This is a genomic window from Nonomuraea sp. NPDC049378, from assembly GCF_055586745.1.
Genome location: NZ_JBVJHP010000009.1, coordinates 167,298 through 391,181 on the forward strand (window position 1 = coordinate 167,298; position 223,884 = coordinate 391,181).

General features: G+C 69.8%; 222 protein-coding genes, 4 tRNA genes and 2 pseudogenes. 100 read left to right on the top strand and 128 right to left on the bottom strand.

What is annotated here, in order from left to right; genetic code table 11:
- On the bottom strand, positions 1 to 345 hold a 345-nt coding region (locus ACZ6SA_RS20980; RefSeq protein WP_465829689.1), incomplete at its 3' end, for a TetR/AcrR family transcriptional regulator.
- A 229-nt stretch (positions 346 to 574) separates the two neighbouring features.
- On the opposite strand from ACZ6SA_RS20980, the gene glpX reads away from it, so the two are divergent.
- On the top strand, positions 575 to 1,609 hold the full coding sequence (gene glpX, locus ACZ6SA_RS20985; protein ID WP_443152333.1) for a class II fructose-bisphosphatase: 1,035 nt from the start codon (positions 575 to 577) through the stop codon (positions 1,607 to 1,609).
- A gap of 30 nt (positions 1,610 to 1,639) precedes the next feature.
- Here the strand turns inward: glpX and ACZ6SA_RS20990 are convergent, their stop codons facing one another.
- Positions 1,640 to 2,290: a DUF1707 SHOCT-like domain-containing protein gene (locus ACZ6SA_RS20990; protein ID WP_347646308.1), complete on the bottom strand. Its 651-nt coding sequence runs from the start codon at positions 2,288 to 2,290 to the stop codon at positions 1,640 to 1,642.
- 216 nt (positions 2,291 to 2,506) lie between these two features.
- Here ACZ6SA_RS20990 and ACZ6SA_RS20995 point away from each other — a divergent pair, with 216 nt between their 5' ends.
- On the top strand, positions 2,507 to 3,196 hold the full coding sequence (locus ACZ6SA_RS20995; protein WP_465829692.1) for a DUF998 domain-containing protein: 690 nt from the start codon (positions 2,507 to 2,509) through the stop codon (positions 3,194 to 3,196).
- 25 nt (positions 3,197 to 3,221) lie between these two features.
- Entirely contained in the window at positions 3,222 to 4,403 is a 1,182-nt protein-coding gene (locus ACZ6SA_RS21000) for an MFS transporter (RefSeq protein WP_465829694.1), read from the top strand.
- Here the strand turns inward: ACZ6SA_RS21000 and ACZ6SA_RS21005 are convergent.
- From ACZ6SA_RS21005 to pdxR, 3 genes are read right to left on the bottom strand one after another with little or no spacing between them, the layout of a single operon-like run.
- The gene (locus ACZ6SA_RS21005; RefSeq protein WP_465829696.1) at positions 4,373 to 5,179 is read right to left on the bottom strand and encodes a TIM barrel protein; all 807 of its coding nucleotides are present in this window, start codon (positions 5,177 to 5,179) and stop codon (positions 4,373 to 4,375) included. The two genes, ACZ6SA_RS21000 and ACZ6SA_RS21005, sit on opposite strands and share 31 nt — an antisense overlap.
- Complete coding sequence (locus tag ACZ6SA_RS21010) at positions 5,179 to 6,114, bottom strand: Gfo/Idh/MocA family protein (protein ID WP_465829698.1); 936 nt, start codon at positions 6,112 to 6,114, stop codon at positions 5,179 to 5,181. The genes ACZ6SA_RS21005 and ACZ6SA_RS21010 overlap by 1 nt, the downstream gene beginning before the upstream one ends.
- A 50-nt stretch (positions 6,115 to 6,164) precedes the next feature.
- On the bottom strand, positions 6,165 to 7,556 hold the full coding sequence (gene pdxR / locus ACZ6SA_RS21015) for a MocR-like pyridoxine biosynthesis transcription factor PdxR (RefSeq protein ID WP_465829700.1): 1,392 nt from the start codon (positions 7,554 to 7,556) through the stop codon (positions 6,165 to 6,167).
- Between the two features lie 68 nt (positions 7,557 to 7,624).
- Between pdxR and ACZ6SA_RS21020 the strand changes: the two genes are divergently transcribed.
- Together ACZ6SA_RS21020 and ACZ6SA_RS21025 are read left to right on the top strand one after the other, a co-directional pair.
- Positions 7,625 to 8,500: a DMT family transporter gene (locus ACZ6SA_RS21020; RefSeq protein ID WP_347646302.1), complete on the top strand. Its 876-nt coding sequence runs from the start codon at positions 7,625 to 7,627 to the stop codon at positions 8,498 to 8,500.
- 45 nt (positions 8,501 to 8,545) lie between these two features.
- The gene (locus ACZ6SA_RS21025; RefSeq protein ID WP_465829991.1) at positions 8,546 to 10,198 is read left to right on the top strand and encodes a fumarate hydratase; all 1,653 of its coding nucleotides are present in this window, start codon (positions 8,546 to 8,548) and stop codon (positions 10,196 to 10,198) included.
- Positions 10,199 to 10,339: 141 nt separating this feature from the next.
- Here ACZ6SA_RS21025 and ACZ6SA_RS21030 read toward each other — a convergent pair whose 3' ends face one another.
- Positions 10,340 to 10,528 (bottom strand): DUF5999 family protein, encoded by a 189-nt coding sequence (locus tag ACZ6SA_RS21030; protein WP_347623292.1) that lies wholly within the window; start codon positions 10,526 to 10,528, stop codon positions 10,340 to 10,342.
- A gap of 755 nt (positions 10,529 to 11,283) precedes the next feature.
- Here ACZ6SA_RS21030 and ACZ6SA_RS21035 point away from each other — a divergent pair.
- Genes ACZ6SA_RS21035 through ACZ6SA_RS21045 form a run of 3 tightly spaced genes read left to right on the top strand, consistent with a single transcriptional unit; the run spans position 11,284 to position 16,200 of the window.
- Positions 11,284 to 12,393, top strand: a complete 1,110-nt coding sequence (locus ACZ6SA_RS21035; protein ID WP_443152325.1) for a serine/threonine-protein kinase — start codon at positions 11,284 to 11,286, stop codon at positions 12,391 to 12,393.
- Between the two features lie 35 nt (positions 12,394 to 12,428).
- Positions 12,429 to 14,765 carry a serine/threonine-protein kinase gene (locus tag ACZ6SA_RS21040; protein WP_465829703.1) on the top strand — a complete coding sequence of 779 codons (2,337 nt, stop codon included), beginning with the start codon at positions 12,429 to 12,431 and terminating at the stop codon, positions 14,763 to 14,765.
- Between the two features lie 49 nt (positions 14,766 to 14,814).
- Positions 14,815 to 16,200: a class II fumarate hydratase gene (locus ACZ6SA_RS21045; RefSeq protein WP_443152323.1), complete on the top strand. Its 1,386-nt coding sequence runs from the start codon at positions 14,815 to 14,817 to the stop codon at positions 16,198 to 16,200.
- On the opposite strand, the gene trpD is transcribed toward ACZ6SA_RS21045, so the two are convergent.
- Positions 16,197 to 17,360, bottom strand: a complete 1,164-nt coding sequence (gene trpD, locus ACZ6SA_RS21050; protein ID WP_465829705.1) for an anthranilate phosphoribosyltransferase — start codon at positions 17,358 to 17,360, stop codon at positions 16,197 to 16,199. The two genes, ACZ6SA_RS21045 and trpD, sit on opposite strands and share 4 nt — an antisense overlap.
- Before the next feature lie 241 nt (positions 17,361 to 17,601).
- Between trpD and ACZ6SA_RS21055 the strand changes: the two genes are divergently transcribed.
- The 3 genes from ACZ6SA_RS21055 to ACZ6SA_RS21065 are packed head-to-tail and all read left to right on the top strand — an operon-like array spanning position 17,602 to position 21,561.
- The gene (locus tag ACZ6SA_RS21055) at positions 17,602 to 18,354 is read left to right on the top strand and encodes a 3-hydroxybutyrate dehydrogenase (protein ID WP_443152321.1); all 753 of its coding nucleotides are present in this window, start codon (positions 17,602 to 17,604) and stop codon (positions 18,352 to 18,354) included.
- A complete protein-coding gene (locus tag ACZ6SA_RS21060) occupies positions 18,351 to 20,219 on the top strand; it encodes a helix-turn-helix domain-containing protein (RefSeq protein WP_465829707.1) in 1,869 nt (622 codons plus the stop codon). Before ACZ6SA_RS21055 ends, ACZ6SA_RS21060 begins: the two co-directional genes overlap by 4 nt.
- A gap of 55 nt (positions 20,220 to 20,274) precedes the next feature.
- Positions 20,275 to 21,561 (top strand): MFS transporter, encoded by a 1,287-nt coding sequence (locus ACZ6SA_RS21065; RefSeq protein ID WP_465829709.1) that lies wholly within the window; start codon positions 20,275 to 20,277, stop codon positions 21,559 to 21,561.
- Here the strand turns inward: ACZ6SA_RS21065 and ACZ6SA_RS21070 are convergent.
- The gene (locus ACZ6SA_RS21070; RefSeq protein WP_465829711.1) at positions 21,551 to 23,548 is read right to left on the bottom strand and encodes a glycosyltransferase family 2 protein; all 1,998 of its coding nucleotides are present in this window, start codon (positions 23,546 to 23,548) and stop codon (positions 21,551 to 21,553) included. The genes ACZ6SA_RS21065 and ACZ6SA_RS21070 overlap by 11 nt on opposite strands.
- A gap of 70 nt (positions 23,549 to 23,618) precedes the next feature.
- Positions 23,619 to 24,347 (bottom strand): aggregation-promoting factor C-terminal-like domain-containing protein, encoded by a 729-nt coding sequence (locus ACZ6SA_RS21075; protein ID WP_465829713.1) that lies wholly within the window; start codon positions 24,345 to 24,347, stop codon positions 23,619 to 23,621.
- 243 nt (positions 24,348 to 24,590) lie between these two features.
- Here ACZ6SA_RS21075 and ACZ6SA_RS21080 point away from each other — a divergent pair, with 243 nt between their 5' ends.
- Genes ACZ6SA_RS21080 through ACZ6SA_RS21090 form a run of 3 tightly spaced genes read left to right on the top strand, consistent with a single transcriptional unit; the run spans position 24,591 to position 27,174 of the window.
- Positions 24,591 to 25,265: a response regulator transcription factor gene (locus ACZ6SA_RS21080; protein WP_347646292.1), complete on the top strand. Its 675-nt coding sequence runs from the start codon at positions 24,591 to 24,593 to the stop codon at positions 25,263 to 25,265.
- Entirely contained in the window at positions 25,262 to 26,674 is a 1,413-nt protein-coding gene (locus ACZ6SA_RS21085) for a sensor histidine kinase (protein WP_347646291.1), read from the top strand. The genes ACZ6SA_RS21080 and ACZ6SA_RS21085 overlap by 4 nt, the downstream gene beginning before the upstream one ends.
- Positions 26,671 to 27,174 carry a hypothetical protein gene (locus ACZ6SA_RS21090; protein ID WP_443152315.1) on the top strand — a complete coding sequence of 168 codons (504 nt, stop codon included), beginning with the start codon at positions 26,671 to 26,673 and terminating at the stop codon, positions 27,172 to 27,174. Before ACZ6SA_RS21085 ends, ACZ6SA_RS21090 begins: the two co-directional genes overlap by 4 nt.
- On the opposite strand, the gene ACZ6SA_RS21095 is transcribed toward ACZ6SA_RS21090, so the two are convergent.
- The 3 genes from ACZ6SA_RS21095 to ACZ6SA_RS21105 form a co-directional block, all read right to left on the bottom strand.
- Entirely contained in the window at positions 27,175 to 28,494 is a 1,320-nt protein-coding gene (locus ACZ6SA_RS21095) for a PhoH family protein (RefSeq protein ID WP_347646289.1), read from the bottom strand. It abuts the gene before it with no gap.
- A gap of 207 nt (positions 28,495 to 28,701) precedes the next feature.
- On the bottom strand, positions 28,702 to 29,463 hold the full coding sequence (locus ACZ6SA_RS21100) for an isoprenyl transferase (protein ID WP_347646288.1): 762 nt from the start codon (positions 29,461 to 29,463) through the stop codon (positions 28,702 to 28,704).
- A gap of 41 nt (positions 29,464 to 29,504) precedes the next feature.
- Positions 29,505 to 30,050, bottom strand: a complete 546-nt coding sequence (locus ACZ6SA_RS21105; protein ID WP_465829716.1) for a hypothetical protein — start codon at positions 30,048 to 30,050, stop codon at positions 29,505 to 29,507.
- A 178-nt stretch (positions 30,051 to 30,228) separates the two neighbouring features.
- Between ACZ6SA_RS21105 and ACZ6SA_RS21110 the strand changes: the two genes are divergently transcribed.
- Positions 30,229 to 30,381 carry a hypothetical protein gene (locus ACZ6SA_RS21110; RefSeq protein ID WP_465829718.1) on the top strand — a complete coding sequence of 51 codons (153 nt, stop codon included), beginning with the start codon at positions 30,229 to 30,231 and terminating at the stop codon, positions 30,379 to 30,381.
- Between the two features lie 5 nt (positions 30,382 to 30,386).
- Here the strand turns inward: ACZ6SA_RS21110 and ACZ6SA_RS21115 are convergent, their stop codons facing one another.
- From ACZ6SA_RS21115 to ACZ6SA_RS21165, 11 genes are all read right to left on the bottom strand, one after another.
- Positions 30,387 to 33,242: an AfsR/SARP family transcriptional regulator gene (locus ACZ6SA_RS21115; RefSeq protein ID WP_465829720.1), complete on the bottom strand. Its 2,856-nt coding sequence runs from the start codon at positions 33,240 to 33,242 to the stop codon at positions 30,387 to 30,389.
- A 172-nt stretch (positions 33,243 to 33,414) separates the two neighbouring features.
- Positions 33,415 to 35,325 carry a hypothetical protein gene (locus tag ACZ6SA_RS21120; RefSeq protein ID WP_465829722.1) on the bottom strand — a complete coding sequence of 637 codons (1,911 nt, stop codon included), beginning with the start codon at positions 35,323 to 35,325 and terminating at the stop codon, positions 33,415 to 33,417.
- A 373-nt stretch (positions 35,326 to 35,698) separates the two neighbouring features.
- Complete coding sequence (locus ACZ6SA_RS21125; RefSeq protein ID WP_465829724.1) at positions 35,699 to 36,121, bottom strand: SCO6045 C-terminal-like domain-containing protein; 423 nt, start codon at positions 36,119 to 36,121, stop codon at positions 35,699 to 35,701.
- On the bottom strand, positions 36,118 to 36,933 hold the full coding sequence (locus ACZ6SA_RS21130) for an MbnB/TglH/ChrH family RiPP precursor modification enzyme (RefSeq protein ID WP_465829726.1): 816 nt from the start codon (positions 36,931 to 36,933) through the stop codon (positions 36,118 to 36,120). The genes ACZ6SA_RS21125 and ACZ6SA_RS21130 overlap by 4 nt, the downstream gene beginning before the upstream one ends.
- A gap of 1 nt (position 36,934) precedes the next feature.
- Positions 36,935 to 37,822, bottom strand: a complete 888-nt coding sequence (locus ACZ6SA_RS21135; protein WP_347646282.1) for a TIGR04222 domain-containing membrane protein — start codon at positions 37,820 to 37,822, stop codon at positions 36,935 to 36,937.
- Positions 37,823 to 37,915: 93 nt separating this feature from the next.
- A complete protein-coding gene (locus ACZ6SA_RS21140) occupies positions 37,916 to 38,890 on the bottom strand; it encodes a TIGR04222 domain-containing membrane protein (RefSeq protein ID WP_465829728.1) in 975 nt (324 codons plus the stop codon).
- 72 nt (positions 38,891 to 38,962) lie between these two features.
- Positions 38,963 to 40,762 carry a phosphoenolpyruvate carboxykinase (GTP) gene (locus ACZ6SA_RS21145; protein ID WP_465829730.1) on the bottom strand — a complete coding sequence of 600 codons (1,800 nt, stop codon included), beginning with the start codon at positions 40,760 to 40,762 and terminating at the stop codon, positions 38,963 to 38,965.
- Between the two features lie 248 nt (positions 40,763 to 41,010).
- Positions 41,011 to 41,532, bottom strand: coding sequence for a hypothetical protein (locus ACZ6SA_RS21150; protein ID WP_465829732.1), 522 nt, complete (start codon positions 41,530 to 41,532; stop codon positions 41,011 to 41,013).
- Between the two features lie 71 nt (positions 41,533 to 41,603).
- Positions 41,604 to 42,764 carry a C40 family peptidase gene (locus tag ACZ6SA_RS21155; RefSeq protein WP_465829734.1) on the bottom strand — a complete coding sequence of 387 codons (1,161 nt, stop codon included), beginning with the start codon at positions 42,762 to 42,764 and terminating at the stop codon, positions 41,604 to 41,606.
- A 122-nt stretch (positions 42,765 to 42,886) separates the two neighbouring features.
- Entirely contained in the window at positions 42,887 to 43,387 is a 501-nt protein-coding gene (greA, locus tag ACZ6SA_RS21160) for a transcription elongation factor GreA (protein WP_132328896.1), read from the bottom strand.
- Between the two features lie 108 nt (positions 43,388 to 43,495).
- Positions 43,496 to 43,915, bottom strand: a complete 420-nt coding sequence (locus ACZ6SA_RS21165; protein WP_347623315.1) for a DUF4307 domain-containing protein — start codon at positions 43,913 to 43,915, stop codon at positions 43,496 to 43,498.
- 131 nt (positions 43,916 to 44,046) lie between these two features.
- Between ACZ6SA_RS21165 and mca the strand changes: the two genes are divergently transcribed.
- From mca to ACZ6SA_RS21180, 3 genes are read left to right on the top strand one after another with little or no spacing between them, the layout of a single operon-like run.
- On the top strand, positions 44,047 to 44,931 hold the full coding sequence (gene mca / locus ACZ6SA_RS21170; protein WP_347646277.1) for a mycothiol conjugate amidase Mca: 885 nt from the start codon (positions 44,047 to 44,049) through the stop codon (positions 44,929 to 44,931).
- A gap of 34 nt (positions 44,932 to 44,965) precedes the next feature.
- Positions 44,966 to 45,130, top strand: a complete 165-nt coding sequence (locus ACZ6SA_RS21175) for a hypothetical protein (protein WP_347623317.1) — start codon at positions 44,966 to 44,968, stop codon at positions 45,128 to 45,130.
- A complete protein-coding gene (locus tag ACZ6SA_RS21180) occupies positions 45,131 to 45,415 on the top strand; it encodes a GNAT family N-acetyltransferase (protein ID WP_347646275.1) in 285 nt (94 codons plus the stop codon).
- A gap of 3 nt (positions 45,416 to 45,418) precedes the next feature.
- On the opposite strand, the gene ACZ6SA_RS21185 is transcribed toward ACZ6SA_RS21180, so the two are convergent.
- Positions 45,419 to 46,576 (bottom strand): hypothetical protein, encoded by a 1,158-nt coding sequence (locus ACZ6SA_RS21185; protein ID WP_347646460.1) that lies wholly within the window; start codon positions 46,574 to 46,576, stop codon positions 45,419 to 45,421.
- A 115-nt stretch (positions 46,577 to 46,691) separates the two neighbouring features.
- On the opposite strand from ACZ6SA_RS21185, the gene ACZ6SA_RS21190 reads away from it, so the two are divergent.
- Positions 46,692 to 48,680 carry a thioredoxin domain-containing protein gene (locus ACZ6SA_RS21190; protein ID WP_347646274.1) on the top strand — a complete coding sequence of 663 codons (1,989 nt, stop codon included), beginning with the start codon at positions 46,692 to 46,694 and terminating at the stop codon, positions 48,678 to 48,680.
- Positions 48,681 to 48,729: 49 nt separating this feature from the next.
- Here the strand turns inward: ACZ6SA_RS21190 and ACZ6SA_RS21195 are convergent, their stop codons facing one another.
- A complete protein-coding gene (locus ACZ6SA_RS21195) occupies positions 48,730 to 50,796 on the bottom strand; it encodes a transglycosylase domain-containing protein (protein ID WP_465829739.1) in 2,067 nt (688 codons plus the stop codon).
- A 216-nt stretch (positions 50,797 to 51,012) separates the two neighbouring features.
- A complete protein-coding gene (locus tag ACZ6SA_RS21200; protein WP_347646270.1) occupies positions 51,013 to 51,492 on the bottom strand; it encodes an Lrp/AsnC family transcriptional regulator in 480 nt (159 codons plus the stop codon).
- Positions 51,493 to 51,595: 103 nt separating this feature from the next.
- Here ACZ6SA_RS21200 and hppD point away from each other — a divergent pair, with 103 nt between their 5' ends.
- From hppD to ACZ6SA_RS21225, 5 genes are all read left to right on the top strand, one after another.
- Positions 51,596 to 52,705 carry a 4-hydroxyphenylpyruvate dioxygenase gene (gene hppD / locus ACZ6SA_RS21205; protein ID WP_347646269.1) on the top strand — a complete coding sequence of 370 codons (1,110 nt, stop codon included), beginning with the start codon at positions 51,596 to 51,598 and terminating at the stop codon, positions 52,703 to 52,705.
- A gap of 34 nt (positions 52,706 to 52,739) precedes the next feature.
- Positions 52,740 to 53,183: an RDD family protein gene (locus tag ACZ6SA_RS21210; RefSeq protein ID WP_347646268.1), complete on the top strand. Its 444-nt coding sequence runs from the start codon at positions 52,740 to 52,742 to the stop codon at positions 53,181 to 53,183.
- A 46-nt stretch (positions 53,184 to 53,229) separates the two neighbouring features.
- A complete protein-coding gene (locus ACZ6SA_RS21215; protein ID WP_465829742.1) occupies positions 53,230 to 54,621 on the top strand; it encodes a M1 family metallopeptidase in 1,392 nt (463 codons plus the stop codon).
- A 79-nt stretch (positions 54,622 to 54,700) separates the two neighbouring features.
- Complete coding sequence (locus tag ACZ6SA_RS21220) at positions 54,701 to 55,246, top strand: RNA polymerase sigma factor (protein ID WP_347646266.1); 546 nt, start codon at positions 54,701 to 54,703, stop codon at positions 55,244 to 55,246.
- A 68-nt stretch (positions 55,247 to 55,314) separates the two neighbouring features.
- Positions 55,315 to 55,962, top strand: coding sequence for a twin-arginine translocation signal domain-containing protein (locus tag ACZ6SA_RS21225; protein WP_347646265.1), 648 nt, complete (start codon positions 55,315 to 55,317; stop codon positions 55,960 to 55,962).
- Between the two features lie 95 nt (positions 55,963 to 56,057).
- On the opposite strand, the gene ACZ6SA_RS21230 is transcribed toward ACZ6SA_RS21225, so the two are convergent.
- Positions 56,058 to 57,065 carry an ROK family protein gene (locus ACZ6SA_RS21230; RefSeq protein ID WP_347646264.1) on the bottom strand — a complete coding sequence of 336 codons (1,008 nt, stop codon included), beginning with the start codon at positions 57,063 to 57,065 and terminating at the stop codon, positions 56,058 to 56,060.
- Positions 57,066 to 57,084: 19 nt separating this feature from the next.
- Positions 57,085 to 58,260, bottom strand: a complete 1,176-nt coding sequence (locus ACZ6SA_RS21235; protein WP_347646458.1) for an FIST signal transduction protein — start codon at positions 58,258 to 58,260, stop codon at positions 57,085 to 57,087.
- Positions 58,261 to 58,432: 172 nt separating this feature from the next.
- Between ACZ6SA_RS21235 and ACZ6SA_RS21240 the strand changes: the two genes are divergently transcribed.
- From ACZ6SA_RS21240 to ACZ6SA_RS21255, 4 genes are all read left to right on the top strand, one after another.
- Positions 58,433 to 59,824: a sigma 54-interacting transcriptional regulator gene (locus ACZ6SA_RS21240; protein ID WP_465829746.1), complete on the top strand. Its 1,392-nt coding sequence runs from the start codon at positions 58,433 to 58,435 to the stop codon at positions 59,822 to 59,824.
- A 62-nt stretch (positions 59,825 to 59,886) separates the two neighbouring features.
- The gene (locus ACZ6SA_RS21245) at positions 59,887 to 60,633 is read left to right on the top strand and encodes a hypothetical protein (RefSeq protein WP_465829748.1); all 747 of its coding nucleotides are present in this window, start codon (positions 59,887 to 59,889) and stop codon (positions 60,631 to 60,633) included.
- A gap of 30 nt (positions 60,634 to 60,663) precedes the next feature.
- A complete protein-coding gene (locus ACZ6SA_RS21250; protein ID WP_347646261.1) occupies positions 60,664 to 62,658 on the top strand; it encodes a vWA domain-containing protein in 1,995 nt (664 codons plus the stop codon).
- Between the two features lie 32 nt (positions 62,659 to 62,690).
- Positions 62,691 to 63,161, top strand: a complete 471-nt coding sequence (locus ACZ6SA_RS21255) for a GNAT family N-acetyltransferase (RefSeq protein ID WP_347646260.1) — start codon at positions 62,691 to 62,693, stop codon at positions 63,159 to 63,161.
- Between the two features lie 68 nt (positions 63,162 to 63,229).
- Here the strand turns inward: ACZ6SA_RS21255 and ACZ6SA_RS21260 are convergent, their stop codons facing one another.
- Positions 63,230 to 63,652 (bottom strand): DUF6292 family protein, encoded by a 423-nt coding sequence (locus ACZ6SA_RS21260; protein WP_347646259.1) that lies wholly within the window; start codon positions 63,650 to 63,652, stop codon positions 63,230 to 63,232.
- 139 nt (positions 63,653 to 63,791) lie between these two features.
- On the opposite strand from ACZ6SA_RS21260, the gene ACZ6SA_RS21265 reads away from it, so the two are divergent.
- Complete coding sequence (locus tag ACZ6SA_RS21265) at positions 63,792 to 63,914, top strand: hypothetical protein (RefSeq protein WP_347646258.1); 123 nt, start codon at positions 63,792 to 63,794, stop codon at positions 63,912 to 63,914.
- 10 nt (positions 63,915 to 63,924) lie between these two features.
- Entirely contained in the window at positions 63,925 to 64,356 is a 432-nt protein-coding gene (locus tag ACZ6SA_RS21270) for a hypothetical protein (protein WP_347646257.1), read from the top strand.
- Between the two features lie 166 nt (positions 64,357 to 64,522).
- Here the strand turns inward: ACZ6SA_RS21270 and ACZ6SA_RS21275 are convergent, their stop codons facing one another.
- On the bottom strand, positions 64,523 to 65,122 hold the full coding sequence (locus tag ACZ6SA_RS21275) for a TetR/AcrR family transcriptional regulator (protein WP_465829751.1): 600 nt from the start codon (positions 65,120 to 65,122) through the stop codon (positions 64,523 to 64,525).
- Positions 65,123 to 65,232: 110 nt separating this feature from the next.
- On the opposite strand from ACZ6SA_RS21275, the gene ACZ6SA_RS21280 reads away from it, so the two are divergent.
- Positions 65,233 to 66,021, top strand: coding sequence for an oxidoreductase (locus tag ACZ6SA_RS21280; protein ID WP_465829753.1), 789 nt, complete (start codon positions 65,233 to 65,235; stop codon positions 66,019 to 66,021).
- Positions 66,022 to 66,102: 81 nt separating this feature from the next.
- On the opposite strand, the gene ACZ6SA_RS21285 is transcribed toward ACZ6SA_RS21280, so the two are convergent.
- Positions 66,103 to 67,242 carry a cystathionine gamma-synthase gene (locus ACZ6SA_RS21285; protein ID WP_347646254.1) on the bottom strand — a complete coding sequence of 380 codons (1,140 nt, stop codon included), beginning with the start codon at positions 67,240 to 67,242 and terminating at the stop codon, positions 66,103 to 66,105.
- A 127-nt stretch (positions 67,243 to 67,369) separates the two neighbouring features.
- The gene (locus tag ACZ6SA_RS21290; protein WP_347624100.1) at positions 67,370 to 67,564 is read right to left on the bottom strand and encodes a hypothetical protein; all 195 of its coding nucleotides are present in this window, start codon (positions 67,562 to 67,564) and stop codon (positions 67,370 to 67,372) included.
- Between the two features lie 135 nt (positions 67,565 to 67,699).
- On the opposite strand from ACZ6SA_RS21290, the gene ACZ6SA_RS21295 reads away from it, so the two are divergent.
- Positions 67,700 to 68,842 (top strand): sensor histidine kinase, encoded by a 1,143-nt coding sequence (locus ACZ6SA_RS21295; RefSeq protein ID WP_347646253.1) that lies wholly within the window; start codon positions 67,700 to 67,702, stop codon positions 68,840 to 68,842.
- A gap of 155 nt (positions 68,843 to 68,997) precedes the next feature.
- Here ACZ6SA_RS21295 and ACZ6SA_RS21300 read toward each other — a convergent pair whose 3' ends face one another.
- Positions 68,998 to 70,368, bottom strand: a complete 1,371-nt coding sequence (locus ACZ6SA_RS21300) for a cystathionine beta-synthase (RefSeq protein ID WP_347646252.1) — start codon at positions 70,366 to 70,368, stop codon at positions 68,998 to 69,000.
- Positions 70,369 to 70,496: 128 nt separating this feature from the next.
- Between ACZ6SA_RS21300 and ACZ6SA_RS21305 the strand changes: the two genes are divergently transcribed.
- The 3 genes from ACZ6SA_RS21305 to ACZ6SA_RS21315 all read left to right on the top strand — a co-directional run bounded on the left by ACZ6SA_RS21305 (position 70,497) and on the right by ACZ6SA_RS21315 (position 74,172).
- Positions 70,497 to 71,480 carry an SGNH/GDSL hydrolase family protein gene (locus ACZ6SA_RS21305; protein WP_465829757.1) on the top strand — a complete coding sequence of 328 codons (984 nt, stop codon included), beginning with the start codon at positions 70,497 to 70,499 and terminating at the stop codon, positions 71,478 to 71,480.
- A gap of 71 nt (positions 71,481 to 71,551) precedes the next feature.
- A complete protein-coding gene (locus ACZ6SA_RS21310; RefSeq protein ID WP_347646250.1) occupies positions 71,552 to 72,883 on the top strand; it encodes an outer membrane protein assembly factor BamB family protein in 1,332 nt (443 codons plus the stop codon).
- Between the two features lie 71 nt (positions 72,884 to 72,954).
- Positions 72,955 to 74,172: an acetyl-CoA C-acetyltransferase gene (locus tag ACZ6SA_RS21315; RefSeq protein ID WP_347646249.1), complete on the top strand. Its 1,218-nt coding sequence runs from the start codon at positions 72,955 to 72,957 to the stop codon at positions 74,170 to 74,172.
- 156 nt (positions 74,173 to 74,328) lie between these two features.
- Here ACZ6SA_RS21315 and ACZ6SA_RS21320 read toward each other — a convergent pair whose 3' ends face one another.
- The 19 genes from ACZ6SA_RS21320 to ACZ6SA_RS21410 form a co-directional block, all read right to left on the bottom strand.
- A complete protein-coding gene (locus ACZ6SA_RS21320) occupies positions 74,329 to 74,736 on the bottom strand; it encodes a PPOX class F420-dependent oxidoreductase (RefSeq protein ID WP_347646248.1) in 408 nt (135 codons plus the stop codon).
- Between the two features lie 53 nt (positions 74,737 to 74,789).
- Positions 74,790 to 75,023 (bottom strand): DUF4287 domain-containing protein, encoded by a 234-nt coding sequence (locus ACZ6SA_RS21325; protein ID WP_347624108.1) that lies wholly within the window; start codon positions 75,021 to 75,023, stop codon positions 74,790 to 74,792.
- 176 nt (positions 75,024 to 75,199) lie between these two features.
- Entirely contained in the window at positions 75,200 to 75,991 is a 792-nt protein-coding gene (locus tag ACZ6SA_RS21330) for a Bax inhibitor-1/YccA family protein (RefSeq protein WP_465829761.1), read from the bottom strand.
- A 544-nt stretch (positions 75,992 to 76,535) separates the two neighbouring features.
- Positions 76,536 to 76,608 (bottom strand) — tRNA-Leu (locus ACZ6SA_RS21335).
- A gap of 49 nt (positions 76,609 to 76,657) precedes the next feature.
- A complete protein-coding gene (locus tag ACZ6SA_RS21340) occupies positions 76,658 to 77,152 on the bottom strand; it encodes a peptide deformylase (RefSeq protein ID WP_347646246.1) in 495 nt (164 codons plus the stop codon).
- A gap of 29 nt (positions 77,153 to 77,181) precedes the next feature.
- Positions 77,182 to 77,694 carry a glycine cleavage system transcriptional repressor gene (locus tag ACZ6SA_RS21345; protein ID WP_132597469.1) on the bottom strand — a complete coding sequence of 171 codons (513 nt, stop codon included), beginning with the start codon at positions 77,692 to 77,694 and terminating at the stop codon, positions 77,182 to 77,184.
- An 80-nt stretch (positions 77,695 to 77,774) separates the two neighbouring features.
- Positions 77,775 to 79,091, bottom strand: coding sequence for an NAD(P)/FAD-dependent oxidoreductase (locus tag ACZ6SA_RS21350; RefSeq protein WP_465829764.1), 1,317 nt, complete (start codon positions 79,089 to 79,091; stop codon positions 77,775 to 77,777).
- A 94-nt stretch (positions 79,092 to 79,185) separates the two neighbouring features.
- Positions 79,186 to 79,980 carry a uracil-DNA glycosylase gene (locus ACZ6SA_RS21355; protein WP_465829766.1) on the bottom strand — a complete coding sequence of 265 codons (795 nt, stop codon included), beginning with the start codon at positions 79,978 to 79,980 and terminating at the stop codon, positions 79,186 to 79,188.
- Positions 79,981 to 79,998: 18 nt separating this feature from the next.
- On the bottom strand, positions 79,999 to 80,904 hold the full coding sequence (locus ACZ6SA_RS21360; RefSeq protein ID WP_465829768.1) for a hypothetical protein: 906 nt from the start codon (positions 80,902 to 80,904) through the stop codon (positions 79,999 to 80,001).
- A complete protein-coding gene (locus ACZ6SA_RS21365) occupies positions 80,901 to 81,227 on the bottom strand; it encodes a PadR family transcriptional regulator (protein WP_347624114.1) in 327 nt (108 codons plus the stop codon). The genes ACZ6SA_RS21360 and ACZ6SA_RS21365 overlap by 4 nt, the downstream gene beginning before the upstream one ends.
- An 88-nt stretch (positions 81,228 to 81,315) precedes the next feature.
- Complete coding sequence (locus ACZ6SA_RS21370; RefSeq protein WP_465829770.1) at positions 81,316 to 82,512, bottom strand: hypothetical protein; 1,197 nt, start codon at positions 82,510 to 82,512, stop codon at positions 81,316 to 81,318.
- A 174-nt stretch (positions 82,513 to 82,686) separates the two neighbouring features.
- Entirely contained in the window at positions 82,687 to 83,631 is a 945-nt protein-coding gene (locus tag ACZ6SA_RS21375; protein ID WP_347646241.1) for a Ppx/GppA phosphatase family protein, read from the bottom strand.
- Positions 83,622 to 84,110 (bottom strand): DUF501 domain-containing protein, encoded by a 489-nt coding sequence (locus ACZ6SA_RS21380; protein WP_347646240.1) that lies wholly within the window; start codon positions 84,108 to 84,110, stop codon positions 83,622 to 83,624. The genes ACZ6SA_RS21375 and ACZ6SA_RS21380 overlap by 10 nt, the downstream gene beginning before the upstream one ends.
- Positions 84,100 to 84,516 (bottom strand): FtsB family cell division protein, encoded by a 417-nt coding sequence (locus ACZ6SA_RS21385; RefSeq protein ID WP_347624118.1) that lies wholly within the window; start codon positions 84,514 to 84,516, stop codon positions 84,100 to 84,102. The genes ACZ6SA_RS21380 and ACZ6SA_RS21385 overlap by 11 nt, the downstream gene beginning before the upstream one ends.
- Positions 84,517 to 84,609: 93 nt before the next feature.
- Positions 84,610 to 85,887, bottom strand: a complete 1,278-nt coding sequence (gene eno / locus ACZ6SA_RS21390; protein ID WP_443152282.1) for a phosphopyruvate hydratase — start codon at positions 85,885 to 85,887, stop codon at positions 84,610 to 84,612.
- Between the two features lie 58 nt (positions 85,888 to 85,945).
- Entirely contained in the window at positions 85,946 to 86,875 is a 930-nt protein-coding gene (locus tag ACZ6SA_RS21395) for a nucleoside triphosphate pyrophosphohydrolase (RefSeq protein ID WP_443152281.1), read from the bottom strand.
- 3 nt (positions 86,876 to 86,878) lie between these two features.
- Positions 86,879 to 87,502, bottom strand: a complete 624-nt coding sequence (locus ACZ6SA_RS21400) for a SurA N-terminal domain-containing protein (protein ID WP_465829774.1) — start codon at positions 87,500 to 87,502, stop codon at positions 86,879 to 86,881.
- Positions 87,503 to 87,531: 29 nt separating this feature from the next.
- On the bottom strand, positions 87,532 to 91,029 hold the full coding sequence (gene mfd / locus ACZ6SA_RS21405) for a transcription-repair coupling factor (protein WP_465829776.1): 3,498 nt from the start codon (positions 91,027 to 91,029) through the stop codon (positions 87,532 to 87,534).
- A gap of 93 nt (positions 91,030 to 91,122) precedes the next feature.
- Entirely contained in the window at positions 91,123 to 91,500 is a 378-nt protein-coding gene (locus ACZ6SA_RS21410) for a cupin domain-containing protein (protein WP_465829778.1), read from the bottom strand.
- 62 nt (positions 91,501 to 91,562) lie between these two features.
- On the opposite strand from ACZ6SA_RS21410, the gene ACZ6SA_RS21415 reads away from it, so the two are divergent.
- From ACZ6SA_RS21415 to ACZ6SA_RS21425, 3 genes are all read left to right on the top strand, one after another.
- Positions 91,563 to 92,282 carry a class I SAM-dependent methyltransferase gene (locus ACZ6SA_RS21415; protein WP_465829780.1) on the top strand — a complete coding sequence of 240 codons (720 nt, stop codon included), beginning with the start codon at positions 91,563 to 91,565 and terminating at the stop codon, positions 92,280 to 92,282.
- Positions 92,283 to 92,352: 70 nt separating this feature from the next.
- Complete coding sequence (cysC, locus tag ACZ6SA_RS21420; RefSeq protein WP_465829782.1) at positions 92,353 to 93,567, top strand: adenylyl-sulfate kinase; 1,215 nt, start codon at positions 92,353 to 92,355, stop codon at positions 93,565 to 93,567.
- Positions 93,568 to 93,734: 167 nt separating this feature from the next.
- Positions 93,735 to 94,613 (top strand): sulfite exporter TauE/SafE family protein, encoded by an 879-nt coding sequence (locus tag ACZ6SA_RS21425; RefSeq protein WP_465829784.1) that lies wholly within the window; start codon positions 93,735 to 93,737, stop codon positions 94,611 to 94,613.
- On the opposite strand, the gene ACZ6SA_RS21430 is transcribed toward ACZ6SA_RS21425, so the two are convergent.
- On the bottom strand, positions 94,610 to 95,641 hold the full coding sequence (locus ACZ6SA_RS21430) for a glycoside hydrolase family 26 protein (RefSeq protein WP_465829786.1): 1,032 nt from the start codon (positions 95,639 to 95,641) through the stop codon (positions 94,610 to 94,612). The genes ACZ6SA_RS21425 and ACZ6SA_RS21430 overlap by 4 nt on opposite strands.
- A 353-nt stretch (positions 95,642 to 95,994) precedes the next feature.
- Between ACZ6SA_RS21430 and ACZ6SA_RS21435 the strand changes: the two genes are divergently transcribed.
- The 6 genes from ACZ6SA_RS21435 to ACZ6SA_RS21460 are packed head-to-tail and all read left to right on the top strand — an operon-like array spanning position 95,995 to position 102,568.
- Complete coding sequence (locus ACZ6SA_RS21435) at positions 95,995 to 97,314, top strand: Wzz/FepE/Etk N-terminal domain-containing protein (RefSeq protein ID WP_465829788.1); 1,320 nt, start codon at positions 95,995 to 95,997, stop codon at positions 97,312 to 97,314.
- Positions 97,311 to 98,624 (top strand): hypothetical protein, encoded by a 1,314-nt coding sequence (locus tag ACZ6SA_RS21440; RefSeq protein ID WP_465829790.1) that lies wholly within the window; start codon positions 97,311 to 97,313, stop codon positions 98,622 to 98,624. Before ACZ6SA_RS21435 ends, ACZ6SA_RS21440 begins: the two co-directional genes overlap by 4 nt.
- Complete coding sequence (locus ACZ6SA_RS21445; RefSeq protein ID WP_347646228.1) at positions 98,621 to 99,517, top strand: hypothetical protein; 897 nt, start codon at positions 98,621 to 98,623, stop codon at positions 99,515 to 99,517. Before ACZ6SA_RS21440 ends, ACZ6SA_RS21445 begins: the two co-directional genes overlap by 4 nt.
- A complete protein-coding gene (locus ACZ6SA_RS21450) occupies positions 99,514 to 100,368 on the top strand; it encodes a sulfotransferase domain-containing protein (protein WP_465829793.1) in 855 nt (284 codons plus the stop codon). Before ACZ6SA_RS21445 ends, ACZ6SA_RS21450 begins: the two co-directional genes overlap by 4 nt.
- A complete protein-coding gene (locus tag ACZ6SA_RS21455) occupies positions 100,365 to 101,675 on the top strand; it encodes a lipopolysaccharide biosynthesis protein (RefSeq protein WP_465829795.1) in 1,311 nt (436 codons plus the stop codon). Before ACZ6SA_RS21450 ends, ACZ6SA_RS21455 begins: the two co-directional genes overlap by 4 nt.
- Positions 101,672 to 102,568, top strand: coding sequence for a sulfotransferase (locus ACZ6SA_RS21460; protein ID WP_465829797.1), 897 nt, complete (start codon positions 101,672 to 101,674; stop codon positions 102,566 to 102,568). Before ACZ6SA_RS21455 ends, ACZ6SA_RS21460 begins: the two co-directional genes overlap by 4 nt.
- Positions 102,569 to 102,598: 30 nt before the next feature.
- On the opposite strand, the gene ACZ6SA_RS21465 is transcribed toward ACZ6SA_RS21460, so the two are convergent.
- The 12 genes from ACZ6SA_RS21465 to ACZ6SA_RS21520 form a co-directional block, all read right to left on the bottom strand.
- A complete protein-coding gene (locus ACZ6SA_RS21465) occupies positions 102,599 to 103,435 on the bottom strand; it encodes a WecB/TagA/CpsF family glycosyltransferase (protein ID WP_465829799.1) in 837 nt (278 codons plus the stop codon).
- A 134-nt stretch (positions 103,436 to 103,569) separates the two neighbouring features.
- Positions 103,570 to 104,496: a glycosyltransferase family 2 protein gene (locus tag ACZ6SA_RS21470; RefSeq protein WP_465829801.1), complete on the bottom strand. Its 927-nt coding sequence runs from the start codon at positions 104,494 to 104,496 to the stop codon at positions 103,570 to 103,572.
- Positions 104,493 to 105,386, bottom strand: coding sequence for a sulfotransferase family protein (locus ACZ6SA_RS21475; protein WP_465829803.1), 894 nt, complete (start codon positions 105,384 to 105,386; stop codon positions 104,493 to 104,495). Before ACZ6SA_RS21475 ends, ACZ6SA_RS21470 begins: the two co-directional genes overlap by 4 nt.
- 90 nt (positions 105,387 to 105,476) lie before the next feature.
- On the bottom strand, positions 105,477 to 106,739 hold the full coding sequence (cysN, locus tag ACZ6SA_RS21480) for a sulfate adenylyltransferase subunit CysN (RefSeq protein WP_347624137.1): 1,263 nt from the start codon (positions 106,737 to 106,739) through the stop codon (positions 105,477 to 105,479).
- On the bottom strand, positions 106,739 to 107,653 hold the full coding sequence (cysD, locus tag ACZ6SA_RS21485; protein ID WP_347646222.1) for a sulfate adenylyltransferase subunit CysD: 915 nt from the start codon (positions 107,651 to 107,653) through the stop codon (positions 106,739 to 106,741). Before cysD ends, cysN begins: the two co-directional genes overlap by 1 nt.
- Before the next feature lie 18 nt (positions 107,654 to 107,671).
- Positions 107,672 to 108,583, bottom strand: coding sequence for a 3'(2'),5'-bisphosphate nucleotidase CysQ (locus tag ACZ6SA_RS21490; protein ID WP_465829806.1), 912 nt, complete (start codon positions 108,581 to 108,583; stop codon positions 107,672 to 107,674).
- On the bottom strand, positions 108,583 to 110,022 hold the full coding sequence (locus ACZ6SA_RS21495) for a sugar transferase (protein WP_347646456.1): 1,440 nt from the start codon (positions 110,020 to 110,022) through the stop codon (positions 108,583 to 108,585). The genes ACZ6SA_RS21490 and ACZ6SA_RS21495 overlap by 1 nt, the downstream gene beginning before the upstream one ends.
- A 110-nt stretch (positions 110,023 to 110,132) precedes the next feature.
- A complete protein-coding gene (pth, locus tag ACZ6SA_RS21500; RefSeq protein WP_465829808.1) occupies positions 110,133 to 110,717 on the bottom strand; it encodes an aminoacyl-tRNA hydrolase in 585 nt (194 codons plus the stop codon).
- Between the two features lie 62 nt (positions 110,718 to 110,779).
- Positions 110,780 to 111,394: a 50S ribosomal protein L25/general stress protein Ctc gene (locus tag ACZ6SA_RS21505; RefSeq protein ID WP_465829810.1), complete on the bottom strand. Its 615-nt coding sequence runs from the start codon at positions 111,392 to 111,394 to the stop codon at positions 110,780 to 110,782.
- Between the two features lie 138 nt (positions 111,395 to 111,532).
- The gene (locus tag ACZ6SA_RS21510) at positions 111,533 to 112,510 is read right to left on the bottom strand and encodes a ribose-phosphate diphosphokinase (protein ID WP_347646218.1); all 978 of its coding nucleotides are present in this window, start codon (positions 112,508 to 112,510) and stop codon (positions 111,533 to 111,535) included.
- A gap of 64 nt (positions 112,511 to 112,574) precedes the next feature.
- On the bottom strand, positions 112,575 to 114,023 hold the full coding sequence (gene glmU / locus ACZ6SA_RS21515; RefSeq protein ID WP_465829813.1) for a bifunctional UDP-N-acetylglucosamine diphosphorylase/glucosamine-1-phosphate N-acetyltransferase GlmU: 1,449 nt from the start codon (positions 114,021 to 114,023) through the stop codon (positions 112,575 to 112,577).
- A 126-nt stretch (positions 114,024 to 114,149) separates the two neighbouring features.
- A tRNA-Gln gene (locus ACZ6SA_RS21520) sits at positions 114,150 to 114,221 on the bottom strand.
- Positions 114,222 to 114,522: 301 nt separating this feature from the next.
- Here ACZ6SA_RS21520 and ACZ6SA_RS21525 point away from each other — a divergent pair.
- The 4 genes from ACZ6SA_RS21525 to ACZ6SA_RS21540 all read left to right on the top strand — a co-directional run bounded on the left by ACZ6SA_RS21525 (position 114,523) and on the right by ACZ6SA_RS21540 (position 119,428).
- Positions 114,523 to 115,461 carry an acyl-CoA desaturase gene (locus ACZ6SA_RS21525; protein ID WP_443152265.1) on the top strand — a complete coding sequence of 313 codons (939 nt, stop codon included), beginning with the start codon at positions 114,523 to 114,525 and terminating at the stop codon, positions 115,459 to 115,461.
- A gap of 43 nt (positions 115,462 to 115,504) precedes the next feature.
- Positions 115,505 to 116,407 carry a TetR/AcrR family transcriptional regulator gene (locus ACZ6SA_RS21530; RefSeq protein WP_443152264.1) on the top strand — a complete coding sequence of 301 codons (903 nt, stop codon included), beginning with the start codon at positions 115,505 to 115,507 and terminating at the stop codon, positions 116,405 to 116,407.
- Positions 116,408 to 116,526: 119 nt separating this feature from the next.
- Complete coding sequence (locus ACZ6SA_RS21535; protein ID WP_347646215.1) at positions 116,527 to 118,587, top strand: RNA degradosome polyphosphate kinase; 2,061 nt, start codon at positions 116,527 to 116,529, stop codon at positions 118,585 to 118,587.
- The gene (locus ACZ6SA_RS21540) at positions 118,580 to 119,428 is read left to right on the top strand and encodes an NUDIX hydrolase (RefSeq protein WP_465829816.1); all 849 of its coding nucleotides are present in this window, start codon (positions 118,580 to 118,582) and stop codon (positions 119,426 to 119,428) included. Before ACZ6SA_RS21535 ends, ACZ6SA_RS21540 begins: the two co-directional genes overlap by 8 nt.
- 101 nt (positions 119,429 to 119,529) lie before the next feature.
- Here ACZ6SA_RS21540 and ACZ6SA_RS21545 read toward each other — a convergent pair whose 3' ends face one another.
- From ACZ6SA_RS21545 to ACZ6SA_RS21555, 3 genes are read right to left on the bottom strand one after another with little or no spacing between them, the layout of a single operon-like run.
- Complete coding sequence (locus tag ACZ6SA_RS21545; RefSeq protein ID WP_465829818.1) at positions 119,530 to 121,008, bottom strand: CYTH and CHAD domain-containing protein; 1,479 nt, start codon at positions 121,006 to 121,008, stop codon at positions 119,530 to 119,532.
- A gap of 52 nt (positions 121,009 to 121,060) precedes the next feature.
- Complete coding sequence (locus ACZ6SA_RS21550; RefSeq protein WP_347646212.1) at positions 121,061 to 121,411, bottom strand: VOC family protein; 351 nt, start codon at positions 121,409 to 121,411, stop codon at positions 121,061 to 121,063.
- 10 nt (positions 121,412 to 121,421) lie between these two features.
- Positions 121,422 to 122,192 (bottom strand): trans-aconitate 2-methyltransferase, encoded by a 771-nt coding sequence (locus tag ACZ6SA_RS21555; protein ID WP_347646211.1) that lies wholly within the window; start codon positions 122,190 to 122,192, stop codon positions 121,422 to 121,424.
- Positions 122,193 to 122,249: 57 nt separating this feature from the next.
- Here ACZ6SA_RS21555 and ACZ6SA_RS21560 point away from each other — a divergent pair, with 57 nt between their 5' ends.
- Positions 122,250 to 122,756: a MarR family winged helix-turn-helix transcriptional regulator gene (locus ACZ6SA_RS21560; RefSeq protein WP_347624150.1), complete on the top strand. Its 507-nt coding sequence runs from the start codon at positions 122,250 to 122,252 to the stop codon at positions 122,754 to 122,756.
- Positions 122,757 to 123,050: 294 nt separating this feature from the next.
- Here the strand turns inward: ACZ6SA_RS21560 and ACZ6SA_RS21565 are convergent, their stop codons facing one another.
- The 6 genes from ACZ6SA_RS21565 to rsmA all read right to left on the bottom strand — a co-directional run bounded on the left by ACZ6SA_RS21565 (position 123,051) and on the right by rsmA (position 129,989).
- The gene (locus ACZ6SA_RS21565) at positions 123,051 to 124,883 is read right to left on the bottom strand and encodes an ABC-F family ATP-binding cassette domain-containing protein (RefSeq protein WP_465829821.1); all 1,833 of its coding nucleotides are present in this window, start codon (positions 124,881 to 124,883) and stop codon (positions 123,051 to 123,053) included.
- A gap of 198 nt (positions 124,884 to 125,081) precedes the next feature.
- Positions 125,082 to 125,984: a 4-(cytidine 5'-diphospho)-2-C-methyl-D-erythritol kinase gene (locus tag ACZ6SA_RS21570; RefSeq protein WP_347646209.1), complete on the bottom strand. Its 903-nt coding sequence runs from the start codon at positions 125,982 to 125,984 to the stop codon at positions 125,082 to 125,084.
- 123 nt (positions 125,985 to 126,107) lie between these two features.
- The gene (locus ACZ6SA_RS21575) at positions 126,108 to 127,292 is read right to left on the bottom strand and encodes an RNA-guided endonuclease InsQ/TnpB family protein (protein WP_465829824.1); all 1,185 of its coding nucleotides are present in this window, start codon (positions 127,290 to 127,292) and stop codon (positions 126,108 to 126,110) included.
- A 484-nt stretch (positions 127,293 to 127,776) separates the two neighbouring features.
- On the bottom strand, positions 127,777 to 128,292 hold the full coding sequence (locus ACZ6SA_RS21580) for an NlpC/P60 family protein (RefSeq protein ID WP_347646207.1): 516 nt from the start codon (positions 128,290 to 128,292) through the stop codon (positions 127,777 to 127,779).
- A gap of 209 nt (positions 128,293 to 128,501) precedes the next feature.
- Positions 128,502 to 129,059, bottom strand: a complete 558-nt coding sequence (locus ACZ6SA_RS21585) for a P-loop nucleotide/nucleoside kinase family protein (RefSeq protein ID WP_465829826.1) — start codon at positions 129,057 to 129,059, stop codon at positions 128,502 to 128,504.
- A 69-nt stretch (positions 129,060 to 129,128) separates the two neighbouring features.
- Positions 129,129 to 129,989 carry a 16S rRNA (adenine(1518)-N(6)/adenine(1519)-N(6))-dimethyltransferase RsmA gene (rsmA, locus tag ACZ6SA_RS21590; protein ID WP_347646205.1) on the bottom strand — a complete coding sequence of 287 codons (861 nt, stop codon included), beginning with the start codon at positions 129,987 to 129,989 and terminating at the stop codon, positions 129,129 to 129,131.
- A 46-nt stretch (positions 129,990 to 130,035) separates the two neighbouring features.
- Here rsmA and ACZ6SA_RS21595 point away from each other — a divergent pair, with 46 nt between their 5' ends.
- Positions 130,036 to 131,814: a serine/threonine protein kinase gene (locus ACZ6SA_RS21595; protein ID WP_465829829.1), complete on the top strand. Its 1,779-nt coding sequence runs from the start codon at positions 130,036 to 130,038 to the stop codon at positions 131,812 to 131,814.
- A complete protein-coding gene (locus ACZ6SA_RS21600; RefSeq protein WP_465829831.1) occupies positions 131,814 to 133,001 on the top strand; it encodes a hypothetical protein in 1,188 nt (395 codons plus the stop codon). The genes ACZ6SA_RS21595 and ACZ6SA_RS21600 overlap by 1 nt, the downstream gene beginning before the upstream one ends.
- A 58-nt stretch (positions 133,002 to 133,059) precedes the next feature.
- Here the strand turns inward: ACZ6SA_RS21600 and ACZ6SA_RS21605 are convergent, their stop codons facing one another.
- From ACZ6SA_RS21605 to ACZ6SA_RS21620, 4 genes are all read right to left on the bottom strand, one after another.
- Positions 133,060 to 133,965: a ubiquitin-like domain-containing protein gene (locus ACZ6SA_RS21605; protein ID WP_347646202.1), complete on the bottom strand. Its 906-nt coding sequence runs from the start codon at positions 133,963 to 133,965 to the stop codon at positions 133,060 to 133,062.
- 83 nt (positions 133,966 to 134,048) lie between these two features.
- Complete coding sequence (locus tag ACZ6SA_RS21610; protein ID WP_465829833.1) at positions 134,049 to 134,903, bottom strand: TatD family hydrolase; 855 nt, start codon at positions 134,901 to 134,903, stop codon at positions 134,049 to 134,051.
- A 111-nt stretch (positions 134,904 to 135,014) separates the two neighbouring features.
- Positions 135,015 to 136,796: a methionine--tRNA ligase gene (gene metG / locus ACZ6SA_RS21615; protein WP_347646200.1), complete on the bottom strand. Its 1,782-nt coding sequence runs from the start codon at positions 136,794 to 136,796 to the stop codon at positions 135,015 to 135,017.
- Between the two features lie 519 nt (positions 136,797 to 137,315).
- Positions 137,316 to 138,536 carry a glycosyltransferase family 2 protein gene (locus tag ACZ6SA_RS21620; RefSeq protein WP_465829836.1) on the bottom strand — a complete coding sequence of 407 codons (1,221 nt, stop codon included), beginning with the start codon at positions 138,534 to 138,536 and terminating at the stop codon, positions 137,316 to 137,318.
- A 99-nt stretch (positions 138,537 to 138,635) separates the two neighbouring features.
- Between ACZ6SA_RS21620 and ACZ6SA_RS21625 the strand changes: the two genes are divergently transcribed.
- Entirely contained in the window at positions 138,636 to 140,225 is a 1,590-nt protein-coding gene (locus ACZ6SA_RS21625; RefSeq protein ID WP_347646198.1) for a hypothetical protein, read from the top strand.
- Here the strand turns inward: ACZ6SA_RS21625 and ACZ6SA_RS21630 are convergent.
- Together ACZ6SA_RS21630 and rsmI are read right to left on the bottom strand one after the other, a co-directional pair.
- Complete coding sequence (locus ACZ6SA_RS21630) at positions 140,119 to 141,663, bottom strand: dolichyl-phosphate-mannose--protein mannosyltransferase (protein ID WP_465829838.1); 1,545 nt, start codon at positions 141,661 to 141,663, stop codon at positions 140,119 to 140,121. The two genes, ACZ6SA_RS21625 and ACZ6SA_RS21630, sit on opposite strands and share 107 nt — an antisense overlap.
- Before the next feature lie 52 nt (positions 141,664 to 141,715).
- A complete protein-coding gene (gene rsmI / locus ACZ6SA_RS21635) occupies positions 141,716 to 142,567 on the bottom strand; it encodes a 16S rRNA (cytidine(1402)-2'-O)-methyltransferase (protein WP_347646196.1) in 852 nt (283 codons plus the stop codon).
- A 77-nt stretch (positions 142,568 to 142,644) separates the two neighbouring features.
- Here rsmI and ACZ6SA_RS21640 point away from each other — a divergent pair, with 77 nt between their 5' ends.
- The 3 genes from ACZ6SA_RS21640 (at position 142,645) to ACZ6SA_RS21650 (ending at position 146,618) form a co-directional block, all read left to right on the top strand.
- A complete protein-coding gene (locus ACZ6SA_RS21640) occupies positions 142,645 to 144,282 on the top strand; it encodes a dolichyl-phosphate-mannose--protein mannosyltransferase (protein ID WP_443152254.1) in 1,638 nt (545 codons plus the stop codon).
- 113 nt (positions 144,283 to 144,395) lie between these two features.
- Entirely contained in the window at positions 144,396 to 145,598 is a 1,203-nt protein-coding gene (locus ACZ6SA_RS21645; RefSeq protein ID WP_465829841.1) for a hypothetical protein, read from the top strand.
- A gap of 87 nt (positions 145,599 to 145,685) precedes the next feature.
- Entirely contained in the window at positions 145,686 to 146,618 is a 933-nt protein-coding gene (locus ACZ6SA_RS21650; protein WP_465829842.1) for a DUF5996 family protein, read from the top strand.
- Positions 146,619 to 146,836: 218 nt separating this feature from the next.
- Here ACZ6SA_RS21650 and ACZ6SA_RS21655 read toward each other — a convergent pair whose 3' ends face one another.
- Both ACZ6SA_RS21655 and ACZ6SA_RS21660 read right to left on the bottom strand, forming a co-directional pair.
- On the bottom strand, positions 146,837 to 148,096 hold the full coding sequence (locus ACZ6SA_RS21655; RefSeq protein ID WP_465829844.1) for an RNA polymerase sigma factor: 1,260 nt from the start codon (positions 148,094 to 148,096) through the stop codon (positions 146,837 to 146,839).
- Positions 148,097 to 148,516 carry a YciI family protein gene (locus ACZ6SA_RS21660; RefSeq protein ID WP_347646191.1) on the bottom strand — a complete coding sequence of 140 codons (420 nt, stop codon included), beginning with the start codon at positions 148,514 to 148,516 and terminating at the stop codon, positions 148,097 to 148,099.
- Between the two features lie 162 nt (positions 148,517 to 148,678).
- Between ACZ6SA_RS21660 and ACZ6SA_RS21665 the strand changes: the two genes are divergently transcribed.
- Positions 148,679 to 149,467 (top strand): alpha/beta fold hydrolase, encoded by a 789-nt coding sequence (locus ACZ6SA_RS21665; RefSeq protein WP_465829847.1) that lies wholly within the window; start codon positions 148,679 to 148,681, stop codon positions 149,465 to 149,467.
- A gap of 69 nt (positions 149,468 to 149,536) precedes the next feature.
- Here the strand turns inward: ACZ6SA_RS21665 and tgmC are convergent, their stop codons facing one another.
- The 3 genes from tgmC to ACZ6SA_RS21680 are packed head-to-tail and all read right to left on the bottom strand — an operon-like array spanning position 149,537 to position 151,927.
- A complete protein-coding gene (tgmC, locus tag ACZ6SA_RS21670; protein ID WP_465829849.1) occupies positions 149,537 to 150,688 on the bottom strand; it encodes an ATP-grasp peptide maturase system methyltransferase in 1,152 nt (383 codons plus the stop codon).
- Positions 150,685 to 151,665: an ATP-grasp ribosomal peptide maturase gene (tgmB, locus tag ACZ6SA_RS21675; protein WP_465829851.1), complete on the bottom strand. Its 981-nt coding sequence runs from the start codon at positions 151,663 to 151,665 to the stop codon at positions 150,685 to 150,687. The genes tgmC and tgmB overlap by 4 nt, the downstream gene beginning before the upstream one ends.
- Positions 151,631 to 151,927 (bottom strand): putative ATP-grasp-modified RiPP, encoded by a 297-nt coding sequence (locus ACZ6SA_RS21680; RefSeq protein WP_465829853.1) that lies wholly within the window; start codon positions 151,925 to 151,927, stop codon positions 151,631 to 151,633. Before ACZ6SA_RS21680 ends, tgmB begins: the two co-directional genes overlap by 35 nt.
- A gap of 565 nt (positions 151,928 to 152,492) precedes the next feature.
- Between ACZ6SA_RS21680 and ACZ6SA_RS21685 the strand changes: the two genes are divergently transcribed.
- Entirely contained in the window at positions 152,493 to 152,783 is a 291-nt protein-coding gene (locus ACZ6SA_RS21685; RefSeq protein WP_465829855.1) for a GntR family transcriptional regulator, read from the top strand.
- A gap of 19 nt (positions 152,784 to 152,802) precedes the next feature.
- Here the strand turns inward: ACZ6SA_RS21685 and ACZ6SA_RS21690 are convergent, their stop codons facing one another.
- Entirely contained in the window at positions 152,803 to 153,738 is a 936-nt protein-coding gene (locus ACZ6SA_RS21690) for a helix-turn-helix transcriptional regulator (RefSeq protein ID WP_465829857.1), read from the bottom strand.
- 86 nt (positions 153,739 to 153,824) lie between these two features.
- Between ACZ6SA_RS21690 and ACZ6SA_RS21695 the strand changes: the two genes are divergently transcribed.
- The gene (locus ACZ6SA_RS21695) at positions 153,825 to 154,313 is read left to right on the top strand and encodes a VOC family protein (protein WP_465829859.1); all 489 of its coding nucleotides are present in this window, start codon (positions 153,825 to 153,827) and stop codon (positions 154,311 to 154,313) included.
- A 318-nt stretch (positions 154,314 to 154,631) separates the two neighbouring features.
- On the top strand, positions 154,632 to 155,801 hold the full coding sequence (locus tag ACZ6SA_RS21700; RefSeq protein ID WP_465829861.1) for a Cmx/CmrA family chloramphenicol efflux MFS transporter: 1,170 nt from the start codon (positions 154,632 to 154,634) through the stop codon (positions 155,799 to 155,801).
- A gap of 245 nt (positions 155,802 to 156,046) precedes the next feature.
- Here ACZ6SA_RS21700 and pip read toward each other — a convergent pair whose 3' ends face one another.
- The 4 genes from pip to ACZ6SA_RS21720 all read right to left on the bottom strand — a co-directional run bounded on the left by pip (position 156,047) and on the right by ACZ6SA_RS21720 (position 158,758).
- On the bottom strand, positions 156,047 to 157,006 hold the full coding sequence (pip, locus tag ACZ6SA_RS21705; RefSeq protein ID WP_465829863.1) for a prolyl aminopeptidase: 960 nt from the start codon (positions 157,004 to 157,006) through the stop codon (positions 156,047 to 156,049).
- 69 nt (positions 157,007 to 157,075) lie between these two features.
- Positions 157,076 to 158,053 (bottom strand): nucleotidyltransferase domain-containing protein, encoded by a 978-nt coding sequence (locus ACZ6SA_RS21710; RefSeq protein ID WP_465829865.1) that lies wholly within the window; start codon positions 158,051 to 158,053, stop codon positions 157,076 to 157,078.
- Positions 158,050 to 158,442 carry a RidA family protein gene (locus tag ACZ6SA_RS21715; protein WP_465829867.1) on the bottom strand — a complete coding sequence of 131 codons (393 nt, stop codon included), beginning with the start codon at positions 158,440 to 158,442 and terminating at the stop codon, positions 158,050 to 158,052. The genes ACZ6SA_RS21710 and ACZ6SA_RS21715 overlap by 4 nt, the downstream gene beginning before the upstream one ends.
- Positions 158,443 to 158,485: 43 nt before the next feature.
- A complete protein-coding gene (locus ACZ6SA_RS21720; RefSeq protein ID WP_347650815.1) occupies positions 158,486 to 158,758 on the bottom strand; it encodes an antibiotic biosynthesis monooxygenase in 273 nt (90 codons plus the stop codon).
- An 86-nt stretch (positions 158,759 to 158,844) separates the two neighbouring features.
- On the opposite strand from ACZ6SA_RS21720, the gene ACZ6SA_RS21725 reads away from it, so the two are divergent.
- Together ACZ6SA_RS21725 and ACZ6SA_RS21730 are read left to right on the top strand one after the other, a co-directional pair.
- The gene (locus ACZ6SA_RS21725) at positions 158,845 to 159,444 is read left to right on the top strand and encodes a TetR/AcrR family transcriptional regulator (RefSeq protein WP_347650816.1); all 600 of its coding nucleotides are present in this window, start codon (positions 158,845 to 158,847) and stop codon (positions 159,442 to 159,444) included.
- Between the two features lie 152 nt (positions 159,445 to 159,596).
- Complete coding sequence (locus tag ACZ6SA_RS21730; protein WP_465829870.1) at positions 159,597 to 159,971, top strand: peptidase inhibitor family I36 protein; 375 nt, start codon at positions 159,597 to 159,599, stop codon at positions 159,969 to 159,971.
- 96 nt (positions 159,972 to 160,067) lie between these two features.
- Here the strand turns inward: ACZ6SA_RS21730 and ACZ6SA_RS21735 are convergent, their stop codons facing one another.
- On the bottom strand, positions 160,068 to 160,931 hold the full coding sequence (locus ACZ6SA_RS21735) for an LLM class F420-dependent oxidoreductase (RefSeq protein WP_465829872.1): 864 nt from the start codon (positions 160,929 to 160,931) through the stop codon (positions 160,068 to 160,070).
- A gap of 133 nt (positions 160,932 to 161,064) precedes the next feature.
- Complete coding sequence (locus ACZ6SA_RS21740) at positions 161,065 to 161,910, bottom strand: lysostaphin resistance A-like protein (protein ID WP_465829874.1); 846 nt, start codon at positions 161,908 to 161,910, stop codon at positions 161,065 to 161,067.
- Positions 161,911 to 161,955: 45 nt separating this feature from the next.
- Here ACZ6SA_RS21740 and ACZ6SA_RS21745 point away from each other — a divergent pair, with 45 nt between their 5' ends.
- Positions 161,956 to 162,582 carry a TetR/AcrR family transcriptional regulator gene (locus ACZ6SA_RS21745; RefSeq protein ID WP_465829876.1) on the top strand — a complete coding sequence of 209 codons (627 nt, stop codon included), beginning with the start codon at positions 161,956 to 161,958 and terminating at the stop codon, positions 162,580 to 162,582.
- Positions 162,583 to 162,662: 80 nt separating this feature from the next.
- On the opposite strand, the gene ACZ6SA_RS21750 is transcribed toward ACZ6SA_RS21745, so the two are convergent.
- From ACZ6SA_RS21750 to ACZ6SA_RS21760, 3 genes are all read right to left on the bottom strand, one after another.
- Positions 162,663 to 163,517, bottom strand: a complete 855-nt coding sequence (locus ACZ6SA_RS21750) for a GON domain-containing protein (protein ID WP_465829878.1) — start codon at positions 163,515 to 163,517, stop codon at positions 162,663 to 162,665.
- 474 nt (positions 163,518 to 163,991) lie between these two features.
- Positions 163,992 to 164,825, bottom strand: a complete 834-nt coding sequence (locus ACZ6SA_RS21755; RefSeq protein ID WP_465829880.1) for a hypothetical protein — start codon at positions 164,823 to 164,825, stop codon at positions 163,992 to 163,994.
- Positions 164,822 to 165,370, bottom strand: a complete 549-nt coding sequence (locus ACZ6SA_RS21760) for an RNA polymerase sigma factor (protein WP_465829882.1) — start codon at positions 165,368 to 165,370, stop codon at positions 164,822 to 164,824. Before ACZ6SA_RS21760 ends, ACZ6SA_RS21755 begins: the two co-directional genes overlap by 4 nt.
- Before the next feature lie 298 nt (positions 165,371 to 165,668).
- Between ACZ6SA_RS21760 and ACZ6SA_RS21765 the strand changes: the two genes are divergently transcribed.
- Positions 165,669 to 166,859, top strand: coding sequence for a YbfB/YjiJ family MFS transporter (locus ACZ6SA_RS21765; RefSeq protein WP_465829884.1), 1,191 nt, complete (start codon positions 165,669 to 165,671; stop codon positions 166,857 to 166,859).
- Between the two features lie 57 nt (positions 166,860 to 166,916).
- Here ACZ6SA_RS21765 and ACZ6SA_RS21770 read toward each other — a convergent pair whose 3' ends face one another.
- Genes ACZ6SA_RS21770 through ACZ6SA_RS21780 form a run of 3 tightly spaced genes read right to left on the bottom strand, consistent with a single transcriptional unit; the run spans position 166,917 to position 168,462 of the window.
- Positions 166,917 to 167,075, bottom strand: coding sequence for a hypothetical protein (locus ACZ6SA_RS21770; RefSeq protein ID WP_347650823.1), 159 nt, complete (start codon positions 167,073 to 167,075; stop codon positions 166,917 to 166,919).
- A gap of 20 nt (positions 167,076 to 167,095) precedes the next feature.
- Positions 167,096 to 167,716, bottom strand: a complete 621-nt coding sequence (locus tag ACZ6SA_RS21775; RefSeq protein ID WP_465829886.1) for a LysE family translocator — start codon at positions 167,714 to 167,716, stop codon at positions 167,096 to 167,098.
- Positions 167,713 to 168,462: a phosphodiesterase gene (locus ACZ6SA_RS21780; RefSeq protein WP_465829888.1), complete on the bottom strand. Its 750-nt coding sequence runs from the start codon at positions 168,460 to 168,462 to the stop codon at positions 167,713 to 167,715. Before ACZ6SA_RS21780 ends, ACZ6SA_RS21775 begins: the two co-directional genes overlap by 4 nt.
- Before the next feature lie 85 nt (positions 168,463 to 168,547).
- Here ACZ6SA_RS21780 and ACZ6SA_RS21785 point away from each other — a divergent pair, with 85 nt between their 5' ends.
- Entirely contained in the window at positions 168,548 to 169,162 is a 615-nt protein-coding gene (locus ACZ6SA_RS21785; RefSeq protein ID WP_465829890.1) for a CGNR zinc finger domain-containing protein, read from the top strand.
- Between the two features lie 7 nt (positions 169,163 to 169,169).
- Here ACZ6SA_RS21785 and ACZ6SA_RS21790 read toward each other — a convergent pair whose 3' ends face one another.
- Entirely contained in the window at positions 169,170 to 169,847 is a 678-nt protein-coding gene (locus tag ACZ6SA_RS21790) for an NUDIX hydrolase (protein WP_465829892.1), read from the bottom strand.
- On the opposite strand from ACZ6SA_RS21790, the gene ACZ6SA_RS21795 reads away from it, so the two are divergent.
- Positions 169,799 to 170,635 (top strand): hypothetical protein, encoded by an 837-nt coding sequence (locus tag ACZ6SA_RS21795; RefSeq protein ID WP_465829997.1) that lies wholly within the window; start codon positions 169,799 to 169,801, stop codon positions 170,633 to 170,635. The two genes, ACZ6SA_RS21790 and ACZ6SA_RS21795, sit on opposite strands and share 49 nt — an antisense overlap.
- Here ACZ6SA_RS21795 and ACZ6SA_RS21800 read toward each other — a convergent pair.
- Complete coding sequence (locus ACZ6SA_RS21800; protein ID WP_465829894.1) at positions 170,632 to 171,111, bottom strand: MerR family transcriptional regulator; 480 nt, start codon at positions 171,109 to 171,111, stop codon at positions 170,632 to 170,634. The two genes, ACZ6SA_RS21795 and ACZ6SA_RS21800, sit on opposite strands and share 4 nt — an antisense overlap.
- A gap of 10 nt (positions 171,112 to 171,121) precedes the next feature.
- Positions 171,122 to 171,982, bottom strand: coding sequence for an SDR family NAD(P)-dependent oxidoreductase (locus ACZ6SA_RS21805; RefSeq protein ID WP_465829896.1), 861 nt, complete (start codon positions 171,980 to 171,982; stop codon positions 171,122 to 171,124).
- A gap of 233 nt (positions 171,983 to 172,215) precedes the next feature.
- On the opposite strand from ACZ6SA_RS21805, the gene ACZ6SA_RS21810 reads away from it, so the two are divergent.
- Positions 172,216 to 172,953 carry a polysaccharide deacetylase family protein gene (locus ACZ6SA_RS21810; protein WP_465829898.1) on the top strand — a complete coding sequence of 246 codons (738 nt, stop codon included), beginning with the start codon at positions 172,216 to 172,218 and terminating at the stop codon, positions 172,951 to 172,953.
- A 125-nt stretch (positions 172,954 to 173,078) separates the two neighbouring features.
- Here the strand turns inward: ACZ6SA_RS21810 and ACZ6SA_RS21815 are convergent, their stop codons facing one another.
- The gene (locus ACZ6SA_RS21815; protein WP_347650834.1) at positions 173,079 to 173,900 is read right to left on the bottom strand and encodes a nitroreductase/quinone reductase family protein; all 822 of its coding nucleotides are present in this window, start codon (positions 173,898 to 173,900) and stop codon (positions 173,079 to 173,081) included.
- Between the two features lie 286 nt (positions 173,901 to 174,186).
- Between ACZ6SA_RS21815 and ACZ6SA_RS21820 the strand changes: the two genes are divergently transcribed.
- Positions 174,187 to 175,020, top strand: coding sequence for an SDR family oxidoreductase (locus ACZ6SA_RS21820; protein ID WP_465829901.1), 834 nt, complete (start codon positions 174,187 to 174,189; stop codon positions 175,018 to 175,020).
- A gap of 158 nt (positions 175,021 to 175,178) precedes the next feature.
- Entirely contained in the window at positions 175,179 to 175,766 is a 588-nt protein-coding gene (locus ACZ6SA_RS21825) for a hypothetical protein (protein WP_465829903.1), read from the top strand.
- 70 nt (positions 175,767 to 175,836) lie between these two features.
- On the opposite strand, the gene ACZ6SA_RS21830 is transcribed toward ACZ6SA_RS21825, so the two are convergent.
- The 4 genes from ACZ6SA_RS21830 to ACZ6SA_RS21845 form a co-directional block, all read right to left on the bottom strand.
- Complete coding sequence (locus ACZ6SA_RS21830; protein ID WP_347650838.1) at positions 175,837 to 176,439, bottom strand: dihydrofolate reductase family protein; 603 nt, start codon at positions 176,437 to 176,439, stop codon at positions 175,837 to 175,839.
- Positions 176,436 to 177,302, bottom strand: coding sequence for a metalloregulator ArsR/SmtB family transcription factor (locus tag ACZ6SA_RS21835; RefSeq protein WP_465829905.1), 867 nt, complete (start codon positions 177,300 to 177,302; stop codon positions 176,436 to 176,438). The genes ACZ6SA_RS21830 and ACZ6SA_RS21835 overlap by 4 nt, the downstream gene beginning before the upstream one ends.
- 226 nt (positions 177,303 to 177,528) lie before the next feature.
- Positions 177,529 to 177,861: a hypothetical protein gene (locus tag ACZ6SA_RS21840; RefSeq protein WP_465829907.1), complete on the bottom strand. Its 333-nt coding sequence runs from the start codon at positions 177,859 to 177,861 to the stop codon at positions 177,529 to 177,531.
- A 176-nt stretch (positions 177,862 to 178,037) separates the two neighbouring features.
- A complete protein-coding gene (locus ACZ6SA_RS21845) occupies positions 178,038 to 178,376 on the bottom strand; it encodes an NADPH-dependent FMN reductase (protein WP_465829993.1) in 339 nt (112 codons plus the stop codon).
- 80 nt (positions 178,377 to 178,456) lie between these two features.
- Here ACZ6SA_RS21845 and ACZ6SA_RS21850 point away from each other — a divergent pair, with 80 nt between their 5' ends.
- Genes ACZ6SA_RS21850 through ACZ6SA_RS21860 form a run of 3 tightly spaced genes read left to right on the top strand, consistent with a single transcriptional unit; the run spans position 178,457 to position 181,625 of the window.
- Positions 178,457 to 179,545, top strand: a complete 1,089-nt coding sequence (locus ACZ6SA_RS21850; protein ID WP_465829909.1) for an AAA family ATPase — start codon at positions 178,457 to 178,459, stop codon at positions 179,543 to 179,545.
- Positions 179,542 to 180,879, top strand: coding sequence for a vWA domain-containing protein (locus tag ACZ6SA_RS21855; RefSeq protein WP_465829911.1), 1,338 nt, complete (start codon positions 179,542 to 179,544; stop codon positions 180,877 to 180,879). The genes ACZ6SA_RS21850 and ACZ6SA_RS21855 overlap by 4 nt, the downstream gene beginning before the upstream one ends.
- Entirely contained in the window at positions 180,876 to 181,625 is a 750-nt protein-coding gene (locus ACZ6SA_RS21860) for a hypothetical protein (RefSeq protein ID WP_465829913.1), read from the top strand. The genes ACZ6SA_RS21855 and ACZ6SA_RS21860 overlap by 4 nt, the downstream gene beginning before the upstream one ends.
- Before the next feature lie 292 nt (positions 181,626 to 181,917).
- Here ACZ6SA_RS21860 and ACZ6SA_RS21865 read toward each other — a convergent pair whose 3' ends face one another.
- Genes ACZ6SA_RS21865 through ACZ6SA_RS21875 form a run of 3 tightly spaced genes read right to left on the bottom strand, consistent with a single transcriptional unit; the run spans position 181,918 to position 183,081 of the window.
- A complete protein-coding gene (locus ACZ6SA_RS21865; protein ID WP_347650848.1) occupies positions 181,918 to 182,301 on the bottom strand; it encodes a VOC family protein in 384 nt (127 codons plus the stop codon).
- A gap of 2 nt (positions 182,302 to 182,303) precedes the next feature.
- Positions 182,304 to 182,660, bottom strand: coding sequence for an ArsR/SmtB family transcription factor (locus ACZ6SA_RS21870; protein ID WP_347650849.1), 357 nt, complete (start codon positions 182,658 to 182,660; stop codon positions 182,304 to 182,306).
- Entirely contained in the window at positions 182,647 to 183,081 is a 435-nt protein-coding gene (locus ACZ6SA_RS21875) for an SRPBCC domain-containing protein (RefSeq protein ID WP_347650850.1), read from the bottom strand. The genes ACZ6SA_RS21870 and ACZ6SA_RS21875 overlap by 14 nt, the downstream gene beginning before the upstream one ends.
- 276 nt (positions 183,082 to 183,357) lie before the next feature.
- Between ACZ6SA_RS21875 and ACZ6SA_RS21880 the strand changes: the two are divergent.
- The 7 genes and pseudogenes from ACZ6SA_RS21880 to ACZ6SA_RS21910 form a co-directional block, all read left to right on the top strand.
- Positions 183,358 to 183,438, top strand: a pseudogene (locus tag ACZ6SA_RS21880) (hypothetical protein); the annotation flags it as partial.
- A 134-nt stretch (positions 183,439 to 183,572) separates the two neighbouring features.
- Positions 183,573 to 183,716 (top strand): hypothetical protein, encoded by a 144-nt coding sequence (locus ACZ6SA_RS21885; RefSeq protein ID WP_465829999.1) that lies wholly within the window; start codon positions 183,573 to 183,575, stop codon positions 183,714 to 183,716.
- 9 nt (positions 183,717 to 183,725) lie between these two features.
- Positions 183,726 to 184,460: a sensor histidine kinase gene (locus tag ACZ6SA_RS21890; protein ID WP_465829916.1), complete on the top strand. Its 735-nt coding sequence runs from the start codon at positions 183,726 to 183,728 to the stop codon at positions 184,458 to 184,460.
- A 222-nt stretch (positions 184,461 to 184,682) separates the two neighbouring features.
- Positions 184,683 to 185,999, top strand: coding sequence for a tetratricopeptide repeat protein (locus tag ACZ6SA_RS21895; protein ID WP_465829918.1), 1,317 nt, complete (start codon positions 184,683 to 184,685; stop codon positions 185,997 to 185,999).
- 106 nt (positions 186,000 to 186,105) lie between these two features.
- Positions 186,106 to 186,204, top strand: a pseudogene (locus ACZ6SA_RS21900) (short-chain dehydrogenase); the annotation flags it as partial.
- Positions 186,205 to 186,319: 115 nt separating this feature from the next.
- Positions 186,320 to 186,526, top strand: coding sequence for a hypothetical protein (locus tag ACZ6SA_RS21905; protein ID WP_465830001.1), 207 nt, complete (start codon positions 186,320 to 186,322; stop codon positions 186,524 to 186,526).
- Positions 186,527 to 186,586: 60 nt separating this feature from the next.
- The gene (locus ACZ6SA_RS21910; protein ID WP_465830003.1) at positions 186,587 to 187,381 is read left to right on the top strand and encodes a hypothetical protein; all 795 of its coding nucleotides are present in this window, start codon (positions 186,587 to 186,589) and stop codon (positions 187,379 to 187,381) included.
- A 244-nt stretch (positions 187,382 to 187,625) separates the two neighbouring features.
- Here ACZ6SA_RS21910 and ACZ6SA_RS21915 read toward each other — a convergent pair.
- From ACZ6SA_RS21915 to galU, 7 genes are all read right to left on the bottom strand, one after another.
- Positions 187,626 to 187,702: transfer RNA gene (locus ACZ6SA_RS21915), tRNA-Ala, on the bottom strand.
- Positions 187,703 to 187,751: 49 nt separating this feature from the next.
- The gene (gene sepX, locus ACZ6SA_RS21920; protein ID WP_347645855.1) at positions 187,752 to 188,333 is read right to left on the bottom strand and encodes a divisome protein SepX/GlpR; all 582 of its coding nucleotides are present in this window, start codon (positions 188,331 to 188,333) and stop codon (positions 187,752 to 187,754) included.
- 124 nt (positions 188,334 to 188,457) lie between these two features.
- Entirely contained in the window at positions 188,458 to 189,102 is a 645-nt protein-coding gene (locus ACZ6SA_RS21925; RefSeq protein WP_347645854.1) for a GNAT family N-acetyltransferase, read from the bottom strand.
- A 67-nt stretch (positions 189,103 to 189,169) separates the two neighbouring features.
- Complete coding sequence (locus ACZ6SA_RS21930; protein WP_347645853.1) at positions 189,170 to 189,652, bottom strand: MogA/MoaB family molybdenum cofactor biosynthesis protein; 483 nt, start codon at positions 189,650 to 189,652, stop codon at positions 189,170 to 189,172.
- Positions 189,649 to 190,125, bottom strand: a complete 477-nt coding sequence (gene moaC / locus ACZ6SA_RS21935) for a cyclic pyranopterin monophosphate synthase MoaC (RefSeq protein ID WP_132519471.1) — start codon at positions 190,123 to 190,125, stop codon at positions 189,649 to 189,651. The genes ACZ6SA_RS21930 and moaC overlap by 4 nt, the downstream gene beginning before the upstream one ends.
- On the bottom strand, positions 190,122 to 191,309 hold the full coding sequence (gene glp / locus ACZ6SA_RS21940) for a molybdotransferase-like divisome protein Glp (RefSeq protein ID WP_465829922.1): 1,188 nt from the start codon (positions 191,307 to 191,309) through the stop codon (positions 190,122 to 190,124). The genes moaC and glp overlap by 4 nt, the downstream gene beginning before the upstream one ends.
- Positions 191,296 to 192,198: a UTP--glucose-1-phosphate uridylyltransferase GalU gene (gene galU / locus ACZ6SA_RS21945; RefSeq protein ID WP_347645850.1), complete on the bottom strand. Its 903-nt coding sequence runs from the start codon at positions 192,196 to 192,198 to the stop codon at positions 191,296 to 191,298. Before galU ends, glp begins: the two co-directional genes overlap by 14 nt.
- A gap of 24 nt (positions 192,199 to 192,222) precedes the next feature.
- Between galU and ACZ6SA_RS21950 the strand changes: the two genes are divergently transcribed.
- The 6 genes from ACZ6SA_RS21950 (at position 192,223) to mscL (ending at position 196,795) form a co-directional block, all read left to right on the top strand.
- Positions 192,223 to 192,792, top strand: coding sequence for a 5-formyltetrahydrofolate cyclo-ligase (locus ACZ6SA_RS21950; RefSeq protein WP_465829924.1), 570 nt, complete (start codon positions 192,223 to 192,225; stop codon positions 192,790 to 192,792).
- Positions 192,793 to 192,815: 23 nt separating this feature from the next.
- Positions 192,816 to 194,321: a potassium/proton antiporter gene (locus tag ACZ6SA_RS21955; RefSeq protein WP_465829926.1), complete on the top strand. Its 1,506-nt coding sequence runs from the start codon at positions 192,816 to 192,818 to the stop codon at positions 194,319 to 194,321.
- Positions 194,322 to 194,388: 67 nt separating this feature from the next.
- A complete protein-coding gene (locus ACZ6SA_RS21960) occupies positions 194,389 to 194,712 on the top strand; it encodes an FmdB family zinc ribbon protein (RefSeq protein ID WP_347645847.1) in 324 nt (107 codons plus the stop codon).
- A gap of 267 nt (positions 194,713 to 194,979) precedes the next feature.
- The gene (locus ACZ6SA_RS21965; RefSeq protein WP_347645846.1) at positions 194,980 to 195,786 is read left to right on the top strand and encodes an S-methyl-5'-thioadenosine phosphorylase; all 807 of its coding nucleotides are present in this window, start codon (positions 194,980 to 194,982) and stop codon (positions 195,784 to 195,786) included.
- Positions 195,783 to 196,373 (top strand): RcpC/CpaB family pilus assembly protein, encoded by a 591-nt coding sequence (locus ACZ6SA_RS21970; protein ID WP_443152206.1) that lies wholly within the window; start codon positions 195,783 to 195,785, stop codon positions 196,371 to 196,373. Before ACZ6SA_RS21965 ends, ACZ6SA_RS21970 begins: the two co-directional genes overlap by 4 nt.
- Positions 196,374 to 196,396: 23 nt before the next feature.
- On the top strand, positions 196,397 to 196,795 hold the full coding sequence (gene mscL / locus ACZ6SA_RS21975; RefSeq protein WP_443152205.1) for a large conductance mechanosensitive channel protein MscL: 399 nt from the start codon (positions 196,397 to 196,399) through the stop codon (positions 196,793 to 196,795).
- Here the strand turns inward: mscL and ACZ6SA_RS21980 are convergent.
- Together ACZ6SA_RS21980 and ACZ6SA_RS21985 are read right to left on the bottom strand one after the other, a co-directional pair.
- Entirely contained in the window at positions 196,792 to 197,859 is a 1,068-nt protein-coding gene (locus ACZ6SA_RS21980) for a D-alanyl-D-alanine carboxypeptidase family protein (protein WP_347645843.1), read from the bottom strand. The two genes, mscL and ACZ6SA_RS21980, sit on opposite strands and share 4 nt — an antisense overlap.
- 216 nt (positions 197,860 to 198,075) lie before the next feature.
- A complete protein-coding gene (locus ACZ6SA_RS21985; protein WP_347645842.1) occupies positions 198,076 to 198,216 on the bottom strand; it encodes a hypothetical protein in 141 nt (46 codons plus the stop codon).
- A gap of 489 nt (positions 198,217 to 198,705) precedes the next feature.
- Between ACZ6SA_RS21985 and ACZ6SA_RS21990 the strand changes: the two genes are divergently transcribed.
- From ACZ6SA_RS21990 to ACZ6SA_RS22015, 6 genes are all read left to right on the top strand, one after another.
- A tRNA-Arg gene (locus ACZ6SA_RS21990) sits at positions 198,706 to 198,778 on the top strand.
- Positions 198,779 to 199,000: 222 nt separating this feature from the next.
- On the top strand, positions 199,001 to 199,681 hold the full coding sequence (locus tag ACZ6SA_RS21995; protein ID WP_465829930.1) for an HAD family hydrolase: 681 nt from the start codon (positions 199,001 to 199,003) through the stop codon (positions 199,679 to 199,681).
- 191 nt (positions 199,682 to 199,872) lie between these two features.
- Complete coding sequence (locus ACZ6SA_RS22000; protein ID WP_465829932.1) at positions 199,873 to 200,106, top strand: hypothetical protein; 234 nt, start codon at positions 199,873 to 199,875, stop codon at positions 200,104 to 200,106.
- Positions 200,103 to 202,235 (top strand): hypothetical protein, encoded by a 2,133-nt coding sequence (locus ACZ6SA_RS22005; protein ID WP_465829934.1) that lies wholly within the window; start codon positions 200,103 to 200,105, stop codon positions 202,233 to 202,235. Before ACZ6SA_RS22000 ends, ACZ6SA_RS22005 begins: the two co-directional genes overlap by 4 nt.
- Before the next feature lie 190 nt (positions 202,236 to 202,425).
- Positions 202,426 to 202,830 (top strand): hypothetical protein, encoded by a 405-nt coding sequence (locus ACZ6SA_RS22010; protein ID WP_465829936.1) that lies wholly within the window; start codon positions 202,426 to 202,428, stop codon positions 202,828 to 202,830.
- A 342-nt stretch (positions 202,831 to 203,172) separates the two neighbouring features.
- Entirely contained in the window at positions 203,173 to 203,337 is a 165-nt protein-coding gene (locus ACZ6SA_RS22015; protein ID WP_465829938.1) for a hypothetical protein, read from the top strand.
- A 307-nt stretch (positions 203,338 to 203,644) separates the two neighbouring features.
- On the opposite strand, the gene ACZ6SA_RS22020 is transcribed toward ACZ6SA_RS22015, so the two are convergent.
- The 8 genes from ACZ6SA_RS22020 to ACZ6SA_RS22055 form a co-directional block, all read right to left on the bottom strand.
- A complete protein-coding gene (locus tag ACZ6SA_RS22020; RefSeq protein WP_465829940.1) occupies positions 203,645 to 205,009 on the bottom strand; it encodes a tyrosine-type recombinase/integrase in 1,365 nt (454 codons plus the stop codon).
- Positions 205,006 to 205,197 (bottom strand): helix-turn-helix transcriptional regulator, encoded by a 192-nt coding sequence (locus tag ACZ6SA_RS22025; RefSeq protein WP_106253235.1) that lies wholly within the window; start codon positions 205,195 to 205,197, stop codon positions 205,006 to 205,008. Before ACZ6SA_RS22025 ends, ACZ6SA_RS22020 begins: the two co-directional genes overlap by 4 nt.
- Positions 205,194 to 206,522, bottom strand: a complete 1,329-nt coding sequence (locus ACZ6SA_RS22030) for a replication initiator (protein ID WP_465829943.1) — start codon at positions 206,520 to 206,522, stop codon at positions 205,194 to 205,196. Before ACZ6SA_RS22030 ends, ACZ6SA_RS22025 begins: the two co-directional genes overlap by 4 nt.
- Positions 206,523 to 206,775: 253 nt before the next feature.
- The gene (locus tag ACZ6SA_RS22035; RefSeq protein WP_465829945.1) at positions 206,776 to 206,937 is read right to left on the bottom strand and encodes a hypothetical protein; all 162 of its coding nucleotides are present in this window, start codon (positions 206,935 to 206,937) and stop codon (positions 206,776 to 206,778) included.
- A 12-nt stretch (positions 206,938 to 206,949) separates the two neighbouring features.
- The gene (locus ACZ6SA_RS22040; RefSeq protein WP_465829947.1) at positions 206,950 to 207,282 is read right to left on the bottom strand and encodes a hypothetical protein; all 333 of its coding nucleotides are present in this window, start codon (positions 207,280 to 207,282) and stop codon (positions 206,950 to 206,952) included.
- Between the two features lie 13 nt (positions 207,283 to 207,295).
- Entirely contained in the window at positions 207,296 to 207,946 is a 651-nt protein-coding gene (locus ACZ6SA_RS22045; RefSeq protein ID WP_465829949.1) for a DUF2637 domain-containing protein, read from the bottom strand.
- A gap of 21 nt (positions 207,947 to 207,967) precedes the next feature.
- The gene (locus ACZ6SA_RS22050) at positions 207,968 to 209,302 is read right to left on the bottom strand and encodes an FtsK/SpoIIIE domain-containing protein (RefSeq protein WP_465829951.1); all 1,335 of its coding nucleotides are present in this window, start codon (positions 209,300 to 209,302) and stop codon (positions 207,968 to 207,970) included.
- Entirely contained in the window at positions 209,295 to 209,624 is a 330-nt protein-coding gene (locus ACZ6SA_RS22055) for an SCO3933 family regulatory protein (RefSeq protein WP_165959524.1), read from the bottom strand. Before ACZ6SA_RS22055 ends, ACZ6SA_RS22050 begins: the two co-directional genes overlap by 8 nt.
- Positions 209,625 to 209,773: 149 nt before the next feature.
- On the opposite strand from ACZ6SA_RS22055, the gene ACZ6SA_RS22060 reads away from it, so the two are divergent.
- The 3 genes from ACZ6SA_RS22060 to ACZ6SA_RS22070 all read left to right on the top strand — a co-directional run bounded on the left by ACZ6SA_RS22060 (position 209,774) and on the right by ACZ6SA_RS22070 (position 211,980).
- A complete protein-coding gene (locus ACZ6SA_RS22060; protein WP_465829953.1) occupies positions 209,774 to 210,142 on the top strand; it encodes a winged helix-turn-helix domain-containing protein in 369 nt (122 codons plus the stop codon).
- Between the two features lie 279 nt (positions 210,143 to 210,421).
- The gene (locus ACZ6SA_RS22065) at positions 210,422 to 211,417 is read left to right on the top strand and encodes a P-loop nucleotide/nucleoside kinase family protein (protein WP_465829955.1); all 996 of its coding nucleotides are present in this window, start codon (positions 210,422 to 210,424) and stop codon (positions 211,415 to 211,417) included.
- Positions 211,414 to 211,980 (top strand): nucleoside/nucleotide kinase family protein, encoded by a 567-nt coding sequence (locus ACZ6SA_RS22070; protein ID WP_465829957.1) that lies wholly within the window; start codon positions 211,414 to 211,416, stop codon positions 211,978 to 211,980. Before ACZ6SA_RS22065 ends, ACZ6SA_RS22070 begins: the two co-directional genes overlap by 4 nt.
- Positions 211,981 to 212,257: 277 nt before the next feature.
- Here ACZ6SA_RS22070 and ACZ6SA_RS22075 read toward each other — a convergent pair whose 3' ends face one another.
- Positions 212,258 to 212,476: a hypothetical protein gene (locus ACZ6SA_RS22075; protein ID WP_465829959.1), complete on the bottom strand. Its 219-nt coding sequence runs from the start codon at positions 212,474 to 212,476 to the stop codon at positions 212,258 to 212,260.
- A 117-nt stretch (positions 212,477 to 212,593) separates the two neighbouring features.
- Between ACZ6SA_RS22075 and ACZ6SA_RS22080 the strand changes: the two genes are divergently transcribed.
- The 3 genes from ACZ6SA_RS22080 (at position 212,594) to ACZ6SA_RS22090 (ending at position 215,653) form a co-directional block, all read left to right on the top strand.
- Positions 212,594 to 212,845 (top strand): GntR family transcriptional regulator, encoded by a 252-nt coding sequence (locus ACZ6SA_RS22080; protein WP_465829961.1) that lies wholly within the window; start codon positions 212,594 to 212,596, stop codon positions 212,843 to 212,845.
- Positions 212,846 to 213,335: 490 nt separating this feature from the next.
- Positions 213,336 to 214,508 carry a DNA cytosine methyltransferase gene (locus tag ACZ6SA_RS22085; protein ID WP_465829963.1) on the top strand — a complete coding sequence of 391 codons (1,173 nt, stop codon included), beginning with the start codon at positions 213,336 to 213,338 and terminating at the stop codon, positions 214,506 to 214,508.
- 17 nt (positions 214,509 to 214,525) lie between these two features.
- On the top strand, positions 214,526 to 215,653 hold the full coding sequence (locus ACZ6SA_RS22090; RefSeq protein WP_465829965.1) for a restriction endonuclease, SacI family: 1,128 nt from the start codon (positions 214,526 to 214,528) through the stop codon (positions 215,651 to 215,653).
- A gap of 790 nt (positions 215,654 to 216,443) precedes the next feature.
- Here ACZ6SA_RS22090 and ACZ6SA_RS22095 read toward each other — a convergent pair.
- Positions 216,444 to 217,193 carry an NUDIX domain-containing protein gene (locus ACZ6SA_RS22095; RefSeq protein ID WP_465829995.1) on the bottom strand — a complete coding sequence of 250 codons (750 nt, stop codon included), beginning with the start codon at positions 217,191 to 217,193 and terminating at the stop codon, positions 216,444 to 216,446.
- Positions 217,194 to 217,279: 86 nt separating this feature from the next.
- Between ACZ6SA_RS22095 and ACZ6SA_RS22100 the strand changes: the two genes are divergently transcribed.
- The 4 genes from ACZ6SA_RS22100 to ACZ6SA_RS22115 all read left to right on the top strand — a co-directional run bounded on the left by ACZ6SA_RS22100 (position 217,280) and on the right by ACZ6SA_RS22115 (position 223,605).
- Complete coding sequence (locus ACZ6SA_RS22100; protein WP_465829967.1) at positions 217,280 to 218,998, top strand: hypothetical protein; 1,719 nt, start codon at positions 217,280 to 217,282, stop codon at positions 218,996 to 218,998.
- A complete protein-coding gene (locus tag ACZ6SA_RS22105) occupies positions 218,995 to 219,870 on the top strand; it encodes a 5'-methylthioadenosine/S-adenosylhomocysteine nucleosidase family protein (RefSeq protein ID WP_465829969.1) in 876 nt (291 codons plus the stop codon). Before ACZ6SA_RS22100 ends, ACZ6SA_RS22105 begins: the two co-directional genes overlap by 4 nt.
- 12 nt (positions 219,871 to 219,882) lie before the next feature.
- Positions 219,883 to 220,524: a hypothetical protein gene (locus ACZ6SA_RS22110; RefSeq protein ID WP_465829971.1), complete on the top strand. Its 642-nt coding sequence runs from the start codon at positions 219,883 to 219,885 to the stop codon at positions 220,522 to 220,524.
- An 870-nt stretch (positions 220,525 to 221,394) separates the two neighbouring features.
- Entirely contained in the window at positions 221,395 to 223,605 is a 2,211-nt protein-coding gene (locus tag ACZ6SA_RS22115) for a hypothetical protein (protein ID WP_465829973.1), read from the top strand.
- Positions 223,606 to 223,884 lie beyond the last annotated feature (279 nt).

The window sequence follows — 223,884 nt, forward strand, 5'->3', positions numbered from 1 at the left end:
CTCTTCAAGCAACCCCCGAGAGGGGGGGTGCGCGACGCCACCAACCCCGCGCGTCTTCCCCCCCCCCCCCCCCCCCCGGGCCGCGCGGGCGGCCAGCTTGGTGCGCTGCGACAGCCCGGCCTGGAACTCCTCCCACAACGTGAGGTAGAGGTCGGCCTTGCCGGAGAAGTGGTGGTAGAGGCTGCCCACGCTGGCCTCCGCCCTGGCCACCACGTCGGTCACGCCCGCCTCCGCGAAGCCCTTGGAGACGAAGACCTCCCTGGCTGCGGCCAGCAGCGAGCTGCGTGTGGCCGCGCCCCGCTCGGACGTGCGCGACTGGGCCACCACGTTTTCCACATCGCTCATTCGGATCTCCTCCACGGCGAGGCGCCATCCTGCTCCACGGCGGAGGCGGGACCTCCGGCGCGGGACCCGTTCTCCGGCAGGCAGAACGACCAGTCGAAGCTTACCGAGGCCGCCTTCTCCCCGCTTCTGGGCAGAGGAGCAATGTCGACAGGGCAGATTATCCCGCCCTGAGCGGGAATATGGCGGCAACTACGATCGACGTAGAGGTTCCACGAGGAGGCCACGCATCATGTCCGACGAGACGTCCGTACCGGCCCAGCTCGCCACGGGCGAGCACGCCCCCGATCGCAACCTGGCGATGGAGCTCGTCCGGGTCACGGAGGCCGCCGCGATGGCGGCGGCCCGCTGGGTCGGCCGGGGAGACAAGAACGGCGCCGACGGCGCGGCGGTGAATGCCATGCGCCAGCTGATCAACACGGTGTCGATGAACGGCGTGGTGGTCATCGGCGAGGGCGAGAAGGACCACGCCCCGATGTTGTTCAACGGCGAGCAGGTCGGCGCCGGCAGCGGCCCGGCCTGCGACGTGGCCGTCGACCCCATCGACGGCACCAGGCTGACGGCGCTGGGCATGCCCGACGCGGTGTCGGTGATCGCCGTGAGCGAGCGCGGCTCGATGTACGACCCGTCCGCGGTGTTCTACATGGAGAAGCTGGTCACCGGCCCCGAGGCGGCCGGCGTGGTCGACATCGAGGCCCCCGTGTCCGCGAACATCAACGCGGTGGCCAAGGCCAAGCACTGCTCGCCGTCCGACGTGACCGTGGTGGTGCTCGACCGGCCCAGGCATGAGCGGCTGGTCAAGGAGATCAGGGAGACGGGCGCGCGGATCAAGTTCATCACCGACGGTGACGTGGCCGGCGCGATCATGGCGGCCCGTTCCGGTACGAACATCGACCTGATGCTGGGCATCGGGGGCACGCCCGAGGGCATCGTGGCGGCGTGCGCGCTCAAGTGCCTGGGCGGCGTGATCCAGGGCCGGCTCTGGCCCCGCGACGACGCCGAGCGGAGCAGGGCGGTCGACGCCGGGCACGATCTCGGCCAGGTGCTCACCACCAACGACCTGGTCAGGTCGGACGACGTGTTCTTCGCGGCGACCGGCATCACGCACGGCGAGCTCATGCAGGGCGTGCGGTTCAGGGCCGGCTCGGCGGTGACGGAATCGCTGGTCATGCGAGGCCGGTCGGGGACGATCCGCAAGATCGAGAGCGAGCACCAGCTCTGGAAGCTGCGCGCGTACAGCGCGATCAACTTCGACACCGCGGGCTGAGGCGGCGGGCCCGGCGCCGATGGGGCGCGGTCAGCGGCGGCGCTTGCGGCGGGGTGGCTCCTTGACCTTGACCTCGCCGGCGAAGTTGGTCGTGCGCACCTCGACGACGGGCCCGCCCGGCTCCGTCGGCTGCTTGGTCAGCCGGACGGTCTTGTCCCTGGCGACCCTGATCACCTCGAGCCCTTCGGGCACGTGGATCTCCAGCCCGCCGAAGACGAGGGTGGCGTTGATGATGATCCGCCGGTTCTGCAGGATCGCGTCACGGAAGTCGAGTTTGGTCGTGCCGAACATGGCCGTCACGGCGAGCTCGGCGGGCACGACCCAGCGCCCGCCGCGCTGCTCCTTCTTGAAGATGGCCGACACCGGACGGTCGTCGAGGTTGAGCGGCTGGTCCTCGGCGGGCAGCAGGTCGGCGGTGAGCGAGGCCAGCTCGCCGAGCGTGCGCGAGGAGTAGAGCACGCCGAGCCGTTCCTCCAGCTCCTCCAGGGAGAGCCGGCCGTCGGCGTGGGCGTCCTGGAGGACCTGGGCGATGCGCTCCCGGTCGGCGTCGGACGCGCGTAGCTCGTGCGGCTGCGGTGCGTCGCCGGACGCCGGCGGGCGGCGGGCCGACACCCACTCCTCGGCCAGCCGCTCTCCCACTTCCTGCAGCTTGGGCAACCACGATCCAGCGCGTTCGTTCACACTTCTGACGATATCTGGCGCTCGCTGGATGCGCTCGTCCCGAACCGGTCCGCGTCAGCCGATTCGCGCCGGGAAGGCGACGATCTCCCCGGCCAGGTCCTCGTTCGTCTCGGCGTGGCGGAAGGCGGCGCCCCGGGGGCGAGCCGCGAGAAGTTCGCCCCGCGCGGAATCCGTGCGCGCCCCCGGCCGTTGATCAGGCGTAGGAGGTGTGTGCGCGTGCATCAACCGGCGCGGTGGGGTCTCGGCGCGGCAGGCGCGGGCATTGCGGTCATCCTCGGCCTGGAGGTGTCCAGCCTCGACGAGATGAACCCGATCAGGCGGACCATCAGCGAGCACGGCCTGGGCCCCGACGGCTGGATCTTCGGGTTCGCCGTGGGTCTGCTGGCGGCGGGGTCCGTGGGCATCGGGGTGTCCCTGGCGCGCAGGAAGCTGGCCGGTCTTCTCGGCACCGTGGCGCTCATGGGGTGGAGCGTCGGCCTGCTCATGACGGCCTGGTTCGAGAAGCACGACTGGTCGGTGGGGCCGAGCGTGAGCGGGAGCATCCACCGGGTGGGCAGTTTCTTGGCCTTCCTGTGCCTGCCGCTCGCGGTCGTGCTCATCGCCGGGCCGTGGCGGCGCCGCGAGCGGTCGCGGGCCACGCTGGTGGCGTTCGGGCTCGGGGTCTGCTCGGTGTTGTGGGTGGTGGGCATCGGCACGGTGGTGTTCGTCGGCACGCGCAACGGCCTGCCGTGGTATCGGGTCATGCCTCTCGGGCTGGTGGAGCGCGGCCTGGCCGTCACGGAGGTGGCGGCGCTGCTGGCGCTCGGCGTGTGGGCGGCCACTCCGGGGAACCGGTCGCTGAAATCCGGTCTGCGTGCTGGCGGAACGGCTGGTTCTGCGGCTAACCTGACTCCGCCTCACGTTTGATCCACCCCCCGATCAGGAGGCCGCCGTGCCGTCCTCGCGTGATCGCCAGGCCCGGCTCGCCACGTACGTCGTCTACGCCGTGCAGGGCCTGTCGTTCGCCTCGCTCCTCATCCAGGTCGCCGCCCTGCAGGACAAGCACGAGCTCGACGAGGGCACGCTGACGCTCCTCCTGCTGATCGTTCCCGTCTTCGCGGGGGTCGGCAGCGTGGCGGCGGGGGCGTTCGCCGCCCGCCACGGCAGCAGGGTCCTGCTGCGGGCCGCCCAGCCGGTGGTGGCCGCCGCCGTGGTGCTGGCCGGGGTCGCGCCGAGCGTGCCGCTGCTGGTGCCGGTGCTGCTGGTGTTCGGCCTGGCCGTGGGCGCGGTCGACGCGGGCATCAACATGCAGGGCGTGGCGGTCGAGCGCAGGTACGGCGTCCAGGTGCTCAACGGCTTCCACTGCGTGTGGAGCGCGTTCGGCATGGCCGGAGCGTTATGGGCGTCGGTGGCCGCCGATCTCCCGCTGCCGCTCATCATGGCGATCCCGATGGTGTTCGCGCTGGCCGGCTCCCTCTACGCGGGCCCCGGCCTGTGCGCGCCGGACGAGGAGAAGGCCGCGGCCACCCCAGGGACCACCCCCGGCCGTTTCCCCTGGCGGCCGATCGTGCCCCTCTGCCTGGCCATGGGCTTCCTGTACGTCGGCGACGCCGCCGTGTCCAACTTCAACACCGTGTTCATGAAGGACGTGCTGGCGGCGGGCCCGCGCGTGATCCCGCTGGCCTACGTGGCCTACCAGGCGACCACGCTGGCCGTCAGGCTCGGCGGCGACCTCGCCGTCCGCAGGTACGGCCCCGCCGCCATCGTCAGGATCGGCGGCGTGATCGCCACCGCCGGTTTCCTCGGCGTCGTCCTGGCCCCGAACCAGCCGCTCGGCATCGCGGCGTTCGGGCTGACCGGGGTCGGGCTGTCGGTGGTGGCGCCGCAGTCGTTCTCGGCGGCCGGCCGGCTCGACCCGTCGGGCACCGGGGTCGCCATCGCCAGGGTGAACCTCTTCAACTACGTCGGCTTCATCGTGGGCGCGGCCCTGGTGGGCGGCATCGCGGACGCCGCGGACATGCGGGCGGCGTTCGCCGCGCCGCTGGTGCTGGCGGCCGCGATCATCGTGCTCGCGCCCGGCTTCGAACCCAGGAGCCGCACCGGTCAGCCCGCGCCCACCACCCCGTCGAGGTAGACGAGGCTCCGCCGCACGTCCTCGACCGGCCGGTCGTCAGGGCCGGACAGGATGACGTCCTGCTCCATGACGTACCAGCCGTCGTAGCCGCTCCTGGTCAGGCCGGTGATGATGGCCTCGATGTCCACGTCGCCCTGGCCGAGCGGGCGGTAGACGCCCTCGCGCACCGCCTGCGTGTAGGGCAGCGTCCCGGCGGCGACCCGGGCGGCGAGGCGGGCGTCGACGTCCTTGAGATGCACGTGCGCTATCCGCGACGCCGCCGCCTCGACCAGGGCGGCCGGGTCGGTGCCGCCGACCAGCAGGTGACCGGTGTCCAGGCAGAGCGGCACCGAGCTGCCCTCCAGCACCCGCTCGACCTCGGCCCGGCTCTCGACCATGGTGCCCACGTGCGGGTGCAGGACCGCTCGGGGGCCGAGCGCGGCGGCGATCCGGTCGAGGTTGCCCAGCAGCGTGGCCCAGCCGGCGGCGTCGAGCTCGGGGCGCGTGTCGTAGCCGTCGTCGCCCGTGGCGGCGGCCAGCACGAGCAGCCCGTCCTCCGGCAGGCCCGGCAGCGGGTCGTGGCCCGGGTCGTGGAGCACGACGGGCACGAAGGCGCCGGCCAGGCGCAGGCCGTACCGCTCGATGAGACCGGGCGTCAGGAAACCCTGAGGGCCCAGCTCGGTCGCGGTGAGGCCGAGCTCGCACATCTCGGACAACACCCGGTCGGGCGGAAGTTGGTGGCCCCAGCCGGGGACCTCGCACACGCCCCACGAGATGGGCGCTCCCGCGAGCTTCATCACCGCACCTCCGCCACGTCGACGGGACGGCCTTCGCGCAACGACAGGTCGGCGGCCTCGGCGATGTACAGGGCCTCCAAGGCGTCCTCGATCGAGCAGAGGCCCTGGCCGCCGCGGAGGAAGCAGTCGATCTCGTCGCGGTACGCGGTCGCGAAGCGGGTCACGAAGTCGGGCCAGGGATCGTCCGGTTCCCGCTTGCCCTCGGTCGTGTGGAGCGGGGCGCGCGGGCCGAGCCCCACCGCCTGGGTGCGGCGGGTGCCCGCGAGTTCCATGCGCACGTCGTACCCGCCGCCGTTGTAGCGCGAGCCCTGCAGGGTGGCCAGCGTGCCGTCGTCCAGCGTGAGCAGCGCGGCGCTGGTGTCCACGTCGCCCGCCTCGGCGAAGAACGCGGCGCCGCGGTTGGCGCCCCGCGCGTAGACGGACACCACCTCGCGGCCGGTCACCCAGCGCAGGGCGTCGAAGTCGTGGACGTGGCAGTCGCGGAAGATGCCCCCGGACAGCGGGATGTACGCGGCGGGCGGCGGCGCGGGGTCGGCCGTGACCAGGTGGACCCGGTGCAGCTCCCCCAGCTCGCCGTCGCGCACGGCCCCCGCGGCGGCCGCGTACCCGGGGTCGAACCGGCGCTGGAACCCGACGTGCACCCGGTTGCCCGCGCGCGCCTCCAGCACCTTGACGGTCTCGGCCACCGTGCCCGCGACCGGCTTCTCGCAGAACACCGGGATGCCGAGTGCGCAGGCTCGGACGATCAGCTCGGCGTGGGTGCTGGTCGGGGTGGCGATGACCACGGCGTCCGACTCGAAGGGGTCTCCTGGCCTGCCGTACGGGGACGTCCGCACGGGATCGGCCACGATCAGCTCGTCCACCAGCGGATGGGCGGCCATGGTCGCGGCGTGGAAGGCCCCGATCCGGCCCAGCCCGAACAGTCCCACACGCATGAACGTCTCCCGTCCCCGCCGGAGCCTCCGCCCAGGCGGATATGAAACCTTTAATCCATAGCATGTCCTGACATACTTACTTTTAAGCCTCGGACGGCCTCGGCGGCCTTGTGACCGGGCAGCCGCGCGAACCCCACCACCACCGCCGGCTTCCCTGGCGACCGGCGCATGGGGCCCACAGGCTCGGCGGACAACCCCAGCTCCCGCGCCACCCGCGCCGTCCGCGGCTCGTCCCAGCCGTCCGGCAACTCCAGGTAGACGTGCAGGCCCGCGTCGATGCCCCTGACGCTGATCTCGGGAAGCTCGCGGGCCAGCGCCCTGACCAGGGAGTCCCTGCGGCGGCGGTATTCCCTGCGCATGCGGCGCAGGTGCTTGTCGTAGCCGCCGGTGCGCAGGAAGTGCGCCAGCGCGTACTGCTCGATGACCGGCGAGCCCAGGTCGAGCTCGCCCCTGGCCCGGCGCACGTCCTCGGCCAGGTCGGGCGGCGCGGCCACCCAGCCCAGGCGCAGGCCGGGCGCGAGCGCCTTGCTGACGCTGCCCGAAAGGATCACGCGGTCGGGCGCCAGGCCCTGCAGGCAGCCGACGGGGTCGCGGTCGAAGCGGAACTCGGCGTCGTAGTCGTCCTCCAGGATCACCCGGTCGCCCACGTGGACCCACTCCATCAGCGCGGCCCTGCGGGACGGGGAGAGCACCACACCGGTCGGGAACTGGTGGGCCGGCGTCACCAGCACCGCGTCACCGCTCAAGCTGCGCACGTCGAGGCCCTCCTCGTCCACGGGCACCGGGACGAGGTGCGCGCCCGCTCTCCTGAGCAGGGGCGCCTGGCGGTGGCTCGTCGGGTCCTCCACGGCGAGCCGGAGCGCGCGCCGCCGGGACAGCACGTGGAGCACGAGACTCAGCCCCTGCGCCACGCCGCCGACGATGATGAGGTTCTCCGGGCGCGCGTCGGCCGCCCTGACCCTCCTGAGGTAGCCGGCCAGCTCTTCCCGCAACTCAGGCACGCCGCCAGGGTCCCCGTAGTCGAGGGCGTCCGAGGGTACGGTGGCCAGGACGTGCCTGACCGCCGCGAGCCAGCGTTCACGGGGGAAGTGGCCCAGGTCAGGAGAGGTGGGACGATGACCGTAGTACGGCGCGGGGGTGTCCGAGGCGGGCCGGGCCGGCGTCGCCGCACGCTGCCAGGGTGCTGCTCCGGCGGCCGGCGCCGGGGTGACCCGGGTGCCGACGCCCACGTGGGAGACCAGGAACCCTTCGGCGACGAGTTGCTCGTACGCCTCCACCACCACGCCCCTGGAGACCTGGAGGTCGGTGGCGAGCTCGCGGGTCGCGGGCAGGCGGGTGCCGGGGGCGAGCCGGCTGCCCCTGATGGCATCGCGCAGTTCGGAGGCGATCTGACCAGCGATCCCTCCATGGTCTCGATCTATCTGGATGTGGAGATCTGCCATATTGGTCCTCTGCCCCAGCGCGGTATTGGACTGTTTTCCCGAACCATCGTTCTCCTAGCATCCCGCACATGAGACACGGCATCGTGGGCGCGGCCTCCGCCATGTTCCTGGTCGGGACGCTGGCGGGCGTCTCCGGCCTCATCGGCGACTACCCCATCTACGGCGGGCAGGCGGTGCGCTACCTCGTGGCCGCCGTCATCCTGCTCGTCATCACGCGAATACTCGGCCTGCGCCTCCTCCGGCTGACGCTGCGGGAGGGCCTGTGCCTCGCCGGGCTCACCCTGCTCGGTCTGGTGGTCTTCAACGTCTGCGTGATCGAGTCCACCAACGATTCCGGGCCCGCGCTGGTCGGCACCATCCTGGGCACCGTGCCGCTCTGGCTCGCGCTGGCCGGCGGGCGGCCCGCGCCACGGGTGCTCGTCGGAGCGTGCGTGGTGGTGGCAGGGGCGACCCTGGCCACCGGCCTCGGCAGCGGCAACCTGCCCGGCCTGCTCTGGGCCCTCGGCGCGCTCGTGGGCGAGCTGAGCTTCTCCCTGCTGGCCATCCCCCTGCTGCCGAAGCTGGGCGCGATCAGGGTGGCGGCGTACTCGACGGCGCTCGCGGTGCCCATGCTGGCCCTGGTCGGGCTGGCCTACGAAGGGCCCGACATGGTGCGTACGCCGACCGTGGCCGAAGGGCTGGGGCTGGCCTACCTGGCGATCGTGGTGACCGTCGGAGCCTTCTTCCTGTGGTATTCCGCGCTGCCCCGGCTGGGCCCCGGGCTGGCCGGGCTGTTCGCCGGTCTCATCCCGGTCGGCGCGATCGTCACGGGGGCGGTGCTCGGGATCGCCATGCCGACGGCGTACGACCTGCTCGGAGCCGGGCTGGTGATCGCCGGCATCACGCTCGGCCTCACCGCGGGCCGGTCGCGGGCGCGAGCGCAGGCGGCCGTCTCCGAGGCGTGAAGCCCGGGTCACCCGTTAACCTCTTGGGTGACCGAAAGGATGGACATGGGCGAGTTCGACTACACCGACCTGCTGCCGCTGGGAGCCGACGAGACCGAATATCGGCTGATCACCACGGAGGGGGTGCGGAAGGTCGAGGCGGCCGGGCGTACGTTCCTCGAGGTCGAGCCGGAGGCGCTGCGGCTGCTGACCGAGACGGCGATCCACGACATCTCCCATTTCCTGCGAACCTCCCACCTCGCCCAGCTGCGCAAGATCGTCGATGACCCCGAGTCCAGCGGCAACGACCGCTTCGTCGCGCTCGACCTGCTGAAGAACGCCTCCATCTCGGCCGGCGGCGTGCTCCCCATGTGCCAGGACACCGGCACCGCGATCGTCATGGGCAAGCGCGGGCGCCACGTGCTGACCGACGGGCGCGACGCCGAGCACGTCTCGCGGGGCGTCTACGACGCCTACACCCGGCTCAACCTGCGTTACTCCCAGATGGCTCCGCTGAGCATGTGGGAGGAGAAGAACACCGGCGACAACCTGCCCGCCCAGATCGAGCTGTACGCCGAGGACCCCCACGGCCACCCCGACGAGTACAAACTGCTGTTCATGGCCAAGGGCGGCGGCTCGGCCAACAAGTCGTTCCTGTACCAGGAGACCAAGGCCGTGCTCAACGAGAAGCGCATGCTGGCCTTCCTGGAGGAGAAGATCCGCTCGCTGGGAACGGCCGCCTGCCCTCCCTACCATCTGGCGATCGTCGTCGGCGGCACGTCCGCCGAATACGCGCTCAAGACCGCCAAATACGCCAGCGCCCGCTACCTCGACTCGATCCCCACCGAGGGTTCGCCGTCCGGGCACGGTTTCCGGGACCTCGAGATGGAGGCCAAGGTCTTCGAGCTGACCCAGAAGCTGGGCATCGGGGCGCAGTTCGGCGGCAAGTACTTCTGCCACGACGTGCGCGTCATCCGCCTGCCCAGGCACGGCGCCTCCTGCCCCGTGGCCATCGCCGTGTCCTGCTCCGCCGACCGGCAGGCGCTGGCCAAGATCACGCCGGAGGGCGTGTTCCTGGAGCAGTTGGAGACCGACCCGGCGCGGTTCCTGCCGGAGACCACCGACGAGCACCTCTCGGACGACGTGGTCCAGGTCGACCTCAACCGGCCCATGCCCGAGATCCTCGCCCAGCTGACGAAATTTCCGGTCAAGACGCGGCTTTCCCTCACTGGACCGCTCGTGGTCGCCCGCGACATCGCCCACGCCAAGATCGCCGAACTGCTCGACAACGGCGGCGAGATGCCGGAATACCTCAAGAACCACGCCGTCTACTACGCCGGGCCGGCCAAGACCCCCGACGGTTACGCCTCCGGCTCGTTCGGGCCGACGACGGCCGGGCGCATGGACTCGTACGTCGGGCGTTTCCAGGCGGCCGGCGGGTCGATGGTGATGCTGGCCAAGGGCAACCGGTCCAAGCAGGTCACCGAGGCGTGCGAGCAGCACGGCGGCTTCTATCTCGGCTCCATCGGCGGCCCCGCGGCCAGGCTGGCGCAGGACTGCATCAAGAAGGTCGAGCTGCTCGAATATCCCGAGCTCGGGATGGAGGCCGTGTGGAAGATCGAGGTGGTCGACTTCCCCGCGTTCATCGTCGTGGACGACAAGGGCGACGACTTCTTCACCGACAGGACGGGCCCGGTCCTGTCCATCGGCCGCCGCTGACGGCGGCGAGGGGTTCCGCGCGGGGGGTCGCCGGCGGGCGGATGCCGGCGACCGCGGGGCGCCGGCGGCCCGGGGGGTTGAGGAGCCGCGGTCAGGCGCCGGCGGGTGCCTGGCGCGGCGGCTCCGGCCGGAGGTGGGCGGTCACGCGGCCACCGGTGCCCGGTGCGGTGCCACGACGGAGCCGTCGGGCAGCAGCAGGCCGGTGTCGTCGAACAGCACGACGCCGTTGCAGAGCAGGCTCCACCCCTGGTCAGGGTGGGAAGCGATCACGTGCGACGCCTCACGGTCGGGCGAGTCGGCACTGGGGCAAACGGGGTGGTGACTGCACATCGCGCACCTCTCAGATAGCGCTCCTGGTCGTGGTCTCAATAGGGCAGCAGGCGCCCGGACGGCGTGCGAAGGTCCAGGCCGGTTCCGGCCGGCTTCTTCGGCCGGCGGCGAACCTGGGTCTGGCGCATCTCCATCACGTCCTTCAACGATCTGGCATCGGTGGGAGGACTTCGGCCTGTGCCTCCAGTCTGACGCTCGGCTCCGACATTTCCGGTGGCCCAGGACTTGGCCCTCCCTCATGGCTTTACCATGCCCCCGCCCGCTTTCGGGACCCTTACAACCCGCTGACGGCGCCCCCTAGACGCCCGTAAGCGAGCGAGTTGACCGGCTGACATTCCCTCCCAGGCATCATCCGCCGATATCGGCGACAAGAGTGTGCCGATGGGCACACTTACCCCGGCGAGCTGCGCGAACACGCTTCCCGCAGCGGATGATCTCGTCGGTGGGCGCCGCTCGCCGGCCCTTCGAGTGTGAGGAGGCGGGCTGGGCAGAGAGTCACGCCGCCCGACGCGGACCGGACCGTCGACGCCGGCGAGACGAGGACGAGAGCGAGGAACTGCGAGCTCGGCCGTTCACGGCGGAGAAGCCGGCTATCGGAACGTGCACGTCGAGAAACTGTGGGGCCTCATCAACAGGGATGACGTGGACCACGAGGTTTGCCGACGTGACGAGTCAGGCCACTTGACTTAACTTCGCAACATTTTATCGGCCACGCCTCTACTGGTCGGTTTACACAAATAGGTAAGCTGCCAGGCATGCGTGCGCCCTCCGGTTACCTACTCGCCGCGCGCTACCGGCTCATGGAGCCGGTTGGTCGTGGCGGCATGGGCACCGTTTGGCGGGCGCATGACGAGCTGCTCGACCGCGACGTGGCGGTCAAGGAAGTACGCCTGCCGACCGTGCTCGATGAGGAGTTGCGCGCCGAGTTGTGCGCCCGCACGGAGCGCGAGGGCAGGGCGACCGCCATGGTCACCCACCCCTCGGTCATCACCGTGTTCGACGTGGTCACCGAGGACGACCGGCCATGGATCGTGATGGAGCTGCTCCGTGCCAGGTCTCTGGAGCAGCTCATCCAGGAGCGCGGGCCGCTCCCCCCGCGCAGGGCCGCCGAGATCGGCCGGCAGATCCTCGGCGCGCTGCGCGCGGTGCACGCGAAAGGCATCCTCCACCGCGACGTCAAGCCGAGCAACGTGCTCGTGACCGAGGACCGCGCGGTGCTCACCGACTTCGGCCTGGCCGCACTCGAAGGTGACGTTTCCATTACCCAGGCGGGCATCGTGTTGGGGTCCGCCGGTTACATCGCGCCGGAGCGGGTGCTCGGCTCCAAGGCCAGCCCCGCGGGCGATCTGTGGTCGCTCGGGGCGACCCTCTACACCGCCGTCGAGGGCAGGGGCCTGCACGGCCGCCGTACGGCCGCCGCCGCGCTCGCGGCGCTGACCAGCGGCGAGCCGATCCCGATGAGCAAGGCCGGCCCGCTGGCCCCCGTGCTCGACGCGCTCCTGCGGATCGACCCGCAGACCAGGCTCGACTCCGTACGCGCCTCGCTGATGCTGGCCAGGGTGGCCGCGGGAGGCTCGGCGGAGGAGCCGCTGACCCCGCGCAAGCCCAGATCCGCACGCCCGGTGCCGGCCCTCACGCCGCCGTCTTTCACACGCAGGCCCGCGCATCGCGGGCTGCACCGCGCCGAGACCCAGACCGTCACCGTGCCCGCGCCGAGGCAGGAACGCAAACCCGGCGAGGGTGTGCACAGGAAGCGCGTTGAAGCGCGGCCGTCGCCGTCGGCTTATGCCCGTTTGAAAGCGACGGTGATAAAGTTGTGCCTTCCTCGGCGGTTCTGGCCAAGAGAACTTCGCAAGCGAGGGTAAAGCACTTCCCAAGCGAGAATCGATATCTTCTTCTCATGCCGGAACAGCAGACACGCCTGCTCGCGGAGCGCTACGAGCTCATCACCCCGCTCGGCCGGGGCACCATGGGCACCGTGTGGCGCGCACGCGACCGCGCGCTCGGGCGCGAGGTGGCGGTCAAGGAGATCCGCCAGGACCCGGTGCTCACCGAGGAACAACGGACGGAGCTGCGCGAACGCATGGTCCGCGAGGGCCGCATCGCCTCCCGGATCAACCACCCGTCCGTGGCCTCCATCCACGACGTGATCATCCACGACGACAGCCCGTGGATCATCATGGAGCTCATCGAGGCCCGCTCGCTGGAGCAGGTGATCGACGAGGAGGGTCCGCTGCCGCCCCGGCTCGTGGCCGAGATCGGCGTCGACCTGCTCGGCGCGCTGCGCGCCGCGCACGCCCAGGGCATCACCCACCGCGACGTCAAGCCCGCCAACGTGCTCATCACCGAGAGCGGGCGCGTGGTGCTGACCGACTTCGGCATCGCCAAGGCCGAGGGCGACTCCCGGCTCACGAAGACGGGCATGGTGATCGGCTCCCCCGGTTACACCGCCCCGGAACGTGCCAGGGGCGACTACACCGGGCCCGAGTCCGACATCTGGGCGCTCGGGGCCACGCTCTACTTCGCGGTCGAGGGGCGGCCGGCGTACGAACGGTCCACGGTCGCTGAGACGCTGGCGGCACTGCTCACCGAGAGCGCCGACCCGCCCACGCAGGCGGGGCGGCTCCGTCCCGTGCTGAACGGGCTGCTGAACAAGGACTATCGGCAGCGTCTCGGCGCTGCCAAGGCGGAGACCCTGCTGCGCATGGTCGCCGACACCCCCACGAGCGAGATGCCGGTGCTCACGGCCGAGGCTCTTAAGGCGCAGGAGGCCGCTTTGCCCGATCCGTTCACTGCCCAGAAGACCCCCGCCGACCAGGCGCCCGGCCCTGGTGGCCAGGGTGCCGGCCCGGGCGGGCGCGGGCCAGGACACGCGCCTGGCGGACCGGGAGCGCCCCAGGGCCAGGGCGGCCCCGGCCAGGGTCCGGGGGGTCACGGGCAGCGTCCCGGGGGGCCCGGGCAAGCTCCTGGAGGGGTCGGGCAGGGACCTGGGGGATCCGGGCAGGGACCTGGGGGATCCGGGCAGGGACCTGGGGGATCCGGGCAGGGTCCCGGAGGCCCCGCGTACGGGCCGGGCGGTCCGGCGCCGCGGGGGGCGTTCAGCGGGCCGGGTGGGACCGGCGGACCGGGGCAGGGCCACTCCGGCCCGTCCACGCCAGGTCCGAACGCCTTCACCACACCCGGTCCGGGGCAAGGCGCGCCGGGTCCGCAGGGCGCCTTCGGCGGCCCAGGACACGAGCAGGGCCGCTCCGGGCAAGGACCGGGCGGGTCCGGAGCACCTGGGCAGGGCCCCGGTGCCACAAATCCGATGGGCGGCAGGCCCGGCCCGGCACCGGGCGCGGGTGGCGGTCCCGGCGGTCCCGGCGGTCCCGGCGGAAGGCAGGGCGCTGGCGGACCCGGTGGCCAGGGACCCGGCGGCCCAGGGAACGGCCCCGGCGGACAAGGACCCGGCGGGCCCGGCGGCCCAGGAAACGGCCCCGGCGGGCAAGGCCAGGGCGGACCCGGGCCCGGTGGCCAGGGACCCGGCGGGCAGGGACCCCGAGCGCAGGGCCCCGGAGCACAGGGACCCGGTGGGCAAGGACCCGGTGGGCAAGGACCCGGCGGTCACGGGCCCGGGAACCAGGGTCCCGGAGGGCAGGGGAACGGGCCTGGCGGGCAGGGGCCCGGGAACCAGGGGCCTGGCGGGCAGGGGGCCGGGCCGTACGGGGCCGGAGCGCCGGTGCGGAGTTCCAACGCGCCCACCGTTCCGCAGAGCATCGGGCGCCCGCAGGGTGAGCAGCGCCTGGGTGCGCAGGGGAACACCGCGGGCGGCGCCGGGCCGCAGGGCGGTGCGCCCGGGACCGCGTCCCCCGAGGCGGGGTTCGATCCGGAGCGCACGGTCAGCATCTCGCGGCCCAAGGGCCCCTTCCCCTCGGCTCCCGAGCAGGGCACGCCGCCCCCGGGGCAGGGTGACGAGGGCGCGTTCATGACCACGCGCATCCCGAAGGGCGGGTCGCCGGGCCAGCAGGTCTACCCGCCGACCGACCAGGAGCCCGGCTCGCGGCAGCAGCCGCCGGTGCCGCAGGGCAGGGGGTCCGCAGGGGGGCAGGGCGGGCTGGGCACCGACCTGTTCGCCATCGCCGGCCAGCCGGAGCAGCGATCCGAGGGCAACCGCAACGGCATGCTGGTGCTCATGGCGGTCGCCGCCGCCGCGGCCGTGGTGATCGCCATCCTGATCGTGGCCCTCATCTCGAGCTGAACGTGGGGCGCTTCCCGGCGGCCCCGGATCCGTGAGCCAGACTGAAGTCATGAGCGAGTTCAGGATCGAACATGACTCGATGGGCGAGGTTCGTGTGCCCGCGGGAGCACGGTGGCGCGCGCAGACCCAGCGGGCGGTGGAGAATTTCCCGGTTTCCGGGCGGCCGATCGAGCCGTCCCACATCGCCGCGCTGGCCCTGATCAAGGCCGTGGCGGCGGAGGTCAACGGCGAGCTCGGCGTGATCGAGAAGGACATGGCCGAGGCGATCGCGCAGGCCGCCGCCGACGTGGCCGAGAACGAGCACGACGCCCACTTCCCGATCGACGTCTTCCAGACCGGCTCGGGCACCTCGTCCAACATGAACGCCAACGAGGTGATCGCGACGCTCGCCGAGGAGCGGCTGGGCCGGCCCGTGCACCCCAACGACCACGTGAACGCCTCCCAGTCGTCCAACGACGTCTTCCCCACGTCGATCCACGTGGCGGCGGCGACCGAGGTGACCTACCACCTGCTGCCCTCGCTGCGGCATCTGGCGGAGGCGCTGCGGGCGAAGGCGATCGAGTTCGAGGGCGTGGTGAAGTCGGGGCGCACCCATCTGATGGACGCGACCCCGGTGACGCTGGGCCAGGAGTTCGGGGGGTACGCCACGCAGATCGAGCACGGTGTCGTACGCGTCACCGCGGCTCTGGAGCACGTGCTGGAGCTGCCTCTGGGCGGCACCGCCGTGGGCACGGGCATCAACACCCCCGCCGGGTTCGCCCAGGTGGCGATCGAGAAGTTGCGCGAGGCGACCGGCATCCCGTTCCTGGAGGCCAGGGACCATTTCGAGGCCCAGAGCGCGCAGGACTCGATCGTCGAGCTGTCAGGGCAGCTCAAGGTGGTCGCCGTCTCGCTGAACAAGATCGCGAACGATCTCCGCTGGATGGGCTCCGGCCCGCGCGCCGGGCTCGGCGAGATCAACCTGCCCGACCTGCAGCCCGGCTCGTCCATCATGCCGGGCAAGGTCAACCCGGTCATCCCCGAGGCCGCGGGCATGGTCGCGGCGCAGGTCATCGGCAACGACGCGGCGATCACGTTCGCCGGCGCGTCAGGGAACTTCGAGCTGAACGTGCAGCTGCCGGTCATCGCCCGCAACGTGCTGGAGTCGGTCAGGTTGCTGGGCAACGTCTCGCGGCTGCTCGCCGACCGCTGCGTGTCCGGCATCACGGCGAACGTGGAGCGCCTGCGCGAGTACGCCGAGTCGTCCCCGTCGATCGTCACCCCTCTGAACCGGTACGTCGGTTACGAGGAGGCGGCCAAGATCGCCAAGCAGGCGCTGGCGGAGCGGAAGACGATCCGCGAGGTCGTCATCGAGCGCGGCCACGTGGCCGACGGCACCCTGACGGAGGAGCAGCTGGACGCCGCGCTCGACGTTCTGTCGATGACCCGTCCCTAGGACGGCCGCGCCCGCTGCGTGGCCTGCGCCCAGCGGGTGAGCAGGGCCGCGGCGGCGCCGGAGTCGACGGCGTCGGCGGCCCGCTTGCGGGCGGCGGCGAGGGCGGCGGTGAGCTCGGCGGCCGGCGGCACCCCGCCGGCGGCGACCACGGCGGCGGCCGCGTTGATCAGCACGACGTCTCGTACGGGGCCCGGCTCTCCCGCGAGGACGGCGCGGGCCACCGCCGCGTTGTGCCGGGCGTCGCCGCCGCGCAGGTCGTCAGGGCGAGCCCGCGGGATCGACAGGTCGGCGGGGTCGAAGGCGGTCCGCGTCACCGTGCCGCGCCGTACGACCCAGATCGTCGAAGGGCCGCACGTGGTGAGCTCGTCGAGCCCGTCGTCGCCGCGGAAGACGAGGGACGAGCCGCCGCGTTCGGCCAGGACGCCCGCGATGACCGGCGCCATCGCCGGGTGGAAGACGCCGACAGCCTGAGCGGCGGGCAGTGCGGGGTTGGTGAGCGGGGCCAGGAAGTTGAAGACCGTCGGCACGCCCAGCTCGCGGCGCGGTCCGGAGGTGCGTTTCAGCGCCGGGTTGAACGCCGGCGCGAAGCAGAACGTGATGCCCACCTCCTCCGCGATCGCGACCACGGCGCCGGGCGGCAGGTCGACGACCACGCCGAGCTCTTCCAGGACGTCCGCGGCGCCGGCCATGGAGGAGGCGGCCCGACCTCCGTGCTTGACCACCTTCGCGCCCGCGGCGGCGGCCACGACGGCGGCCATGGTGGAGATGTTGACGGTGTTGGCGCGGTCGCCGCCGGTGCCGACGAGGTCGACCGGGTCGCCGGACACCCTGATGGCGGCCGATCGCGACAGCATGCCGTCGGCCAGCCCTGACACCTCCGCCACGCTCTCGCCCTTGGCCCGCAGCGCCACGGCGAGCGCGGCGATCTGCGCGTCCGTGGCCGCGCCCGACATGATCTGGTCCATGGCCCAGGCGGCCTGGCGCGAGGTGAGTGACACGCCGTCGAGCAGCAGGGTGAGCAGCTGCGGCCAGGTGGTGGCCCCAGTCGTCTGCCCAGTCGTCTGCCCGGTTGTCTGCCCGGTTGTCTGCCCGGTTGTCTGCCCGGTTGTCTGCCCGGTTGTCTGCGCGGTCGCGGTGCCGGGCGTGGTGGTGCCGGTCATGGTGAGCGTCCCTTTTCGTCAGTGCTCGACGGGGGCGCGTGCGACATGAGTGCGGCCACCTCGTCGAGGCGGCCGTGTGCGTATGCGCTGGAAGGTCCGCCTAGGAGGCGGGCCACCACAGGAACGAATACGCGATCATGCGATCCAACATAGCAGACCTCGTCGGCCACATAAGACGACACTGTTCTATGTCTCATGCACCCATGCGCCTGGGCGCGGCGAGCGCCTAAGGTAAAGGGATATGGCGAAGGAGCTGACGGGGCGGACCGCGCTGGTCACGGGTGCGGGCGGCGGCATCGGGGCGGCCTGCGCCCGGCGGCTGGCCGCGGCGGGAGCCAGGGTGCTGGTCGTCGATCTGCGGGCCGAGCCCGCCAAGGAGGTCGCCGACGAGATCGGCGGCGTGGCCGTCGTGGCCGATCTGAGCGAGCCCGGCTTCGTGGCCGCGCTGCCCGGCGAGCCCGTCGACATCGTGGTCAACAACGCGGGGTTCCAGCACGTCGCGCCGGTCGAGGAGTTTCCGCCGGAGGTGTTCTCGGCGATGCTCAGGGTCATGGTCGAGGCGCCGTTCCTGATCGCGCGCGAGGTGCTGCCCGGCATGTACGCCAGGGGCTGGGGCCGGTTCGTGAACATCTCGTCCGTCCACGGGTTGCGGGCCTCCCCGTACAAATCGGCCTACACCGTGGCCAAGCACGGGCTGGAGGGCTTCTCCAAGGTGGTCGCGCTCGAAGGGGCGGCCCATGGGGTGACCTCGACGTGCGTCTGCCCCGCCTACGTCCGCACCGGGCTGGTCGAGGCGCAGATCGCCGACCAGGCCAGGGTGCACGGCATCGCGCCCGACGAGGTGGTGACGGACATCATGCTCCAGCCGGCCGCGATCAAGCGGCTGATCGAGCCGGAGGAGGTGGCCGAGCTGGTCGCCTACCTGTGCGGGCCCGGCGGGGCGTTCATCACCGGCGTGTCGCTCCCCGTGGACGGCGGCTGGACGGCCAGGTGACCGGCGCCACCTTCCTCGAACTGCTGGCCAGGGAGGCGTCGGCGGTCGAGTTCGAGGGTCCGATCATCGCGGCGAGGGCCGCGGGCGCGGACCCGGCCACGATCGTGGAGCTCGAACAGGCCAAGGTCGAGGCGCTGAAGGTGCGCGACCTGCTCAAGAGGCGCGCCAGGCGGGAGGCCGAGCTGTCGGCGCTGTACGACACGGCCGGCGACCTGGCCGCGCTGCGCGACCTCGACGCCGTGCTCGAGGCCATCGTGCACCGGGCGAGGCAGTTGCTGGCCACCGACATCGCGTACATGACGCTGCACGATCCAGACCGGGGCGACACGTACATGCGGGTCACCGACGGGTCGATCTCGGCGAAGTTCCGTGCGCTGCGGCTGGCCATGGGGTCGGGTCTGGGCGGCCTGGTGGCGCAGACGGCGGTCCCGTACTCGACGGCCGACTATTTCGCCGACGCGAGGTTCCGGCACAAGGACGACATCGACGAGGCCGTCACGGAGGAGGGCCTGGTCGCGATCCTGGGCGTGCCGCTGCGGCTGGGGCAGCGGGTGATCGGCGTGCTGATGGCGGCCAACCGCAGCGCGCGGCCGTTCCACCAGGAGGAGGTGTCGCTGCTGGCCAGCCTGGCGGCGCACGCCGCGGTGGCCATCGACAACGCCAGGCTGCTGCAGGAGACGAGGAACGCGCTGGAGGAGCTCTCGCAGGCCCACCGGACGGCGAGGGCGCACGGTGAGGCCGTGGAGCGGGCCGCGCTGGCGCACGACAGGATGACCTCGCTGGTGCTGCGCGGCGGCGGGATCGAGGACGTCGCGGCGGTGGTGACCGACGTGCTCGGCGGCTCGCTGGCGGTGCTGGACGACCTGGGCCGGGCGCTCACCGGAGACGTCGGGGAGCTCGACCAGGAGGTGTTCGAGGCCGCGCAGGCGTCGAGGGCGCTGGGCCGTACCGTGCGCAGGGGCGACCTGCTGATCGCGTCGGTGGACGTCGGCGGCGAGCCGCTGTGCACGCTGGTCCTGCGCAGCGACGACGCCGACGAGCGAATCCTGGAGCGGGCGGCCCTCGTGTGCGCGCTGCTGCTGCTGTTCCGCCGGAGCGTGGCGGAGGCCGAGGGGCGGGTCAGGGGCGAGCTGCTCGACGACCTGATCGCGCGGCCCGGCTCCCCCGGGCTGGCCGACCGGGCGCACCGGCTCGGCGTCGATCTCGGCGCGCCGCACGTCGTCGTGGTGGCCAAGCACGCGGGGCAGCGCGAACGGGCCGCGTTCTGGGCGTCGTCGCAGGCCACGATGCGGCACGGGCTGGCCGCCGGGCGCGGCGACGAGGTCGTGCTGCTGCTGCCGGGCGCCGACGCGGGCGGCGCCGCGCAGCGGGTGGCCGCCGAGCTGAGCGCGTCCCTGCAGAGCCCGGCCACGGCGGGCGCGTCCGCCATGCCGGGTGAGGGCAGGGAGCCGCCCGGGGCTCAGCACGTCGCCAGGGCCTACCAGGAGGCGCGGCGGTGCGCGGAGGCGCTCATCGCGCTCGGCCGGGCGGGCGACGGCGCGAGCGCGGCCGAGCTGGGCTTCGTCGGCCTGCTCGTCGGCGACGGCCGTGACGTGCGCGGTTTCGTGGACTCGACGCTCGGCGCGGTGATCGAGTACGACGCTCGCAGGGGCACCGCGCTCGTCGACACGTTGTCCGCCTACTTCGGCTCGGGCGGGTCACCATCGCGTACGGCCGAGGCCATGCACATCCACGTCAACACCGTCACGCAGCGGCTCGACCGGGTCGGCAAGCTGCTCGGCGAGGGCTGGATGGAGCCGGGACGCGCGCTCGAGATCCAGCTCGCGCTCCGCTTGCACCGGCTCGGCCACACATCGACCACGTAGACTGTAGGTTCCGACGCCATATGAGTGACGCCGGTCACTCCCTACCGTGACCGGCATGGCCACTTCCATCAAAAAGGTCGTCGCCGCGAGCCTGGTCGGCACCACCATCGAGTGGTACGACTTCTTCCTCTACGGCTCGGCAGCCGCCCTCGTGTTCAATCAGCTCTTCTTCCCCGGCTCCGATCCACTGACCGGCACCCTGCTGGCGTTCCTCACCTACGCCGTCGGGTTCGTCGCCCGCCCGCTCGGCGGCCTGGTCTTCGGCCATTACGGCGACCGGCTGGGCCGCAAGACGCTGCTGGTCGTCAGCCTGCTGATGATGGGCACGGCGACGTTCCTGATCGGCTGCCTGCCGACGTACGAGACCCTAGGCCCGGCCGCGGCGCTGCTGCTGACGGGGCTGCGCCTGGTGCAGGGCTTCGCACTCGGGGGCGAGTGGGGCGGCGCGGTGCTGATCGTCTCCGAGCACGGCGACAACAAGCGGCGCGGCTTCTGGGCGTCGTGGCCGCAGGCCGGCGCCCCCGGCGGCAACCTGCTGGCCACCGGCGTGCTGGCGGCGCTGGCCGCCTGGCAGTCGGACGAGGCGTTCCTGTCGTGGGGCTGGCGGGTGCCGTTCCTGCTGTCGGGCGCGCTGGTGCTGGTCGGGTTGTGGATCCGGCTGTCGATCAGCGAGTCGCCGGTGTTCCAGCAGGCCGAGCCGGAGGAACGGGCGCCGATCGTGGGCGTGCTCCGCCACCACTGGAAGGACGTGATCATCGCGATCGGCGCCCGCCTGGCGGAGAACATCTCCTTCTACCTCCTGACCGTCTTCGTCATCACGTACGCCAAGCAGATGCAGATCGACAATTCCACGGTGCTGACCGCGGTGCTGATCGCCTCGGCCATCCATTTCGCGACGATCCCGATGTGGGGCGCGTTGTCCGACCGCGTCGGCCGCCGCCCCACCTACCTGGCGGGCGCCGCCGGGATCGGGGTGTGGATCTTCGCGTTCTTCCCGCTCGTGGACACGGGCAACTTCCTGGCGATCACCCTCGCCGTCACCGTCGGCCTGCTCTTCCACGGCATGATGTACGGCCCGCAGGCGGCCTTCTTCTCGGAGCTGTTCGCCACGAGGACGCGCTACACCGGCGTGTCCATCGGGGCGCAGCTCTCGGCGATCGTGGCCGGCGCGCTGGCGCCGATCATCGCGGTCGCGCTGCTGCGAGAGTACGCGAGCAGCGTGCCGATCTCGGTCTACCTCGGCCTGGCGGCGGTGCTCACCCTCGTCTCCGTCTACGCCGCGCGCGAGACCCGGGGCAGCGACCTGGCCGAGCCCAGGCCGCAGGGCAGGGTCACTCCTTGAGGTACCGGTGGCCGCCCGCGCGCGCCAGCCGGACCATGTGGCGCGCGCCGGGCAGCCGCCGGCCGATCCGGTGCAGCAGCGTGTCGCGGCCCATGGGCGAGCGGCGCTCGGGGTCGGCCGCGGCGGCCGGGCGCACCTCGACCCGGCCCCTGCGCATCTCCAGCGCGAACCTGAGCCCGAACTCCCCGTCCGACGAGCGCAGCGACGACAACCAGGTGCCGGGGCCGAAGTGGTCGTCTTCCGGCATGATGCGCTTGACCGGCAGCTTGGCCACGAGCTGCCCGGCGAACCTGCCCGGCACGCCGGCTTCGACCAGCGCGGGAGCGCACACCTCGCGGGCACGCCGCCCGGTGCTGCGCAGCACCAGCTCCAGCGGCGGCCCTCCGCTGGGCGGCACGTACGGCACCGGCAGGACGACGTACAGGTGGCCGTCGAGGTGCCTGACCGACACGCCAGGGGACACGAGGGCGATCGACTCCGAGAACGAACGCGGCTCGATGACCAGGCCCAGCTCACCCTGGTCGGTCCAGCACGGCACCACCAGCCGCATCCTGGGCCGCTGGGCCAGCACGCCCAGGCAGTTGAGCGGCCCCTTGGCGCGGCTGACGCGGCTCCTGGCCTGGTTGGCGCCGCCGAACATGCGTACGTGCACCTCCCACTGCCCCGGCCTGAGCGGTTCGCCGAGCGCGGCGCTGGTGACGTCGAGCCTGGCCTCGCCCTTGATCTGCACGCGGAAGCGGCGGCGGCCGTCCTGGACGCGCTCCACGTGCTGGGTCAGCGGCAGGAAGTGCACGAGCCCCGTCTCGGTGTGCCGGACGTAGACCTCGATGCGCGCCCGCTCGACCGCGTCCGTGACGTCGGTGACGCTCTCCGGCAGGCGTTTCGTGTCGATCGAGCGCGGCGGGATCCAGTGCAGGCGGTCGCCGTCGGCACGGTACCTGTCGGGTGTGCCGTCGCCGCCGTGCACCTCCACGGTCAGCCCGAGCACCAGGACCTGGGCGTCCCAGCGCACCTCGGTCAGGTCGGAGCGCAGGCCCGCCCGCCTGGTGGAGTTGGACAGGAGCACGATCTGGTCCAGGCGTCCCGTGCGCACGTACGCGGCCACCACGCGCATCTGAACGGGCAGGTAGATGTCGAGCCGCTCGGGGAAGCGCTGGAACACCAGCTCCTGGACCACCCGGAAGTGCATGCCGCGGTCGACGGATGAGTCGGCGAACTTGCTGGTCAGCAGCGGGCGCAGGACGACGGAGCGGAACCAGTGGGCGTACATGCGCTCGCGCTGGCGGCCCTCGCCGACGTAGGTGTCGATGTCGTCGAGCAGCGCGTGCAGTTCCTTCACGATCGCCCGCGGCTCGTCCTCGGCGACGGGGCGCCGCCCGAGGTGGCAGCAGACGTGCTCGGCCAGCACGGCGATGGACTTGGCGTGCAGGTACGCCCGCATCACGAACGCCTGCTCCCCCATCAGCCCGCCGGGCACGGGGAAGCCGAGCTCGTGCTGCTCCAGAAAGGTGCGCCGGTAGAGCTGCTGCGGCAGGAGCAGGGTGAGCAGCTTGTCGCGCAGGACGTCGGCGCGGGCGGTGCTGCGCTCGAACGCGGCCATCGGCGACCCGTAGTCGCGGACCAGCCGGCCGATCAGCACGTCGGCGTCGGTCTCCATCGCGCGGTCGTGCATGCGGGCGATCGCGTCACGTTCGAGGCGGTCGCCCTGGTCGAGAAAGTAGACGTAGTCGCCGGTGGCCGCGGCCAGGCCGACGTTTCGGCCGCGCATCGGCGTACCCGTGTGCGGCAGGTGCAGCGCGCGGACGTTGGGGCGGGCCGAGGCGATGGTGTCCAGCCGTTCCCCGATGCCGTCGGACGATCCGTCGTCGACGAAGATCACTTCGTAGTCGTCCGCGGGCATCGTCTGCTCCAGCGCGGAGCGGATGCACGCGTCGGCGGTATCACCCGGATTGCAGACAACGACGATCACACTGACCTTCACACCCATGCGGCCAGCGTGCGCCGATATACCCGATCGGACGCGGCGACTTGCTGATTAGAGGAGGAAAGTTGACCTGTTAGTACCAGCCCACCGACTGTGAATGGGCCCAGGCGCCGCACGGTGTGCCGTAGCGGCCCTTGATGTAGCCGAGGCCCCACTTGATCTGGGTGGCGGCGTTGGTCTGCCAGTCGGCACCCGCGCTGGCCATCTTGGTGCCCGGCAGCGACTGCGGGATGCCGTACGCGCCGGAGTAGCGGTTCATCGCCCGCTCGTTCCAGCCGCTCTCCTTCTGCCAGAGCCGCTCCAGGCAGCCCCACTGGTCGTTGCCCCAGCCGCTGGCGGCGAGCATGGACTTGGCGGTGGCCTTGTTGCTGCCCGGCGAGGGGGTGCTGCCCGGCGGGAAGTTCGCGGCGGGGAACCCGTCACCGCCGGGGGCCCGCTCGGGGACGACCCAGTCGAAGTCCTTGTCCTTGCCCTTGCCCGAGCGGCCCTTCTTCAGCTGGTCGGCGCGGTAGGCCTGCTCGGCGGCGTTCTTCAGCGCGTCGGTCTCGGGGTCGGGTGCCGACAGGTCACCGCCGGCCAGCTTGGCGAAGTCGTCGACGGAGAGCGCGGCCTGCTGCGGCCTGTTGGCGTTCTGGACGGCGCGGTAGGCGACGAAGCCACCGCCGCCGAAGACGATCACCAGCGTGACGGCGATGATGATGACGCGCTTCGGCGTGACACGCGAACGCCGCCGCGCCGAGGGAGGGGCATCCTTCGGGTGGCGCTCGCGAGGGCGCTCGCTCAACTGCGGACCGGGGCTCACGGTCCACGAGCTTGCCCTGTCCTGGGGGGTGGTCCGCAACCGAAACGCGGGAATCGCTTGGCGTAAGTTTGGCTAACTGTCGGGTTAGCGTGGAGTTTCCCGATCAGTGTGACATTCCTCACACCTTTGCAGCCACAGGTGCGAACACGGGCTCCACACTCGGCACGTCATAACATCATCTACGGATTGTCACGATTTGGTGACGTAACTCGGATATTTGGGACATGGAACAATAATGTGCGCGTGGCTGGCATCCTTCTTGTAGAAGACGACCCCTCCGTCCGCACGGCACTCGAACTCGCGCTGACGCGGCAGGGGCACTCCGTCACGTCCTACGGGACGGGCGAGGAGGCGCTCGACCACATCAGGGCCCGCCGCCCCGAGATCGCGATCCTCGACGTCATGCTCCCCGGGATCGACGGCATCGAGGTGTGCCGCCGCATACGCAAGCTCGACCAGCTCCCCGTCATCCTCCTCACCGCCCGCGGCGACGACCTGGACGTGGTCGTCGGGCTGGAGGCGGGCGCCGACGACTACGTGATCAAGCCCGTCGAGCCCAGAGTCCTGGACGCCCGCATCCGCGCCATCCTGCGCCGGGCCGAGTCGGCCGCCTCCGACCGCATCACCTTCGGCGACCTCGTGATCGACCGGGGCGCGCTCAAGGTCACGCTCGCCGGCAAGGAGATCCACCTGACGCCGACCGAGCTGCGGCTGCTCCTGGAGCTCATCCGGCACCCCGGCCAGGTGCTCAACCGTCGCTATCTGCTGCGCGAGGTGTGGGACCACACGCACATCGCCGACTCGCGGCTGGTGGACGCCTGCGTGCAGCGGGTGCGCGCGAAGATCGAGCCAAGGCCGGGCGAACCCGTCTTCATCCACACGGTGCGCGGGTTCGGCTACCGGTTCAGCCCTCCGTGATCCCGCTGCCCACCGGGCTGCGCGCCCGCCTGGTCATCACGTTCACGCTCGTGGCCGTGGCCGCCTCGCTGCTGGTCGCCACGATCGGCTTCGAGCTGGCCAAGACCGCGCTCGTCACCCGGGCCGAGACCACGGCGCTCGACCAGGTCACCAGGGAGCTCGGCAGCATCACCTTCCCCATCGGGCGGCTCAGGCCGGGCGAGGCCGCCCCCACGGCGAGGGAGCTCGGCCGCCTCGCCCACGCGCTCAACGGGCCGGGCCGCAGCGTCCTCATCGAGTACGGCGCCCTGATCGCCTCCGAGGGCCCGATGTCCATGAGCGACGTCCCCAACGAGCTCCACGGCCGCGCCAAGCAGAGCGTCGTCACCCAGCGCAAGATCATCCGGGGCGAGCTCTGGCTCATCGTCGGCGCCGAGGTCTACCGGGAGGCCGGCAGCAGGGTCGAGGCGACGGACCTGCGGGCGTTCGTCTTCTTCCCGCTGAAGGACGACGAGCGGCAGCTGGCCACGCTCAGGATCACCTTCATCCAGGCCGGCGTGGTCATCGTGCTGATCGCGCTGGTCGTCGCGCTGCTGTCGGCCCGGCAGGTGCTGCTGCCGGTCCGGCGGCTGAGCGCGGCCGCGCAGGCGCTCGGCCAGGGCCGGCTGGACACGCGGCTGCCCGTCCACGGCCAGGACGAGCTGGCCGAGCTCACCAGCAGGTTCAACGACGCCGCCGCGGCGCTGGAGCTGAGCGTGGCCGAGCTGCGCTCGCTGGAGGCCATGTCGCGCAGGTTCGTGGCGGACGTCTCCCACGAGCTGCGCACGCCGCTGACCTCGATGACGGCCGTCGCCGACATGCTCTCCGAGGAGGCCGGCCGGCTGCCCGAGGCGCCGGCCGAGGCCGTACGCCTGGTGCTCAGGGAGATCGAGCGCCTGCGCGGGCTGGTCGAGCACCTCATCGAGATCAGCCGCTTCGACGCGGGCACGGCCACGCTCAACCTCGAGCCGGTGAACGTGGCCGAGGCCATCGACGACTGCCTGGCCGTGCGCGGCTGGAGCGACCAGGTGACCGTGAAGGCCCCCCAGGGACTGGCCGTCAACCTGGACCCCGCCAGATTCGACGTGATCGTGGCCAACCTCGTCGGCAACGCGCTCAAGCACGGCCGGCCACCGGTGCTGGTCAGCACAAGAATCACGCAGAGCGGCCTGGAAGTGAAGGTGCGCGACCACGGCCAGGGCATCCCCCGCGAGGCGCTGCCGCACGTCTTCGACCGCTTCTTCAAGGCCGGCGCCGGCCGGTCGCGCAGCCAGGGCAGCGGTCTCGGCCTCGCCATCGCCAAGGCCAACGTGCACCTGCACGGCGGCACGATCTCCGTACGTGCCCAGAACCCCGGCACCCTCTTCACCGTCTGGTTGCCCCACGCATGAAAGCCCAACGCATCCTCACCGTCGTCGCGCTCGTCGGCGCCGCGGCCTGCGGCATCTCGCCCACCGACGTCCAGGACCGCGGCAACGCCCCGACCACCAGGATCCCCCCGCCGTCCAAGACGATCTACCTGCTCAAGGACGGCGAGCTCATCCTGGAACCCGCCGACGTCGACAACGACACCGTCGGCAGCCTGCTCGGGGCGCTCTTCGACGCGTCGACCAAGCCGCTCGGCAACCGGGACACGGCGCTGCGCGGCTTCACGTACATCGGGATCAAGGACTCGCTCAACCCGATCCAGCGCGACGAGGTGCAGCTCCCGCGCACCTCGACGCTGACCGTCTACATCAGGGGCGAGGGCACGCTGACCAAGCTCGGCAAGGCCCAGATCGTCTGCACCGCCCAGCAGGACGCGGCGTTCGAACTGGTCAAGATCGTACGGGAGAACGAGAACCGCCCCTCCAAGACGGAGGGGCGGTACACCTGCGGCGAGCTCAAGTGATCAGAGCGTGATGTCCTCCAGCATCTCCGTCACCAGGGCGGCGATCGGGGAACGCTCGGACCTGGTCAGCGTGACGTGCGCGAAGAGCGGGTGGCCCTTGAGCTTCTCCACCACCGCCACCACGCCGTCGTGCCGGCCCACCCGCAGGTTGTCGCGCTGGGCGATGTCGTGGGTGAGCACGACCCGCGAGTTGGCGCCGATCCGGCTCAGCACCGTGAGCAGCACGCCGCGTTCGAGCGACTGGGCCTCGTCCACGATCACGAACGCGTCGTGCAGCGAGCGGCCGCGGATGTGCGTCAGCGGGAGCACCTCCAGCATGCCCCGGTCGAGCACCTCCTCGATCACCTCGGGCGAGGTGATCGCGCCCATCGTGTCGTAGACCGCCTGCGCCCACGGGCCCATCTTCTCGCCCTCGGTGCCCGGCAGGTAGCCGAGCTCCTGGCCGCCCACGGCGTAGAGAGGGCGGAAGACGACCACCTTGCGGTGCTGGCGACGCTCCAGCACCGCCTCCAGACCTGCGCAGAGGGCCAGCGCCGACTTGCCGGTGCCGGCCCGGCCGCCGAGCGAGACGATGCCGATCTCCGGATCCATCAGCAGCTCGAGCGCGATGCGCTGCTCGGCGGAGCGGCCGTGCAGGCCGAACACCTCGCGGTCGCCGCGTACGAGCTTGACCGACTTGTCCGGCAGCACCCTGCCGAGCGCCGAGCCCTTGGCCGACAGCAGCCGCAGGCCGGTGTGCGTGGGCAGCTCCCTGCCCTCCTCGACGTCGGCGGTGCCCTGGTCGAAGAGCGTCTCGACGTCTTCGGCGGTCACCTGGAGCTCGGCCATCCCCGTCCAGCCGGACTCGTGCACCAGCTCCGCGCGGTATTCCTCGGCCGACAGGCCGATCGAGGCGGCCTTGACCCGCAGCGGCAGGTCTTTGGACACCAGGACGACGTCGCAGCCCTCGGCGGCCAGCGAGCGGGCCACGGTCAGGATGCGGGTGTCGTTGTCTCCCAGGCGGAAGCCCACGGGCAGGATGGACGGATCGCTGTGGTTGAGCTCAACCCTGATCGTTCCATCCCCCGTCGGCATCGGCTCGTCGAGCCTGCCGTACTGGACGCGCAGCTCGTCGAGGTAGCGCAGGGCCTTCCTCGCGAAATAGCCGAGCTCGGGATGGTGCCGCTTTCCTTCCAGCTCCGTGATGACCACGATGGGAAGGACGACGTCGTGCTCGGCGAAGCGGGTCATTGCCGCCGGGTCGGCCAGCAGGACCGAGGTGTCGAGCACGTACGTGCGCTTGGCCGGCTTGGTCGTAGGGTTGCTCGAGGACACTGCCACACGTTCTCCCCCGGGCGCCCATAGGTGCGGGCACCCTGCAGACGAGGCGGGAATCGGACCGGACCCGCATCCCCGACCGCTACGTGCCGTCGGCGCCGGGGTCCGGCCCCCCTCGGCAGTTCACGATGCAAAGGCGGGCCCTCTCCGAAATGTCCGTCCTGTGGCCGGACATTTCCAACGTTACGTCCTGAATACCCAGATGTCGCGTCAGGAACCGTAACGCCGGTGTCTCGCAGCGTAATCGCGCAGCGCTCGGAGGAAGTCGACCCTGCGGAAGTCCGGCCAGTAGGCCTCGTGGAAGTAGAACTCCGAATGGGCGCTCTGCCAGAGCATGAAGCCCGACAAGCGCTGCTCGCCCGAGGTCCGGATGAGGAGGTCCGGGTCGGGTTGGCCGCGAGTGTAAAGATGCTCCGCGATGTGCTCCACATCGAGCACCTCGACGAGGTCCTCGATGCTCGCCCCCTTGCTCGCATGCTCCTGGAGGAGTGAGCGCACCGCATCGGCAATCTCACGCCTTCCTCCATACCCAACTGCAACGTTCACAATCAGGCCTGGACGGTGCGAGGAGACTTCTTTTGCCTCTTTGAGGACATTCGCCGTCCGGTCCGGCAGCAGGTCGAGCGCTCCGACCGGGCTGATCCGCCAGCCCTCGGCCACGAGCTCCCGCGTCACGTCCTCGATGATGCGTAGCAGGGGCTCCAGCTCGTCCCGCGGCCGGTTGAGGTTGTCGTTGGACAACATCCACACGGTGACGACCTCGACCCCGGTCTCGCGGCACCAGCCGAGCAGCTCCGAGATCTTGTCCGCGCCCTTGCGATGACCGCGGGCCACGTCGTGCATGCCCATCGCCCGCGCCCAGCGGCGGTTGCCGTCGATGATGACCCCGACATGCCGGGGGACGCTGTCCTTGGACAGCTTGGCCTCCAGCCGGTGCTCATAGAGCCGGTAGACCAGATTGCGCAGGCCCACGGACGTGCCTCCCAGCGGTGCTGTGACCTAACACGCAATTATCACCGTGATTCGCCCGTGCCTGCCCCCTGGACTGGATTTCTGGCCAAGTCTCTGCCTTCCAGACACCCCTCGGCCTCCTCCACCAGCCCGCGTACGAACCCTGACAGCTCGGCCGAGGTCAGCACCGCCCGCGTGCCCACGCCCGTGGCGCACCACGCCTCCACATAGGCCCGCCGGGTCAGCCGCCACTCCCCGGTCACGGGCTGCCACCTCGGGATGGTGCGCAGCTGGCAGCGGAGCTCACCGCCGCCCGCGCCGGAGCGCGTGCGGTAGCGGAAGGAGAACAGCTCGCTGTCGGACGCCTCGCCGGGGAAACGATCGTCGGGATCGGCCCACCGCCCGGCCGCGCCGCCGTCCCTGCGGGCCTCGTCCACACCACGCGCGAGGCGCGCGAGCAGCCAGCCGCACCGCTCCCCCACGCTGCCGTAAGGCGTGCCGTCCCGGTGCAACTCCAGAGTGATCTCGTACGGCCTGCCGACGCTGTCCCTGCACGCGATGGGCGTGACGCTCAGATAAGAACCATCGACACAGCGCAGTCCCCCCATCCCCTGACAGTTTCCGCTCGAAAGTCGGCTAAACGCGGGCGACCGGCTCAGGACTGGCCGGGCCGGGCGGCAACGCACAAGACGTGAGTGCCCGCGCGAAAGCCGATCTAAAGCGGCCGTGTCTACGGTTCGTCCCGCGTCCGGCCGCGACAGCCGGGAGATCAAGATACGGGGAGACATGCGAAAACTTCTGGTCACCTTCGGGCTCGTCGCCGCCTTCGCGGTGGCATCCGGTACGCCGGCCTTCGCCGTGCATCACACCCCGGGCACATGCGATCCCAACTTCCCCTGGACGTGTGACATGAGCTGGACGGACGATCCGCGGCGGTGAGCGACTCACCCATGGCGGGACAGGGCGGTGGCGGCCTTCGCCCGCCACCGTTCCGCCTCCATGGCGGCGAACAACGCGTGGGCCTCCTTCAGATGCGTCACAGCTTCCGGATCCTCCTGCTGTTCGAGCAGCAGGCCGAGCGAAAGCCTGGACCGTCCCTCGATATGGCGCTCGCGCAGGTCCTGGGCGAGCGCCAGGGCTTGTGACAGGGCCCGCCGGGCGGGTGCCGCCCGGCCCAGGGCCGCCTGCGCCGCGCCGATTCCGTGCAGGACGTATGCCTCGCCGATCCGGTCACGCATGCCGCGCACCATGCTGAGAGCCCTTTCGAACGACTCCAGCGCCCTTCCCGGCTCGCCGCGCCGCAAGGAGAGCTCAGCGTGACGGTTGAGCGCCTGAGCCTCGCCCCGCTGCACGCCCTCCCCCCTGAAGATCTCCAACGCCTGGTCGAGCAGGGGTTCGGCCTCCCCCAGCCGGCCCTCCTCAAGGTGTATGACCGCGATGCTCACCAGGACATGACCTTCCGCTGCCCGATCTCCCACCTCTTCGAGCAGGCGAAGTGCCTGACGGTATCTTTCGAGCGCGGCGTCGAGGTCGCCCCGGACTCGCTGCGAGAGCGCCAGGTTGCGCAGCGCGAGAGCCGTGCCGTGCGGTTCGCCGATCTGCTCGAAGATGTCGATGGCCTGCAGCAGCAGGGGCTGCGCCTCGCTGTAGCGCTGCTGGAAGTTGGCGAGCGTGCTCAGTGAGTACATCATCGCCGCCTCGCCGCGTCTGTTGTGCGCGTGGCGACAGGCCTTGAGCGCGATCTCGGTCAGGCTGCGCCACTCATCGTAGTAGCCGTGGGTCTCGAAGAGAGTGATCGCGGTCATCGCGATGTTCCAGCAGAGCTCGTCGAGGCCGTGTCCGGAGGCCTGCCGTACGGTCGCCAGGAGCGTCAGCCGCTCGTCGTCCAGCCACCTGAGCGGGTCATCGCCGAAGAGCTCGTCGGCCCGGGCCGTGGCCTGGTGGTCGCCGACGGCCTTGCCTCTGAGCAGGGTGAAATGGCCGCCGTAGTAGCGCTGGTGCGCCAGGTCTGCCAGAGACAGGAAGGCCGTGCAGGCGCGATCGACCGCGGCCTGGCGCTGCTCCGGGCTCTCGTCGGTTGTGGCCTGCTCGCAGGCGTAGACGCGTACCAGGTCATGCATGACATACCGATGGCCCCTGCGCGTCAGCAGTGACGCCTCGACCAGCTCGTCGAACGCACCGTCGGCGTCGTCGCCGAGCAGCGCGGCGCCGAGCCAGGGGGCGCTCTGCGGGATGTCCAGCAGGCCGAGCCGCCGGAACAGCGAGCGGGCCCGGGGTGACAGCCCGCGGTAGCTGACGTCGAGGCCGGCCCGCACTTCCAGGTCGCCATGGCTGAGTACGTCGAGCATGTTACGAGTGTCGCCGAGCAGGTCGACCAGTGTCTGAACGGACCACAGCGGCCGCACGGCCAGGCGTGCCCCGGCGATGCGCAGCGCCAGGGGCAACCCGCCGCACTGCTCGGCGAGCGCCCGAACCGGTGAGGGCTCCAGTGCGGCGCGCTGTGCGCCGATGTCGTAGGTGAGCAGCTCGACCGCGCTGTCCTGGTCCAGGACGTCAAGGCGGATGATCTGATCCTCCGGTAGTCCGATGGGCCGGTGGCGGCTGGTGATCAGGACGGCACAGGGCGCGCCGCCCGGCAGCAGCGGCCGGATCTGCTCGAACGTGCCCGCATTGTCGACGAGGAGGAGCATCCGGCCGCCGGCGACGATGGAGCGGAACAGAGCGGCTCTTTCGTCCTCCAGACGCGGCACCGCCGAAACGCCCAAGGCGCGCAGGAACCGGCTCAGCACGTCGGTGGGCTGCACCTCGCCGCCTTGCAGGTCGACGTAGAGCTGACCGTCCGGGTATGCCGGCGCCAGCCGATGGGCTGCCTGGAGAGCCAGCTCGGTCTTGCCCACGCCGGCTCGGCCGACGATGGCGGCGACGGGCAACTCGGCGCCCGCGCTTCTCTCGCCCAGGAGCGAGCCGATGCGGCGCAGTTCCGCGTCGCGCCCCGCCAGGCGGGAGATCACCGCAGGGAGCTGCCTGGGGATCGGCGTCCGCCGCGGCACCACGGGAGCGTTCTCGAGCTCGGCTTCCTGGTTGAGAATGGCCACCTCGAGCCGCCGGAGCTCGTCACCGGGCTCCAGGCCCAGCGTGTCGAGCAGCATCTCCCGATAGGCGCGAAAGGCGTCGAGCGCCTCGGCCTGCCGCCCCGAGCGGTAGAGAGCGAGCATGAGAAGGCCGCGCAGCCGCTCCCGCAGGGGATTGTCCTGGACGAGGGCGCGCAGTTCGGTGACCAGCCGCTGGTGGTGGCCCGCCGCCAGTTCCAACTCGATGCACTGCTCGTGGGCGAGCAACCGGCGTTCCTGCAGGCTGTGCGCGATCGTCTGAACGAGGTCACTGCTGATGTCGGACAGGGCGGGGCCGCGCCAGAGTGCCAGCGCCTCGCGCAGGCTCCTGGCAGCGCGGTCGGGCTCCTCTCGTTGCGCCCGGCCGGTCAGCTCGTCGAAGTCGGCGAGATCGAGCCGGCCCTGCCCCGCCCTGATCAGGTATCCGGGGGGTGTGGTGATGAGGAACTCGTACGGCTGCGCGACGTCGCCGAGCGTACGACGCAGCTGGGAGATCTTGATCTGGATCTGGTTACGCGCGGTCGTCGGCGGGGCCTCGCCCCAGACAGCGTTGATCAATCTGTCGACGGGAACGACCCGGTTGGCATCGAGCAGCAGCATCGCCATGACGACGCGTTGGAAGCTGCCCCCGAGCGGCACTTCGTCCCCGTCGCGTTCGACACTCAGCGGTCCGAGAATCTTGAAGAACATGATTTCCTCCGCCGCCGATCCTGCCCGCGAGAGCTTGTAGATCAGTTGATCTCGGCCTTCTTCCCGGCCGAAGATCGCTGGCGCCGCCCAGGGCCCCGCGGAGATCGTCGTGCGGAGAGGACGCGCGGGACGGCTCCTGCCAGGGCACGCCCACGCCGGGGAAGCTGGGGCCTCAGCCGGTGACCGGCCGGATGATCGTCTGGTGCCAGCCGCCGCCCTCCGGCTCGGACATCCAGGCCAGCAGGGGGCGGCCCGCACCGTCGATCGCCAGGTGGACGGCACGTGCGGTGCCGTCGACCGTGCCGATCGGACGTGCCGCACAGGTGCCGGTGGCGCACGTCGCCAGGTGCACCACGCCGCCGGGGGCGAAGGCTGCCACGAGGGTGCGGCCCGCTCCGTCCACGGCGAGTGTGCCGCGCACACCGCGCGAAGCCGCGGCGGGGACCGGCACCCTGCGCGCGGCGGCGCAGGCTGCATCTGCGCACTCCAGCAACACCGGGGTGGCGCTGCTCACGTCGTGGTAGAGCACCCGCGGATACCCGTCCTGGCCGATCGCGACGGCCGGTCGCGATGTCCCCCAGCCGGCCGCCTCCGCATCGGCGGGCCGGGCGGACGTGGCCGGCACCGTACGGCGAACGCTGCCGCACTCCGGACTGTCACAGCTGAACACGGCGACCTCGCCGATGCCCCAGTTGTGCCGGACCACCACGGGCCGTCCATCTCGCGTCACCGCCACCGCGAGCTGCTGGTCGTCCGCAGGGCGGAACGGCTCCTCCACCTCGGCGATCTGCCTGCGCGTGGCGGAGCCGCAGTCAGGGTCTCCGCAGTACAGCAGCCACAGGGACGAGCGGGACCGAGGCTCGGCTGCGAGGACGGCGACCACCGGGCCAGGCCCGCCCGGCAGGGACGCCGCCGCGACCGCGCTCGGGAACTCCGGAAGGGCCAGCCCGTCACCGGGTCCGCAGCCCCTGTCGCGATACCAGCACAGCTTCAGCGCACGCCCGGCCACCGCCGTCGCCCGCCGGGCCGCTGCGTGTACGTCGGAGCTGCCGGGCCCCGTGCACAGAGCGTCGGCGCACTCCAGCAGCAACGCGTCGTCGCGGACCAGTACGGCCCGGCCGTCCGCCGACACCGAGAAGTGGGAGAAGGACGTGAGCTCGCCGCTGCCGGACCGTTCCCCCCGCTGGTAGGCGGGCCAGTCCATCGGGTTGGCCGCGGTCACGCCGATCAGCAGCAGGCCCGGCAGCGCCAGCCCTGCCAGCGCGATCACCGGCGCGGCACGCTTCCCGGCCGGGGCAGGCGGCTCGGCCGGCAACCCGTCCACCACGGCGCGGAACGCCATCGGGGCGTCACCGCGCCAGCCGTTCGTCAGGGCGAGCAGGAACACCAGCGTCACCGCCGTGGCCATCAAGGCCATGAGCACGGGCAGCATCGCCAGCCGTCCCGGCGGCCACCAGTCGAGCACCGCCACCGCCGGGCAGAGCGCCAGCACGCACGTGATCACCACCGTGCGCCCGCCCGCCAGGGCGAACGCGCGGCTCAGTGCCTGCCGCGCCGTCCGGCCCTCCAGAACCACAGCCGGTACGGCGGGCAACAGCGGCAGCAGCACGACCGCCGCCACCCCCGCCAGCGCCGCCTTCGCCCAGAAGGACACCATGAACGTCATGGCGACCGTCACCCCGGCCACAACCGCCGCGCCGCCGGCGGCGAGCACCAGCAGCGCCCTCCGGTGCCGAAGCGCGACCCGCAACGCGACAGGGAACGGTACGGGGCGCCCCAGGAGCGATCCCGCCGCCATGGTCACCAGGGCGGGCAGCAGGAGCCCGAGCCCGGCCGTCGCCGCAGCGGCCACCATCGCGGCCCAGGCCAGCACCGTTGCCGGGAGCGGCCCCACCACGGCGGGCACGCCGTTGACGAGCGCCACGCCGCCGGGGTCCCGCAGGAGCGGGAGCGTGCCCAGAGCCAGGACCCACCACAGGGCGCATCCCGCCGCCGCCGGAGCCACGAGCCGCGACGCCGCCCGCGCAGCCCTCCATGGCCGCCGTAGCTGCGCTCCCAGTGACAGCAGCCCGTCCTCGATCATGTGGTTCGGCTCCCCCGTGACGCACGCCATCCGGCCGGCTCACCGCACCGTGGTGATGCGCGGCCGCCATTCGTTGCCATCGAGGTGTTCCTCCCAGGCCACGGTGGGGCGCCCGGCCCGGTCGAGGGTCATCGCGAGCGGGCCCGGCGAGCCGCGTCCGGAACGGAGGGCTCGAGGGCATGCGGATTCGAGCGGTGTGACGAGGGAGAACGTACAACGAATGGTCCGGCGTGTCACCGTGTTTCGTTCTGGAGTGAAACACGGAGTTCCGGACACCTCGCATGGTGCCGTACGGCCGGCGCTCCACGCCGGCCCGCCTGCTGGTCCACGGTTTCCGCTCAAGCAGCCGGATGAACGCGGGCGATGTCGCCGGTTACCCGGGCCAGCCGTCCGGCCGGGACCGGCCCACGTGCCCGGGCAGGAGACGAGACCACCAGCGGGCCTTCCCGGGCGGCGCGGGCATGCGGCCACGGGCTCGCAACCAGGCGGCGAAGTCGTCGGCGTCCGCACGGTAGCCGCGCGGCGGCGTGCTGCGGGAACGCGCGTAGGCGGCGTACTCGGCGGCCAGGTCGGGGCCCGCGGCGGCGGCCGCGTCGGGGCGTAGCCTGGCCACGATGCCGCGCCGCTTGGCCAGCAGGCTCGCCGCCTGCACCCGCATCCGTTCCCGGTCGAAGCCCTCAGGCGGCTCCGCCCCCGTGACCAGGGCCGCCACCACCCGCCCCTGCGCCTCCGCCAGCCGCCGCCGCGCCTCGTCCGTCGCCGCGGCTCCGCCGCCGGGGACCTGCACGTCGGTCACCGCGGCTCCCCCGCCAGGGACATGGCCGCCCTGATCCGGGACAGCTCGGCCGCCAGGACGGCGTCGCTCGGGTAGTCGTCGTCCCATTCCAGCAGCACGCCGGGCGGCGTGGCGCGGGCGCACAGCTCGGTCAGCAGGTCGAGCACCGGCTGCGGGGCGACCTTGGTGTGGGTGTCGTGCCAGATGCCGCCGTGCTCGTACCCGCCGGCCACGTGGACGTAGGCGAGGTGCTCCAGCGGGAGCGTGTCGAGCGCGGCCACGGCAGGAAGACCCAGGTTGACCTGGTTGGTGTAGAGGTTGGCCACGTCGATCAGCAGCCCGACGCCGGTGGCCGCGACCAGCTCCGCGAGGAACTCGGCCTCGGTCAGCTCGTCCTCGGGCCAGCCGAAGATGGCGGCGACGTTCTCCAGGGCCAGCGGCACGGGCAGGGCGTCCTGGGCCCGCCGCACGTTCTCGGTGACCACCCGCAGCGACTCGCGGGTGCGCGGCACGGGCAGCAGGTGCCCGGCCTCGACGCCGCCCCCGCGTACGAATGCCAGGTGCTCGCTGACCAGCGGCGCGCCGAGAGCCTGCGCGCAGGCGGCCAGATGAGCGAGCCTGGTGGGCGAGGGCGGCTCCGCGTCACCGACCCCGAGCGACACCCCGTGCGGGATCACCGGCAGGCCCCGCTCACGCAGCACGCGTAACGACTCGGGCAGCCGATCCGGCCTGACGTTCTCGGCGACCACTTCGAGGAAGTCGACGCCGTCCATCCGCTCGATCGTCAGGTCGAGCTCGCTCCGCCAGCCGATGCCCACTCCAAGCTCGGCCATGTCAACTTCCTCCCCCGCAACCGCTGCCGCAACCGGCGCTGCCGCCGCAGCTCGAGCCGCCGTGCGAGGCTCCGCCGCAACCGCCGCCGGCGCAGGAGCCGACGCCTCCCGTGCCACGGTACGTCGCCCGCCGCGAGTTCCGGCGCGGCGACCTCATGACGCCCAGCTCGGTCCGCAGGCGCGGGTCGGGCGACTCGGCCGGGCCGTACAGGGCGATGTGCACGGGACCGTCGCCCGTGCCCCTGGGGTGGCCCGCTCTTGCCTGGTCGAGCCGCTCGGCTCCCTCGGCGGTGAGCGTGCTCCGCCAGGACCTGCGGTGATCACCGGCCATCACCGCCGCGCCGATGCCCGTGCCCGTCAGGAGGAGCAGGGGGAACAGCGCCGGGGTGGATACGAAGCATGCCACCGCCGCCGTCAACGCCAGCCCCGAGACCGCGCGCAGCCGGATCGCCAGCCGGCCCAGCCGCTTGACCCGGCGGGCGGGCAGGACCAACCCCAGCTCTGTGAGGTTCCGCCGGCGCGCGTCCATGGCCAGGCTCCCGCCCACCCTGCGCTTCAGCGCGGACGACTGGAGCCCGGACACCGTCGCGACCTGGGCGAGCGTCTCCCGCTCGATGGGGTCGCGCGACACGGACGGCGCGTGCACGCTGTGCACGTGGCCCCCGCGCGACACGCGCACGTCCCCCGAGCCGGCCAGCAGCGCGATGGCCGTGCCTGCCACCTGGCCGGGCCCGCCCGCCAGATAGGCGAGATCGTAGTGGTCCAGGTCGGGAGCACCACGGGCCACCAGGGCCTCCTGGCCGGCGGCACGCTCGCGTTTCATCGAGAAGACGGTGGCACCGACGACGGCGGGCAGAGCCACCGAGAGGATCAGCAGGAACAGGTCCATGACGCCTCCCTCCAGACAGCCGGAACAGGCTGTTACCAGAAGGACGCCAGGGCGAAGGTCAAGGTTTCGTTCTGCTCGTTTAAGTCACGGCGATCACGAGCCGCCACCGCCACCGCCGCCGCAGCCCGATCCTCCTCCGCCGCAGCTCGACGACCCACCGCCGCAGCCCGACGACCCGCCGCCGCAGCCCGACGACCCGCCGCCGAAGTCCGTGCCGCCGAAGGTGGTGCCGTCGGAGCCGCTGAAGCTGCCGCAGGCGCCGGCGCAGTCGGCCCCGGGTGCTCCGACGGACAGCTCGTCGCAGAGCAGCTGGTCGCCCGACTCGCTCAGCCCGTACAGCGCGACCGGGATCCCCACGGCCTGGAAGAGCGAGCGCGGATCGCGTACGCCCCTCGGATGGTGGGCGTGGGCCGACCTCAGCACCTCGCGTCCCTGGCCGGTGACGACGTTGCGCAGCCTGCGCTTCTGCCGGTAGAGCCCGATGAGACCGGAGGCGACGGCGAACAGGCTGAAGAACACCGCCCCGATGTACACCGTCTCCTTGCCCGCCACGCCGGCGACCGCCAGCACGATCACCAGCACCAGGTAGCCCGCGGCCCCGCCCACCGCGAGCCGCAGCAGGCCACAGTGCCGCCGCGCCGTGTCGAACGCCGACTGCCGCACGATCAGCCCTCGGCGCTCCAGCCCGGCGGCGAGCTCGGTGAGCGCGGGATGCGACTCCAGCTCGCGGCGCAGCTCGCTCGCCTGGTAGCCGCCAGGCCGCGCCGCCAGCGCGTCGAGCACCGCCTGCTCAAGCGGCACCGGCGAGGGCTGCGCGCCGTACACGGCGGTGACCCGCGAGCCACGCGAGACCCGGACGGCGCCGCCCGACGCGAGCACGGCCAGCGCCGTGTTGAGCGCCCGGCGCGGCCCGCCGGACAGATAGGCCAGCTCGTACGGGTCCAGCCGGTGGCCCGCCCCGGCGGACGCCGTCCCCTGGACACGTCTCCGCTCGCGTTCGACACGATTCTCGGCCGCGGTGACCAGGACCATCACGACGAGCGCGGCGACGATCAGGGCGTAGTCCACTGCGGCCCTCCTGTGCGGTACGGCAAGCCGCCAAAGTAGACGGCGCGGCCGTACCGCACAAGGGGACAGCGCTCAGCCGAGGCGGTCGAGCAGCGCGTTGTACTCCTCCCACAGCTCCTTCGGCAGGTGCGCGCCGAACTTCTCGAAGTGGGCCGGGATCAGCGCGGCCTCCTCGCGCCACACCTCGCGGTCGACCGTCAGCAGCGCCTCGAGGTCCTCCTCGGACAGGTCGAGGCCCTCGGTGTCGAGGTCGGCGGGCAGCAGGCCGATGGGGGTGGGCACCGCCTTGGCCTCGCCGTTGAGCCGGTCGACGATCCACTTGAGCACGCGGCTGTTCTCGCCGAAGCCGGGCCAGATGAACTTCCCGTCGGCGTTCTTGCGGAACCAGTTGACGTAGTAGATCCGGGGCAGCACGGCACCCTTGCGCCGGCCGACGTCCAGCCAGTGGCCGAAGTAGTCGCCCATGTTGTAGCCGCAGAACGGCAACATCGCGAACGGGTCGTGACGCAGCTCGCCGACCTTGCCCTCGGCGGCGGCGGTCTTCTCGGAGGCGACGTTGGCTCCGAGAAAGACGCCGTGCTCCCAGCTCAGCGACTCTGTCACCAGAGGAACGGCGGTGGCGCGGCGGCCGCCGAACAGGATCGCCGAGATGGGCACGCCCTTGGGGTCCTGCCACTCGGGTGCGATGATCGGGCACTGGGAGGCGGGGGTGGTGAAGCGGGCGTTCGGGTGGGCGGCCGGCTCGTCGCTGTCAGGCGTCCACGAGCGGCCCTTCCAGTCGGTCAGGTGGGCGGGCGGCTCCTCGGTCAGGCCCTCCCACCACACGTCGCCGTCGTCGGTGAGGGCGACGTTGGTGAAGATGCTGTTGCCCCAGAGCGTCCTGACCGCGTTGGCGTTGGTCACCTCGCCGGTGCCGGGCGCGACGCCGAAGAAGCCCGCCTCGGGGTTGATCGCGTGGAGGCGGCCGTCCTCGCCGAAGCGCATCCAGGCGATGTCGTCGCCGATCGTCTCGACCTTCCAACCGGGGATCGTGGGCTGGAGCATGGCGAGGTTGGTCTTGCCGCAGGCGCTCGGGAAGGCGGCGGCGATGTAGCGGACCTCGCCCGACGGCGGCGTCAGCTTGAGAATGAGCATGTGCTCGGCCAGCCAGCCCTCGTCGCGGGCCATGGCGCTGGCGATGCGCAGCGCGTAGCACTTCTTGCCGAGCAGGGCGTTGCCGCCGTAGCCGGAGCCGTAGGACCAGATCTCGCGGGTCTCGGGGAAGTGGCTGATGTACTTGGTGGAGCTGCACGGCCACGGCACGTCCTGCTGGCCGGGCTCCAGCGGCGCGCCCACGGAGTGCACGGCCTTGACGAACGAGCCCTGCCCGCGCTCCTCGATGAGCCGCAGCGCCCTGTCGCCCATGCGGGTCATGACGCGCATGGACACGGCGACGTACGGGGAGTCGGTGATCTCGACGCCGAGCTGGGAGATCTCCCCGCCCAGCGGGCCCATGCAGAAGGGCACGACGTACATCGTGCGGCCGCGCATGCAGCCCTTGAACAGCTCGCCGAACGTCTCGCGCATCTCGCCGGGCGCGATCCAGTTGTTCGTGGGCCCGGCGTCCTCCTCGCGCTCCGAGCAGATGTACGTGCGGTCCTCGACCCTGGCCACGTCGCTCGGATCGGACTTGGCGTAGAAACTGTTGGGCCTGGCGGCCAGGCGCGTGAACGTCCCCTGCTCGACGAGGAGGTTGGTGAGACGCGTCCACTCCTCCTCTGACCCGTCGCACCACTCGATGCGGTCGGGCTGGGTCAGGGCAGCGATCTCCTTTACCCACGCGGCCAATTCTCTATTGCTGGTCGGTGCGGGCGCTTCCACGGAAACGGACACGGCGGTGACTCCTCCACTCTCTCAGGGCCCAGTCATCATTAACGACGAGACGGTCGGAAAGCCAATTGGCATAGACCTGTCGGCACCGCCGTCGTCGCAGGCAGCGACCCTGACGATTGGGGGAGCCTACCCAACGGGAACGGATTTAAAAGAAGCGATTTCCGGCAGTGGTCCAGTCCAATTCAGCTGGTCTAAACCAATTTTCGAAGTGGTTTAGTCCATTCCGCCGGCCGTTTCCGCTGGGTGCTCTAGGAATTGACGTCGGGCCCCTCGGAGCGAACCCGGTCGACGTGCTGGAGCGCGTCGCGCAGATCGCTCAGCCACGTGTCGGCGTTCTTGCCGACCAGGCGTACGCACCAGGCGAGCGCGTCGCTGCGGCTCCTGGCCACGCCGGCGGCCACCAGCGTGTCGAGCACGCGGCGCTCCGACTGGCGCAGGCGGGTCATCACGGGCACGGAAAGTGTGGTGAACATCACAGTCTGAGCACCGCAGACGACACCCCAGGAGACCTTCTGGCGGAACTTGTGCTCGGCCTCCCTGGCGATCTCGATGCGCCGCTCGCGCGTCTCCTCCCTGAAGCGTCTGGCCAGCCCGTCGATCAGGGCGGACCGCTCGGCCTCGGGAACGTCGCCCGGCGGGTCGGGCAGCCGGCCGAGCACCGCGATCTCCTCGCGGTCCCTGACGATCTCGGGCGCGCCGGTGAACCACTCGCCGGGGAGCCTCCCGGCGAACCAGCCGTGAATCTCTGCCGTCACGTCATCTGTAGCCATGTAATCATCATTACACCGCTGCTCGGTAGATCGCATCCGGGGATACGAAGGTGTGCGCGCGCGGGGAAGGTCTAGCGAACCCTGGAGGCGGCGGCGGGGCTGACCCTGACGACTCCGGCGAGGTTGCGCCGGCTCACAGGGACGATCTTGACCACGTCGCCCGTGCGGGGCGCGTGCAACATCTTCCCGTCGCCCCAGTAGATCGCCACGTGCGAGATGTAGGCGGGGTTGGTCGGGTCGTTGCGCCAGAAGAGCAGGTCACCGGGCTGCGCCTGCGACAGCGACACCTGCGGTCCCGTCACCCACTGCTGGTGGGTCACCCGCGGCATCCGCACCCCCGCCTGGGCGAAGGCCCACTGGACCAGGCCGGAGCAGTCGAAGGTGTCGGGACCCTCGGCGCCCCACACGTAGGGCCTGCCGAGCTTGGACACGGCCGCCTTCAGCGCCGCCGTGAGCTGCTCACCCGTCATGAACGAGCCGGCCGGCCAGTTCTGCTTGACCTTCTGTGGCGGCGGCAGGACCGGGTTGACCATGACCGCCTGCGTGCCCTTGGGCAGCTTGGCGAGGATCCGGTCACGCAGCTTGGCGGAGTTGGTCTTGGGCGCGCTGACGATGAGCGCGTTGTCGTGCGGCAGCCCCAGCGTACGGCCGACGTCCTTGGACACGACCGCGTCGACCGCGCCGAAACCGGTGGTGGCGTAGGCGCCGATGCGCAGCGGCCCCGCCGGGCCCGCCACCTGGCGGTGCAGCGAGAGCCCGCCGTCGTTGCCCAGCACGAACGACACCGCCACGTCTCCGGCCGCGACGTTCTGCCACAGCGCGTCGGAGGCGGCGGTCACCTTGGGAGTGAAGGCCCGGAACGTGGACGGGTCGACCGCGAGCGTCTGCACCCGCTTGCCGTCGAGCGTGACGGACGCCGCGTCGGCCAGCTCGAGCGCCCGCACGCCGCGCACCTTCGCCACCTTCTCTAACTGCTGCCGCGTGAACGGCTTTCGGGACAGCACGAACAGGTTGGGCTTGTGCAGCTTGTCCAGCGGCGCCACCGGCTGGACGGTCCTCGCCGACGGTGGTTGCTGCTGGGGTTGCTGCTGGGGTTGTTGCTGCGGTTGCTGCTGGGCCATGAGCGTCTTCTCGGGCTCGGCCCGCACGACGGCGGGACTTTCCTGGAACTGGGCGAGCAGCAGCACGTCAGCGGTCAGCACCGCGACCAGCGCCACCACGATGAACGGCACCAGTTTGTACGTGTCACGCCGCTTACGCGACTTGACCAGAAAGCTAAGGTCCTGCCGAATCCCGGATGAATGCGAAAAGTCCGCCGGGCCAACGTGGGCCCGGCGGTCGTTGTCCATGGGATTCAGTTGCCGATGTACGGCACAGCCTCGAGGATCTCGACGGTGTTCTGGCGCCCGTTGGGCAGGGCGTAGGTCGCCTTCTCACCGATCTTCTTGCCGTTGATCGCCGCCCCGAGCGGGGACTTGGGCGAGTAGACGTCGATCGGCGCCCCGCTCTCCTCGCGGGAGGCGAGCAGGAAGGTCACCTCGTCGTCGTCACCGACGAACCTGATGGTGACGGTCATGCCGGGGCCCACCACACCCTCGGCCTTGGGAGCCTCTCCGACCTGGGCGTTGTCGAGGATCTGACGGAGATGGAAGATGCGGGCCTCCATCTTGCCCTGCTCGTCCTTGGCGGCGTGGTAGCCGCCGTTCTCGCGCAGGTCACCCTCTTCCCGGGCGGCCTCGATCTTCTTGGCGATGTCGACGCGCCCGGGGCCCGAGAGATACTCGTACTCCGCCTTCAGGCGGTCGTACGCCTCCTGCGTCAGCCATGTGACGTTCTCATCGCGAGAGTCGGCCACGGGTTCTCCTTGCTTGCCTAGGGGGCCCTGAGGTCACTTGAGGTTACGTACGGTTGAATTGCGAAAGGCTAACAAGTCAGTCGCTCCAACGCTTCCCCAAATGTCTCACTATACGAGATTGCAGTACTGGATGTGGACGGAAGTGGCCTGACCGCTGGTGTCGAGGCTCTCCTTGAGCTGCTTACTACCCTCACCAGCCGGGATTCTTACTTCCTTGCTGCCGACTTCCCCATGATTGACATCCAGCGCCCGTAGGCGGCAGACAGCCACTCTATCGTCTGGCTTGTACACCTCAAAGGTGATCTCCGCGCGGGTCGGGCCGTCCACGTTGAACGTCACGACCTGCGACGGCGCGCCCGAGCCGCCCGCCGTCATCGACCACATCACGTAGCCCCATCCACCAGCGATGATGGCCACCAGCACGCCGATCACGAGGTGCACGACGAGCCGCCCCCTTCGCCGCGGACGATCGGGGAAGTCGTCGGGTGTGCCGAGAACGGGCCCGTTCTCGACATCTCTGGTGGCCATGGCGGAATCTCCCTGCACTCCCTCAGCGTTATCCGAGACAATTGTCGCCCGCGGGGGGAGTGCCCTCGCGACCGCCCAGCAGAAACTAACGTCTCTGGGTGACTGACCGGTCCGTTGAGGAGAGCCCGCCCGTGAGTGCACCGTTGAGGTTGATGGCCGTCCACGCCCACCCTGACGACGAGTCGAGCAAGGGCGCCGCCACGATGGCGCGCTATGTGCGTGAAGGTGTCGACGTGCTGGTGTGCACGCTCACCGGAGGCGAACGCGGATCAGTGCTCAACCCCAAGATGGACCGCCCTGAGATCGTTGCCAACATCGGGGAGGTCCGCAGGGCCGAGATGGAGCGGGCGCGCGAGATCCTCGGCGTCGAGCAGCGTTTCATGGGCTTCGTCGACTCCGGCCTGCCCGAGAACGAGGAGGAGGAGCTGCCCGAGGGCTGCTTCGGCGTGCAGAAGCTGGAGGACGCCGCCGCCCCGCTGGTGGCGGCCGTACGCGACTTCAGGCCGCACGTGATCATCACGTACGACGACGACGGCGGCTACCCCCACCCCGACCACATCATGACCAACAAGGTCTCCGTCGAGGCGTTCGAGGCGGCCGGGGATCCCGACCGCTATCCCGGCGCCGGCGACCCGTGGCAGCCGCTGAAGCTCTACTACCACATGGGGTTCACCAAGGAGCGCTTCGAGGCGCTGCACGAGGCGATGACCGAGCGCGGCCTCGGCTCCCCCTACGCCGACTGGATCTCCCGCTGGGAGGACCGCCCCGCCAAGTGGCCGGTCACCACGCGGGTGCCGTGCGGCGACTACTTCCAGATCCGCGACGAGGCCCTGCTGGCGCACGCCACCCAGGTCGACCCCGACGGCTTCTGGTTCGTCTGCCCGCGCGAGCTTCAGCAGGAGATCTGGCCGACCGAGGACTACCACCTGGCGCGCTCGCTGGTCGACACCGGGCTGCCCGAGGACGACCTGTTCGCCGGCATCCACGCCGACGACGTCTCGCCTGCCTGCCACTGACCGGAGCATGGGGTGCCGGTGGCAGACTGGAGGTGTGACCCTACTAGCAGCTGGTGATGTGAGTCCGGGTGTGCTCGGCTTCGCCGTGGTGGCCCTCATCGGGCTGGCGCTCTACTTTCTGATCAAGTCGATGAACAAGCAGATGACGAAGATCCAGGTGCCGCACGAAGGCGACACGACCGAGAAGAAGGCCGAGTAGATGCCGGTGGACGTGGTCGACAACCCGACGGAGAGCCGCTTCGAGATCCACGTGGACGGCAAGGTCGCCGGGTTCGCCGACTACCGCCTGCTGCCCACAAAGATCGTTTTCACGCACACCGAGGTGCTGCCGGAGTTCCAGGGGCAAGGGCTGGCGGGCAAGCTGACCGGCCACGCGCTGCGGATGAGCGCCGACACCGGCCTTCGCATCGTGCCGCTCTGCCCCTACGTCGCCCAATACATCGAGCGCCACCCCGAGTTCCAGGACATCACCGACGCCCGCTGAGCCTCACTCGGCGGGCGACCAGGCCCGTTCGAGCGCCTTGGGCAACCCCCACCAGCCCAGCGGGGTGAGCACGTCGTCCTCGTCGACGATGCCGAGATAGCCCCACAGGCTCACCACCGGCGCGAACAACCCCTCGGTGGCGCCGAGGTCGTCGCCGTCCTGCTCGTCGACGTCGATGTCCTCCGACTCCGCGATGAGCCGGGCGATCCGCTCGGGCGAGGCCAGCACCCCCGGCCCGAGCCTGGCCAGCGCCGCCACCCCGGCCAGCCAGTCGGCGCACTGGATGGCGTGGAGATGGGCCAGCGTCGCGTCCTCCATGCCGATCTCCCCGTCGAGGTCGACGAACTCCTCCAGCAGGTCGCCGTTCTCCAGCAGGTCGGAGACGGGGCCCACGACGCCCGCCGCCACGGTCAGCCACAGGTCCTGGTCGTCGTCGGGCATCGGCTGCTCCTCGAAGCCGGCGCAGGCCCGCAACACGTTGGCGGGGTAGCCGGGCAGGGCGAGCAGCGCGCGCAGGCGTACGGCGGCCTGCTCCAGCTCGTCGGCGGGCAGGTCGGGCTGCCTGGGCAGGCCCGCGATGATGCGCCGCAGCTCGGACAGCGCGAAGGCCTCCTCCTCGTCCCAGGCGGAGAACACCTCCTCGTCCTGCTCGTCGCTGACCGCGAAGCCGGGCACCCGGCCGTCGGGCAGCGGCGTGCTCAGCCAGTGTTCCTGCAGCTCCTCATAGGCCCTGCGGGCCTCGGGGACGCCCTCCGCCAGCGCGTCGGGATCGATCTCCCCCGACACGACCCGCTCCTCCAGGAAGGCCACCAGGCGGGCGAACATCTCGGCCGCGACGGGCCCGCGTTCGTTCTCCTCGGGCCAGACGAAGTAGCTGGGCGTCATGAGGATCGGCTCGGTGCCGGTGGACTCGATCCAGCGCTGGACGTCGCCCACGGTGGCCACGCCTGACTCGATCGACCGGAGCGTGGCCTTGGCGGACTCCCAGAACGGGCGGGAGAGCGGGTTGCCCGCCGACATCATCGCGCGCCGCAGATCGGGCAGCGCCACCAGCGCCACCCCCGAGGGCACGGCGAGCAGCGCCCGTGCCACGTCCCTGCGCGTGAGCGCGGTCACCGGGCGGCCCGCCTGCCGGCAGACGAAATCCATGTCCACGTCCATGTCCACCATCCGTAACCTACGCCGTCATCACCGCGCCAGTCAGCCCGGGCGGCCGAGGGGCCTGGTCACGATCTTCGTTCATGGCGGCGTCTAGGGTGGGGAGCTGGAGGTCGTGATGAACCGCTTGAAAGACGCGACGAGCCCCTACCTGCTCCAGCACGCGGACAACCCCGTCGACTGGCACCCGTGGGGCGAGGAGGCGTTCGCGCAGGCCAGGCGCCGCGACGTGCCGCTGCTCATCAGCGTGGGCTATTCGGCGTGCCACTGGTGTCACGTCATGGCCCACGAGAGCTTCGAGGACGCCGAGACCGCACGGCTCATGAACGAGCACTTCGTCAACATCAAGGTCGACCGCGAGGAGCGGCCCGACGTCGACGCCGTCTACATGGGCGCCACGCAGGCCATGACGCACCAGGGCGGCTGGCCGATGACGGTGTTCGCGACACCGGACGGGCACCCGTTCTACTGCGGCACCTATTTCCCGCGCCCGCACTTCCAGCGCCTGCTCACCGAGGTGCACCGCGTGTGGACGGGCGACAAGGAGAGCCTGCTGCGGCAGGGCGCGAAGGTGGTGGAGGCGCTCAACACGCACACCACGCTGCCCAGCGGCCCGCTGCCGGACGCCGACACGCTCGACCGCGCGATCGCCAACCTGCGCGAGACCTTCGACGCCGCGCGCGGCGGGTTCGGCGGGGCGCCCAAGTTCCCGCCGTCCATGGTGCTGGAGTTCCTGCTGCGCTCGGGGGAGCGCGAGATGAGCGGGCAGACCCTGGAGGCCATGGCCCGCGGCGGCATGTACGACCAGCTCGGCGGCGGGTTCGCCCGCTACAGCGTGGACGCGGAGTGGGTCGTGCCGCACTTCGAGAAGATGCTCTACGACAACGCCCTGCTGCTGCGCGTCTACACCCACTGGTGGAAGGCGGGCGGCGGCGAGCTGGCCAGGCGGGTCGCGCTGGAGACGGCCGGCTGGCTGCTGCGCGAGATGCGCACGCCCGAGGGCGGTTTCGCCTCGGCGCTCGACGCCGACAGCGAGGGCGTGGAGGGCAAGTTCTACGTCTGGACGCCCGAGGAGCTGCGCGCCGTGCTCGGCGACGACGACGGCCGGTGGGCCGCCGGGCTGTTCGACGTGACCGGCACGTTCGAGCACGGCACGTCCGTGCTGCAGCTGCCGGACGACCCCGGCGACCCCGCCCGCTACGCCGGCGTCCGCGAGCGGCTGCTGGCCGCCAGGGAGCGGCGCGTGCGCCCGGGGCGCGACGACAAGGTCGTGGCCTCCTGGAACGGCCTGGCCATCGCAGCGCTGGCGGAGACCGGCCTGGTGTTCGAGCGGCCCGAGCTCGTCGCCGCCGCCACCGATGCGGCCGGCCTGCTCGCCGGCACCCACGTGGTGGACGGCAGGCTGCTGCGCACCTCGCGCGACGGCCGCGCCGGCACGAACGACGGGGTGCTCGACGACTACGCCAACCTGGCGGAAGGGCTGATCACGCTGTACGGCGTCACCGGCGAGGCCAGGTGGCTCCGGCTGGCCGGCACGCTGCTCGACACCGTGCTCGACGGCTTCGCCGACGGCGCGGGAGGCTTCTACGACACGGCCGACGACGCCGAGCGGCTGTTCCAGCGCCCCCAGGACCCGACCGACAACGCCACCCCCTCAGGCCAGTACGCCGCCGCGGGCGCGCTGCTCTCCTACGGGGCGCTGACCGGCTCCACCCGGCACCGGGAGGCCGCCCACGCCGCGCTGGGCACCGTGTCCGTGCTGGCGGACCAGCATGCCCGGTTCGCCGGCTGGGGGCTGGCGGTGGCGCGCGCGGCGCTCGACGGGCCCGTCGAGGTGGCCGTCGTCGGACCGCCCGACGACCCGCGCACGGCCGCATTGCACCGCGCGGCGCTGCTCGCCGACGTGCCGGGCGCGGTGGTCGCGCTCGGACCCGGTGACGGTGACCGCGGCTCCGGCGATCCGCTCGTGCCCCGGCAGGCGTACCCCGCGCTGCTGGAGGGACGGCAGCCGGTCGGCGGGGCGCCCGCGGCCTACGTGTGCCGGGGCTTCACCTGCCGGATGCCCGTCACCACGGTCGAGGACCTCCAGGCCGAGCTGTCCGGCTGACCCCGTGAAACCGGCCGGACATCTGGCGGGCGGCGAGCCTGCTGGACGGCTAGCCGGCGGGTGAGCGGCCGGCGCGGTCGTCGGAGCGGGCGCCCCTGTTGGCGGGGGCGTCGGCGGGGGCGTCGTCCTGCCGTCCCAGCGGCTGCTCGGGCAGCAGCGCGGGCGGGTCGCCGGACGGCTCGTCCGGCCGGCTCTCCTGCCGGTCGGCGTCGGGCTCCCCCGTGGCGGACGGGTCGTCGGTGAGCGGCGGCGCGGTGATCTCCGGCTCGGACGTGTCCCCGTCGTCGGGGTTCACCGGAGGCGTGTCCTCCTGCTCGGGCACGTCACCGTCGTCGGTGGGCGCCGAGTAGTCGTAGCCGTAGCCGAGGTCGGACGGCTCGGGGAACTCCTCGACCGGCTTGCCCTCCATCGCCTCGGTCATGAACGCCCGCCAGATCTGCGCCGGCAGCTGGCCGCCGAACTGCGTGCCGTAGCCGGGGATGGTGACGGTGGCGTTGTCGTCGCGGAACATGGTGACCGCCGCCGCGAGCTGCGGGGTGAAGCCGTTGAACCAGACCGACTTGGACTTGTCCGTGGTGCCCGTCTTGCCGGCCACCGGACGGTCGTAGAGCCTGGCCGCGGCGCCGGTGCCGTACTTCACGACGTGCTGCATCGCGTACGTGGTGTCGGCGGCGGCCTGCTCGCCGACGACCCGGGTCGAGGCCGGCTTCACGACCTCCTCGCGGCCCTCGGCGTCGGTGACGGACCTGACCACGTGGGCCTCCATGTGCACGCCCTCGTTGGCGAACGTGGAGAACCCTGAGGCGTTCTGGACGGCGCTGACCGAGGCCACGCCGAGCGGGAACGACGCGGCGGTCTTGTGCCGGTCGAGCTGGGAGGCGGGGATGCCGGCCGCCTCGGCGACCTCGGCGACCTTGTCCAGGCCCACCTTCTGGCCGAGGTCGACGAACGCGGTGTTGACGGAGTTCTGGGTGGCGCTGATCAGGTTGATCTGGCCGTACGAGCGCCCGCTGTCGTTGGGGATCGGTTTGGACGCCGAGGCGACCTGCAGCGGCGAGTTGCCGTCGACCCGGGTGGACAGGTCGAACCCGTTGTCCAGGGCGGCCGCCAGGGTGTACGGCTTGAACGTCGAGCCGGCCATGACCTTGGCCGAGAACGCGCTGTCGTAGTAGGCCGACTGGGAGGGCCGGCCGCCGTAGAAGGCGACGACCTCGCCCGTCGCGGGGTCGACGGCCGCCAGCCCGGTGCGGACCTTCTCCGGCGTGGCGTCGGGCAGCGCGTTCGTGACCGCCCGCTTGGCCGCCTGCATGAGCTTCTTGTCGAACGTGGAGACGATCTTGAGCCCGCCGGAGTTGATGTCCTCGTCGCTGTGGCCGCGCCGGTTGAGCTCGGCGGTGACCTGCTCCAGCATGTACTGGGCCTGGCCCTTGAGCTCGAACGGCTTCTTCGGCGTGGTGAGGTCGGGGAACCGCTGGGCGGCGACCTGCTGGGGGGTGAGCGCGCCGGTCTGTCCCATCGCGTCGATCACCGACTTCCAGCGGGCCCTGGCGGCGGCGAGGTCGGGGCCCTTGGGCGCGGCGAAGCGGCTGGGCTGCTGGATGACGGAGGCGAGATAGGCGCCCTCGGCCACGCTCAGCTCGCCGACGTCCTTGCCGAAGTAGGCCTGGGCGGCCGACTGGACGCCGTTGGCGCCCCGGCCGAAGTAGATCGTGTTGAGATATTGCTCCAGCACCCAGTCCTTCGGCTTGGACTGGTCGACCTTCATCGCGATGAGGATCTCTTTGAACTTGCGGGTGACGGAACGTTCCTGGCTGAGCCCGCTGTAGTAGTTGCGCACGAGCTGCTGGGTGATCGTCGAGCCGCCCTGGAGTTGCTGCCCGGTGATGGTCGACCAGACGGCCCTGGCGGTGCCCTTGACCGAGACGCCGGCGTCTTCGTAGAACGAGCGGTTCTCGGCGGCGATGACCGCGGCGCGTACGTGCCGGGGCACCTGGGCCAGCTCGACCTTCTTGCGGTCGACGCCCTGCCGGGCGAGCACGGTCTTGCCGTCGCGGTAATAGATCACCGAGCCTTGTGCGGTGGCCTGTTTCTGGGTGCTGTCGGGAATCGGCGTCATCGCCCACGCGATGGCAAAAAGTCCGACAAGTACGAGGATTGCGGCGCCGAAAGAAATGGCCAGAAGTCGGAGAATCCGCCGTTTTCGCATCCTGTTTCCACCACCGCTCCGCACTCTCGACCCCCTTAGTCACGTGCCGCCCGACCCCCTGCAAGCAGGGCGAATGCCAAGGTTAAACGGTCGATGACGGTGCCTCGTCCCCCAGCGATAGTACGGCTAGAGCGCCCCGTGCCGCGGAACATCGGCGACCAATGGCAACACTCGGTAGGGAACCGGGGTGTCAAGGGCGATGATCGAATTAGTCCTGAGCACGCCGTGGACATCGACGATCTGATCGATGACGCGCTGCAGATCCGCGTTGGTCCGCGCCACCACGCGGCACAGCAGGTCGCTGTCGCCGGTGATCGTGTGCACCTCCAGAACTTCGGGGATGCGGGCGAGCCGGTCGGCCACGGGGTCGTGCCCCGCGACCTGCCTGATCTCCATGCTGACGAACGCCGTCACGTCATATCCGAGCGCGGCCGGGGAAACGTCGGGCCCGAACCCGGTGACCACGCCCCGGGCGACCAGCCGGTCCAGCCGGGCCTGGACCGTGCCACGCGCCACGCCGAGCCGTCGCGAGCATTCGAGCACGCCCAGCCGGGGCTCGGCCGTCAGGAGGGCGATCAGTCGGGCGTCCAGGTCATCGATCGTCATGCTGTACAGATTTACCGGACTTCTGCCATGGATGCTAGGCAGATTGTCCACCGTACAAGGTAACTCTTGCGCAACTCGTCTAGGAATATCGAGAGTTGGAGCTATGAATGATGTCTTTCCGGTTAACGGCATGGACGCCGTGGTGTTCGCCGTCGGCAACGCCAAGCAGGCGGCCCACTACTACTCGACCGCGTTCGGCATGAAGCTGGTGGCCTACCGGGGGCCGGAGAACGGCAGCCCCGACGTGGCCGCGTACGTGCTGACCTCGGGGAGCGCCACGTTCGAGTTCCGGGCCTCGATCAGGCCGGGCACCGACATGGCGCGGCACGTCGCCGAGCACGGCGACGGGGTGATCGACCTGGCCATCCAGGTGCCCGACGTGGAGGCGGCCTACGCCCACGCGGTCGCGCACGGGGCCGAAGGGCTGGCGGAGCCGTACACGTTGGAGGACGAGCACGGCAAGGTGCTGCTCGCGGCCGTCGCCACCTACGGCGAGACGCGGCACACGCTGGTCGACAGGGCCAACTACGGCGGCCCCTACCTGCCCGGCTACGCCCCGGCCGAGCCTCTGGTGGCGCCGCCCGCGACCAAGGGCGGGCGGCTGTTCCAGGCGGTGGACCACTGCGTCGGCAACGTCGAGCTGGGCAAGATGGACGAGTGGGTGGAGTTCTACCGCAAGGTCATGGGCTTCACGAACATGGCGGAGTTCATCGGCGACGACATCGCCACCGAATACTCGGCGCTCATGTCCAAGGTCGTGGCCGACGGCACGCGGAAGGTCAAGTTCCCGCTGAACGAGCCGGCCGTCAGCCGCAAGAAGTCGCAGATCGACGAATATCTGGAGTTCTACCGCGGCCCGGGCGTGCAGCACATCGCGCTGGCCACCAACGACATCCTCACGACGGTCGACCACATGCGGGCCGGCGGCGTGCAGTTCCTCGACACGCCCGCCTCCTACTACGACGACCCCGAGCTGCGGGCGCGCATCGGCGAGGTGCGGGCGCCGATCGAGGAGCTGAAGAAGCGCGGGATCCTCGTCGACCGCGACGAGGACGGCTATCTGCTGCAGATCTTCACCAAGCCCGTGCAGGACCGGCCCACGGTCTTCTTCGAGCTCATCGAGCGGCACGGCTCGCTCGGATTCGGCAAGGGCAACTTCAAGGCGCTCTTCGAGGCCATCGAGCGCGAGCAGGAACGCAGGGGCAACCTTTAGTTTGTCCCGACCCGGTGGTGGCCATCAGCACTTCATGGGATCGCCACCACCGGGGCTGGCGGGACGGTGGCGGCGGCTGTTCGCCGGACTTCTCGACTGGCTCATCGTCAACGTCGCCACCGCCCCCTTCACCTGGACGAGCTGGGAATACGCCTGGGACGGCGCCAGGGGCGGCTGGGAGCGCTATCCGGTGGAGCACACCTTCGCGGCCGGACTCGTGGCTTTCCTCTACTTCTGGCTCCTGCATGCCTTCTGGAATGGTCAGACGCTGGGCAAGAAGCTCTTCGGAATCCGCGTCGTGCAGGAGAACGGGGCCAAGATAGGCGTGGGACAGGCCGCGATCAGGCAGGCCGTGATGAGCGCACTCGCCTGGGCCTGCTGCGTCGGCCTCCTGCTCGACCTTGCCTGGATCCTCTTCGACCCCCGGAAGCAGGCCATCCACGACAAGGTCGCGAGGACGGTCGTCGTCCTCGCCTGACTCACCGTAGGATTCTCGTCACGATGCGAAGGGGGCTCGTCCGCCCATGCGACAACACAGGCGCGCGATCGCGCTGCTGGCGACGTTCGCCAGCCTCCTGGCCTGCTCGCCCGCGGACGCGCCGGCCGCGGCCGGGCACCGGCCGGGCGCGTCCGGCATCGGCGACACCGACTTCCCCGACGACGGCAACGGCGGCTACGACGTCAGCCACTACGACCTCGCGATCGACTACACCCCGGCGACCAGGCGGCTGGACGGCGTGGCCACCATCAAGGCCGGCGCCACCCAGGGCCTGTCCAGCTTCAACCTCGACCTGCTCGGGCTCGACGTGCGCCAGGTCACGGTCAACGGCTCCCCCGCCACGTTCACCCACCAGGGCGGCGAGCTGACCGTGCGGCCGGCCAAGCCGATCGACGACCGCGCCACGTTCACCGCGCGGGTCCGCTACTCCGGCCGCCCCCAGCCGGCCACGAGCACCACCAACCTCGGCACGTTCGGGTTCATCCCGACCGCCGACGGCGCGTTCGTGGCCTCCGAGCCCAACGGCTCCAAGACCTGGTTCCCCAGCAACGACCACCCCTCCGACAAGGCCACGTTTGCGTTCACGATCACCGTGCCCGCCGGGGTCACCGCGCTGGCCAACGGCGAGCTGACCGGCGAGCCCACGACGTCCGGCGGCAGGACCACCTACCGGTGGAGCGAGCGCCATCCGATGGCGACCTACCTGGCGACGGCCACGATGGGCACCTTCAAGCTGCGCAAGGGCAGCACGCCCGCGGGCGTGCCCAACCTCGCCGCCGCCGACCCCCGGTTCGCCTCCTCGCTCGACAAGCTCTACAAGGCCTCCGGCGAGATCACCGACTACTGGTCCACGGTCTTCGGCCCCTACCCGTTCGGCTCGACCGGCGGCGTGGTCGACGACTACGCCGCCGGCTACGCGCTGGAGAACCAGACCAAGCCGCTCTACGGCGGCTTCGAACCCGACGAGGGCATCATCGCCCACGAGCTGGCGCACCAGTGGTTCGGCAACAGCCTGACCATCCGCCGCTGGAAGGACCTCTGGCTCAACGAGGGGTTCGCCACCTACGCCGAGTGGCTGTGGTCCGAGCACAAGGGCAAGAAGACCGCCGACGAGATCTTCGAGGGCCATCACAACCGCCCCGCCGGCGACCCGATGTGGAAATACCCGCCGGGGCGGGCCAAGCCCGACGACCTGTTCAACCAGTCCGTCTACACCCGCGGCGGCATGACGCTGCACGCCCTGCGGCGGGCCGTCGGCGACGACACGTTCTTCGGACTGCTCAAGGCGTGGGCCGCCGACAACCGCTACGGTCACGTCACCACGGAGCAGTTCATCGAGCTGGCCGAGCGGATGTCGGGCAAGGACCTCAAGCCCCTCTTCGCCGCCTGGCTCTACCAACCCCGCCGCCCCGCCTGACCGCGGGCCGCGGGGAAACGCTTCTCGTCGCTCCGTCCAAGTACGGATGTAAGGGCGAACGACGAAGGGAGCGAGGCCAGTGCGCCTCAACGAAGACCCTGCGGCCTTTGAGGCCTTCTATCGCCGCCACGTCGATGCCGTCATGAAGTTCGTGGTCCGGCGGGTGAGCGATCCTCATCTCGCCGCCGACCTGACGGCGGACATCTTCCTGGCGGCCCTCGACTCGGCGCACGCCTACGTGCCCGGCAGGGGCAGCGAGATCGCATGGCTGTACGGCGTCGCGCGCAACGTCGTGTCGGCACGACATCGCCAGGCGGCCAGGGAGGCGCGGGCGGCCGGCCGCGTCGCGGGCCGCCGGCTGATGGACGACGACGATCTCGTCCGGATGGAGGAGCGGATCGACGCCGAGCGCCGGATGCGCAGCGCTCTGGAGGCCATGCGGGGTCTGCCGGAGGGCGAACGCGCGGTGCTGGAGCTCGTCGTGATCGATCAGCTCACCGTCACCGAGGCCGCGAAGGCTCTGGGCATCAAGCAGGTGACCGCACGAGTCAGACTGCATCGGGCCAGACGTGCTCTGGAAAACGTCGCTTCGCCATCGACCGTGTACCTGGAAGGACACGCATGAGCACTTTCGAAGAGCGCCTTCTCAGTGCACTCAAGGAAGAGATCACGGCAAGGACGGCGGAGGAAGAGATGACGACTGTGACACCGGTTCGGCGTAGCTCCCGGCGGCGCTTCATCGGGCTGTCCGCCGCGGTGGCGGGGGCTGCGGCGGCCACCACGGCTGTGTTGATGCTGACCGGGATGACCGGCGGCCCGGCCTACGCGGTGACCAGGGCCGCCGACGGCGGAGTGCGGGTGCAGATCAACGAGTTGACCGATCCGGAGGGGCTGCAGTCCGAACTGGCCGGCGCCGGGGTGAAGGCCGTGGTCGACTACCTGCCGTTCGGGCAGACCTGCCAAGGGTCCCGTGGCCGGGCGGGGTCCGTGAAGGGGCCGCTCGCGGTGAGCATCGGCAGGGCGGGCGACGGCATCTCGTTCTCGATAGAGAAGGGGCAGGTGCCCGCGGGCGAGACACTCGTCCTGGCCGTCACCAAGGCCAGGGACGGCGACGACAAGCCGCCGGTCGCGACCCATCTGCAGGTGGTCAGGGGCTCCGTCGCCCCCTGCCAGGCGACCTCGATGTCCATCCCGTCCCCCGGCGCGGACGACACGAGCGAGCAGGGCACGAACGACACGGGCACGAACGACGCGGGCACGGGCGAGGACGGCGGGCCGAGCCTCTCGACCAAGACGGAGGGCCGGGACGCGGGGCCCCACCTCGACCCCAAGACCCGATAACGCACCTGACGCGGCCGGCGGTCCCTCACGCTGGACCATTCGCCGGCCCGTTCCCCGGCCCGGCGGCCCTCCCGAGCAGAAGGGCCGCCGGGCCTTCACGTGCTCCAGTAGCTGTCCGTCGCGAGGATCAACGCGGCGGCTCCCACCAGCCCGGCCTCCTGGCCGAGAGCGGCGGGCACGACCTTGACCCGGCGGGCGAACTCCACCCTGGCGTGCTCGCGCAGCGCCTCCTCCAAAGGACCGAACAGCGGCTCGCCTGCCTGGGACAACCCGCCGCCGACGGTGACGAGGTCCAGGTCGCACAGGTGGGTCGCGGAGGCGATGGCGAGGCCGATCGCGCGCCCGGCCCGGCTCATGGCCCGCAGCGCGACCGGGTCCCCGGCCAGCGCGTCGGCCGCCAGCGCCCTCCCGGTGACGGCCCGATCCTCCCGGTAAGCCACTCCCGCGTCCCGCATCGCGGCAGGTGGCGCATCTGCGCCGGCTGTTCCTCGCGCAGGTTCGTCCGCCGGGGCGGCTCCGGGGGTCCAGCCATGGGCCAGGGCCCAGTCGGTGAGGGCGGGGCCGCGGGCGACGGCCTCCAGGCAACCGTGGCCGCCGCAACCGCAGCGCGGCCCTCCTGCCGGCTCGACCACCACGTGCCCGATGTGCCCGGCGTTGCCCGTCCTGCCGTTCACCAGCCTGCCGTTCAGGATGAGCCCGCCCCCCACCCCGGTCGAGACGACCATGCCCAGCATGTCGGCGACACCCTGCCCGGCCCCCTTCCAGTGTTCCGCCACGGCCAGGCAGATCGCGTCGTTGTGGAGGCGTACCGGTAAACCGGGGAAACGCGCGGCCAGCCGGGCGCGCAGGGGGAAGCCGCGCCAGGCGGGGATGTTCAGCGGCGAGACCTCGCCCTCGGGCCAGCGCATCGGCCCGCCACACCCCACCCCCACTCCTTCGACCCGCTGCGACAGCGGCTCGATGAGATCCACGAGGGCCTTCCACAGGGTGCCGGCGTCCGTGTCCTGCGGGGTGGCGGAGCGCCGGGCCTCGACCACCGTGCCGTCGTGGGCGACCAGGCCCGCGGCCATCTTGGTGCCGCCCACGTCGATCGCGAGGATCACCGACGGCCCGCCGTACGGTTCATGGCCCGCCCGCTGAGTTGGAGAACACCAGGACGGAGGCGGTGAAGCCGTGCACGTGGTTGTGGCCCGCGACGGGACCGACCTCGCCGGCCGCGAAGAAACCCGCCACGCCGATGGGTCCCAGCGTGTCGCGCAGGGCGACCGGGTCGTGGTCGGCGGTGCCGAACATGGCCGAGCCCCGGCCGTTGCAGGAGAACAGCAGCGCCCCGTCCACCTTGCCGATCTCCTCGCGGTGGGCGTCGAGCAGGTCATAGAGGTCCTCGTCGGCGGTGGCCGCGTCGCGCACCTGGAAGCGCACGGTCCTGCCGATCTCCACGATGTCGCCGATGGCCACGGCCTCGCGTTCGGGATCGATGCCGATGACTCCTCTGATGAGGAAGTCGCCGCGTTCGTGGCGTTCGGCGTATTCGTCCATCGCCACGCCGATCTGCAACCCGGAGGCGACCAGCTCGCGGTCGTCCTCGTCCAGCTCGCTGACGATGTCCTCGAGCCGGGCCAGCGCGGGCTGCCCGGCCAGTTCGAGCAGCAGGTTCTCTTCCGCCGCGGTGACCACCATGCTGGGGCCGATAGGGCGGCAGCCCTGGCTCACCACGGTGCTGATCTTCACCTCCCCGCTGATCAGCACGCCGATCGCGCCCTCGGAGTAGATCTCTCCGTCGGCGAACAACCGTACGGAACCCCGGCCCTGCAGCCCGTTGGCGAGCCCGCCGATCAGCGGCAGGTCGCCCAGCACGTCGGCCGAGCGCTCGACGAAGGCGTCGGTCGGGAACGTGTACGGATCGGCCAGCAAGATCGCCACATGGTCGTCGCCGTTGCGCTCCGGCAGCCCGACCACCACGAACCTGTCCTCGGCGGCCAGCGTCTCCAGCGCGAACGTGGTCAGTCTCGCCCCGTCCAGGGTCGCGGCCCAGGCGCTCACGGAGGGCGTCAGCTCCACTCCCTGACCGTCGCCGATCACTCCCGTGGCGCTGCATCCGATCACGTGTGCTTCGGGCGCGAGCTTCATCGCGGCCTCGCCGGCGCGGGCGACGTCGTCAGGGTCGTCGCCGCAGATGAAGAAGCAGACCAGGTCGGCTTGGCCGCTGAGCCTCGACAGTGCCCGGCCGACGGCACTCTCCGCGGCCTCCACCAGGTCGGAACCCACGGCGAGGCCGTCGGCGAAGCGGCTCGTCATCAAGGCCACGCGTCTCGCCTCCCCTCGACATGTCCAAGTTCCCTAGGCCCGATTCTCCCCACTAAAGGGACAAGCACGCGCACGAACCGCCACGCAATAGTCAAGATCCGAAATCTCCGCCAGATGCGAAAGACTCTGCCGCATTCCTCGCGGGGGACGTAGTCTCGATCCCGTGCATCAGCCACGTATTCTCCGCACGTTGCGAGAGAGCGGCCACGTTCATCGCACCGTCAAAGCCGAGGTCCGGGAAAACCTGCTGGCCAAGCTGCGGGCGGGTGAGCCCCGCTTCCCCGGCATCGTGGGCTTCGACGACTCCGTGCTCCCCCACCTCGAACGGGCCCTGCTGGCCGGCCACGACCTGGTCCTGCTGGGCGAGCGCGGCCAGGGCAAGACCCGGCTCATCCGCACCGTCACCGGGCTGCTCGACGAGTGGACGCCGGTCGTCGAGGGCTGCGAGATCAACGACCACCCGTACACACCGGCCTGCACGCGCTGCCAGGCGCTGGCGCGCGAGCTGGGCGACGAGCTGCCGGTCGCGTGGAAACACCGGGACGAGCGCTACGGCGAGAAGCTCGCCACACCCGACACCTCCGTGGGCGACCTGATCGGCGACGTCGACCCGATCAAGATCGCCGAGGGGCGCACGCTCGGCGATCCCGAGACGGTCCACTACGGCCTGGTCCCGCGCACCAACCGCGGCGTGTTCTCCGTCAACGAGCTGCCCGACCTGGCCGAGCGCATCCAGGTGTCGCTGCTCAACGTGCTGGAGGAGCGCGACGTCCAGGTGCGCGGCTACAACCTGCGGCTGCCGCTCGACATCCTGCTCATCGCCAGCGCCAACCCCGAGGACTACACCAACAGGGGCCGGATCATCACGCCGCTGAAAGACCGGTTCGGCGCCGAGATCCGCACCCACTACCCGCTGACGGTCGAGGACGAGCTGACGCTGATCCGCCAGGAGTCCATGCCCGACATCGGGGCCGACATCCCCGAGCACCTGGTCGAGGTGATCGCCCGGTTCACCAGGCTGGTCCGCGAGTCGACCGCGGTCGACGCCCGTTCCGGCGTGTCCGCGCGGTTCTCGATCGCGGCCGCCGAGACCGCGGCGGCCTCGGCGGTGCGCAGGGCGGCCCTCGCGGGCGAGGAGCAGGCCGTCGCGCGCGTGGTCGACCTGGCCTGCGTGGTGCACAGCCTGCGGGGCAAGGTGGAGTTCGAGGTCAGCGAGGAGGGCCGGGAGACCGAGATCCTGGCCCACCTGCTGCGCAGGGCGACCGCGGAGACGTTCAGGAACCGGCTGGGCGGCATGGACCTGTCGCCGGTGACCGACAAGTTCGCCGAGGGCAACCAGGTCGAGTCGGGCGAGCTCGTCCCCGCCGGGGAGTTGCTGCACCGGATCGGGCCGGTCACCGGGCTGGCGAAGGTCATGTCGAGGCTGGGCATGGGCGCGGGCGAGGAGTCGCCGGGGCATGCGGCGGCGGCCCTGGAGTTCGCGCTCGAAGGCCTCTACCTCATGCGCCGCCTGTCCAAGGAAGACGTTGACGGAGTGACCGTCTACCGGACGTGAACATCTGGGCGGTCTCCCGCGTCTTACGTGATACCAGCTCACGACGTCGGGGGAGACCGTCCATGCGCCCGCTTGCCTGCGCCACCGCAGCCACTCTCGTTCTGTGCGGCGTCGCCGCGCCAGCCGAGGCCGCCACCACCAAGACCGTTTACGGGTACGCCTGGTCCGACGGCCAGGACCGCCTGCGCATCGTGCCCCGATCCGCCTCGTTCGTGAAGCAGAAGGATTTCCTGGGCTACCGCCTCAAGGCGACCCCGGGCGCCAAGGAGCTCAGGCTCGACTACTCCAGGGCCGCCTACGGGCGGATCACGGTCGCCTGCGACCTGAAGGAGACCGAGGGCCGGGTGGCCGTCGACCGCAAGGGGCTCGGGCGCACCAGGTGCTCGCCCCGCGACCTGTCCACCGGCCTCGGGCGCGGCCCCGTACCAGTGCGCGTCGAGCACCGTGGGGGCAAGGTCACCAGGGTCAACGAGTTCGTGGTCGCCGACCGGCCCGGCCAGCGCTCCGCGCGCGGCACGATCCAGCGGATCGACGACACCGCCGTCGTGTTCGCGTCCGGCGGTAAGAAGATCAAGCTGGGCTACACGTACGCCACGAGCTTCTACCGCACCACCGCCCGGTGCGGGAGCGGCTGGCTCGCGGGCCGGCCGGTCAACGCGGACGCGAACGGCCTGGGCAAGAAGCCCTGCACCCCGGCCGACCTGACGAAGGCGCTCAAGCCGCTCCGCCACCCCGTGCTGGTGAAGATCGAGTACACCCCCGGAGCCGACTCCCTCGACCAGGTATGGGAGGTTTTCGGGGACGCGTGACCGCGCTTGTGGGGTTAGCGTGGTCCTGTGATGGCCTTTCGCTATGGCGAGTACCACGATGGCCCCGATCCCCTGGCCCCGCCCTACGACGTGCGGGCGGCGCTCGACGAGATGGGCGATGCGATCCTGTCGGGCTCGACGCCCGTCCACGCGCTGCGCGACCTGCTGAAGCGCGGTCTGCCCGGCGCGCAGGACCGCCGGGGCCTCGACGACATGCTCAAGCAGGTCCGCAGGCGCCGCCGTGACCTGCGCGAGCGGGGGCGGCTCGACGGCACGCTGGAGAAGGCACGGGCGCTGCTGGACAAGGCCATCGGCCAGGAGCGGGCCGAGCTGTTCCCCGATCCCTCCGACGAGGCGCGGCTGCGGGAGGCGGGGCTCGACGCGCTGCCCGAGGACACCGCCGCCGCCATCCAGGAGCTGAGCACGTACGAGTGGCGTTCTGCCGCCGCGCGCCAGACGTTCGAGGAACTGCGTGACCTGCTGCGGCGGGAGGTCCTCGACAGCCAGTTCAGGGGCCTGCGCGACGCGCTCGCGAACCCGGACCCCGAGGCGATGGAACGCGTCCGCCAGATGATGTCGGACCTGAACGACATGCTGGACAAGGACGCCCGCGGCGAGCACACCCAGGCCGACTTCGACGCCTTCATGGCCAGGCATGGCGACCTGTTCCCCGAGAAGCCGCGCGACCTGGAAGAGCTCGTCGACATCCTGGCCCGCCGCGCCGCCGCCACGCAGCGCATGCTGGCCTCGATGACGCCCCGCCAGCGCGAAGAGCTCGCCGGCCTCATCAACCAGACCCTCGACCAGGCCGGGCTCTCCGAGCAGATGCGCCGCCTCGGCGAAGCCCTCCACGCGCGCCGCCCCGACCTCGCCTGGAACGCCCCCGAACGCCTCACCGGCGAGGAGCCCCTCGGCATGGGCGACGCCGTCACCGCCCTGGAAGAACTCGCCGACCTCACCCAGCTGGAGACCGCCCTGCGCCAGGACTACCCGGGCGCGCGGCTCGACGACATCGACGAGGCCGCCGTACGCCGTGCGCTGGGCCGCTCCGCGGTCGACGACCTGGAGGCGCTCAAGCGCATCGAACGCGAGCTGGAGGAGCAGGGCTACCTCCTGCGCCGGCGCGGCAAGCTGGAGCTCACCCCGAAGGCGGTGCGCCGGCTCGGCGAGACGGCCCTGCGCCGCGTCTTCTCCTCGCTCGACGCGGGCCGCCGCGGCGACCACGACCAGCACGACGCGGGCTCGGCCGGCGAGCTCACCGGCTCGTCACGGCCGTGGCGCTTCGGCGACGAGCAGCCCATCGACGTGGTCCGCACCCTGGTCAACGGCGTCCGCAGCGGCGGCGTCGCGATCCGTACCGGCCAGGAGAGCGCGCGGGCCGGACGGGACGGTGGGCGGGCGGCCGTGCGGTTGTCGGTGGACGACTTCGAGGTGGCCGAGACCGAGCGGCGCAGCGCCGCGGCCGTGTGCCTGCTCGTCGACCTGTCCTACTCGATGGCCCTGCGCGGCACCTGGGCCGCCGCCAAGCAGACGGCGCTGGCCCTCCAGGCGCTGGTGGCCTCCAAGTTCCCGCAGGACGCCGTACAGATCATCGGCTTCTCCAACTACGCCAGGGTGCTGCAGCCCGACGAGCTGGCGGGCCTCGACTGGGACATGGTCCAGGGCACCAACCTGCACCACGCGCTCCTGATCGCCGGCCGCCACCTCGACCGTCACCCCGACTTCGAGCCCGTGGTGCTGGTGGTCACCGACGGCGAGCCCACCGCGCACCTGATGCGCAACGGCAGGTCCGCCTTCGAGTGGCCGCCGTCGAGCGAGACCCTGGAGCTCACGCTCTCCGAGGTCGACAAGATGACCCGGCGGCGGGCCACCCTCAACGTCTTCATGCTGGCGGCTGACGACCGGCTGAAGGAGTTCGTGGACGAGGTGGCCCGCAGGAACGGCGGCCGCGTCTTCTCCCCCAGCGCCGAGCGGCTGGGCGAATACGTGGTCAGCGACTTCCTCCGGCTGCGCCGGGCCCGCTGAACTGTCGGTGCTCTCTGCCACACTCGCAGACCATGAACGAAGACGTGTGCCTGCGCGACGTGGAGACGGCCGACCTTGAGGTGTTCCTGGCCCACGAGCACGATGCCGAGGCCGCGCGGCGGTCCAGGTTCGCGCCCAGGGAGCGGGAGGCGTTCATGCGCCACTGGACCACGCGGGTCCTCGGCGACCCGAAGGTCTTCGTCCAGGCGGTCACCGTCGACGGCGACCTGGCGGGCAACCTCGTGGCCTGGTGGGAGGATGACAGGCGCTTCATCGGCTACTGGTTCGGCCGGGCGTTCTGGGGCCGGGGCATCGGCAGCCGGGCCATGGAGCTCTTCCTGCGCCAGGAGCGCATCCGCCCGCTCCACGCCGACCCCTTCCACGCCAACACCGGCTCGGTCCGGCTGCTGGAGAAGCACGGTTTCCAGCGCGCGGGCACGGTCAGACACGGCGACGACGAGCACATCCTGCTCGTCCTCCACACCCCGCCGGCGCCGCTCTGACGGCCACCCTGCGCCTCCCCGGCCGACGAGTTCGCCCCGTCGTCCGGGGCGAACGGTGGCCGACGAGGTCAGGCGTCGACGAGACGGCAGTAGAAGTCGAGGGCGACGTCGAACCCGTCGCGGCAGTTGCGGTGGGAGCGGTAGCACGGACGCCAGGCCGAGCTGGCCCCCACGCCTGCCCTGGCGTCGCTGAGCGCCGACGGCACCCGCTCAGGCCTGGGCAGCAGCCCGTGGCCCAGATAGCGCACCCCGGCCAGCTCGCTGCGCAGGCCCGGCCCGCCGGAGACGAAGGTGCCCAGGCGCCAGCCGCTCTCTTCGTCCCAGACCAGCGCGCTTCCATCGGCCAGCTTCAGTGTGACGTCACGCGGGTCGCACGGGCCCTCCCACCAACCGGCCACCTCTGATCCCAGCACGTCGATGACCCGCTGCACGTAGCTGATCGGCTGCTGCAGCCACTCGTCGCTGTACGGCTCGACATGCCTGATGGCCACGGACGGCACCCCCTTGTGCCCTTACGGTAAGAAAAAGCGAACGGTGACCAACCATACCCGCGCTGAACTTATTCCGTTGCAGGCTCGTCTAGTCATTACGGACGATATTTACGGTCCAGACGGGGAAGGAGGAGCTTCCATGATTGCGGGACTCCTCATCGTGCTCATGGTCGTCGCCATCGTGATGACCGAGTTGATCATGCGCTGCGCGGAGGACGGCGAAGAGAGTGTCGAGTCCCCGGCGGAGATCGCCGGCGACTAGTCTCTCCCGCATGTCGTCCCTGTTTCTCTGGCTGCACATCGGTTTCGCGATCTTCACGATCGGCCCGATCACCGCCGCGACGATGGCCGCTCCGCGCGTCATCCGCAACAAGAACGTGCCCGTGTTGCAGAACATCCAGCGCATGACGAGGGTTTACAGCCTCGGCAGCCTGGGCGTCTTCGTGTTCGGGCTGATCCTCGGCATCGTTCTCGGTGGCGGGGTGCTCGGCCGGTGGTACATGACGGCGTCGATGACGTTGTTCATCGTGGGCGCCGTGCTGCTCGTCATCATCGACCGCGACCTGCGCACCGCCGTCCGCGCGCTCTCCAGTGAGGGCACGGAAGACGACGCGAAGGTGCAGAACGGCCGGATCGCCGCCATCAGCGGGCTGCTGTCGGTGATCTGGCTGGTCATCCTCTTCCTGATGGTGGTGCCCGGCTAGCACTCCAGCGACCTTTGCGATCTTGAGGCGTTGGGGTCACCTGGCGACGGCCACCGCGTGATCATTCGGGGTTCGTGAGAACGACAGAAGATCGTGCGGTGGCCGCGGGCCACAGCGCGGCCGGATGGCCCGGATCGCCGGCCTTGCCGGTCTCCGCTACGCCGCGTCACTGGCCGGGCTGTGACCCTGTACTGATCAGGCCCTGGCCGGTGCCGACGCCGCACAGCAGGGTGTCGACCACGCGGGTGGCGGCGACGTCGGGCTCGCACTCGCGGATCCGCGCCGCCACCCCGATCAGCGCGTAGAAGATCCATTTGGCCCAGGCGAGATCGGCGTCGGCACGCAGCACCCCGCTTTCCTGGGCCCTTCGGAGGAGATGGTCGCACCGCTGCTCCACTTCGGCATGGGTGCAGTCCGGCTCGCCGCCCTCCGGTCCGGTCAGGTCGAGCGCGAACGGCCACTGCCGCTTGACCCGCAGCACGTTGACCGTGACCTGGTAGAGCGCGACCAGCGGCGGGGTGGTCTCGGGATGGGCGGCGTCCACGGCCGCGGCGAACTCGCGGGCCGCCACCGCGGCCAGCGCCTCCAGCAGCGCCTCACGGGAGGCGAAGCGCCGGTGCACGGTCGTGCGCGCCACGCCCGCGGCCTCGGCGATCTGCTCCATGCTCGCCGCCGGATCCTCGGCGAACACCCGCTCCGCGGCCTCCAGGATCGTCCGCACCGTGCGTTCGGCGTCGGAGCGCAACGCCCTGGTCCTCTCACTCACGCCCCGAAGGATACGACATCGCCCCGGTTATCCATAAACTTGCAACATTCTGATGCAAGTCATAGGCTTCGTTGCATCGACAGTGATGCGATTCGTAAAGGGGAGATGTCATGGACATGCAACTCACCGGCAAGACAGCCGTCGTGACCGGGGCGAGCAAGGGCCTCGGCCTGGCGATCGTGCGAGCACTGACGGGCGAGGGCATGCGGGTCGTCGCGGCGGCACGCACGATCAGCTCGGAGCTCAAGGAGACCGGCGCGGCCGCCGTGACGGCCGACCTGTCCACCGCTCACGGGCCCGGCGAAGTGATCGCGCAGGCGCTGGCCGAGCTGGGCGAGATCGACCTGCTGGTCAACAACGTCGGCGGCGGCGAGGCGACCCCCGACATCGCCGGCGGGCTCGTGGCCATGAGCGACGACCTCTGGCAGCACTCGTACGACCTGAACCTCTTCAGTGCCGTACGCGCCACCCGCGCCGCTCTGCCCAGCCTGCTGCGGCGGCGCGGCAGCGTGATCAACATCTCCTCCGTGTCCGCCAGGATGCCGGGCGCCGGACCGATGCCGTACTCGACGGCCAAGGCGGCGCTCACCGCGTTCGGCAAGGCACTGGCCGAGGAGGTCGGCCCTCAGGGCGTGCGGATCAACACGATCTCCCCCGGCGCCGTCCGCACCCCCATGTGGGAGGCGCCGGGCGGGTACGGCGAGTTGCTCGCCGGCTTGAACGGCATGGAGCTGGAGCAGTTCCTGGCCGCACTGCCGGCCGCCACCGGCGTGACGACCGGCAGGTTCATCGAACCCGAAGAGATCGCCACGCTCGTCACCTGGCTGGCCTCACCCCACGCCGTCAGCGTCACCGGCACCGACTACATCGTCGACGGCGGCGTCGTCAAGACCGCCTGAACCGCCCAGCCGGCTCAGCCTCGCGCGCCCAGGGACGGTGGCGCAGGAGCCGGCCGGGCACCTGGGTTCAGGTGAGTGGGGCTAGCCGAGCGCCTGGGTGAGGTCGGCCAGCAGGTCGTCGACGGTCTCGATGCCCACCGAGAGCCGCACCAGGTCGGCGGGCACCTCGAGCGGCGACCCGGCGGCCGAGGCGTGGGTCATCCTGCCGGGGTGCTCGATGAGCGACTCCACGCCGCCGAGCGACTCCCCCAGCGTGAACAGCTTGGCCCTGTCGCACACCGCCACGGCCTCCGCCTCGCCTCCGGCGACGCGGAACGACACCATGCCCCCGAACCTCTTCATCTGTTTCACCGCCACCTCGTGCCCGGCGTGCTCGGGCAGGCCCGGGTAGAGCACGCTGGTGACGCGCGGGTGGGCGAGCAGCAGGTGGACGATGCGTTCGGCGTTGTCGCAGTGGCGGTCCATGCGCACGCCGAGGGTCTTGAGCCCGCGCAGCGTCAGCCAGGCGTCGAACGGCCCGGCCACGGCGCCGATCGCGTTCTGGTGGTAGGCGAGCTCCTCACCGAGCCCTCTGTCGGCCGCGATCAGCGCGCCGCCGACCACGTCGGAGTGGCCGCCGACGTATTTCGTGGTCGAGTGCACGACGACGTCGGCGCCGAGCGACAGCGGCTGCTGCAGGTAGGGCGAGGCGAAGGTGTTGTCGACCACCAGCAGCGAGCCGTTGTCATGGGCCAGCTGCGCCAGCGCGGCGATGTCGGCGATGCCGAGCAGCGGGTTGGTGGGCGTCTCGACCCAGACGATCTTCGTCTTCTGTGTCATGGCGGCGGCCACCGCGTCGAGGTCGTGCAGCGGGACCGGGTCGTAGTGGAGGTCCCAGCGCTCGTTGACCTTGGCGAACAGCCGGTAGGTGCCGCCGTAGGCGTCGTTGGGGATGATCACATGGTCCTGCGGCTTGCAGACCGCGCGCAGCAGGGTGTCCTCGGCGGCCAGACCCGAGGCGAACGCGAGCCCGCGCGCCCCGCCTTCCACCGCCGCCAGCGCCTCTTCGAGCGCGGTCCTCGTGGGGTTGGCGGAGCGGCTGTACTCATATCCCGAACGCAGGCCGCCCACGCCGTCCTGCTTGTAGGTGGACGTGGCGTAGATCGGCGGCACGACCGCGCCGGTCAGCGGGTCGGGCTCCTGACCTGCGTGGATGGCCAGGGTCTCAAAACCGTTGCTCATACAGGCCACGTTAACGGAAGTCGGCCCGCGATCCGTTCCCCTCCGGATCACGGGCCGCCGACGGGACGCCGCCCCTCAGGGGCTCCCGTCGAGGCTCGCGCACCATGCCCGCGCGAGCCACGGATGGTCAGGCGGCCCTCGGTTCCTGACGGTCCCCGCCTGACCGGGGCGGGAGCCGTACCACGTCCGCCTTGATGAAGCGGCCGCTGCCGCCCTCCGCGTGCTCCCCGTTGATGCGGGAGAGCAGCACGGGGTCGGCCAGGGCGAGCAGCACCCCGACGACCAGCCCGATACCCAGCAGCGCGAACCCGATGGCCACCATTTCCTGTCCCCTTCCGACCTCTCCAGCATCGGCGAAGGGCCCGGTTTCCGCCTCAGCTCAAGGGCTGGTCTCGTACGCGGCTCCTCGGCCGAACGGCTGATACGACCTGTCCGACTTGCGGCTTAGGCTCGGGGCGTGGGGGATTCCAAGCGCGTCGTGTACTGGGTCCGCCGGCTGAGTGAGCTGGCGATGCTCGGCTGGCTCGGCATGATGTGGCTGATCGACCTGGCGCTCGCCTACTCCATCGGTGGAGTCCAGTGGCTGGTGCCCGTCTGCGGCGCGGTGGGCACGGCGGCCGTGGTGCTGCGGCGCCGCCACCGCCTGCGCGGCTTCTGCGTCATGCTGGCCACGTCGTTCTGCGCCTCGCTGGCGATCGGCGGCACCGGGCTCGCGGGCGTGCCCGGCATGGCGGAGACCGGGTCGCTGCTCATCCTGCTCATCGGCGCGCTGCGACACGTGGAGCCGGTGCGGCGGGCCGCGGCCCTGGCGTGCGCGGGGTTGGTCGTCCTGATGTCGGAGTCCATCGGGCGCGACTACAACAGCTCGGGGCTGGTGTTCTCGTTCCTGCTGTTCGCGGCCTGGTCGATGGCCGCAGGCGTCGGCGGCTACCTCCGCTTCCAGCAGGAGCGCCGCGTGGAGGCGGTCCACTCGGTACGCAGGGCCGAACGCCTGGAGCTGGCCAGGGAGCTGCACGACCTGGTCGCCCACTACATCACGGGCATCGTCGTCCAGGCCCAGGCCGCCAGGACGGTCGCCCGGACCAGCCCCGAGGCGGTGACGCCCGCGCTGGACGCGATCGCCACGGCCGGTTCGGAGGCGCTGACCTCGATGCGGCGCATGGTGACGGTGCTGCGCGCGGAGGACGACCCGTCCCGCAAGCCCGGCGTCACGCTGGCCGACCTGCGCATGCTGACGGAGAAGTTCTCCTCCGACGGGCCGAAGGTGGCGTTCGAGATCGGCCAGGGGATCGACGATCGTACGCTGCCTCCCGAGGTGATGACCACCCTGCACCGGGTGCTGCAGGAGGCACTCACGAACGTGCGCAAGCACGCATCCCGCGCCGCCTGGGTGGAGGCCGACTTACGGCGGCACGCGAAGGTCGTGACGTTGCGGGTGCGCAACTTCGGTGCGGCCTCGGATCCCCGGGTCGCCCGCCTCGGCGGCGGGTTCGGGCTGGTCGGGATGGCCGAGCGGGTCGAGGCTCTGGGCGGCAGGCTCTATGCGGGCCCGTCGCCCGAGGGGGCCTGGGAAGTGATCGCCGAGTTCGCGCTGCCCTGAGCAGTCCGAAGCGCCGTGCCGCAGGGCGCGTTGTTCGACCGGGCCGACGCGGAGGGGCGCGGCGACGAGGGCTTCAGCACCGCGACCGGGTCGATCGGGTAGCCCTGACGGCCCTCCCCCAGGCCGCCGTCCGGCGGCGGCCTGGGGAAAGGGGGTCAGTGGTTGGCGAGGAAGGCGAGCAGGTCGTGCCTGGTGATCAGGCCGGCGGGCTTGCCGTCTTCCAGCACAACGGCCGCATCGGCCTTCTCCAGCGCTTCGACCGCACGCGCCACAGGTTCACCGCTGCCGATCGTGGGTAGCGGCGCTGACATGTGATCGGCGATCGTGTCGTCGGAGGAGATCCTGCCGTGATAGAGGGCTTCGAGGAGATCGCGTTCGACGATGGAGCCCACCACTTCGGCCGCCATGACCGGCGGCTCCTCCTTCATCACGGGAAGCTGCGACACCGAGTATTCGCGCATGATCGCGATGACCGTGCTGACCGACTCGTACGGGTGCGCGTGCACGAACTCCGGCAGCCCTGCCCCCTTACGTGCCAGCACGTCGCCGACCAGCCCTTCGTCGGACGTGGTGGTCAGGAAGCCGTAGTCGGCCATCCAGTCGTCGTTGAAGATCTTGGACAGGTAGCCGCGGCCGCCGTCGGGCAGCAGCACGACGATCACGTCGTCGGGCGCGGCGGTGGCCGCCACCCGCAGCGCCGCCACCACGGCCATCCCGCAGGAGCCGCCGACCAGCAGCCCTTCCTCGCGGGCGAGCCTGCGGGTCATGTTGAACGACTCCTTGTCGGTGACCGCGATGATCTCGTCACAGATCTTGGTGTCGTACGTGGCCGGCCAGATGTCCTCCCCGACCCCCTCGACGAGGTAGGGGCGCCCGGACCCGCCCGAGTAGACCGACCCCTCGGGGTCGGCTCCGATGATCTTCACCCGGCCGCCGGAGACCTCCTTGAGGTAGCGGCCCGTGCCGCTGATCGTGCCCCCGGTGCCGATGCCGGCCACGAAGTGGGTGACCCGGCCGTCGGTCTGCTCCCAGATCTCGGGGCCCGTCGAGTGGTAGTGGGAGTCGGGGTTGTTGATGTTGGTGTACTGGTTCGGCTTCCAGGCGTTGGGCACCTCGCGGGCCAGCCGGTCGGAGACCGAGTAGTAGGAGTCGGGGTGGTCGGGCGAGACGGCGGTCGGGCAGACGACGACCTCGGCCCCGTAGGCGCGCAGCACGGAGATCTTGTCCTGGGCCACCTTGTCGGGCACCACGAACAGGCACCGGTAACCCTTCTGCTGCGCCACGATGGCCAGGCCCACGCCGGTGTTGCCGGACGTCGGCTCGACGATGACGCCTCCGGGACGCAGCTCGCCGGACGCTTCGGCGGCTTCGATCATGCGTGCCGCGATGCGGTCCTTGACCGAACCGCCGGGATTGAAGTATTCGACCTTCGCGACCACCTGGGCGGGCAACCCCGCGGTGACTTTGTGCAGCCGGACGAGCGGAGTGTTCCCCATCAGGTCGACCAGGGAATCGTAAACGCGCACCGAGGTGTTCACCTTCTTTGCCGAAGCTTGATCAGCTTGCCTGGGGCCGAGGTCCCAAGGGGGTGGCGGGGCCTCAGCTAGTTTTCAAGCAAACGCTACCGCCGAGTTCGACCAGGGAGGTCACGTACGTGGTGTGGGCAGCTGGCGTGGCGCGCGCGGCGCGGAAGATCGCGACGGCGGCGGCTCTCGGAGGTGGCGGGCTGACCGCCCTGGGAGCCACGGCATACGGACTGCTGATCGCCGAGGGGTTGCTCGCCCGCAGGGTCATCGGGCAGCCGCACGGCCTGGACGGCCCGGTCTCCGACGGCACGTACGGCGACTTCCCCGGCGTGCCGCTCAACCTGGCCATGCTCGGCGACTCCACCTCCGTGGGGCTCGGGGTGAGCGGGCCCAGCCACACCCCCGGCGTCATGCTGGCGAACGGCCTGGCCGCGGTGGCGGAGCGGCCGGTGCGCCTTCTCGTGGCCGGCAAGTCGGGCACCCCGTCGGCCGAGCTGGGCGAGCAGGTCGACGCCGCCCTGGCCATGGGCCCCGACGTGGCGGTGATCTTCGTGGGGGCGAACGACATCATCACGCAGACGCCGCCCGCGGTGGCCGTACGCCATCTGACCAAGGCCGTGCGGCGGCTGCGGGACGCGGGCGCGGAGGTGGTCGTGGGCACGTGCCCCGACCTCGGCACGGTGCGGCCGATCGCGCAGCCGCTGCGCTGGGTGACGCGACGGTGGAGCAGGCAGCTCGCGGCGGCGCAGACGGTGGCGGTGGTGGACGCGGGCGGCCGTACGGTGGCGTTCGCCGACGTCCTGGGGCCGGAGTTCGCGACAAATCCGACGGAAATGTTCGGACCGGATCGATTCCATCCATCTGACCAAGGTTACGCACAGGCCGCTTACGCGGTGCTACCGTCAGTGTGCGCTGCGTTGGGACTGTGGCCTGAACCCACACCCGCACGTGGCGAAGCACTGCAACCGATTTACCTTGCGGCGGCTACGGCCGCGGAGGAGCCCGGCACCGAGGTCACCGCGACCCGGGTCGACGGGCGGGCGACGGGCCTGCACGGCAAGTGGGTGACGTTGTTCCGCCGGCGGCTCGGCGAGCCGCTCAACGACGCCTGACCGCGGTCACCCTCCGAGCCAGAGCCGTCACTCTCCGTCCATTTTGGAGTGAATTGCCTGTGCTCCGGCCCTTGTGGAAATCGTCTATCGCCCTCGCGGGAATCCTCGCCGCGACCGCATGCTCCGGCAGCGACGCGGCCACGACGAGCTTCCCGACCTGGCACAACACCGACGTCAACGCCGTCAGCCGGATGGCGGCGGGCGGCGGGGTCGTCGCGACCACGTCGCTGAAGTCCGACGGCGCGCTCGAAACCGTCGCCATCGGCCTGCGCGACGGCAAGCGCCTGTGGGCCTACCCCGCCACGATGGCCGGCCGCCTGCCCGGCATGGGCGTCTCCACGCCCGCGGTCGTGGAGACCTCCGAGGGCCAGAGCGTGGTCGTCGCGCTCGACCCCGCCAAGAAGGGCAGCTGGAACGCGACCCTCGTCGCCCGCGACGCCTTCTCCGGGGTGCGCAAGTGGACCAGGCCGGTGCACTCGACGTTCGGGCCTCAGCGCTGCGGCCCCTACATCTGCCTGTCCGAGCACACCGCCCTGGCCAAGGCCCGCATGGTGGTGCTCGACCCGGCCACGGGCAAACAGCTGTGGAAGCTGCCCGGCATCGCCGAGGTGGAGTGGTCGGACGGGCGCCGGGTCCTGCTGCTCAGGCTGTCGGCCAACCCCATGGTCGAGTCGTACGAGCTCAAGACCGGCAAGCTCCAGTGGCAGCAGCCGATCGAGCAGGCGCTCGGCCCCGGCATCGACATGTCGGGCGGGTGGGCGTTCGGCTCGACGGGCGGCAACCTCGTCGGCTACGTCGCCCCCTACACCAACCCGCAGACCAAGAAGATCTCCACGTTCGGCCTGTTCTCGATCGAGATCAGCGACGGGACGATCAACTGGATGCGGCCCTCGGTGGTGCGCGTCTATCCCAGCGGCAACCCCGGCTACGCCCCGGTCGTCCGGCCGGTCGACCGCCAGGGCGCCTACGGCGGCTTCGCCCGGCTCGACTCCGAGACGGGGCGGGTGGTCGGCCAGATCACGGCGGCCGACGTGCCCGGCTCCGGCTGGTGGCTGGCCTTCCCCGACGAGATGGACAAACTCGGCTTCCTCCAGCACAACGCCAAGGGCTCGGCCTTCGACCTCGTCACCGGCAAGCAGGTGCCCGTGGAGGAGCAGCGGGGGTGGTCGTTCTGCGTCACCGACCCCAAGCCGCTGACCTTGCGCGGGCAGGCGCCGGGCTTCTACTCGACGGCCGCCATCTGCCAGTACGACCTCGGCACCGGCAAGCGGGTCTCGCCCGCGCCCGCGCCACCGGCCTGGTTCACGGGCAGCCAGGACGGGTGGCGGTTGTGGCGCGACGAGAAGGGGACGATCCACGCCGTGAACGACCACACCGCCACGGCTCCAGGAATGTACGGATAACGGGGGCCACTCGGGGCTTGCGCGTAGAACTGGAATATAGTTCTACTATTAGCGCCGACAAAGGAGGGGCCATGCCCGAGGCAGTCATCGTCGCAACCGCGCGTTCGCCCATCGGACGAGCCTTCAAGGGCTCGCTCAAGGAGATCCGGCCCGACGATCTGACCGTGCAGATGATCCAGGCGGCGCTGGCCAAGGTGCCCCAGCTCGAGCCCGCGTCCATCGACGACATCATGCTCGGGTGCGGGCTGCCCGGCGGCGAGCAGGGGTTCAACATGGCCCGGGTGGTGGCGGTGATGCTCGGGCTCGACAACGTGCCCGGCACCACCGTGACGCGCTACTGCTCCTCCTCCCTGCAGACCACCAGGATGGCCTTCCACGCGATCAAGGCGGGCGAGGGCGACGTGTTCGTGTCCGCCGGGGTCGAGACCGTCTCGCGCTTCACCAAGGGCAACTCCGACTCGCTGCCCGACACCCAGAGCCCGGTCTTCACCGACGCGCTGGCCCGTACGAAAGCGTTCGCCGAGGGCGGGCGCGAGTGGCACGACCCGCGCGAGGACGGCGAGGTGCCCGACATCTACATCGCGATGGGGCAGACGGCCGAGAACCTCGCCCAGCTCAAGGGGGTCACCCGTCAGGACCAGGACGAGTTCGGCGTGCGCTCGCAGAACCTCGCCGAGAAGGCGCTGGCCGACGGGTTCTGGCAGAAGGACATCACGCCCGTGACCCTGCCGGACGGCACCGTGGTCGGCAAGGACGACGGCCCGCGACCCGGCACCACCTACGAGAAGGTCTCGACCCTGGCGCCGGTGTTCCGTCCTGACGGCACCGTCACGGCGGGCAACTGCTGCCCGCTCAACGACGGGGCCGCCGCCGTCGTCGTGATGAGCGACGTCAAGGCGGCCGAGCTCGGCATCACGCCGCTGGCCAGGATCGTGTCCACCGGGGTCACCGGGCTGTCGCCGGAGATCATGGGCCTCGGGCCGGTGGAGGCCTCGAAGCAGGCGCTGTCCAGGGCGGGGATGGCGATCGACGACATCGACCTGGTGGAGATCAACGAGGCGTTCGCCGCGCAGGTGATCCCGTCGTACCGCGACCTCGGCATCGACCTCGACCGGCTCAACGTCAACGGCGGGGCCATCGCCGTGGGGCATCCGTTCGGGATGACGGGGGCCCGGATCACGTCCACGCTGATCAACAGCCTGCAGCACCACGACAAGAGCATCGGGCTCGAGACCATGTGCGTGGGCGGCGGGCAGGGCATGGCGATGGTCCTGGAGCGCCTGTCCTGATCCAGCCAGTACGGCAGGCAGCGGTTCTCCAACCGCCGCACGTGGCCGGCCCTCTCCAGGGAAACGGCCGCTGACCGGGCGACGGTGGCCCGCCGTGACGCGAGCCCCCGTCGCCCGGTCGCCGTGGCCGGCTCTGGGCCGGCTCTGGGCCGTGGTCTAGCCGTGGCGATCCGGGCCGGCGTGGGTGGGGGCGATGCGGAGGATGACGCGGCGTTCGCGGGTCATGGCGGCGCGGTAGTCGTCCCAGTCGGGGTGCTCGCCCGAGATGTCGCGATAGTAGGCGACCAGGTGGTCCATGGCCTCGGGCAGCGAGATGATCTCGGCCGTGCCGTCCACCTGGATCCACTCGCCGTAGAAACGGTCCGTGAAGGCGCACAGCGAGACGCTGGGATCGCGGCGGGCGTTGTGCACCTTGGCCGCCGTCTCCCTGGTGCTGATGACGACGTGGCCGTCCTGAACGCCGGCCACGACCGGCGACATTTGCGGGCGCCCGTCGCGGTGCCTGGTGAGGAGGATGGCGTGATGATGGGTGCGGAGAAAGGCCAGTGCCTTGTCGACGTCCATCCCCTCATGATGACGCGCCCGTGTGCAGCACACGGGCGCGAGGATGGTAGGGCTTAGACAAAGCCCATGCGGTTACGGCGGTGCCGCTCGTGCTCGTGGACGATCGCGGCGGCGTAGCCGTGGGTCAGCCCGTGCTCGTCGGCGAGCCAGTTGGCCCGCTCGTCGCATCTGAGGAAGCTCGGGCCGTTGTCGATGGCTTGGAACCACTCTGGGAGTTCGCGTCCCGTTATGGTCGGGACCCTTGCGATCAGCTTCGTCTGCGTCTCCGGTGAGTGGTTCAAGGACATGGGCACCTCCGCGGATAAGGTTCCTTTCGTTGACACTGCAACACCAGCGTGCGAATGGCAAGCCCTGAGTCAGGCATCATTTTGTGACGGCGGGTAGATTTTCGGTCGCACACAGGTACGCAGAGAGGGCCCCGCCTGAACGGCGGAGCCCTCCCGGATGACGCGGGGACGAACGATCAGTCGCTGCTGCTGAAGTAGCTGACGAACCGCAGCACCTCAAGGTAGATCCACACCAGGCTGAGCGTCAGCCCGAACACGCACTGCCAGGCGAACTTCTCCGGGGCGCCCTGCTTGACGCCCTGCTCGATCGCGTCGAAGTCGAGGAGCAGGAAGAAGCAGCCGATCAGGATCATGACGATGCTGAAGGCCCAGCCGATCGGGCTGTCGGTGCGCAGGCCGAGGCCGCCGTCGTTGAACAGGCCGACGAGCAGGTTGACGAGCAGCAGGCCGATGGCCGCGATGGCGGCGGCGATGCCGAACTTCACGAGCTTGGGCGTGACGCGGACGATGCGCAACGAATAGACCGTCAGCACCGCGCCGAACGCGAACGCCGTGCCCAGCACGGCTTGGAGCACGATGCCGCTGATGGCGCCCTCGAACACGGCGCTGATCTTGCCGAGGAAGATGCCCTCGAACACCGCGTAGGCCAGGATGAGCGCCGGGTTGGTGCTCATCGTGAACGAGGCGATCAGACCGATGATCAGCGCGATGACGGCCGCGCCGATGGCGACCATGGGCGGGACGTTGAGGACCCAGGCCGCGGCCGCGGCCAGGACGAGCACCCCGAGCGTGAGGAACCCGCGCACCACGACGTCATCGAGGGTCATGGTCCGGTGTGCGGGCCTGGCCGGCGGTGCGTACGACGGGGCGTCGTACATGTTCTGCAACTGGTCGGGGGACGGGGTCGGTCCGCCCCAGCCTGCGGCCCGCTGCCGCGACCTGCTGAATACGGGGTTCTTGCTCTCCATCGCTGCCTCCTGTGACGCCGAGCCTACGGGGCCTGGCGGCACCTTGGTCAACTGACGCGTCAGATCGATGTTGGTTCGGGACTTCGGCAGCGTTGACAACGAACGTCTCCGGCGCCAAGTTCCCGAGGTCGGCCACGAACCGCCGAGATCATCCCGGCCCGGCCGGCGGGGACCTTCCCGCGAGGGTGCGTGACGGAGCCCTTCCGGTGCGTGATGAGTTTTTCCAACGGGAAAAGGGCGAGCGGTTGTATTCCGTAGTCAACCATTCACACTAAGAAACTCCGGCGATCCGGGAAAGCAGAAGGCGGCCCGTTTGTCAATATGGTCGCGGCGGCCCGGATAGTTTTCCGGGGAGGCAAACGCGGACCCCGGTCCGCGGACGGGGCCACCCACCCCAGGACAGGGCCTCCACCAGCGATGGAGCACCCAGAACGCGACAACTCCATAACAAGTCGATATCAGCCGGGAAACGGTCGAAGGGGTCCGTTCGACGATCGCGGCAAACCTCCAGGTCAGAGCCCTAAAGGCGGCGAAAGATGGCAGGTGCCCCCGGCGGGATTCGAACCCGCACGTCAACCCTTTTAAGGGGTTTGCCTCTGCCATTGGGCTACGGGGGCGCCGCAATCATACGAAACGGACCATGCTTCCGAGGAGCACAACTTCGTATCAGGCGTCACAACTGTGATGACTGCGGTGAAGTGATAGTGCTCCCACCACTCTGTCCAAGAAGAGTAGACCGTCCAGATGGTCCAGTTGGTGCTGAATGCAACGGGCTTCCACGGCATCCGCCTCGATGGTGACCGGCTCGCCCGTGCCTGGCAAATGCCCATGTACGGTGATGCGCGTCGCACGACGTACGTCGGCGGTGACCCCGGGGACGGACACGCACCCCTCGCGCAGGTGGTTCCAGCGGGCGGCCGTCGCGAGCCGTGGATTGGCCATGACGACCTCTCCGGCGCACGACCGGCTCCTGGGGTGGCGTCCGGCGTCAAAGGCGATCAGCCGCCAGCTCAGGCCGATCTGGGGGGCTGCCAGGCCGGTCATGGAGGGCTCGTGGCGCAGGGTGGCCCGCAGATCGGCGGCGGCGGCCACGACCTCGGGGGCGGTCGGGTCCACCGGCTCGGCGGGGGTGGACAGCAACGGGTGCGGGGCGTCGATCACCTCGCGGTGCTTTCCGTCCGCCGGCCGGGTCACAACAGATCCGGTTCGACGGGTCGAAACGTTATCTCGGAGTCGAGTCCGGCGCCGACCGCGGCGAGCCTGCGCATGAGCGCCGCCACGTCCACCTCCTTCGGCAGCTCGACGTCGGCGATCAGCACGTAGAGCCGCCCGGTGAGCCGGGTGCTCATGCCGGTGATGTTGCCTCCGTCGGCCGCGAGCACGGCGCTGATGGCGGAGATGATGCCGGGCCTGTCGGGGCCGTGGACGGTCAGCACGTAGCCGAGGCCGCCGCCGTCGTCGCAGAAGTGGCGGCGCGCCTCGATCGCCGAGGCGGTCACCACGAGGTCGGGCGCGCACAGGCGCTTGCTCAGCTCGGCCGCGTCCACCTCTCCCGACACGAGCAACATCATCGCCACGTGGCCGCCGAGCAGCGTCATGGTCGAGTCCTGGATGTTCGCCCCGCAGTCGGCGAGCGAACCGGTGACCGCGGCGATCACGCCGGGCCGGTCCACTCCGAGCACGGTCACCGCTGAGAGCCCCACCCGTGGTTCCCCCTTCCGCTCATGCGACCAGGGGCGCCGCACGCCCCGGCGAGGCTCACCGGGGCGCTGCCGTTCCCGGGCTAGCGGCGAGTCGTCGCCACTGCGGCCCTGAAGCCGTCTCGCGGGTGCTCCATCTCACCCAGCGAGATCGTCTCCCGCTTGAAGAACAGGGCCAGGGTCCAGTCGACGACGACGCGGACCTTGCGGTTCAGCGTCGGCACCCGCGACAGATGGTAAGTGCGGTGCATGAACCATGCAGGGAATCCGCGAAGCTTGACGCCATAGACGTTCGCGACGCCCTGGTGCAGGCCCAGCCCCGCGACCGATCCGACGTACTTGTGGCGATATTCCGCCAGGTGCTGCCCGCGCAGGTACCGCACGATGTTGTCGGCCAGCACCTTGGCCTGGCGCACGGCGTGCTGGGCGTTCGGCGCGCAGTACTGGCCGGGGTTGGTCACGTCGGGCACCCCGGCCGCGTCGCCGGCCGCGAACGCGCCTTCCGTGCCCGCGACGGTCAGCATGGCCGTGGCCTTGATCCGGCCGCGCTCGTCGAGCGGCAGGTCGCTGTCGTTGACCACCGTGCTCGGCTTGACGCCCGCCGTCCACACGAGGGTCTCGGCGTCGAACTCTGAGCCGTCGGAGAGCACCACGTGGCCGCCCTCGCACGACTCCAGGCGGGTCTCGAGCCGGACGTCGATGCCGCGCTCGCGCAGTTGCTCCAGGGTCCACCTGCCCATCTCGGGGCCGACCTCGGGCAGCACCCGGTCGGTGGCCTCGACGAGCACCCAGCGCAGGTCCGACGGCCTGATGTTGCGGTAGTAGCGCGTCGAGTGCTTGGCCATGTCCTCCAGCTCGGCCAGCGCCTCCACGCCCGCGAAGCCCGCGCCGACCACGACGAACGTGAGCGCCCTGCGCCGCACCTCGGGGTCGTCGGCCGACTCGGCCACGTCGAGCAGGTGCAGCACGCGGTTGCGCAGCGCGATGGCCTCGCCCACGGTCTTGAACCCGATGCCGATGTCGGTCAGCCCGGGGATGGGCAGCGTGCGGGAGATCGACCCGGCGGCCATGACGATCACGTCGTAGGCCACCTGGCGCGGCTCGCCCTCGGCGGGCTGGAAGGTGGCGGTGCGCTCGGCGTGGTCGACCTTGGTGACCGTGCCGTTGAGGATGTGCACCTTCGGCAGCACGCGCCGCAGCGGCGCGACCATGTGCCGGGGGGACAGGTTGCCGGCCGCCGCCTCGGGCAGGAACGGCTGGTAGGTCATGTAGGACTGCGGATCGATGATCGTGATGCGCGCCTCGCCGCTGCGCAGCTCACGGTGGAGTTTGCGCTGCAGCCGGAGCGCCGTGTAGAGGCCGACGTATCCTCCGCCGACGATAAGAATGTGCTGGTTCATCCTGAGCCACATCCCTCATGGAGTGCTTGTGAAAGCATTCACAAGCCTACGCCAAGGATGTCCGATGAGGCCATTCCTGGCATGGTGCGACGCGTCACACAGCCAGTGACCTGGCACGGGCGAAGACTTCGTCCAGCATCTGGGCGGTGACGCGGCCGGTGAACGTGTTCTGCTGGCTCGGGTGGTAGCAGCCGAGCAGCGTGACGGGCGCGCCGTCGTACGCGATCTCGACCTCCGCGCCGTGCCCGAACGGCGGCCTGCTGCGCGGCAGCGCGTAGCCCGCGTCCTTGAGCGCCGGCCACACCGCCTGCCAGGCGTAGCCGCCGAGCGCCACCACCACCCGCACGTCGCGCGCGACCAGCGCCAGCTCCCGCGCCATCCACGGGAAGCACGCGCTCTTCTCCGCCGGCGTCGGCTTGTTCGCCGGCGGCGCGCAGCGCACCGGCGCCACCACCCGCGCGCCGATGAGCCGCTGCCCGTCGCCCGCGCGCGTGCTCGTCTCCTGCGCGGCCAGGCCGGTGCGGTACAACGAGGCGAACAGCCAGTCGCCGCTGCGGTCGCCGGTGAAGATCCGGCCGGTCCTGTTGCCGCCGTGGGCGGCCGGCGCGAGCCCCGCGATCAGGATCCGCGGATGCTCGTCACCCCAGCCGGGGACGGGACGGCCCCAGTACGTCTCGTCCGCGAACGCGCGCCGGCGCACCCTGGCGACCTCCTCGCGCCACTCCACCAGGCGGGGGCAGGCCCGGCAGACGGACTGCCTGGCCGTGAGCTCCGCGAGGGTGTCGCTGGCGGCGGCCAGGCGGCGCACGTCCGCGGGGTCGAGCGCGACGGGAGTGTCAGGGGTCGCCGGATCGCCTGGCCATCCGGTGCCGGGAGGTACGAAGCTCATGACACCGATGGTGCCCGATCAGCGCGTCGCCTTGGGACTCGGCGTCGCCGTGGGCGTCGGCTCCTGATCGGCGGCCGACGGGGTGGCGCTCGGCGCCGGCTGCGCGCAGGAAGGCGACGGCGACGGCGAGCCGGTGCTCACGTAGTCCGGCCTGGTCAGCGGCAGCGGGTAGCGGTTGAGGATCGGCTCGCCGCACGACCTGTCGACCGTGTAGCCGTACTGCTCGGGGTCGGTGGTGAGCGGGTTGCCGTCCTGGTCGTAGAGGTAGACGTCGGTCAGCGGGGTGCCGTCCTTGGCGTACGGCTTGATGTTGTAGACGCCGTCGGACGACGCGTTGCGCACCCACGCGGGCTCGGCCATGTAGACCGACTCCGGAGCGGGCGAGCGTGGCGCGTCGACGATCGCGGCGAACAACGCCAGCCCGGCCACCGCGTTGGCGGCCACCGCGAGCAGCACGACCAGCCGGCCCCTGCGCCTCCTGCCGAACCACACCGAGGCGAGGACGCAGGCCACCGCCACGGCCCAGTCGGCGGCGGTCGCCGGACCGAGCCTGCTGTCGCCGGCCATCGACACCAGGATCATGGCCAGCACGTAGCCGCGCAGCACCCACCACCCCGGACGCAGCTCCGGCAGGAAGGCCACAAGGCTCCTGTAAGGCGTGTAGCCCATGAGGAAGGCATGCGCCCTCAGCGCCTGCTCCCGCGGGCCTCGACGGCGCCCACGCCGGCGCTCGGGGCGCTCCCCGTAGGCGGCGGCCAGCTCCTCCGCGTAGGCGGCGGGCGGCCCCAGCCGGTCTTCCAGCGGCAGACCGGACTCCGCCGCGATCTCGGCCAGATGGTCGTCGAGGTCGTCGAGCAGCTCCTCCCGCTCCGGGTGATCGGCCAGAGCATCGCGTACGGCCTGCGCGTATTCTTCTGGAGTCATTCTTGGCCCTCCTTGAGCAGGGATGCCATGGTCTCCGCGAAGGAGGACCAGGTCTTCGCCGAGGCGGCGTACATGCTCAGGCCGACCTCGTTGAGCCCGTAGTACTTGCGGTGCGGGCCCTCGTCGGACGCCATCACATATGAGGTCAGCGCACCGGCCTTGAACAGGCGGCGCAGCGTCCCGTAGACCGAGGCGTCGCCCACCTCGTGGAGACCCGCCTCCCTGAGCCTGCGCACGATGTCGTAGCCGTAGCCGTCGCGCTCTTTGAGCACGGCCAGCACGGCCAGGTCGAGCACGCCTTTGAGCAGCTGGCTGCTATCCACGCCATGAACACTACTGTGCATAGCGTAGTAGCGGCAACAAGAAACCGGGTGGCGCCAGGAGGCACCACCCGGTTCTTCGTTCAGTCGCTCACTTGGACGGCAGGTCCCTGGCCGGAGGCGAAGCCACCGGGGGCGAAGGCACCGACGTCGGCGAAGCGGCCGGAGCCGGAGCGTCCGGTCCGCAGGGCGCGTAGCCACTCGTGGAGGAGTCGCTGTTGTTCGGGCCCGTGACCGACAGCGTCACGTTGCCGCCGTGGGCGTGCCGGCCCGTCAGCTTGCCCTTCGAGAAGGAGACGCGCTCGGAACCACCGTGACGGCCGAACTCGGCCACACCGCTGGACACGGTCGCACCGTTGAGCGTCCAGCTCCACTTCACCCGGGCGGCGCCGGTCGAGCGGATGGTGCCGGAGGCGCTCAGCGAGCACGCGGCCGTGGTCGAGACCGAGCTGGACGCGCTCACCTTCGCGTGGGAGCCGGGCACGTGCACCGGAGGCTTGTCCTTGCACCAGACCTTGTAGTAGGCGCGGTTGGAGGAGGTGGCGTCCGGACGGAGCACCTGGAGCTGCGCCCAGCCGCGCTGGCTGTGGCGCGGAGCGAAGCTGAAGCCGACCTTGCGCGCGTCGCGGACCTTGACCTTGCCGTAGTCGACGACGTCACCGTTGAGGACCCAGCGGTAACGCACCCACGTCGGGCGGTCGGTCTTGATGACGCCGGCGACGCCGATCCTGTCACCGTCGCAGGAGCCGACGTACCTGCTGGGGTGGACCCAGGCACGTGCCGACACCGTCCGGTCGAGGTGCGTGCGCACCTCCTTCAGCCTCTCCTCCTTCTCGCAGGAGACGGAGAAGTAGCCCTTCTTCGAGGTGACCTTCTTCGGGCCGAGGACCTGGACGGCCTCCCAGCCCTTCTTGACGTCGTCCTTGAAGGTGATGGACTGCCGGACGGTGACCGTCTTGGTCCCCTTGCCCTTGAGCGTGACCGTCTTGACCTTGCTCTTGGACCCGTCGCCGTGCAGCCACCGGTAGGCCAGCTTCGTCTTGCCCTTGACAGGCACCTTGACCGTGGCCGAGAACTTGATCTTGGCCGGGCAGGAACCTTCGTAATTACGGGTGGAGGCCTTCGGCCGGGCCACCGTGACCTTGGAACCCGCCTTCGCCTTGGCAGCGGCGGCCGTGGCCGCGGTCGCCGCCTGCGCCGGACTGGAGACCAGGCCCGCAGCCAAGGCGGCCAGCACCGCGGTCGACGCACCGATCGCCGCCGCCTTACGTGCTAACCCAACAGACATCATGTGAGAGTGCTCCATTCCTTGAGGGAAGAGGCGCGCTCGGGGACGGTCGCCACGCCGGCACCTTCCGTGCGCAGCGATATGGCAAAGCCCCCGTATGCACCTTTACTCAAGCACAATACTGATCGCGCCCTCAACATGATGCATAGACCGGAAATGTCCGGATTTCTTCAGCTATCCGGCTATAGACCACGCAATACCGTCAAGGATGTCGTGCTCACTAACAACGACCTGGGAAAATGCGAAACGGCGTACGATCCGGTCGAGAATAAGCGCTCCCGCGCCAATGACATCCACGCGCCCCGGATGCATGACCGGAACGGCGGCACGATCACCATGCGTCATCGCGAGCAACCGCCGCGTCACGTCGTGCACCTGCTCGGCGGAGATCCGCGCATGGTGGATGCGGTCAGGGTCGTAGGCGGGCAGGTCGAGTGCCATGCCGGCCACCGTCGTCACCGAGCCCGCCAGGCCCACGAGCGTGTGCGCCCGCCGCACCGGCACCGCCGACTCGACCCGGTCGAGCGCCGCCTCGATGTCGGCCACCACGGCCTCCAGAGCGGGCGCCGAGGGCGGGTCGCCGGCACGCAGATGCCGCTCGGTGAGGCGTACGCAGCCGATGTCCACCGACAGCGCCGCCTCGGCGTGCTCGGAGCCGACCACGAACTCCGTGGACCCGCCGCCGATGTCGACCACCAGGTAGGGGGGCAGCGGCCCCTGCGGCACCTCCGTCTCGGGCGACAATGTGACCAGGCCCCTGGTCGCGCCCGTGAACGACAGCTCGGCCTCCACGTCGCCCGTCACGACCTCCGGCTCCACCCCGAAGATCTCGCGCACGCCGGCCACGAACTCCTGCCGGTTGGCCGCGTCTCTGGTGGCGCTCGTGGCCACCACACGGGTCGCGGTCGCGCCGTGCCTGTCGATCAGCTCGCGGTAGGCGCGCATCGCCTTGAACGTACGCTCCAGCGCGTCGGGGGCCAGCCTGCCGGTGCGGTCGACGCCCTGACCCAGGCGGACGATCTCCATCCGCCGCTCGACGTCGTCCAGCACGTCGTCGCCGGTGTCGGCGATGAGCAGGCGTACGGAATTGGTGCCGCAGTCGACGGCGGCTACACGCATGGTCCGTCACTCCACCATTCGGGGAGGGCGTCGAGCGCCTCCCTGCCGATCGGGTTGCCGCCGGGCACCGCCAGCTCGTGTGCGACGAGCGCGTGCAGGCACTTGACCCGCAGCGGCATGCCGCCCGTGCTCTGCATGTCGCGCGGCAACGGCTCCAGGCCCTGCTCACGCGCGGCCTGGTCGCGCCTGGCGACGTAGTCGTCGTGCGCGGCCTGGTAGGCCCGCGCCAGCTCGGGCTCGGTGGCCAGCCTCGCCTGCATCTCGCGCATCAGGCCGGAGCCCTCCAGCGTGCCGATGGCCGAGGCCGCCTTCGGGCAGGTCAGGTAGTAGAGAGTCGGGAACGGCGAGCCGTCGGGCAACCGCGGCGCGGTCTCGACCACGTCGGGGTTGCCGCACGGGCAGCGGTGCGCCACCTCGCGCAGCCCTCTGGGCGGCCGCCCGAGCTGCCGGTGCACGACCTCGGCGTCTTTACCGTCCAACACTCTCCTTCCCGGTGACCGCCCGGCGCCCGGTGCCCTTGTCCGCGGCCTCGACGGACTCCCAGAGCGTTTGGTACCACGGCGGCACCGCCGCGGGCTGCTTCACTTCCGCCTGCTCCTTGCCCCGGTGGGGCGCCATCACGACATAGCACTTCTCGCCAGGACCGCAGTAGTGCAGCCGCTCCTTGGCGGTCTTCTTGATCCAGTTGGGATCGTTGCTCTGCCGGTCGCGGGCCAGCAGGGCCTGCTTCTCCGCCTCGACCCTGGCCTTCTCCTCGCGCAGCTCCGAGATGCTGCGGCGCAGGCTGATGTATTCGCGGACGGGGTAGGCCAGGCTCATCGCGATCGCGCACACCACGACGGCCAGGATGGCCGCCCGCCCGGTCAGCTGCGGTCTCTTCGCCATGTGCTGCACCCCCTGCTCGTCGCCTCACCTCGGGAGGCGGCTCGGTCGCCGTGAGAGCCGCCGCCCCGGGCCTCGGTGCTCCCTCGCTCGAAACTAGCGCCGGAAACGCGGGAAAGCCGCGCGACCCGCGTAACGGGCGGCGTCGTCCAGAAGCTCCTCGATGCGCAGCAGCTGGTTGTATTTCGCGACCCGGTCGGAACGGGCAGGGGCTCCGGTCTTGATCTGGCCGCAGTTGACCGCCACCGCGAGGTCGGCGATCGTCGTGTCCTCCGTCTCGCCGGAACGGTGGCTCATCATGCACCGGTAGCCGCTGCGGTGGGCCAGGTCGACCGCGTCGAGCGTCTCCGACAACGTGCCGATCTGGTTGACCTTGACCAGCAGGGCGTTGGCCGTGCCGTCCTTGATGCCGCGCTCCAGCCGCTCCGGGTTGGTGACGAACAGGTCGTCGCCGACGAGCTGCACCTTGTCGCCGAGCGCGTCGGTGATGGCCTTCCAGCCCGCCCAGTCCTCCTCGTCGAGCGGGTCCTCGATCGAGACGAGCGGGTAGTTGGCGACCAGGTCGGCGTAGAACTCGATGAGCTCCTGCGCCGACAGGCCCTTGCCGTCGATCGTGTAGACGCCGTCCTTGTGGAACTCGGAGGCGGCCACGTCGAGCGCCAGCGCGACGTCCTCGCCCGGCACGTAGCCGGCCCGCTCGATCGCGACGAGGATCAGGTCGAGCGCGTCGCGGTTGGACGGCAGATTGGGCGCGAAACCGCCCTCGTCGCCCAGCCCTGTGGCGTAGCCCTTCTCCTTGAGCACGCCCTTGAGCGCGTGGTAGACCTCGGTGCCCACGCGCACCGCCTCGCGGAACGTCCCGGCGCCGATCGGCGCGATCATGAACTCCTGGATGTCGACGTTGGTGTCGGCGTGGGCTCCGCCGTTGAGGATGTTCATCATCGGGACGGGCAGCACGTGGGCGTTGGGGCCGCCGACATAGCGGAAGAGCGGCAGGTCGGCGCTGTCGGCCGCGGCCTTGGCGACGGCCAGCGAGACGCCCAGGATGGCGTTGGCGCCCAGCTTGGCCTTGTTGGGCGTGCGGTCCAGGTCGATCATGATCTGGTCGATGATGCGCTGGTCCTCGGCCTCGACCCCGTTGATCTCCTCGAAGATCTCGTCGGTCACGGCGAGCACGGCCTTCTCGACGCCCTTGCCGCCGTAACGCTTGCCGCCGTCACGCAGCTCGACCGCCTCGAACTGGCCGGTGGACGCCCCGCTCGGCACTGCCGCACGGCCACTGCTGCCGTCGTCGAGCACGACCTCGACCTCGACCGTCGGGTTGCCCCGGGAGTCGAGGATCTCGCGGGCGTATACGACCTCGATGGTAGCCACGGGATGCGCTCCTAAATCGAAAGGCAATATGCCATCAGAGCCTATCGGTACGCCCCGCTCAGCTGGACGACTCCCACGTGCGCACCCGGTCTCGGTAGGTGCGGGCGGCCGCCCGCAGCTCGGCCTCGGCGTCGAGCCCCGCCTCCGCGGCCCTGCGCACGAGGTCGAACAGCTCCCTGGCCACTCCCTGGCCGACGGCGGCCGACAGCGACCCGGGCGCCCCCGCGCGCTCGGCCCTGCGCAGGAGTTGGGCGGCGAGCGACAACGCCGGCTGGCCCATGGGCACGCCGTCGAGCGCCGACTCGCTGCCCTTGGCCGCCCGCTCCGCCGCCTTGATCGCCTCCCAGTTGTCGTTCACCTCGTCGGCGCTCTCCGCCCGCACCGAGCCGAACACGTGGGGGTGGCGGCGTACGAGCTTGCCGACGATGCCCTCGGCGACGTCGTCCATGTCGAAGCCCTCGGCCACCCGCGCGTGGAAGACCACCTGCAGCAGCAGGTCACCGAGTTCCTCCCGGAGCGCGGGATAGTCGCCCTGCTCGATCGTCTCCAGCACCTCGTAGGCCTCTTCGAGGAGGTACGGCACCAGCGACTCGTGCGTCTGCTTGCGGTCCCACGGGCACTCGGTGCGCAGCCGGTCCATCACCGCGACCAGGTCGAGCACCCGCGCCCCCGGCAGGTCGTAGGACCCCGGCACCACCTCGATGAGCGGCGGCTCGTCGAGCCCGATGGCGGCGTTGCCCACCGCCCGCATGAAGGCCTCGTCGTCCTCGGCCAGCCACACGACCGTCTCGGCGACCGACCTGGCGGCCAGCTCCCGCGCGTCGGGCTCGACGACCTCGACCTCGACACCGGCCTCGGCCAGGTAGGGGAGCTGGGGATGCGCGGCGTTGCCGGTCAGCACCGGACCCGAGCGCAACGCCTGCCAGGCCTGGTGGCTCAGCAGGCCTGGAGCGACCCTGGGCGAGGTGGTGACGACGATCAGCGGCACGGGCTAGCCCTGCTGCTGCGGCTGCTGCTCGGTGACCTTGCCGAACCTGGGGTTGAGCGTGTCGAAGCGAGGGCTGTAGGTGACCTTCACCGTGTTCAGTTCCTTCTTGAACCGTTCTTCCCCGCCCTGGCCGCCGAACTTCTCCCGCAGCTTGATCAGGCCGGCCAGCGCCCGGCCGTAGTCGCGGGCGTTCGCGGGCGCGACGGTGCCCTGGCCGATCAGGAGCTGGAGCTCGGCGGACGGATATTGCGTGCCGTCGGGCCCGAGCGGGCTCTGGATGATCTTGTCGATCTCCGCCTGGCTCACCTGCACGTTGTGGCGCGCCATGAGCTGGCTGTACGCGCTGACCTCGACCATGCGCTGCAACACGCGCCGGCTGGTCGACGCGCCGGTCTCCTGCTCCAAGACCTCTTCGAGGCTCCTGCCGCCGAGCGCGGCCTCCAGCTGCGCAGGCAGCTTGGCCCTACGCAGGGCGTCGGAGTAGGCCCGCGCCTCCTCGTTCAACTGGCTGGCGGAGATGCGCTCGTTGCCCACCACGGCAGCGGCGCCGGCCTGCATGGGCGAGGAGCAGGCGGTCAGCGCCATGCCCGCCGCCGCGGCGGCCACAGCCACTCGTATCGACTTCACGTACGTCCCTTTCCGACCGTAAATCGCCGCTAGCTTACCCGTGCGGGCTCGAGGAACATCGCCTCGACCAGATCGCCACACCATTTGAGCAGGTCGAGATCGCGCAGCGGCTGCCCTCCCAGCGGCTTGGTCTTGGGAACCGGGACCAGCAGAGTCTCCGCCGCCTGCTTGTATATCGCCTTCTTGTAGAGCCGGTCGAGCCGGACCTGCTGCGACTCCTGCAGCCGCACCGGGCCGAACTTGATGTTCTGGCCCTGCAGCGTGACGTCCGTCAGCCCGGCCGAGCGCGCCCTGATGCGGAACCTGGCCACCTCCAGGAGGTTCTCGACCTCCGTCGGCGGCCGGCCGTAGCGGTCGGTGAGCTCGTCGCGGACCTCGTCGATGTTGGCGGGCGAGGCGATGGCCGCGATCCGTTTGTACGCCTCCAGGCGCAGCCGCTCGGAGGTGACGTAGTCGTGCGGGATGTGGGCGTTGATCGGCAGCTCGACCTTGACGTCGTGCTGCTCCTCCGGCGCCTCGGCGCCCGACAGCTTGGCCTTCTGCTCCTGCACGGCCTCGGCCATCAGGCGTACGTAGAGGTCGAACCCGACGCCCGCGATGAACCCGGACTGCTCGGCGCCGAGCACGTTGCCGGCGCCGCGGATCTCGAGGTCCTTCATCGCGACGTACATGCCCGCGCCCATCTCGGTGTGCTGCGAGATCGTGGCGAGCCGCTCGTGCGCGGTCTCGGTCAGCGGCTTCTCCGGCGGATAGAGGAAGTAGGCGTAGCCGCGCTCCCTGCCTCGCCCGACCCGCCCTCTGAGCTGGTGGAGCTGCGACAGACCGTAGTTGTCGGCCCGGTCGACGATCAGCGTGTTGGCGTTGGGCACGTCGAGCCCGGACTCCACGATCGTGGTGGAGACCAGCAGGTCGTATTCGCGCTCCCAGAAGCCGACCATGATCTTCTCGAGCTGGTGCTCGTTCATCTGCCCGTGGGCCACCGCGATGCGCGCCTCGGGCACCAGCTCGCGCAGCCGCGCGGCGACCCGGTTGATCGAGGCGACCCGGTTGTGCACGAAGAAGATCTGGCCGTCGCGCATCAGCTCGCGCCTGATCGCCGCCCCGATCTGCTTCTCTTCGTACGGCCCCACGAACGTGAGGATCGGGTGCCGCTCCTCCGGCGGCGTGAGGATCGTCGACATCTCGCGGATGCCGGTCAGCCCCATCTCCAGCGTGCGCGGGATCGGCGTGGCCGACATGGCCAGCACGTCGACCTGCGTGCGGAGGTGTTTCATCGCCTCCTTGTGCTCGACGCCGAACCGCTGCTCCTCGTCGATGATGATGAGGCCGAGGTCCTTGAACCTGACCTCGGGGCTGAGCAGCCGGTGCGTGCCGATCACCACGTCGACGGCGCCGGACCTGAGCCCTTCGAGGGTGCCCTTGACCTCGCCGTCGGTCTGGAAGCGCGAGACGGCCCTGATCGCGACGGGGAAGCTGGAGAACCGCTCGGCGAACGTCGACATGTGCTGCTGGACCAGCAGCGTCGTCGGCACCAGCACCGCCACCTGCTTGCCGTCCTGCACCGCCTTGAACGCCGCCCGCACCGCGATCTCGGTCTTGCCGTAGCCGACGTCGCCGCAGATCAGCCGGTCCATCGGGACGCCGCGCTCCATGTCACGCTTGACCTCGTCGATGGCCTCCAGCTGATCGCCGGTCTCGGCGTAGGGGAAGGCGTCCTCCATCTCCCGCTGCCACGGCGTGTCCGACCCGAAGGCATATCCCGGCGAGGCCATGCGGGCGGAATAGAGCCTGATCAGCTCGCCGGCGATCTCCTTGACCGCCTTCTTCGCCCGCGACTTGGCCTTGGCCCAGTCGGCGCCGCCCATGCGGTTGAGCGTGGGAGCCTCGCCGCCGACATAGCGGGTGACCTCGTCGAGCTGGTCGGTGGGCACGTAGAGGCGGTCGCCCTTGGCATATTCGATGACCAGGTATTCGCGGGTGGCCCCCTGGACCGTGCGCTGCACCATCTCGACGTAGCGGCCCACGCCGTGCTGCTCGTGCACCACGTGGTCGCCGACCTTGAGCTGCAGCGGGTCGACCATGTTGCGGCGCCGCGACGGCAGCCGCCGCATGTCCTTGGTGGACGCCTTCTGCCCGACCAGGTCGAGATGGGTGAGCACGGCCAGGCCCGGCGTGATGAAGCCGTGCTCGATCAGGCCCGTCGTGACGTGTACGATCTTGGGCTCGGGCGGCTGGTCGATGAACTCCCGCAGCCGCGCGGGCACGTCGACGCCCTTGAGCAGTTCCACCATGCGCTCGGCGGGGCCGTGGCCCTCGCTGAGCAGCACGACCGCCTTGCCGTCGGCCAGCCAGCCCTTGATGTCGGCCAGCGCCCTGGCCGTGTCGCCGCGGTAGGCCTCGGAGTCGTGCGCGTCGAGCTCGACGCCGGCGCCGAACGGCGCCATCGTCCACCAGGGCTGCCCCAGCACGTCGGCGTGCGTGCGGATCTCCTCCAGCGAGCGGAACGCCGCCGCCCCCAGGTCGATGGGCGCCTCGCCGCCGGCCGCCGCGTTGATCCACGAGGCTTCCAGGAACTCCTGCGAGGTGCGTACGAGCTCCTCCGCCCTGCTCCTGATGCGCTCGGGGTCGCACACGAACACCGCCGACCTGGCCGGCAGGTGGTCGAGAAGGAGGTCCATCTCCCCGGCCAGCACGGGCGCGAACGCCTCCATGCCCTCCACCGGCGTGCCGTCGGCGAGCTGGTCGAGCACCTCGGCCAGCGCCGGGTGCTCCTCGGCCAGCGCGCGGGACCTGGCCCTGACCTCGTCGCTCAGCAGCAGCTCGCGGCACGGCGGCGCGAACAACCCGTCCTCGGCCGCCTCCAGCGAGCGCTGGTCGGCCACCTTGAACCAGCGGATCTCCTCGACCGTGTCGCCCCAGAACTCCAGCCGCAGCGGATGTTCCTCGGTGGGCGGGAAGACGTCGAGCAGCCCGCCGCGAACGGCCACCTCGCCCCGCTTCTCCACCATGTCGACCCGGTGGTAGCCGTTGTTGACGAGGTTGCCGACGACGTCGTCGAGGTCGGCGTCGTCGCCCGCGCGCAGCCTGATGGGCTCCAGGTCGCCGAGCCCTTTCACGATCGGCTGCAGCAGCGCCCTGATCGGGGTGACGATCACGCTGAGGGGCCCGGCGGCGGTGTCGTCCTTGATCGGGTGGGCCAGCCGCCTGAGCACCGCGAGCCGCTGACCGACGGTGTCGCTGCGCGGCGAGAGCCGCTCGTGCGGCAGCGTCTCCCATGCCGGGAACACCGCCACCGAGCCGAGCTCCGCGGGATCGATCAGGCTGGTCAGCGCCGCGGCCAGGTCTTCGGCCTCACGCCCGGTCGCGGTGACCGCGAGCACGGTGCGCTGGTCGTGGCCCGCGAGCGCGGCCACGCCGAACGGGCGCAGCGCGGACGGCGCGACCAGCGCGACGTCGCCGCCCTCCTCGAGAGCGGCGGTCAGTTTCGGGTCAGCGCGAACAAGGTCAAGCAGTCCGGAAAGACTCATCAGATACGCCCACAGCCCATTTGCGGCAACACGACTACCCCCGGCCGGGACAGGTCGCGGGGGTTCCTCACCCAGGGTACTCGCCGCGCCGGCTCACCCGAGCTTGTAACCGGGCACCGAGGGCCAGCGCACGGTGAGCACGGTCGACGCCGCCTCGGCCCGCCACGAATGGTCGACACCCTTGCCCCAGACGACGTAGTCGCCCGGCTCGGCCAGCACCACGTCGCGGCCGCGGAACTCGACCACGAAACGCCCGCTGATCAGGACGAGCAGGGCGGTGCGCGTCTCGCCGACGGCCCACGCCGCCCGCCGGTCGCCCGGCGGGTGCACGCCCCACTTGATCTCGACCTCGTCGCTGTGGCGCGGATCGCCCGGGGGCTTGAAATGGCCGAGGAGCCAGCCGGCGTCACCGGCACCGTCGGCGCCCGCGTTGCCCACGTAGATCCCCGGCTCGGGCACCTCATCGCTCACGGGCCAGGACGCTAGCAGGGAAATACGTCACACATAACGATTGGTTGATTACTGTAGGTGACATGTCTGAGGTGCGAACCGTCGCCCAGCGAGGCGACCTCTTCGGTCAGCGGGTCCGCGAGCACTGCGCGATGCAGCCGCACAAGCGGCTCGACGTGCTGGTCGCCGGCTGCGCGCATGACGGGCCGCTGGTGCTGGAGCACATCGAGACCAAGGCCACGGGAGCCGACGAGGACCACCCCGTCATCAGGCGGCTCCTCGAGGAGCGGGGAGACCTGGCCGCGTGGTCGCTGGGCGATCTGCGCTGCGTGCCCATGCCGCCCAGGTCCTACGACGTGGTGCAGGTGTCGTTCCTGCTGGAACGGGTCAGGCACGCCGAGCTGATCTTCGACCGCCTGCTGCAGTCACTGCGCCCCGGCGGCCTGGTGCTGCTGCGCATGCGCGACCGCGGCTCCGCCTATGGCCTGCTCGACCGGATGACGCCGTCGTGGCTGCGCGGCCTGCTGTGGCGCCCGCTCGTCCCGCCGGGATGGCCGGGGCCGCTGCCGACCGTCTACGAGCCGCTGACGTCGAGCGACGGCCTGCACGCGTTCTGTCTCAGCCGCGGCCTCATGATCACCGACGAGGTGCGCACCATCAGCGGCCCCGCGCGCTCCCGCCGCATCGGCGCGGCGGCCATCACGGCGGTCTCCAGGCTGACCAACGACCGCTATCCCGCCTCACACGACGAGATCGCCATGGTGATCAGGAAACCCCAGCACCACTTCGCCCGGCTCATCTAGTGCCACACTGTTTCCACCCGCTAGGATTCTTTCCTACCAATTCAATCGGATTAGTTGGGATGACGAATACGTGGAGTGGACCCCCGACCCGCGCGAGCTGGCCGATCTCGAACTGCTGCTCTCCGGCGCGTTCGAGCCGCTGACCGGGTTCCTCGGCCACGACGACCTGCACGCCGTGCATGAGCGCGGCACGCTCGCCGACGGCACGTCGTGGCCCGCTCCCGTCACCCTCCATCTACCCGCCGACGTCTCACCCGGCGACGAGGTCACCCTGCTCGATCCCGAAGGGCTGCCGCTGGCCAGGCTGACGGTGAGCGCCCACGAGCCCGACGGGCTGACCTCCGGGCCCGTCCACGGCCTCGGCACGCCCGAGCACGGGCCGTTCGCGCGCCTGCGGCGCCCGCCGGCCGACGTGCGGGCCGAGCTCGGCGGGCGGCCCGCGCTCGCCGTCACCATGCGCGGGCCGCTCGACGACCTCTCCGAGATCATCGCCACCGCGAAAGAGCTCGACGCGGTGATCCTGCTGCTTCCCCTCGCGTACGGCGAGGCGGGCCCCGCCGTCGTACGCGCCGCGCTACGCGCGAGAGACCAGCTACCCGAGGGCACGCTCGTCGTCTCCGTCCCCCTGGCGCCACGCGACGAGCCGGAGATCGACCTGGAGCTGCGCGAGCACGTCGCCGCCGCCTACGGCGCGACCGAGCACCTGGCGGGCCCCGACCCCGTGCACATCCCCGGCCCGCCGCACCGGCGCGGCCTCGTGGTCTTCTTCACCGGGCTGTCCGGCTCCGGCAAGTCCACCATCGCCCGCGGCCTGCGCGACGCGCTGCTGGAGCTCGGCACCCGCACCGTGACCTTCCTCGACGGCGACGTGGTGCGCCACCTGCTGTCCAAGGGCCTGACCTTCTCGAAGACCGACCGCGACCTCAACATCCGCCGCATCGGCTTCGTCGCCGCCGAGGCCGCCCGGCACGGCGGTCTGGCCATCTGCGCGCCCATCGCCCCCTACGCGGCGACCCGCGCGGAGGTGCGCGAGACGGTCGAGTCCATCGGGGCCGACTTCCTGCTCGTACACGTCGCCACGCCGCTGGAGGAGTGCGAGCGCCGCGACCGCAAGGGCCTGTACGCCAAGGCCCGCGCCGGGCTCATCCCCGAGTTCACCGGCATCTCCGACCCGTACGAAGAGCCGGACGACGCCGACCTGACGATCGACACCACGCACATCACGATCGAGGCGGCCGTCTCCCAGGTCCTGGAGACGCTGAGGTCCGGCGGCTGGGTCCGGTGAGCAACGCAGTGAGCGGAGTGGAGGGCCGAGGAACGAGGCACTCCGCGGAGCGAACGAGGAGCTGGTGAGCGACCGATGAGCAGGGAGCGAACCCGACGCAGTGAGCGGAGTGGAGGGCCGAGGAACGAGGCACTCCGCGCAGCGAACGAGGAGCTGGTGAGCGACCGATGAGCACAGATCTGGCGCTGATCGGCGGGTCGTTCCTCGTCGCGATCGTGGTGGGCCTGACCGGCATGGGCGGCGGGGCCCTCATGACGCCCATGATGATGTTGTTCTTCAACGTTCCTCCCCTGGCCGCCGTCTCCAGCGACCTGGTCGCCTCGGCCGTGATGAAGCCGGTCGGCGGCGTGGTGCATCTGCGCACCGGCACGGTCAACCTGCGCCTGGTGGCCTGGTTGTGCGCGGGCTCGGTGCCTGCCGCGTTCTGCGGGGTGTTCCTGGCCCGCGCGTTCGCGGTCACCGACGCGGTCAAGTACGCGCTCGGCATGGCGCTGTTGCTGGCCGTGGCGGGCATGGCGGTCAAGTCGTGGCTCGGCGGGCGGGGTGGATCGTCGAGCGCACATGAGATCGTCGTGCGCCCATTTCCGACCCTACTGGTCGGTATGATAGGCGGGCTGGTCGTCGGCGTCTCGTCCGTCGGCTCGGGATCGCTGATCATCGTGGCCCTGCTCGTGCTCTATCCGGCGCTCAAGGCCAACCAGCTCGTCGGCACGGACCTCGTCCAGGCCGTGCCGCTGGTCGTCTCCGCGGCGCTCGGCCACCTGCTGTTCGGCGACTTCCAGGCGGACCTCACGCTGTCGCTGCTCATCGGCTCGATCCCGGGCGTCTATCTCGGCGCCAGGATCTCCTCGCGCGCACCCGGCGGCCTCATCCGGGCGATGCTGGCGATCGTCCTGCTCGCATCCGCGCTCAAGCTGCTCGACGTGGACGACCTCGTCACCCTCTGCGCCCTCGCCGCCGCCACCGCGGTAACCGTCGTGGGCTGGCGCCTGCGCGCCAGAACCGAGACTCCCCAGCCGCGGGGCGAGAAGGTCGGCACGCGCTAGGGCCGCGGCACCGGGGTGGCACGGAAGTAGGGGTCACGGGCGAGCGCGGTGAACGCGCGGTCGGCCGCCTCGTCGGAGTCGAAGCTGGTGTCACCGCGCGGCGCCTGCGGGGAGTCGAAGTAGATCAGCGCCTTGATCTGGGGATAACGCTTGATCTGGCGGCGTACGGACTCGAAGAAGGCGCGCTTGAACGACCGGTCGAGCGGCCGCGAGAACGCCCCCCACTCGGCCACCATGACCGGCTTGCCGGGGAAGCGGGCCTGCATCCAGCGGTAGAAGCCCGGCCAGTCGGGATATTCCTTGCGGGTCTTGTTGACCAGGCCCTCGAAGTCGTCGACCCGATGGTCGGCATAGGGGTCCATGGCCACCCAGTCGACCACGTCGTCACCCGGATAGAGGTCCTCGAACCAGGGCTTGGCCGCCCAGTTGGGCGCCCCCATGTACGTCATCACCATGACGGCGTTCTTCACGCCCCGCTCCCGCAGCCGCAGCACGATGTGCCGGAACATCGCCGCGTAGTCGGTGGCCTGCATGCCCGAGCCCGACGAGGCGTCCACGTCGTTCTCCGGCTCGTGGTGCACGGTGAGGAAGAACCGCTCGGGGAAGGTGCGCCGGAGGTGGCCGGCCAGCCGGTCGATCCTGGCGTCGAGCGCCCCGTCTGCGATCTCGGCCCAGGTGTGGTCGAACGACGGCTTCCAGTTGATCAGCAGCAGCCTCGGCCTGGCCGGGTCGCGGGCCAACCGGATCTCGGCGTCGCTCGGGAACAACTCGCTGCCCCGGTGGTAGACGTGCAGCACGTCTGCGCCGGCGTCCATGCGCGACTCCGCGCCGCGCAGCGCCTCCTCCACCGGGGCGCCGGTGAAGATCTCGGGCGCGATGCCCCACCAGGCGCCGCACGACGGGATGAGCTTGCTGGTCGCCGTGCACGCGGGCGGGCCCGCGACGTCACGCGCCGGCTCCTCGACCGCGACCGGCGCCCCGGCGTCGGAGTCGGCCACGGTGGAGCAGGCGGCCATCGTCGTGGCCACGGCCAGGATCATGCCGGTGAATGCCGTGTTCGTCGCGCTATGAGAAATGCCCCGTTGCCGCAAAGCCTTCCAACCCCCCTTGTCGAACGACCCTGCCTGTCAAACCTGAACCTTGCCATGACATTCCGCGAACTTCAGCCAGTGTGGAAGTCTCCCCACGTCACCGCGGCCACAATTCGCCCGACTTATCCGTGTATTTCGATATATGAAGGGGCTTCTTTGTGGCCGTACCGGAGAAAATCTTGTGTATTCAGCCGAGGTAAAGGCGGGCGGCCCTATAGTGGGCGCACACCCGGCCGGTGACGCAGAGTCGCTGATCGATGACGACGCGCACATGATCCAGGAGACCCCTCATGAGCCTGCCGCCGGACCCTCAGGTCCCCCGCACCGGCGCCCAGCTGGGTGAGCATCTCGCGCCGCTGCGCCGGCGCTGGGCCGTGCTCGTCGGCTGCGTCGTGGCCGGCGGCGCCGCGGGGCTCGCGCTGCTGTGGTTGACGCCGGCCTCCTACACCGCGACCACGCAGGTGCTCGTCATGCCCGTCGGCACCCAGGAGCCGGGCAACCAGGTGACCAACCGCCAGCGCGAGACGCTCAACCTCGACACCGAGGCCCAGATCGCCCGGTCCACCGTGGTCGCCACGCGGGCCGCCATGGCGCTGCGGGGCGCCGAGCTCGAGGAGGTCGAGATCTCGGTGCCGCCCAACTCCGCGGTGTTGTGGATCGCGGTGACCGCCTCCGAGCCCGCCGCCGCGGCGGCCCAGTCCCACGCCTACGCCGAGGCCTACCTCGCCCACCGCCGCCACAACGCGCTGACCGCGATGGCCGAGCAGCAGCGCACCGTCCTCGCCAAGCTCAAGCACGTCAACTCCGCCGTCGAGCTGACGATCAAGCGGCTGCACACGCTGCCCCGCGGCAGCGCCGAGCACGCGATCGCCGCCCAGCGCCAGAACGTCCTCAACCGGCAGGCCGCCAACCTCGCGCTGAAATACGACGAGCTGCGGACCGTCGCGGTGACCCCCGGCGCGATCATCAGCAAGGCCGAGCCGCCCACCGAGCCCAGCGGCCCCGTCCTGCCGCTCCACCTCGGCACCGGGCTCATGGCCGGGCTGCTCGCCGGCACGGCCGCCGCCCACGCCCGCGACCGGCTCGACACGCGGCTGCGCACGGCCGCCGACATCGAGCGCCTGACCGGCCTGCCCGTTCTCGCCGACCTGTCGAGACCGGGCGAGCACGAGCTGCCCCACGACCTGGCCGGCGCCGTGGTCGCCGCGTGCCCCGGCAACCGGCTCCTGGTCAAGGCGCTGCCCGCGCACCTCTACGTCTCCTCGCCCGCCGAGCCGCTCGCGGTCGGCGCGCCGCTGACGGTGCTCGACGGCTCCGACGTGCGCGACCTGTCCAGGGCGGACGCGGCCCTCCTGCTCGTCGGGCTCCGCCGGGTCACCTCCACCGAGGTCGCGGCCACCGTACGCCGCCTCGCCCGGCACGACGTTCCCGTCATCGGCGCGGTCGCCGCCACCGACGCGGTGCCGTCGTTCGTCCCCTACATCGAGGCGCGCCCGCACACCTCGCTCGGCAAGCTCGTCGCCACCGGCGAACTCCAAGTGAGCGTGCCGGCTGAGGGCACGCGCATGCAGGCGCTGCACCGGACCAGGCGGAGGGGCAAGCCAGCGTGAAAGGCCCCGCGTGGCCCATCGCCGCGCTGCTGGTCGGCTATCCGATCTGGTGGGCGCTCGGGTTCGGCGGCCTGGCGGTGATCGTCCTGGCGGCGCCCATGGTGGTGATCCTCTGGCGGCGCAGGCCGATCAGGGTGCCGCGCGGGTTCGGGCTGTGGCTGCTGCTGCTGGCCGGCTATCTGGTGAGCGGTCTGATGCTGGCGGAGATGCCGCCCGGCACCTACGGCGAGCTCGGGCCCGGCAGGATCATCGGCTACGGCATGCGGCTGGCGCTCTACACGGCGATCCTCATCGTGGTGCTCTACCTCGGCAACCTGACCGAGCGCGAGCTGCCGCAACTGCGCCTGGTGCGGATGATGGGCGCGCTCTTCGTCACCACGGTCGCGGGCGGGCTGCTCGGCGTGCTGTTCCCGTCGTTCCACTTCACCTCGCCGGTGGAGCTGCTGCTGCCCGGCTGGATCGGCGAGAACCCGTTCGTCCAGAACCTCATCCACCCCACCGCCGGCCAGACGCAGAAGGTGCTCGGCTACGCCATGCCCAGGCCCGAGGCGCCCTTCGAATGGGCCAATGCGTGGGGCAGCAACGTGTCGGTGCTGCTCGTCTGGTTCGTGGTCGGCTGGTGGGTGTACGGCGGGCGGCGGCGCAGGGCTCTCGCCGTGGTGCTGATCGCTCTGGCCGCCGTCCCCATCGTGTACTCCCTCAACCGCGGCCTGTGGATCGGTCTCGGCCTGGCCGTGCTCTACCTGATCGTCCGGGTGGGCGGGCGCACGCGCGTCGCGCTCTGCGGGGGCGTGGCCGTGGCGGCGCTGGCGTTCGCGCTCAGCCCGCTCGCCCCGCTGTTCGCGCAGCGGCTGGACAAGCCGCACTCCAACGACATCAGGGCCTTCACCGTGAGCGCGACCCTCGCCGCCGCCACCCACTCGCCGGTCATCGGCTACGGCAACACGCGCAACGCGACCGGCAACCACCGCACGATCACCACGGGCAAGACCCAGTGGTGCACGGGCTGCGGGCACCCGCCGCTGGGCAGCGACGGGCAGCTCTGGCTGCTGATCATGACGCAGGGGTTCACCGGGGCGGCGCTCTACGTGGCGTTCTTCGCGGGCGCCATCCGGCGGCACTGGCGTGACCGCAGCCCCGCCGGGCTGGCCGGGGTGCTCGTCATGGGGCTCGTGCTGCTCTACATGTTCGTCTACGACGGCCTGTTCACGCCGCTCAGCCTGTACCTCATCTCGTTCGCCATCCTGTGGAGGAACGCGTCACCCGCTCCCCGGCATGAGGGCCGGAGTATCCATGGAGGTTTCCGATGACCGACGCCGCCGTCCGCCTCGGCTATCTCGCGGAGACCGTGCGGCTGCTGTATCCCGGGCCGGGCTCGCCCCGCCCCTACACCGTGCTGCCGCACACGGCCCTGCCGCGCCGGCTCGCGCCGCGCCGCTGGTGGCATGTGGGGTCGCGGGTCGTGGTGCCGGTCGAGGGCTCCATCGCGGCGCACCTGAGCGAGGTCTTCGCCCGGCCGGTCGAGACGGTCCTGCACGTACGTCCCGCGCGGCGGGCCAACCGCAAGCCCGTTCTGGAAGTGCGCTCGGGAGCGCGGCGGCTGGCGTTCGTGAAGATCGGCGACAGCCCGCGCGCCCGCGAACTGGTCGCCGCCGAGGCGGCCGCCCTGCACCGGCTGGCCGGGATGTCGCTGGACACGGTGGTCGCGCCCAGGGTGCTGCACCACGGCGGCTGGAAGGGGCTCACGGTGCTGGCGCTCGCCCCGCTGCCGGTCCGGCACGGCCGGGTGAGCGAGCCGCTGCGGCTCGCCGCGGTCAAGGAGATCGCGGCCACCGGAGGGTCGTCGCCGGCCTGGCACGGTGACCTCGCGCCCTGGAACATGTGCCCCTCCCCCGACGGGCGGCTGCTCGTGTGGGACTGGGAGCGCTACGAAGTCGGTGTGCCCTACGGGCTGGACGCCGTGCACCACTTCTTCCAGCGGGCCCTGCGCAGGATGAGCCCGCCGGTCGCGGCGCGGGCCTGCCTGGCACAGTCCGTACGCGTGCTCGCGCCCCTGGGGGTGTCGGCGTCGGTGGCGAGGCAGACCGCCCTGCGTTACCTGATCGCGCTGGCCGACAGGCACGCGGCCGACGGCCACGCCCCGCTCGGGCCTCCCGAGACCTGGCTCTGCCCGGTCGTCGACCACGAGGAGCTGCTCACGTGAAGGCCTTCAAGGCGCCGGTGTTGTCGATGTCCAGGAACACGGGCAGGTTCACGTCGGGCGCCCGGATGTTGCCGTCGTTCCTGATCGCGGGGGCACAGCGGTGCGGCACCACCTCGCTGTACCGCGCCCTGGAACAACACCCGCTGCTGCTCAAGCCGGTGTTGCACAAGGGCGTGCACTACTTCGACGTCGACTATGAGCGGGGAATGTCCTGGTATCAGGGGCATTTCCCGCTGCGGGCCGGCGCGGCGCTGCTCGGCCGCCGGTACGGCGCGCGGGCGCTGGCGTTCGAGTCGTCGCCCTACTACCTGTTCCATCCGCTGGCAGGGGAGCGCATCGCGGCCGACCTGCCCGGCGTGAAGCTCATCGTGCTGGTGCGCGACCCGGTGGAGCGGGCCTGCTCCGCGCACGCCCACGAGCTGGCCAGGGGGTTCGAGACGGAGTCGCACTTCGAGCGCGCGGTCGAGCTGGAGGAACGGCGCCTGGCCGGAGCGGAGGAGCTGCTGCGGAACGAACCCTTCGCGCTCCACCACGCCCATCGCCACCAGGCCTACCTCGCCCGGGGCCGCTACGCCGACCAGCTCGACCGGCTGGAGCCGTTGTTCGGGCGCGAGCGCATCCTGGTGCTCGACAGCCACCTGTTCTTCGCCCGGCCGAGGGCCGTCTATGACCGGGTACTGGACTTCCTGGAGGTGCCCCGGCTGGGCTGTCCGGAGTTCGAGCGGCACAACGGCCGGGCGTTGCCGCGCCGGGTGCCGCCCGATCTGGCGCGGGCGCTGCGGGAGCACTTCGCCCCGCACGACGCCCGGCTGGCCCGGTGGCTGGGCGGTGAGCCGTCGTGGCGCCAGTGACCGGCCCAGTGACCGGCCCGGTGGTCGGCCCGGTGGTCGGCCCGGTGGTCGGCCCGGTGGTCGGCTCGGTGAGGCGGCGGGGGGTCGCCGGGGTCGCGGGGGCCGTCTTCAGCGCGCTCGCGCAGTTCGCCCTGGTCGTGGTGGTGACGAGGGCGTTCACGGCGGCGGAGGCGGGGGCGTTCTTCACGGTGACCGCGCTGGCCCTGATGGCGGCCGGGATCGCCAAGCTGGACGCCGGGAACGGGCTGATCTACTTCATCGCCCGCGCTCGAACCTTCGAGTATCGCGGTATTTCGGGATATATCCGGGCAGCGCTCCTCCCCAGCGTGGTGGCGGCCTGCGCCGCGGGCGCGCTGCTGTATCCGCATCTCGGGTTGCTCGCCGCGGCGATCCCGCTCATCGTGGCGGGCGACGTCCTGCTGGCCGCAACCAGGGGGTTCGGTGCCATGCGGCCCACCGTGGTGCTGGACGGCGTGCTGGTGCCGGGCTGCCAGCTCGCCCTGGTGACCGCCGTGTCGCTGACCGGGGCGGTGTGGTGGCTGCCCGTCGCGTGGGCGGCGCCGTACGCGCTGCTGCCGGTCCTGGCCGCCACCACGTTGCGGGGACGGGCGCCGCACACGCCGTACCTCTCGGGCACGGGCAGGGACCTGTGGCGCCACACCGCGCCCCGCTCGGTCGCGGGGGCGATCCAGGCGGTGTTCCAGCGGGTGGACATCCTGATCGTCGCCGCGCTCGGCGGGCCCGCGCAGGCCGCCGTCTACACGGCCGCCACCCGGTTCAAGGTGGTCGGGCAGCTCGCCAACCAGGGACTGGCGCAGGCCGTACAGGCTCGGCTGGTGAGGGCGCTCGCCGAGGGCGAGCGGGCGCGCGCAGGGGAGCTCTACCAGACCGCCACGGTCTGGCTGGTGCTGATGACCTGGCCGGTCTGGCTGGGGTACGCGGCGCTGGCGCCCTGGCTGCTGCACCTGTTCGGCCCCTCCTACAGCCAGGCGGCGCCGGTGGCGCTCGTCCTGGCGGGGACTATGATGGTGGCCACGGCCTGCGGGATGGTCGACGTGGTGCTGACCGCCGCCGGGCACACCGGCGCGAGCCTGCTCAACCTGCTGGCCGCGATCGCCTGCACCGTGGCCCTCGACCTGGCCCTGATCCCCTCGTACGGGGCTCTCGGAGCGGTCGTCGGCTGGTCGGGCGGCGTCCTGGTGAAGAACCTGCTCCCCTTGTGGCAGCTCCACCGCCGCTACGGCCTACACCCGTTCGGGCGCCACACCCTGGCGGCGCTGCGCCTGCGCACGCGGGCCGCCGCGTGACCCGGGCACCCGTGCTGGTGACCGGCCTGCCGAGAAGCGGCACGAGCTGGACCGGCAAGATGCTCGCCGCCGGCGGCGACCTCGTCTACGTCAACGAGCCGCTCAATCCGCAACACCCGCCAGGACGCTGCCCGGGAGTGCTCAGGGCCGAGGTGACCCACCGGTTCCAGTACATCTGCGACGACAACGCCGCCACCTGGCTGCCCGCCTTCCGCGACACGGTCGCCCTGCGCTACCGCTGGCTGTCCGAGGTGCGGGCCAACCACTCGCCGTACGACCTGGCCCGCCTCGTCCGTTACGGCACCGCGTTCACGCTCGGCCGGCTGGCGGGCCGGCGGGCGCTGCTCGACGACCCGTTCGCCGTGCTGAGCGCCGGCTGGTTCGCCCGCCGCCTGGGGTGCCGGGTGATCGCGCTGGTGCGCGATCCGGTGTCGTTCGTGGCGAGCTGGCAGCGGCTGGGGTGGACCGTCCACTTCCACGAGTTGCTGGAGCAGCCGCTGCTCGTACGTGACCACCCCGGCCTGCTGGAGTTGCGCGCCCTGGTCGGCTCGCAGGACCGCATCGCCAAGGCCGCCGCGCTGTGGCGGGCGACCCGCTCGATCCTGGCCCGCACGCCGGGCATCCTCATCACGTCGTACGAATCCCTGGCCGCCGACCCGCTCCCCCGCTTCCGCGACCTGTACGACCACGCCGGCCTGTCCTGGACGCCCGCCGCCGAACGCCGCATCCTGCGAGCCTGCACCGGCCCTTCAGCGCCTGGGAGGGGGTTCGCCTGGTCGGGCCTGTCACGCACGGCGTACCGGCCCATGGACTCCCGCCAGGCCCTGCGCGATGCGGCCCGCGGCCTCACCCCCGAGGACGCCGCACGCGTACGAGCCCTCACCGCCGCCTGACCCGGCCAACCGGCGCTCATCCCGTCGGAGTCAGCCGCTCTGCCGGATCGCCGGACGTGACCGGGCGCCGGACCTGACCCGTGCGATGAGCGAGCCGCCCAGCAGCCGGGCCGCGAACGGCAGGTCGTCGACCAGGTAGCGGCGCGCCAGCCGGCCGGGCTCGACGGCCAGCCGGAACGCCCATTCCAGCCCGGCCCGCCGCATCCACTCCGGAGCCCTGGCGACCGTCCCCGCGGCGAATCCGATCGCCGCGCCACACCCCAGGAACCACGTCCCCGGCAGCTCGTGCCGCAGGTCGGCGATGAGCCGGTCCTGTCTCGGGAATCCCAGCCCGGCGAACACGAGCCGTGGCCGTGCGGCGACCACCCTCCGCAGGACGCTCTGCCTGCCCTCGGTGGTCGCGTCGAAGCCGTACGGCGGACCGTGGGCGCCGCATACCCGCAGTCGCGGAAAGCGGCTCGTGAGCTCGGCCGCGGCCTTGCGTGCGACGCCGGGCGGGCCGCCGAGCAGGTAGACGGGCCAGCCGTGACGGGCGGCGGAGCGGCTGAGCGACCAGATGAGATCGGCTCCCGTGACGCGCTGGGGCAGCGGGGTGCCCTGCAGCCTGGCCGCCCACACCAGCGGCATGCCGTCGGCCACGACGAGCTCCGCCGAGCACACCAGGTCGTTCAGGGCGGGATCGGCGACGGCGGCTCTGCAGATGTCGACGTTCGGGGTGACGATCCGGCCGCCCCTTCCCGACTCCAGCTCGCCTGCCACCCATGCGACCACGTCGTCCTCGGTGAGCGCGTCCACCTCGACCCCGCCCACCCGTACCCGCGCCGCCCGCCGCGCTCCCAGGCCGAGGACCTCCGCTCCGGGCGCCACGGACGGCACCGGCCCCGCACAGAGCGGTGCCGCGCGAACGGGAACCACCCGCCCGGAGGAGGCTAAGGGCCCGGCGGGACGCTCTTGGGACATGGCGCCCGAGGCTGTGGCGTGTAGCGGGGTGGTGGGCGGAGTCAAATGCCGTGCCCCCTGTGGTGGAGCGTTGTGAGGACGGTGGGCGCGGAGACGAGACCGGCCGCCACGGCGAGCGCGATCGCCGCGCGCGGCTCGCCCAGCCGGGCCGCGAACGTGCGCAGCGCCCAGCGGGCGGCCTCGCGGCGGTGCCCGAGCGCGGCGTGGCTGAAGGCGAGCTGGCCGTAGATCCGCGCCGCGCCCCGGGGATCCCCGGCGAGCTCGGGGTGGCGGGCGAGCATCCAGTCGAGCCCGGCGATGCGGTCGGCCCAGCGCGTGGCGTAGTGGGATCCGCCCCATCGCACCCGGACCAGCGGACGGTCGACCTGCACGATCGGCCGGCGCCTGGCGGCGCGCAGGGCGAGGTCCCAGTCTTCGTTCTGCCCGGCGGGGGCGCTCTCGTCCACCCACAACGAGCCGCGCTCGAACAGGAACGTCGACGAGTGCACCATCACCATCCGCGAACGGACCAGGTCGCCGGCCGTCACCGTCGAGGCGCCGGCGAGGCGGATCACGCGACGGCCGGCGTATTCGACCTCGATGCCGCAGCTGGCGAACTCGCCGCCGTCGCGCAGCGCCCGCACCTGCGCGGCGAGCTTGCCGGGCAGCCACACGTCGTCGTCGTCGCAGAACGCGACGAGGTCGGTGTCGCACGCCGCGATCCCGGTGTTCCGTGCCCCTGGGAGCCCGGGGGTGAGCAGGTTGGGCATGACCCGCAGCCGTGCGGGCCGGTCAGGAGAGGCCACGTCGGCCACCTGCTCGGCGACGTCGCGGGCCGCGGCGGCCGGCTCGGCGTCAGGGGTGTCGGCCACCACGACCACGCGGAGCCCGCCGGGATGGTCCTGGGCGAGGACCGCTGCCACGGCCTCGCGCAGCTGGGCGGGGCGGTTGCCGCGGGTCGGGATCACCACGCCGACGGATGGGGTCATGCCGCGCTCCGATAGCCGTACCGGGCCCTGAGCGGCCAGGTGAGCAGGTCGACTGCGCGCCGGTCGCGGCCCGCCAGCCCTGACACCCAGGCGTCGTCCCGCCGGAGCTCCACCCGCCCCACGCGGAAGCGCATCGGGTTGCCGGAGGCCGTGTGGGAGGGGCCGAGCCAGGCGGTCGAGCCGTCGATGAACGGCAGGTCCGCCGCGGCCAGGCCGAGGCCGTGGGCCAGGCGGGTGAGCGTGGCCACGGGCGCGGCCACGAGGTCTTCGTAGCGGACGCGGATCACCCGCGCCCCGCGCCCGGCGAGCAGCTCGAGCGCGGCGTTCTGGGCCGTCCAGTGGACGGCCGCTCTGGCGGGGCCCCAGCGGGTCATGGGACGCCCGTCCTCGGGGCGCTCGACGGTCCTGCCCCAGGAGTGGGCGACGGCGCGCGGGTCTCGGACCACGTGGACGATCGACACGTCCACGCCCGCGGCGACCAGGCAGCAGGCCAGGGACGCGTGCTTGCTGGAGTCGATCACGACAGGCGCGCCCGCGGCGGAGTAGAGCGTCTGGTACGCCCGCGCGTATTCGGCCAGGTCGGGATGCGCGATGCGGGGGATCCTGCGGGTGCGGTCGACCCGGCGCCGCAACGTCAGGACCCTTCCGGCCACTGACGTGGTCCAGCCACCGAACGCCCGCTCACCGACCGCACGCCAGAAGGCGCAGGCCGGGAAGGCCGCACCGCACCCGCAGAGCTCCTGCGCGAGGACGCCCCTCTCCCAGAGGTGCACCACCTCTCCCAGCGCCACCACGCCGGGCAGCTCGCCCAGCAGCCTTTCCAGCAGCGTGGTGCCGCTGCGGCCGAGGCCTCCCAGGTAGATGACCCGGGTGGGTGGGTGGTCGGTCACGGAAAAGGGCCTTCGCGTCGCCAACACGGAACGCGAAGACCCTAGCGCGGAGCGTAATCAGATGGTCACGGATTCGCCAAAAGATCTACCTCAGTGCGCGTCCATGACCATGCCGGCGGCGACCGTGCCGTTCGTGGCCTCGTCTACGAGGATGAAGCCGCCGGTCATCCGGTTGCGGGAGTAGTCGTCCACGAACAGCGGCTGGGTGACCCGCAGCGACACCCGCCCGATCTCGTTGAGTCCGAGCGACGTGGCCTCTTCGTCCCGGTGCAGCGTGTTGACGTCGAGCCGGTAGTGCAGGTCGCGCACCAGGGCGCGCGCCGTACGGGTGGTGTGCTTGATCGTCAGCTTGGTGCGGGGCGTCAGCTTGATGCCGTCGGCCATCCAGCAGATCATCGCCTCCAGCTCCTGCGCGACGTGCGGCTGGTTGTTGGGCCTGGCGATCATGTCGCCGCGCGAGATGTCGAGGTCGTCCTCGAAGCGCAGCGTCACCGACATGGGCGAGAACGCCTCCTCCACCGGACCGTCGAACGTGTCGATCGACGCGATCCGCGTGGTGAGCCCCGAGGGCAGGTGCATCACCTCGTCGCCCGGCTTGAGCACCCCGCCCGCCACCTGGCCGGCGTAGCCGCGGTAGTCGTGGAAGGCGTGGTCGGTGGCCCGCTGCGGGCGGATCACGTACTGGACGGGGAAGCGCACGTCGGTCAGGTTGCGGTCGGAGGCGATGTGCACGTTCTCCAGGTGGTGCAGCAGCGACGTGCCGAGATACCAGGGCATGTTCTCCGAGCGGGAGACCACGTTGTCGCCGTTGAGCGCGGAGATCGGGATGAAGGTGAGGTCGCCGACGTTCAGCTTGGACGCGAACGAGGTGAATTCCTCCCTGATCTCCTCGAACCGCTCCTGCGAGTAGTCGACCAGGTCCATCTTGTTGACGGCGAGCACCAGGTGCGGCACGCGCAGCAGCGAGGCCAGGAACGCGTGGCGCCGCGACTGCTCCAGCACCCCCTTGCGGGCGTCGATGAGGATGATCGCCAGGTCTGCTGTGGAGGCGCCGGTGACCATGTTGCGGGTGTACTGGATGTGGCCGGGCGTGTCGGCGATGATGAACTTGCGGCGCGGTGTCGCGAAATAGCGATAGGCCACGTCGATCGTGATGCCCTGCTCGCGCTCGGCCCGCAGCCCGTCGGTCAGCAGCGACAGGTCGGTGTATTCGGTGCCGCGGTCACGCGAGGTGCGCTCGACGGCCTCGAGCTGGTCCTCGAAGATCGCCTTGGAGTCGTAGAGCAACCGTCCGATGAGGGTGGACTTGCCGTCGTCGACGCTCCCCGCAGTGGCAAAGCGAAGAATGTCCATCAGAAGTAGCCCTCTCTCTTCCTGTCCTCCATGGCGGCCTCGGACGCCCGGTCGTCGGCCCTGGTGGCGCCGCGCTCGGTGATCCGGGTGGCCGCGATCTCCTCGATGATCTCCTCGACCGTGGTGGCCGGGGACTGCACGGCGCCCGTGCAGGTCATGTCGCCCACGGTGCGGTAGCGCACCACCGCTTCGTACAGCGGCTCGTCGTCGCCGCGCTGGACGACGTCGGCGTCGGGCAGCAGCATGCCGTCGCGCTCGAACACCTTGCGGGTGTGGGCGAAGTAGATGGAGGGAATCTCGATGCCCTCGCGCCTGATGTAGTCCCAGACGTCGAGCTCGGTCCAGTTGGACAGCGGGAAGACACGGATGTGCTCGCCCTTGCGGATGCGGGCGTTGTAGAGGTTCCACAGCTCGGGGCGCTGGTTCTTCGGATCCCACTGGCCGAAGTCGTCGCGGAAGGAGAACACCCGCTCCTTGGCCCTGGCCTTCTCCTCGTCGCGCCTGGCTCCGCCGAACACGGCGTCGAACTCGTGCGCCTCGATCGCGTCGAGCAGCGTGGTGGTCTGCAGGCGGTTGCGCGAGGCGCGCCGGCCCGTCTGCTCGACGACCCTGCCCTGGTCGATCGACTCCTGCACGCTGGCCACGATCAGGCGCGCGCCGAGCTCGGCGGTGCGGCGGTCACGGAACTCGATGACCTCGTCGAAGTTGTGGCCGGTGTCGACGTGCATGAGCGGGAACGGGATGGGCGCGGGCCAGAACGCCTTCTCCGCGATGCGGAGCATGACGATCGAGTCCTTGCCTCCGGAGAAGAGCAGACAGGGGCGCTCGAACTCGGCGGCCACCTCACGCATGATGTGAATGGCCTCTGCCTCGAGCACGTCGAGCTGCGACGTCGTGTAGTCGCGCTGGAGCATGGAAGCTTCCTCCGGAGGTCAGCGGTGCAGGTCCCGGATCCCGGCCAGCAGGGATGCCGCCAGATCGGGTAGGGAAACCAGGATATCGGGTAGGGACGGGTCGGCTTGGTTGTAGATCAGCTCGGAGCCGTCGATGCGGCTCGCGTGAACCCCTGCGGCCAGGGCGACGGCGACCGGCGCGGCGGAATCCCACTCGTACTGGCCCCCGGCGTGTACGTACGCCTCGACCTCGCCGGTGAGCACCGCCGAGATCTTCGCCCCCGCCGATCCGATCGGCACGAGATCGGCGCCGACCAGGTAGGCCAGCTTCTGGACGAACTCGGGCGGCCGGGTGCGGCTCACCGCGATGCGGAAACGCCCCTTCTCGTGTGCGGGAGGCTTGGGCGGGTCGGCGGTCGTCAGCGTACGGCCCTGGGCGGGCAGCGCCACGGCGCCCGCGGTCAGCCTGCCGCGCTCCCACAACGCCACGTGCACAGCCCAGTCCGACCGGCCCTCCGCACCCATGGTCGCGCTCCCCACGGCCCCTTCGTGGTCACGCGAGCTGCCGCCTCCGGGGCCTGCTCGCCGCTCAGTGCCCATGGTCGCGCTCCCCACGGCCCCTTCGTGGTCACGCAAGCTGCCGCCTCCGGGGCCTGCTCGCCGCTCCGAGAACTCGCGGGTGCCGTCCAGAGGATCGACGATCCACACCCGGTCGGCGGTGAGGCGGCGCGGGTCGAGGCGCTCCTCGCGAGTGGCCTCCTCCGACAGCACGCAGTCGCTCGGCCGCAGCCTGGCCAGCGACTCCATGAGCAGGACGTGGGCGGCGCGATCGCCCTCGGCCCGCAGCGCGGCGGGGTCGTCGAACCCGGTGCGCTCGCGGACCCCCAGCAGCCGTTCGCCGGCCTCGGTGGCCAGGTCAGCGGCGAGGGCGTGATCGTCGCGAATCGTCATCAATAAGCTCCTTGCCCGCGGGCGACGGCCGACCAAGTCTTCCACAGGATCTGGAGGTCCAGAGTGAGGGACCAGTTCTCGACGTAACGCAGGTCTAGACGGACGGATTCCTCCCACGATAGGTCAGATCTACCGTTGACCTGCCACAGCCCGGTCAGCCCAGGGCGTACGAGGAGTCTTCTGCGCACGTCGTCACCGTAGCGCGCCACCTCCTCGGGCAGCGGCGGGCGGGGGCCGACGAGCGACATGTGACCGCGTACGACGTTGATGAGCTGGGGCAGCTCGTCGAGCGAGTGGCGGCGCATCAGCGCCCCGAGCGGCGTGACCCGCGGATCGTTGCGCATCTTGAACAGCAGCCCGTCGCGGTCGCTGACCAGTGTGATCTTCTGCCGTTCCGCGCCGCGCCGCATGGTGCGGAACTTCACGATGGTGAACACCTTCCCGCCCTTGCCGACCCGGGTCTGCCGGAACAGCGCGGGCCCCGGGCTCGTCACGCGGACGGCGATCGCCAGCACCACCAGCACGGGCGCCAGCAGCACGAGCAGGGCGGCCGCGACCAGCCGGTCGAAGACGTTCTTGACCAGTTGCCTGGCCCCGGTGAGCTCGGGATGCTCCACGTGCAGCAGCGGCAGCCCGGCGACGGGCCTGATCGTGGTGCGCGGGCCGGCGACGTCCATCAGCGCGGGGGCCACCACGAGCTCGGTGTGGGTGCGCTCCAGCCGCCAGGCCAGCCGGCGCAGCGCCTGGCCGTCCATCTCGGGGCAGGCCAGGACGGCCACGGTGTCGGCGGTGTACTGGCCGACCGCGATCGGCACGTCGCTGAGGTCGCCGGCGACCGGCACCTCGCCCACGTTGTCGCCGGCACGTCCGCCGGGCAGGCAGGCCGCCACGACGTCCATGCCGTGATGGCGTTCCCTGCGGAAGAGCCGCACCAGTTCGGCGATCGCGACAGGGTGGCCGACCGCGACCACCCGGCGCATGCACCCGCCCGCCGCCCTGCGCCGGTGCAGCGAGCGCCGCAGGCCGTAGCGGAGCACCAGCGTGAAGAGGGTGACCAGGGGCAGTGCCAGCACGACGTAGCCGCGGGCGACGTCGGTCTTGGTCACGTAGGAGCCGATGGCGGTGCCCGCGGTCAGCGCCACGCCCGCCTGCAGGATCCTGCGGAACTCCTCGGAGCCGACGCCCAGCATGCGCGGCTCGTAGGCCCTGTTGAGCGCCACCGCGCAGCACCACACCACCGGCAGGGCCATGCTGACCAGGAGGTACGGCAGCACGTAGGGGGTGAGCCCGCCGAACCTGATCGTGAAGGCGATCGTGGCCGCGGCGCCCGCCCCGCACAGGTCGGCCAGCACGGCCCGCACCTGGTAGGAGCGCACCCAGGAGGGCACGCGCGGCCCGACCCCCCAGGAGACGGCATGACCGTTTCCGGCGACGGCCATGAGCCCTTCACCGCGCACACGCGCCTCCCCGGTGACCATTCCCGTACGGACAGTCACAGATCGTAGCGGCGGGGAAGCTGGAGGAACCGGCGAACGGCTCTATGCGGCGATCAGCGAGGTGGGCCGGAAATGTGCAGATCAGCCCGATGGAAATCGTTCTGGGTGGCCTCGAGGCCTCGGGCCATCAACGACTCCACCACGTCGGCCGCCCGGTCGACGAGGAAGGGCAGGTCTTTACGATCGGCGGTGGCGAAGTCTCTGAGCACGTAGGAGGCAGGGTCCATGCGGCCGGGCGGGCGTCCGATGCCGAACCGCACCCGCAGGTAGTCGCGGGTGCCGAGGACCTTGGTGATCGACTTGAGGCCGTTGTGGCCGTTGTCGCCGCCGCCGAGCTTCGCCCGCAGCGCGCCGTAGGGGACGTCGAGCTCGTCGTGGACGACGATCAGCCGGTCGACGCCGATCTTGTAGAAGTCGGAGAGCGCCTTGACGGGCCCGCCGGAGAGGTTCATGTAGGTCAAGGGCTTGGCGAGGACGGCCTCGCGGGTCTCGCAGACCTCGGCCCGGCTCTTGTGCGCCTTGAACCGCCCGCCGGCCCTGGCGGCCAGCTCGTCGAGCACCATGAAGCCCGCATTGTGCCGGTTGCCCGCGTATTCGGGCCCTGGATTGCCCAGCCCGGCGATCAGCCAGCGATCCATGTGATCCCCTCATAGCGCAACGGAGCGGCTCGTGCGAAGCCGCCCCGTTGCCCGGATGACCGTTATTCGGCGGAGGCCTCGGCGCCCTCGGGAGCCTCGGCGACCTCGCCCTCGGCCTCGGCGCCCTCCTCCGCAGCCTCGACCGGCTTGTTGATGACGTGGAGGACCACGACGTCGGCGTCGGCGGACAGCGTGGTGCCCTGCGGCAGCGGGAGGTCGGCGGCGGTGATCACCTTGCCCACCTCCAGGCCCTCGACGTCGACCTCGACACCGGTCGGGATGTGGGTGGCCTCGGCCTCGACGGCGATGGAGACGAGCTGCTGGTCGAGCAGGCCGTCGGGGTGGACGTCGCCGACGGCGGTGACCGGGATCTCGACGGTGACCTTCTCGCCCTTCTTGACCAGGAGCAGGTCGACGTGCTCGACGAAGCCCTTGATCGGGTCGCGCTGCACGCCCTTGGGCAGCGCCAGCTCGTCGATGCCCTCACCCTCGAGGCGGATCAGCACGTTGGCCGTGCGGAGCGCGAGCAGCACCTCGTGGCCGGGCAGGGTCAGGTGCTTGGGGTCGGTGCCGTGCCCGTAGAGAACGGCGGGCACCTTGTCCGCGCGACGGATCTTGCGGGCGGCGCCCTTGCCGAACGCGGTGCGCTGCTCGGCGGCGATACGTACTTCAGCCACGACATCTCCTAGGGATGCTTCATCGGATCGGTGAGCGCTCCCCCTCACCCGCCCTAGCGGAAGGCGTTACGAGCGCAACCCTCATAGTCTACCGGCCGGCCGGCCTCCGGCTGACCAGCCTTCATCCGTCCCGCTCGATCACGTGTCACCCTCGAACAGGCTCGTGACGGAGCCGTCCTTGAAGATCTCGGTGATGGCGCGCGCGATGAGCGGCGCAATCGTCAGGACGGTCAGCTTGTCGAACCTGTTGGCCGCCGACAGCGGCAGGGTGTTGGTGACGATCACCTCGCTGATGCGGGAGTTCTTCAGCCGGTCGACCGCCGGCTCGGAGAAGACCGCGTGGGTGGCGGCGGCGATGACGTTGGTGGCGCCCTGCTCGTAGAGGGCGTCGGCGGCCTTGCAGATCGTGCCCGCGGTGTCGATCATGTCGTCGATCAGCACACAGGTGCGGCCGCGTACGGTGCCGACGACTTCGTTGACCTTGACCGAGTTGGCCACGTCGAGGTCGCGCCGCTTGTGGATGAACGCCAGCGGCGTGCCGAGCGTGTCGGCCCAGCGCTCCGACAGGCGGACCCGGCCGGTGTCGGGCGAGACGATGGTGGTGTTGGCCAGGTCGAGTTTGTTCTTCAGGTAGTTTTCCAGCACCGGCATGGCGAACAGGTGGTCGACCGGGCCGTCGAAGAAGCCCTGGATCTGCGAGGTGTGCAGGTCGATCGACATGAGGCGGTCGGCGCCGGCGGTCTTGAACAGGTCGGCCATCAGCCTGGCCGTGATGGGCTCGCGGCCGCGGCCCTTCTTGTCCTGGCGTGCGTAGCCGAAGAACGGCATGACCACGGTGATGCGCTTGGCGGAGGCCCGCTTCAGCGCGTCGACCATGATGAGCTGTTCCATGATCCACTGATTGATGGGCCCGGTGTGGCTCTGGATGACGAAGGCGTCGCAGCCGCGTACGGACTCGAGGTAGCGGGCGTAGATCTCGCCGTTGGCGAAGTCGATGAGTTTGGTGGGCGTGAGGGAGACGCCGACGTGCTCGGCCACCTCTTCGGCCAGTTCGGGGTAGGCCCGGCCGGAGAAGAGCATGAGATTCTTCTCGCCCGGCTGCTTGATGCTGGTCATGAGACCCCCTTCGTCACTCTCACGACCACGGTGCCGTGCTGCTCGATGACCTCGGCAAGCTCGGTCATGCTTCTTTCTCCTGATCCCGCTCGGCCAGCGCCCGCTGGGCGGCCGCGGCCGACTTGGTGCCCGCGCGCCTGCGCAGGACCCATTTCTCGATGTTGCGCTGCCGCGCCCGTGCCACGCCGATCGCGCCCGGCGGGACGTCGTCGGCGATCACCGAGCCCGCCGCCGTGTAGGCGCCGTCGCCGACGGTCACGGGGGCGACGAGCATGGTGTCGCAGCCGACGAACGCGCCGTCGCGCACGGTGGTGTGGTGCTTGTCGACCCCGTCGTAGTTGACGAAGACGGTGGAGGCGCCGATGTTGACGTCGTCGCCGATCGTGGCGTCACCGGCGTAGGACAGGTGCGGCACCTTGGAACGCTCGCCGACCTTGGTGTTCTTCATCTCGACGAAGGTGCCGGCCTTCGATCCGCGGCCGATCACCGTGCCGGGGCGGAGGTAGGCGTAGGGGCCGACGTTGGCCTCCGGCCCGATGTCGGCGTGGTCGCAGACCGCGTTGCGGACGGTCGCACCCGCCCCGACCCGGGTGCTGGTGAGCGTGGTGGCGGGGCCGATCTCGGCGCCCGCCTCGATGACGGTGTCGCCGTGGAGCTGGGTGCCCGGGTGGATCACCGAGTCGGGCGCGATGCGTACGCTCACGTCGATCCAGGTGCCGGCCGGGTCGATGATCGTGACGCCGGCGCGCATGTGGGCCTCCAGCAGCCGCCGGTTGAGCACCTGGCGGGCGGCGGCCAGCTGGACGCGGTCGTTGACGCCCTCGACCTCGACGAAGTCGCCGGCCACGCACGCGCCGACCCGGTGGCCGTCGCCGCGCAGGATGGCCAGCACGTCGGTGAGGTATTCCTCGCCCTGGGCGTTGTCGGCGGACACCCGCTTGACGGCGTCGGCCAGCAGCTCGCCGTCGAAGGCGTAGATCCCGGAGTTCATCTCCTTGACGGCGCGCTGCCCGGCGTCGGCGTCCTTCTCCTCGACGATCTCCAGCACGGCGCCGGAATCGTCACGGATGATCCGCCCGTAGCCGGTCGGGTCGGGCACCTCGGCCGTCAGCACGGTGACCGCGTTGCCGTCGGCGTCGTGCCGTTCGAGCAGCGTGGCGAGGGTCTGGGGGCGCAGCAGCGGCACGTCGCCGTAGGTGACCAGGACCGTGCCGGAGATCGTGCCGACCTCTTCGAGGACGGTGCGCACGGCGTGGCCGGTGCCACGCTGCTCGTTCTGGACGACGGCGCGCGCGTCGGGGCTGGTGGCCGCCAGGTGGCCGCGCATGCGTTCGAGCGCGTGGCCGATCACCACGATGAGCCGCTCGGGGCCGAGATCGCGGGCGGCGGCGAGCATGTGGTCGAGCAGCGCGCGGCCGCACAACTCGTGCAGGACTTTCGGGGTCTGGCTTTTCATCCGGGTGCCCTCGCCCGCGGCGAGGACGATGACGGCTGCCGGGCGCGGCACACTCACGGACTGAGGCTCCCTGTGGCTGGACGGATCAGGGTTGTACGGTGCGGCTACCGCACCGACACCCTCCCGACACCGTGAGGATACCTGGCCTCAGCCCGGACGCTCAGCGGGGGGATCACCTCTAAGCTCCCGGAAGAGGACTCGAACCCCTACAAAGTGGACCAAAACCACTTGTCCTGCCGATTAGACGATCCGGGACAGATCGGACACGTGGCGTCCGACACATCCCTACGATACCGAGCCCGCACGTGCGCGCGCGCCCGAAATTACGCCCCGGCTCCGCGTGGCGGATGATCCGCCCAGGTGAGAGCGACGATACGGATACGCCCCACCCTTAACAGACCAGCCAAGAAGTCGCAAGGCATGAACCCCACCCACCTTGCCCAGCGGATCGTCACCTTCGCCATATTCCCGGCTTAGGTCTTCCTAACTTACGCTGGCGTAGGTTACGGTGGCGTAGCCGGACATTCGTCCCTATACAGGCACTTGGAGGTCGCCCATGACCGTTACCACCGAACGTTCCACCCCTGCCCCGAAGCCGGACTTCGAACCAGAACCACGGTCGAAGACCGAACTCGTCACCTTCACCCTCGTCGTCGGGCTCCCCCTCGTGGCGATCGCGGCGGCCGTACCGCTGGCCTGGGGCTGGGGCCTCGGATGGACGGACGTGATCATCGCCCTCGTCTTCTACGTCGTCTCGGGGCTCGGCGTCACCGTCGGCCTGCACCGCTACTTCACGCACGGATCGTTCAAGGCCAAGCGGCCGCTCAAGATCGCGATGGGCATCGCCGGCAGCCTGTCGCTGGAGATGTCGGTCCTCGACTGGGTCGCCACCCACCGCAAGCACCACAAGTTCTCCGACAAGGAGGGCGACCCGCACTCGCCGTGGCGCTTCGGCCCCGGATTCAAGAACATGACCAAGGGCCTGCTCTACGCCCACATGGGCTGGCTGTTCGAGAGCGAGCGTACGAACAGGGAGAAGTACGCCCCCGACCTGTGCAAGGACCCCGACGTCATCAAGCTGCACAAGTGGTTCGGCCCGCTGGCCCTCGTCTCGATCCTCCTTCCCGGCCTGCTCGGTCTGCTCGTCACCTGGTCCTGGCAGGGCGCGCTGACCGCGCTGTTCTGGGGCTCGCTCGTCCGCATCGGCCTGCTGCACCACGTCACCTGGTCCATCAACTCCATCTGCCACGTCTTCGGCGAGGAGGACTTCCAGGTGCGTGACAAGTCGCGCAACGTGTGGTGGCTGGCCATCCCGTCCTTCGGCGAGTCGTGGCACAACCTGCACCACTCCGACCCGACCTGCGCCAGGCACGGCGCGCTCAAGGGCCAGATCGACCTGAGCGCCGGCCTCATCCGCATCTTCGAGCGGCTGGGCTGGGTGTACGACGTACGCTGGCCTACTCCGGAGCGGCTGGCGGCGAAACGCATTGCCTGACGCCGAACAGCCGAAGGGCGGCCACACTGCCGTGGCCGTCATTATGGAGACCGTGACGGAACCCCGATCCCGCAGGCGCATGTCCGGTAGCGAGCGAAGAGAGCAGCTGGTCCGCATCAGCCGCACGCTCTTCGCTGAGAAGGGGTTCGACGGGACCTCTATCGAAGAGATCGCCGCTACCGCGCAGGTGTCCAAACCCGTGGTCTACGAACATTTCGGCGGCAAGGAAGGCGTCTACGCGGTCGTGGTCGACCGCGAGATGCAGAAGCTGCTCGGCATGATCACTGAAGCCCTCGCCGCCTCCCACTCCCTCATCAAGCTGGAGCGGGCCGCACTGGCCCTGCTGCAGTACATCGAGGAGAGCAGCGAGGGCTTCCGCATTCTCGTGCGCGACTCCCACGCCGCTTCGGGCACGGGCACGTTCGCGAGCCTCATCAGCGAGATCGCGAGCCAGGTGGAGGACGTCCTCGCCGACGAGTTCGCCGCCCGCGGCTACGAGCCCAAGCTCGCGCCGATGTACGCGCAGATGCTGGTCGGCATGGTGGCGCTGACCGGGCAGTGGTGGCTCGACGTGCGCAAGCCGGGGCGCGAGGAGGTGGCCGCTCATCTGGTCAACCTGGCGTGGAACGGTCTTACGGGGCTCAACCCCAGCCCGGCCATCAGCCTCACGACCCGCCAGCTGACGCCGCCGGTCAAGGCGCGCGCCAGCGAGAAGGAGCTGCGCGAGCTGGAGAAGGCGCGCGAGAAGGAGCTCAAGGAGGCCGAGAAGCTCCGCCAGCGCGAGCTCAAAGAGGCCGAGAAGGCCAGGGTGCGCGAGTTGAAGGAGCGCGAGCGGCTGCTGAAGGAGGCCGAGAAGGCGCGCGAACGGGAGGAGAAGATCCGCCAGCGCGAGGCCCGCCTGGCGGAGCGCGCGGCGCGTCTCGGTCACGTGGATCACCCGGAGTGACCTCTTGAACGTGCAGGTCATCACGGATGACGATGGGGTTGAGCAGGGCTGACCGATGAGGGTGAGCCGTTGCGACGACGTTAACGTTCTGTTCAATTAATCGGGGCAATATACCCCATATGTCCGCGGAAGCGTTTCACCCCGCCAACGACCTGCCCCTCCCCCAGGAACGATTTCTCAACCGCGAGGAGAGCTGGCTCCAGTTCAACGAGCGCGTGCTCGAACTGGCCGAGGACGCCTCGGTGCCGCTGCTGGAACGGGTGCGCTTCCTGGCGATCTTCGCGAGCAACCTCGACGAGTTCTTCCGCGTACGGGTGGCCGGGCTGAAACGGCGGATGGCCACCGGCCTGCTGCTGCGGACCAAGAGCGGCCTCAAGCCCCGTGAGGAGCTGGCCAGGATCGGCACGGTCGCCGACGAGCTGGCCAGACGGCACGCGGCGGCCTTCCACCACCACATCCTCCCGCGGCTGGCGGGCGAGGGCATCGAGATCGTCAGGTGGGACGACCTGTGCCGGGAGGAGCGCACGGAGCTGCGCAAGCTGTTCAGGGAGCGGATCAGGCCGGTGTTGACGCCGCTGGCCGTCGACCCCGCCCATCCTTTTCCCTATATTTCAGGGCTCAGCCTGAATCTGGCCGTCCTGGTGCGCAACCCGTCGACCGATCACACCGTGTTCGCGCGGGTCAAGGTCCCGTCGCAGTTGCCGCGGTTCGTCCCCGCGTCCAAGGACCGCTTCGTGCCGCTGGAGGACGTCATCGCGGCGCATCTCGGCCAGCTCTTCAAGGGCATGGAGATCCTCCAGCACCACGTCTTCCGCGTGACCAGGAACGAGGATCTCGACGTGGACGAGGACGTCACGGAGAACCTCATGCAGGCCCTGGAGAAAGAGCTGCTCAAGCGGCGCTTCGGCCCGCCGGTGCGGCTCGAGGTCGAGGACACGATCACGCCCGAGGTGCTGGCGCCGCTCGTGGAGGAGCTGGAGCTCGCGCCCCACGAGATCTACCGGCTGCCGGGGCCGCTCGACCTGAGCGGCCTGCACGCCATCGCCGACCTCGACCGCGGCGAGCTCGGCTACCGGCCGTTCGTGCCCGCCGAAGTGATCAACGCCGAGGACGACGTCTTCACGATCCTGCGCGAGCGCGACGTGCTGCTGCACCACCCGTACGACTCGTTCGCCACCAGCGTGCAGCGCTTCATCGAGGTCGCCGCGGCCGACCCCCGCGTCCTGGCCATCAAGCAGACCCTCTACCGCACCAGCGGCGAGTCGCCCATCGTGGACGCGCTGATCGACGCGGCGGAGGCGGGCAAGCAGGTCGTGGTGGTCGTGGAGATCAAGGCCCGCTTCGACGAGCACGCCAACATCTCCTGGGCCCGCAAGCTCGAACGCGCCGGCTGCCACGTCGTCTACGGCGTGGTCGGGCTGAAGACGCACTGCAAGCTGGCGCTGGTGATCCGCCAGGAGATCTCGGGCGAGCTGCGCCGCTACTGCCACATCGGCACCGGCAACTACAACCCCAAGACCGCCCGCCAGTACGAGGACTTCGGCCTGCTCACCGCGGACCCGCTGGTCGGCGAGGACGTCACCGACCTGTTCATCCACCTGACCGGCTACTCCAACCACTCCGCCTACCGGCGGCTGCTGGTCGCGCCCCACTCCATGCGCAGCGGGCTGCTGGCCAGGATCGAGCGGGAGATCGCCCATCAGCTGGCCGGGCGCCCGGCCAGGATCAGGATCAAGACGAACTCGCTGGTGGACGAGCCGATCATCGACGCGCTCTACCGGGCGTCCAGGGCCGGCGTGCCGGTGGATCTCTGGGTGCGGGGCATCTGCACGCTCCGGCCAGGGATTCCAGATTTGTCCGAAAATATCCGCGTAAGATCGGTCTTGGGGCGCTTTTTGGAGCACTCCCGGGTGTACGAGTTCGGCCTCGGCCGCCGGCCCGAGGTCTGGATCGGCAGCGCCGACCTGATGCGCAGAAACCTGGACCGCCGCGTCGAAGCCCTGGTCAAGGTGACATCCCAGCAGCACAAGACGTACCTCGTCGAGCTGATGGACCGGGTCATGGCCGAGACGACCAACTCGTGGTGGCTCGGCTCCGACGGCGCATGGGTCCGCCACCCGGGTGAGGACCTGCAGAGCCACCTCATCGGCACCCGCCGCTGGAGGACCGTTGATGACTGACCTGCTCCGCGCGGCCGGGGCCGTGGTCTGGAGGGGCGAGGAGAGCAGCCCCGACGTGGCCGTCATCCACCGTCCCGCCTACGACGACTGGACCTTCCCCAAGGGCAAGCTGAAGTCCGGCGAGCACGTGATCGCCGCCGCCCTGCGCGAGGTGCGCGAGGAGACCGGCATGACGGTCGTGCTCGGCCGCGCGCTGCCCCCCATCCACTACCTCAGGTCCGAGCGGCTCAAGCGGGTGGACTACTGGGCGGGCAGGGTGGTCGCCGACGACGGGTTCGTGCCCGGCGACGAGGTGGACGAGCTGCGCTGGCTGCCGGTGGACGAGGCCAGGCGGCTGCTGACGTACGAGTGGGACGCGGGACTGCTGCGGGCGCTGGCCGCCGCTCCCCTGGAGACCACGCCCCTCGTCCTCGTCCGGCACGGCTCGGCCGGCTCCAGGAGTGAGTGGCGGGGCGAGGACGCGGAACGCCCGCTCGACGACGCCGGGCGTGCCCAGGCGGCGAGCCTGGCCACCGCGCTGCCCGCCTACCGGCCCGAGCTGCTCGTGAGCTCCCCCAGCGTCCGGTGCGTCCAGACCGTGGAGCCGTACCGGGACGCGCTGCCGTACGGAGCGACGATCCGGATCGAGCCGCTGCTCAGCGAGGAGGACCAGGACCCGCGCGAGACCCCGGCCCTGGTCGGCGACCTCACGGCGCCCGCGGCGGTGTGCAGCCACGGGAAGGTGCTGCCCGGGCTCATCGAGGCGCTCAGCGGCAGGAGCGTGCACCTGCGCAAGGGCGCCTTCGCCGTGCTGCACCGGACCGGCGGGCACGTCGTCGGCGTCGAGCGTTACCCGGCGTGAGAGTGCCGGGCGGCCGGGCGGCGGATGCCGCACACGCCGGGACCAGGCCGCCGGCACCTCGAGCAGCCCGCTCCGTGCGAACGGGATGACCGGAAGAGTCGTCACAGAACCTTGTTCACCGCTTCGACGGTCTGTGCCCAGACCTTGGGGAACTCGGCGTGTGCCCGCTCGGCCGTGCCGCGCTCGAGCCCGACGAGCAGCCCGTACGTGAAGGTGTCCTCGCCTGCCTGGCGGGCCTTCCCAGCCTCCTTCTCCAGGGTCTCCTGCGCGACCACGCCGTCCTGGTGCGTCCCCAGGATCTCCTGGATGCCCTCGGAGAGTTCGGCGAGCTTGACCATGGTGTCGCCCAGCGTGGGACGGAGCGCCTCCGCGGTGTACCGAGCGCGTTTGGCCGCCTTGCGCACGTCGTGCATGGCGATCTCCCGGCGTTCGGGGTCCTCGATGGCCTGGGCGGTGTCGTACGCCCTGGTCACGCGGTCCCAGTTGGCCGCCGCGATGGCGCTGAGCCGCTTCTGCGCGGGCTTGGCCGCGGCCTTGCCCAGCTTCGGGACGGAGACGAGGGCATCGAGCGAGTCGAGGAGGGTGTAGTAGCGTTCGCCGCTGAGCGCCTCCTTGATCCGCTCGTACGCCTCCTGTTCGCGTTCGAGCAGATCCGCGCCGAGCCGGGCCCGGATGGGGCCCGTGACCAGCTCGGGGGCCAGCCCGTCCAGCGCCTTGCCGAACCTGGCCCTGATGACCTCCAGGTCGCGGGCCTCGCCGAGGACGGCGCCGACCCAGCGCAGCTCGTCCTGGAGCTGGTCTGTGCCGGTCACGACGGTCTTGAACGCTTTGAGCGCGCTGCGCATCCTGCGGGCGGCCACCCGCATCTGGTGCACCGCGTCGTCCTCCGCCCTGCGTACGCGGGGGTCCTGCGAGAGGAGGGCGGCCACCTGGCCGGCCAGGTAGGCGACGACGATCTCGCCGGCCGTGCCCGGCTCGGTGGGGGCTTTGGGGAGCGGGGCGGGTTCGAGGAGCTTGGCGAGCTTGCTGGAGGAGGCCGACGGGGTCGCGCCCGCCTTCCTGAGCCGCTTGCCGACCTTGGCCAGCAGCGCCTTGTCGCCGCCTTCGAGCAGTTCGGCCTCGACCTCGCGCCACCGCACGACCATGGGCTCCACGCCGAAGACGGTGCCCTTCACGCGGTCGTCGGCGACCTCGACGAGCCTCGTGTCGCCGTCGAACAGGACCGTGACGCTCCTGCGCGTGTCGAGCTGGGCGACCGGCCGGAGCGCGGCGCCGCGGGTGAAGGCGCGGACGAGCTCGGCCAGCTCCGCCGGCACAATCTTGGTGCTGCGGGTGAGGGGACGGGTGATCTCCTGGCGCGCGCCCTTGGCTTTGGGCAGCTTGAGGTGCCAGCCGGAATCGGCGCCCCCTCGTCGTCGTCTGAGGGTGACGCCCCGGGAGGCCAGCCGCAGATCGGGCGTGTCATAGTAGAGCGCCACGAGCTGGTAAGTCTTCGGACCGACGATCTCGGCCAGCCCACTCAGGTCCGGAATCTCGTACTCTGCGGTGACATCGAACTTGTCCTCGATCTCGATTCCCACTACGCCTCGCAAAAGTCCGATTTAGGACAATAATGCCACCCTTAGGTGAACATCAGGCGAATTGCAGGAGCTCGATTCTGTTGCCCACCGGGTCGGAGACGTAGATGCGGCGGAAGCCGGGAAAGAGGTCGTCCGGCACGGCTCCGGGGATCTTCGCGGCGTAGGCGTCGATGTCGTCCACCAGGAACGCGGGGTGGGCCTTACGGGCGGGCCTGAAGCCGTCCTCGATGCCGAGGTGCACCTCCACGCCCTCGCCCCTGAACCACGCGCCGCCGCGCCTGGCCAGCTCGGGCGGCTTGGGCACCTCCTCCAGGCCGAGCACGCCCGCGTAGAACTCTCGCAGCAGCGGCTCGCTCCCCGCGGGCGCGGCGAGCTGAACGTGATGCAGTGCTCTGATCATCATTTTCCCTGCCTCATTTCTGCAGCACGACGAAGATTCTTCTGAACGGAAAGGGTGTGCCGTAATTTCTGGCCGGATAGGCGTCGGCGAGCGCCGGGGCGAGGTCGCGCTTGAACCGCCGCTGCTCGTCCGGGGCGAGGCGGTCGAAAACCGGCCGCAGGGCGGTGCCCGACACCCAGTCGAGCACCGGATTCTCGCCATGGAGCACGTGGATGTAGGTCGTCTCCCAGGCGTCGACCTGAGAGCCGCCCTGGTTGAGCAGGTCGAGGTAGTCGAAGGGCTCGTCGACCGGCTTCCCCCTGAGCACGTCGCCGAGCCGGTCGGACCAGGCGCGGGAGGCACACAGCTCGCGGATCGCGACATGGCTGGGCGCATCGAAGTTGCCCGGCACCTGGAAGGCCAGCCAGCCGCCCGGCGCCAGCTCCTCGACCCAGTGCTCCAGCACGGAGTGGTGATCGGGCACCCACTGCAGCACGGCGTTGGAGACGATCACGTCCACCGACCGGTCGGGCCGCCACATGGCCACGTCGGCGACCGCGAACCTGGCCTTCGTCTCCAGCCGCCGCGCCTTGGAGATCATCGCGGGCGAGGAGTCGAAACCCTCCACGGTCGCGCCGGGCCAGCGAGCGCCCAGCTGGGCGGTGAGCTCGCCGCTGCCGCAGCCGGCGTCCACGACATAGTCGGGATCGACCGCCCCTACCCTGGAGATCAGCTCGATGAAGGGCCTCGACCGCTCGTCCGCATAGACGGCGTACGTTACAGGGTCCCACATATCTCTTGACATGAAGATAATTGATATCGAGAGAGATATCTCGATGTCAAGACAGTACACTCTTGTGTCATGACCGAGGATGCTAGAGACGAGGTCGACCGCCTCGTCGCGGCTTGGCGGACGGAGCGCCCCGACCTCGACGTCGAACCGCTCCAGGTGCTCTCCAGGGTGTCACGACTGGCCAAGCATCTCGACAGGGCTCGACGGGCGGCGTTCGCCGAACACGACCTGGAGCCGTGGGAGTTCGACGTGCTGACAGCGCTGCGGCGGGCCGGCAAACCGTACGAACTCAGCCCGGGCGCCCTGCTGCGGGCCACGCTCGTGACCTCCGGCACGATGACCAACCGCATCGACCGCCTCGCACAGGCCGGGCACGTGCGGCGTCGCCCCGACCCCGAAGACCGGCGCGGCGTGCTCGTCTCCCTCACCGAGACCGGCCTCGCCCGCGTCGACGCCGCCTTCTCCGACCTGCTCCGCCGCGAACACGACCTCCTGTCCGGCCTCGGCCCCACCGACCAGCGCGCCCTCGCCTCCCTCCTCCGCACCCTCCTCACCCCGTTCGACTCTCCGCCGTGAACCTCTCCCCCGGGCGGGCCCCTCACCCCTCTTCCACCCGCTCGGCCCCTCTCCGCAGCGCCGTCCCCCGCCCACCCGCTCAGCGCCCGCCGTGGCGGGTCGAGCCGGCGGCGCTACCTGGGTCGGCTCGCGCGCGCCCCAGCTTGTTGTACGGCAAGCCGAGTTACCCGCCCCGCCGACGTCAGCGGCCCTCCGTCACGCGCCGGTCGTGAGGGCCAACGGCGCACTCGCCGTCACGAGCGTCCCTTCACCGTCCGCTTCGCCATGGCGGCACCAGAACGCCAGGTGGTGAGGTCAGTCGCCGAGACGGTCGGCGGTCTCCAGCCACTCGGCTTCGATGGTGTCCTTCTGGGCGGTGATCTCGCGGAGCTCGGCGTCGAGGCTGCCCAGCCTGGCATAGTCGGTGGCCGCATCGGCCATCGCGGCGTGCAACCTGGACTCCTGGTCGCTCAGCTTGTCGAGCTGGCGTTCGAGGCGGTTGAGCTCCTTGCGGAGCTCGCGCTCCTCCTTGGCCGAGAGCCCGCTCTGAGCAGCGGGGGCCGGATCCGACGCAGGGGAGCCGGCGGCGCCGGGACCCGTGGTCGTGGTGGTCGTCGTGGTGGTGCCGGCCACACGAGCCGTCAGGGCCGTGCCGGCGGCGCGGCGTTCGAGATATTCGTCGACCCCGCCGGGCAGCAGCGACAGCTTCCCGTCACCCAGCAGCGCGACGCAGCGATCGGTCACCCGCTCGAGGAAGTAGCGGTCGTGGCTCACCAGGATCAGCGTGCCGGGCCAGCCGTCCAGCAGGTCTTCGAGCTCGTTGAGCGTCTCGATGTCGAGATCGTTGGTGGGCTCGTCGAGCAGCAGCACGTTGGGATCGTCCATGAGGAGCCGGAGCAGCTGCAGCCGTCGCCGCTCGCCACCCGAAAGGGAGCCGACGACCTTCCACTGCGCCTCGCCCTTGAACCCCAGACGTTCGAGCAGCTGGGACGCCGACCATTCCTTCTTGCCGACCTGGAGGTATTTGCGTATTTCCTCCACCGACTCCAGCACCCGCCGCTGCGGGTCGAGCTCGGCCAGCTCCTGCGACAGGTGCGCCAGGCGCACCGTCTTACCCCTGACCACCCGGCCCTCGTCGGGCTTGACCGTGTCGGCGAGCAGCCGCAACACCGACGACTTGCCGGATCCGTTGACGCCGATCAGACCGATCCGGTCTCCCGGGCCGAACTGCCACGTCAGGCGATCGAGCACCAGCGGCCCGCTGCCCGGCCCGCCCGCGTGGAGGGTGACGTCGTCGAGGTCGTAGACCGTCTTGCCGAGGCGGGCCGCGGCGAACCGCATCAACTCCACGGTCTCCCGCGCCGGCGGCTCGTTCGCGATCAGCGCCTGGGCGGCCTCGATGCGGAACTTCGGCTTCGACGTGCGGGCGGGCGGACCGCGCCGCAGCCACGCGATCTCCTTGCGCATGAGGTTCTGGCGGCGCTCTTCGGCGGCCTGGGCGATCCGTGCCCGCTCCGCCTTGGCCAGCACGTAAGCGGCATATCCGCCCTCATACCGCTCGACCCGTCCGTCCACGACTTCCCACGTGCGGGTGGACACCGCGTCGAGAAACCACCGGTCGTGCGTCACGACCACCAGCGCGCTCTTCCGGCCCGCCAGATGCCCGGCCAGCCAGGCGATCGCCTCGATGTCGAGGTGGTTGGTGGGCTCGTCGAGCATGACCAGGTCGTGGTCGTCGATCAGCAACTGCGCCAGCGCCGTACGCCTGCGCTCGCCACCGGACAGATCGGCGGCCCTGGCATCCAGGTCGAGGTCGCCGATCAGGTTGGCCAGGATCTCGCGAACCCGCTGGTCGCCGGCCCACTCGTGCTCCGCCAGCCCGCCGAGCACGATCTCCTTCACGGCAGCGTCGGGGTCGAGCTCGTCGCGCTGCGACAGGAAGCCCACGCGGAGCCCGCGGTTGTGGGTGACCCGGCCGGTGTCCGGCCGCACCGCCCCGGCGATGACGGACAGCAGCGTCGTCTTACCGCCCCCGTTGCGCCCGACAACCCCGATGCGCTCCCCCGCTTCCACGCCCAGGGAGACGTCGCTGAGGAGTGGCTTGGGCCCGTAAGCATGGGAGACCGACTCAAGGTTGACCAGATTCATGGCAATCCCAGGGTATCGGCTCGTGGCAAGCCGGCCGACAACGAAGAGCGGTCCGCCACCCGGGCGGGCCGGCGGTGAACGGCGCGACGGTCGCCGAACGGTGGCAGCGGCCACCGTACGGGAGCGGAAGGGGGTGGCGGCCACCACAAGGAGGGCGGAAGGGCGGTTCCTCGGACGGAAACTGGATGGCGGCGGTGGTCAGAGGAGGGTGGCGCCGGCGACGGGGCCGTGGGCGGGGACGGCGGTGTGGGCGGCGCCTGTCGTGGTCAGGCCACGGGCCAGATCGCGGGCGTGCAGGGCGTCGATGGCCAGGAACGCACACGTCGGACCGGAGCCGGAGACGATCGCCCCCAGCGCTCCGTGCTGGCGCCCTGCTTCGAGGGTCGGCGCGAGCTCCGGGCGGAGGCTGAGCGCGGCCTCCTGGAGGTCGTTGCTCAGGTGGGCGCCCAGAGCGTAGGCGTCGCCGGTGCCCAGAGCCTCCATCAGCGAGTCGTCGATCTGGGGCCAGGGCACCTCGGCGGCCGAAGCCTCCCTGAGGCGGTCGCACTCCGCGTAGACGCTGGCCGTGGAGAGCCCACCGTCCGCCAGCGCGAACACCCAGTGGAACAAGCCCCCGGTGGGCAACTCGCTCAGCTGCTCGCCGCGGCCCGTGCCGACCGCCGTGCCCCCGAGCAGGGAGAACGGCACGTCGCTGCCGAGGTCGGCGGCGATCTCCATGAGGTCTTCGAAGGGCAGCCCGATCCCCCACAGCTCATTGCAGGCCACCAGCGCGCCCGCCGCGTCGGCGCTGCCGCCCGCCATCCCCCCGGCGACCGGGATGTCCTTCTGGATGAGCAGGTCGGCGCCGTAGCCGCGGCCCGCGTGTTTGGCGAGCGCGCGGGCAGCCCTGATCGCCAGGTTGCCGTCGTCGACCGGCACCTGACCGGACCACTTCCCCGGCACCGACACCGTGATCGCCTCGGACTCCTTGGCCGTCACCTCATCGAAGATCGATACGGCGTGAAAGACGTTGACCAGGTCGTGGAAGCCGTCCTCCCTGAGCGGGCCGACAGAAAGTTGCACGTTGACCTTCGCAGGCACACGTACGGTCACCGAACTCATCGATCTTCTGCCACTTTCATCACTTGCCGGGGTCAAGGACACTCGATGTTATCGGGGCACGCCGCCCTGACATGCGGTTCTCGGAAGGTGACTCCTCCGCTCCCTGAAGGGAGTGGCTTCTCGCTAAGCCGCTTGCGCAGCCTGGCGAAGGGCAAGCCCTGCCCTCAAGATGTTGACCGCCGCGTTGACGTCGGCGTGCGCGGTATGACCGCACGCCGTACAGGCGAACCCGGCCTGGGTGACGCGGTTCTCCCGTGCGCTGTGCCCGCAGCGGGCGCAGGTGCGGGAGGTGCCGGCGGGGTTCACCGCGATCAGCGTGCGACCGGCGCTTTCAGCCTTGTACGACAGGATCGTCAGGAACACCCCCCAGCCCGCGTCCAGGATGCTCCGGTTGAGGCCGGACTTCTGCGCGACATTCCGGCCGGGGACTTCGACCGTGCCGGCCGCCGAGCGGGTCATGTTCGCGATCCGCAGGTCCTCGTGCACGATCACATCATAGGCGCGGACCAGGGCGAGCGCGGCCTTGTGCGCGCCGTCCAGACGTTGCCTGCGCACCCTGGCGTGCAACGCGGCCACGCGGGCCACCGCCTTACGCCGCCGCTTGGAACCCCGTTCCTTGCGGGCCAGAGCCCGCTGCGCGGCGGCCAGCCGGTCAGCGGAGGCGGCCAGGTGACGGGAGTTGGTCAGATGCTGTCCGTCGCTGGTCGTGACGAGCGAGGCCACGCCCATGTCGATCCCGGCCACCGCGCCGGTGGCGGGCAGCGGCTCGGCGGGCACGTCGTCGCACGACAGGACCACGAACCAGCGCGAGCCTTCACGCGTGACGCTGATCGTCTTCACCTGGCCGCGCACGGGCCGGTGCCGGTGGACGCGCACATGCCCGACACCCTGCAGCCGCACGTAGGTCGTGGTGGGGTGGCCGGGCTGAGCATCCCACCGGCAGCCGTCGCCGTCCTTCGGCCATTCGCCCGTGTCGAACCGGCCACGCCCCTTGAACCGCGGGAAGCCCGGCGCGCGACCCGCGCGGACCCGCGTGAAGAACGCGGCGAACGCCTTGTCGAGCCGTCGCAGGGTGGCCTGCTGGGACGAGAACGACCAACGCGCCTGCCCGTCCGCATCATCGGCGCGGATGTGTTTCAGCTCGGCCGACTGATCGCCGTACCAGACGCTCACGCCCGCCCTGGCGTAGGCGGTGCGGCGGTGCTCCAGAGCGGCGTTGTAGAGCTGCCGGTGGTCCTCCAGGCACGCCGCCAGCGCCGCCGCCTGCCGGGCGGTGGGACGCAACAGGAACCGGAACGACCTGCGCACACCCCACCTCCCATCACATTCGGTAACGACAACGCCACGATACCGGCTGCCGCCGACAAAACCAGGAAGGACATCCCTGATGTGCGGACCCGACAGGTCAGGGCACGCACAGGCATCGACGGCCCTCCCGCTCCCGATCCCCCGTCGCCTCAAGTCGACGGTCCCCTCGGGAGACTCTGATGGGGATCTCAACACGCCTGAGTCGTCGCCTTCCGGGGCTTATCACGGGATGGTGCTGCGCGCGCTCACCGGAGAGGGCCCCGGAGGGTTGGTGCCGGAGGTGGCGGTGCCGCCGGAGCGGATCGTGCGGGCCGGCGGGCGCGATCTCGACACCGCGGAGGCGGAGTTCGTCGCGGCCCGAGGGATCCGGCATGCCCTGGAGGCGGATGCCGCGGCCCTCGTGGACGCGGTCGCGGCCTTGCCACGGCACCCCGCTCGACCCAGCAGTCGGCTCTTCGCTCGGCACGGCGGCCGGCGCCAGCGGTCAGCCCGGACGCACGGCGCCGCGGAACGCGGAGCGGAAGTAGGGCGAGCGGAGGAAGTTGGCCCGGCGCACCACGTCGCCCGTCTTGGGAGCATGGATCATGACGCCGCCGCCGAGGAACAGGGCCACGTGGGTGGGGTCGCCCGTACCACCGCCGAAGAACAGCAGGTCACCTCGGCGGCGAGCGCTCAGCGGGATCCTGCGGCCCTGGCGGAACTGGGCGCCGGTGTAGTGGCTCAGCCGCACCCCTGCTCTGGACCAGGCGTAAAGGGTCAGGCCGCTGCAGTCGAAGCCGGTCGTGGCGGCTCCTCGCCCGATGCCGATGGTGGGGCCCTTGACCGAGCCTCCTCCCCACGAGAAGGAGACGCCCAACTGGCTGAGGGCCGCGGCGGCGGCCGTCTCGCCTCTGGTCGGGGTGCGTTTCAGCTGCGCCAGGGCGGGATCGGGGACGGCGACGAGCGTGGTGCACAGGCCTCCGCCGAGGGCGAGCCAGATGAGAGCGATGCGTCGGAGCATGTGAGCCTCCCGGGTTCGTACGTGACTTCGCGGGAGGCCAGGATGATCCGGCGGGGCGAGGGGACCTGGGGCCGAGCGGGGTTCTGTGGATGAAGAGTGGCGACAGCAGGCGGGCTGTGGAAAGGCACTGCCGCAGGTTCGCACACCCCGGCACGAAGAACGTCGCCTCTTGCCGACGCATTCACGAACGATGTCGTACGCCTGTCGCATCAGTCCTGCGGGATCGTGAGCTCCCCTTCGTCGACGGGCTCCTCAAATCCGGCCAGGTACCTGTTGAGCAGATCCTCGGACACGGTCACAGAGTTGGCCCCGTGCAGCTTGTTGCGTACCGCCAGCCGCTGGCGCAGCGTCTCCGGGCTTGCCTTGAGATAGATCAGTTTCCACCGGCACCCATGACTCTCGATCAGGGCCTTGTAGTCATCACGAGTCGTCCGGCGCCAGAAGCTGTAGTCCAAGACCACCGGTTGGCCGGCTTTCATCAGGTCTACGAGCCGCTTCCTCAACGCTTCCTCGGCAGCCGCCTTGTGGCCTTCGTACTCTGCCGAATCGAACTCGACGGCATCGCGCCCGAACCGGGACCAGATCACTTCATCGATCGACAGCCTGACATAGCCGCGTCGCTCCAACGCCTGTGCATAGGTCGACTTGCCTGATCCCGCGATCCCGCACATCATCACGACACACCGCGCCGACGAGTCCGTCGAGCCGCCTGAGGATTCTTCAGCCACATCAGCGAGATCGTTCAGGCCCTGGGTTCTTGTCTCCACCCCTGCGATTCAACCAGCGTGGCGCGCCCCGATGCGGTTCGGGAACACGGAGATGCTCGAGGCGTTCGATCAGGGGGCGGATTCGGCTATGCGGACGAAGGCCTGGATGTCGAGTTGCTCGCCGCGCGCCGAAGGGTCCACCCCTGCGGCTCTGAGCGCGGCCTCCGCCTGGGCCGGGCTGCCCGCCCACGAGGCCAGGGCCGCGCGCAGGGTCTTGCGGCGCTGCGCGAAGGCCGCGTCGATCACCGCGAACACCTCTTCCCTCGACGCCGTCGCCGCGGGCGGGTCGCGGCGGACCAGGGAGACCAGCCCGGAATCCACATTGGGCGCGGGCCAGAAGACCGACCGGCCGACGGGGCCCGCCCTGCGCACGTCCGCGTACCAGGCGGCCTTGACCGACGGAACGCCGTACACCTTGGAGCCGGGACCGGCGGCCAGGCGGTCGGCCACCTCCGACTGCACCATGACCAGGCCCTTGCGCAGCGACGGCAGGGCCTCCAGGAGGTGGAGCACCACCGGGACGGCCACGTTGTAGGGGAGGTTGGCCACCAGGGCGGTGGGGGCGAAGCCCAGCAGGTCGGTCTCGGAGATCTTCATGGCGTCGGCGTTGATCACCGTGAGCCGGTCGGAGGCGCCTCGGTCGGCGACGGTGAGGGGAAGCTGCTGGGCGAGCACCGGGTCGATCTCGACGGCCACGACGTGCGCGGCGGACGCCAGGAGTTCCAGCGTGAGCGAGCCGAGGCCGGGGCCCACCTCGATGACGACGTCGTCCGGGGACAGATCGGCCACGCGTACGATGCGGCGGACGGTGCCCCCGTCGATCACGAAGTTCTGCCCTAGCTTTTTTGTCGGACGAAGATCTAGCTTGTTCGCCAAAATACGTATTTCCGCAGGGCCCAACAGCCTCATCATCCCATCAGTCTCCCGCATCGAAGAACCTGCGATGGCGTACGGGGAGACCAAAGGAGAGGATGGCGTGGAACAGGAAGGGACGCACCGCATGGAGCCAACGGGCGCCGCGCCCCTACGCCCGACGGACTTGCGGGAGGTCGGGCCGTACCGCCTGCTCGGGCGGTTGGGCGAGGGGGGCATGGGGACCGTGTTCCTCGCACGGGCGCCGACGGGGCGGTTCGTGGCGCTCAAGGTCGTGAAGGCGGAGTTCGCCAACCAGGAGGGGTTCGCGGCCAGGTTCCACGCGGAGGTCGACAGCGCCCGGCGGGTGGCCTCGTTCTGTACGGCCCAGGTGCTGGACAACGGCAACACCGGGGACGGCAGGCCCTACATGGTGACCGAGTACATCGCGGGCACCCCCCTGTCCGACCAGATCTCCAGGCACGGCTCGCTGGACCCTGGCCCGCTGCACGGCGTCGCGCTCGGGGTCGCGGCGGCGCTGGCGGCCATCCACGTCGCCGAGCTCGTGCACCGGGACCTCAAACCGGCGAACGTGATCCTCTCGCTGTCCGGGCCCCGGGTGATCGACTTCGGGATCGCCAGGGCGCTCGACCGGGAGAGCGGGTTCACGCTCTCCGGCGAACTCCTGGGAAGCCCGGGCTGGTGGGCGCCCGAGCAGGTGCGCGGCGAGCCGGTCAGCCCGGCCGCGGACATCTTCGCCTGGGGCTGCCTGGTGGCGTACGCGGGCAACGGGCGGCACCCGTTCGGCCGGGGCGACCCCATCACGCTGGCCCACCGTGTCCTGAACACCCCTCCCGACCTGGGTACGCTGCCCGCGCCGCTGGACGACCTCGTCCGGCTGGCCACCTCGATGGACGTCGCGCAGCGCCCGACGGCGCAGGATCTGCTGATCGCGCTGGTGGGAGGGAACACGCCCACACCGTCGATCAACCCGCCCACGCTGGTGGCGACCGAGATGCTGAACGACTGGCGGCCGCCGCAGGAGGACGATCAGGACGTCACGGCCGCGTTCACGGCTCCCTCGCCGGGCGACACCACGCGCCGGGAGAGGGTGATCGGCGGCCCGGGCGTCCCTCCTGACCCGGATTCGCCCCCGCAGGGCGATCCGCGTGACTCCGGCGTCCCGCCTGGCAGGCCTCAGCCCGCTGTGGAAAGCCCTCGCGAGAGCTCGCCCGGCGGGACCGGGACGCGGGCGGCGCGATCGGGCGCGACGCCCGCCGAAGAGCAGGTGCGGCCGGATGCGGCGCCCGCGACCCGTACGGACACCTGGCCCGGGGAGCAGGGCGCCTCCACGCCCGCCGGCGAGCCGGCCACGCTCGGCGGCTCGAGGACGTCCGGCACCCGCTGGCTCATCGCCGCCGCGGCCGCCGTGCTGGCCATCGTCGTGACGGCCGGCGTGCTGATCGTGACCACCGGCCGTACCGGCACCACCCCCGGCAACGCGGGCGCCGCCTCCCCGACCGGCGCGCGCCCCAATGACGTGGGCCGCAGGTTCGCGCTGGGCGCGGACTTCGACGACCCCGTCGCCGTCGTCGCCTCCGCCCCGGAGTGCGGGCTGAAGACGTACGAGGGGACGGCGGCGTCCAGGGGCCAGTTCTGCGTCGTCCGCTGGACGATGATCAACCCGGGTGGCCAGCGGCAACCGCTGGTCCAGCCCGTCGTTTCCATGGTCGACGACCGGGGCGCCGAGCATGATCCGGCAGCCGTCACCCTTCCTCCGGCCATCCTGCCCGGCGGGCGGGTGGACAGCGCGTTCGTGTTCGACCTGCCCAACTACCGCAAACCCGTGAAGGTGACGGCGACCGTGCTGGAGAACGGCAGGCAGATCGAGGTCACGCTGTGATGATCCGGTCCGCCCTCGTCGCGCTCCTGCTCGCCGCGGTGATGCCGCTCGTGCCAGCCTCAGCGGCCGCGTGCGCGGGAGGGTCCGACTTCGACGGTGACGGCGTGGCCGACGTCGCGGTGGGCGACCCGTTCGGCGACGGGCAGAAGGGGTCGGTGCACGTGCTGTCGGGCGGCAAGGTCGTTCCCGTCACCGTTCCCGGCCTGGCCAGGGGCGACGCGTTCGGCTGGTCGGTGCGGCTGGCCAAGGTCGACGGTGACGCCTGCGCCGACCTCGTGATCGGCGCCCCGTACGCGGACGTCGACGGCGCCGAGGACGCCGGGGCCGCGTACGTCGTCTACGGCGCCGGCTCCTCGCCCCCGCAGCGGCTGACGGCGGCGCGGCCGCAACGGTTCGCACACTTCGGCTGGTCGCTGGCGGCGCGTGGCGACCTGGTGGCGATCGGCGCGCCGTACGAGGACGAGAACCGGCTGCTCGACGTGGGAGCCGTCTACGTGCGCAAGGGCACGGGCGAGCTGCGCAGGATCAGCCAGGAGTCCGTGGACGTGCGGGGCAACAGCGAGGTGGGCGACCAGTTCGGCTGGTCGCTGGTGTACGGGCCGGGGAACGGGCTGCTCGTCGGCGTCCCGTACGAGAACGACGACGGCCTGGGCCGCCAGGTCGAGGACGGCAAGATCGACTCGGGCTCCGTCGTCTTCATCGACGACGTCCTGGCGACCAGGCTGACGACGGTGAAACTGGACTCGCCGACCGACGCCTCGGGCGACAGGTACGGCTACGCGGTGGCCTACGCCGACGGCGCCGGGTACGCGGTGAGCTCGCCGGGCCCGGGGAACGTGCAGCTTCTCGACGAGAACAGGAAGCCGGTGCGCACGGTGGCGCAGCCGGGCGGGCAGGCGTTCGGCTTCTCTCTGGCCACATCCGATGACGGCAGGCTGGCCGTCGGCGCGCCCTACGGCGGCGGCGTCCGGGTGGTGTCGTGGCAGGACCCTTCCGAGGAACGCATCCTGCCGACCCGCGACGGGCTGTTCGGCTGGTCGGTGGCCTTCAGCGGCAACAAGCTCTTCGTGGGGCAGCCGGACGCGCAGCCGTACGGGAGGGTGGCGGTGACGGGCCGCAACGCGGAGACGCCGCGGCCGCTGCAGCCGGCCAAGGGGGCCGACTTCGGGGTGTCGGTGGCCGGTTAGCGGGTCACGAGGTCAGCGCGACAGGCGATCGCCCGCCGGCGCGACCAGCGGTGACCGGCTAGGGGAACAGGCGGTCGCCGCAGGCCGGCCACTGGCTCTCCCCGCCGCCCTCCCGCTGGTAGAGGATCTGGGCCCGGTAGGTCTGCTCGTCGGCGGGCCAGTCACTCGGCAGCCCCATGCCGCCCACGGCCTCCCACATGCGCGTGCTGAACTGGTACATCCCGTAGTGAGGGCCGTCGGGGTTGTAGGCGAGCGGGTCGCCGTGGGCGACGCATTCGGCCAGGGCGGGCCAGTCGAGCCGCGTCACGGCGGGTTCGACCGGCTCGACGTGCTGCGGGGTGAGCGTGATGACCGTGCCGTCCTCGGGGAAGCTGCCCAGCGGCGGGCTCACGTGGTAGCCGTGGCGCGGCGCGATGTGCTGCTGCTCGAGCACCCGCCGTACGGTCCTGGCGGTCGTCCGCGAGGTGAGCCGCCGGTTGCCCGCGACGATGTGCACCTCGCGCCTGGTGTGGACGGTGAGCGCCATCCCCGACAGCGGCACCGCGTGGCCGGGCGACGCGGAGAGCGTGCCGCGCGCCGCCTCGATGTCCAGCTCGGTCAGGGCGTCGGCGACGTTCGTCGCGGTGACGAGATGCGTGCTCGTGCGGCCGTCCACGGTCACCGTGAGCGGGCGGGCGCGGCGCACCTCGATGACGGCGCCGTCGGCGACGTGTTCCCGTGCGGCCGGGCGTACGACGTCGCCCGTGCCCATCGAGATCCCGGCGTCGGTGAGCACCTCCTCCACCGTCCCCGCGAAGGCGCGGACGGTTGCCTGTTCGCCGTCCACGATGACGACGACCTCTTTGACCAGCAGCGACACCGCCACGAGCGTGCCGAGCGCCACCGCGCCCGCCAGGCACACGACGGGCGTCCACGGGGAGCGCCACGGGATCGGCGGGCGCGGCGCGCGCCTCTTACCTCGCACGGACCACCTCCGGTTACGGGCGGGAAACGCCCGAACGCTAGCGGTGGTCGTGCCGCCGGATCCGCCGGTTCACCAAACGATGGTCACCACTCGCCGAAGACCGTGACTCCGTTGGCGCTGATCGCCTCGCACAACCGGTCAGGATGGGCGCCCTTGACCTCCGCGAGGCAGCGAAGGGTGAGCGGGACGAGGTAGGGGGCGTTGGGCTTGCCGCGGTGCGGGACGGGCGGCAAGTAGGGGGCGTCGGTCTCGACCAGCATGAGCTGCTCGGGCGCGACCTCGGCGGCCTCGCGCAGGTAGCCGGCGTTCTTGTACGTCACCGGGCCGGAGAATGACATGAAATATCCCGCTTCGGCGCATTTTTTCGCCATCTCGGCGTCGCCGGAGAAGCTGTGAAACACCACCTTCTCCGGCGCCCCCTCCTCGGCCAGCACCTTCAGCACGTCGTCGTGCGCCTCGCGGTCATGGATGACCAGCGCCTTGCCGGTGCGCTTGGCGATCTCGATGTGGGCGCGGAAGCTCGCGTGCTGGTCGTCCCTGCTCGACCAGTCGCGGTAGTAGTCGAGCCCTGTCTCCCCCACCGCGCGCACCTCCGGCCGCCGGGCCAGCGCCTCGATCTCGGCCAGCACCTCGGGCGTGGCCTCGTGGGCCTCGTTGGGATGGACGGCCACGCCGGCGTAGACGCCTTCCTGCCCGGCCGCCACCCGCGCGTTCCACCGGGAGGAGGCCAGGTCGTAGCCGATCGTGACCAACCGGGTCACGCCGACCGCCCTGGCGGCCTCCAGAATGCCGCGCACGCCGGCCGAAGCCGCCTGCGCGGTTTGCGCCACCGGATCGCCCGACGACGCCTGCCTGTCGCCCACCATGATGTCGAGGTGGCAGTGGCTGTCGAACACGGGCGAGGAAAGCGGCTCAGGCGCGGCGGGAAGCTTGCTCACGGCATCCAAGGTAGCCGCCCCCGGCCCCGGCGCCGCCCACGAGGGCCGGGCACACGCGAAAGGCGCCGCCCGCAGGGACGGCGCCTTGGCGTGTGCGTCTCCGTCAGACGGTCACTCCCCCAGCCTGGCGAGCTCCTCGTCGACGACCTTCGGGTCCAGCTTCTTGAACAGCGGCACCGGCGCCGCGAGCGGCGTGCCCGGCTTGATGGGCTGGTGCTCCCAGCGGGCCGCCCCGTCGTAGTCGCCGGTGATCACCGGGTAGGGGTCGCCGCCGTCCTCGTCGACCTCGTGGATCTCCGGCATGCCCGCCCACACGCCCTCGCCGCCCAGCATGGCGTGGACCTTGTTGGACGAGCTGGGCAGGAACGGCGTCAGCATCGTCTTCGCGTCGTCGACCACCTGGAGCGCCACGTGCAGGATCGACTTCTGCCGCCCGGGGTCTCCCTTGAGCTTCCACGGCTCCTGCTCGGCCAGGTATTTGTTGGCCTCGCGGACCACGTCGAGCGCCTCGCCGATCGCGTTCTTGAACCTCGACCTGCCGAGCTCCTCGCCCACCGGGCCGAACGCGTTGCGCGAGCGCTCCAGCAGCGCCCGGTCGGCGTCGGTCAGGTCGCCGGCCTCGGGCACGGCCCCGAAGTTCTTCGCCGCCATCGAGATCGACCGGTTGACCAGGTTGCCCCACGCCGCGACCAGCTCGCCGTTGTTGCGGTTGACGAACTCCTGCCAGGTGAAGTCGGTGTCCTGGTTTTCCGGGCCGGCCACCGCGATGTAGTAGCGCAGGGCGTCGGCGTCGTAGCGCTCGAGGAAGTCGCGCACGTAGATGACGACCTGGCGGGAGGAGGAGAACTTGCGGCCCTCCATCGTCAGGAACTCGCTGGAGACCACCTCGGACGGCGCGTCGAGCGCACCCAGCGAGCCGGGCGTGCCGCCGCGGTCGCCCCGCCCGCTGTAGCCGAACAACATCGCCGGCCAGATCTCGGCGTGGAAGACGATGTTGTCCTTGCCCATGAAGTAGTAGCCGCGGGCGTCGGGATTCTGCCACCACTGGCGCCACGCGTCGGGGTCTCCTGAGCGCCTGGCCCACTCGATCGAGGCCGACAGGTAGCCGATGACGGCGTCGAACCACACGTAGAGCCGTTTGTTGGGCTGGTCGCGCCAGCCGTCGAGCGGGATCGGCACCCCCCAGTCGAGGTCACGGCTGATCGCCCGCGGCTGCAGGTCGCCGAGCAGGTTGAGGGCGAACTTCAGCACGTTGGGCCGCCACTCGCCCTGCTTGGACTGCAGGTAAGAGCCGAGCACCTCGGCGAAGGCGGGCAGGTCGAGCATGAAGTGCTCGGTCTCGGTGAACACCGGCGTCTCGCCGTTGATGCGGCTCACCGGGTTGATCAGCTGGATCGGGTCGAGCTGGTTGCCGCAGTTGTCGCACTGGTCGCCGCGCGCGCCGTCGTAGCCGCAGATGGGGCAGGTGCCCTCGATGTAGCGGTCGGGCAGCGTGCGGCCCGTCGACGGCGAGATGGCGCCCATCGTGGTCTGGGGGAAAATGTAGCCGTTGGCATAGAGACCCTTGAAGATCTCCTGCGTGACGGCGTAGTGGTTCTTCGTCGTCGTCCTGGTGAACAGGTCGTAGGCGAGCCCGAGCCCGGTCAGGTCTTCGGCGATGACGCGGTTGTAGCGGTCGGCCAGCTCCTTGGCGCTGACGCCCTCCTTGTCGGCCTGCACCTGGATCGGCGTGCCGTGCTCGTCGGTGCCGGAGACCATCAGCACCTTGTTGCCCGCCATCCGCTGGTAGCGGCTGAAGATGTCGGACGGCACGCCGAAACCTGAGACGTGCCCGATGTGGCGAGGGCCGTTAGCGTACGGCCACGCGACGGCGGTCAAGATGTGCTGGGACATGTCCTAAGCCTACGGGGTCCCTGAAGATCATTTGTTACGGTCGCCGACAGCCCCCCACCCGCACGTCTTCGACTTTCTCGTTACGGTCACCGACGGCCCGCCACCCGCACGTCTTCGACTTTCTCGTTACGGTCACCGACGGCCCGCCACCCGCACGTCTTCGACTTTCTCGTTACGGTCACCGGCGGCCCGCCACCCGCCGCACTCCGGCTGAGGGCCCTCCAGGAAACGCCCGCTGACCCTTCACCACCGACCCGCCGCAACGCGAGCCACCCTTGCCTGTGTTCCGTGGTCCACGCCTTGACCACGGCCCGGGCGGGCGGGGCGCTCCGTAACGGCGGCCCGCCACTGACCGGTCAGAGGGCGTTTCCCTGGACAGACGGGAACCCTCGTCGGCGGACGGCCGGCCCTGGCAACGCGTAGAAAATACTTATCCACACACCGGTCAGAGGGCGTTTCCCTGGACAGACGGGAACCCTCGTCGGCGGACGGCCGGCCCTGGCAACGCGTGAAAGATGTCTACTGCTTGGACTTCTCGAGGGAGAGCGCCTCGGCGGCCTCCTCGGCTGCCTTGGCGGCCACGTCGATGGAGCTCTCGCGGGTGCGGCGGATGCCCAGGATGCTGATGAACAGCGAGGCGAAGATCGTCTGGAAGCTCATGACGAGCGCCGTCGCCGACGGCACGACGAGCCGCAGCGACTCGCGGGGGTTGAGCTCGCCGAAGCTGCGCACCTGCCAGTGCACCAGCGACATCACCAGCCCGACCAGGCCGGCCAGCGCCAGCAGGCCGCCCACCACGAGCCCCTTCTCCAGGGTCACGATGTCGATGATCCTGCGGATGCGCGGCGACTCCGGCAGGAAGCCCTCCTCGGCCGCGTAGACCTTCGTGAACAGCGCGAACAGCGCGGCCTGGAAGCCGATCACCATCAGCGCGGACGTGCCGACCAGCGTGTCGACGTCGAAGGCCAGCTCGCCGATCTCGACCGGGCCGAACGTCAGCGCGGTGCTCGCGACCAGGCCGATGATCATCATCAGCACGCCGGGGTAGAAGAACAGCCACTTGGGGCTGTAGAGGAGCAGGAAGCGCAGGTGACGCCAGCCGTCGCGCCACGAGCGCAGGTGCGGCGGGCGTGAGCGGCCGTCGGGCGAGAGCGTCGTGGGCACCTCGCGCACGTCGAGGCCGGACAGCGTGGAGCGGACCACCATCTCCGAGGCGAACTCCATGCCGCCGGTCTGCAGTTGCAGCCGCAGGATGGACTCGCGCCTGAAGCCGCGCAGCCCGCAGTGGAAGTCGCCGATCGCCGACGGGAAGAACAGCCTGCCGATGAACGACAACACCGGGTTGCCGAGATAGCGGTGGAGCGGGGGCATGGCCCCCGCGGCGATGCCGCCCTTGAAGCGGTTGCCCATCACCAGGTCGGCGCCGTCGCGCAACTGCTCGACGAACGGCAGCAACGAGGTGAAGTCGTAGGAGTCGTCAGCGTCGCCCATGATCACGAACTTGCCGCGCGCCGCCCGGATCCCGCCCATGAGGGCGTTGCCGTAGCCCTTCTCCTCGACGTGGACAACGCGGGCGCCGGCATCACGGGCCAGCTGTTGCGAGCCGTCCGTGCTGCCGTTGTCGGCGATCAGGACTTCGCCCTCGATGCCGTGCTCCTCCATGCACGCCAGTGCTTTGCGCACACAGACTTCCACGGTCTCCGCCTCGTTGAGGCAGGGCATGACCACCGTCAGTTCCACGTGTCTACCCTTCAGTTAAGGCTGTTCCAGTCAACCATCATGCCCTGTGCCCGAGTGTGGTCGGGTCAAGACCCACAAACGACTGGCATTCTTTACAGCATGGTGAGCGTCGCGGAGATTACCCCTGTGGACCACTCCGCTCCTGGCCCGGCAGCCCGTGCGCTGTCCATGGTGCGCCGGCATCGGGTGTTCGCCGCGGCCTTCGGCGTCGGCGCCGTGCTGCGGCTCATCACCATGCTCGGCTACGGCCCGGCCATGTGGTTCAACGACTCCTACGAGTACGTCTCGGTGGCCCTGCACCCGAGGCCCCACCCGATCAGGCCCGACGGTTACAGCTTCTGGCTGATGCTGCTCAAGCCGTTCCACAGTTTCACCCTGGTGGTCTTGACGCAGCACCTGATGGGCCTGGCCACGGCCTGCCTGATCTACGCGCTGCTGCGCATCAAGTTCAGGCTGCCGAAGTGGGGGGCGACGCTGGCCGCCGCGCCGGTGTTGTTCGACGCCTACCAGATCCAGCTGGAGCAGCTGGTGATGTCCGACACCATGTTCATGCTGCTCGTGGTCGGCGTCATCACGATGGTGTTGTGGAAGCGGCGGCTGACGTGGCAGGCGGGCACCGTGATCGGCCTGCTGCTGTCGCTGACGTGGCTGACCCGCTCGATCGGCCTGCCCATCCTGGCCCTGGTGGTGCTCTATCTCCTGGTCAAGCGCACCGGCTGGCGGCCCGTCACGGCCGTCATCACGGCCTGCGCGATCCCGGTGCTGGCCTACATGGGCTGGTTCGCCTCCGCGTACGGCAAATTCGCCATGACCAACAGCGACGGCCTCATCCTGTACATGCGCACGGCCATCTTCGCCGACTGCAACAAGATGGACATCGACAAGTACACCGAGGTGCAGCTGCTGCTGCTCTGCATCAACGACCCGGTCAGCCAGCGCAAAGACTATGCCCAGTGGTATCTGTGGGGGCAGGGCAACGGCGACGGCACGGGCACGGGCGAGGTGCTGCACCGCTGGGGCACCAACAAGAAGTTCAGCGAGATCACCAACGAGGCGGCCAGCAAGTTCGCCACGCGGGCGATCCTGTCGCAGCCCGGCGACTATCTGCAGGTGGTCGTGCGCGACTTCTTCCGTTCGTTCCACTGGGCCCGGCCGCGCTTCCCCGACGAGTCCACGTACAACATGTACCAGTTCAAGCCCTACTACGAGATCGACGCGAACGGCCAGCCCAAGCGGCTGCCGAAGTGGTCGTCGTACGCGGGCGGCCGCACCGACACCGACGCGTTCAGCTACGAGCAGGGCCCGCCCGAGACGAGGATCGTGCATCCGTGGGCCGACATCATGAGCGGCTACCAGAAGGTGTTCTACCTGCGCGGCATCGTGCTCGGCGGGATCCTGCTGATCGGCCTGTACGGCGTCGCGGTCCGGTGGCGCAAGTTCGGCGGCCCGGTCGTGCTTCCGTGGCTCGGCGCGTTCGGGCTGCTGCTGGCCCCGGCCGCGACGGCGGAGTTCGACTACCGCTACGTGCTTCCGGCCGTGCCGCTGGCCTGCATCGCGGCGGCGATCACGCTGCGCAAGGGCGTCACTTCGGTGCGACGGTCACCCAGGAGCGCAGGAACATCCGGGCCCACCATTCTGCGTGTGCGATGGTCTCGGCGGTCAGCACGGGGTAAAGCCACCAGAGGTTGACCAGGGCGATGAGCGTGAACGCGCCCACGACCGCGGCCCCGAACGCCCTGCGCGCGGGCGTGGCCGCGGCCTTGCCCAGGATCAGCCCTGCCACCAGCACGAGCGCCAGCACCATGAACGGCACGACGGGGATCATGTAGAACAGGTACATGGTGCGGTTGTCGGCGATGGCGTAGTAGAACCACGGCAGCCAGCCGACCGCGTAGGCCAGCAGCACGGCGCCGGCCCGCCAGTCGCGGGTGTTGAAATACCACACGACGAGGGCGATCAGTGCGAGCGCGGCCCCGTACCAGAGGGCGGGGGTGCCGGCCCCGATCACGGCCTGCGAGCACTTGTCGGCCCCGCACGCCGACGGCGGCAGGTCACCGGCGTAGTGGAAGGTGACGGGCCGCAGCAGCACGGGCCACTGCCAGGGCTCCGACATGTACTGGTGGTAGGTGTCCAGCCCGCTGTGGAAGCCGAGCACCTGCAGCTGGTACTGCAGCCACGACCGCACCGAGTCGACCACGAAGAACGCGGGCCCCGACGAGGTGGCCTGCGCCCAGTTGCGTCCCCAGCCGTCCGCGCTGACGAACCACCCGGCCCACGACGCCGTGAACGTCGCCGCGGACGCGAGCGCCATCGCCCCGAACCCGCCCGGCAGGTCGTACGCCAGCGCCCCCCTGACCGGCTCGCGCGCCCCCAGCGCCCGCCTGGCCCCCATGTCCCACATGAGGCTCATGACGGCGAACGCGAGCAGGAAGAAGATGCCCGACCACTTGACCGCGCACGCGGCGCCGAGGCAGACACCCGCGGCGATCCGCCAGGGCCTGAGCCCGAGCCGCGGCCCCATGCCGGCGACGGGCGAGCTCTCGTACCAGGCGACCAGCCGTTCCCGCGCCTGGTCGCGGTCGGCCACCAGGCAGGCGAATCCGGCCAGCACCCAGAACATGAGGAAGATGTCCAGCAGCCCGGTGCGCGACAACACCAGGTGCAGCCCGTCGAGCGCCAGCAGCAGCCCGCCCAGGCAGCCGAGCAGCGTCGAGCGGGTCATCCGCCGCGCCACCCTGGCCATGATCAGGATCGACAGGATGCCGATCAGCGCGGCGGCGAAGCGCCAGCCGAACGGGTTCATCCCGAACAACCACTCGCCCGCGCCGATCATCCACTTGCCGAGCGGCGGATGGGCCACGAACGACGCGCAGTCGGAGGGCTGCGCGCACTGCTTGAAGATGTCCAGGTTGCCGGCGATGAGCCGGCGGTCGGCGATGGGGTTGTCGGCGTCGCCGAGCATGGTCCGCTCGACGCCGTGGAGCAGCAGCGAGTAGGCGTCCTTGACGTAGTACGTCTCGTCGAAGGCGACGGACTTGGGATCGCCGAGCCTGACGAACCTGAGGATGCCGCCGAAGATCGCCACCACGATCGGCCCGACCCACCCCAGCAGGACGCCGTCCTGCATGGGCGGGATCAGTCGACGCGGTGAAGCCCCCCATTTACTCACGAAGCGCACCTTATGGTGTCGCTGATCTCCTGTGCACCAGATCGTAAAGCTCGCGCTTGGGAATGCCCGCCCCCTTGGCCACCTCGGCGACGGCCAGCTTGCGCTGCGCGCCCTCGGCGACCATCCGGTCGACCTGCGCGACGAGCGCGTCCATGTCCTGCTCCTCCGCCCGCGCGACGTGACCGGCGACCACGACCGTGATCTCGCCCTTGACGCCGCCCTCGGCCCACGCGGCCAGCTCGCCGAGGCCGCCCCGGCGCACCTCCTCGTACGTCTTGGTCAGCTCGCGGCAGACCGCCGCCTCGCGGCCGGGCCCGAACGCCTCCGCCATGGCCGTGAGGGAGCTCGCCAGCCGGTGCGGCGCCTCGAAGAAGACCATCGTGCGTTCCTCGCCCGCCAGCGCGGCCAGGCGGCGGGCGCGCTCGCCCGGCTTGCGCGGCGGGAAACCCTCGAAGCAGAACCGGTCGCTCGGCAGCCCCGACACGGCCAGGGCGGTGGTGACGGCGCTCGGGCCCGGCAGCGCGGTGACCGTGACGCCCGCCTCGACCGCGAGGGTCGTCAGGCGGTAGCCCGGGTCCGACACGCCCGGCATCCCCGCGTCGGTGATCACGACGACCGTGCGGCCCTCCCGCAGCACCTCGACGAGCTCCTGGGCCCGGCCCGCTTCGTTCTGGTCGTAGTAGGACACGATCCGGCCGGTGATCTCCGCCCCCAGCTCCGCGGCGAGCCTGCGCAGCCGGCGGGTGTCCTCGGCGGCCACCACGTCGGCGTCTTCGAGCGCCTCGCGCAGGCGGGGCGAGACGTCGCCCGCCTGGCCTATGGGGGCTCCTGCCAGCACCAGCCTGCCGCGCTCTCCAGTCACCCGACCATTGTGGCAGGCTATCCCTATTAGACGGTGTTTCTGCATGGCTTTCCGCTGGGGGCCCGTACGATGGCCGAATGGCGGTGACCGACTCCTCGTACCAGGCCTTTGACGACTCGGAGGCCGGCGACGGCCAGCACGAGGCCGCCCGGTCCGTACGCGATCGGGTGATTCCTCCCATGCGCGGAAGCGTGCTGTGGGGGTGGCTCGGCCCGCTGCTGGTCACCGTGTTCGGCGGGGTCCTCCGTTTCCTCGATCTCGGCCATCCCAAGGCCGTGGTGTTCGACGAGACGTACTACATGAAGGACGGCTACTCGCTGATCACCTGGGGGGTCGAGCGGGTCACGGTCAAGGATGCCGACAAGGCCATCATCGCCGGCGACACCGGCGGCATCTGGCAGTCGTGCACGGCCGAGACCATGGACAAGTGCGCCTCCTATGTCGTGCACCCGCCCCTGGGCAAGTGGATGATCGGCGCCGGCGAGTGGTTGTTCGGGCTCAACCCGTTCGGCTGGCGCTTCGCCGCCGCGCTGATCGGCACCCTGTCGATCCTCGTCCTGGCCAGGGTGGCGCGGCGGATGACCCGCTCGACGCTGCTCGGCTGCTTCGCCGGTCTGCTGCTGGCCCTCGACGGCCTGCACTTCGTGCTCTCCCGCACGGCGCTGCTCGACATCTTCCTCATGTTCTGGGTGCTGGCCGCGTTCGCCTGCCTGGTGGCCGACCGCGACCAGGCACGGGAACGGCTGGTCGCCTGGTACGAGAGCTCGCCGCTGTCGCCGCAGGGGCCGTGGCTGGGCATCAGGTGGTGGCGGATCGCCGCCGGCGTGTGCCTCGCCTTCGCGATGTCGGTCAAGTGGTCGGGGCTGGCGTTCGCGGTGGCGTTCGCGATCATGTCGCTGATGTGGGACTTCGGGGCGCGCAGGGCCGTGGGGCTGCGCAGCCCGTACATGGGGGCGTTCAACAGGGACGTGCCGCAGGGGGCGCTGGCGTTCGTGGCGGTGCCGTTCGTGGCGTACATGGCCACCTGGACGGGCTGGTTCGTCAACGCCACCGGCTACGGCCGCAACTGGGACCAGGCCACCTCGTCCGGGCCGCTCTACTTCGTCTTCGACTCGATGCGGTCGTGGGTCCAGTACCAATGGCAGGTCTTCACCTTCCACAGCGGGCTGGAGACCTCGCACCCCTACATGTCCGAGCCGTGGCAGTGGCCGCTGCTGCTGCGTCCCGTGGCCTTCTACTACGAGGCCAGGCAGAACGCCTGCGGCGTCAAGGACTGCTCGGAGGCGGTGCTGGGCGTGGGCACCCCGGTGATCTGGTTCGGCGCGGCGGCGGCGCTGGTGGCCCTCATCGCGTGGTACGTCTCCTCGCGCGACTGGCGGGCCGGCGCCGTGCTGCTGGCCTACGGCATGGGCTGGCTGCCGTGGTTCTACTTCGCCATCGCCGGCAACCGCACCATGTTCCTGTTCTACGCCATCCCGATGGTGCCGTTCATGGTGCTGGCCATCACGCTGTGCGCGGGGCTGATGATCGGGCGCGCGGGCAAGAGGGTGCCGGGATACCCCTACTATCGCCGGCCGGCCGCTGCCGCCGTCGTCGGCGCCTTCGCCCTGCTCGCTCTGATCAACTTCTGGTGGCTGCATCCCGTCCTGTCGGGTGAGCTGATCCCGTACGTCGAGTGGAAGGCCCGCATGCTGTTCGAGAAGCAGTGGATATGATCACGTTTTCGTCGGCTCAATAGTGGTTTATTAGGGCAGTCGCAGTGCAAGACCCGATACGCACCACCTTCGGACATCGTCAGGTCCGGGGTCGATACGGCAAACTTCGAGGCATGAGTGCACCGGATGTCACCGCCCTTCTCGCCGAGTTGGAGCGCTCTCAGCCGGACCTTGCCGAAGAGGCCAGGACCGCCGTCGAATGGTTGACGGGTGGGGAGCCGTTGGAGACGGTAACCCAGCTCGACGTCTGCGAGTTTCTCTGGTACACCCTGCCGATCAAGGTAGGGCCGCTCAAGCCCGGAGGCGACCACGAGCGCCTCGCACGTTCGCTCGGCCAACTGCTGCGGCTCGGCGGGCTGGAGCGGTACGCCGACCTGTGCACGTCCCCCACGACGATCAAGATCCTGCGCACGTACACCCGCGAGGGCGAGGACGCCGGCGCGAGCGCCTACCAGCAGGCGCTCGAGGCCACGGGCGTGCTCCCGCCCGACGTGCCGGAACTCCAGTGGAGCATGATCATGGGCCCGGAGGAGCTGGGCGCCCACCTGGCCTGCTCCGCCGCGCTCGAGCTGGCCATCGTCGCCGGCGCGAGCGTCGACCGCACCGCGCTGACCCGCCGCTGGCTCACCGAGCCACGGGCCGAGCTGGGCGGCGACAGCTGGCTCAACCGGGTGCACGGCGAGCGGCTCAACCGCTGGGTGCTGGGCCGCGGCCCGGCCAGGCGCGAGCTGGCCCAGCCGTTCGAGGTGCGCCTGCACGCGCCCGTGACCCCGCAACCCCTGCCCGCCCTGCACCGGCTGCTCTCCCTGGCCGCCGCCTCGGAAGGCAGCCTGCCGCTGCGGCTGGCCCCGTCTCCGGAGGCGCTCAGGCTGCGCGAGCTCGCCGAACGCGAGCTGGGCGCGATCAGCCGCGACGGCGCCAAGCTGATCATCACCGAGCGCGGCAAGCGCCTGCTCAAGTCCCCGAAGGCGATGTGGAGGGCGGTCACCAAGCTGCTGCTGGCCAGGGGCGAGCACGAGTTCGAGGTGTCGGCCCGCGAGGCCGCGCTCATGCTGCTGGCCGACGGCACCCTGATGTCGCCCGCCGAGCTGCGCGAGCGGGTGGCGGAGGTGGTCGGCGGTGAGGGCTGGCATCCCGCGACGAGCCTGGAGGACGTCGCCGCGCCCGTGACCGACCTGGTCGCCCAGCTCACGGCGCTGGAGCTGGCCTACAGCGACGAGCTGGCGGTGCGGATGCGCCGCCCGGGCCAGCTGGCCGCGCTGGCGGCGCTGCGCGCACACGCGCTGCGGCCGAGGAAATACGTCAGCTCGGGATGAGCTCCGGCCTCCGCCCATGACCCCGGAGAGCTGTTCGAACACGTGCGGTAGTTACGATGGCGGGGCAGCACCAGAAGGGGGGCCGTCATGGAGCTGTTCCCTGCCATGCCGCTCGCGGAGTGGACGGAGGCCAAGGAGACCTTTCACAGGTTCGCGCAGATCGTGGGCAAGATCCGGCTGGCGTCGAGCAACCGGCGCAACCACTGGTGGCAGGTGCCCTTCCACCCGACCGGGCGAGGGCTCACCACGCGACCCATGGGCGGCCTGGGCGAGCAGCCGCTGTTCTGCATCGACTTCGACCTCGTCCGCCACCGCCTGCTGATCGACGTGCTCGACGGGCGCAGCGCGGAGTTCGGCCTGATCGGGCGGTCCGTGGCGTCGTTCTACGACCGGCTGTTCGAGACCCTGGCCGGGCTGGGCATCCGGCCCGAGATCTGGGCGGTGCCGTTCGACATGGGGGACGACACGCCGTTCCCCGAGGACAGCCTGCACGCCCGCTACGACCCCGTGCTGATCAACCGCTACTGGCGGATCCTGTCGCAGGTGGTGCAGCTCCTCGACCGGTTCGCCGCCGGATTCGCCGGCAAGACGAGCCCGGTGCACCACTTCTGGCACACGTTCGACGTCGCCGTCACCCGGTTCACCGGGCGCGTGGTCCGGGTCTCGCCCGACGCCGACCCGGTGACCCGCGAGGCCTACAGCTGGGAGGTCATCAGCTCGGGCTTCTGGTTCGGCGACAAAGAACGTCCATGGCCGGCGTTCTACTCCTACACCGCGCCCGAGCCCGAAGGGCTGGAGCGCGAGCCGCTGCGGCCCGCGCAGGCCGAATGGCTGCCGGCCAGGGGCAGCCACCTGGCCGTGCTCCGCTACGACGACGTGCGGGGCATGGAAGACCCGGTGGCGGCGGTGCTGGAGTTCCTCGACAGCGCCTACCTGGCGGGCGCCAGGCTGACCCGGCTCGACACCGAGGCCCTGGCCTCCCCGGGCGGCGTGACCGACCCCTACTACGGGAGGGCCTGAAAAGCGCGAAGCGCCCGCCCTCCGGAGAGGGCGGGCGCTCCACGAGTGCGCACCGGTGTGCAGGTCGCCTCTCGGCGAAAGGCACAACGCGGCTCCAGCCGAACGGTAGTCCGCGAAGGCAATAGGTGAGGCCCGGGGACACTGATCACACCGGCCACGCGTCATATAACCCCGCCAGGCGGCCGGACATTCCCCGTCAGGCGATTTTTCCCGGCGGCTCATGCGCGGGGGGCGCCGTCGGGCGCGAGCCGGGCGGCCCTGGCGTGCAGGTAGCGCTCCTGGGGCCCGCTCATCGCGCGACCGGCCGCCTCCTCGTACGCCTCGCGGGCGGCCGCGTGGTCGCCGGACATCTCCAGCAGGTGCGCGCGGACCGCGTACGGCCGGTGGTCACCGGCCAGCCGGTCGTCGTGCTGGAGGCGTTCGAGCAGGTCGAGGCCCGCCTGAGGGCCGCGGGCCATGGCCACGGCGACGGCGTGGTTGAGCGCCACCATGGGGTTGCCGGACATCTCCAGCAGCCGCTCGTACAGTGCCACGATCTGCGGCCAGTCGGTCTCCTCCGCGGTGCGCGCCTCGTCGTGCAGCGCCGCGATCGCCGCCTGGAGCTGGTAGGGGCCGGGCGTGCGGCGGGAGAGCGCGGCGGTGACGAGAGCGATGCCCTCCTCGATGGCGGCGGCGTCCCACAGGCCGCGGTCCTGCTCGGCCATCGGGATGAGCGCGCCGTCAGGGCCCGTACGCGCCGGTCGCCGCGCGTCGGTGAGCAGCATGAGCGCGAGCAGCCCGGCCGCCTCGGCGTCGTCGGGCAGCAGCCGGTGGACCACGCGGGCGAGCCTGATCGCCTCCGCCGCCAGCTCCGCGCGCTGCAGGTGCGGCCCCGAGGAGCTGGAATAGCCCTCGTTGAAGATCAGGTAGAGCACGTGCAGCACCGCGCCGAGGCGTACGGACCGCTCGCCCTCACCGGGCAGCCGGAACGGCACCCCGCTCCGCTTGACCTGGTTCTTCGCCCTGGTGATGCGGCGCGTCATGGTGTGCTCCGACACCATGAAGGCGCGGGCGATCTCCCGCGTGGTGAGGCCGCCCACCGCGCGGAGCGTGAGCGCGATCTGCGAGGCGGGCGCGAGCGACGGGTGGCAGCACATGAACAGCAGGACCAGCGTGTCGTCCGCCGCCGGGGCGGGCTGGTCGGCGGCGGGCGACAGCCACTCCTCCGGCAGCGTCCACGAGGCGAGGGTGTCCTCGCGGCGCCGGCGCGCCTGCTCGCTGCGGAGCAGGTCAGTCAGCCGCCGCGACGCCACGGTGATCAGCCAGGCCCGCGGGTCGTCCGGCATGCCCTCGTCCGGCCACTGCAGGGCGGCCGCGAGCAGCGCCTCCTGCACGGCGTCCTCGGCGGTCGCGAAGTGCCCGTACCGCCGGACGAGCGCGCCGAGGACCTGCGGCGCCAGCTCGCGCAGCAGGTCCTCGGTCACCGGCTCGTCCGTCACTCAGAACCCCATGTCGGCCGCGGCGTCGACGATGGGCCTGACGTCGGCGTAGGCGTCGTCGTAGGCGCCGCCGGGGTAGGGGCACCGCCCCAGTCTGGCGGCGATCTCGGTGGCGCGGTCGAAGCTCTCGCAGTCGACGATCCAGTAGCCGGCGAGAACCTCCTGGGTCTCCGCGTACGGCCCGTCGGTGACGACCGGCCGGCCGTCCTTCGACTCCAGCCTCCTGGTGTGTACGGGCGCCGCCAGGCCCCGGGTCTCGACGAGCTCCCCCGACTCCTCCAGCTCCCTGTTGAACTCGGTCATGAACGCGACCATCGCCTCCACGGCCTCCGGCTTCCACGCGGCCTCGCCGCCGGAGTCCTTGCCCGACAGCACGTCGTAGTCACGCTGCGAGCCGTACGAAAGGATCATGTACTTCATCGTGGTGATTCCTTCCTCCGTTGCCTCTCGCCAGGGACGTCGGAGCCGAGGCCGCGTGCCGGACACGTTCCCGGAAAAGATTCACACGAGCACGCCGCCGCCGTCCACGCCCGTGACCGCCCCGATGACGTACGGGCCCGCGCGTAGGGCACCATCGAAGGCGTGCCATACGCGAACGCCACCGGCGTCAAGCTGTCCTACCAGATCCGCGGCGCAGGGCCGCCCCTCGTGCTGCTGCAGGGCCAGGCCAACGACCACCGCTGGTGGGACCCGGTGCGGGCCGACTTCGGGTCGTCGTACACCACGATCACCTTCGACTACCGCGGCACCGGCCACAGCGACAAGCCCGACGAGCCGTACACGACCCGCGGGTTCGCCTCCGACGTGCTGGCCGTGCTCGACGAGCTGGACGTGGAACGGGCGCACATCTACGGCACGTCGATGGGCGGGCGGGTGGCCCAGTGGCTGGCGGCCGACCATCCGGATCGGGTCGGGGCGCTGGTGCTCGGGTGCAGCTCGCCGGGCGGCGCCCACGGGTTCGAGCGGGACAACGACGTCCGCAGGTCGCTGGCCCAGCCGGACCGGGCCGCGGCCGAGCGGGCGCTGCTGGAGCTCATGTACACCCCCGCCTGGCTGGCCACGCACCCCGGCCCGCATCGCACCGTCGGCGACCCGAGCATGCCGGCGTACGCGCGGCGCCGCCACCTGGCCGCCAGCGCCGGGCACGACAGCTGGGATGCGCTTCCCTCCATCACCGCCCCCACGCTGATCGTGCACGGCACCGACGACGTGTTCAACCCGGCGGCCAACGCGCCGCTGCTGGCCGAACGCATCCCGGACGCGCGGCTGCGGATGGTGGAGGGGGCACGGCACGCGTACTTCGAGGAGTTCCGCGAGGTCGCGAGCCCGCTGGTGCTGGAGTTCCTGGCCGGCTCGGCCCGCGCGGCCTGATTGAGGAGTAGAGCCGGCCCGCCACGTACGCGGCTTCGCCGCCGCCGTTCACTGACGTACGGCCGGGGATCAACCGGCGGAGGTGGGCAGATGCCAGCTCGGGCCGTCAGGGGTTCCCAGCCATACCTGTTGGGCGCTGGGCGTGATGGTGATCCCGAACGCGGACTGGTGGGGGCGTCCTGCGCCGTCCCAGGTGTGGATCGCCCTCTCGATGACATCCCACAATCGTTGTGGACCGTTCTGGCGGACCACCCACCCCTCGCCGTTCGCCGAGATCCACGCCCATGACCGTGAGACGTGGTCGGTGAGCAGATGCTCGGCGGGCCCGTCATCGGCGAGGACCAGCGAGTGCTGGGTGTCGGGGGCGGCGAGCTGAGCCACCCAGGTGGAGGTCCAGTCTGCCCAGATGTCGTTGGGGTCGAGGCTTGCCGGGCGGAGTGACCCGCCCCTGCCCGGCAGGCCGGCGTCCGGCAGCGGGGCGCGGTGAGGGCGAGCCATCATGAACGACACGTGGCCGGGCAGGAATTCGCCATGCGCGCTGCCGGGACCGTCAACTGTCATCTTGGCCAGGCCGAATCCGTGCTGCCAGCCCGACAAGGTGGCCAGGATGATCGCGCCCGTACGGCTCTGCCGCAGCCATGCCCTGGGGATGTGGCGCACGGCACACGTTGCGATGATCCGGTCGTAGGGTGCGCTGCCCGGATGGCCGTGGAGTCCGTCCCCAGTGATCAGCTCTGGTTCGTGACCGAGCCCGCGCAGTGCCGCGGCGGCGCGTTCGGCCACGGCGGGGTCTATTTCGATGGAGGTGACCAGTTCGGGGCCGAGTCGCTGGCACATGAGCGCCGTGGAATAGCCGGTGCCTGTGCCGATCTCCAGCACCTTGTCCCCTTCGTGCAGGTCAAGGTATTCCAACATGCGAACGACCAGGCCGGGCAGCGTCGAAGAAGAGGTCGGCTCGCCGATCTCATTGCGCTGCGTGACGATGGTCCGGTCCTCGTAGACCAGACGCAGCCACGCTTCGTCACCGAACTGGGCACGACAGACCGGCTCCCACCGTCCGTCGATGTTGCGGAACACGTCGTCCGGCAGAAATGCCTCGCGGGGCACTGTCTCGACCGCGCGACGCCACAGTGGGCTGCGGAGGTCGCGACCTTCCCTCAGCTGGTCGGCCAAGCCACGGCGTAGCCGCATCCCCAGGTCCTCGCCGTGGTGTGCGTTCACTTCCCCTCCAGGAGCAGGTCAGCGATCGCAGGTGCGATCGGTAGCCGGGTGGCGTCTTGCAGCCATGCCCATTGACCGTTCGGATTGGCTTCGAGGAACACCCACCGCCCATCGTCGGTCACGGCGAAGTCGAACGCGGCGAAGCGCAGGTCCAGGTGCTTGAGATAGGCCATGCACGCCTCGGTGATGGTAGGAGGAGGGTCGACGACCACATAACGATGTTTCTCGTAGTCCTGCCGCCAGTCCAGCATCCCGGATTCGATGCGGACGCAGAACAAGCGATTTCCTACGGCTGTGATTCGGATGTCGGCGGCTTTGTGGACACGGGCCTGGAACAGATGGGCAGCGTGGTTCACCCGTTGGTCGAGCTGGTCGGAGTTCACTGGCGTCGCCCAGATGGTTGCCGGCTGCCCGTCCGCGCCGTCGAGGGGTGTCATACGCAGCGGCTTGTAGATGATCGGCCCATGCTCATCGGCGAAGGCGCGTGCGTCAGCCATGCGGTTCGTGATCAGCGTCGCCGGGATCGGGAATCCTGCGGTACGAGCGGTGGCGAGTTGCAGCGGCTTGTGTTCGGCTGCCGCGATCCGCCATGGATGGTTGATGTACGGACACCTTAGCGACGCCAGAACACCCCCGAGCCCGAATCGTGCCTGCGCCGCGGTGAACCGGGCGTGCTGTGGTGCGGCGGGTCCGTGGAGGTATGGGGTGGGCCGCCGGTAGTACACGGCTTGGACCTGGGCCAATTCCACGTGCCGGGACGTGGTGGCGATAGTGGCGCGTTGCTCGCCGTCGCCGTACCAGGCGGAAAGATCCAGGCAGGCGGGGAAGTCACGGCCCGGATCGAGACGGGCCACCTGCGCTCCTCGCCGGTTCAGGTGGCCGATCACCTCGTCAGCGGTGGAGTCCTCCAGGCATGTGAGGACCAGGACTACGCCGCCCACCTCAGTCGGTGTCGTAGTCGGTCTGCACAGTGTCATCCGATCGCTGCGGCGTCTTGCCGTCACCGCCACCGCTGGTCGGCAGTGACTTACTGGTCTGCTTGTTCGTGCCGTGCTTTCCGGCTTCGATCGTTTCTCCTACTGGGCCGACGTAGACGGCCTGTTGGGTGACCGGGTCGAGGCCGACGGCGGCGTACGGTTCGACGTCTGCGGACGGCATGGGCGCAGCGTGGTCGAGCGCCCATGGAGGTGCTGTGATCATTGAGGGATTCCTTTCCACACGCGAGACTTCTTCGGCCATCTTGCGTAGCGGTGCCCACGGGCCATTCGGGCATGGCCTGTGGAGCCCGCTGCGCGGATAAGGCTGTGCGAGGGGTGTGGGGCCAGATCGCGCCCCAACGGCATCAGTAGTCGGGGCTAGACCATTCAATACCCCAGTGTCAGCGGGCTGTTACATTTCGCAATCGACAGTGTTCGGTTGCCGTCGACGATGACCCTTCGCTCACGCGAGAAGGGTCATCGTCGAACGCCCGTTCAATGCGCCTCGCCGGACAGAAGCCGGGCCCGGACAGCTTCGGCGCGCCTGCTACGCCAGCTCTCGGTTTCGTGGACGAGGACGGCGTCGGGCGTGCGAGTGGTCCGCCTGATGAACATCAGGCCACCCGCGACGCACAGTTCGAACGCCATGTCCTGTCAGGCGCATGAGTGTTGTCGAACGCGTACGTGTGTGCCGCGAGGGGGGTGGTTCGTTCCACACAAGCTTCTCATGGTTCGGTTCCGGGGGTTGGACATGGATGCCGTGGTGAGGCCAGCTCATGGAGTTACCATAAACGCTTCTTGTCTACCTCGTCTAGGACGTTGCCCATATGATCAGCGTTGCCTACGTGTCTAACGTCGCTTACGTGCGTGTGGACAGGTTTGACCCAACGCCGATCTACCAGCAGGTGGCGGCGATCATCAGGGAGCGGATCAAGAACGGAGAGCTGGGCCCTCGCGACAGGCTTCCGTCCGAATCAGAGATGGTCCGAGACCATGGGGTGGCGCGTGACACGGCCCGTCAGGCCGTTGCCCTGTTGCGCGAGGAAGGCTGGGTGATGACCCTGCCGCAACGGGGCAGTTTCGTCGCCGACCGGGAGAGCTGGCCGGCGCAGGGCTGAGCGGCGCGGTCCGCGCGGTCTAGCCGGCGGCCCGGGTGAGGCGGGCGGCCAGTTTCCGCAGGTGCGCGGCCAGCTCGGCCGGTTCGTGCACCTCGAACTCGCAGCCCAGCGAGAGCAGCCGGAAGGCGAGCCAGTCCAGGGTGTCGGCGTGCATGCGCAGCCGGCAGGTCCGCTCGTCCTCGCCGACGACCTCGCCGAGCGCCCTGACGACCTCCGTGCCGGGGCCGTGCAGCGTGACGACGGCCTCGTACGCGGGGGCGGTGGAGTAGAGCTGGTCCGCGACGTAGGCGGCGGCGTCGGCCGGCGGCTCGCGCGGTGCGATCCTGGCGCCGGTCCGCAGCAGATCGGCGATGCGGTCGATGCGGAAGATCCGCCAGTCGTCGCGGTCGCGGTCGTGCCCGAGCAGGTACCATCGCCGCCCGGCCGCGACCAGCCGGTGCGGGTCGACCAGCCGCCCGCCCGTCCTGCCGTCGTTGGTCCGGTACACGAAGCGCACGCGTTCCTTTCCCGTCACGGCCATCGACAGGGCGGCGAGCAGTTCGGGATCGACCTCGGGCGCGCCGGGCACGGGCATCGGCACGGTGGCGGCGCCGAGCGCGCCGACGCGATGGCGCAGGCGGGCCGGCAGCACCTGTTCGAGCTTGGCCAGGGCGCGTACCGAAGCCTCCTCGATGCCCTGCACCGGATGCCGGGCGGCGGTGGACAGGCCGACGGTGATGGCCACCGCCTCCTCGTCGTCCAGCAGCAGGGGCGGCATCGCGGTGCCGGCGACCAGCCGGTATCCGCCGTCGGCGCCCATGCTGGCCGCTACCGGGTAGCCGAGGGCGCGCAGGCGTTCGACGTCGCGCCGGACCGTGCGGCGGCTGACCCCGAGTCGTTCGGCCAGCTCGCCGCCCGGCCACTCGCGCGGGGTCTGGAGCAGGGACAGCAGGGTCAGGAGGCGGGAGTCGCTCATAAATCTCAGCATGCCCGACATGTAGGACAAGTCCTGACCTACTGGGCGTCTAGCGTGGTCCGCACCTACTCGCACCAGGAGGAATCATGACCGTCAGCGCGATACCCGAGGGCTACACCAGCGTCACGCCGTGGATCATCGGCCACGACACGGCCGGCCTGATCGACTGGCTGAAGGCCGCTTTCGACGCCGTCGAGCTGGGCCGCATGACCGGCGCCGACGGGCGCATCGAGCACGCGGAGGTCCGCGTCGGCGACGCGGTGGTGATGATGTTCGACGCCCAGCCCGACTGGCCGCCCACCCCCGCCTTCCTGCGCCTGTACGTCCCCGACGCCGACGCCGTCCACCGCCGGGCCGTCGAGGCGGGTGGGACGTCGGTCACCGAGGTCACCCATCTGTTCTTCGGCGACCGGGTGGGGCGTGTGCGTGACCCGTTCGGCAACCTCTACTGGATCCAGACCCACATCGAGGACGTCTCGGAGGAGGAGATGGAGCGCCGCCTGGGTGACCCGGAGTTCACGAAAGCGATGGAGTACGTCCAGAGCGCGGACTTCTTCCCTGGCAGAGACCGGTGATCGCCGGCACCGGGAAGGGCATGAGGCGAGGAAAGGGTTGGACGGGCCGCCCGCAGGGTTGCTAGGTTGCCGCGTATGTCCAGCCCTGAGGCGTCAAGACGCTAGCCACCGGTCGTCCGGTGGCTGATTCGCGCTGTCGCCTCGCCCGGCCTCGCTGAGGCCGGGATCCTCGCTGTCCCGCGACCGCTCGCCACTCGGATCACCGCTGCGGGCTGTTTCCCACCTGAGCCGTGCGCCGCTCTCGCGTGCCGCCCAGGTTCTTCTTCCATCGGCGGGCCGACGTCCGGCCTGCCCGATCGTGGTCGCGGAGTTCTTCTCATGCCATTCGCCGTTTACCTGCTCGCGCTGGCGGTCTTCGCCCAGGGCACGTCCGAGTTCATGCTGTCCGGTCTGGTGCCGGGCATCGCGCGAGAGCTGCACGTATCCGTCCCCGCCGCGGGGCTGCTGACGTCGGCCTTCGCCGTGGGAATGGTGGCCGGCGCGCCGCTGATGGCGGTGCTGAGCCTGCGCTGGCCCCGGCGGCGCGCGCTGCTGGCCTTCCTGCTCACGTTCCTGCTGGCCCACGTGGCCGGCGCGGTCACTCCCGGCTACGAGGTCCTGCTGGTCAGCCGGGTCGTGGCGGCGCTGGCCAACGCCGGTTTCCTGGCCGTGGCCATGGCGACCGCGATCGGCCTGGCCCCGCCGGACGCCAAGGGCCGCGCCACCTCCGTCCTGCTCGGCGGCATCACGCTCGCGTGCGTCGCGGGCGTGCCCGCAGGCGCCCTGCTGGGCGAGGTGTGGGGGTGGCGCTCGGCGTTCTGGGCGGTGGCCGCCGCCCTGCTCCCGGCCATCGTCGCGGTCGTACGATCGGTCCCCGCAGCCCCCGCTGACCTCCACGGGCCCACTGCTCGGGGCGAGTCGCGGGCGCTGCGCAGCCCGCGCCTGCTGGTGCTGCTGCTCCTGGGCGCGCTGGTGAACGGCGCCACCTTCTGCACGTTCACCTACCTCGCCCCGCTGCTCACCGAGGCCACCGGGATCGGGCCGGGCTGGATGCCGGCGATGCTGGCCCTGTTCGGGCTGGGGTCGTTCGCCGGGGTGACGATCAGCGGGCGGCTCGCCGACGTGCGTCCGATCGGGCTGCTGGTGGGCGGCGGGGTGGCGCTGGCCGCCGGATGGGCGGCGTTCGCTATGACGGCCGGGGAGCCGGCGCCGGCGATCGTGCTCGTCTTCGTGCAGGGAACGCTGTCGTTCGCCGTCGGCTCCACGCTGATCTCCCAGGCGCTCTACGCGGCGGCGGAGGCGCCCACCCTGGGCGGCGGCTTCGCGACGGCGGCGCTCAACGTCGGCGCCACGGCCGGGCCCTGGCTCGGCGGGCTCGCCATCGGGGCCGGGCTCGGCTTCCGCTCCCCGCTGTGGGTGAGCGCCGCGCTGGTGGTCGCCGCGCTGGTCGTGGCGGGAGCCGCGGGCACGGTCGGGCGGGCTCCGCGCGGCGTGGCGGCCCGTCCCTGATCCGCGACCGGAGCGCGCGCACCGGCCGCAGGCGAAAAACCGGTGGTGTGCGCACGTCCGCCGCGGTTAGCGTAACAGCAGGTCAGCACGGGGGCCGGGGCACGGCGATGCGGACGCCGGTGCTTGGCCGCGCCCTTTCCCCTGCGGGCCGTACGAACCCGCGGCTCACCCGACCGACGGCGAGGCGATGGTCACCAGGGGCACCGTCCTGATCCCCCAGATGATCCCGAGCCGCGGGTTCGCTCTCATGTGCCGGCGAAACGGTCGAGAGCCGCGAAGATCGCGTCTCTGAACGTCGTGCTGCCGGTGTGCCCGGAGTCCTCCACCACGACCAGTTCGGCGCCGGGCCAGGCCTGGGCGAGCTGGTAGGCCGTCTCCAGCGGGCCGCCCATGTCGAGGCGGCCGTGGATCAGCACGCCGGGGATGCCGGCCAGCTTGTGGGCGTCGCGCAGCAGCGCTCCCTCCTCCAGCCACGCGCCGTTGGAGAAGTAGTGGGAGCAGATGCGCGTCATGGCCATCACCGCGTCGGCGGGCCGGTCGCTGTAGGCGTTCGGCTTGCCGTTGACCTCCATGGAGATCACCGCGTCCTCCCAGGTGATCCAGTCGGTGGCGGCCTTCTCCCGCACCTTGGGATCGGGGTCGGACAGCAGCCGCGCGTACGCCGCCAGCAGCGCGAACGTGTCGCCGCCACGGTCGGCCTCGGGCACTCCTTCCCTGAACCGCTCCAGCGCATCGGGGAAGAACCGCCCGACGCCCCGGTAGAGCCAGTCGATCTCGTAGCGGCGGGTGGTCGTGACGGCGGGGATGACGATCTCCGACACCCGCTCGGGGTGGGTCTCGGCGTAGGCGAGGATCAGCGTCGACCCCCACGACCCTCCGTACAGCAACCACCTGTCGATCCCGAGGTGCTCGCGCAGCAGTTCCATGTCGGCGATCAGGTGGTGGGTGGTGTTGGCGCTCAGGTCGGTCGCCGGGTCGGCGGCATGGGGGCGGCTGCGCCCGCAGTTGCGCTGGTCGAACAGGACGATCCGGTAACGCTCGGGGTCGAAGGTGCGGCGCACGTTGGTCGAGCAGCCCGAGCCCGGCCCGCCGTGCACGACGAGAGCGGGTTTGCCCTCCGGGTTGCCGCAGACCTCCCAGTAGACGAAGTTGCCGTCACCGACGTCGAGCATGCCGTGTTCGTACGGCTCGATGGGGGAATTCAAGGCGGCCCCTCTCAGATGTAACAGTGCTTGGATAAATGTAACAGCACTTAGATATCTGAGGACCGGCCGTCAGGAATGGTCGGCGAGCAGGACGTCGAGCCGGCGGAGCCGGTCGTCGAGGGCGGGGTCCGGGCTGCCCGTCCAGGGGCCCGCCAGATCCGGGCGGTGGCGGGCGACGTGCACGTCGAAAGCGGCCAGCTGGTCGCGGGCGTTCTGCTGGTACGTGACCTGCTCCCCCACGGCCTGGCGGGCCTCCCAGCACAGGTCGATCCGCTCACGCAACCACGGCGGCGCCAGCCGTTCACGCTCGGCCGCGTCGCCGGCACGCGCGCCGGCCAGGAGGGCGATGCGCTCGGCCAGGGCCTCCTCCCCACGGGCGGCCGCCATCCGCTCGAACCTGGTCCATTCCCTGCCCATGGAGCCCAGCCGCTCGCCCCACCGCTCCAGCACGGCCAGGCGAAGGGCCCGCGCCGCCTCCCGCAGCTCGTACGTGGCCGCGTCCAGGCGCTGCGCCGCGCGTTCCCGATGGGCCCGATCGCGGGCCTCGGCCGCGCTCCGCGACCACCAGCCGATCCTGGCCTCGACCACGGCGGGATGGAAGCGCATCTCCGTCAGCCAGGCCACGAAGCGGCCCGTGAGCAGGTCGCCGGGGTCGGCGGGACGTCCACGGAAGGCCTTGTCCATCCCGTGGAACCAGCGCCGGTCACGCGTCAGCCGTTCCACCGCCCACGCCGCGTCCGCCGACACCGCCTCCCGCGCCTCCGCGACGGTGAACGCCAGCCAGCCGAGGTCGAGCGTCTGAGCCCGGCCGCTGGCGGCCCACCAGTCCACGAGCTCGGCCTGCTCGCGTTCGACGTGCGCCGCGGTCCGCTCGGGGTCGCCGTCGTAGAGGGGGAGCACGTCGATGTCGGACATCGGCCAGGGTTCGCCGCGTCCGACGCTGCCGCCGACGATCAGGCCGTGCACGCCGGGGATCGCGGACAACCTCCGCACCGCCTCGTCCACGCGGTCGCGGTGCAGCTCTCTCCAGCGCGGCGAGACGCTCATGCGGCGCCGCCCCGCCGCGCGTCCACCTCGATCTCGATCTTCATGCGCGGGTCGGCGAGACCGCACACGAGCATGGTGGCGGCCGGCCGCACGTCGCCGAAACACCGGCGCAGGACCGGCCAGCAGGGCTCGAAGTCCGCACGGTCGGGCAGGAGGTAGCGCACTCGTACGACGTCGGCGAAGGTGCAGCCGGCCTCGGCCAGGGCGTCCCCGATGTTGCGCAGGCACTGGGCGGCCTGCTCCACCACGTCGTCCGAGATGGTCATCGTCGCGTAGTCGAAGCCGGTCGTTCCCGACACGTGCACCCGGTCGCCGTCCACCACGGCGCGGGCGTACCCGATCTGCTCCTCGAAGGTGGAGCCGCTGAGAATCGCGCGTCGCTCTGTCATGGACGGAACCGTACGGGAGCCGGCGCGCGGGCCGAGGGTCGGGTCAGCGGGTGAGCAGCACCGTGGCCTGGTTGCTTCCGGGCACCACGCCGGCGCGCCGGTGCGCGTCCTGGAGCGCCTCCGACGCGTAGTGCTGCTGCATGGCCTGCGCGTCCTCGCACTCGAACAGCACGACGGCCTCATCGGGCTGGTCGGCGTTGACGCTGACGAGCGCCGTACGCATGCCGGCCGCCGCCCGGACCTCCGCCAGGCTGTCGAACGCCGCGCGCCACTGGTCGTAGTCGGTGAACCGCTGGCGAACAAGCAGGTACTCCATGGTCACGCCTCCATATATCAACAGTGTTGAGGCCAAGTTAGTCGGAGTGACCGAGAAGTTCAACATCGATGGCTATGCTTGAACGAGTGACCACAAGGCCAGGAGGCCGCCGGCCAGGCACGACACGGACACGGGTCGACATCCTGGCCGCCGCGCAGCGGAGCTTCGCCGAACACGGCTACGTCCTCACCACGATCAGGGGCGTCGCCCGCGCCGCGGGCGTCGATCCGGCGCTGGTCCTGCAGTTCTTCGGCAGCAAGGACGGCCTCTTCGACGCCGCCCTCCGCGACGACCCGCCCGTCGCCTCGCTGGTCTCGCTCGCCGGCGAGGGCGACCCGTCCGACCTCGGCGCCCGGCTCGCCGACCGCTACCTGGAACTGTGGGAGGACCCGCACACCGGCCCCCGGATGCTCGCCGTGATCAGGGCCGCCGCCGCGGCTCCCAGCGCCTCGGCGATGGTGACGGCGTTCATGACGGACGCGGTGATGTTGCCTCTGGCCCGCGCCATCGGGGCCGACCAGGCCGAGCTCCGCGCCACCCTCACCGGCGCCTACCTGTTCGGCGTCGCGACCGCGCGCTACGTCCTGCGCGTCGAGCCGCTGGCCGCCCTGGACCGGCCTGCCGCGGTCGCGTACGTGGCCCCGGTCGTGCAGCACCACCTCACCGGCGACCTCACGCCCCCCTGAGCGACCGCTGTCACGAGTACGTCAGTTCTCCCCCGCCCCAGGTCCCGGATCTTGTATCCACCGGGCGGACGCGGTACGTATCCACGCTGCTACACAATGTGACGGAGCCGCCGGGCAGCAGCCCGCGGCAGCACCGACACGAGGAGAACTGCATGAAGACCACTCGCGCGCGGATCGCCACCCTCACCGCCGCCCTCACCACCGCCGTCGGCCTCGTCCTGGTGGCGGGCGCCGTCCCGGCCGCGGCGGCTCCCGGATCGTCCAGGGCGGGCGACATCTGCCTGTGGAGCGGCAGAAACTACACGGGCGCGTCCTGGTGCTGGAACCCGGGCAACGGCTACGTCGACGTGCCGCCCGCGCTGCACGACAACGTCGGGTCGTTCCGGGCCCACGCCGCCGGCTGCTTCATCAACTGGATCCACGTGCCCACCAGGAAGGAGACCCGCATCGTCAGGAACGGCGACTACCGCAGGGTCTACGACAACGACTTCGGCGGCCGCATCGACGCGGTGGCGCCCCGCTGCTGACCCGGACGCACGACCTCCGCGCTCGCCCGTGACCTCTCCGGCGGGACGTGGACGACAGCGGAGCGGCGGCCGGGGACGTCTCGGCCGCCCCAGCGCTCAGCGGCCGGACGGGGTGATGCCGGCGATCCGTACGGCCAGTTCGGCAAGGTGCGCCAGCCACCGGTCGTCGGCCGCGTCCGGCACGGCCACGATGACGTGGTCGATGCCCAGCCCGGCGAGCTCGCCGCAGCGCTGGACGCTCTCCTCGACGCTCTGGCCGTCGGGGACGCGCATGTGGAGGGTCTTCTCGATCTCCTCGTAGGGCCGTCCCAGCCGCTCACAGTGGGCGCGCAACACGCCGAGCTTGTGCGTGACGTCCGCGCCGTACAGGAAGTTGCACATGTCGGCGTATTCGGCGACGAGCCGGAGGGTCTTCTTCTCCCCGCTGCCGCCGATGAGGACGGGCGGGTTCGCCTGGGGGGCGTTGAGCGTGCGTTCCAGCCGGTAGTGGCGGCCCTCGTACGGTTCGTCCGTGTCGCTCCACATCTGCCGGGCGATCTGGAGCGTCTCCTCCAGCCGCTCGAACCGCTCCGCCAAGGGCGGGAAACGCAGGCCGAGCCCACGGGCCTCGGGCTCGTACCAGCCGGCGCCGATACCGAGCACCGCCCGCCCGCCGGAGAGCGCGTCGAGGGTGCTGACCTGCTTCACCAGCAGGCCAGGCTCGCGGTGGACGGCGCCGGTCACGAGCGCGCCCAGGCTCACCCGGCCGGTGAGGGCGGCGGCGTAGGACAGCGCGCCGTACGCCTCCAGCATCGGATCCTCCACGGTCCCGAAGTTGGGGATCTGGAAGAGGTGGTCCATCACCCAGAGGCTGCGCAACCCCGCCTGGTCGGCGCCGCGGGCCGCGGCGGCGAACCTGTCGGAGATGGCGGCGTCGCCACCGGGCCAGGTGAAACGCGGGCAGGTCAGACCCAGGTCCACGGGGATCACTCCTTGATCGGGGAGAAGGCGTCCGCGGGAAGGCGTCACCGCGGGCATGAAAAAACCCTCTCGCCTGGACGCGGTCCGAGGCGGAGAGGGCTCCGTACCCCGTCATTATCTCACGAGGCGCGGGTCACCACAGTCCCAGCAGGATGGGGGCGGCGTTCACCGCGCCGTGCACGGTCAGGAGGGGCCACATCAGCCGGTAGCGGCTCCACAGGTAGCCGAGGAACAACCCCTGGACCCCCTGGTTGACGAACGTGGCGGCCAGGTCCCCCGGCAGGTCCCCGGTGCCCTGAATACCGACGTGCCAGGCCGCCCAGAGCAGCGAGGAAAGGACGATCGCGGGCCAGGGACCCAGCAGGTGCTCCCATCGGGTCTGCAGCCAGCGCCGGTAGAAGACCTCTTCGAGCAGGCTGTTGACGGCGAACACCACGACCACGGTGATCACCAGGGTGGCGGGATCGACGGTCGCCGCGAAGTCGCTGGGCGGCAGGGCCAACGGGCTCGCGTAGGAGAGAAGGAGCCAGGCGGCCACCGGCGCGGCGGGGCCGTAGCGGCGCCAGGCCCTCAGGGGCTCGCGCACGTGGGTGACGGGATCCCGCCGCGACCACCAGAACACCGCTGCCGGTACGGCCAGCAACAACGCGAGCTTGAGCGCCGTGTGCGCGGGTTCGCCGCCGCCCGACCACCGGAGCGCCACGGCGAAGGCCAGCGCCGACCCGAGGAGCAGGCCCGCCTGGAGCCTGAGGCCACGCCCTCCCGTCACCCCACCCGCGAGCTCCGCCCTGGGCGGCACCAGCCGTACGAGGGCCAGCCCGGCCAGCACCGGGATCCAGCGGTGCCACATGGGCACGGTGCCGGCGTGGTCGGCGGAATAGCGGATGTCGGTGGCGCCGGTCAGCACCAGCCACAGCGCCGATCCGGCGATCAGGGCCAAGCCACCACCCAGGACGGCATAAGGCATCTTATTTCGCACGCTTGTACCGTATAGGAAACCGTACAGGTGTGCTGTAATAAGAGCATGCCGAAGATCGTCGACCACGATCAGCGGCGCGAGGAGATCGTCCGCGTCGTGTGGGAGGTCATCAGCCGCGAGGGCATCGAAGGCGCCACCGTGCGCAAGGTCGCCGAGGCGGCCGGCCTCTCGGCCGGCGGCCTGCGCCACTACTTCGACAACCAGCGCGGCCTGCTCCGCTTCGCGGCGGAGGCGATCGCCAGAAGCGTCACCCGGCGCATCTCCGCCCATCTCCGCGCGGACGTGCCGGGCGAGCGCCGCGCCCAGCTCATGCTCGAAGAGCTTCTCCCCCTCGACGGCGACCGGCGGGTGGAGGTCGACGTCTGGCTGGCCTGCCTGATGCGATCGCACGTGGACGAGTCGCTGGCCCGGCTGCGCCGGACGGGCTGGGCGGGCGAACGCCACATCTGCCGCCTCGCGGTCGCCTCCTGCCACGGCCTGCCGCTTCCCGACCAGCCGGGGCAGGAGTTCGCGCAGGCCTCGCTGGAGAGGCAGGCCCAGCGGCTCCACGTGTTCATCGACGGCCTGACGCTGCAGACGGCGACGTACCCGGAGAAATTCACGCCGCAGTCCGTACGCCAGATCGTCCACGACGAGCTGCGCCTCCTGACCATGACGCGGACGCCGGCCTGACCGCGCCCCCGCACTCACGCACCGCGTACAGCGGCAGGCCCGGCTCCCCGCCGGGGACCGGGCCTGCCGAGCGGAACGTCTCAGCGCAGGGAGCGCACCTGACCGTCGGGGGCCAGCACCGCCACCGCCTTGCCGCCGTGCTGCACGATGACCCGGCCCTGGCCGCCCTGCCGCCGCACCTGCGTGGTGACCGGGGCTCCGTCGTCGAGGCGGAGGCAGAACTGGCCCCGCGAGAAGACCATGCCGTCGCCCGCGCACCTCAGCTCGAGGTGGGGCGTGCCCGGCCTCGGGTTGAAGGGGTTGTACATCGCCGGAGCCGGCGTGATCCAGCCGCAGTAGCCGCCGCCCCGCAGGCCGACCACCTGGTTGCGCGCGCTCACGCTCGCCGACCCGTGGGCGCCGTTGCCGGCCGTGACGAAGGTGTCGTCCACCTGGAACGGCGTGTCACGCAGGTCGATGTTGCCCCGGCCGTCGGCCCGGCCGGTGCACGCCATGGCGGCGCCGTAGGGCATGCTCGTCACGGTCGTCGAGCTGTGCCGCAGCGAACCGGTGGACGACGCGAAGGTCAGGTCGCCGATGTCCACGGTCAGGGTGCGGGGGTCGACGCGCAGCCTGGTGAAGGCCGTCCTGACGTCCGTGCCGGGTGAGGCGCCGCCGGCGGTGTACTGCGAGAAATTGGCGTCCCGGCCCCTCCTCACGAGAGTGATGTATTCGCTGGGCCCGGTGGCCATGTTGTGGCAGTACACCGTGAACACGTTTCCGTTGTTGATGAGCAGGTACGTGCCGTCCCTGGCGATCGGATTCGTCCGGCGGACGTCCTGGCAACTGCTGAAGACCGGCAGGGCGGAGGCGTGCGCCGGCACCTGGGCCACCACCGGCAGCGCGGCGCCCATTGCCGCCAGAAATGCCAGTGTTCGGACGTGCGGTCGAGCCATGAGATTTCCCCTCCAGCTGCGAACGGACCGTTTGCGTTGTGGAGATTAACAAACGCCTCATGGATTCGACGGCAAGACCTGGCGTGGGCGGGAGAATTAATTCTCAAACATTTGGGCCCCCACCGGAGGGCGACGGAAAGCCCTGTGGACTGCGCCGCATGCGGGCCACAGGGCAGAAATGGGCGCCGCCGCCCATGCGGGAGCAGCCCGTTTCCTTGTTATCCGACCGCGTATGCACGGGCAATCGTCTGGGTGAGCGTGGCACCGGACTTATCCGTGACTTCAGCCCGAAGAGAAACGAATCCTGATGTATCGGGATTCGTTATCGTTGCGCGCCAGCCGTCCCCCCACGTCGCGCCTTGACGGGCTGCCAGGTCCTGCCGTCGTCGGCGGACATCTCCAGCCGGACATCCCGCACGGCCGCGCCCGAGCACCGTCATGCCGAGGCCGGCCATCCGCCGGACCTTCTGCCGATCATGCGCACCCATGCTTCGTGGCCTGGAGCGCCGCCTCTTCCGCCGGCATCGGCTCCTCCTGGACGAACAGGCTGGCCATGCCGCCCTTGGTCATGACGCCTCCCGTCACGTACATCGAGCCGGGCACCGACGGCTTGCCGCCCTTCTCACCCGGGAGCATGAATTCGTCGATGCTCAGCCCGCGCTCGCTGAGCTGCGCCCGTACCTCGTTGACCCGCTTGTTGAGGTAGGGCACGCAGTGCATGGGCTCGCCGGGGCGGTCGAAGGGACCGACGAATTTCAAGGGTTCGCCGGGGCGGGCCTCGCGGCCCAGGATGACACCCGTACGGCCGGTGAAGTCCTTGGCGATCATGAGGCCGATCGAGCAGCGATCGCCCCTTTCGCAGTCCTTGCCGTCGATGGCCCTGATCTTGTCCCGGTGGGCGTAAGGGCCCGGCGGCTGCCCGTCGGCCACCACGGGAGACAGCACGCCGACGCGGCTCGGCGTGGCAGGAACCACGCGCAGCTCGACGTCCAGGCCCATGTCCCGCAGCTGGGTCTCATACGCCTCCGGGGAGGCGTACAGGTCCTTGACCTCGATGACCCAGAAGTCGCCCTCCTCCTTGATGTCGAGCGCGGCGGCGGGCGCGATGGTCAGGACCGAGGGGATCGCCCACGCCGCCGCGGCGACCGCCGCGGTGATCGGCAGCGCGATCAGCGGGCGGAGTCTCCTCCGTTTCGCGACGGCCACGGGCTCTGTCTCCGTGATCTCGTCGAGCATCGCCCGCGCCCCCGGGGTCAGGCCAGGGCCAGGGGCGGGAGCCAGGCGGCTGACGGCCTCGTCGATGTTCATGCGCCCTCCTTGGCGAGGTTGACGGCGCCGGCGCCGTAGGTGTCGGAGGTTTCCAGAGCCGCCAGCGCGGCGGCGAGTCGCTTACGAGCGCGATGCAGGCGCTGGCGGGCGGCCATCCGCGAGCAGCCCAGGACCTTCGCGATCTCCGCGGCGCCGAGCTCTTCCCAGGCGACGAGAGACAGCAGTTCCCTGTCGCCGTCCGGCAGGGAGGCGAAGGCCTCGCGCACTCCTTCCGGCGCGCTGTCCGTGGCCGGTCCGCGCCAGGCGGCGAGCTCCTCGCGCAGGCGCAGGGCCAGCGCCGTCCTGCGGGACTCGCCGCGACGGTGGTTGGCCAGCACCCGCCTGGCCACGCCGTACAACCAGAGCCTGGCGGTGTCGCCGGACGGGACGTCCCCGAGCCGCCGCCAGGCCGTCGTGAACGTTTCCGCGATCACGTCGGCGGTGTCGTCCGGACGGTCGGTACGCCGATGGACGTAGGCCGAGATGGCCGCATAGTGGTCCGTATAGATTTCCTCGAAGCGCCGCCGTTGCTCGGCTGCTCCCACGTCGTCGTCCTTCCGGTACGGCAATGTCACATCTCAGTAGGTGTCCGGATATATCGCGATGTGACAGGTGAGCATGCGCCGGCGGGTCGCCGAGCCTCGGTACGTCGACGTTGCGGGCCCGCGCGACCTGCGGAGGACCGGCGCTGCCGCCTGGCGGAACGTCGTGCTTCCGCTGCTAGCATCGAGTTCGTACCGATCGGTTCGATCTATGGGGTGCCATGCCCGCCCAGTTCGCCTCCCCGCAAGCCCGCAACGCCGCGACCCGCCGCCGCGACGCCGCCACCGGAAGGTGCGGCCGATGACGGGGACGGCGCCGAAGGCGGGGTCCGGTGCGGCATGGCAGGCGGGCCTGCTGGCGCTCGGCACCGCCTCGGCCCTCGGCCTCGCGCGCTTCGCCTACGGCCTCCTCCTCCCCGCCATGCGCGAGGACCTGCGCTGGACGTTGTCCGAGGCCGGGGCGATGAGCACCGCCAACGGGCTCGGCTACCTCCTCGGCGCGCTGGTGACCGCCGCGGTCGTGCGCCGCTGGGGCACCACCGCCGCCTTCCGCATCGGCATGGCGCTCACGGCCGTGTCGCTGGCCGCCACTGCGGCGAGCGACGCCTACCTGCCGTTGCTCGCCGCGCGGGCCGCGGCCGGAGTGGCGGGGGCGGTGGTGTTCGTCACCGGCGGCGTGATCGCCTCACACGTCGCCGCCCGCGCGGCCTCCGGGACCCCCATCACCGTGTACTTCGCCGGCACCGGCCTGGGCATCGTCGTCAGCGGCGTGGGCGTCCCCATGCTGGGCGAGCACTGGCGCCTGGGCTGGGCCGGCCTGGCCGCCGCCGCCGCGCTGGCCACCGTGGCGAGTTGGGGCGCGGCGCGTACGGACGGGGACGCGCAACCCGCCACGGCCGGCCAGGCCCGCGTACGCCCGCTGTGGGGACCCGCCCTGGCCTACCTGCTGTTCGCCGCCGGATACATCACCTACATCACGTTCCTGTCCGCCTACCTCGCCGACCAGCGCGCCCCGCTCGGGCAGGTGGTGCTCACCTGGACGGCGCTCGGCCTGGCCGTCATCGCCGCCCCCGCGCTGTGGAACCGTCCCACCACCCGATGGCCCGGCACCCGGGCCCTGGCCACCCTGCTCGCGCTCCTGGGTGGCGGCGCCGCGCTGGCGCTGGCGGCACCCGCGCCGCCGGTCATCCTCGCCTCCGCGATCGTCTACGGGGCCACCTTCATGGGCGTCCCCGCCGCGATCACCGCCCTCATCAAGGGCAACGTCCCGTCCGCCGACTGGACCGCCACGCTGGCGGCCTTCACCACGGTGTTCGCGGCAGGCCAGACCGCCGGGCCGTGGATCGCCGGCGTGGTCGCCGACCACACCTCCACCGAGGCGACCCTGGCGTGGACCGCGATCCTGTGCGCCGCCGCCTCCGCGATCGCCCTCGCCGCAGGCCGTACGCGCCCCGGCCCCGAAGGGGACACGCCTCGCCGGCGCAGCGGGTGACCGGTGCGGCCCCGGCCACCCAGGGGCCACGTACCGGCTGTTCAGGGTCGTCCGCGGTCAGTCGCAATAGGCGTTGGTCACGCCTTCGAGCGGCCTGCTGCTGCCGACCTGCCCCGCGAAGCTGATGCACTTGCCCTTGGCGTACACGCTCACCGGACCGGCGTACGTCGTGTAGGAGCCCTTGTCCGACTGACTGCCGCGCACGGCGCGTCTCACCCGTGGCCGGTGTACACCGCCTACGTCGTGGCGGCCCGGAGGCCGAGGACGACGAGCACCACCGCCGCCACCTTGCCGGCCGCACGCTTGAAGCGGGCCCTGTGCAGGAGCCGCGCCCCCCGATGGAGGAGCGCCGTCCAGGCCAGCAACCACACCGAGATCAGCAGGGCGTGGGCGGTGGCCAGGGCGATGATCTGCCCGCCGAGATCGCGCCCGGGCTGGACGAACTGCGGGACCAGGGTCAGGTAGATCGAGGCCGCCTTGGGGTTGAGCACGTTCGCGAGCAGGGCCTGGGTGTAGACGGAGCCGGTCCGCCTTTCCGGCTGGTCCGTCAGCGCGGGAGGGGGAGGCCTGGTCGTGGAGTGCCAGGTCCACAGGCCCAGGCAGACGAGGTAGGCCGCGCCGAGGAGTTTGACGGCGGTGAAGGCCTGGCTGGAGTGCATGACCAGCGCCGACAGGCCGGCGACGGCCAGGGTCGCGTGGGCGTACAGGCCGCTGACCGTACCGAGGATGACGGGCAGAGCCCGGCGGCGGCCGCCGGCTGCGACGTGGTGGATCAGCAGGGTCAGGCTGGCACCCGGGGTGGCGATGACGGGCAGGATCGCCAGGACGAACGCGGCGACCGCGTACGGGTGGATCACCCCTTCAGCACCACGCGGTAATGGGTGGTCAGGCGGCGGTCGTCGTCCAGGATGTGAAAGGCCAGGCCGGGCGGTTGCTCGCGGTCGGCGGGCTGGTCGCCCTCCCACGGCAGGCGCAGGGTCCAGGTGATGGCCGGCGCGACGATCAGGGGGCGGCCCGCGAAGGTGGACGCGGCCGGCGTGTGAGCGTGGCCGGTGAGCACGGCCACGACCTGTCGGTGGGCGTCGAGCAGAGCGGCCAGGTCGCCGGTCTCCTCCAGCCGCTGGGAGTCGGGCAACGGGTGATGGAGGGCGACCGGCGGCTGGTGGAAGGCGATCAGCGCGGGCGTGTCAGGGGCGAGGCTGTCGAGGGTGGCGTGCATCCAGGCGAGGGTTTCCGGGTCGAGGCGGCCCTCGTTGCGGCCGGGGATGGTGGAGTCGCACATCAGGATGGCGGTGCCACCGATGTGGTGCACCTCGTTGACGGGGCCGGGGTCGGGCGGCTGCCGCAACAGTGCCTTGCGGTAGGCCGGGCGGGCGTCGTGGTTGCCGGGGCAGGTGAGCACGGGGAAGGGGGCGGCCAGGACCTGGGCGGCCTGCTCGTACTCGGCCTCCTCCCCGTGATCGGCGATGTCGCCGGTGACCAGCACGGCGTCGACCGGTCGGGGAAGTGCCCGCAGGTAGTTCATGACCCGGGTGGCGCGCCGGAGCGCTCTGTCGGTGCCGTCGAGGTGCAGGTCGCTGATCTGGGCCAGCAACAACGTCATCGTGGCGCCCTTCTAATGGTTTAATGAGATTTACCGTTAGAACGGTAAGGTACGAAGAGGAGATGGACAACCCGGAGGGGTGAGCGTGGAGCGCTGGCCGGCCCTTGAACTGGCGAGCACGATCCGCCATGACGGCAGCGGCGGGGTCGCCGACGACCTGGCCACGCCGCAGAGCACCGCCCGCTGGATCCACCAGCAGGCCGAGCTGCTGGCCGAGCTGCTGGCCGGCCACGTCGACGTCGCGGCGCTCACGGTGGACGAGAAACTCGGCAGCGAGATCGTCGAGCTGCGCCGGGCCGTGCGGGCCCTCTTCGCGCAGGCGGTCAGCCCCGCGCCGCCGAGCCGGGCCGACGCCCACCGGCTGATGCCGGTCGAGCAGGCGCTGGCTCACCTCAACGCGGCGGCCGCCCGCGAAGCCATCGCCCCGCAACTCGACTGGCCCGCGGACTCACCACCTCGGGCGGGCGTGCTGTCGGATGAATCCGACGCGAACGTCCGGCTGATCGCCGCCCTGGCCCGGGCCGCCATCGACTTCCTGAGCGGCCCGCAACGCGAACAGTTGCGGGCCTGCAACGCGCCGCGCTGCGTGCGCTATTTCGTCAAGAGCCACGGGCGGCAGGAATGGTGCAAGCCGTCATGCGGCAACCGGGCGCGGGCGGCACGCCACTATCAGCGCCACAACGCCACGCCCGCCTCCTGACCCCGTCTCACTCCGTGGCGCCGTGCTGGACAGACAGGGCACGCGGCCCGCCTGACGGACGTCCCCCTGCGGCCAGCACCTCGGCCAGCAACTCCGGAAGTCCCACAGGCCGCAGGGTCTCCGTGGTCCGGGCCGCGACAAGCTCAGCCACGGACCACCATCGGTGGTCGATGATCGCCTGCTGTTCGCCCGGTTCCAGATAGGCGCGGGTGATGGTCTGCGTGCCGCGTGCCCGCGCGAGGAAGTACCGCTCGTGCATGTGCACGGGTTCGCCGCGCCACCGCACGTCCGCATCGAGGGTCCACAGGCACGGCCCCCACTCGACCTCCGCCAGCCCGGTCTCCTCCAGCAGTTCCCGGCGAGCGGCCTGAACGAAGTCCTCGTCCTCCTTCAAGCCTCCACCCGGGGGCACCCAGAACAGCTCCCGGACCGGAGACCCGGGAACGACGATGGCGCCGTCGTCCCTGTGCCGGATCATCAGAATCCGATCGTCCTGGTCCAGCAGCACAACCCGGGCACCTCGTCGCGTCCGCACCGCTGGCTCCTGTCCGGCTCGGTCACTCAGTCGAATCGGCTTGACAGTTGATCTCGTATCCACAAGATTATTGCGTCCCTCCGTCCATTTTCTTAGGGATCGTGATGATGCGGACCGCCGTGGGGATGATGCTGGTCGCGGGCCTGGCACAACTCGTCGCCGCCCCCGTGCAGGCAGCGCCCGACCCCGTGAAAGCGCTCCGATCCGCCTTGAGCCCGGGCAAAGGCGTGAACGTCGTCTCCACCGCGAAGACGGATCACGGTCGCGGCGTGTACTACACCCTGGAACTGGACGGCCTGGTCGCGTTCGGGCCGCGCGGTGTAACAGCCTCCGATACGTCCCAGCGCCTGAAATACAGCAGGACGGCGATGAGCGCCGCGAAAAAGCTCGGCATGGCGGAGGACGCCGCCCTGGAAGAGACGCCGCTGAGAGTGATCTCGTCAGGCCACGACGACTACGTCTCAGGCCCTCGATTCGCCGACGTGCTGCCGCAGGGCACGAACTGGGTGCGCTACCCGCATACCGATCTGCCTGCCAGCAACCCGCTGCTGGACGTTCTCGAGCCCGCCACGCTCAAGGCGCTGCTGGCTCACCGCACGTCGTGGCGGGGCGGGGTGGTGAAGGGCACGATCAAGGCCGACAAGCTGGTCAAGGTGTCCCGTTCCTTCGCCTCGAACTTCCACGGCTACTCCATCAGCAAGCCCGTCAGCACCATCTCGTACACCCTCCGCCTGAGCGGGGCGGGACTCGTCGAACGGCTTACCACCAAGGGAGCCCTGCGCCACTGGAAGGGCTCGGTGCTCCGCGTCGAGTCGGACACCCGCTACTCTGCCTGGGGACGGCGGGTCACGGTTGCGCCGCCGCTCAAGGGCGAGGTGCTCGACCAGAAGCAGCTCGAGGGCAAGGTGCCCCACCAGGTGCCTGGCGCCTGGAACTAGCGGTCCTGGACGTCCGGCCCGGTCGACCCACCGTACGTGGCGATCTTGTATTCGACCGCCGTGAGGGAAAGGGTCAGCTCACGGATCCGGCGCCGGAGGATGTCGCGATGTTCGACCAGGACGTCAAGCCGCTCGGGCACCGTGTGCTCGCCTGCGTCGACGAGCGAGATGTAGTGCCGCAGGTCACGCATCGGCATGCCGGACAACCGCATCCGGGTGAGGAACACCAGCCGCCGAACCGCTCCGGCGTCGTAGACGCGATGACCGCTACCGTCGCGGGCCACCTCGACCAGCCCGGTTCGCTCGTAGTAGCGCAGCGTGTGAGGCGAGATGTCGAGAAGGCCGGCAACCTCGGCGATCGTCATCGTCTCGGGCAGGTCGGCCAGGTCGGCGAGGCGGTGGATCGCCTCGACCGACAGCGGACCGTCGTCCCCAAGCGCTTCGAGCGCCCTGGTCATCAGATCGTCGGTGGCCATGACCCCGAGCCTAGACGGGCCGTACCGATGCGGAGACGCCCTCGAAGTCGGCGCTGCGGGCGGTCTCGGCCCACCGCTCGACCTCGTCCAGGCCGCGCCGGTACGCACGCGAGAGACGCTCGACCGCCTCGCTCCCGAGCGGCAGCCGCAGCGGCACCTCGTCACCGTGCACGAGGGACACGATGATCTCGGCCGCCCGCGCCGGGTCGCCTTCCTGGCGGCCGTCGGTCCCGGCCATGTCCGCGCGGATGTCGGCGAGCACGTCACGGTAGGTCGCGGACGGCTCGACGAACTCGAGCACGTCGCCCCCGTTGAAGCCGGTCCTGAACCGGCTGGGCTCGACGAGCATCACGCGGATCCCGAACGGTGCCACCTCACCGGCCAGGGCCTCGGACCAGCCTTCCAGGGCGAACTTCGACGCGGAGTACGCCGACACCCCGGGGAACGACGTCCGCCCGCCCTGGCTGCTCATCTGCACGATCGTCCCGGCGCCCCGCGCACGCATCGCGGGCAGCGCAGCCCGTACGAGCGCGGCAGGGCCGAACAGGTGCAGACCCATCAGCTCACGCAACCGCGCGTCGCTGACCTCCTCAACCGCTCCGACCACGGCCCGGCCGGCGTTGTTGACCAGCACATCGAGCCGACCGAAGCGGTCGAGGGTGTCGCGTACGAGGTCCGCGGCCGCGGCGACGTCCCGGGCGTCGAACTTCGCGATCAGGCAGCTGTCCGGGTGTTCGGCCGCCAGATCGGCCACGCTCTCGGGCCGGCGCACCGCCGCGACCACGTGGTCGCCCGCCCCGAGCGCCGACTCCGCCAGTGCCCGACCGAAACCGCGGGACGCGCCAGTGATGATCCAGGTCTGTGTCGTCATGGCGGGGACGTTATGCCTTCGAGCGCGCTCGAACGCAAAACCGAACAGGAGATCGCGCCGTGGCCGGCCCGGACCGCCCGTCCCAGCGCATGCTGCCTCGGCGGCCGGCGCGTGCGGGACGTCGAGGTCGCCGGCGCCGGAGCCATCCGAGTGACATGGCTTCCCGATCGGCTCCCGCCGGCTCCGGAGGGAAGGGCCTCCGGGTTCTCCGGCTCATGATTCCATGATCGCCTATGGACGCAGCCGAAACGACCGTACGAAGAAGATGGCTCAAGCTCCTCGTGCCCCTTCTCGCCATCTTCCTCCTCCTCGGGGCGATGGGTCTGTACCAGCTGATGAACGCCCGGACCTTCCAGCTGGCGGGAGAGCTGACCGACCGCGTGACGACCGACGAGAAGGTCGTCGCCCTGACCTTCGACGACGGCCCCGACGAGCACACCCGCGAGATCATCGGCGTCCTCGCCGAGCAGCGCGTTCGCGCGACGTTCTTCGTCGTCGGCACCCAGGTCGAGGCCCGGCCACAGGACGCGCAGGCGCTGGTCGCCGCAGGCCATCAGCTCGCCAACCACACCTACACCCATCGGCGCATGGTCTTCGTCTCCCCCTCCACCGTGGCGGGCGAGATCGAACGCACCGATGCGGCCATCCGGACTGCGGGGCAGCGCGGCGAGATCCTGTTCCGTCCGCCGACGGGCAAGAAGTTGCTGGCGCTACCGCTGTATCTGGCCGACCACCGGAGGCGCACGGTGATGTGGGACGTGGAGCCGGACTCGGGCAGGAGCCCGACCGCGACCGAGATCGTCGCGGCTGTGCGCGAGCAGACGAGGCCAGGATCGATCATCCTGCTCCACCCCTGGTACGGCAGCGGGCAGAACACCCGCGCGGCCATCAAGGACCTGATCATCGGCCTCCGTGACCAGGGATACCGATTCGTCACGGTCTCAGAGTTGCTCGCCCTGCAACGTCGCTGACCTGACCAGCGCCGGTGATCATCGAAGGCGTCCGAACGATGGGCGCCCTCCCCGGCCACAGCCGGGGAGGGCGCCCACGAGTGTCATCGTTTCCCGGCAGGTACGAGACCCGCGGCCGGCGGGCTTCAGGCGAGGTCGAGAATCGGGATCAGCTGCTCCTCCTCATACCTCAGGTGCGCTTCGAGCTCGTCGGCGAGCCGCTCGATCTCGGCCCGTACCTTCAGCGGATCATCACCGGAAAGGGTCTGCTTCAGCTCCTCCAGGAGCGCGGCGATGCGCTCGTGCTCCTTGGCCAGCCGCTCCAAGGTCGGAGCGAGCGAGGGATGCCCCTCGGCCAGGCCGGGGAACATCATGGTGTCCTCGCCCGTGTGGTGGTGGTGCAGCCCCTGGCAGAGGGTCAGGCAGTTGATGCGCAGTTGCACGCCCAGCCCTGGCCGTCCCGAATCGGACAGTTCCTTGCGGATCAGCGCGAGTTCGCGGCGGAAGCCGTCGTGCACGAGCTTGAGGTACGCACCGCCCGGCGGTGCGCCGGCCCGGGGCCGGCCAACCACGCGAAGTGCGACGACCGGGATGGTACGCGTCGTCTTGGCCTGGTAGCCGGCCCATCCGGGGTCGCTTTCCACCGCGCGGGCGAACGCCACGTCACGCTCGGCGCCCTCCAGGATCTCCGCCTCGACGTCGAAGATGAGAACGCCGGTCTCCACGGTGGCGCGCGGGTTGGCCTTCAGGTTGTGATACCAGGCCGGGTTGTTCGGCGCTCCCCCGGCTGAGGCGATGACCAGCGTGCGCTCACCGCCGTCGGGCAGGTAGCCGAGCGGAGTCGTGTGCGGCTTGCCCGAGCGGGCGCCCGTGGTGGTGAGCAGGAGCAGTCTCGCTCCCTCGAAATAGCCGCCGACCTGACCGTTGTTGGCGCGGAACTCGCCGATGACCTGCTGGTTGAAATCCATTCTTCTCCATGGGTGCGTTCTGCCGTGCGTACTGAAGGGAGAAGAAGATGGCGGGCCGCGGGCCCGTCCGGCGATCAAGCGTCAGCCGGGCTGCTCTCTGGTGCGTGGCCCAAGGCCGACCCGGCAGTCACGCAGGTCACCGTACTACACACGATGACAAAGCGGACAGCGGGAGTGGCGGGCGCGGGGTCGGAGAGCTGGTCCAGCTGCCGGGCGTGGTCGGACGGTGGGCGCTGTGCTAGGTTCTTTTGAGTCAGCCAACTAACTCAGAACTGAGGAGTCCATCGTGATCGTTGTCACGGGAGCCACCGGAAATGTCGGCCGCACGCTGGTCCGGATCCTCGCCGAGCAGGGCCATGAGGTGACCGCCGCCTCCCGCCGCATCACCGATGGCGACGTGCCGCCCGGCGTCCGCGCGGTCTCCGCCGACCTCTCCCAGCCGTCCGCCGGCATGCCCTCCACAGCGGACGCGGTCTTCCTGCTCGTCGGCGGGGACCTGATGATGGCCGGCGACCCCGCTCGGGTCGTCGCTCCGTTCGCGGGTTACGGAAAGATCGTCCTGCTCTCCTCCCAGGGAGTGGCCACCCGCCCGGACTCCCTGTCCCACGGAAAGGCCTTCGCCGCCTTCGAACAGGTCGTCATGGATTCCGGCACCGGCTGGACCATCCTGCGGCCTGGCGGCTTCGCCTCCAACGCCTACGCCTGGGCCCCGTCCGTCAAGGCGACCCGCACGATCGCCGCGCCCTTCGGCGAGGTCGGCCTCCCGGTCATCGACCCCGGCGACATCGCCGCCGTGGCCGCCGCCGCCCTGACCCAACCGGGCCACACGAAGGCGATCCACGAACTGACCGGCCCGATGCCGACCACCCCGCGCCAGCGCGCGGCCGCGATCGGGGACGCCATCGGCGAGCCCGTCACCTTCATCGACCAGACCAGGGAAGAGGCCCACGCCCGGATGCTCACGTTCATGCCCGCCCCGGTGGCCGACACCACCCTCGACATTCTCGGCACCCCTACCGTCCGCGAACGCACCGTCAGCCCCGGTGTCCAGAAGATCCTCGGCCGTGCTCCCGCCACCTTCGCCGACTGGGCCAAGCGCAACGCCGCGGCCTTCCGCTGATGCCAGGCCCCGCGGTCAGGAGCAGTCCACCGCCCGGGCCTTCCCGGGCACCCGCTCCGGGCAGTGGCGCCTGCCCGAGCAGCCGGGCTTCGCTCGGGAGTGCTCGGCGACGCCGCACCCCTGACGGGGACGAGCCCGCGCTCCGTACGCTGACCCGCATGGCATCACTGCGAAGAGCAAATGTGACGTCGGCGCTGGAGGCGGCTCTCACCGCCCTGAGCGCGGCGGGGGCCGACCCGACGTACCGCGTGGGCGGCACGAGCGCCGCCCTGCTGCAAGGAGTCCGGCTCCCCGTCGGAGACGTCGACCTGTTGGCGGCCCGGCGCGAGGACGTGGACACGTTCGCCTCCGCCCTCTCGCCCTTTCCCTGCCTGTACGCCCCATCGTGGCTGCCCGAGAGCTCGCAGTATTTCACCAGGTACGAGGTGAACGGGGTCCACGTGGAAATCAGCACGGTCGAGCGGGAGACCGACTCCGACGGGATGGAGTGCGTCGGCCGCGGCCCGTGGCAGCACTACGTCATGATCGCTTGTGGCGCGTACCGAGTGCCCGTGGTGCGGCTGGAGCTGCGGTTGGCGACGGAACTCCTGCGCGACCGCCCCGATCGGTACGAACCCCTCCTCGACCACCTGGCGGCGCACGCGTTCGACGCCGAACTGCTGCGAAGGGCCATGGACGCTCACGACCTCCCGCCGGAACGCCGGCATCTCGTCAACGCCCGCCTCACCGGCGTGCCCCGAGCCTGACCTCAGATCTTCCTCCGGCGGGTTCCGCCGAAACCCGGGCCGGCAAGCTCAGGAACGTTGCGGAGCCGGTTCAGCGGACCCGGTCGTAGACCAGGGCCATCACGCCGCGCTCGCCGGCCTCCTGGTGGGTGAGCTTCCACTTCGACGGCGGAAGGCCGTCGTCGAACAGTCGCAGCCCGCCTCCGGCGATCTCCGGGATGAGGACGAGGTACATCCGGTCGAGCAGGTCGGCCGACAGCAGCGCCTTGGTGACGCTGGGGCTGGTGTTGACGAGGATGTCGCCCTCGCCGTCGGCCTTGAGCTCGGAGACGAGATCAGCGGCGGGGGCGTTCACCACGCGGGTCCGTTCCCACGGCGCCTCGGCCAGGGTGGTCGACAAGACCACCTTCTCAGTGTCGACCAGCCACTTGGCATAGCCGCGGTCGCGCGGATCGGCGTTGTCGTCGGCCGCGACCGGCGGCCAGTACCCCATGAACCCTTCGGCGAGGACCCGGCCGAGCACGGCGGTGGTCGCGTTCTCCCGCATACGGGTCATCTGGTCGCGCGCCACGTCGGTGGTTGCGTACGAGGCGAACGCGGCGAAATCGGTGGGCCCACCGGCGCCGTGGTAGCGTCCGTCGAGGCTGATGACCAGGTTGGCGGTGACTTTGCGGCCGGCGGTCTGCTCGGTCATGTCGTGCTCCTCGTGTCGGTGTCGTGTTCGGTGCCGTCGGTGTTGCGACGATCTGCGGCGAGGGCCGCCGCGAGCCGGTCGAGGCTCTGGCCGAAGCCGATCTCGATGCCGGCGATGAAGTCCGCCGAGTCGGTGGTGCTGTCGGTGATCCGGTAATGGACCTCCAGGTCGGCGCCGGTTTCGGTGTGCCGGAGGTCGAAGTCGAGGTGGCCGGTGAAGGCGAGGCCGCCGTCGGGCAGCAGGGGGGAGAGCCGGTAGGCCAGGTGCTCGCCGGGGCGTAGGTCGTCGACGACACCCTGTGCGCGCCCGACGACCAGGTCGGAGTCGTCGAGGTCCTCGGCATCGCGGTATTCCAGGACGATCCGCCCGCCCGGTCGCGCCTCGAACACGAACTCCGAGACGCGCAGTCCGTCGGGCGCCCACCAGCGGGCGAGCTGCGATGCGTCGGTCAGATAGTGCCAGATCCGCTCGGGGCGTCCTGTCAGAGAGCGACGGAAGCGGAACGAGCGGCCGTCGGCCCATCCCGGCGCCCGTGCGGCCTGCCTCTCGGCGTGGAGGCCTACCCCGTAACGGTCATACGTCTCGCGTGGGCCTCCGCCCCGGTCCGCGGTGTCCGCGAGCCGATGCAGCACAGCCGCCAGATCCCGCAGAGGGCCGGGCTGGAGCGCGTACACGCGACGCTGGCCGGTGCGCTGGGAGACGACGACACCTGCGCGTTCGAGGGTCTGCAGGTGCTTGGTCGTCTGCGGCTGACGCGCCTCGGCGAGTTTGGCCAGGACGCCGACCGACCTGGGCCGCTCGGCCAGCAAAGTCACGAGCCGCCACCGGGCCGGGTCGGCCAGTGCGGCGATGAGTGCCTCCATGGGCGAGAAGTATTCACCCTAAAGAATATTCGTGTCAAGGAATATCTTGGCCGATCGGCGCCCGATCACTGCACCCATCCGGCCCGCCACGGTCACCCGGACAGGAGCACAGGACAGCGTCCGGCCGGCCAGCAGGCGACGGTCGCCGGCGTCGCGGGTTCCCCTTCCGGCCCTGCCCCTTCAAACGAAGGACGCAGGTAACCGCACCCGGAAACAACGTTCTTCGTCACCCACCGCAGCGCCGGTTCATCGGCTTGAGCCCAGCCAGTGCGTCGAAGAAATCCCGCCGCGATATCTCGAAAGGCGAGAACTCCTCCAGATCGAGGTCTGCGTAGGTCAACCCGCCGAACTCGTCATCATCGTGCTGCTCGTCATACGCGAGGACCACTCCGTTGGCGTATACCTCGACCTGTTGGCGAGCAGTTCCGGCGCCGTCGATCGCGAGGTAGTACACCGACGTTCCCCAGCCGGCGTACCGATCCCCACGATCATCGTCCCAGGGCCGGCGAAAGTACCTCACCGCATCCGTCCCGAGCCGGTCGTCGCTGCTGTCGCCCATAGATCCGTCCGCTCGCCGGCGGGCAGGAGGACGCCTTCCGCGAGACTGCAACCGATTGACCAGAAACCTTCTGCTGATGCACTCCGCATAGTGTCCCCTCCCGCCCGCCCGATCGGCCAGCGGACGGGCGCACAACGTCCGCCGCTCCTTCCTGGCCGTTCTCGAGAAGGCCGGCCTCAGCGGCGCCCCGCATCCTTCGATTGCGCGGTCTGGGCTACGAGCTCGTCGAGCATGCCGGCGGCATTCTCGGCCGGCACCGCGCCCGGCGTGAAGGAGGTGTGGTCCGGGAAGTCGTCGGCGAGGGTCAAGGCGACCGTCGTGGGCATGGCGACGACTTCCAGGTCGCCGAGGATCTGCCGCAGGTGTTCGACGGCTCGAGTACCGCCCTGGATGCCGTAGCCGACGAATCCCGCGGTCTTGCCGTTCCACTCGGCGTAGAGGAAGTCGATGGCGTTCTTCAGCGCGCCGGGAACAGAGGCGTTGTACTCCGGGGTCACGAAGACGTGGGCGTCAATTTAGGTTGACGCTCGGCCAATCGTCAACCTAGGATGACGGCATGGAAGACGGTCCGGAGTGCCGGCGAGGAGGACGAAGCATGGCGGTGCCATCAGTGACACGAGAAGCTCTCGCAGTCGCGGTGACGGCCAATCTGCCGATCATCCTCTGGGGCGCGCCAGGCACCGGCAAGACCTCCGCGGTGACCGCGCTCGGCGCGGCCGTCGGCCTGCCCGTCGAGGTGGTGGTCGGCTCGATCCGCGAGCCCAGCGACTTCTCCGGGCTGCCGGTGCTGCGTGACGGCAGCACCTGGTTCGCGCCGCCGCGATGGGCCGAGCGGCTCGCCGCCGAGGGCGCCGGCCTGCTGTTCCTCGACGAGCTGACCACCGCGCCGCCGGCCGTGCAGGCCGCCATGCTGCGGGTGGTGCTGGAGCGCACGGTCGGCGACCTCGTGCTGCCGGACGAGGTGCGGATCGTGGCCGCGGCCAACCCGCCGGACCAGGCCGCCGACGGCTGGGACCTGTCCGCGCCGCTGGCCAACCGGCTCATCCACCTGAACTGGACCGTCTCGGCTGACGACATCGCCGAGGGTTTCGCCGGCGGCTTCCCCGTGCCGGAGTTCGACGTGAAGGACACGGCCGGGCCCGCCGAGGTGGCCGGCGCGCGGGCGCTGGTGGGGGCGTTCCTGCGGGTACGGCCGGAACTCGTGCTGGCGGTGCCGGACAGCCCCGACCGGGCGGGCCGCGGCTGGCCCAGCCCGCGAAGCTGGGAGATGGCCGCCCGCGCGGTCGCCGCGTGCGACCACATGGGCTCCGGCGAGCCGGTCCTGGCCGAGTTGGTGCTCGGCGCGGTCGGCGAGGCGGCCGGGTTCGAACTGCTCTCCTGGCGCCGCAACCTTGACCTGCCCGATCCGGAGACCCTGCTGAACGACCCCCAGGCCCGCCTGCCCGAACGCCTCGACCGGCTGCACGCCCTGCTCGGCGCGGTGGTGGCGTACGTGCACTCGGACGGCACGGCCGGCACCTGGGAGCGGGCGTGGGCGGTGGTGGCCCGGGTCGCGCGCACCGCGCCGGACGTGTCGGCGACCGCGGCCCGGTCGCTGGCCCGCTCCCGCCCCGAGGGCGCGACCCTGCCCAAGACGATGCTCGAACTCGCGCCGGTGCTGCGCTCGGCGGGGCTCATGCGATGAGCGCCGACGACCCCCGCGCCCCCGCCTACGAGGAGGCGGTGGGCGCCCGGATCGCCGCCGCACGGCTGTGGGCGGCGCACCAGGCGCCGTACCTCGCGTCGGCCGTCTTCGCCCTCAACCCGGTCATCCTGGAACCGGCCCTGGACGAGGACACCGGCGCGCCCGTCGCCGACCAGGAGTTCCGCGCCTTCCCCGCCGACACCCGATGGAACCTGTACGTGGAACCGGGCACCGCGCTGGCCACCCCGGTCGAGGAGGTCGGCTGGTGGATGCTGCACCAGGTGGGCCATCTGGTGCGTGGCCACGCGGCCCGCTCGCCGGTGCGGCCGCAGCCGGGCCAGGAGGTGAGCCACGCCGCGGGCGCGGTCCGCGACGAGGAGGCCCACCGCTGGAACCAGGCCGCCGACGCCGAGATCAACGACGACCTGGAGGCGGAGGACCTGCGCGCCCCGGCGGGCGTGGTGTCGCCCGCCGAGCTGGGCCTTCCGGTCAACCGCACCGCCGAGGAATACGTGCCGATGCTCGACGTGCTGGCCCAGGCTATGGGCCGCGGCGGGCGGGCGCTGGCAGAGGCGATCGACTGCGGCGGCGCGGTGGACGGCCGGGAGCGCACCTACGAGGACAGCGGCTCCGGCGAAGGGCTCACCCAGCTCGACAGGGAACTGCTCGAACGCTCCATCGCGGCGGGCATCCAGGACCGGATCAGCGCGCGCAGCGAGGTGCCGTCGGGGTGGCGCCGCTGGGCCGAGGAGCGCCTGCGCCCCTCGGTGAACTGGCGGGCCCGCCTGGGCGCGACGATCCGGCGCGGGGTGAGCGCGGTGGCCGGGCAGGTCGACTTCAGCTATCGCCGCCCGTCGCGCCGCGCCGGCGCCTACACCGACATCGTGCCGCCGTCGATGGTGCGCGCGGTCCCGGACACCGTGCTGGTGATCGACACCTCCGGCAGCGTCACCGACGACGTGCTGAACCGGCTGCTCGCCGAGGTGACCGGGATCATCGAGGGCGTGGCCGGGCCGAACCGGCGGCTGCGGGCGTTCTGCTGCGACGTCCACCCCCATCCCGTCCAGGTGGTGCGCCGGGCGAGCGACATCGAACTGGCCGGTGGCGGCGGCACCGACATGCGGGCCGGCATCGCCGCGGCGATGGCGCTGCGGCCCCGTCCCGACCTGGTCATCGTGCTGACCGACGGCGAGACGCCGTGGCCCGAGCAGCGTCCTGCGGCGCATGTGGTGATCTGCCTGATCGGCGACGGCGGGCACGCGCCCGACTGGGCGTCCGTGGCCCGCCTCCCGGCGGACCCGCCGCGGCGGGCGCCGGCGAAAGGAGAGTCATGACGACGAGCTACGCCGAGGAGCCGAGCCCCGAGCCGCTGCACGAGTGGCGGGAACGCGGTTTCACCATCGCCGACGCCCGGCAGTGGATCGAGGACGGCTTCTCGATCAACGACGCCGAGCGGTGGCGCAAGGCCGGTGTCTACACAGCGGCCGATGCGCGGCCCTGGCGCACCGCCGGAGCCACCCCGTACACCGTGGATCTGTGGCTGCGGGCCGGCATGACGCCGCGGGACGCGGTGCGGTGGCGCGAACTGGGCTATCCGCCCGAGGAGGCGGCGGACCGGCACCTCGCCGGGGAACTCCCGCACCCGCGCGGCCGGCTGTGGCGGCTGCTGCACCGGCGCGAGAAGCCGGGCGACGCGTTCGCCGACGAGGAGCGCTCCGGCAGCATGCGGGAGCTGCTGCGGGCGGGCGTCCCGGCGGGCCAGGCACGCGCCTACGTGGAGGCGGGCTGGACGGGCGCCGACGCGGTGGAGTGGGCGAAACACGGCATCGAGGCGGGACAGGCACGGGTCTTCGGAGCGCTCGGCCTGTCCGCCCGCGAGGCCGAACGGGTGCTCGCCTCGGGACAGGACGCTACTTCCCTGATGACCGAGTTCTGGCGCGCCGGGGTGCCGATCGAGGAGGTGGCGGCCTGGCGCGCGGCGGGTTTCACCGCCGGGGAGGCGGCCCGGATGCGGGCCGAGGGCACCGACGTCGAGCAGGCCAAGGTGCTGCGGGCGTTGGCCGAGGGCGACGAGCCCTGACCGAGCGGGACCGGAAGGGGGCAGCCACGCATCAGGAGCCGGCCTCGTCCCGGCGTCTCTACCGCGGCTTCGACCGGATCACCACCGCGGGACCCCGACCGCGCCGACCGGCGCGCTCCGGCGGATACGGCCCGCCCGCACCCTGGGCTACCAGCTCGTCCTGGACTACAGGCAAGGCCGGCGCCGTCAAGCCGACCGTCCTCCTGGCCGCCCAACGATCCGAAGGCCTCAGAAGTGTGCTGCGACAGCGAACCTTCTCTTGTGTCTGGGATGCCTCACCGGGAGATCAGGATCAGCCGGACTCCGCGAGCAGATGTACGACACCGGCCGGATTCTTGATCCAGTGGGTTCTGGAATCGAGGTTATCGAGGGGCTCCACCTCGTCACACGGGTGGATACCGATGCCGGCCAGTCTGCTCGTCGCCGCGTCCAGGTCATCGGTGTGGAGCTGCAGCCACAGGTCGGGCTGGCTGTAGTTGTCGACGCAGTCGAGCCACAGCGTATTGGGACCGAACCGCACCGAATGAGTTCTCGAGACGGTCGGAGCGTAGGAGACGTCGTCCTCCTTGACGTCGAAGCCCAGAGTGTCGCGGTAGAAGGCCACGGTGGCCTCGTACTGTGCCTTGGGGATCTTCATGGCGATGTTCAGGCCGGCCGTGAATTCGGGCTTGCTCATCGTTAGGTGACTCCTTGGTTCGGATCAGTGGCGTCCAGTGCACGTTCCAGCGCGGCCAGCCGGTCATCCCACCTGTTGGCGAGCCTGGCCAGCCAGACCTGGGCCGTACGAATAGCGGCTGGCTCCAACCGGTAGGGGTGGCGGCGGCCGACCGGTTCGCCGGCGCTGATCAGGCCGGCTTCGGCGAGCTGGCCGAGGTGCTTGGCGACCGCCTGGCGGCTGACCGGCAACCGCCGCGCCAGATCAGTGACGGTTGCGGGACCCGCGCGGGCGAGCTCCTCCAGCAGCGCCCGCCGCGTCGGATCGGTGAGCGCCGCGAACACCGCAACGGCCCGCCCTTCTGCATCAGGCTGCCGCATCGAGGTAGGTCTCCAGGTCGACGAGCTCCGTGTCCCATCCTTGACTGTTGGCCTTGTGGGCGGACCGGGCCACGTCGTCGGCGGCTTGGGCGAATCCGCTCTCCACGAGGCGCAGCCGAGTGCCGTCCGCCACCGGCTCCAGGGTGAAGTCCACAAGCGTCTGGGGTGCGTCATCCTCCGGCAGGCCCTCGATTCCCCACCTGAACGCGAAACGGCGTGGTGGGTCGACCACCGCGATCGTGGCGACGGATTCCTCCCCGAGCTCGTCCCAGCGGAAGAACGCTCGCCCGCCGGGCCGCAGATCTATCTCCGCTACCGAGCCGAACCATCGCGAGAGCCCTTCCGCGGTGGTCAGCGCGGCCCACACCCGCTCGATGGGGTGCCGCAGCATCGCCACACGTTCGATCGCGTCCGAAACCATGCCCCGCCCTCCTTCGCAACCTGTAGGTTGCCATCAATCGGCAACCTACAGGTTGCAATCGTTGCCCACAAGCCCCGGCTCGAAGGGCGGCTTACTACGCACCGCGAATGCGGCACCCCTCATCAGCCTGGACGGCCCCCTGCACGACCGGCCCGGACGGCGACTCGAGCGACAGGCGTCACCCATGCCCAACGGAACGGGGCGGCTCCCGGCCGGCATGGAAGTTCAACCGGTTCAGCCGGGAAGCAGGCTGCCGCCCTGGCAGCCGCCGCAACCGTGACCGACAAGATCGGACTGGAGTTCGGCGTGCTCAGTCGCCCGCTGCGCCCAACCGCTTGGATCGCCGCGCAGATACAGACCCTTCAGCACCTGTCAGGCAACCGGGTCACCCTTGGCGTCGGGATCGGAGGCTTCCCCGGCTCGCCGTTCTGGCGTGCGGTCGGGCGCAGCTGCAGGGCCGGGGCCGCCGCGCCGACGAAGCGCTGCAAGCGTTGCCCGGCCTCATTCGCGGCGAGGCGACCCCGCTGGGCGAGGAGGACATCACCCTCGGCCCCGCCGCCCCGGTCCCGCCCATCCTCGTCGGCGGGAACTCCGAGGCGGCGATGCACCGCGCCGTCCACCACGGTGACGGCTAGGCCATCTCCTTGATCAGCCCCGCGGCCCTGGCCGAGAAGGTGGCACGCCTACGCGAGATCGCCAGAGAACTCGGACGACCGGTCCCGTCGATCGCCGTGGGAGGGCATGCGATCCTCGTCGGCAACGCGGCTGCCGTCGAATCCTTCACCCGCGACCTGGTGGACGTGCACGGCATGACGCCGGAGGAAGCGCAAGCCATACCGGTCACCGGCAGCCCGGCCCAAGTGGTGGAACGCCTCCACGCCTACTCGGAGGCCGGCGCCGACATGGTCGGGGTCAGCCTCGACTGCGGAGACTGGACTCGGCAGGCAGAGGCGCTCGCAGAGGCCAGAGCGCAGTTGAGCCACCGGCCCCTCACCTCCAACGGTGACCTCAGCGGCATCCGCGAGGCAGCCGAACGTTTCTCCGCCGCCGGCCCCGCGCCGGTCCACCTGCGCATGGACCCGCAGGTAGCCGTCCCGGCCGAGACCGCGGTCCTGGCCTACCGGATCGTCAGCGAAGGACTCACCAACGTCCGGCGGCACGCTCCCCAGGCCAGCCGCGTCGACCTGGGCATCAGCGCCGGAGAAGGTCTACTGGAGATCATGATGGCCAACGACGGCGTGACACGAGCGCGAAGTGGCCGGCGCGGCGGGTCCGGCCTGCCCAGCCTGACCGCGCTTGTCCAGGCGCAGGGTGGTGAACTGGTCACGCGGGCCGTACCGGATGGCTGGTCGCTGACCGCGCGCCTGCCATCCGCCTGATCGCGGTGCTCAGACGATCCCGTCACTTCAGTCCAGCCGTTTCAAGGACGGCCCTGGGCGGGGTGTTCACGAGAGTGGATGATCTGGCGGAATAGGCACGTCCGAAGATCGCTTCCCGCGCGAGGGTTGATCGTTTCCCAGACTCGGATGGACGGTATGTAGGAGCATCCTTCGGACGCCTTCTGAGCAAAGGCTGGCTGGGTCACCTCTATGTTTGCCGTCATGGACGCTGACGAGCTTGCACAACAATTCCGCACTGGCGACGGGTTGATCCCGCCGCGGCTGGTCTCGTTGATGATCGATCACGGCCACGTGGAGAAGGTGCGGCGGCAGGCCGGCGAGGACTGGAACTGCGCGAAGGGGTGGGCGCGGATGCTGATCGAACAGGGGCAGCGAGACGCCGCCCTGCAGGTGCTGGCCCCGTTCGTCGATACCGGCTGGTGGATCGCGGCTTCCACGGCCGTCGACATCCTCGAGGGCGGGGCACGTCCGGAGGAGGCGATCGCCTTGATCCGCCCGTACACGGAGGCTGCGAATTTTTTCGCCATGTTCCATCTGGCGAGGCTGCTGGCCCGGAACGACCGCAGCGATGAGGCGTTCGAGCTGCTGCGCCCGCACATCGAGCGGGTGGACGTCGCCTCTGTGCTCGTCGAGGTGACCGCCGGCGTGGGCCGGGATGAGGAGGTGGCCGCGCTCCTACAGGCGCGCATCGACGCTGCTCGGGACCGCCCCCACTGCATGCGATACGTCGAGCCTTCAAACGCTGTGCACCTGCTGGCCGTGGTTAGGGAGCGGCAGGGGCGAGTCGACGAGGCGGTGGCCCTGATGCGCACCTCTGAATTGACATCCGATTATGGCCCCGACGAGCTCGCCGATTTGCTCGCCAGACACGGCAGACAGGACGAGCTCCGGGCATACGCGGCTGAGAAGGGCAGTCTGACGGCGGCTGAGTGCCTGGCCCAATTTCTGGAAGAGCGCGGAGAGGTGGAAGCGGCCATCGAGGTGCTCCGGCCGCTCGTCAGGAGTGGTTCACCGGGCCCGGCAGAGGCGCTCGCCAACTTGCTGGCCCGCAACGGCAGAGTCGACGAGGCGATCGAGATGCTGCGCCCGGTGCCCTATTCCATTACCGACGACTACGAACACCGCGACTACTTCGCCGAACGGTTGTATACGTGGCTGGCCGACCAGGGCCGCGTCGAGGAGGCCCTCGCGATCATCGACGATTTCGCCGTACAGGAGGGCGGCATGTCTCTTCACCTGTTGCGTCAGCGTGTTCGGTTGCTGTCCGATTCCGGTCGCACGGATCAGGCGATCACGGAGTTGCGCGTCCATCCGGAGTCCGGCTGCTGGGACGGTGCAGAGCTCCTAGCTGACCTGCTGGTACGTGCCGGTCGCCTGGAGGATGCCATCGAGGTCTTGCAGCCGGTGAGTGGCGACGGCGATGGGAGCAATCAGAACCTCTTAGGGGAACTGCTCATCCGTCAGGGACGTGTTGAGGAGGCTGTCGCCGTCCTGCGCACCCGATGGCGGCAAGCGTGAACGAGACGGGTCTGGTCACCGTCCGGTGAGCCGTGTCCTCCGCGCTGACGTTGCCCGCGTTGCGGCGGCCCAGGAGTCATGTGATCTTCGTCAACGCCTCGCCGGGATGACCGGTGTCCCCCGCTGGTCGGCGTTCGTCGGCAGCAAGGCGGCGCTGCGGGAGTTGGCCGATTCTCTGCGTGAGGAGGAGGCCCCCCATGGGATAAGTGTCACCACGGTCTATCCCGCAGCGACCGCGACAGGCCTGCTGGGGGAGGTCAGGAGTGCCTTCGGGTGCCCGTATGACCCGAGCTGTGCATCCGGCCGCAGACGCTGGCGGTGTGATCATCTGGGTGCTGAGCGCGCTCACCGTCGCCGCCCGCACCCGCTCGACACTCGGCTCCTTCCCGCAACTGGCGCTCGGCCTCGTCCTCGACACCCCGCACAAACGCATCGGCGCCAACGCCATCACCACCCTCAAACCCCTGCCCACCCTCGGCTTCCCCGCAGCATTCGCCGTCGTCGACCGCGCCTACACCGACCAGTAACCCGTCCATTTCGCCCAACCCGCACGCGAGCTCGGCTACCGACTCGCGCTCGACTACAAAGTGGACCAGCGGGGAGTGCAGGGCAGCGTCCACGGCGCGCTGCTCATCGACGGCTCCCTGGCCTGCCCGCTGATGCCCGTCAAGCTCGCACAGGCCACCACTGGCCTGGATGACACCGCCATCCGCGCGCCATCGGAAGAACTCACCGCGCTGATCAGCACGCGAGAGCCGTACTTGCTGCGTCTCAAACAGAGCCCGAACGCAGACGGCGCCAGCCGTTTCCAGTGCCCAGCAGCGGGCATCTCCCCGTCGCTCACCTGCCCCCGCTGCGACCGCCTCCACCAGCGCGGCCCCAGCCGACCTATCGCAGTTGACCTGACCGACGCCCGGCAGCGAGCCGCCCACCCTGCGGCCAAACCCGGCGTCCTGCCCCCAACCCTCGACCACAAGACCGGCGAACTGCCGAAGATCTGCCACCAGCACACCATCACCATGCGCCCCGGCGACCTTGGCCACCTCGCCAAGTTCCGTCAGGATCTGCCTTACCTCAGCCCTTCGTGCCGGGAGACGTACTCCACGGTCAGGGCCATGACGGAGGGGCTGAACGGCCGTCTCAAGCGCCACGACCTCGATCCGAGTGACCCGAAGAGCCGGCTCGCTCACGGCCGCGTCGTCCAGACCATCCTGGTCGCCCTGCTCGTCGCCGTCGCCAACGACCACTTCCTCGACGCCTGGCGCCACACCCACCAGCCCTCCAACGAGCCCGGCGCATCCGCCGAGACCTTCGAGATCCCAGCAGAGCACCTCGACCGCTCGCCACTCACGGGCCGGAGCCGGCCACCACCCATCCCATAACGCGCAATTCAGATCACCTTGTCGCAGCACCCAGCCCGGAGCCGGCATCGCCACGCCCAGCGACGCGAACCCAGTCCTCCACCAGCGACCAGACACGACCCGGGCCTTCCCGGACACACGCTCCGCGGCTCCCAAACCAGGACGAACCCGATTCGGAAACTCCTGAAACGACAAGATCCCGTCTGATCGCAATGATCAGACGGGATCCCGTCAACTTCAGTCCAGCCGTCTCGTGGACGGCTTTTGGTGGAGATGAGGGGATTCGAACCCCTGACCCCTTCGATGCGAACGAAGTGCGCTACCGGACTGCGCTACATCCCCAAGGACTCGACCAGATTAGCAAACTCCGGAGGGTCCTCGCGCCACCGTTTCAGTCGCCCACCGCTCGCTTGGGCGGTTCGGCGTACTGATCGAACAGCACATCAGAGTGGTGCGAGGCGAGATCGATGATTTCGGCCTCCGCCTCCTCGACGACCCGCCGCTGCTCACGTGCCCGCCGCAGCCGCTCGGCGCGCGCCTGGCGGGCACGTTCGCGCCGTTCCCTGTCGACCTGTACGGCGATGCGGAGAAAGGCCATGTACGCCAGCATGATGACGACGGAGGGGGCGACCCCCCACCATGGGATCATCTTGACCGCTGCCGTGACGACCGAGGCCAGCACGAGCAGGGCGGTGAAGAAGAGGAGGCGGCGCCGGCGGGCCACGATGATGGCGCGGCGGCGGAGCCGGAACTGGCGGACGTCGACCTTCTCGACCTCCATCGGCACCGCCCCGTCGTCCTCGTCGGCGTCGGAGGGGTCGAGGTTGTCGAGGTCGGGCAGCTGGTGCTCGCCGGTGTAGTGCTCTTCGAGTTCGGCGAGTTCGGCGAGGTTGGTCTTGTCCCTGCGCAGCCACATCGGGATCAGGACGCAGAGCCACATCACGACGATGGCGAAGTAGAGGAGGATGCTCATGGGCACCTCCGGGCAGCACGAAGACGCGAGTGTGCTGGTTGCGTCTTCAATGTGCTCACGTCACGCACCGTAAGACCGCGTGTCACTAATTGACGAGCATTCGGTGCGGTGTGTCGCGAGATCGTCAAACCTCTTCGACGGGAGAACCGCCGTGAGTTGCCGACTCACGTGCACGACGCCACTGCACGAGAAGGCCGCCAGGAACGTCCTCGACGGTCAACGCGTAACAGATGTGGTCGCGCCAGGCTCCATCGATGTGGAGTTGGCGCCGCCGAATGCCTTCTTCCCGGAATCCGAGCTTCTCAACCACCCTGCGGCTGGCTTGGTTCTCGGGACGGATGTTCGCCTCCAGCCGGTGCAGGCCGGTGGTGAAGAAGCAGTGGTCGACGGCCATGGCGAGCGCGGTGGGGGTGATGCCCTTGCCGGCCAGCGCGCCGTCGATCCAGTAGCCGACCTGGGCGGAGCGGGCGGATCCCCATACGATCGCGCCGACGGTGAGCTGCCCCGCGAAGCGCCCGTCGTACGTGACCACCCAGGGCAGCGCGAGCCCCTGCCTGGCCTCGCGGCGCAACGTGCCGACCATGGAGATATAGGGGCCGAGACCGGTCCTGAACAGCGGCGTCTCCGGGTTGCTCGGCTCCCATGGACGCAGCCAGTCGGCATTGCGCAGCCGGGTCTCGCGCCACATGCGCACGTCGCTCAGCCGCAGCGGCCGCAGGCCGACCGGACCTTCCCTCAGAGTCGCCGGCCAGCCACGAAGTCGATCCACATTCTCATCATCCCCCTATCGGCCATGATGTCGCCACGGGGTCAGCGATCGAGGATGCGGATCGTGGTCAGCGCGGGTGATCGCCGCCCTGGATCTGGTCGACCGCGTGCCGCAGAATCGGCGCGAGTACGGCGATGCCGTCGCGTACGCCGCCGGAAGATCCTGGCAAATTTACGATCAAGGTTTTGCCCGCCTGTCCGGCCAATCCCCGGGATAGTACGGAAGTAGGCACTTTTTCGCGATTTGCCTGGCGAATAGCCTCGGCTATCCCCGGAACCTCCCGGCTGATCACTTTGGCCGTCATTTCGGGCGTCAGGTCGAGCGGCGTCAGACCGGTGCCGCCGGTCGTGACGATGACGTCGAAGCCTGCCGCCACGCCGTCGCGCAGCGCCCGCTCGACCGCCTCGCCGTCGGGCACCAGCACGGGGCCCTCGACGGTCTCGCAGCCGGCCTCGCCGCGCAGCAGGTCGACCAGGATGGGGCCGGATTTGTCGGCATAAACCCCGGACGACGCCCGGTTCGACACGGTGATCACGAGAGCCCGGATCACGCCGGATCCCTCGTCCAGCGGCCGGTCTTCCCGCCCAGCTTCTCCTCCACCCGCACGTCGGTGATCACCGCGCCCGGATCGACGGCCTTGACCATGTCGATCAGCGCCAGCGCGGCCACCGAGACCGCCGTCAGCGCCTCCATCTCCACGCCGGTGCGGTCGGCCGTCTTGACCCGGCACGTGATCGCCACGCCCCAGTCTTCGACCTCCAGCGTGACCTTCACGCCGTGCAGCGCGATCGGATGGCAGAGCGGGATCAGGTCGGGGGTGCGTTTCGCCCCCATGATGCCCGCGATCCTGGCCACGCCCAGCGCGTCGCCCTTGGGCACCTCACCCGACCGCAGCAGCGCCACCGTCTCGGCCGTCAGCAGCACCCGGCCGCTCGCCGTGGCGGTGCGGGCCGAGACGTCCTTGGCGGAGACGTCGACCATGCGGGCGGCGCCGGTCTCGTCGATGTGGGTCAGCTCGCTCACAGCTTGATCACCTCCACCGTGGCGCCCGCAGCCACCTCGGTGACCTCCTCGGGAACCACGATCAGCGCGTCAGCCACCGCCAGGGCGGCAAGTTGGTGGGAGCCCTGCCCGTGCACCGGCGTCACCGTGCCGTCGGGCGCGAGCGCCCCACGCAGGAACGACCTCCGCCCGGACGGCGAGCGCAACGGACCCGCGGCCCTGGCGGTCACGAGCTCCGGCATGCCGCTGGGCAGGCCGCGCATCTTGTCGAGCGCCGGGCGTACGAACAGCACGAATGACACGAAGGACGACACCGGATTGCCCGGCAGAGCGAAGATCGGCACCTGGTCGTCCCCCAGGACGCCGAACCCCTGCGGCATCCCCGGCTGCATGGCCACCTTCTCGAACCGGACCGTCCCCAGCGGCGACAGGGCCTCCTTGACCGGTTCGTACGCACCCATCGAGACCCCGCCGCTCGTGATGATCGCATCGGCGCGCACGAGGTGGGTGTCGAGCCGGTCGAGCAGCTCGGCCGGATCGTCGGCGACCGAGCCCGCGCGGTAGCCTTCGGCGCCCGCCTCCCGCACGGCCGCCGTCAGGGTGTAGCTGTTGGACTCCCAGATCTGCCCGGTGGCCAGCGGCGACCCCGGCTCGACCAGCTCGGCGCCCGTGGAGAGGACCACGACCCTGGGCCGCGGCCGCGCCAGGACCCGGCGCCGCCCCACCCCGGCGATGATGCCGAGCTGCGCGGGGCGGATCACGGTGCCCGCCCTGAGCACCACGTCGCCTGCCTGGACGTCCTCTCCCGCCCGCCGGATCGCGTTGCCAGCCTCGGCGCGGCGGTCGATGCGCACGGAGACGGTGCCGCCGTCCGTCCATTCCACCGGCACCACGGTGTCGGCCCCGGCGGGCAGCGGCGCCCCGGTCATGATGCGTACGGCATGGCCGGGCCCGACGGCCCGCAACTCGGTCGACCCGGCCGCCACGTCGTCGATCACCGGCAGCGTAACCGGAATTTCCGACAGATCCTCAGCGCGTACGGCGTACCCGTCCATGGCCGAGTTGTCGAACGGCGGCAGCGGCACGGGCGACGACACGTCCTCGGCCAGCGTCGCCCCCAGCACCTGCTCCAGGTCGAGCTCCAGGGGCGCCAGCGGACGCACAGTGGCCAGGATCTCGGCCAGATGCGCGTCAACCGATTTCATCGAGGAACTCCCGCAGCCACGGCACGAAATCCGGCGCCAGATCCTCCCGGTCCGCCGCGAACTTCACCACCGTCCGCAAATAGTCGAGCTTGTCGCCCGTGTCATAGCGCCGCCCTCTGAACAGCACGCCGTGCACGGGCCCGCCCTCCGAGGAGCCGCGCGCGGCGAGCGTGCGCAGCGCGTCGGTGAGCTGGATCTCGCCTCCGCGCCCCGGCGGCGTGTCCTCCAGCACCGTGAACACCGCGGGATCGATCACGTAGCGGCCGATGATCGCCCAGTTGGACGGCGCCTCGTCGGCCGGCGGCTTCTCCACCAGGTCGGTGACCCGCACGACGTCGTCCTCGGCGGTCGCCTCGATGGTCGCCACGCCGTACTGCGAGACCTGCTCCTTGGGCACCTCCATCAGCGCGATCACGCTTCCGCCGAACGTGTCGCGCACCTGGATCATGCGCTTGAGCAGCTGGTCGCGGTGGTCGATCAGGTCGTCGCCGAGCAGGCAGGCGAACGGGTGATCGCCCACGTGCTGCTTGGCGCAGAGCACCGCGTGGCCGAGACCCTTCGGCTCGCCCTGGCGCACGTAGTGGAGCGTCGCGAGCGAGGCGGGCTCGCGAACCTGGGACAGCCGATGCTCGTCGCCCTTGGCCTCGAGGGCCCCCTCCAGCTCGAACGCCCGGTCAAAGTGGTCCTCGATTGACCGTTTATTCTTGCCGGTGACCATGAGCACGTCGAGGAGCCCCGCCGAGGCGGCCTCTTCAACGACATACTGGATCGCGGGCTTGTCGACGATGGGCAACATCTCTTTCGGTGTCGCCTTGGTCGCCGGGAGAAACCGGGTGCCCAGACCCGCGGCGGGCACGACGGCTTTCGTCACAGGGTCGAAGTCAGCCATGAGTAGACCCTAGTGGAGGCACCTGTGGACAAGTTCAACCTGCGCCGCGAGCTTAACGCGGCGCGTAGTGCACTCTCCCCAGAGCAACTACGGGCAAACGCCGTCAAGGTCCGTGAAACCCTGCTCGAACAGCCGTGGGTCCAGATGGCCGGTCTGGTGGCCTGCTACTGGTCAACGGGGTCGGAGCCGGATACGCACGGGCTGGTGTTCGCCCTGTGGAAACACGGCGCCACCGTGATCCTCCCGGTGCTTCGTGAGGACGACGACCTCGATTGGGCGGTCTATGACGGGCCCGGCACGCTCGCCCCCGGCCGCTTCGGCATCATGGAGCCCGTCGACACCCGCCGCGGCGTCGACGCCGTCCGCACCGCCGCCCTCGTGATCGTGCCCGCCCTGGCGGTGGACAGGAAGACGGGCGTACGCCTCGGCCGCGGCGGCGGCTCGTACGATCGAGCCCTGGCCAGAGTCGGTCCCAATGTCCCCACAGTCGCTCTTCTCCACGACGGGGAGTTGATCGACGATGTCCCGTCCGAACCACACGACCGCTACGTCCGCTATGCCATGACACCGTCAGGCCTTACTAGGCTTATGTGACCACAGGGATGAGAGGGGGCTGAATGACGCTCAATGTCTGGCTCCTTCTCGGAGCCGCGATCGTCATCGCCGCCATCGCATCCGTACGCCTCGCCCATCGCACCGGCCTGCCCAGCCTGCTGGTGTTCCTAGGCTTCGGCATCCTCCTGGGCGACTCCGGATTCGGCATCCCTTTCGACAGCCCTCAGGCGGCCCAGCAGATCGGCCTGACCGCGCTGGCGGTGATCCTGGCCGAGGGCGGGCTCACCACCAACTGGTCCCATGTGCGGCGGTCCGTCCCCATAGCCGTGGTGCTGGCGACCGTGGGCGTGGCGGTCAGCATCGTGGTGCTCGCGCTGGTCGTCCAGGGCCTGCTCGGCATCGACCAGAACACCGCGCTGATCCTCGGCGCGGTGCTGGCCTCCACCGACGCGGCGGCCGTCTTCTCGGTGCTGCGCAGGCTGCCGCTGCCGCCCCGTCTGGCGGGCGTGCTGGAGGCGGAGTCCGGCTTCAACGACGCGCCCACCGTGATCGCCGTGGTGCTGCTCAGCGGGGCGGCGCACTCGTCTCCCAGCCTGGGAACGTTCCTGCTCGACACCACGATCGAGCTGCTCATCGGCGCGGCGGTCGGCCTCGCCGTCGGGCCCGCGGGCGCGTACGCGCTGCGCCGCGTCGCCCTGCCCGCCTCGGGCCTCTACCCGATCGCCGTGCTCGCGCTCACCTTCGTCTCGTACGGCGGCGCGGTGCTGCTGCACGGCTCGGGATTCCTGGCCGTCTACCTCACCGGGCTGATCCTGGGCAACTCGCGGCTGCCCCACAGGGCGGCGACCAGGGGGTTCGCCGAGGGGGCGGCGTGGCTGGCGCAGATCGGGTTGTTCGTGATGCTGGGGCTGCTGGCCAGCCCGAAGGAGATGCCGTCGGCGATCATCCCCGGCCTGATCACCGGCACCGTCATGGTGCTCCTGGTGCGTCCGCTGTGCGTCATGGCGAGCTCGGTGGTCGCATGGGTGCTGCGGATGGGCTGGGTGAGCTGGCGCGACCAGGCGTTCCTGTCGTGGGCGGGGCTGCGCGGCGCGATCCCGATCGTGCTCGCGACCATCCCCTGGGCCTCAGGTGTCGAGGGCTCCAAAGAGATCTTCAACCAGGTCTTCGTGATCGTCATCGTGTTCACCCTGCTCCAGGGGCCGACACTGCCGTTCGTCGCCCGGCGGCTCAAGGTGACCGCACCGGCCGAGGCGCACGACCTGTCGGTGGAGTCGGCGCCGCTGGAGGAGCTCCAGGCCGACCTGCTGCAGATCACCGTGCCACCGGGCTCGCGACTGCACGGTGTGGAGATCTTCGAGCTGCGCCTGCCCGCCGGAGCCGCCGTGACGCTGATCGTGCGTGACGGCAAGTCGTTCGTGCCCGCCACCACCACCAGGATCAGGGTGAACGACCAGCTCCTGGTCGTCGCCACCGCCTCCTGCCGCGACCAGGTCGAACGCCGCATCCGCGCCGTGAGCCGCAGCGGGAAGCTGGCGGGCTGGTACGGCGAGCGGGGGCTGGAATAGGTGATTGACGGCATCGGTTAGCATTAGCAGTCGCATCCCTCGAGTGCCAAACCTGAAGGAGAAGCGCGTGCCGACCTACCAGTACGCCTGCAACGACTGCGGTGAGCAGCTCGAGGTCGTCCAGAAGTTCACCGACGACGCCCTCACGGTCTGCCCGAGCTGCGAAGGAAACCTGCGCAAGGTCTTCTCCGCCGTCGGCATCGTGTTCAAGGGCTCGGGGTTCTACAAGACCGACAGCCGCTCGTCGACCTCTGGCGCCTCGACCTCCTCCGCAGCGTCCTCGTCGTCGTCCACGAAGCCGGCCGACTCCTCGTCGAAGTCCTCGGAGAGCAAGTCGGGCGACTCCGGCTCCTCAGCCCCGGCTCCCGCGCCGGCCGCCGCCTCCAACTGACCGCGCCGTTCTCCTGGGCGGGTCCGCCCGGGCCCTCGGCATGCTCCGGCCGCGCCCGCGGTTCCAACCCGTGCGGCGGCCGTACGAGTCGCGGGCCGGGCCCTCCGCCGGCGACCAGCCGACAGAGTCCGTCCCGCGCGCCGTTCCGGCCCGTGCGTTGCGCGCGCAGCGGCCCGTCCGCGTGCCTGTGCGGGGCGTCCCCCCGTTATCCACAGAACCGCATTCTGCTCCCCACCGCCCTTCCCCGCTCCGGATACTCTCTGCGCCATGGTCACTCGCGCAGACATCGGCGTCATCGGCGGTTCGGGCTTCTACTCCCTCCTCGACGACGCGGAGGAGATCGAGCTCTCCACCCCCTACGGATCGCCCAGCGATGTCGTCACGGTCGGGCGCATCGGCGCGCGTTCCGTGGCGTTCATCCCCCGGCACGGCCGCAACCACCGTTTCCCGCCACACCGCATCCCCTACCGCGCCAACCTCTGGGCGCTGCGTTCGCTCGGCGTCCGGCAGGTGCTCGCGCCCAGCGCTGTGGGCTCGCTGAAAGCCGAATACGGCCCTGGCACCCTGGTCGTCCCCGACCAGCTCGTCGACCGCACCTCAGGCCGCGTCCAGACCTATTACGACACCGACGGCGCCGTCCACGTCTCCTTCGCCGACCCCTACTGCCCGTCCGGCCGGGCCGTGGCCGTGCGGTCCGCCAGAGCCGGCGCCTGGGAGACCGTCGACGGCGGCACGCTGGTGGTGATCGAGGGCCCGCGGTTCTCCACGCGGGCCGAGTCGCGGTGGTTCGCGTCCAACGGCTGGTCGATCGTCGGCATGACCGGCCACCCCGAGGCGATCCTGGCCCGCGAGCTGGCTCTCTGCTACACCTCGTTGTCCCTGGTCACCGACCACGACGCCGGGGTGGAGACCGGCCAGGGCGTCACCCACGACGAGGTGCTCAAGTTCTTCGCCCAAAACGTCGCCCGCATGCGCACCCTCGTGACCGAGACCGTCCAGGCGCTTCCCGAAGAGCGCACCTGCCCGTGCCCCACCGCCCTCGACGGCATCGACCACCCCTTCGAGCTGCCGTGATCCGGGCCTGGCTGAGCCGCTACGGCCGTCGCCGCCGTCTCATCGCGGCGGCGCTGGCCGCCGTCGCGGTCCTGTCCGCCTACCTCGCCACCCGCCCCGCCTCCGGCCCCGCGGTCCTGGTGGCGGCCCGCGACCTGTCCCCAGGCCCGCTCGACCCCGACGACTTCGACCCCGTCCCGCTCGCCCACCCTCCGTCAGGAGCGGTGCGCACCGCGCAGACGGGCCAGATCCTCGCGACCCCCATGCGCAAGGGCGAGCCGCTGACCGACGTCCGCCTCCTCCACTCGTTCCGCCTGCCGCCCGGCATGGTGGCCGCCCCCGTGCGCATAGCCGACGCCGCGGCGGTCGAGCTCATCTCCCCCGGCTCCACCATCGGCGTGCTGGCGTCCTGGCAGGAAGGCCGGCCGGCCAGCCAGATCGCGTCGGAGCTGACGGTCCTGACCATCCCGGCGGCCCCGAGAGACTCCGGCGACGACAACGGCGCCCTGATCGTGCTCGCGACCACCCCCACCCAGGCGGCAGAGCTGGCCGCCGCCCAGGCCGGCGGCCGTCTTTCGATCATCATCAATCCGGGCGGCGGCCCGTGAGCGTGCGGCTACCATCCCTCTGCATGAGTGGATTCAAGAAGTTCCTCATGCAGGGGAACGTCATCGACCTGGCCGTGGCCGTCGTCATCGGGGCGGCCTTCAACTCGATCGTGCAGTCGTTCGTGAAAGACCTGCTCACACCGCTGATCTCGGCGTTCGGCGGCCTGCCCGACTTCTCGTCGCTGAGGGTCACGGTCGGCCGGTCCGACTTCATGTACGGCAACTTCATCAACGCGGTGGTGTCGTTCCTGATCGTCGCCGGCGTGGTCTACTTCCTCGTCGTCAAGCCCTACGCCCACGTCAAGGACCGTCTGACCGCCAGGGTCGAGGCGACGACCCGCGACTGCCCTGAATGCCTGTCAGAGATCCCCAAGGCCGCGTCCCGCTGCGCCTTCTGCAGCGCGCAGGTGGTCACCGTCTAGAGTGCCGAGTCGATGTCGGGATCATATTCCCAGTGCCACGGCTCGAACGGATTGCTGTAGGCCCAGGATGGGTGGAACCACCCATACCTCTTGGAGTTCTTCTCCATCCAGACAAACTCCGCCGACCCCGACCGCTCCACCCCGCCACACAGGTCGACGGCCAGCCCGAGCCCGTGGTTGCTCCGCCCCGGCACGGCGGCGAACCCCGGCCGCCGGTAATAGACGGACTGCTGCTCGCCGAGGCTGCGATAGGCATCGGTCACGCACATCGACTTACCGAACTGCTTGCGATAGGCCTCGTTCAGGCTCACGAACGCGATGGTGGCGTCGGCCCTCAGACTGTGCCCCTTCTGCTGCAACGGGCACAACATGCCCTTGGGGATCAGCCCGTTGGGATAGTCATCGGCCGTCGCCGCCCGCAGCGGATTGCACCCCAGCGCGTCCCGTCCCACCTTGTCAACCTTGATACCCAGCTTGACCAGCGCCGCCGTCAGCGACTTCACGATCTTGTCCGACCGCTTCCGCAACGTGTCCACCTCGGCCGCTATCTGCGCCTCGGCCAGCAGGTTGCCGGCCCGCAGTTCCTGCGCCTCGGCGGCCAGCCGCTCGGCCTCCTTGTAGAGCACGCTGGTCTGCTCGACCGCCTGCTGCCGCATGCTCACCATGTGGGTCGCGTCCGTCAGTGCCCGCAGCTTCCGCTGGTCCGACCCTCCGGACAGGAACGGAAGCACCCCATCCGCCGCGACCGGCTGCTCGTACATCAACTCGACCATCTCGGCCACGGGCCTGCGCATCACCGCGAGCCGCCCTTCCATCTCCTGCAGGGCGGTGAGCTTGGTCTTCAGCTCCTTCTCGGAGGCGGCGATCTGCGACCGGCGTTCCTCGAGCGCCTTGGTGGCGTCCTCGAGTTCCTTGGCCGACTTCTCGGCCTCTTTGCGCAGCGCGGTCAGGCCGGCGGGATCACGCGGCTCCCGTTCCAGAGCTTGAGCCTGCGCGGACGGCGTAACAAGAGAAGCCATGGCCATGACGACCGCGATCAGACCCGCTGACCGAGGGGCTGGCACGTTCGACTCCTCCGTTTGCAAACTCGTTACCGGGGTCAGGCACGCACGTTACTACAGCCCTCAGAGAGTCCGGAGCGAACTCCGAAGAGCTGTTATGAGACAAAAGACCCACTTTGTACGGTCAACCCCCACAACACGCCACACCACGAACGCCCCCAACACACAGGAGCCCTCAACACGCCCTACCAACGGGTACGCCGCCCACCGGGCCACGGTTCAGATCCCCGGCAGCAGATCCCCGCCGTCCGCGTCCGAATCCGCAGCCTGCTGCCGCGCCCGGCACAACTCCCACAACCAGGTGTCCGCCCACTCCCCCGGACACGACGACGTCTCCGTCCGCACCGGCGCAGGCGTCACCGGCTCCTCAACCACCACCCGCTCGGACCCGGGCTCCGGCCCACCCTCAGACCCAGACGTGGCGACAGCCGGAACCGGCCGAACCGGCTCAGGCGCCTCCCGAACCGGCGCCGGCACCACACCCTCGTACACACGATCCGGATGCGCCGGAGCAGGCAAGCGCACCGGCGCCAACACCACCATCCCGCCCCCGCGCTCGACCCCGGCCGCCCGTACGTCCCGCTCGAGGCCCTTCATCTCCCCCGCCAGCAACCCACCGGCAAGGATCCCCGGCGCCAGCAACGCCCCGAACAACACAACGGGCCGCCGGCGGGCCCGCGCGCATCTCCTCCTGGTCACAGGCAGACGCTATCCACGCTTGCCGAGGCACAATCCGATCACTTGCCATGCCTTTACCGCAGCTCAGGACGCCCATAACCAACCCGACCAAACTCACCCCGGCTCCATGTCACACGCAGCGCCAGACTTTCGCTAGGCTTACCAGGGTCCGCCTCCGTAGCTCAGGGGATAGAGCACCGCTCTCCTAAAGCGGGTGCCGCAGGTTCGAATCCTGCCGGGGGCACTCATCTCAACCAGGCTTTTCGCCCTCTGACCTGCGATTTCTCAGCCGTAGGTCTTCTGCTTTCCAGACCCTCGGAGTGCCGCTAGAGGCACCCGAATGCAGCCGTAGGACAGAGTTCTGGGGACATACGGGGGATGATCTTGAAGGCGTTTCCCGAGGTCATGGCTACGGTTCACGAGAGGGACTGTCGTCATAGCACGGCCTGTCTCTAAGATCGACAGTGTGCAGCGGCTGGCCCTCTTCGACCTTGACCGGACGCTTATCGACCTGGATACGGCGTTCCGTCGGTGGGCCGAGGAGTTCGCAGAGCAGCGACGCCTGGGCCGCGACGGGCTTGAATGGCTCATCGCCCAAGATCAAGACACACATCCGCATCGCGAAGTCTTCTTCAATAAGGTGCGCGACCACTTCGCGTTGACGGAGCCCGCTGAAGAGCTATGGGCCGGCTACCGCCGACGTATGCCTGACCTTGTCCAGTGCTACCCAGGCATCCTGGCAGGCATAGCAAGCCTGCGAAGCGCCGGCTGGCTCGTGGGGATCGTCACCAACGGCACGGCGGACAACCAGCTTGGCAAGCTGCGCCGTACTGGTCTCGCCGACGCGGTTGACGGCTACGCCGTTTCGGGCGTCGAGGGCATCCGGAAACCTGAGAGTGGCCTGTTCGAGATCGCTGCGCAGCGATGCGGCGCCAGCCTCGCCGGGGGCGGATGGATGGTCGGCGACAACCTTGTCGCTGACGTCCAAGGAGGGCAGGCCGCAGGGCTTCGTACGATCTGGATCGACCGCGGAACGTGGCCAGGCCACGAACACCAAGCCGACCACGTAGTTGCCGACGCCATTGCGGCGATCACCATCGTGCGCAGGCAGTGTGAGGATGTCGCAGCGGAGCCTTCCGGGAAGTAGACGAGCCCTGGACCGTCCCGAGAGACGGCGACAAGCAGCGGCGGTAGCTCCTCGTGAATGTACGTAAGCGACTTGCCGTTTGGATCGATATCTCAGCAAGAATCGCGAATTGGTTGGTTAACGGGGCAATCGACGCGGGCGAGGTTATCGTCGTTTGGGGGTCCTTAAGAGCCGTACGAGGAGAGATCGGCATGCCTGGTCTTGACCGCGAGGCGATGCAGGCTGCGGCGTCGCGCATCCAGAAACTGTCCGATGACAACTGGTGGGCTCTGCATGCTTCCTGCACCTTGATGGAAGCCCAGGCATGGGTCGGGCCGACCGGGAACCGCTTCGGCGACTCCGTCCATAGAAGTCAGCAGGAGTTGCGCGCGATGCTGGCCAAGGCCGTGACCCTGGCCCAGGACGAACTGGCGAAGGCGAAATGAGCTTCAGCGGGGTCAAACTGCCGGAGTTCGACACCTTGGTCACCCGTCACACCGCGGCCGCAATGCAGATCGAGGAGCTGGCCTCCTTACTCTATGGGGAACTCACCAGCGCAGGGCTGGACACCACTCCGGCGGAACGGATCAGGCGACTGGCAGCGCAGGTAGGCCAGGAAGCAGCAGACTTACGCAAGCGGCAGGGCATCGTCCGAGAGGTAGAGCGACTTAAGATCACACTCGGGCCGCCCGCAGCGGCGGGAACTCTCATCGCGATGCCGGACTCTCTCCACCAGGCCCAAGGGCAACTTGACGGCACCGCCGCTGCCAGGGCAGCCAAAGCCGCGGCGGCCGGCGACAAGAACGCGCTGAAGCAGTTACAGGCCTATGCGTCGAAAGCGCGCGACTCCGAGTTCGTCAAGGCGTTCCTCTCCCAGCTCGGCGCCAAGGGCGTGACGGAAGTGCCCGCCTCGATCGCAGCTCAGCTGCGTGCTGCGGCCTCTGCTGGCGGCACCGGCCAAGTCTCCAAGGAAGCCCAGGAGGCGATGCGGCTACTAGCGACAGCGCTCGCCAAGGGCACCAACCCGAGTGATCCTGCCTACATGGGCGACGCCTTCCTTACCGACTTGGTGAAGCAAGGCCGCAGCGAATTCAAAGTGGACGGCGTCTCCTACTTCGGATATCAGGCCCAGGCGATGATCTGGCGAGCGAGCGAGGGCAAGCCGCCATTCTCCGAGAAGTTCATGCAGGTTGTAGGCCGAGACGCCATCGTCTTCGAGAAGGAGAAGTTCGAAGGCCGCTGGAGAGCGTCCAAGGACTCGATCGGGCGCGCTCTGGGCAGCAAGCAAGTGCCCATGGCCGATCTGGCCACCGTACTGGGAGTGACGGAGTGGGTGACTCCCGGAACCCCATCGATGGGACCGGCGAAACATCCTGTCGATGAGTCACGCAGACGGCTCGGTTCCGCGGTCATCGACGACCTATTCCATGCAGCAGCAGCCGACGCGAAAGCTTCCCAAGCCTTACTGAATCACACGCCGGCTGGGTGGAAGCAGTCGATCCTGTCGTTCATGCTGACCGATCGCCTCGCCGCGTTCCAATTCCATGGCAACACTGACCCGTTCGGCCGGGCTTTGGGGAAGGCCTTGACCGGCAACGATCCAGTCTCACTGACCCTGACCACCGAGGCGGTGAACATCCTCAAGGAACACGCTAAGAAAGTCTTCACAGCGGATGGGAGCAGCAAACTCACCGTCGCTGACCGAAAGCTGTTCGACCAGCTGAGCTTCGTCAGACATCCCTTGGGCAGCGCCTTGGCCGCTCATATCGACAAGGTCTACGGGACGTACGAGACCGAAACCAAAGGCTTTCGACAACCTAACGGGACCCAGATCCCACCTGCCGATCTCGATCGACTGCTCGTGCTGGTCAGCGGAGACAGGGACGCCGCCACGGAACTTCATGCCGCTCAAGCGGGCCACATGCTGGACACGATCAACGACGCCTACAAGGCGAACGGAGGGAAGGAGGTGGACTCTGAGCTGCGTCCCGAAGCCAGGGTCTTTGGACACCTAGTGGAAGCGCGCAGGCTGAGTCTGCTTGCCAGCGCATGGAGCGATGAACAAGCTAGAAAAGATGTGAAGGACACGATCAATGCTGCCTTCACACACCTTGTAGGGCCGGTCGGGCAACTCGGCGTCAAGGTCGCCGGAGGTCTGGGGGCGAAAGTTGGAGAGAAGGGCGCAGAGCTAGGCTTCGACGCGATCTCGACGTTAGCCGCTGAGCACCTGATCAAAGTAGGAGTTACCTCAGGCGAGGCGTTGGATACCGCCAACAACCAGAACGAGATGATTTTGTGGCTGATGAAGAGCGGCATCACCAGTGCGAAGATCGCTTCTGGGGATTGGTCTCAGGAGGCCATGAAAGCGGCCGAGGGTACACGCTTCAGCACAAGCGATCATCCACCCAGGCTTAAACCTCTACGAGAGATCATCGCCGAGCCCGTGACATTCGATCACTTCATGGCATGGGCGAGACGCTACACCGACATCGAAGAGATCACAGACAACTCGAATAACACCATGAACACAGCAGCGGAAACCGTGCATGGCAACTTGGGGATCACTAAGTACTGACATGAATCATTCAGCCGTCAGATATGTCGCTCGCACCAGTGCTGGGCTAATCCTCACCGTCACTATGGTGGCCGGTTGCAGCAGCACCAGCCCACCATCACCGAGCCCGGACCGCACAGCTGTCGCGAGTCCTGTCGCCGACACCGCGCCTTACTGGTGCGATTTCCTCCCGCAACAAGCAGTCCGCACGGTGAGCGGCCTCACGCTTCCCCTGCAGGAGGACAAGAGCGGCGTACCCGCGACCCATGAGATATGCACGCTGCGCAACGAATACGCCCGGCTCTCCCTCGTGTGGTCAGTGCGGGACGGTGACAATGCCTTGGACCTCGCGCGCAAGAACTTCGGCGCGCATCAGTTGGCCACACTCCCGGCGGAACTCGGCAAGGGGCTTATCGCATATACCGGCCGCTCGCCCCGGACCAACCCGTACTACACCATGATGTTGTTCCGATGCGGCGACAAGCACCCATGGATCAGCGTTGACCTGTCCGAGGTGGCCAAGGGACGGGATCCGGTGAGCGACCTGACGCAACTGCTGAGCATCGCCCGTAGTCGCTACGGAGAACTCCATAAATGCACCCCTGCGCCTAACTGACAGGCGCTGATTCGCTACCCGTACATCAGGTGGCATGCGTGGTTGCGAATACGGAACTCGGGGCGGGAAGGCGGGAACAGTTCGTCGCACGCCCCAGCGATCCACGACACCGCCGGCCTTCTCTCTCTGATGTGGTGTTTGGCGCTCCTGCTCTTCCTTGTACGTTCCGTGGGAACCACGGTCCTCCTGGGTGGACTCAGCAGTTCACGTCGATGACGCAGGCGCGGCACCGCCTGGAGCACCGATCGACGATGAGGCTTCGTCGATCTCGTCTTGTTCGTCGACGCGCCGAGCCCTGATTGGGGTGTCTCCGCAGGCACTGCTCGTGGCGATGGTGAAGGCATGGACGCGATCGATCGACCGGCCACATTCGGGACAGGTATCGGTGTCGAGGTGGCGTTCAATCCTGAAGCCACGCCGTCCGTCCCCCAGGGACTCATCCAGATGCTGAGAACGATGCAGCTCAGGAGGGTCGCGGCAAGTGCTGGCAGAGCCAATCGCCGCTGATCGCGCGACGTTACTCGCCGTGGTGGGGTGGGGGTCGAGTACTTTCGCCAGTCGAAGGAGTCGGGGTCCAATCCAGGCCGGCGGCGATTTCGTAGGGGTAGACCATACGGCGGTCGTCGCCGCGAGCGGAGTGCTTCGGCTGAGGGGGCGGGGTGGTTCGGGTCTTCGTGCATGATCCTCCCTACTGGCCGCTCTACCTGTCAGAGTGCCGCCGTACAGCGGCATGCAGCGGGAATGACTCGGTAAAGACAGCGGCGCAGACGAACCGACCCCGCGAGTAGCGGGGCCGGCAACGGATGAAGTTGGGCTATATGTCCAGAGCGGCGTTGATCTTGCCGTTGATCTGCTCCTGCTGGCCGTCCATGCACTTGGCGTAGACCCTCAGCAGGACGTCAACGCTGTGTCCGGCCCGCTTGGCAACCTCGGGAGCCGGGACGCCAGCGTTCAGCCAGAGCGACACGGCCGCGTGGCGGAGGTCGTACGGGCGGGCGGCCAGCGACGAGGCGACCTGAGCCGGAGTGAGGGCGAGTTTGCGGGCTTCCTGCCAGACGTACGAGTGCGCCGAGCTGGAGTAGGTGCCGCCGGTTCCGGTGCTGAAGATCCTCCCGTCCTCGGCGGTGCCGAACTCCGCGACGTGCTCGCGCAGCATGGCCACCAGGACGGGCGGGATCGGGATCTCGCGCGTCTCCTTGTCCGCGCGATGCTTCAGAGTGCGGGACTCGTGAGTCTGGCCTGAGTCGGTCCAGCGTTTCGTAGCCTGCGGGCGTGCCCTCTCCAGGACGATCAGACCCCAGCCGGTCTCAGGCAGGTTGCAGTTCCTCAGCCGCAGGTCAGCCGCCTCCTCCGGACGCAACGCCGCGTAGTAGATGCAGGCGAACAGCGCCTTGAGGCGAGGACCGCGCTTCCGCCCCACCTTGGGCACGGCGTCGAGCAGTTGCCGCGCTTGAGCGGGGTTGACCACGGTACGCGGATCGACGACCGTGACGGCCTTCGGCACCGTCCATTTGATCTCGTCCAGCGGGTTGCTGCTGAACACCTTCTGCTCGACGGCGTGTTCCAGCAGGTGATGCAGGACAGCGCGCTTGCGCCGTACCGTGTTCGCGCCGGCGGGTGCTCCGGCGAAAGTGACTGAGATGGCGGCGAGCGCCATACGAAGGACATGCGGCTCTTTCAGCTCCGCGAGCGGCAGCGACGCCCTTTCGAGCCAGCCCAGGGCCGCGGACTGAGCATCAGTCAGGGCAGGGCGCCTCTTCTCCGGAATGAGCGCGTACGTCCGGAGGACTTCCCTCAGCTCGTCGTCCTTCGGCCGACGCGGCGCGTCGGTTACCAGGGCGGGAACCAGCGTCAGGAGCGCGTAAGCGTCCGTCTCCCGAGTCCGAGCCGCCGACGTGCTCCAACGACTGAGCACGTACGACTGAGCGAACTCCAGGAACGACGGTCCGGTGGACTTGGCGGCGAGCATCGACACCGGCAAACCCGTGGCGATGTCGAACTCCTCCCCCATCTTGGCGGCCTGGCGCAGGTCGGACATGAAGGCGTTGGCGAGGCCCTTCGTCCGGAAGCTCTTGGACTTGGATTTGCCCGCGACTCGCCAGCGGGCGATGAACGTAGGAGTCTCGCGGTCCGTACGGTGCTGGATCACACCGAGCTTCACGTCGTAGGTGGTGTTCACGCGGCCTCCCGTCGCGAGTCGAGCCAGGCGTTGAGGTCGCTCCGCCAGACGCGGAGTTCGAGGTTGGGCAGTTGGATGCAGACCGGCGCACGGCCGAGTTCTCGCCAGCGATAGAAGGTGCGCCGGGAGACGCCGCCCAACTCGGCGAGCACCTGCGGGATGGTCAACAGTTCGTCGCGCCTACTCATCGACGGTCACCGCCGTGTCGCGAGGGCGTACCGGTGAGCGCAGCGGCGAGGAGTTGGTCTCCTAGGGACAGGCCTTGCCCGGCGTACTCCCAGTGCGCGACGACGAGAACGGTGTCCTCGTCGAAGAGAGGCAGCCGGCCGAGGCTGATTTCCTCAGCGCGCATGTGTTCTTCGCGGTCGGCGCGGAGGTCGCCGAGGGTGGTGGAGTAGTGGCGGCTCTTGGTGGAGAAGTGGCCGCGGAAGCCGAGCATATGGGCCCAGTGGATGAGCCTCAGGTCAGCGAGGTCGGATTCGCTGCCCAGTCGCATGCAGGCGGCGATCAGCCGTCGGGCGTGGTCGCGAATGGGGAGTGCGTCGAGGTCGTCGAGCGGTTGGATGCGGCGGTCCAGGGTGCCGACGCATTCCGCGGCTTTGGTCGCGTACTTGGCGATGTAAGCGGCGACCGCCTGTTCGGTGAGGTCACCGTCCATGGTGATGCGTCGGACGTCGAGCTGCGTTCCCCAGCGGAAGGTTCGGCCTAGAGGCTTGACCTCTGCAGTGACGACGGCCGTCGCATGCTGGATGGCGTCCGCCAGAGCTTCGGCGGTGGCCCAGGCGGGTGGTGGTGAGTGTGGGCCGTCGGGTCCGTCGAGGCGGATGACGGCGTGGAAGTGGACGACGCCACGGCGCTGGTATTCGGCGACCTTGGCGAAGGCGATGCTGACCTGCTCGCGCAGGGCCTTGACGGTCAAGCCGTTGAGGCGGGCGAAGCGGCGGCGCAGGGCGAGGGTGAAGCGGCGCCACAGCTCGGGGCTTATGGCGTTGAACAGGACCGAGCCGTCGTAGTCGTAGCAGTCGGGGCACAGCGGTTCGCCGAGGTGCGGGTCAGTGGAGCTGTGCCGCTTCGTGCAGGACATCGTCCGGCCGTGCGGGCAGGTCTCGGCATCGCGGCGGGCGTGGCAGGGCAGGACCTTGCCGTTCTTCTCCCGTCGCGTGTGGACGGCTCCGAAGGACGGCGCGGTCAGGGTGATGAACAGGCATGGATGCGCCGAGACGGTTTCCGGCACGCCCTTGCCGCCGACGAGGCCGGCCCGGATGAGCTGGTAGGTGTCGCCGCGGTAGACCTCGGCGCAGGCCGGGCAGCGGGAGGCGCGGCGGGTCTTGCACGGGACGCGCATCACCCCGTCCGGCTCGTGGAGAGTGCTGTAGCGGTGGAGCAGCTGCCCGGTGGCCTGGTCGTAGTGTTCGACCTTGCCGCGCAGGTGGATGGGCTGTCGGCAGCCGCCGGTGCGCCTGATCTGGCCGGCCCAGCGGTCGTAGTTCGGGTCGTGCAGGCGGGAGATCATCCCGGCTACGGCGTGAGAATGGGCAAGGTGGGGCAAGATGGGTTCCGTCCTATCCAGTGACGCTGGTGTGGATGGCCCCCGGCCTGGCGCTGATCTTGGCGGATGTGTGGCCAGGCAGGGGGCGCTACGGCTAGGCGCCGTGGTTGTCGATGCCGGTGCCGTGGCAGTCGCGGCAGGTCTGGTCGTCGTAGAGGCCGGTGCCGTTGCAGGTGCAGCAGCGGCCCTGCGGGTGAGGTTCTTCTGGGGTCATGTGTCACTGGTCCTTGCGCGGGCTGATGGTCAGGTAGAGCCGGTAGTGCCGCGCCCGGTGCCGGGCGGGGTAGGCGCGCGACATGGAGGTGACGTTGAAGAGCTGGCGGAGGTGGATCATGCCGAGGGCGAGTTCGGCGCGGCTGCCTTCGAGGCGGATTCGCATGGTGTTGTCTCCTTACGGGTTGTCGATCTGGACGGAATCGCGGTAGCTGTTGACGGCGTCGTGGTGAGCGCGAGCGGCGGCGAGAATCGCGGTGAACTCGTAGCGGACGGGCCCGAACTCGATGGCCGTCTGGTAGTGGCCGTAGGGCGTGTGGGCGGGGTCGATCTCGGTACCGAGCAGGTCGGCGACCTTGTCGACCTTGGCGCGCATCTCGTCGTCGGTGCCCCTGTCGGGGAAGGCATGGGCGACGAGCGGCGCGACCGGTATGGGCAGCTTCGGGTTGGCCTTGAGGAGGCCGGCCAGGGCGATGAGGCCGGCGATGAGAGCGTCTCGCTCGTACTGCATGACGATGGGCCTTTCAGATGGTGTGGAGCAGGTCGGCGGCGAGCTGGTCGGACACGCCCAGGCGGGCGCGTAGTGCGTCGCGGGTGATCGGTTTGCCGTGCTTGGTGTGGTGCTCGTCGGCGACCCGGCGCGCGAAGTCGACGAGTGCCGGGGAGGGTCCGGGCCGTTCGTCCTGGCCGGTGTCGAGAGCGGGACGGTCGGCCGCGGGAACGGCGGCGAGGCGATCGGGCAGAGGTTCGGGCGGTGCCGCCTCGGTGACGTCGGCCGGCTGAGCGATCGCCGCGCTCGACGCCCGGCGTTCGAGCATGGAGACGGCGACGAGGAAGGCGGCCGGTGGTGTCGCGGCGGTGATCCAGCCCCATACGGTCGGGTCGGCTTGCTGCAGGTTGGCGGCGAGGGAAAGGACGATTCCTCCGCTCAGGACGAGGACGGGCCACGAGATCGGGCCGCGTCGGATACGGCCTGTCTTCTTGTCGCGTTGGCGTTCGCGGGCGGCCATGACGCAGGTCAGATCGATGCAGACGGCCACGGCCCAGGCCATCCAGCCCGTCTGTCCGTGTTCGCGGGCGGTGTCGCGGATGTGGGTGAAGGAGCCCGCCCCGGCTATCAGAGCGAGGACGATGACAGGACCGGTGTCGAGCACCCAGGCGGTGAAGTGGCGCATCTCGTTCCTCCTCTCGACCGGTCAGGCGGTTTGCGTGTCGGGCAGTTCGTGGGGCTGCGACGCCATGACGTCGGCCCAGGCAGGAGCGTGGTCGGCGTACGTACGGGCGGCTTGTTCGGCGGTCTGTTCGCTGACGTAGAAGGAGCGGGCGCGGTACCACTGGCCGTCCTGGTTGGCGATGACAGCGACGCCGGGTGTCTCGGCGGCGATGGCGCGGGCGGAGTCGAGCGCGGCCGGGTCGAGGTCGCCGAGGGTCATGGTGGCGGTTTCGGGATCGTTGACCCGGTGGCAGATCCGGCCGGAGCATTGGGCGCGCAGCGCGGTGACGCCGGGGCCGAGGTCGGAGCCGATGCGCTGGCCGCAGCAGAACAGGTAGATGCCGAAGGCCCGGCCGAGCTGCGCGATTCGCAGCAGCGCTGTCGAGGTCTTGGCGATCTCGTCTTTCTCCGACTTGTCGGCCATCAGGTACAGCTCGGCCAGCTCGTCCACCAGGACGACGATCGGCACCGGCCGCAGGTGCGGCGGGAGCTGCCAGATGTTGCGGGCGCCGGCCATTCGGCACACGCCCATCCGGTCGGTCATGAGTGCCACCAGGTCATCGAGCAGCCCGCCGCACTCGGCGCGCGTGGTGGCCAGCGCGGACAGTCGCGGTGTGTACGGGGTGAACTCGACGCCGCCTTTGAGGTCGAAGCCGACCAGGGCGACCGGTTGCGGCGCGAGGCCGACGATGAGCGCGTTGGCCAGGTTGGACTTGCCGGACTGCGTTGCGCCCGCGTTGATCCAGTGCGGCACGGTTCGGAAGTCGATGACCCACGGCGTACCGGTCTCCAGCCGTCCTACGGTGACCTTGAGCAGTTCGGTGGACGGTGGCAGTTCATCGACCTTGACGAGCGGGTCACGGACGGTGGCGGCGAGGCGTACCCGGCCGGGCTTGTCGGAGGAGGCGCGCACGGCGTGCACGCCCCAGGAGTGCGCGAGGCGTTCGGCGACGGCGGCGTAGTCGGCGGGGATCTGTCCTTCCAGGGTGTGCAGGGTGACCCGCCAGCCGTGCCGGGTCGGTAGCGGCAGCCACATGAACGGTTTGGTGTCCACGGCGATGCGTTGCCACTTGCGCCGGACGCGGACGACGCCGGTGGAGGCGACCAGTCCGGGGACGGTGGTGAACCAGAAGCGCTGCCGCTTTTTGGTGAGGTTGCAGCCGAGAGCGACTTTGCGCCAGGTCGCCCGGATGGTGATGGCCGTGATCGGGAAGCCGATGACGAGCCAGAAGGAGCGGTAGTGCCAGCGGCGCCAGGCCCACAGCCCGGCCGCCGAGGCGGCCAGGACTGCGAGCATCGCGTAGAACGGGTCAGACATCGGCGGCCTCCTGCAGCGGGAGCAGGGCGGTCGCGCGGTAGGAGATGCCCCAGCGGCCGGCAATCTCCCAGACGTAGCCGAGCAGTCCGACCGCGTTGACGGCGTCGCCGGCCTTGATGGGCGGCTCTCCGGTGATACCGATCTTGACGAGTTCGATCCGGCCGAACTCGTCCTCTACCGAGACGGTGACCTCGTAGACGGTGTTGCCGTGCTTGTCGGTCTTGATCTCGCCGGTGTCCTTGTTGAGCACGCGAGGGCGCGGGGCCTTCACGCAGGTGATGGTGAGCTTGCTGACGTCCACAGGGATGGGGACGGTGCGCATGGTGTTTCCTTACGTAGTCGCGTTGTAACTCTTAGTAGACATGGAACACTTGGCATCCTAAGTTGTCAAGGGATTCCACGCAGACTTGGTTGGCAGGTCATGAGAGGTGTGCTGAAGTAGAGGTCAGACGACCTCGTGAAAGGCATGGGATGGTCGAGAAGACCGGTCGCCCCGGCTACCTTCAGATCGCCGACGACCTGCGTACGCAGATCAGGACGGGCTCACTCGAGCCCGGAGCCGCGTTGCCCTCGACCGTTCAGCTCTGCCAGCGCTACGACGTGTCCGCCAGCGTGGTCAAAGCGGCCATCAGCGTGCTCCGCACTGAGGGGCTCATCGTCGGCCAGCAAGGCAAGGGCGTGTTCGTGCGCGAGGGCGCTGCGGCATCACTCGAAGAAGAGCCGGCCTCGTCGGAGATCATGGAGCAGCTTGCTCAGATGCGGAGTGCCGTGTCGGCTCTGGGCGATCGGATCTCGGAGTTGGAGAAGGCCGTGTTCCGAGAGCCGAAGCGATCTCGCTGACCCGGTAGGCCAGCTCCTCCATTTTTTCCGTTATCGCCTGAAGTTCGGCGAGAATCCGATCATTTGCGGTCACTTCGGCACCCCTTTCTGGTCGGTCGTTATCCCGGTGGGGATGCCGTTAGTTCATCGCGCATCGGCTCTGGTGAGTATCACGGAGCGTTAGCTAAGCTTCTGCATTGCTGCCTGCATGGCGGTTACACATGCGCTTACACACGCCAGCCCTCCCGACGTGCGCAAAAGGATGCGATGAAGACAATTCAGCGCCCCGGATGGCGACCCATGATTCTGCGCCAGCACCGCGAAGCGCACGGTCTCACCCTCGAAGCCGCAGGTGACCAGCTACGGCAGGTAGCCGCGCGACATGGCCTCGCCGCGCCGGCGGCCAATTTCCAGACGCTCTGGGCACACGAGCAAGGATCGGTATATCCCGGACCACACTACCGGCGTGCCTATTGCCTCCTATACCAGGCAAATGAGCCGACCCTTGGTTTCCGCCTGCCCCTACCCGGCGAAATATCCGAAGTGGAAAATTCCATCTCGGATTTGCCCCAGCCCACCGACCCCGCTGTTGACAACGCCGCCGCCCAGGTGATTGAGGAAGCGCTGGTCAAGGTCTCTGGCTCTCCCACGAATGCCGAGCAGAACGCCCTCCTCAACCGGGTGGTGGACGCCTGGCGACGCCGACACGGCCAGGGCAGCCCGAAGCCCATCCTCACCCTCGTCGGCGGTTACGCCGGCTCCGGCAAGACAGAGTTCTCCCGCTTCCTGTCCGACATCACCGGATGGGCCTTCCTCGACAAGGACTCACTGACCCGCCCCATGGTCGAACGACTGCTCATCTCCCTTGGCGGCGATCCCCACGACCGGCACACCGAGCTGTACCTCCGCGAGGTGCGGCCCCTTGAGTACCGGTGCCTGATGGAAACGGCCTTCGACAACCTCAAGGTCGGCACGTCGGCCATCCTTTCGGCCCCGTTCATCGCCGAGCTGGCCGATCCCGACTGGGTTTCCCGGCTCACCAACCGCTGCGCGGCCAAGGGCATCGACGTCGCCGCAGTCTGGGTGCGATGCGATCGCGAGTCGATGCGGGAGTACATCGAGTTCCGCGGTGCTGCCCGCGATGCGTGGAAGCTCGCCAATTGGCAGACGTACGTCAGTGGCCTCAACACCGAGACCAGCCCGCCGACCGCACACATCACCGTCGACAACCGCCTCGGCGCCGCGATCAGCCTCGCCGACCAGACCCGCGAGACCTTGAAGCGGATCCTCGCATGAGGGGCATCGTGCTGTACGGGCCACCCGCCAGCGGCAAGAGCACCATTACCGCCGCCCTCTGCCGGCTCGACCCACGGTTCGCTCTCGTCCGCAAGCTCAAAGCGGGTAACCGCCGCGGCACCGAATACGACTTCGTCAGCCCTGAAGAGCTGGAAAGGCTGCGCGCGGCCGGGCGACTGATGCTGGAGACCCATCGCTACAACAACACCTACGCCATCGACCGCTGTCACATCGCCGACCTCATCACGGCCGGCCGCGTTCCCGTGGCCCACCTCGGGAACACTGCGGACATCCGCCGCCTGGCCGAGGCCCACCCATGGTTGACGGTCCTGCTGTGGATCCCGCGCCCGGTGTGCGAACAACGCTCCGAACAACGCGGCGACCGTGACACCCCACAACGCTTGAAGGCATGGGATGAGACGCTGGCGGATCTGCAGGCGCACACCGATCTGCCCTTTCACTACCGCTTTCGGACCGATCTCGTCACACCGACTGAGATCGCCGAGCGAATCGCCGGCTCCTATGGCGAATTGACGGTGAATCCAAGCAGTCACCGCGCTTGACCGGTCAGGATGCGCATCCACAAGGTGTGAGCTGCTCCCGCCCGCATCCAAGGGCTCTCGACCATGATCTCTAGGTTCTTGCCGGTGTAGCGCCGCATGAACCACAGACCACCCGCCGTACACAGCTCGTACATCGGACGCAGGCACATGCACGTGTGGTCGCGGACCCGCACCCGAGGACAACGGTCCTGGCTCTGCTGCCAGCCCACCTGTAGCGCACGGTCGTGAGCGCGAGCCGGATGTTCACTGTGGTGGTCGAAGTGCCAGGACGAGCCGCTCATGACTGCATCCCCAACTCGTCCTGCGCCTGGAGCTGCGTGACGAAGGACTCCACATCGTCCGCGCTCACCGTTTGCTGGAATCCCGCGTCGATCTGCCTGGCGCTCAGGCGGACAGCGCGCCGGCTCCCGTAATAGGCCCCGCCGTCGCTGCGGAAGATGGACCAAGCAGGGAAGGCGGAGCGAAGCTCGTCCAGGTCTTGAGCAGGTAGTGCCATGCACTGAGCGTAGGACGACACACGGGAGCCTGTCTACCCCTAGGGGCACCGAGGGGTAGCGATAGGTACCTATAGGCGAGTGAAGACCCTTAGAACCCCCTTTCTACCCTTGACCACGTGATCGAGTTCGAGCCCGACCGCCCCCGTTGGCACCAGGTCGCCGACGTTCTTCGTGCACGGATCAGCAGCGGCGAATACCCGCCAAAGTACCTCGTATCGGAAGTGCGTCTGGGCCAGGAGTTCGGCGTGGCCCGCGACACCATCCGCAAGGCGATCCGCCAGCTTCGAGAGGAGGGTCTGATCTACACCGTGCCCAACCTGGGCAGCTTCGTCAGCCCGCCTAACGAAGCGGAAGCCGCCAAAGACTGAGAACCGAGGCGGGTGGCTAACCACGCAAGGCATGGCCCGGCGCTCGATTAGTACGACGCCCCGAGCGCACGGCCCGAACAGCCTTCCCTCGGTCAACGTCGTCGTGACGAGGGAGGCGGCGACCTTCTCATGCTGCGCCGCAACGACAACCACAACTGGGCTCTACCAAGCGGCGCCCGAGTACATCCCCGCAGCGGCCAAGCAGGAGGCCTTGGAACGCTAGACAAAGGGGTAAGCATCCACCGCTGGACTGGCGCATGATTGCGAACTGGATGAGACTTTTCTCCACGTCTTCAAGGCCGCGCCCCCTCCGGTGCCGCGGCACGCGCTGACGGCCGCGGGCCACGCTTCGGCTCTTCGGCCGGTCGTGGCCCACACCGTCAGCGCTTCGCTGGCAGTGGTGGCCAACACGAACTGGTGCCGTGCTGGGAGTCTCACCCGTCACCCTAAGCGCGCTGTTCAACGGCCGATCATCCGCTACCTTGGTCCCGTGACGAATGAACTTCCAGTCATCAGCCTGTTTGCAGGCGCCGGGGGCTTGGACTGCGCGGTTGAGCGCTGCGCGGAGCCACCCCTCGTCCACGATGGATCCGGATCGCCTCTTCGCGTTCGTGTTGCGACCGACTATGACGCAACGGCGCTCCAGACGCTCGCTCGCAACTTCCCACACACCAAGACGATTCTGGAAGATATTCGTACAGTCGAAACTACCGATCTCCTCAAGGTCGCCGGCCTAAGCAGGGGTGAGCCAACGCTTGTGGTTGGGGGCCCTCCGTGCACGCCCTTCAGCAAGTCAGGTTTCTGGATCGAAGAGAAACGCAATAGTCAAGATCCTAATGCCTCTCTCCTAGATGAGTACGTACGTGTTGTCACTGACGTCAAGCCAGAGGCCTTTGTACTGGAGAATGTACAAGGCTTGACGTACAAAACGCATCAGGAACAGCTACGAAGACTTATCACCGGGTTGCGCGAGGCCGGATACAGCGTCGAGTACAAAGTATTGCTGGCCGCGGAGTACGGTGTCCCACAGCTTAGAAGGCGCGTGTTTGTCGTGGGTAGGCGGGATGGAAAACCGTTCCGTTTTCCTCCCACCACGCACTCCGGAGAGTCTGAGCGAGACAGAGCGTACGACTCCTCGAAAACCCCTTTCGTAGCCGTCAAAGAGGTTCTCAATGATCTACTTCCCGGCATCCCGGAGCAAGGGGAGATCGCTGATGGCACATTCGGAGAACTGGCCGCCGAGGTACCACCGGGACAGAACTATCTGTGGCACACCGACCGGTATGGGGGTCGGCCTGTCTTCAAGTGGCGAAGCCGATATTGGACATTTCTACTCCGCCTAGATCCCGATCGCCCATCAACCACGGTACAAGCGCAACCTGGCCCATGGGTAGGCCCCTTCCACTGGGAGAACGTCCCCAACGCTGACGGAGACATGCGTGCACGCCGACTCCGCGTTCCTGAACTCAAGCGCATCATGACGTTCCCAGACGAGTTCGAGTTCGTGGGCGATCGCAGGGAAGTACAACGTCAGATCGGCAACGCCGTCCCAGTCGAGCTAGGGAAGGTTGTCATCCGCGCGCTCATGGAGCAGATGGGGTATCTTGATCCCCTGGACAAGGATGTCCAGCCTGACCGAGTTCAGGAGACCCTTCTCTTCTAGAGAGCGCGGTACTTCTCTTGGGCATTCATATCGACCACGCGCTGGCACGCAGCGTACTAGAAGATGCGTACAAGCTCGCCAAGGAAGACACTGAACTTCCTGCGGAGTGGATCGCCCTGGCAGAAAAGCTACGTGAAGATAAAGCGTCTGGAACCTTCACCCCTGCACTAGGAACGGCACTCCTCGCACGCTCATGCAATGACCAGGTTGATCCGCTTGGTCTCAAAGAAACACAGGGTGAGCGCTCCTATTCGGCACGGACCCTATGCCACAACGTTCTAGTTCCCGCTGCAGTCGAACTCGAGTTCAGCATAAGGCTCACGGGACGCGAGCCCATGAACAATCAGCCTTTCTTTCGCTTTGATCACTATAACGAAATAAAGCGAGAAAGGGTCCGAACCTCAGCCCTTCCATATTTCGATGCCTTGAAAGCGAGCCTCGAACGGCTTGAGAGCTACACAATAACGGAAGCCCGTCTTGCCCTAAGCGCATATCTGCGTGTTGGCATCGAAATAGCTAGCAAGAGCCAACGGGCAATAGGTTCGAGTCGGCTTCTAGAGTCGAACCTTATAGAGTTGACAGATAAGTATGTCTCCACGGGCAATCACGTGCCGCGTAAGTTGCAGGCCTGCGTGGCGGCAGGACTGGACATGCTCCACGTCGGGGTAATCTCTCGAAGAATCAACGACCCTTCTAGAGATATTCCTGGCGATGTTCAAGTGAAGGTAGACGAGAAGATACTTCTCGCAGTGGAGGTCAGGGGAAAACCAGTCACCATAGCGGAGCTGGAACAGTTCGTCCGTAGCGTGTCCGAAGCTAGCATTCCACGCGCCGCATTAGTTGTAAGCAACCCAAGGCATATCTCCTTGCTGAATTCCGAAAGAATCCCAGCGCTCGAGAAGAGCCTTGGCATCTCCATCAACGTCCATGAGAGCGTTCACGCCTTTCTAAGAAATATCTTCGGCTGGTCAGGTCTCCAAGTAGCCCAGGTCATAGGCGAATTTCCGCGCGTACTGCATCAGAGACTCACAGAAATTGAAGTTAAGCTAACGGAAATAGACCGCTGGCTCGACCATTTCAATGACGATATCGACGAAGCCTATATCGATAATGAGATTGATAGCAAAAAGTCGACTCTTTTCTAGGATCGATATCCGTGAGCCGACCTAAGGCTTTATGGAGACCGAGCTATGCCGTTCGGTCTGTCATGCGTGCGAACTGCATCACCACTAGCACCGCACTGTTCACTGCTGATGGATACCATTGCAGATATGGAAGCGCGAGGACCCATACGCCGCCGCAGCGAGAATTCCATTCAACGGGTTAAAGCGAACTACATATAACCCGTAGCGACCGCTGCAAATTCTTCCTCAGGCGGCCTACGCTGCGTCATGGTGGACTAATAGTGCTGCCGCACCGCTTCCGGTGCTCGGGCCTAACGGCCCTGCGCTCCGGGTCGGCTTGCCACCGGAAGTGGTGGTTGCTCTCCCGATCGGGCCGAGGCATTTGCGGTTGATCTTCAGTGATGCACTACCCGCCGGGATGAACAGCCAACGCTTTGGAACGCTAGTATCCGATCCATGCGCACTACCAGCCCATCCCGACCGTAGACATCAAGTGACATGGTGTACCCCTCTGCTGCCAGGACATAGTAGGGATGATCTTTGAGATGGTGCAGAGGGAGCGAAACATCTGCTCTGTTTGCAGCCCAGCAGGCTAGCCGTGCCGGCCCCACTCTCCTACAGCGGAAGTAGTACTTATACGGGATCCTTCGAGGAACCACGTAGTGGCCACCACACCTGATTCTTGTAGGTAGCCTCATAGCCCTGCAAGGTCGATGTGGACTTTGCGAGTTGGCGCGCCATGATCGACGGCGCGTTGGCACCGTTGAGTCGTGGATATCCTGTGCGATCTTCGCAAGGTTAGTGGGGCCAGCTAGGTGAGCTTCTCGTGGTCAGCCAGAGGCGGCGCGACGCTGCCCAACCTCGTCAACGGTGGAGTCAGCGTCTTGGCGAGTCCACGGCGGAACAGCGCAGCAGGGCGTCCGACGTCCGGGATTCGTCGTTCACCGATGGGGACGACGAAGCCCTCGGTTTTCATGACCTTACGGCGGAAGTTGCTGGGGTCGAGAGGGACGCCCCACACTGCTTCGTAGATCTGGCGCAGGTCGGCGATGGTGAAGGGCTCCTTGCAGAAGGCGGCGGCGATCGTGGTGTGCTCAAGTTGCGACCTCGCCCGCTCCAGCCCATCCCGAAGGATCTCCTCGTGGTCGAAGGCGAGGGTGATCTGCCCGTCGAGGATGGAAGAAACCGGTGCCCAGTGCGCGGCGGACGCATCGGTGCCCGCCTGGGGCCTAGGCAGATCGGGGCCGAGCGCGAGGTAGGCGATGGAGATGATCCGTCCACGCGGGTCGCGACCAGGGTCGCCGTAGGCGTGCAGTTGTTCCAGGTGCAGGCTGCCTCCACCGACTCCGGTCTCTTCTCGCAGTTCCCGCCTGGCGGCCGCGCCCAGCGCCTCACCATCGCGGACAAACCCGCCGGGGAGCGCCGCTTCGCCACGGTAGGGCAGGTTGCCGCGTTCGATCAGCAGAACTTGGAGTCGACCATCGCGCACGGTGAAGATCACCAAATCCACGGCTACTGCCAGGGAGGCAGGCGGGCGGCGTCGGCGACCTGTCTTGCTCATTGCCATACCCCCATTAAAGGTCCAGTTGACTCCAAGTCGTGACGGACTTATGGTCAGAATTACCTAAATGACTACCGGAGGGGCTCATGGCCCGATCGCGCACGGTACGTCTCGAGAAGAACACGGGGGCAGTCGACTCGAAGGCGACACGGTATCTCTGTGCCGGTGTCTACCTCGATCGCGACTTCCGCGAGATGGTCATCCGCCGGGTCTACAACGACTCCAAGCACATGGTCGCGCCCTCCTACGGTTTGGACCTGGTGCCAGTCGTCGTGCACGCGTGGCGGGCGTGGCGCTTGGAGACGCTGAAGTGGATGCTCCTGCTCGCGGTCCTCCTGGGGGGCATGGTGTGGGCGCCGGCCGCGACCGCCGCTGAGGCTGCGTTATTCGGCCTGTGCTGGTCTGCTGCGGTCGCAGTCAGATGCGCTCTTGTTGCGGCACCGCTGAAGGCAAAAGAGCGTGCGGACCGGTTCTTACGACGCGTCCGCTGGAACAGCGAGTCGAACGACCTCGCCGCGCACCTCCGCTCCCTAAAGCTTGCTTGTATCGGCAGTGGTGCTTTGCTCGTCGCCATTCCCATGATCTCCGCCATAGCGGGCATTCCGCTCTCCCATCTGCTGCAGCAAACAGCGATCACGGGGATGTCGACGGTTCTCGTCGCGTGCGGCTGTGGTGCCGCCCAACGCAGCGCGCTGCACCGAACAACCAAAAGTCAGCCGCCCTCCCCGGACAGCCACCGATATCGGGCGATCAACGAACAGCAGCACCACACATTCGTCATCTACCGGAGAGCCCCTAAGGAGGACCCGGAGCCGGAAAACTTCCGCGACATCCTCGCGCTCGACGACTCACATAAACCGTTCGTCGGAGCGGGACGATTGATCCATCGCTGGAACCCGCCTCTCAACATCTACTTGTTGCAGATAGGTGAAGGCAGCATGGCTGATCGGGAATTTGATCCTCTCCCGTTCAAGGCGCATGAGTTGGTCACTTACTTGAAGCACGAGATGCAACGGCTCGACGGGCAGGATGACGCCACCTGCCTTCCAGGCTTCGGAAAGGCCGACCGTATCTATGTAGCCGAGGCTGACGTCGATCCAGAGCGCGGCTGGCTGCAAGGCACCCCTGCCACAGACGAAATCAACGAGATCATCAATCGGCCGTTCGACCGCTTCCATCACTTCCTCGAGATCCGGACATCGGTATCCGGCGGCGAACTCGTCACCACTGTGTTCCTTCGCACCACAGTCAAAGGGCGCGCGCTCAGCCTCGACTTCGCCGCCTGTGCGCTGACGCGGACACCGGACGAGTATCACGTCCTGGACGAGTATGGCCAGACCGGAGCCACTGCCATAATTCGGGCAGCGGTCCGAGCGCTTATCGAACTTCCGACCGACATCATGCAGGCATGGCGTCTCATTCATGTCCCGGCCACCCTGCTCGGGGCCCTTCGAGCCCGGCGAGCCCGCGTACTCTATCCAAAGCGCGGCGTGAAGATCGGAGCGAAGCTGAGCGTACGCGAGGAAAAGCGTATGTCATGGGAGACGGCCCAACTCGACCGAACGCTGATCTCCGATCACGTGAAACTCATAGAGGATCGTCTGCTGAAGGCGGCGACCGAGTTCCTGCGTGAGAAAAAGGTCGACATCTCGGAGTTCGAAGAACGCGCCACCAGCATCATCAACACAGGGATCATGAACTTCGGCGAATCGATGAATGTGAACAACTCCGCAGTGGGCGCCAACGCGGTGAAACTAGATCTACCTGAGAACTTTAGCGGCATGTCAGGAGGAGGCCACGCATGAACGATCGGCTCAAGAACAGCGGGATCATCAATCGGGGCGGCCCTATGACCATCAGCGGCACCGCGATCGGCGACGGCGCTACGGTCGTCCACCACCACCTGACCGATGCCGTGGCCGGCAGGCGAGCAGACATCGGCGTGATAACAATCAAAGACTCGGAGGCCAGGGCGGTCATTGATACCCTCAAACTCGAACATGCCCCCGTGAACGGGGTTCCCTTCTGGCACGGCACTACCGACCTCCGAGGCGTAGCCTCCAGAGTGGCGATGACTCGATCGCTGGGCCAGGGGCAACGATCTACCATCGCCGCTTTCGAGAATCTCAGGGAGATGTTCCGCCCGGCAGTCGTCGCACTTGTCGGCATAGGCGGAGGATTCCACCCGGACATCTCCACCGGAGACGTCGCTATAGCAACGAGAGCGGTCTACTACGACCTTCGGAAGGAAACGGCCGACGGTACCCAGCGCAGAGGCGAGGACCGTGAGACATCAGCCATCGTGGGAAACGCCGTGAACAGCTTCTTCGTCGACTACGGCGAACCGGCAGAATTCGGGAGCGGAGAGGACGCGTTTCGGGTCATTCCCTGCATCGTCGGAACCGGTGACGCCGTTATCGCGGACGCTGAGTCGGAAATCAGGAATTACCTTAAACACTACAATGACAAGATCTCCGTGGTCGACATGGAAGCCGGCGGTCTGGCTCAAGCATTCCACGAGCGCGGGGATCGGGCTCAGATGCGCGGATGGGTAGTGATCCGCGGAGTCTCCGACTACTCGGACAGAGAAAAGGATGACATCCTCCAGAAAGCGGCCGCCCGGAACGCCGCAGAGGTACTGCGAGCCCTGATCCCCTACCTTCCGTCTCACGCCTGATGGGAAGTCCCCATGGGAGAGTTCGTCATCGGGGTGGTGAGTTCGCTCGTCGCCACAGCGCTCGCCGTTGTGGGAGGTATGGCGCTGTCGCCTCGTGTGCGCTCCTGGCCGGCGCTGCTTCTGTCCAGATTCACCGGCCTGGGAATCTCCCGGGTACATCCGCGACAGCGCGCCGCCACCGGAGAACTCACAGCAGAACTCGGCAAAGCCCGCTGGGTACGGGTGCTCGCAGGCCGAGGGAATGAACTCACCCGTGACGCGTTCGTGGCCCTGTGGGAGGACGAAGGACGTCGCCTGGAGTTCGTTCACGTACTGCTTCCCGATACCAATCACCCCTCCGCAGCATGGCTGGAGTGGCGCGAGGACCAGATCCGGCGTATCGACCCGGGCTTCTCCCGCGGAATGCTGGCCGAGCAAGTTGACATCAACGCTGGATACGTCAAGGAGGTCGCCGCTGACAGGGACAACATTGAGCTGCGCCGCTACAACCTGCCCAACCTCCACCGAATAGTGATCACCGACCGTGTCGCCTTCCTCACTCTCTACCGTCGAGCGGCTCACGGCCGCGACTCGCCCTGCATCGTGGCGCCCCGACCCGGCCTCATGTACGACTACGCCCTTCAGCTCTTCACCACAGCCTGGGACCACGCCTAGACATGTGTGCAGTTAAGTTGCGTGCTGGCCAGCCTCTACAGGTCCGGGGACACGTTAGGGATGATCATCTAGACGGCGCATGCGTCGCACAGCATCTGCAAAGGTTAGAGCCTGTGCGCCGGGCCACGGCCGCCCCTCTCCTGCAGCAGGTGCCACAAGCTCGACCTGGACAGGAACCTCCAACGAGCTGGATAAAGCGGCGTCCACCCCGCTGAGCCAGGGAACGGCGATTACCTTCGCCACCGCACTCTCTGCAATCCAGTACTACATCGTCCACGACGAGAACTGCCTGTATTCCGCTGGCTGTAGCCCGGCGACGCAGGCGGCTGGGGACCTTGGGATGAGGCCCCAGAACCGACGCTGCAATTGCCCTAAGCTCGCCAGCATCATTGGATCTGCCAGGAAGGTGCACCCCTTCCCGGCAGATCCAGAGGTTCGATCACCCCTCAGTGGTTGGGATCGTTGTCAGTGTCCTTCGGGTGTCGTTCGGGCTGGCGTCGACCAGCGTCTGAGTGGGCGAGCAGGGCGATTGCCAGATTGAGGGCAGCCACGGCTAGCGGGATGAGGTCGGGTAGAAGCTCCATCGTGATCCTCCTGAAAGACGGGGTGCCGCTGAGGTCGTCCCGGCCGGGCGTCCAGGCAATCGCGGTGGGGTGGGGTCCGGCATCGAATGCGAACCACCTCGGACGAACCAACCCGTAGTCGTTGCAGATCGGGCAGGCTGGGCTGTGGCTGAGTACACCCTTGGCTCCGGTTCGGGTGGTGGCCCGGCGCTGTTCGCCCGCCGTCCGGAAGGTACAGCAAGCTACGGAGACCGCTTGATGTGCGACACATGGTTGGTTGATTTGGTCCGCGAGGAGGAGTCCGCTGGTGAGTGGTAAGGCGTCCGATCCCGGATTGGTACACACCATTCCGGAGCTGATTGTCGCGATGCAGACCTTGCGCGGCGGCCGCTCGTATGCCGTGCTGAATCAAGCAGCCGACGGCAGGCTGCCAAAGTCGACGCTGTCGGATCTTTTCAACGAAGGCCGCCCTAACGCAGAGACGCTTGAGCTGTTCCTGCGCGCTTGCGGTGTGCCCCGTGCGCATTGGCAGGCATGGCAGCAAGCCCGTTTACGTGCGTTGGATGCGACGGATGCAGTAACGGCAAGCCTGACGCGTGTTGCGGCGGCCGACCCCCGCCGACTAGGCGTGCACGCGGCGATCAATGCTCCTGGCGCGACCAGTGAATTGCCGATGTATGTGGAGCGAGACGTCGATTCGGCCCCAAACGGGGTACGTGCCCTGATCGGTGAGGCCGCCACGGACGGACGGGGCGGGCTGGTGATACTTGTGGGCAGTTCATCGGTGGGCAAGACTCGCTGCGCCTATGAAGCCGTGCATGCGCTGCTAGCCACCTGGTGGCTGCTGCATCCAGACGACGCCGACCAAGTGCGCCAGATCGTCATCGACCCGCCCGCCCGGCTGGTGGTGTGGCTGGATGAAGTGCAACGTTATCTTGAAGGCCCTGAGGGACTGCGCGCTGGCACCGTACGTGGCCTGCTCGAAAAGGGCGCCGTATTGGTGGCTACCATCTGGCCGGAACGTTATCTCGCCTACACCACGCGCCCGCAGCGTGGCGACCCAGATCCCTATGCAGCTGAGCGGGAGCTGCTTGGGTTGGCCGACGTAGTCCACATCGGGGAGACCTTCACTCCAGCCGAACACAAGCGCGCCGAAGCTGCGGCCGAGGCTGGGGACGTTCGCATCGCGCTGGCCCTGCGGTCAGAGGATTACGGACTCACACAAGTCATCGCCGCAGCCCCGCAACTGATCAATCGGTGGAAAGGTGCTGACCCCTACGCGGCAGCGGTGCTGGGAGCTGCGGTCGACGCCACGCGCTTAGGAATGGCCTCTCCCCTGCCAGCTGCGCTGCTGCGTAAGGCGGCGCCCGGCTACTGCGACGCGCGCCAGCGCGCCAAAGCCGAGCCGAACTGGTTTGAGACCGCGCTCGCTTACCTGACCGAAGAACTCCATGGCGCCGCCGCCGCTCTGGCGCCGATCGCAGCTCCGGGCGCCATGGGCTCGATAGCGGGGTATGCGGTTGCGGACTATTTGCAACAAAATGCCAGCCGCGAGCGCCGTAAGTGCAAGGTCCCCGCAACTTGCTGGGAGGCCTTGGTCGACAATCTCACCGATCCAAACGACCAACGAAGGGTCGGAGAAGCGGCGAGGGATCGGTTACTGTACCGCTACGCCGAGCCGCTCTTTCGTAACAGCGTAAGCGGCGGCTCTAGGGACGCCACCAGGCAGCTGATCGATCTACTGTTCTGCCAAGGCCGGGAACAAGCGCTTCAGGCCCTTGCCGAGAGCGGCGACGAGTACGCCGGCGGTCGGTTGGCCCATCTACTCGCAAGGCAGTCTCGGGAGGGTGACCTACGTGCCCTTGCCGAGAGCGGCGACACGTACGCCGCCGAGTCGCTAGCCAACCTGCTAGCCGAGCAAGGGCGGGAACGAGAACTTCAGGCCCTTGCCGAGAGCGGCGACAAGTACGCCGCCAAGCGGCTAGCTATTCTGCTAGCTGAGCAGGGCCGAGAGAAACAGCTACGTGCCCTTGCCGAACATGGCAATGTATTCGCCGCTGTGCAGCTGATTTTTCTGTTGAATAAGCAACAACGGATAGAGGACCTACGGGGTCTCCTCGATCGGTGGCAACAAGATGGTGTTGCAGATGCGAGTGAGCGCGGCGAGTCCACTGCCGGTCAGATGACAATCTATGTCCCGCTCTATCCATGGCGCGAGGAGGACCTACGGGCTCGTGCTGTAGCCGGCGACGATTTCGCCGCAACGCATTTGGCTGATCTGTTGTTTGAACAGGGCCGAACGGAAGCACTACGAACCCTTGCCGAGAACGGAAAAAGGCACGCTGCTCTGCGATTGGCTGACTTGCTCGCGGAGCAAGGCCGGGAACGCGATCTAAGGGCACTGATCGACCACGGTGACCAGCATGCCGCCGAACGCCTTATCAAGTTGATCGCCGAGCAAGGCCGGATCGAGGAAGCTGAGCGGGTGCGCCGCTACGGGCTCTCGTCGGAGGACTAGGCGAGAACATCCCGCTGACGCCGTCGTTCATGATCTCGGGCATGTCCTCATCAGTGAGGGCGAACTTGTAGCCGCTACCTGCTTGCTGGATTCCTGGCCGTGAGCAGGCGCCAAGCGTACGGTCGCCGTCACAAGTGCTGGCCGTATGGCTATCGTCCCTTCTTCTCACTAGGCATCCAGGGGGCGTGCAAGGAAGCTATCTTGGGCTCCTGGAAGTCCATTCATGGCTGCACAAGCGCCCACACCTTGTCAGCACATTGGAGCAAGCCGTCCTCGTTC

Coding starts and splice junctions, on each gene's coding strand:
- ACZ6SA_RS21225 (WP_347646265.1), top strand. CDS start 55,315: ATGACGACTGTGACACCGGTTCGGCGTAGCTCCCGGCGGCGCTTCATC.
- ACZ6SA_RS21830 (WP_347650838.1), bottom strand. CDS start 176,439: ATGACCGAGCAGACCGCCGGCCGCAAAGTCACCGCCAACCTGGTCATC.
- ACZ6SA_RS21700 (WP_465829861.1), top strand. CDS start 154,632: ATGCCATTCGCCGTTTACCTGCTCGCGCTGGCGGTCTTCGCCCAGGGC.
- ACZ6SA_RS21330 (WP_465829761.1), bottom strand. CDS start 75,991: ATGGAGAGCAAGAACCCCGTATTCAGCAGGTCGCGGCAGCGGGCCGCA.
- ACZ6SA_RS21445 (WP_347646228.1), top strand. CDS start 98,621: ATGACCGACGCCGCCGTCCGCCTCGGCTATCTCGCGGAGACCGTGCGG.
- ACZ6SA_RS21755 (WP_465829880.1), bottom strand. CDS start 164,825: ATGAACATCGACGAGGCCGTCAGCCGCCTGGCTCCCGCCCCTGGCCCT.
- ACZ6SA_RS21690 (WP_465829857.1), bottom strand. CDS start 153,738: ATGAGCGACTCCCGCCTCCTGACCCTGCTGTCCCTGCTCCAGACCCCG.
- ACZ6SA_RS21375 (WP_347646241.1), bottom strand. CDS start 83,631: ATGCGTGTAGCCGCCGTCGACTGCGGCACCAATTCCGTACGCCTGCTC.
- ACZ6SA_RS21580 (WP_347646207.1), bottom strand. CDS start 128,292: ATGCTCCGACGCATCGCTCTCATCTGGCTCGCCCTCGGCGGAGGCCTG.
- pdxR (WP_465829700.1), bottom strand. CDS start 7,556: ATGGCAGATCTCCACATCCAGATAGATCGAGACCATGGAGGGATCGCT.
- ACZ6SA_RS21530 (WP_443152264.1), top strand. CDS start 115,505: ATGGAGACCGTGACGGAACCCCGATCCCGCAGGCGCATGTCCGGTAGC.
- tgmB (WP_465829851.1), bottom strand. CDS start 151,665: ATGACACTGTGCAGACCGACTACGACACCGACTGAGGTGGGCGGCGTA.
- ACZ6SA_RS21560 (WP_347624150.1), top strand. CDS start 122,250: ATGACCGAGGATGCTAGAGACGAGGTCGACCGCCTCGTCGCGGCTTGG.
- ACZ6SA_RS21425 (WP_465829784.1), top strand. CDS start 93,735: ATGAGCACAGATCTGGCGCTGATCGGCGGGTCGTTCCTCGTCGCGATC.
- ACZ6SA_RS21210 (WP_347646268.1), top strand. CDS start 52,740: ATGGGATCGCCACCACCGGGGCTGGCGGGACGGTGGCGGCGGCTGTTC.
- ACZ6SA_RS21030 (WP_347623292.1), bottom strand. CDS start 10,528: ATGTGCAGTCACCACCCCGTTTGCCCCAGTGCCGACTCGCCCGACCGT.
- ACZ6SA_RS22035 (WP_465829945.1), bottom strand. CDS start 206,937: ATGCGAATCCGCCTCGAAGGCAGCCGCGCCGAACTCGCCCTCGGCATG.
- ACZ6SA_RS21235 (WP_347646458.1), bottom strand. CDS start 58,260: ATGACGAGCCGCTTCGCCGACGGCCTCGCCGTGGGTTCCGACCTGGTG.
- ACZ6SA_RS21195 (WP_465829739.1), bottom strand. CDS start 50,796: ATGACGCCGATTCCCGACAGCACCCAGAAACAGGCCACCGCACAAGGC.
- ACZ6SA_RS21695 (WP_465829859.1), top strand. CDS start 153,825: ATGACCGTCAGCGCGATACCCGAGGGCTACACCAGCGTCACGCCGTGG.
- ACZ6SA_RS21020 (WP_347646302.1), top strand. CDS start 7,625: ATGAGACACGGCATCGTGGGCGCGGCCTCCGCCATGTTCCTGGTCGGG.
- ACZ6SA_RS21200 (WP_347646270.1), bottom strand. CDS start 51,492: ATGACGATCGATGACCTGGACGCCCGACTGATCGCCCTCCTGACGGCC.
- ACZ6SA_RS22095 (WP_465829995.1), bottom strand. CDS start 217,193: ATGAGCAAGACAGGTCGCCGACGCCGCCCGCCTGCCTCCCTGGCAGTA.
- pth (WP_465829808.1), bottom strand. CDS start 110,717: ATGGATCGCTGGCTGATCGCCGGGCTGGGCAATCCAGGGCCCGAATAC.
- ACZ6SA_RS21320 (WP_347646248.1), bottom strand. CDS start 74,736: ATGGACGTCGACAAGGCACTGGCCTTTCTCCGCACCCATCATCACGCC.
- ACZ6SA_RS21120 (WP_465829722.1), bottom strand. CDS start 35,325: ATGATCGAGGACGGGCTGCTGTCACTGGGAGCGCAGCTACGGCGGCCA.
- ACZ6SA_RS21005 (WP_465829696.1), bottom strand. CDS start 5,179: ATGAAGCTCGCGGGAGCGCCCATCTCGTGGGGCGTGTGCGAGGTCCCC.
- ACZ6SA_RS21600 (WP_465829831.1), top strand. CDS start 131,814: ATGATCCGGTCCGCCCTCGTCGCGCTCCTGCTCGCCGCGGTGATGCCG.
- ACZ6SA_RS21495 (WP_347646456.1), bottom strand. CDS start 110,022: ATGGCCGTCGCCGGAAACGGTCATGCCGTCTCCTGGGGGGTCGGGCCG.
- ACZ6SA_RS21135 (WP_347646282.1), bottom strand. CDS start 37,822: ATGGACCTGTTCCTGCTGATCCTCTCGGTGGCTCTGCCCGCCGTCGTC.
- ACZ6SA_RS21415 (WP_465829780.1), top strand. CDS start 91,563: ATGTCTGAGGTGCGAACCGTCGCCCAGCGAGGCGACCTCTTCGGTCAG.
- ACZ6SA_RS21370 (WP_465829770.1), bottom strand. CDS start 82,512: ATGTCTGTTGGGTTAGCACGTAAGGCGGCGGCGATCGGTGCGTCGACC.
- ACZ6SA_RS21805 (WP_465829896.1), bottom strand. CDS start 171,982: ATGACGACACAGACCTGGATCATCACTGGCGCGTCCCGCGGTTTCGGT.
- ACZ6SA_RS21535 (WP_347646215.1), top strand. CDS start 116,527: ATGTCCGCGGAAGCGTTTCACCCCGCCAACGACCTGCCCCTCCCCCAG.
- ACZ6SA_RS21470 (WP_465829801.1), bottom strand. CDS start 104,496: ATGACCCCATCCGTCGGCGTGGTGATCCCGACCCGCGGCAACCGCCCC.
- ACZ6SA_RS21875 (WP_347650850.1), bottom strand. CDS start 183,081: ATGGTTTCGGACGCGATCGAACGTGTGGCGATGCTGCGGCACCCCATC.
- ACZ6SA_RS22070 (WP_465829957.1), top strand. CDS start 211,414: ATGAGGGGCATCGTGCTGTACGGGCCACCCGCCAGCGGCAAGAGCACC.
- ACZ6SA_RS21325 (WP_347624108.1), bottom strand. CDS start 75,023: ATGTCCTTGAACCACTCACCGGAGACGCAGACGAAGCTGATCGCAAGG.
- ACZ6SA_RS21040 (WP_465829703.1), top strand. CDS start 12,429: ATGCCGGAACAGCAGACACGCCTGCTCGCGGAGCGCTACGAGCTCATC.
- ACZ6SA_RS21105 (WP_465829716.1), bottom strand. CDS start 30,050: ATGGGGGGACTGCGCTGTGTCGATGGTTCTTATCTGAGCGTCACGCCC.
- ACZ6SA_RS21865 (WP_347650848.1), bottom strand. CDS start 182,301: ATGAGCAAGCCCGAATTCACGGCCGGCCTGAACATCGCCATGAAGATC.
- ACZ6SA_RS21750 (WP_465829878.1), bottom strand. CDS start 163,517: ATGGCTCGACCGCACGTCCGAACACTGGCATTTCTGGCGGCAATGGGC.
- ACZ6SA_RS21150 (WP_465829732.1), bottom strand. CDS start 41,532: ATGGCTACAGATGACGTGACGGCAGAGATTCACGGCTGGTTCGCCGGG.
- ACZ6SA_RS21955 (WP_465829926.1), top strand. CDS start 192,816: ATGACGCTCAATGTCTGGCTCCTTCTCGGAGCCGCGATCGTCATCGCC.
- ACZ6SA_RS21565 (WP_465829821.1), bottom strand. CDS start 124,883: ATGAATCTGGTCAACCTTGAGTCGGTCTCCCATGCTTACGGGCCCAAG.
- ACZ6SA_RS21645 (WP_465829841.1), top strand. CDS start 144,396: ATGAGTGCACCGGATGTCACCGCCCTTCTCGCCGAGTTGGAGCGCTCT.
- ACZ6SA_RS21355 (WP_465829766.1), bottom strand. CDS start 79,980: ATGAGCTTCGTACCTCCCGGCACCGGATGGCCAGGCGATCCGGCGACC.
- ACZ6SA_RS21660 (WP_347646191.1), bottom strand. CDS start 148,516: ATGAAGTACATGATCCTTTCGTACGGCTCGCAGCGTGACTACGACGTG.
- ACZ6SA_RS21165 (WP_347623315.1), bottom strand. CDS start 43,915: ATGGCCACCAGAGATGTCGAGAACGGGCCCGTTCTCGGCACACCCGAC.
- ACZ6SA_RS22045 (WP_465829949.1), bottom strand. CDS start 207,946: ATGCGCCACTTCACCGCCTGGGTGCTCGACACCGGTCCTGTCATCGTC.
- ACZ6SA_RS22025 (WP_106253235.1), bottom strand. CDS start 205,197: ATGAGTAGGCGCGACGAACTGTTGACCATCCCGCAGGTGCTCGCCGAG.
- glp (WP_465829922.1), bottom strand. CDS start 191,309: ATGAAATCGGTTGACGCGCATCTGGCCGAGATCCTGGCCACTGTGCGT.
- ACZ6SA_RS21525 (WP_443152265.1), top strand. CDS start 114,523: ATGACCGTTACCACCGAACGTTCCACCCCTGCCCCGAAGCCGGACTTC.
- ACZ6SA_RS22060 (WP_465829953.1), top strand. CDS start 209,774: ATGGTCGAGAAGACCGGTCGCCCCGGCTACCTTCAGATCGCCGACGAC.
- ACZ6SA_RS21825 (WP_465829903.1), top strand. CDS start 175,179: ATGGCATCACTGCGAAGAGCAAATGTGACGTCGGCGCTGGAGGCGGCT.
- ACZ6SA_RS21285 (WP_347646254.1), bottom strand. CDS start 67,242: ATGAGCAACGGTTTTGAGACCCTGGCCATCCACGCAGGTCAGGAGCCC.
- ACZ6SA_RS22005 (WP_465829934.1), top strand. CDS start 200,103: ATGAGCTTCAGCGGGGTCAAACTGCCGGAGTTCGACACCTTGGTCACC.
- ACZ6SA_RS21630 (WP_465829838.1), bottom strand. CDS start 141,663: ATGCAGGACGGCGTCCTGCTGGGGTGGGTCGGGCCGATCGTGGTGGCG.
- ACZ6SA_RS21035 (WP_443152325.1), top strand. CDS start 11,284: ATGCGTGCGCCCTCCGGTTACCTACTCGCCGCGCGCTACCGGCTCATG.
- ACZ6SA_RS21270 (WP_347646257.1), top strand. CDS start 63,925: ATGTCGTCCCTGTTTCTCTGGCTGCACATCGGTTTCGCGATCTTCACG.
- ACZ6SA_RS21855 (WP_465829911.1), top strand. CDS start 179,542: ATGAGCGCCGACGACCCCCGCGCCCCCGCCTACGAGGAGGCGGTGGGC.
- ACZ6SA_RS21810 (WP_465829898.1), top strand. CDS start 172,216: ATGGACGCAGCCGAAACGACCGTACGAAGAAGATGGCTCAAGCTCCTC.
- ACZ6SA_RS22040 (WP_465829947.1), bottom strand. CDS start 207,282: ATGCAGTACGAGCGAGACGCTCTCATCGCCGGCCTCATCGCCCTGGCC.
- ACZ6SA_RS21730 (WP_465829870.1), top strand. CDS start 159,597: ATGAAGACCACTCGCGCGCGGATCGCCACCCTCACCGCCGCCCTCACC.
- ACZ6SA_RS22075 (WP_465829959.1), bottom strand. CDS start 212,476: ATGGCACTACCTGCTCAAGACCTGGACGAGCTTCGCTCCGCCTTCCCT.
- ACZ6SA_RS21625 (WP_347646198.1), top strand. CDS start 138,636: ATGGTGAGCGTCGCGGAGATTACCCCTGTGGACCACTCCGCTCCTGGC.
- trpD (WP_465829705.1), bottom strand. CDS start 17,360: ATGACCGGCACCACCACGCCCGGCACCGCGACCGCGCAGACAACCGGG.
- ACZ6SA_RS21010 (WP_465829698.1), bottom strand. CDS start 6,114: ATGCGTGTGGGACTGTTCGGGCTGGGCCGGATCGGGGCCTTCCACGCC.
- ACZ6SA_RS21245 (WP_465829748.1), top strand. CDS start 59,887: ATGCGCCCGCTTGCCTGCGCCACCGCAGCCACTCTCGTTCTGTGCGGC.
- ACZ6SA_RS21055 (WP_443152321.1), top strand. CDS start 17,602: ATGGCGAAGGAGCTGACGGGGCGGACCGCGCTGGTCACGGGTGCGGGC.
- ACZ6SA_RS21190 (WP_347646274.1), top strand. CDS start 46,692: ATGAACCGCTTGAAAGACGCGACGAGCCCCTACCTGCTCCAGCACGCG.
- cysN (WP_347624137.1), bottom strand. CDS start 106,739: ATGGACATTCTTCGCTTTGCCACTGCGGGGAGCGTCGACGACGGCAAG.
- ACZ6SA_RS21070 (WP_465829711.1), bottom strand. CDS start 23,548: ATGGGTGTGAAGGTCAGTGTGATCGTCGTTGTCTGCAATCCGGGTGAT.
- ACZ6SA_RS21715 (WP_465829867.1), bottom strand. CDS start 158,442: ATGACAGAGCGACGCGCGATTCTCAGCGGCTCCACCTTCGAGGAGCAG.
- ACZ6SA_RS21435 (WP_465829788.1), top strand. CDS start 95,995: ATGAGCCTGCCGCCGGACCCTCAGGTCCCCCGCACCGGCGCCCAGCTG.
- ACZ6SA_RS22100 (WP_465829967.1), top strand. CDS start 217,280: ATGGCCCGATCGCGCACGGTACGTCTCGAGAAGAACACGGGGGCAGTC.
- ACZ6SA_RS21570 (WP_347646209.1), bottom strand. CDS start 125,984: ATGAGTTCGGTGACCGTACGTGTGCCTGCGAAGGTCAACGTGCAACTT.
- ACZ6SA_RS22000 (WP_465829932.1), top strand. CDS start 199,873: ATGCCTGGTCTTGACCGCGAGGCGATGCAGGCTGCGGCGTCGCGCATC.
- ACZ6SA_RS22050 (WP_465829951.1), bottom strand. CDS start 209,302: ATGTCTGACCCGTTCTACGCGATGCTCGCAGTCCTGGCCGCCTCGGCG.
- ACZ6SA_RS21065 (WP_465829709.1), top strand. CDS start 20,275: ATGGCCACTTCCATCAAAAAGGTCGTCGCCGCGAGCCTGGTCGGCACC.
- ACZ6SA_RS21860 (WP_465829913.1), top strand. CDS start 180,876: ATGACGACGAGCTACGCCGAGGAGCCGAGCCCCGAGCCGCTGCACGAG.
- ACZ6SA_RS21115 (WP_465829720.1), bottom strand. CDS start 33,242: ATGTTCTTCAAGATTCTCGGACCGCTGAGTGTCGAACGCGACGGGGAC.
- ACZ6SA_RS21110 (WP_465829718.1), top strand. CDS start 30,229: ATGCGAAAACTTCTGGTCACCTTCGGGCTCGTCGCCGCCTTCGCGGTG.
- ACZ6SA_RS21555 (WP_347646211.1), bottom strand. CDS start 122,192: ATGTCAAGAGATATGTGGGACCCTGTAACGTACGCCGTCTATGCGGAC.
- ACZ6SA_RS21045 (WP_443152323.1), top strand. CDS start 14,815: ATGAGCGAGTTCAGGATCGAACATGACTCGATGGGCGAGGTTCGTGTG.
- ACZ6SA_RS22110 (WP_465829971.1), top strand. CDS start 219,883: ATGGGAGAGTTCGTCATCGGGGTGGTGAGTTCGCTCGTCGCCACAGCG.
- ACZ6SA_RS22015 (WP_465829938.1), top strand. CDS start 203,173: ATGGACGCGATCGATCGACCGGCCACATTCGGGACAGGTATCGGTGTC.
- ACZ6SA_RS21130 (WP_465829726.1), bottom strand. CDS start 36,933: ATGGCCGAGCTTGGAGTGGGCATCGGCTGGCGGAGCGAGCTCGACCTG.
- ACZ6SA_RS21090 (WP_443152315.1), top strand. CDS start 26,671: ATGAAAGCCCAACGCATCCTCACCGTCGTCGCGCTCGTCGGCGCCGCG.
- ACZ6SA_RS21640 (WP_443152254.1), top strand. CDS start 142,645: ATGGCGGTGACCGACTCCTCGTACCAGGCCTTTGACGACTCGGAGGCC.
- ACZ6SA_RS21550 (WP_347646212.1), bottom strand. CDS start 121,411: ATGATGATCAGAGCACTGCATCACGTTCAGCTCGCCGCGCCCGCGGGG.
- mfd (WP_465829776.1), bottom strand. CDS start 91,029: ATGAGTCTTTCCGGACTGCTTGACCTTGTTCGCGCTGACCCGAAACTG.
- ACZ6SA_RS21025 (WP_465829991.1), top strand. CDS start 8,546: ATGGGCGAGTTCGACTACACCGACCTGCTGCCGCTGGGAGCCGACGAG.
- ACZ6SA_RS21815 (WP_347650834.1), bottom strand. CDS start 173,900: ATGGATTTCAACCAGCAGGTCATCGGCGAGTTCCGCGCCAACAACGGT.
- ACZ6SA_RS21265 (WP_347646258.1), top strand. CDS start 63,792: ATGATTGCGGGACTCCTCATCGTGCTCATGGTCGTCGCCATCGTGATG.
- ACZ6SA_RS21780 (WP_465829888.1), bottom strand. CDS start 168,462: ATGACGTTGTTGCTGGCCCAGATCAGCGACCTGCACCTCGACGGCACC.
- cysD (WP_347646222.1), bottom strand. CDS start 107,653: ATGCTCCAGCGCGACTACACGACGTCGCAGCTCGACGTGCTCGAGGCA.
- ACZ6SA_RS21290 (WP_347624100.1), bottom strand. CDS start 67,564: ATGGTGGCCATCGGGTTCGCGCTGCTGGGTATCGGGCTGGTCGTCGGG.
- ACZ6SA_RS21720 (WP_347650815.1), bottom strand. CDS start 158,758: ATGGAGTACCTGCTTGTTCGCCAGCGGTTCACCGACTACGACCAGTGG.
- ACZ6SA_RS21350 (WP_465829764.1), bottom strand. CDS start 79,091: ATGAACCAGCACATTCTTATCGTCGGCGGAGGATACGTCGGCCTCTAC.
- sepX (WP_347645855.1), bottom strand. CDS start 188,333: ATGAGCATCCTCCTCTACTTCGCCATCGTCGTGATGTGGCTCTGCGTC.
- ACZ6SA_RS21745 (WP_465829876.1), top strand. CDS start 161,956: ATGCCGAAGATCGTCGACCACGATCAGCGGCGCGAGGAGATCGTCCGC.
- ACZ6SA_RS21895 (WP_465829918.1), top strand. CDS start 184,683: ATGGACGCTGACGAGCTTGCACAACAATTCCGCACTGGCGACGGGTTG.
- galU (WP_347645850.1), bottom strand. CDS start 192,198: ATGGCTGACTTCGACCCTGTGACGAAAGCCGTCGTGCCCGCCGCGGGT.
- mscL (WP_443152205.1), top strand. CDS start 196,397: ATGAGTGGATTCAAGAAGTTCCTCATGCAGGGGAACGTCATCGACCTG.
- ACZ6SA_RS21180 (WP_347646275.1), top strand. CDS start 45,131: ATGCCGGTGGACGTGGTCGACAACCCGACGGAGAGCCGCTTCGAGATC.
- ACZ6SA_RS21540 (WP_465829816.1), top strand. CDS start 118,580: ATGACTGACCTGCTCCGCGCGGCCGGGGCCGTGGTCTGGAGGGGCGAG.
- ACZ6SA_RS21870 (WP_347650849.1), bottom strand. CDS start 182,660: ATGCGGCAGCCTGATGCAGAAGGGCGGGCCGTTGCGGTGTTCGCGGCG.
- ACZ6SA_RS21215 (WP_465829742.1), top strand. CDS start 53,230: ATGCGACAACACAGGCGCGCGATCGCGCTGCTGGCGACGTTCGCCAGC.
- ACZ6SA_RS21800 (WP_465829894.1), bottom strand. CDS start 171,111: ATGGCCACCGACGATCTGATGACCAGGGCGCTCGAAGCGCTTGGGGAC.
- ACZ6SA_RS21650 (WP_465829842.1), top strand. CDS start 145,686: ATGGAGCTGTTCCCTGCCATGCCGCTCGCGGAGTGGACGGAGGCCAAG.
- ACZ6SA_RS21710 (WP_465829865.1), bottom strand. CDS start 158,053: ATGAGCGTCTCGCCGCGCTGGAGAGAGCTGCACCGCGACCGCGTGGAC.
- ACZ6SA_RS21765 (WP_465829884.1), top strand. CDS start 165,669: ATGACGGGGACGGCGCCGAAGGCGGGGTCCGGTGCGGCATGGCAGGCG.
- ACZ6SA_RS22065 (WP_465829955.1), top strand. CDS start 210,422: ATGATTCTGCGCCAGCACCGCGAAGCGCACGGTCTCACCCTCGAAGCC.
- ACZ6SA_RS21385 (WP_347624118.1), bottom strand. CDS start 84,516: ATGGCGAAGAGACCGCAGCTGACCGGGCGGGCGGCCATCCTGGCCGTC.
- ACZ6SA_RS21280 (WP_465829753.1), top strand. CDS start 65,233: ATGGACATGCAACTCACCGGCAAGACAGCCGTCGTGACCGGGGCGAGC.
- ACZ6SA_RS21315 (WP_347646249.1), top strand. CDS start 72,955: ATGCCCGAGGCAGTCATCGTCGCAACCGCGCGTTCGCCCATCGGACGA.
- ACZ6SA_RS22055 (WP_165959524.1), bottom strand. CDS start 209,624: ATGCGCACCGTCCCCATCCCTGTGGACGTCAGCAAGCTCACCATCACC.
- ACZ6SA_RS21685 (WP_465829855.1), top strand. CDS start 152,493: ATGATCAGCGTTGCCTACGTGTCTAACGTCGCTTACGTGCGTGTGGAC.
- ACZ6SA_RS21510 (WP_347646218.1), bottom strand. CDS start 112,510: ATGACCAGCATCAAGCAGCCGGGCGAGAAGAATCTCATGCTCTTCTCC.
- hppD (WP_347646269.1), top strand. CDS start 51,596: ATGAATGATGTCTTTCCGGTTAACGGCATGGACGCCGTGGTGTTCGCC.
- rsmA (WP_347646205.1), bottom strand. CDS start 129,989: ATGCGGGAGACTGATGGGATGATGAGGCTGTTGGGCCCTGCGGAAATA.
- metG (WP_347646200.1), bottom strand. CDS start 136,796: ATGTCCCAGCACATCTTGACCGCCGTCGCGTGGCCGTACGCTAACGGC.
- ACZ6SA_RS21965 (WP_347645846.1), top strand. CDS start 194,980: ATGGTCACTCGCGCAGACATCGGCGTCATCGGCGGTTCGGGCTTCTAC.
- glpX (WP_443152333.1), top strand. CDS start 575: ATGTCCGACGAGACGTCCGTACCGGCCCAGCTCGCCACGGGCGAGCAC.
- ACZ6SA_RS21255 (WP_347646260.1), top strand. CDS start 62,691: ATGAACGAAGACGTGTGCCTGCGCGACGTGGAGACGGCCGACCTTGAG.
- ACZ6SA_RS21360 (WP_465829768.1), bottom strand. CDS start 80,904: ATGACTCCAGAAGAATACGCGCAGGCCGTACGCGATGCTCTGGCCGAT.
- ACZ6SA_RS22105 (WP_465829969.1), top strand. CDS start 218,995: ATGAACGATCGGCTCAAGAACAGCGGGATCATCAATCGGGGCGGCCCT.
- ACZ6SA_RS21850 (WP_465829909.1), top strand. CDS start 178,457: ATGGCGGTGCCATCAGTGACACGAGAAGCTCTCGCAGTCGCGGTGACG.
- ACZ6SA_RS21490 (WP_465829806.1), bottom strand. CDS start 108,583: ATGACGATTCGCGACGATCACGCCCTCGCCGCTGACCTGGCCACCGAG.
- ACZ6SA_RS21680 (WP_465829853.1), bottom strand. CDS start 151,927: ATGGCCGAAGAAGTCTCGCGTGTGGAAAGGAATCCCTCAATGATCACA.
- ACZ6SA_RS21250 (WP_347646261.1), top strand. CDS start 60,664: ATGGCCTTTCGCTATGGCGAGTACCACGATGGCCCCGATCCCCTGGCC.
- ACZ6SA_RS21185 (WP_347646460.1), bottom strand. CDS start 46,576: ATGGACGTGGACATGGATTTCGTCTGCCGGCAGGCGGGCCGCCCGGTG.
- ACZ6SA_RS21840 (WP_465829907.1), bottom strand. CDS start 177,861: ATGGGCGACAGCAGCGACGACCGGCTCGGGACGGATGCGGTGAGGTAC.
- ACZ6SA_RS21835 (WP_465829905.1), bottom strand. CDS start 177,302: ATGGAGGCACTCATCGCCGCACTGGCCGACCCGGCCCGGTGGCGGCTC.
- ACZ6SA_RS22030 (WP_465829943.1), bottom strand. CDS start 206,522: ATGATCTCCCGCCTGCACGACCCGAACTACGACCGCTGGGCCGGCCAG.